This is a genomic window from Sphingobium sp. B11D3A, from assembly GCF_025961695.1.
GTDB lineage: Bacteria > Pseudomonadota > Alphaproteobacteria > Sphingomonadales > Sphingomonadaceae > Sphingobium.
Window position 1 is genome coordinate 338,937 of sequence record NZ_JAOQOE010000001.1, and the last position, 227,970, is coordinate 566,906.

At 63.9% G+C, this 227,970-nt stretch carries 209 protein-coding genes, 5 tRNA genes, 1 pseudogene, 2 riboswitches and 1 other annotated feature (1 of these 218 cut by a window edge); of the genes and pseudogenes, 121 read left to right on the plus strand and 94 right to left on the minus strand.

What is annotated here, in order from left to right:
* Window positions 1–85 precede the first annotated feature (85 nt).
* Entirely contained in the window at window positions 86–3,622 is a 3,537-nt protein-coding gene (dnaE, locus tag M2332_RS01630) for a DNA polymerase III subunit alpha (RefSeq protein ID WP_264572698.1), read from the plus strand.
* Between the two features lie 194 nt (window positions 3,623–3,816).
* Entirely contained in the window at window positions 3,817–4,419 is a 603-nt protein-coding gene (locus M2332_RS01635; RefSeq protein WP_264572699.1) for a PEPxxWA-CTERM sorting domain-containing protein, read from the plus strand.
* A 26-nt stretch (window positions 4,420–4,445) separates the two neighbouring features.
* Here the strand turns inward: M2332_RS01635 and M2332_RS01640 are convergent, their stop codons facing one another.
* Window positions 4,446–5,525, minus strand: coding sequence for a PA0069 family radical SAM protein (locus M2332_RS01640; RefSeq protein WP_264572700.1), 1,080 nt, complete (start codon window positions 5,523–5,525; stop codon window positions 4,446–4,448).
* Between the two features lie 107 nt (window positions 5,526–5,632).
* Between M2332_RS01640 and M2332_RS01645 the strand changes: the two genes are divergently transcribed.
* From M2332_RS01645 to rmuC, 3 genes are all read left to right on the plus strand, one after another.
* A complete protein-coding gene (locus M2332_RS01645; RefSeq protein ID WP_264572701.1) occupies window positions 5,633–6,145 on the plus strand; it encodes a YbjN domain-containing protein in 513 nt (170 codons plus the stop codon).
* Window positions 6,146–6,571: 426 nt separating this feature from the next.
* Window positions 6,572–7,444 carry a beta-1,6-N-acetylglucosaminyltransferase gene (locus M2332_RS01650; RefSeq protein WP_264572702.1) on the plus strand — a complete coding sequence of 291 codons (873 nt, stop codon included), beginning with the start codon at window positions 6,572–6,574 and terminating at the stop codon, window positions 7,442–7,444.
* 99 nt (window positions 7,445–7,543) lie between these two features.
* On the plus strand, window positions 7,544–8,968 hold the full coding sequence (gene rmuC / locus M2332_RS01655) for a DNA recombination protein RmuC (RefSeq protein WP_264572703.1): 1,425 nt from the start codon (window positions 7,544–7,546) through the stop codon (window positions 8,966–8,968).
* Here rmuC and M2332_RS01660 read toward each other — a convergent pair.
* Window positions 8,965–9,657, minus strand: a complete 693-nt coding sequence (locus M2332_RS01660; protein WP_264572704.1) for an HAD family hydrolase — start codon at window positions 9,655–9,657, stop codon at window positions 8,965–8,967. The genes rmuC and M2332_RS01660 overlap by 4 nt on opposite strands.
* A 112-nt stretch (window positions 9,658–9,769) precedes the next feature.
* Here M2332_RS01660 and M2332_RS01665 point away from each other — a divergent pair, with 112 nt between their 5' ends.
* The gene (locus tag M2332_RS01665; RefSeq protein ID WP_264572705.1) at window positions 9,770–11,062 is read left to right on the plus strand and encodes an amidohydrolase; all 1,293 of its coding nucleotides are present in this window, start codon (window positions 9,770–9,772) and stop codon (window positions 11,060–11,062) included.
* A gap of 92 nt (window positions 11,063–11,154) precedes the next feature.
* Window positions 11,155–11,688, plus strand: coding sequence for a TPM domain-containing protein (locus M2332_RS01670; RefSeq protein WP_264572706.1), 534 nt, complete (start codon window positions 11,155–11,157; stop codon window positions 11,686–11,688).
* Window positions 11,689–11,729: 41 nt separating this feature from the next.
* Here the strand turns inward: M2332_RS01670 and M2332_RS01675 are convergent, their stop codons facing one another.
* On the minus strand, window positions 11,730–12,110 hold the full coding sequence (locus M2332_RS01675; RefSeq protein ID WP_264572707.1) for a hypothetical protein: 381 nt from the start codon (window positions 12,108–12,110) through the stop codon (window positions 11,730–11,732).
* 243 nt (window positions 12,111–12,353) lie between these two features.
* Between M2332_RS01675 and prsK the strand changes: the two genes are divergently transcribed.
* Together prsK and prsR are read left to right on the plus strand one after the other, a co-directional pair.
* On the plus strand, window positions 12,354–14,441 hold the full coding sequence (prsK, locus tag M2332_RS01680) for an XrtA/PEP-CTERM system histidine kinase PrsK (RefSeq protein ID WP_264572708.1): 2,088 nt from the start codon (window positions 12,354–12,356) through the stop codon (window positions 14,439–14,441).
* On the plus strand, window positions 14,441–15,805 hold the full coding sequence (gene prsR / locus M2332_RS01685; RefSeq protein WP_264572709.1) for a PEP-CTERM-box response regulator transcription factor: 1,365 nt from the start codon (window positions 14,441–14,443) through the stop codon (window positions 15,803–15,805). Before prsK ends, prsR begins: the two co-directional genes overlap by 1 nt.
* A gap of 58 nt (window positions 15,806–15,863) precedes the next feature.
* On the opposite strand, the gene M2332_RS01690 is transcribed toward prsR, so the two are convergent.
* The 3 genes from M2332_RS01690 to M2332_RS01700 form a co-directional block, all read right to left on the minus strand.
* Window positions 15,864–16,229 (minus strand): glycine zipper 2TM domain-containing protein, encoded by a 366-nt coding sequence (locus tag M2332_RS01690; RefSeq protein WP_181559532.1) that lies wholly within the window; start codon window positions 16,227–16,229, stop codon window positions 15,864–15,866.
* Window positions 16,230–16,339: 110 nt separating this feature from the next.
* The gene (locus tag M2332_RS01695) at window positions 16,340–16,696 is read right to left on the minus strand and encodes a GntR family transcriptional regulator (RefSeq protein ID WP_264572710.1); all 357 of its coding nucleotides are present in this window, start codon (window positions 16,694–16,696) and stop codon (window positions 16,340–16,342) included.
* 58 nt (window positions 16,697–16,754) lie between these two features.
* Window positions 16,755–17,333, minus strand: a complete 579-nt coding sequence (locus M2332_RS01700; protein ID WP_264572711.1) for a nitroreductase — start codon at window positions 17,331–17,333, stop codon at window positions 16,755–16,757.
* Between the two features lie 242 nt (window positions 17,334–17,575).
* Between M2332_RS01700 and M2332_RS01705 the strand changes: the two genes are divergently transcribed.
* From M2332_RS01705 to M2332_RS01750, 10 genes are all read left to right on the plus strand, one after another.
* On the plus strand, window positions 17,576–19,159 hold the full coding sequence (locus M2332_RS01705; protein WP_264572712.1) for a peptide MFS transporter: 1,584 nt from the start codon (window positions 17,576–17,578) through the stop codon (window positions 19,157–19,159).
* Between the two features lie 50 nt (window positions 19,160–19,209).
* Window positions 19,210–20,562, plus strand: coding sequence for a phosphoglucosamine mutase (glmM, locus tag M2332_RS01710; RefSeq protein ID WP_181559536.1), 1,353 nt, complete (start codon window positions 19,210–19,212; stop codon window positions 20,560–20,562).
* Window positions 20,555–20,779 carry a DUF1272 domain-containing protein gene (locus M2332_RS01715; protein WP_181559537.1) on the plus strand — a complete coding sequence of 75 codons (225 nt, stop codon included), beginning with the start codon at window positions 20,555–20,557 and terminating at the stop codon, window positions 20,777–20,779. Before glmM ends, M2332_RS01715 begins: the two co-directional genes overlap by 8 nt.
* 91 nt (window positions 20,780–20,870) lie before the next feature.
* Window positions 20,871–21,194, plus strand: a complete 324-nt coding sequence (locus M2332_RS01720) for a TraR/DksA family transcriptional regulator (RefSeq protein ID WP_264572713.1) — start codon at window positions 20,871–20,873, stop codon at window positions 21,192–21,194.
* A gap of 52 nt (window positions 21,195–21,246) precedes the next feature.
* The gene (gene thiD / locus M2332_RS01725) at window positions 21,247–22,368 is read left to right on the plus strand and encodes a bifunctional hydroxymethylpyrimidine kinase/phosphomethylpyrimidine kinase (RefSeq protein ID WP_264572714.1); all 1,122 of its coding nucleotides are present in this window, start codon (window positions 21,247–21,249) and stop codon (window positions 22,366–22,368) included.
* The gene (locus M2332_RS01730) at window positions 22,365–22,946 is read left to right on the plus strand and encodes a ribonuclease HII (RefSeq protein ID WP_264570188.1); all 582 of its coding nucleotides are present in this window, start codon (window positions 22,365–22,367) and stop codon (window positions 22,944–22,946) included. Before thiD ends, M2332_RS01730 begins: the two co-directional genes overlap by 4 nt.
* A gap of 37 nt (window positions 22,947–22,983) precedes the next feature.
* A riboswitch (yybP-ykoY riboswitch) is annotated at window positions 22,984–23,169 on the plus strand.
* 3 nt (window positions 23,170–23,172) lie between these two features.
* Window positions 23,173–23,742 carry a TMEM165/GDT1 family protein gene (locus M2332_RS01735; RefSeq protein WP_181559541.1) on the plus strand — a complete coding sequence of 190 codons (570 nt, stop codon included), beginning with the start codon at window positions 23,173–23,175 and terminating at the stop codon, window positions 23,740–23,742.
* 238 nt (window positions 23,743–23,980) lie between these two features.
* A complete protein-coding gene (locus tag M2332_RS01740; RefSeq protein ID WP_181559542.1) occupies window positions 23,981–25,120 on the plus strand; it encodes a site-specific DNA-methyltransferase in 1,140 nt (379 codons plus the stop codon).
* A 111-nt stretch (window positions 25,121–25,231) separates the two neighbouring features.
* Complete coding sequence (gene folP / locus M2332_RS01745; protein WP_413715931.1) at window positions 25,232–26,377, plus strand: dihydropteroate synthase; 1,146 nt, start codon at window positions 25,232–25,234, stop codon at window positions 26,375–26,377.
* Window positions 26,378–26,423: 46 nt separating this feature from the next.
* On the plus strand, window positions 26,424–27,512 hold the full coding sequence (locus M2332_RS01750) for a Gfo/Idh/MocA family protein (protein ID WP_264572715.1): 1,089 nt from the start codon (window positions 26,424–26,426) through the stop codon (window positions 27,510–27,512).
* Between the two features lie 15 nt (window positions 27,513–27,527).
* Here the strand turns inward: M2332_RS01750 and M2332_RS01755 are convergent, their stop codons facing one another.
* Genes M2332_RS01755 through M2332_RS01765 form a run of 3 tightly spaced genes read right to left on the minus strand, consistent with a single transcriptional unit; the run spans window position 27,528 to window position 31,088 of the window.
* Entirely contained in the window at window positions 27,528–28,232 is a 705-nt protein-coding gene (locus M2332_RS01755; protein ID WP_264572716.1) for a TadE/TadG family type IV pilus assembly protein, read from the minus strand.
* A complete protein-coding gene (locus M2332_RS01760; RefSeq protein ID WP_264572717.1) occupies window positions 28,229–28,891 on the minus strand; it encodes a TadE/TadG family type IV pilus assembly protein in 663 nt (220 codons plus the stop codon). Before M2332_RS01760 ends, M2332_RS01755 begins: the two co-directional genes overlap by 4 nt.
* A gap of 1 nt (window position 28,892) precedes the next feature.
* Window positions 28,893–31,088, minus strand: a complete 2,196-nt coding sequence (locus tag M2332_RS01765) for a TadE/TadG family type IV pilus assembly protein (RefSeq protein ID WP_264572718.1) — start codon at window positions 31,086–31,088, stop codon at window positions 28,893–28,895.
* 145 nt (window positions 31,089–31,233) lie between these two features.
* Here M2332_RS01765 and M2332_RS01770 point away from each other — a divergent pair, with 145 nt between their 5' ends.
* Both M2332_RS01770 and M2332_RS01775 read left to right on the plus strand, forming a co-directional pair.
* A complete protein-coding gene (locus tag M2332_RS01770) occupies window positions 31,234–31,905 on the plus strand; it encodes a hypothetical protein (RefSeq protein WP_264572719.1) in 672 nt (223 codons plus the stop codon).
* A 21-nt stretch (window positions 31,906–31,926) separates the two neighbouring features.
* Window positions 31,927–32,409, plus strand: a complete 483-nt coding sequence (locus M2332_RS01775) for an EF-hand domain-containing protein (RefSeq protein ID WP_264570194.1) — start codon at window positions 31,927–31,929, stop codon at window positions 32,407–32,409.
* A gap of 51 nt (window positions 32,410–32,460) precedes the next feature.
* Here M2332_RS01775 and M2332_RS01780 read toward each other — a convergent pair whose 3' ends face one another.
* Complete coding sequence (locus M2332_RS01780) at window positions 32,461–33,810, minus strand: neutral/alkaline non-lysosomal ceramidase N-terminal domain-containing protein (protein WP_264572720.1); 1,350 nt, start codon at window positions 33,808–33,810, stop codon at window positions 32,461–32,463.
* A 131-nt stretch (window positions 33,811–33,941) separates the two neighbouring features.
* Window positions 33,942–35,570, minus strand: coding sequence for a GMC family oxidoreductase (locus M2332_RS01785; protein WP_264572721.1), 1,629 nt, complete (start codon window positions 35,568–35,570; stop codon window positions 33,942–33,944).
* Window positions 35,571–35,633: 63 nt separating this feature from the next.
* Here M2332_RS01785 and M2332_RS01790 point away from each other — a divergent pair, with 63 nt between their 5' ends.
* The 8 genes from M2332_RS01790 (at window position 35,634) to M2332_RS01825 (ending at window position 45,961) form a co-directional block, all read left to right on the plus strand.
* Window positions 35,634–37,064 carry an aldehyde dehydrogenase family protein gene (locus M2332_RS01790; RefSeq protein ID WP_264572722.1) on the plus strand — a complete coding sequence of 477 codons (1,431 nt, stop codon included), beginning with the start codon at window positions 35,634–35,636 and terminating at the stop codon, window positions 37,062–37,064.
* 13 nt (window positions 37,065–37,077) lie between these two features.
* Window positions 37,078–37,752, plus strand: a complete 675-nt coding sequence (gene ligK / locus M2332_RS01795; RefSeq protein WP_319801493.1) for a 4-carboxy-4-hydroxy-2-oxoadipate aldolase/oxaloacetate decarboxylase — start codon at window positions 37,078–37,080, stop codon at window positions 37,750–37,752.
* Between the two features lie 86 nt (window positions 37,753–37,838).
* The gene (locus M2332_RS01800) at window positions 37,839–38,105 is read left to right on the plus strand and encodes a DUF2171 domain-containing protein (protein ID WP_264572724.1); all 267 of its coding nucleotides are present in this window, start codon (window positions 37,839–37,841) and stop codon (window positions 38,103–38,105) included.
* Between the two features lies 1 nt (window position 38,106).
* Window positions 38,107–39,381, plus strand: coding sequence for an ergothioneine biosynthesis protein EgtB (egtB, locus tag M2332_RS01805; RefSeq protein WP_264572725.1), 1,275 nt, complete (start codon window positions 38,107–38,109; stop codon window positions 39,379–39,381).
* A gap of 2 nt (window positions 39,382–39,383) precedes the next feature.
* The gene (egtD, locus tag M2332_RS01810) at window positions 39,384–40,373 is read left to right on the plus strand and encodes an L-histidine N(alpha)-methyltransferase (RefSeq protein ID WP_264572726.1); all 990 of its coding nucleotides are present in this window, start codon (window positions 39,384–39,386) and stop codon (window positions 40,371–40,373) included.
* Between the two features lie 259 nt (window positions 40,374–40,632).
* Window positions 40,633–43,572 carry a TonB-dependent receptor plug domain-containing protein gene (locus tag M2332_RS01815; protein ID WP_264572727.1) on the plus strand — a complete coding sequence of 980 codons (2,940 nt, stop codon included), beginning with the start codon at window positions 40,633–40,635 and terminating at the stop codon, window positions 43,570–43,572.
* A 71-nt stretch (window positions 43,573–43,643) separates the two neighbouring features.
* Window positions 43,644–45,320 carry a CocE/NonD family hydrolase gene (locus M2332_RS01820; protein WP_264572728.1) on the plus strand — a complete coding sequence of 559 codons (1,677 nt, stop codon included), beginning with the start codon at window positions 43,644–43,646 and terminating at the stop codon, window positions 45,318–45,320.
* A 221-nt stretch (window positions 45,321–45,541) separates the two neighbouring features.
* Window positions 45,542–45,961 (plus strand): MerC domain-containing protein, encoded by a 420-nt coding sequence (locus M2332_RS01825; protein WP_264572729.1) that lies wholly within the window; start codon window positions 45,542–45,544, stop codon window positions 45,959–45,961.
* Window positions 45,962–45,967: 6 nt separating this feature from the next.
* Here the strand turns inward: M2332_RS01825 and M2332_RS01830 are convergent, their stop codons facing one another.
* The 3 genes from M2332_RS01830 to M2332_RS01840 all read right to left on the minus strand — a co-directional run bounded on the left by M2332_RS01830 (window position 45,968) and on the right by M2332_RS01840 (window position 48,056).
* Entirely contained in the window at window positions 45,968–46,891 is a 924-nt protein-coding gene (locus M2332_RS01830; RefSeq protein ID WP_264574870.1) for a homoserine O-succinyltransferase, read from the minus strand.
* A 36-nt stretch (window positions 46,892–46,927) separates the two neighbouring features.
* A riboswitch (SAM-I-IV-variant riboswitch) is annotated at window positions 46,928–47,032 on the minus strand.
* A gap of 43 nt (window positions 47,033–47,075) precedes the next feature.
* Entirely contained in the window at window positions 47,076–47,450 is a 375-nt protein-coding gene (locus M2332_RS01835; RefSeq protein ID WP_264572730.1) for a nuclear transport factor 2 family protein, read from the minus strand.
* Between the two features lie 12 nt (window positions 47,451–47,462).
* Complete coding sequence (locus tag M2332_RS01840; protein ID WP_264572731.1) at window positions 47,463–48,056, minus strand: LysE family translocator; 594 nt, start codon at window positions 48,054–48,056, stop codon at window positions 47,463–47,465.
* An 86-nt stretch (window positions 48,057–48,142) separates the two neighbouring features.
* Here M2332_RS01840 and M2332_RS01845 point away from each other — a divergent pair, with 86 nt between their 5' ends.
* Window positions 48,143–49,531: a PLP-dependent aminotransferase family protein gene (locus M2332_RS01845; protein WP_264572732.1), complete on the plus strand. Its 1,389-nt coding sequence runs from the start codon at window positions 48,143–48,145 to the stop codon at window positions 49,529–49,531.
* Window positions 49,532–49,544: 13 nt separating this feature from the next.
* Here M2332_RS01845 and M2332_RS01850 read toward each other — a convergent pair whose 3' ends face one another.
* The 7 genes from M2332_RS01850 to M2332_RS01880 all read right to left on the minus strand — a co-directional run bounded on the left by M2332_RS01850 (window position 49,545) and on the right by M2332_RS01880 (window position 53,604).
* The gene (locus tag M2332_RS01850; protein WP_264572733.1) at window positions 49,545–50,093 is read right to left on the minus strand and encodes an AAA family ATPase; all 549 of its coding nucleotides are present in this window, start codon (window positions 50,091–50,093) and stop codon (window positions 49,545–49,547) included.
* 9 nt (window positions 50,094–50,102) lie between these two features.
* On the minus strand, window positions 50,103–50,804 hold the full coding sequence (locus tag M2332_RS01855) for a 2OG-Fe dioxygenase family protein (protein ID WP_264572734.1): 702 nt from the start codon (window positions 50,802–50,804) through the stop codon (window positions 50,103–50,105).
* 154 nt (window positions 50,805–50,958) lie between these two features.
* A complete protein-coding gene (locus M2332_RS01860; RefSeq protein WP_264572735.1) occupies window positions 50,959–51,441 on the minus strand; it encodes a DUF421 domain-containing protein in 483 nt (160 codons plus the stop codon).
* Entirely contained in the window at window positions 51,441–51,953 is a 513-nt protein-coding gene (locus M2332_RS01865) for a hypothetical protein (RefSeq protein ID WP_264572736.1), read from the minus strand. The genes M2332_RS01860 and M2332_RS01865 overlap by 1 nt, the downstream gene beginning before the upstream one ends.
* Before the next feature lie 8 nt (window positions 51,954–51,961).
* Entirely contained in the window at window positions 51,962–52,531 is a 570-nt protein-coding gene (locus tag M2332_RS01870) for a CinA family protein (RefSeq protein WP_264572737.1), read from the minus strand.
* A gap of 150 nt (window positions 52,532–52,681) precedes the next feature.
* Entirely contained in the window at window positions 52,682–52,867 is a 186-nt protein-coding gene (locus tag M2332_RS01875; protein WP_181559564.1) for a hypothetical protein, read from the minus strand.
* Window positions 52,864–53,604, minus strand: a complete 741-nt coding sequence (locus M2332_RS01880; protein WP_264572738.1) for a Crp/Fnr family transcriptional regulator — start codon at window positions 53,602–53,604, stop codon at window positions 52,864–52,866. The genes M2332_RS01875 and M2332_RS01880 overlap by 4 nt, the downstream gene beginning before the upstream one ends.
* A gap of 266 nt (window positions 53,605–53,870) precedes the next feature.
* Between M2332_RS01880 and M2332_RS01885 the strand changes: the two genes are divergently transcribed.
* From M2332_RS01885 to M2332_RS01930, 10 genes are all read left to right on the plus strand, one after another.
* On the plus strand, window positions 53,871–55,958 hold the full coding sequence (locus M2332_RS01885) for a catalase (RefSeq protein ID WP_413715932.1): 2,088 nt from the start codon (window positions 53,871–53,873) through the stop codon (window positions 55,956–55,958).
* A 24-nt stretch (window positions 55,959–55,982) separates the two neighbouring features.
* Window positions 55,983–56,525, plus strand: a complete 543-nt coding sequence (locus M2332_RS01890) for a hemerythrin domain-containing protein (RefSeq protein WP_264572739.1) — start codon at window positions 55,983–55,985, stop codon at window positions 56,523–56,525.
* A gap of 54 nt (window positions 56,526–56,579) precedes the next feature.
* Window positions 56,580–57,155, plus strand: a complete 576-nt coding sequence (locus tag M2332_RS01895; protein ID WP_264572740.1) for an SRPBCC family protein — start codon at window positions 56,580–56,582, stop codon at window positions 57,153–57,155.
* Window positions 57,155–58,345 (plus strand): zinc-dependent alcohol dehydrogenase, encoded by a 1,191-nt coding sequence (locus M2332_RS01900; RefSeq protein ID WP_264572741.1) that lies wholly within the window; start codon window positions 57,155–57,157, stop codon window positions 58,343–58,345. The genes M2332_RS01895 and M2332_RS01900 overlap by 1 nt, the downstream gene beginning before the upstream one ends.
* Before the next feature lie 104 nt (window positions 58,346–58,449).
* Entirely contained in the window at window positions 58,450–58,962 is a 513-nt protein-coding gene (locus M2332_RS01905; RefSeq protein ID WP_264572742.1) for a DUF4142 domain-containing protein, read from the plus strand.
* 11 nt (window positions 58,963–58,973) lie between these two features.
* A complete protein-coding gene (locus tag M2332_RS01910; protein ID WP_264572743.1) occupies window positions 58,974–59,756 on the plus strand; it encodes an SDR family NAD(P)-dependent oxidoreductase in 783 nt (260 codons plus the stop codon).
* Window positions 59,757–59,759: 3 nt separating this feature from the next.
* Window positions 59,760–60,068: a DUF3175 domain-containing protein gene (locus M2332_RS01915; RefSeq protein ID WP_264572744.1), complete on the plus strand. Its 309-nt coding sequence runs from the start codon at window positions 59,760–59,762 to the stop codon at window positions 60,066–60,068.
* Window positions 60,061–60,273, plus strand: coding sequence for a hypothetical protein (locus tag M2332_RS01920; RefSeq protein WP_264572745.1), 213 nt, complete (start codon window positions 60,061–60,063; stop codon window positions 60,271–60,273). Before M2332_RS01915 ends, M2332_RS01920 begins: the two co-directional genes overlap by 8 nt.
* Window positions 60,274–60,497: 224 nt before the next feature.
* The gene (gene catB, locus M2332_RS01925) at window positions 60,498–61,136 is read left to right on the plus strand and encodes a type B chloramphenicol O-acetyltransferase (RefSeq protein WP_264572746.1); all 639 of its coding nucleotides are present in this window, start codon (window positions 60,498–60,500) and stop codon (window positions 61,134–61,136) included.
* Window positions 61,137–61,242: 106 nt separating this feature from the next.
* Window positions 61,243–61,845: a DNA-3-methyladenine glycosylase I gene (locus tag M2332_RS01930; protein ID WP_319801474.1), complete on the plus strand. Its 603-nt coding sequence runs from the start codon at window positions 61,243–61,245 to the stop codon at window positions 61,843–61,845.
* A gap of 23 nt (window positions 61,846–61,868) precedes the next feature.
* On the opposite strand, the gene M2332_RS01935 is transcribed toward M2332_RS01930, so the two are convergent.
* On the minus strand, window positions 61,869–62,744 hold the full coding sequence (locus M2332_RS01935) for a TauD/TfdA dioxygenase family protein (RefSeq protein ID WP_264572747.1): 876 nt from the start codon (window positions 62,742–62,744) through the stop codon (window positions 61,869–61,871).
* Between the two features lie 335 nt (window positions 62,745–63,079).
* Between M2332_RS01935 and M2332_RS01940 the strand changes: the two genes are divergently transcribed.
* The 5 genes from M2332_RS01940 to M2332_RS01960 all read left to right on the plus strand — a co-directional run bounded on the left by M2332_RS01940 (window position 63,080) and on the right by M2332_RS01960 (window position 70,356).
* On the plus strand, window positions 63,080–66,079 hold the full coding sequence (locus M2332_RS01940) for a TonB-dependent receptor plug domain-containing protein (protein ID WP_264572748.1): 3,000 nt from the start codon (window positions 63,080–63,082) through the stop codon (window positions 66,077–66,079).
* Window positions 66,080–66,111: 32 nt separating this feature from the next.
* Complete coding sequence (locus M2332_RS01945; RefSeq protein ID WP_264572749.1) at window positions 66,112–67,098, plus strand: nuclear transport factor 2 family protein; 987 nt, start codon at window positions 66,112–66,114, stop codon at window positions 67,096–67,098.
* 24 nt (window positions 67,099–67,122) lie between these two features.
* Complete coding sequence (locus M2332_RS01950; protein WP_264572750.1) at window positions 67,123–68,532, plus strand: MFS transporter; 1,410 nt, start codon at window positions 67,123–67,125, stop codon at window positions 68,530–68,532.
* Window positions 68,533–68,664: 132 nt separating this feature from the next.
* Window positions 68,665–69,384 (plus strand): alpha/beta hydrolase, encoded by a 720-nt coding sequence (locus tag M2332_RS01955; RefSeq protein WP_264572751.1) that lies wholly within the window; start codon window positions 68,665–68,667, stop codon window positions 69,382–69,384.
* A gap of 162 nt (window positions 69,385–69,546) precedes the next feature.
* Window positions 69,547–70,356, plus strand: a complete 810-nt coding sequence (locus tag M2332_RS01960; protein WP_264572752.1) for a CmcJ/NvfI family oxidoreductase — start codon at window positions 69,547–69,549, stop codon at window positions 70,354–70,356.
* 44 nt (window positions 70,357–70,400) lie between these two features.
* On the opposite strand, the gene M2332_RS01965 is transcribed toward M2332_RS01960, so the two are convergent.
* On the minus strand, window positions 70,401–70,712 hold the full coding sequence (locus tag M2332_RS01965) for a hypothetical protein (protein WP_181559580.1): 312 nt from the start codon (window positions 70,710–70,712) through the stop codon (window positions 70,401–70,403).
* 84 nt (window positions 70,713–70,796) lie between these two features.
* Here M2332_RS01965 and M2332_RS01970 point away from each other — a divergent pair, with 84 nt between their 5' ends.
* Both M2332_RS01970 and M2332_RS01975 read left to right on the plus strand, forming a co-directional pair.
* On the plus strand, window positions 70,797–71,996 hold the full coding sequence (locus M2332_RS01970) for an LLM class flavin-dependent oxidoreductase (protein ID WP_264572753.1): 1,200 nt from the start codon (window positions 70,797–70,799) through the stop codon (window positions 71,994–71,996).
* Between the two features lie 49 nt (window positions 71,997–72,045).
* A complete protein-coding gene (locus M2332_RS01975; protein ID WP_264572754.1) occupies window positions 72,046–73,467 on the plus strand; it encodes a spinster family MFS transporter in 1,422 nt (473 codons plus the stop codon).
* Window positions 73,468–73,487: 20 nt separating this feature from the next.
* Here the strand turns inward: M2332_RS01975 and M2332_RS01980 are convergent, their stop codons facing one another.
* Complete coding sequence (locus M2332_RS01980) at window positions 73,488–74,909, minus strand: FadR/GntR family transcriptional regulator (protein WP_264572755.1); 1,422 nt, start codon at window positions 74,907–74,909, stop codon at window positions 73,488–73,490.
* Between the two features lie 278 nt (window positions 74,910–75,187).
* Here M2332_RS01980 and M2332_RS01985 point away from each other — a divergent pair, with 278 nt between their 5' ends.
* Genes M2332_RS01985 through glcF form a run of 3 tightly spaced genes read left to right on the plus strand, consistent with a single transcriptional unit; the run spans window position 75,188 to window position 79,114 of the window.
* Complete coding sequence (locus M2332_RS01985) at window positions 75,188–76,681, plus strand: FAD-linked oxidase C-terminal domain-containing protein (RefSeq protein ID WP_264572756.1); 1,494 nt, start codon at window positions 75,188–75,190, stop codon at window positions 76,679–76,681.
* On the plus strand, window positions 76,681–77,844 hold the full coding sequence (locus M2332_RS01990) for an FAD-binding protein (protein ID WP_264572757.1): 1,164 nt from the start codon (window positions 76,681–76,683) through the stop codon (window positions 77,842–77,844). Before M2332_RS01985 ends, M2332_RS01990 begins: the two co-directional genes overlap by 1 nt.
* Window positions 77,834–79,114: a glycolate oxidase subunit GlcF gene (gene glcF, locus M2332_RS01995; RefSeq protein ID WP_264572758.1), complete on the plus strand. Its 1,281-nt coding sequence runs from the start codon at window positions 77,834–77,836 to the stop codon at window positions 79,112–79,114. The genes M2332_RS01990 and glcF overlap by 11 nt, the downstream gene beginning before the upstream one ends.
* Window positions 79,115–79,145: 31 nt before the next feature.
* Here glcF and M2332_RS02000 read toward each other — a convergent pair whose 3' ends face one another.
* The 10 genes from M2332_RS02000 to M2332_RS02045 form a co-directional block, all read right to left on the minus strand.
* Window positions 79,146–80,642: a SulP family inorganic anion transporter gene (locus M2332_RS02000; RefSeq protein WP_264572759.1), complete on the minus strand. Its 1,497-nt coding sequence runs from the start codon at window positions 80,640–80,642 to the stop codon at window positions 79,146–79,148.
* 59 nt (window positions 80,643–80,701) lie between these two features.
* Window positions 80,702–80,757, minus strand: a sequence feature (sul1 is cis-regulatory element that is thought to sense ions involved in sulfur or methionine metabolism; They are found in Alphaproteobacteria).
* Between the two features lie 106 nt (window positions 80,758–80,863).
* Complete coding sequence (arsH, locus tag M2332_RS02005; protein WP_319801475.1) at window positions 80,864–81,613, minus strand: arsenical resistance protein ArsH; 750 nt, start codon at window positions 81,611–81,613, stop codon at window positions 80,864–80,866.
* Complete coding sequence (locus tag M2332_RS02010) at window positions 81,610–81,846, minus strand: hypothetical protein (protein WP_264572760.1); 237 nt, start codon at window positions 81,844–81,846, stop codon at window positions 81,610–81,612. Before M2332_RS02010 ends, arsH begins: the two co-directional genes overlap by 4 nt.
* Complete coding sequence (arsC, locus tag M2332_RS02015; RefSeq protein WP_264572761.1) at window positions 81,846–82,271, minus strand: arsenate reductase (glutaredoxin); 426 nt, start codon at window positions 82,269–82,271, stop codon at window positions 81,846–81,848. Before arsC ends, M2332_RS02010 begins: the two co-directional genes overlap by 1 nt.
* An 11-nt stretch (window positions 82,272–82,282) precedes the next feature.
* Window positions 82,283–82,612, minus strand: a complete 330-nt coding sequence (locus M2332_RS02020) for an ArsR/SmtB family transcription factor (protein WP_264572762.1) — start codon at window positions 82,610–82,612, stop codon at window positions 82,283–82,285.
* Window positions 82,613–82,769: 157 nt separating this feature from the next.
* A tRNA-Lys gene (locus M2332_RS02025) sits at window positions 82,770–82,845 on the minus strand.
* A gap of 136 nt (window positions 82,846–82,981) precedes the next feature.
* A complete protein-coding gene (gene mrdA / locus M2332_RS02030) occupies window positions 82,982–85,072 on the minus strand; it encodes a penicillin-binding protein 2 (protein WP_264572763.1) in 2,091 nt (696 codons plus the stop codon).
* The gene (locus M2332_RS02035; protein WP_264572764.1) at window positions 85,057–85,572 is read right to left on the minus strand and encodes a rod shape-determining protein MreD; all 516 of its coding nucleotides are present in this window, start codon (window positions 85,570–85,572) and stop codon (window positions 85,057–85,059) included. Before M2332_RS02035 ends, mrdA begins: the two co-directional genes overlap by 16 nt.
* Window positions 85,569–86,459, minus strand: coding sequence for a rod shape-determining protein MreC (gene mreC, locus M2332_RS02040; RefSeq protein ID WP_264572765.1), 891 nt, complete (start codon window positions 86,457–86,459; stop codon window positions 85,569–85,571). Before mreC ends, M2332_RS02035 begins: the two co-directional genes overlap by 4 nt.
* A gap of 16 nt (window positions 86,460–86,475) precedes the next feature.
* Window positions 86,476–87,519 carry a rod shape-determining protein gene (locus M2332_RS02045; protein WP_181559593.1) on the minus strand — a complete coding sequence of 348 codons (1,044 nt, stop codon included), beginning with the start codon at window positions 87,517–87,519 and terminating at the stop codon, window positions 86,476–86,478.
* A gap of 144 nt (window positions 87,520–87,663) precedes the next feature.
* On the opposite strand from M2332_RS02045, the gene mutL reads away from it, so the two are divergent.
* The gene (gene mutL / locus M2332_RS02050) at window positions 87,664–89,448 is read left to right on the plus strand and encodes a DNA mismatch repair endonuclease MutL (RefSeq protein WP_264572766.1); all 1,785 of its coding nucleotides are present in this window, start codon (window positions 87,664–87,666) and stop codon (window positions 89,446–89,448) included.
* 24 nt (window positions 89,449–89,472) lie between these two features.
* On the opposite strand, the gene M2332_RS02055 is transcribed toward mutL, so the two are convergent.
* From M2332_RS02055 to M2332_RS02065, 3 genes are all read right to left on the minus strand, one after another.
* Complete coding sequence (locus tag M2332_RS02055; RefSeq protein ID WP_264570236.1) at window positions 89,473–89,880, minus strand: nuclear transport factor 2 family protein; 408 nt, start codon at window positions 89,878–89,880, stop codon at window positions 89,473–89,475.
* On the minus strand, window positions 89,877–90,404 hold the full coding sequence (locus tag M2332_RS02060; RefSeq protein WP_264572767.1) for a nuclear transport factor 2 family protein: 528 nt from the start codon (window positions 90,402–90,404) through the stop codon (window positions 89,877–89,879). Before M2332_RS02060 ends, M2332_RS02055 begins: the two co-directional genes overlap by 4 nt.
* 90 nt (window positions 90,405–90,494) lie before the next feature.
* Window positions 90,495–90,956 (minus strand): MaoC family dehydratase, encoded by a 462-nt coding sequence (locus M2332_RS02065; RefSeq protein WP_264572768.1) that lies wholly within the window; start codon window positions 90,954–90,956, stop codon window positions 90,495–90,497.
* Between the two features lie 116 nt (window positions 90,957–91,072).
* Here M2332_RS02065 and M2332_RS02070 point away from each other — a divergent pair, with 116 nt between their 5' ends.
* A complete protein-coding gene (locus M2332_RS02070) occupies window positions 91,073–91,534 on the plus strand; it encodes an Rrf2 family transcriptional regulator (RefSeq protein ID WP_264572769.1) in 462 nt (153 codons plus the stop codon).
* Entirely contained in the window at window positions 91,531–92,253 is a 723-nt protein-coding gene (locus M2332_RS02075; protein WP_264572770.1) for a class I SAM-dependent methyltransferase, read from the plus strand. Before M2332_RS02070 ends, M2332_RS02075 begins: the two co-directional genes overlap by 4 nt.
* Before the next feature lie 161 nt (window positions 92,254–92,414).
* Here M2332_RS02075 and M2332_RS02080 read toward each other — a convergent pair whose 3' ends face one another.
* The 5 genes from M2332_RS02080 to M2332_RS02100 form a co-directional block, all read right to left on the minus strand.
* The gene (locus tag M2332_RS02080; RefSeq protein ID WP_264572771.1) at window positions 92,415–93,827 is read right to left on the minus strand and encodes a hypothetical protein; all 1,413 of its coding nucleotides are present in this window, start codon (window positions 93,825–93,827) and stop codon (window positions 92,415–92,417) included.
* A gap of 39 nt (window positions 93,828–93,866) precedes the next feature.
* Window positions 93,867–94,238: a hypothetical protein gene (locus M2332_RS02085; RefSeq protein ID WP_264572772.1), complete on the minus strand. Its 372-nt coding sequence runs from the start codon at window positions 94,236–94,238 to the stop codon at window positions 93,867–93,869.
* A gap of 23 nt (window positions 94,239–94,261) precedes the next feature.
* Entirely contained in the window at window positions 94,262–95,359 is a 1,098-nt protein-coding gene (ychF, locus tag M2332_RS02090; protein WP_264572773.1) for a redox-regulated ATPase YchF, read from the minus strand.
* 151 nt (window positions 95,360–95,510) lie between these two features.
* Window positions 95,511–97,397 carry a PhoX family protein gene (locus M2332_RS02095; protein WP_264572774.1) on the minus strand — a complete coding sequence of 629 codons (1,887 nt, stop codon included), beginning with the start codon at window positions 97,395–97,397 and terminating at the stop codon, window positions 95,511–95,513.
* A 491-nt stretch (window positions 97,398–97,888) separates the two neighbouring features.
* Window positions 97,889–98,746: a transferrin-binding protein-like solute binding protein gene (locus tag M2332_RS02100; protein ID WP_264572775.1), complete on the minus strand. Its 858-nt coding sequence runs from the start codon at window positions 98,744–98,746 to the stop codon at window positions 97,889–97,891.
* Between the two features lie 972 nt (window positions 98,747–99,718).
* Between M2332_RS02100 and M2332_RS02105 the strand changes: the two genes are divergently transcribed.
* The gene (locus M2332_RS02105) at window positions 99,719–100,339 is read left to right on the plus strand and encodes a septal ring lytic transglycosylase RlpA family protein (protein ID WP_264572776.1); all 621 of its coding nucleotides are present in this window, start codon (window positions 99,719–99,721) and stop codon (window positions 100,337–100,339) included.
* Between the two features lie 18 nt (window positions 100,340–100,357).
* On the opposite strand, the gene pth is transcribed toward M2332_RS02105, so the two are convergent.
* The 4 genes from pth to M2332_RS02125 all read right to left on the minus strand — a co-directional run bounded on the left by pth (window position 100,358) and on the right by M2332_RS02125 (window position 103,608).
* Complete coding sequence (pth, locus tag M2332_RS02110; RefSeq protein WP_264572777.1) at window positions 100,358–100,927, minus strand: aminoacyl-tRNA hydrolase; 570 nt, start codon at window positions 100,925–100,927, stop codon at window positions 100,358–100,360.
* A gap of 27 nt (window positions 100,928–100,954) precedes the next feature.
* Window positions 100,955–101,578, minus strand: a complete 624-nt coding sequence (locus M2332_RS02115; protein ID WP_181559604.1) for a 50S ribosomal protein L25/general stress protein Ctc — start codon at window positions 101,576–101,578, stop codon at window positions 100,955–100,957.
* 122 nt (window positions 101,579–101,700) lie between these two features.
* Window positions 101,701–102,645, minus strand: a complete 945-nt coding sequence (locus tag M2332_RS02120; RefSeq protein ID WP_264572778.1) for a TraB/GumN family protein — start codon at window positions 102,643–102,645, stop codon at window positions 101,701–101,703.
* A gap of 27 nt (window positions 102,646–102,672) precedes the next feature.
* A complete protein-coding gene (locus tag M2332_RS02125; RefSeq protein WP_264572779.1) occupies window positions 102,673–103,608 on the minus strand; it encodes a TraB/GumN family protein in 936 nt (311 codons plus the stop codon).
* Window positions 103,609–103,779: 171 nt separating this feature from the next.
* Here M2332_RS02125 and M2332_RS02130 point away from each other — a divergent pair, with 171 nt between their 5' ends.
* The 4 genes from M2332_RS02130 (at window position 103,780) to M2332_RS02145 (ending at window position 110,098) form a co-directional block, all read left to right on the plus strand.
* Window positions 103,780–104,673, plus strand: a complete 894-nt coding sequence (locus tag M2332_RS02130; RefSeq protein WP_264572780.1) for a glycine--tRNA ligase subunit alpha — start codon at window positions 103,780–103,782, stop codon at window positions 104,671–104,673.
* Between the two features lie 100 nt (window positions 104,674–104,773).
* Window positions 104,774–107,173, plus strand: a complete 2,400-nt coding sequence (glyS, locus tag M2332_RS02135; protein WP_264572781.1) for a glycine--tRNA ligase subunit beta — start codon at window positions 104,774–104,776, stop codon at window positions 107,171–107,173.
* Between the two features lie 82 nt (window positions 107,174–107,255).
* A complete protein-coding gene (gene ppdK, locus M2332_RS02140) occupies window positions 107,256–109,922 on the plus strand; it encodes a pyruvate, phosphate dikinase (RefSeq protein WP_264572782.1) in 2,667 nt (888 codons plus the stop codon).
* A 99-nt stretch (window positions 109,923–110,021) separates the two neighbouring features.
* A tRNA-Arg gene (locus M2332_RS02145) sits at window positions 110,022–110,098 on the plus strand.
* 54 nt (window positions 110,099–110,152) lie between these two features.
* On the opposite strand, the gene M2332_RS02150 is transcribed toward M2332_RS02145, so the two are convergent.
* Genes M2332_RS02150 through M2332_RS02160 form a run of 3 tightly spaced genes read right to left on the minus strand, consistent with a single transcriptional unit; the run spans window position 110,153 to window position 111,759 of the window.
* Window positions 110,153–110,932 (minus strand): sulfite exporter TauE/SafE family protein, encoded by a 780-nt coding sequence (locus tag M2332_RS02150; protein ID WP_264572783.1) that lies wholly within the window; start codon window positions 110,930–110,932, stop codon window positions 110,153–110,155.
* A gap of 4 nt (window positions 110,933–110,936) precedes the next feature.
* Window positions 110,937–111,452, minus strand: a complete 516-nt coding sequence (locus tag M2332_RS02155; protein ID WP_181559611.1) for a rhodanese family protein — start codon at window positions 111,450–111,452, stop codon at window positions 110,937–110,939.
* 4 nt (window positions 111,453–111,456) lie between these two features.
* Window positions 111,457–111,759, minus strand: coding sequence for an ArsR/SmtB family transcription factor (locus M2332_RS02160; RefSeq protein ID WP_264572784.1), 303 nt, complete (start codon window positions 111,757–111,759; stop codon window positions 111,457–111,459).
* A gap of 88 nt (window positions 111,760–111,847) precedes the next feature.
* Here M2332_RS02160 and M2332_RS02165 point away from each other — a divergent pair, with 88 nt between their 5' ends.
* Window positions 111,848–112,729: an MBL fold metallo-hydrolase gene (locus M2332_RS02165; RefSeq protein WP_264572785.1), complete on the plus strand. Its 882-nt coding sequence runs from the start codon at window positions 111,848–111,850 to the stop codon at window positions 112,727–112,729.
* A 30-nt stretch (window positions 112,730–112,759) separates the two neighbouring features.
* Here M2332_RS02165 and M2332_RS02170 read toward each other — a convergent pair whose 3' ends face one another.
* On the minus strand, window positions 112,760–113,302 hold the full coding sequence (locus tag M2332_RS02170; RefSeq protein WP_264572786.1) for a MarR family winged helix-turn-helix transcriptional regulator: 543 nt from the start codon (window positions 113,300–113,302) through the stop codon (window positions 112,760–112,762).
* Window positions 113,303–113,330: 28 nt separating this feature from the next.
* Here M2332_RS02170 and M2332_RS02175 point away from each other — a divergent pair, with 28 nt between their 5' ends.
* From M2332_RS02175 to M2332_RS02205, 7 genes are all read left to right on the plus strand, one after another.
* A complete protein-coding gene (locus M2332_RS02175) occupies window positions 113,331–114,185 on the plus strand; it encodes a p-hydroxycinnamoyl CoA hydratase/lyase (RefSeq protein ID WP_264572787.1) in 855 nt (284 codons plus the stop codon).
* 126 nt (window positions 114,186–114,311) lie between these two features.
* Window positions 114,312–116,441, plus strand: a complete 2,130-nt coding sequence (locus M2332_RS02180) for an acetate--CoA ligase family protein (RefSeq protein WP_264572788.1) — start codon at window positions 114,312–114,314, stop codon at window positions 116,439–116,441.
* 194 nt (window positions 116,442–116,635) lie between these two features.
* Window positions 116,636–117,388, plus strand: a complete 753-nt coding sequence (locus tag M2332_RS02185; protein ID WP_264572789.1) for an alpha/beta fold hydrolase — start codon at window positions 116,636–116,638, stop codon at window positions 117,386–117,388.
* 44 nt (window positions 117,389–117,432) lie between these two features.
* Window positions 117,433–118,821: a syringate O-demethylase gene (gene desA / locus M2332_RS02190; protein WP_264570260.1), complete on the plus strand. Its 1,389-nt coding sequence runs from the start codon at window positions 117,433–117,435 to the stop codon at window positions 118,819–118,821.
* 153 nt (window positions 118,822–118,974) lie between these two features.
* Entirely contained in the window at window positions 118,975–119,421 is a 447-nt protein-coding gene (locus tag M2332_RS02195; RefSeq protein WP_264572790.1) for a MarR family winged helix-turn-helix transcriptional regulator, read from the plus strand.
* A 129-nt stretch (window positions 119,422–119,550) separates the two neighbouring features.
* Window positions 119,551–120,894, plus strand: coding sequence for an aromatic ring-hydroxylating oxygenase subunit alpha (locus M2332_RS02200; protein WP_264572791.1), 1,344 nt, complete (start codon window positions 119,551–119,553; stop codon window positions 120,892–120,894).
* Window positions 120,891–121,388, plus strand: a complete 498-nt coding sequence (locus tag M2332_RS02205) for an aromatic-ring-hydroxylating dioxygenase subunit beta (RefSeq protein WP_264572792.1) — start codon at window positions 120,891–120,893, stop codon at window positions 121,386–121,388. Before M2332_RS02200 ends, M2332_RS02205 begins: the two co-directional genes overlap by 4 nt.
* A 19-nt stretch (window positions 121,389–121,407) precedes the next feature.
* Here M2332_RS02205 and M2332_RS02210 read toward each other — a convergent pair whose 3' ends face one another.
* The 4 genes and pseudogenes from M2332_RS02210 to M2332_RS02220 form a co-directional block, all read right to left on the minus strand.
* Window positions 121,408–121,920, minus strand: coding sequence for a DUF3237 domain-containing protein (locus M2332_RS02210; protein ID WP_264572793.1), 513 nt, complete (start codon window positions 121,918–121,920; stop codon window positions 121,408–121,410).
* Window positions 121,917–122,447: a tannase/feruloyl esterase family alpha/beta hydrolase gene (locus tag M2332_RS16635; RefSeq protein ID WP_413715974.1), complete on the minus strand. Its 531-nt coding sequence runs from the start codon at window positions 122,445–122,447 to the stop codon at window positions 121,917–121,919. Before M2332_RS16635 ends, M2332_RS02210 begins: the two co-directional genes overlap by 4 nt.
* A 3-nt stretch (window positions 122,448–122,450) precedes the next feature.
* Window positions 122,451–123,503: pseudogene (locus M2332_RS02215) on the minus strand (tannase/feruloyl esterase family alpha/beta hydrolase); the annotation flags it as partial.
* A gap of 71 nt (window positions 123,504–123,574) precedes the next feature.
* On the minus strand, window positions 123,575–124,498 hold the full coding sequence (locus M2332_RS02220; RefSeq protein WP_264572795.1) for an SDR family oxidoreductase: 924 nt from the start codon (window positions 124,496–124,498) through the stop codon (window positions 123,575–123,577).
* Between the two features lie 73 nt (window positions 124,499–124,571).
* Here M2332_RS02220 and M2332_RS02225 point away from each other — a divergent pair, with 73 nt between their 5' ends.
* The gene (locus M2332_RS02225; protein ID WP_264572796.1) at window positions 124,572–125,300 is read left to right on the plus strand and encodes a nuclear transport factor 2 family protein; all 729 of its coding nucleotides are present in this window, start codon (window positions 124,572–124,574) and stop codon (window positions 125,298–125,300) included.
* A gap of 24 nt (window positions 125,301–125,324) precedes the next feature.
* Here M2332_RS02225 and M2332_RS02230 read toward each other — a convergent pair whose 3' ends face one another.
* The 8 genes from M2332_RS02230 to M2332_RS02265 form a co-directional block, all read right to left on the minus strand.
* Complete coding sequence (locus tag M2332_RS02230) at window positions 125,325–125,687, minus strand: cupin domain-containing protein (protein WP_264572797.1); 363 nt, start codon at window positions 125,685–125,687, stop codon at window positions 125,325–125,327.
* A complete protein-coding gene (locus M2332_RS02235; protein ID WP_264572798.1) occupies window positions 125,674–126,423 on the minus strand; it encodes an IclR family transcriptional regulator in 750 nt (249 codons plus the stop codon). The genes M2332_RS02230 and M2332_RS02235 overlap by 14 nt, the downstream gene beginning before the upstream one ends.
* 49 nt (window positions 126,424–126,472) lie before the next feature.
* Entirely contained in the window at window positions 126,473–127,351 is an 879-nt protein-coding gene (locus M2332_RS02240) for a 3-keto-5-aminohexanoate cleavage protein (protein ID WP_264572799.1), read from the minus strand.
* 56 nt (window positions 127,352–127,407) lie between these two features.
* Window positions 127,408–129,021: a benzoylformate decarboxylase gene (gene mdlC / locus M2332_RS02245; protein ID WP_264570269.1), complete on the minus strand. Its 1,614-nt coding sequence runs from the start codon at window positions 129,019–129,021 to the stop codon at window positions 127,408–127,410.
* Between the two features lie 233 nt (window positions 129,022–129,254).
* Window positions 129,255–130,373 (minus strand): NAD(P)-dependent alcohol dehydrogenase, encoded by a 1,119-nt coding sequence (locus M2332_RS02250; RefSeq protein ID WP_264572800.1) that lies wholly within the window; start codon window positions 130,371–130,373, stop codon window positions 129,255–129,257.
* A 47-nt stretch (window positions 130,374–130,420) separates the two neighbouring features.
* Window positions 130,421–131,269 carry an SDR family NAD(P)-dependent oxidoreductase gene (locus M2332_RS02255; protein ID WP_264572801.1) on the minus strand — a complete coding sequence of 283 codons (849 nt, stop codon included), beginning with the start codon at window positions 131,267–131,269 and terminating at the stop codon, window positions 130,421–130,423.
* Between the two features lie 29 nt (window positions 131,270–131,298).
* Window positions 131,299–131,709 carry a VOC family protein gene (locus tag M2332_RS02260; protein WP_264572802.1) on the minus strand — a complete coding sequence of 137 codons (411 nt, stop codon included), beginning with the start codon at window positions 131,707–131,709 and terminating at the stop codon, window positions 131,299–131,301.
* Window positions 131,710–131,872: 163 nt separating this feature from the next.
* Window positions 131,873–134,449, minus strand: a complete 2,577-nt coding sequence (locus M2332_RS02265) for a TonB-dependent receptor (RefSeq protein WP_264572803.1) — start codon at window positions 134,447–134,449, stop codon at window positions 131,873–131,875.
* A 303-nt stretch (window positions 134,450–134,752) separates the two neighbouring features.
* Between M2332_RS02265 and M2332_RS02270 the strand changes: the two genes are divergently transcribed.
* Window positions 134,753–135,892: a cobalamin-independent methionine synthase II family protein gene (locus M2332_RS02270; protein WP_264572804.1), complete on the plus strand. Its 1,140-nt coding sequence runs from the start codon at window positions 134,753–134,755 to the stop codon at window positions 135,890–135,892.
* Window positions 135,893–135,950: 58 nt separating this feature from the next.
* On the opposite strand, the gene M2332_RS02275 is transcribed toward M2332_RS02270, so the two are convergent.
* The 11 genes from M2332_RS02275 to M2332_RS02325 form a co-directional block, all read right to left on the minus strand.
* Window positions 135,951–137,198, minus strand: a complete 1,248-nt coding sequence (locus tag M2332_RS02275; RefSeq protein ID WP_264572805.1) for an MFS transporter — start codon at window positions 137,196–137,198, stop codon at window positions 135,951–135,953.
* A 105-nt stretch (window positions 137,199–137,303) separates the two neighbouring features.
* A complete protein-coding gene (locus M2332_RS02280; RefSeq protein WP_264572806.1) occupies window positions 137,304–137,768 on the minus strand; it encodes an acyl-CoA thioesterase in 465 nt (154 codons plus the stop codon).
* Complete coding sequence (locus M2332_RS02285; RefSeq protein WP_264572807.1) at window positions 137,765–138,208, minus strand: nuclear transport factor 2 family protein; 444 nt, start codon at window positions 138,206–138,208, stop codon at window positions 137,765–137,767. The genes M2332_RS02280 and M2332_RS02285 overlap by 4 nt, the downstream gene beginning before the upstream one ends.
* Window positions 138,205–139,230 carry an aldo/keto reductase gene (locus tag M2332_RS02290; protein WP_264572808.1) on the minus strand — a complete coding sequence of 342 codons (1,026 nt, stop codon included), beginning with the start codon at window positions 139,228–139,230 and terminating at the stop codon, window positions 138,205–138,207. Before M2332_RS02290 ends, M2332_RS02285 begins: the two co-directional genes overlap by 4 nt.
* 68 nt (window positions 139,231–139,298) lie before the next feature.
* Window positions 139,299–139,691 carry a hypothetical protein gene (locus M2332_RS02295; protein ID WP_264572809.1) on the minus strand — a complete coding sequence of 131 codons (393 nt, stop codon included), beginning with the start codon at window positions 139,689–139,691 and terminating at the stop codon, window positions 139,299–139,301.
* Between the two features lie 151 nt (window positions 139,692–139,842).
* Window positions 139,843–140,790, minus strand: coding sequence for a Gfo/Idh/MocA family oxidoreductase (locus tag M2332_RS02300; protein WP_264572810.1), 948 nt, complete (start codon window positions 140,788–140,790; stop codon window positions 139,843–139,845).
* A gap of 159 nt (window positions 140,791–140,949) precedes the next feature.
* Window positions 140,950–141,858, minus strand: coding sequence for a class III extradiol dioxygenase subunit beta (locus M2332_RS02305; RefSeq protein ID WP_264572811.1), 909 nt, complete (start codon window positions 141,856–141,858; stop codon window positions 140,950–140,952).
* Between the two features lie 2 nt (window positions 141,859–141,860).
* Complete coding sequence (gene ligA, locus M2332_RS02310; protein ID WP_181559640.1) at window positions 141,861–142,280, minus strand: protocatechuate 4,5-dioxygenase subunit alpha; 420 nt, start codon at window positions 142,278–142,280, stop codon at window positions 141,861–141,863.
* Window positions 142,281–142,291: 11 nt separating this feature from the next.
* The gene (locus M2332_RS02315) at window positions 142,292–143,317 is read right to left on the minus strand and encodes an amidohydrolase family protein (protein ID WP_181559641.1); all 1,026 of its coding nucleotides are present in this window, start codon (window positions 143,315–143,317) and stop codon (window positions 142,292–142,294) included.
* 4 nt (window positions 143,318–143,321) lie between these two features.
* Window positions 143,322–144,245, minus strand: coding sequence for an NAD(P)-dependent oxidoreductase (locus tag M2332_RS02320; protein ID WP_264572812.1), 924 nt, complete (start codon window positions 144,243–144,245; stop codon window positions 143,322–143,324).
* A 17-nt stretch (window positions 144,246–144,262) separates the two neighbouring features.
* On the minus strand, window positions 144,263–145,480 hold the full coding sequence (locus M2332_RS02325) for a LysR family transcriptional regulator (RefSeq protein WP_264572813.1): 1,218 nt from the start codon (window positions 145,478–145,480) through the stop codon (window positions 144,263–144,265).
* 122 nt (window positions 145,481–145,602) lie between these two features.
* Between M2332_RS02325 and ligK (M2332_RS02330) the strand changes: the two genes are divergently transcribed.
* The 4 genes from ligK (M2332_RS02330) to M2332_RS02345 all read left to right on the plus strand — a co-directional run bounded on the left by ligK (M2332_RS02330) (window position 145,603) and on the right by M2332_RS02345 (window position 149,949).
* The gene (gene ligK / locus M2332_RS02330) at window positions 145,603–146,277 is read left to right on the plus strand and encodes a 4-carboxy-4-hydroxy-2-oxoadipate aldolase/oxaloacetate decarboxylase (protein ID WP_319801494.1); all 675 of its coding nucleotides are present in this window, start codon (window positions 145,603–145,605) and stop codon (window positions 146,275–146,277) included.
* A gap of 51 nt (window positions 146,278–146,328) precedes the next feature.
* On the plus strand, window positions 146,329–147,381 hold the full coding sequence (locus M2332_RS02335; RefSeq protein ID WP_264572815.1) for a 4-oxalomesaconate tautomerase: 1,053 nt from the start codon (window positions 146,329–146,331) through the stop codon (window positions 147,379–147,381).
* Between the two features lie 146 nt (window positions 147,382–147,527).
* Window positions 147,528–148,415 (plus strand): amidohydrolase family protein, encoded by an 888-nt coding sequence (locus M2332_RS02340; RefSeq protein WP_264572816.1) that lies wholly within the window; start codon window positions 147,528–147,530, stop codon window positions 148,413–148,415.
* A 58-nt stretch (window positions 148,416–148,473) separates the two neighbouring features.
* Complete coding sequence (locus M2332_RS02345) at window positions 148,474–149,949, plus strand: carotenoid oxygenase family protein (RefSeq protein ID WP_264572817.1); 1,476 nt, start codon at window positions 148,474–148,476, stop codon at window positions 149,947–149,949.
* 81 nt (window positions 149,950–150,030) lie between these two features.
* Here the strand turns inward: M2332_RS02345 and M2332_RS02350 are convergent, their stop codons facing one another.
* A complete protein-coding gene (locus M2332_RS02350; protein ID WP_264572818.1) occupies window positions 150,031–150,774 on the minus strand; it encodes an SDR family oxidoreductase in 744 nt (247 codons plus the stop codon).
* Window positions 150,775–150,880: 106 nt separating this feature from the next.
* Here M2332_RS02350 and M2332_RS02355 point away from each other — a divergent pair, with 106 nt between their 5' ends.
* The 8 genes from M2332_RS02355 to M2332_RS02390 all read left to right on the plus strand — a co-directional run bounded on the left by M2332_RS02355 (window position 150,881) and on the right by M2332_RS02390 (window position 158,680).
* Entirely contained in the window at window positions 150,881–151,294 is a 414-nt protein-coding gene (locus M2332_RS02355) for a winged helix-turn-helix transcriptional regulator (protein WP_264593045.1), read from the plus strand.
* Window positions 151,295–151,669: 375 nt separating this feature from the next.
* Window positions 151,670–153,994 (plus strand): TonB-dependent receptor, encoded by a 2,325-nt coding sequence (locus M2332_RS02360; RefSeq protein WP_264572820.1) that lies wholly within the window; start codon window positions 151,670–151,672, stop codon window positions 153,992–153,994.
* Window positions 153,995–154,128: 134 nt separating this feature from the next.
* Window positions 154,129–155,706 carry an FAD-binding oxidoreductase gene (locus M2332_RS02365; protein ID WP_264572821.1) on the plus strand — a complete coding sequence of 526 codons (1,578 nt, stop codon included), beginning with the start codon at window positions 154,129–154,131 and terminating at the stop codon, window positions 155,704–155,706.
* Window positions 155,703–156,155, plus strand: a complete 453-nt coding sequence (locus M2332_RS02370) for a c-type cytochrome (RefSeq protein ID WP_264570291.1) — start codon at window positions 155,703–155,705, stop codon at window positions 156,153–156,155. The genes M2332_RS02365 and M2332_RS02370 overlap by 4 nt, the downstream gene beginning before the upstream one ends.
* Window positions 156,152–156,529, plus strand: coding sequence for a twin-arginine translocation signal domain-containing protein (locus tag M2332_RS02375; RefSeq protein WP_264572822.1), 378 nt, complete (start codon window positions 156,152–156,154; stop codon window positions 156,527–156,529). Before M2332_RS02370 ends, M2332_RS02375 begins: the two co-directional genes overlap by 4 nt.
* A gap of 37 nt (window positions 156,530–156,566) precedes the next feature.
* A complete protein-coding gene (locus M2332_RS02380) occupies window positions 156,567–157,346 on the plus strand; it encodes a glutathione S-transferase family protein (protein ID WP_264572823.1) in 780 nt (259 codons plus the stop codon).
* A complete protein-coding gene (locus tag M2332_RS02385; RefSeq protein WP_264572824.1) occupies window positions 157,346–158,125 on the plus strand; it encodes a glutathione S-transferase family protein in 780 nt (259 codons plus the stop codon). The genes M2332_RS02380 and M2332_RS02385 overlap by 1 nt, the downstream gene beginning before the upstream one ends.
* A gap of 78 nt (window positions 158,126–158,203) precedes the next feature.
* Window positions 158,204–158,680, plus strand: a complete 477-nt coding sequence (locus M2332_RS02390) for a DUF892 family protein (RefSeq protein ID WP_264572825.1) — start codon at window positions 158,204–158,206, stop codon at window positions 158,678–158,680.
* A 54-nt stretch (window positions 158,681–158,734) separates the two neighbouring features.
* On the opposite strand, the gene M2332_RS02395 is transcribed toward M2332_RS02390, so the two are convergent.
* On the minus strand, window positions 158,735–159,076 hold the full coding sequence (locus M2332_RS02395; protein WP_264572826.1) for a YdeI/OmpD-associated family protein: 342 nt from the start codon (window positions 159,074–159,076) through the stop codon (window positions 158,735–158,737).
* 183 nt (window positions 159,077–159,259) lie between these two features.
* Here M2332_RS02395 and M2332_RS02400 point away from each other — a divergent pair, with 183 nt between their 5' ends.
* The 15 genes from M2332_RS02400 (at window position 159,260) to alr (ending at window position 177,780) form a co-directional block, all read left to right on the plus strand.
* Window positions 159,260–159,889 carry a gluconate 2-dehydrogenase subunit 3 family protein gene (locus M2332_RS02400; RefSeq protein WP_264572827.1) on the plus strand — a complete coding sequence of 210 codons (630 nt, stop codon included), beginning with the start codon at window positions 159,260–159,262 and terminating at the stop codon, window positions 159,887–159,889.
* A 12-nt stretch (window positions 159,890–159,901) separates the two neighbouring features.
* A complete protein-coding gene (locus tag M2332_RS02405) occupies window positions 159,902–161,548 on the plus strand; it encodes a GMC family oxidoreductase (protein ID WP_264572828.1) in 1,647 nt (548 codons plus the stop codon).
* 268 nt (window positions 161,549–161,816) lie between these two features.
* Window positions 161,817–163,331 carry an aldehyde dehydrogenase family protein gene (locus tag M2332_RS02410; protein WP_264572829.1) on the plus strand — a complete coding sequence of 505 codons (1,515 nt, stop codon included), beginning with the start codon at window positions 161,817–161,819 and terminating at the stop codon, window positions 163,329–163,331.
* A 56-nt stretch (window positions 163,332–163,387) separates the two neighbouring features.
* Window positions 163,388–163,855, plus strand: coding sequence for a protein tyrosine phosphatase family protein (locus tag M2332_RS02415; RefSeq protein ID WP_264572830.1), 468 nt, complete (start codon window positions 163,388–163,390; stop codon window positions 163,853–163,855).
* 27 nt (window positions 163,856–163,882) lie between these two features.
* Complete coding sequence (locus M2332_RS02420) at window positions 163,883–164,632, plus strand: SDR family NAD(P)-dependent oxidoreductase (protein WP_264572831.1); 750 nt, start codon at window positions 163,883–163,885, stop codon at window positions 164,630–164,632.
* Between the two features lie 12 nt (window positions 164,633–164,644).
* A complete protein-coding gene (locus M2332_RS02425; protein ID WP_264572832.1) occupies window positions 164,645–165,403 on the plus strand; it encodes a glutathione S-transferase family protein in 759 nt (252 codons plus the stop codon).
* 50 nt (window positions 165,404–165,453) lie between these two features.
* Window positions 165,454–166,467, plus strand: a complete 1,014-nt coding sequence (locus tag M2332_RS02430) for a zinc-dependent alcohol dehydrogenase family protein (protein WP_264572833.1) — start codon at window positions 165,454–165,456, stop codon at window positions 166,465–166,467.
* An 18-nt stretch (window positions 166,468–166,485) separates the two neighbouring features.
* On the plus strand, window positions 166,486–167,202 hold the full coding sequence (locus M2332_RS02435; RefSeq protein WP_264572834.1) for an alpha/beta fold hydrolase: 717 nt from the start codon (window positions 166,486–166,488) through the stop codon (window positions 167,200–167,202).
* A 13-nt stretch (window positions 167,203–167,215) separates the two neighbouring features.
* Window positions 167,216–167,758 carry a VOC family protein gene (locus M2332_RS02440; RefSeq protein WP_264572835.1) on the plus strand — a complete coding sequence of 181 codons (543 nt, stop codon included), beginning with the start codon at window positions 167,216–167,218 and terminating at the stop codon, window positions 167,756–167,758.
* Window positions 167,759–168,103: 345 nt separating this feature from the next.
* Complete coding sequence (ligM, locus tag M2332_RS02445; protein WP_181559665.1) at window positions 168,104–169,519, plus strand: vanillate/3-O-methylgallate O-demethylase; 1,416 nt, start codon at window positions 168,104–168,106, stop codon at window positions 169,517–169,519.
* Between the two features lie 92 nt (window positions 169,520–169,611).
* A complete protein-coding gene (locus M2332_RS02450) occupies window positions 169,612–170,478 on the plus strand; it encodes a methylenetetrahydrofolate reductase (RefSeq protein WP_264572836.1) in 867 nt (288 codons plus the stop codon).
* 87 nt (window positions 170,479–170,565) lie between these two features.
* On the plus strand, window positions 170,566–172,242 hold the full coding sequence (locus M2332_RS02455) for a formate--tetrahydrofolate ligase (protein WP_181559667.1): 1,677 nt from the start codon (window positions 170,566–170,568) through the stop codon (window positions 172,240–172,242).
* Window positions 172,243–172,395: 153 nt separating this feature from the next.
* Window positions 172,396–173,586, plus strand: a complete 1,191-nt coding sequence (gene wecB / locus M2332_RS02460) for a non-hydrolyzing UDP-N-acetylglucosamine 2-epimerase (protein ID WP_264572837.1) — start codon at window positions 172,396–172,398, stop codon at window positions 173,584–173,586.
* A gap of 375 nt (window positions 173,587–173,961) precedes the next feature.
* Window positions 173,962–176,649 (plus strand): TonB-dependent receptor plug domain-containing protein, encoded by a 2,688-nt coding sequence (locus tag M2332_RS02465; protein ID WP_264572838.1) that lies wholly within the window; start codon window positions 173,962–173,964, stop codon window positions 176,647–176,649.
* 84 nt (window positions 176,650–176,733) lie between these two features.
* Window positions 176,734–177,780, plus strand: a complete 1,047-nt coding sequence (gene alr, locus M2332_RS02470) for an alanine racemase (RefSeq protein WP_264572839.1) — start codon at window positions 176,734–176,736, stop codon at window positions 177,778–177,780.
* Between the two features lie 50 nt (window positions 177,781–177,830).
* Here the strand turns inward: alr and gyrA are convergent, their stop codons facing one another.
* Window positions 177,831–180,542 (minus strand): DNA gyrase subunit A, encoded by a 2,712-nt coding sequence (gene gyrA / locus M2332_RS02475; protein WP_264572840.1) that lies wholly within the window; start codon window positions 180,540–180,542, stop codon window positions 177,831–177,833.
* A gap of 306 nt (window positions 180,543–180,848) precedes the next feature.
* Here gyrA and M2332_RS02480 point away from each other — a divergent pair, with 306 nt between their 5' ends.
* A complete protein-coding gene (locus M2332_RS02480; RefSeq protein WP_181559672.1) occupies window positions 180,849–182,153 on the plus strand; it encodes a hypothetical protein in 1,305 nt (434 codons plus the stop codon).
* Between the two features lie 103 nt (window positions 182,154–182,256).
* Here M2332_RS02480 and M2332_RS02485 read toward each other — a convergent pair whose 3' ends face one another.
* Window positions 182,257–182,730 carry an Lrp/AsnC family transcriptional regulator gene (locus M2332_RS02485; RefSeq protein ID WP_181559673.1) on the minus strand — a complete coding sequence of 158 codons (474 nt, stop codon included), beginning with the start codon at window positions 182,728–182,730 and terminating at the stop codon, window positions 182,257–182,259.
* A 148-nt stretch (window positions 182,731–182,878) separates the two neighbouring features.
* On the opposite strand from M2332_RS02485, the gene M2332_RS02490 reads away from it, so the two are divergent.
* Both M2332_RS02490 and M2332_RS02495 read left to right on the plus strand, forming a co-directional pair.
* On the plus strand, window positions 182,879–184,612 hold the full coding sequence (locus tag M2332_RS02490) for a histidine kinase dimerization/phospho-acceptor domain-containing protein (RefSeq protein ID WP_264572841.1): 1,734 nt from the start codon (window positions 182,879–182,881) through the stop codon (window positions 184,610–184,612).
* 107 nt (window positions 184,613–184,719) lie between these two features.
* Window positions 184,720–184,795, plus strand: a tRNA-Ile gene (locus M2332_RS02495).
* 111 nt (window positions 184,796–184,906) lie between these two features.
* On the opposite strand, the gene M2332_RS02500 is transcribed toward M2332_RS02495, so the two are convergent.
* Window positions 184,907–184,983: transfer RNA gene (locus M2332_RS02500), tRNA-Pro, on the minus strand.
* Window positions 184,984–185,211: 228 nt separating this feature from the next.
* Window positions 185,212–185,418: a hypothetical protein gene (locus M2332_RS02505; protein ID WP_181559675.1), complete on the minus strand. Its 207-nt coding sequence runs from the start codon at window positions 185,416–185,418 to the stop codon at window positions 185,212–185,214.
* A gap of 262 nt (window positions 185,419–185,680) precedes the next feature.
* Between M2332_RS02505 and ettA the strand changes: the two genes are divergently transcribed.
* Window positions 185,681–187,360, plus strand: coding sequence for an energy-dependent translational throttle protein EttA (gene ettA / locus M2332_RS02510; RefSeq protein ID WP_264572842.1), 1,680 nt, complete (start codon window positions 185,681–185,683; stop codon window positions 187,358–187,360).
* A gap of 244 nt (window positions 187,361–187,604) precedes the next feature.
* Here the strand turns inward: ettA and M2332_RS02515 are convergent, their stop codons facing one another.
* Window positions 187,605–187,988, minus strand: coding sequence for a gamma-glutamylcyclotransferase (locus M2332_RS02515; protein WP_264572843.1), 384 nt, complete (start codon window positions 187,986–187,988; stop codon window positions 187,605–187,607).
* A 3-nt stretch (window positions 187,989–187,991) separates the two neighbouring features.
* Window positions 187,992–188,633: a carbonic anhydrase gene (locus M2332_RS02520; protein ID WP_181559678.1), complete on the minus strand. Its 642-nt coding sequence runs from the start codon at window positions 188,631–188,633 to the stop codon at window positions 187,992–187,994.
* A 65-nt stretch (window positions 188,634–188,698) separates the two neighbouring features.
* On the opposite strand from M2332_RS02520, the gene lipA reads away from it, so the two are divergent.
* Both lipA and M2332_RS02530 read left to right on the plus strand, forming a co-directional pair.
* A complete protein-coding gene (lipA, locus tag M2332_RS02525) occupies window positions 188,699–189,637 on the plus strand; it encodes a lipoyl synthase (RefSeq protein ID WP_264572844.1) in 939 nt (312 codons plus the stop codon).
* Window positions 189,638–189,643: 6 nt separating this feature from the next.
* The gene (locus M2332_RS02530; RefSeq protein WP_181559680.1) at window positions 189,644–190,120 is read left to right on the plus strand and encodes a type II toxin-antitoxin system RatA family toxin; all 477 of its coding nucleotides are present in this window, start codon (window positions 189,644–189,646) and stop codon (window positions 190,118–190,120) included.
* Here M2332_RS02530 and M2332_RS02535 read toward each other — a convergent pair.
* Complete coding sequence (locus tag M2332_RS02535) at window positions 190,066–190,605, minus strand: CinA family protein (RefSeq protein ID WP_264572845.1); 540 nt, start codon at window positions 190,603–190,605, stop codon at window positions 190,066–190,068. The genes M2332_RS02530 and M2332_RS02535 overlap by 55 nt on opposite strands.
* Before the next feature lie 105 nt (window positions 190,606–190,710).
* Window positions 190,711–191,919 (minus strand): bifunctional 2-C-methyl-D-erythritol 4-phosphate cytidylyltransferase/2-C-methyl-D-erythritol 2,4-cyclodiphosphate synthase, encoded by a 1,209-nt coding sequence (locus M2332_RS02540; protein WP_264572846.1) that lies wholly within the window; start codon window positions 191,917–191,919, stop codon window positions 190,711–190,713.
* 83 nt (window positions 191,920–192,002) lie between these two features.
* On the opposite strand from M2332_RS02540, the gene dusB reads away from it, so the two are divergent.
* From dusB to hflX, 7 genes are all read left to right on the plus strand, one after another.
* Window positions 192,003–193,037, plus strand: a complete 1,035-nt coding sequence (dusB, locus tag M2332_RS02545) for a tRNA dihydrouridine synthase DusB (RefSeq protein WP_264572847.1) — start codon at window positions 192,003–192,005, stop codon at window positions 193,035–193,037.
* Window positions 193,027–194,148 carry a two-component system sensor histidine kinase NtrB gene (locus M2332_RS02550; protein WP_264572848.1) on the plus strand — a complete coding sequence of 374 codons (1,122 nt, stop codon included), beginning with the start codon at window positions 193,027–193,029 and terminating at the stop codon, window positions 194,146–194,148. Before dusB ends, M2332_RS02550 begins: the two co-directional genes overlap by 11 nt.
* Window positions 194,145–195,599 (plus strand): nitrogen regulation protein NR(I), encoded by a 1,455-nt coding sequence (gene ntrC, locus M2332_RS02555; RefSeq protein ID WP_264572849.1) that lies wholly within the window; start codon window positions 194,145–194,147, stop codon window positions 195,597–195,599. Before M2332_RS02550 ends, ntrC begins: the two co-directional genes overlap by 4 nt.
* Before the next feature lie 98 nt (window positions 195,600–195,697).
* Window positions 195,698–197,950, plus strand: a complete 2,253-nt coding sequence (locus M2332_RS02560; protein WP_264572850.1) for an ATP-binding protein — start codon at window positions 195,698–195,700, stop codon at window positions 197,948–197,950.
* A gap of 12 nt (window positions 197,951–197,962) precedes the next feature.
* Window positions 197,963–199,333 carry a sigma-54-dependent transcriptional regulator gene (locus M2332_RS02565; RefSeq protein ID WP_264572851.1) on the plus strand — a complete coding sequence of 457 codons (1,371 nt, stop codon included), beginning with the start codon at window positions 197,963–197,965 and terminating at the stop codon, window positions 199,331–199,333.
* A 150-nt stretch (window positions 199,334–199,483) separates the two neighbouring features.
* Window positions 199,484–199,972: an RNA chaperone Hfq gene (gene hfq / locus M2332_RS02570; protein WP_264570320.1), complete on the plus strand. Its 489-nt coding sequence runs from the start codon at window positions 199,484–199,486 to the stop codon at window positions 199,970–199,972.
* Between the two features lie 44 nt (window positions 199,973–200,016).
* Window positions 200,017–201,345, plus strand: a complete 1,329-nt coding sequence (gene hflX, locus M2332_RS02575; RefSeq protein ID WP_264572852.1) for a GTPase HflX — start codon at window positions 200,017–200,019, stop codon at window positions 201,343–201,345.
* A 9-nt stretch (window positions 201,346–201,354) separates the two neighbouring features.
* On the opposite strand, the gene mazG is transcribed toward hflX, so the two are convergent.
* Complete coding sequence (gene mazG, locus M2332_RS02580) at window positions 201,355–202,119, minus strand: nucleoside triphosphate pyrophosphohydrolase (RefSeq protein WP_264572853.1); 765 nt, start codon at window positions 202,117–202,119, stop codon at window positions 201,355–201,357.
* Between the two features lie 224 nt (window positions 202,120–202,343).
* Between mazG and M2332_RS02585 the strand changes: the two genes are divergently transcribed.
* From M2332_RS02585 to M2332_RS02605, 5 genes are all read left to right on the plus strand, one after another.
* Window positions 202,344–202,829, plus strand: coding sequence for an RNA polymerase sigma factor (locus M2332_RS02585; RefSeq protein ID WP_264572854.1), 486 nt, complete (start codon window positions 202,344–202,346; stop codon window positions 202,827–202,829).
* A complete protein-coding gene (locus M2332_RS02590) occupies window positions 202,826–203,869 on the plus strand; it encodes a FecR family protein (RefSeq protein ID WP_264572855.1) in 1,044 nt (347 codons plus the stop codon). Before M2332_RS02585 ends, M2332_RS02590 begins: the two co-directional genes overlap by 4 nt.
* 56 nt (window positions 203,870–203,925) lie before the next feature.
* Window positions 203,926–207,051 (plus strand): TonB-dependent receptor domain-containing protein, encoded by a 3,126-nt coding sequence (locus M2332_RS02595; RefSeq protein WP_264572856.1) that lies wholly within the window; start codon window positions 203,926–203,928, stop codon window positions 207,049–207,051.
* A 14-nt stretch (window positions 207,052–207,065) separates the two neighbouring features.
* Window positions 207,066–208,145 (plus strand): amidohydrolase family protein, encoded by a 1,080-nt coding sequence (locus M2332_RS02600; protein WP_264572857.1) that lies wholly within the window; start codon window positions 207,066–207,068, stop codon window positions 208,143–208,145.
* A 205-nt stretch (window positions 208,146–208,350) separates the two neighbouring features.
* Window positions 208,351–209,265 carry a cation diffusion facilitator family transporter gene (locus tag M2332_RS02605; protein WP_264572858.1) on the plus strand — a complete coding sequence of 305 codons (915 nt, stop codon included), beginning with the start codon at window positions 208,351–208,353 and terminating at the stop codon, window positions 209,263–209,265.
* Between the two features lie 22 nt (window positions 209,266–209,287).
* Here M2332_RS02605 and M2332_RS02610 read toward each other — a convergent pair whose 3' ends face one another.
* A complete protein-coding gene (locus M2332_RS02610) occupies window positions 209,288–210,175 on the minus strand; it encodes a LysR family transcriptional regulator (protein WP_264574874.1) in 888 nt (295 codons plus the stop codon).
* A gap of 138 nt (window positions 210,176–210,313) precedes the next feature.
* On the opposite strand from M2332_RS02610, the gene M2332_RS02615 reads away from it, so the two are divergent.
* The 4 genes from M2332_RS02615 to M2332_RS02630 all read left to right on the plus strand — a co-directional run bounded on the left by M2332_RS02615 (window position 210,314) and on the right by M2332_RS02630 (window position 219,111).
* Window positions 210,314–212,674: a TonB-dependent receptor gene (locus M2332_RS02615; protein WP_264572859.1), complete on the plus strand. Its 2,361-nt coding sequence runs from the start codon at window positions 210,314–210,316 to the stop codon at window positions 212,672–212,674.
* 184 nt (window positions 212,675–212,858) lie between these two features.
* Window positions 212,859–215,144: an arylsulfatase gene (locus M2332_RS02620; protein ID WP_264572860.1), complete on the plus strand. Its 2,286-nt coding sequence runs from the start codon at window positions 212,859–212,861 to the stop codon at window positions 215,142–215,144.
* Window positions 215,145–215,160: 16 nt separating this feature from the next.
* Entirely contained in the window at window positions 215,161–217,461 is a 2,301-nt protein-coding gene (locus tag M2332_RS02625; RefSeq protein WP_264572861.1) for an arylsulfatase, read from the plus strand.
* A 69-nt stretch (window positions 217,462–217,530) separates the two neighbouring features.
* Window positions 217,531–219,111 carry a sulfatase gene (locus tag M2332_RS02630; RefSeq protein ID WP_264572862.1) on the plus strand — a complete coding sequence of 527 codons (1,581 nt, stop codon included), beginning with the start codon at window positions 217,531–217,533 and terminating at the stop codon, window positions 219,109–219,111.
* Window positions 219,112–219,336: 225 nt separating this feature from the next.
* On the opposite strand, the gene M2332_RS02635 is transcribed toward M2332_RS02630, so the two are convergent.
* Window positions 219,337–220,155 (minus strand): WecB/TagA/CpsF family glycosyltransferase, encoded by an 819-nt coding sequence (locus M2332_RS02635; protein ID WP_264572863.1) that lies wholly within the window; start codon window positions 220,153–220,155, stop codon window positions 219,337–219,339.
* Between the two features lie 177 nt (window positions 220,156–220,332).
* On the opposite strand from M2332_RS02635, the gene M2332_RS02640 reads away from it, so the two are divergent.
* Window positions 220,333–220,409 (plus strand) — tRNA-Arg (locus M2332_RS02640).
* 14 nt (window positions 220,410–220,423) lie between these two features.
* Here M2332_RS02640 and M2332_RS02645 read toward each other — a convergent pair.
* The 4 genes from M2332_RS02645 to M2332_RS02660 all read right to left on the minus strand — a co-directional run bounded on the left by M2332_RS02645 (window position 220,424) and on the right by M2332_RS02660 (window position 222,822).
* Window positions 220,424–220,909, minus strand: coding sequence for a DUF1178 family protein (locus tag M2332_RS02645; RefSeq protein WP_264572864.1), 486 nt, complete (start codon window positions 220,907–220,909; stop codon window positions 220,424–220,426).
* Entirely contained in the window at window positions 220,906–221,730 is an 825-nt protein-coding gene (locus M2332_RS02650) for a carbon-nitrogen hydrolase family protein (RefSeq protein ID WP_264572865.1), read from the minus strand. The genes M2332_RS02645 and M2332_RS02650 overlap by 4 nt, the downstream gene beginning before the upstream one ends.
* A gap of 14 nt (window positions 221,731–221,744) precedes the next feature.
* Entirely contained in the window at window positions 221,745–222,002 is a 258-nt protein-coding gene (gene grxC, locus M2332_RS02655; RefSeq protein WP_181559704.1) for a glutaredoxin 3, read from the minus strand.
* Between the two features lie 61 nt (window positions 222,003–222,063).
* Window positions 222,064–222,822, minus strand: coding sequence for a ComF family protein (locus M2332_RS02660; protein WP_264572866.1), 759 nt, complete (start codon window positions 222,820–222,822; stop codon window positions 222,064–222,066).
* A gap of 42 nt (window positions 222,823–222,864) precedes the next feature.
* On the opposite strand from M2332_RS02660, the gene M2332_RS02665 reads away from it, so the two are divergent.
* Window positions 222,865–223,725: a class I SAM-dependent methyltransferase gene (locus M2332_RS02665; RefSeq protein ID WP_264572867.1), complete on the plus strand. Its 861-nt coding sequence runs from the start codon at window positions 222,865–222,867 to the stop codon at window positions 223,723–223,725.
* Between the two features lie 3 nt (window positions 223,726–223,728).
* Here M2332_RS02665 and M2332_RS02670 read toward each other — a convergent pair whose 3' ends face one another.
* Window positions 223,729–224,139, minus strand: a complete 411-nt coding sequence (locus M2332_RS02670) for a (deoxy)nucleoside triphosphate pyrophosphohydrolase (protein ID WP_264572868.1) — start codon at window positions 224,137–224,139, stop codon at window positions 223,729–223,731.
* Window positions 224,140–224,230: 91 nt separating this feature from the next.
* Between M2332_RS02670 and M2332_RS02675 the strand changes: the two genes are divergently transcribed.
* Both M2332_RS02675 and M2332_RS02680 read left to right on the plus strand, forming a co-directional pair.
* Window positions 224,231–224,401, plus strand: a complete 171-nt coding sequence (locus M2332_RS02675) for a Flp family type IVb pilin (RefSeq protein ID WP_264572869.1) — start codon at window positions 224,231–224,233, stop codon at window positions 224,399–224,401.
* A gap of 128 nt (window positions 224,402–224,529) precedes the next feature.
* Window positions 224,530–224,706, plus strand: a complete 177-nt coding sequence (locus M2332_RS02680) for a Flp family type IVb pilin (RefSeq protein ID WP_181559709.1) — start codon at window positions 224,530–224,532, stop codon at window positions 224,704–224,706.
* A gap of 98 nt (window positions 224,707–224,804) precedes the next feature.
* Here the strand turns inward: M2332_RS02680 and M2332_RS02685 are convergent, their stop codons facing one another.
* The 3 genes from M2332_RS02685 to M2332_RS02695 form a co-directional block, all read right to left on the minus strand.
* Window positions 224,805–226,286, minus strand: a complete 1,482-nt coding sequence (locus M2332_RS02685; protein ID WP_264572870.1) for a M48 family metalloprotease — start codon at window positions 226,284–226,286, stop codon at window positions 224,805–224,807.
* Window positions 226,287–226,377: 91 nt separating this feature from the next.
* Window positions 226,378–227,322 carry an acetyl-CoA carboxylase carboxyltransferase subunit alpha gene (locus tag M2332_RS02690; protein WP_264572871.1) on the minus strand — a complete coding sequence of 315 codons (945 nt, stop codon included), beginning with the start codon at window positions 227,320–227,322 and terminating at the stop codon, window positions 226,378–226,380.
* A 9-nt stretch (window positions 227,323–227,331) separates the two neighbouring features.
* Window positions 227,332–227,970, minus strand: partial view of a tyrosine recombinase gene (locus M2332_RS02695; protein WP_264570345.1) — the 3' portion only. Its footprint extends 291 nt past the window's final position; only the last 639 of its 930 coding nucleotides appear in the window; the start codon falls outside the window, past its right edge; it ends in the stop codon at window positions 227,332–227,334.

A 227,970-nucleotide genomic window follows, 5' to 3' on the forward strand; every position in this document is an offset into this window, starting at 1 on the left:
GATGGCGGCGCCAGTGGTGCAAAGCCTGTGGGTAACTTGCGCGCGGCCCTTTCCAGATGGACGCCAAAGCCCCATAACAGCGGTCATGCCGCACCAGCCCTATGTTCCGCTCCGTAACCTGTCGGCCTACACCCTGCTGGAAGGCGCGATTGCGCCCAAGCAGCTTGCCGCGCGGGCCAAGGAGATGGGCTTTCCTGCCGCGGCGCTGACCGATCGGAACGGCCTCTATGCGGCCATGGCCTTCTCGGATGCGGCGGCGAAGGCCGGCGTGCAGCCGATCATCGGCACCACGCTCGCGGTGGCGCGCCCGGGCCGGCCGGACAATGCGCCGGTGCAGATCGACTGGCTGGTCCTGCTGGCGCAGGATGACGTGGGCTATGGTAATCTCTGTGCGCTGGCGAGCCGCGCCCATGTCGAGCGGCCGGAAATGGAAGAGGCGCATGTCTCCTTCGAGGCGCTGGAGCGCCATGCCGATGGGCTCATCTGCCTGACGGCCAGCGGCGAAGGCGCACTCGCCCGGTTGCTGGCGGAAGGCCTGCCGGAGGAAGCCGGTCGCTATTTGGGCCGGCTTTCCGCCCTCTTCGGTGATCGCCTCTATATCGAGCTGTCCCGCACCGACGATGCGATCATGGCGGCGGCGGAAGACGCGCTGATCGACCTCGCATACGCGCGCAATCTGCCGCTCGTGGCCACCAATCCCGCCTGTTATGGCGATGCCGGCTTCCATCCGGCCCATGACGTGCTGCTCTGCATTGCCAACAGCAGCTATGTGGAGAGCGACGACCGCCCGAAAAGCTCGCCGCAAAGCTGGATGAAGCCTGCCGATGCGATGCAGCAATTGTTCGCTGATCTGCCGGAGGCCATCGCCAACACCCTCGTCGTGGCGCAGCGCTGTGCGGTGATGGCGCCCAAGCGCAAGCCAATCCTGCCCAGCCTTGCCGGCGACCGCGACGGTGAGGAGGCGCAGTTGCGCGTCGATGCGACGGCGGGTCTCGTCGGGCGCCTGCGCAAGATCCACCAGCACACGCATGGCGAAGCCGCGGCCGAGCTTGATGAAGCCGCGCTGCGGGAGAGCTATCCGGATTATTTCACCCGGCTCGATTTCGAGCTGGATATCATCATCCAGATGGGCTTTCCCGGCTACTTCCTGATCGTGGCCGACTTCATCAAATGGGCCAAGGCGCAGGATATTCCGGTGGGGCCGGGGCGTGGTTCGGGCGCTGGCTCGGTCGTCGCCTGGGCGCTGACGATCACCGATCTCGATCCGCTGGCCCTGGGCTTGCTGTTCGAGCGCTTCCTCAATCCCGAGCGCGTCTCGATGCCGGACTTCGACATCGACTTCTGCGAAACCCGGCGTGGTGAAGTCATTCGCTATGTGCAGGGCAAATATGGCCATGATCAGGTCGCGCAGATCATCACCTTCGGTACATTGAAGGCGCGCGCAGCGCTCAAGGATACCGGCCGCGTGCTGCAGATGGGCTATAATCAGGTCGATCGGCTGGCCAAGCTGGTTCCCAATCACCCCACCGACCCATGGACGCTAGAGCGAACGATGAACGGCTCCGCCGAGTTCGTCGCCGAATATAAGGCGGACGGGCAGATCAAGCGGCTGGTCGATCAGGCGATGATGCTGGAAGGCCTGCCGCGCAACAGCTCCACCCACGCCGCCGGCGTGGTGATCGGCGACCGTCCGTTGTCGGAGCTGATCCCGCTCTACCGTGATCCCAAGTCCGACATGCCGGTGACCCAATTCGACATGAAATATGTCGAGAGCGCCGGGCTGGTGAAGTTCGACTTTCTGGGCCTCAAGACCCTCTCGGTGCTGCAACGCGCGGTCAAGCTGCTCGCCAAGCGCGGTGTTAGCGTCGATCTGGAAGGGCTGAGCTGGGACGACGCGAAGGTCTACGATCTGCTCAAGCGGGGCGACACGGTCGGCGTGTTCCAGCTGGAATCCGAGGGCATGCGCAAGACGCTCGCCGCCGTGAAGCCGACCAATTTCGGCGACATCATCGCGCTCGTCTCGCTCTACCGGCCCGGCCCGATGGACAATATCCCGCTCTTCGGCCGCCGCAAGAATGGCGAGGAGGCGATTGAATATCCGCACGATTTGCTCGAGCCGATTCTGAACGAGACCTACGGCATTTTCGTCTATCAGGAGCAGGTGATGCAGGCCGCGCAGATCCTTGCCGGTTACTCGCTCGGCGGCGCCGACCTGCTGCGCCGCGCCATGGGCAAGAAGGTGAAGGCGGAGATGGACGCGCAACGCGCGACGTTCGTCGAAGGCTGCAAGGCGCACAACCAGATCGACAAGAAGAAGGCCAACGAGCTGTTCGACTTGATCGACAAGTTCGCCGGCTATGGCTTCAACAAGAGCCACGCGGCCGCCTACGCGTTGCTCGCCTATCAGACCGCGTGGCTCAAGGCGCATTATCCGGCCGAATTCTACGCCGCCTCCATGGCCTTCGATATCCACCAGACGGACAAGCTGACCGTGTTCGTGGATGATATGCGCCGCATGGGGCTGACTTGCCTGCCGCCGGACATCAACGTCAGCGAGGCCGATTTCTCGGTGGAACCGGACCCGGAGGACGCCAGCCGCCATGCGGTGCGCTATGCGCTGGGCGGCCTCAAGGGCGTGGGCGAGAAGGCGATGGAAACGCTGGTCGAGGAGCGGGTCCGAGGCGGCGCGTTTCGCGATCTCGATGATCTGGCCGGGCGGATCGAGCCGCGCCTGCTCAATCGCCGGCAGCTTGAGAGTCTCGCAGCGGCCGGCGCCTTCGACAGCCTGGGGCTGGACCGGGCAGTGGTCCATGCCGCGGCCGAGGCGCTGCTCGCAGTTGCCGCCAAAGCCGCCGAGCAGCGCGAGAGCGGGCAGGGCGGCTTGTTCGGTGGGGAGGATGTTTCCCATGCGGATGTGCCGCTGCCGGATGTGAAATGGGCCGCCGTCGAGCGCATGGCGCAGGAGAAGGAGGCTTTCGGCTTCTATTTCTCGGCGCACCCCGTGGACCGCTATCGCATCCTCGCGCGCGGCAAGGGCGTGCGCAGCTATGCGGAGCTGTGCGGCCAGTCGGATGGCATTGGCGGCGGCGACCGAACCGGCGCGATGATGGCGGGGCTGATCGAGGATATACGCTGGCGCGAGACCAAGCGCGGCGCCCGCTATGCTTCGGCGACCTTCTCGGATTCGAGCGGGCAGTTCCAGGCCAGTTGCTTCGATGAGGAAAGCTGCAAGCTGCTCGCAACCCTGCACGAGAGCAACGAGTGCGCCCTGCTGACCGTGGAGCTGGATCGCCAGCCCGGTGAGGAGACCCCGCGCGTCACCGTGCGCAACGTTCAGTCTTTCGCGCGCCTCGCGGGCACGGCGCGAATGCGGATGGTCATTTCCGTCGAGGAGCCCGGCGCTATTCCTTCGCTCCGGCAGATGCTTGGCGAACGGCGCGGGGCACGATCGACGGTGGAGCTGGACGCGGCGCTGCCCGATGGCGGGCGGGCGCGGGTCATCCTCGGCGAGGATTTCCAGCTCGATGCAGAGCTTGGCGAGCGGGTCGAAACGGTGCGCGGTGTGACCAAGGTGGTGCTCGCTCAGCACGGGCCACAGCTGGCGCTGGTCGCCTCCCGCTAAACCGTGCCTGACGCGCGATGTGTTGCACTGCACCGCGCCGGAGCGCGAGCCGAGGCGGCTTTCCTCGCCTCGTGAGCACAATTGAACGCAGCGCTATTGTGCGTTTGCGAAATGTTAACCATCGCAGCGGCGGGGGTGCCATCCCGTTCCATCGGGTGGCGCCGGGGGTGACTCTTAGGACTTGGGAGTTACCGATGAAAACTATGTACAAACTGCCGCTTGTCACAGCGGCGCTGATGGCCGGAGCCGCCTTGGCGGCACCATCACAGGCCGCAATCATCAGCTTCGATGGTCTCTCCGGATCGGGTGATCCATTCACCAGCTATACGCAGGACGGGTTTACCTTCGCCAATGTGCTGGGGTCTTCCGTGGTCGATACCGGCTCGGGCAATAGCGCGCCCAGCGTCGGCTTTGGCGGCGGGACGGCGCTCAGCCTGTTCGATCTGACGGCGGGCGGCGCGAGCTTCACGCTGGACAGCTTCGATCTGGCGACCGTGGACAGCAACCTGCTCTACAGCGTGACCGGCTTTTCGGGTCAGATGCCGGTATTCAGCCTGCTCTCGACCTTCTCCGGGGATTTCTCCACGATCGCCGGCGCCAGCAATCTGGTTGACCGGGTCGTCTTCGGCTTCGTTGTCGGTGGCGCTTCGGCGAACATCGACAATATTGCCGTAAACGGAACCAACGCTCCGCCGGTGCCCGAGCCTGCTGTCTGGGCCATGCTGGTCATCGGCTTCGGCGCGGTTGGCTACACGTTGCGGGGTCGCAAGGCGACGATGCGCGTGTCCTTCAACTGATCTGACATAGCCGAAGGGCGGTCTGTTCATCGCAGCATGCTGAACAGATCGCCCTGATCGGACGGCGGCACGAACAGATCGTGCCGCAGCGCAAGGCGGCCCTTGCCAAGGCCATGGCGTGCCTGAGCGACGCGGAAGCGCGTGCCGATCAACTCCGCATAAGCCCCGGACCCACGCATGCGCGTGCCGAAATTGGGATCATTGTCGCGCCCGCCCCGCATCGACTGAATGAGGCTCATCACCTTGGCGGCCCGGTCCGGATAATGTGCCTCGAGCCAGTCCCGGAATAACGGCGCGACCTCGGAGGGCAGTCGCACCGGAATGAACGAGACCGATTGCGCGCCCGCCTCTGCGGCCGCCGCGACAAGCGCCTCGATCTCATGATCGTTGATGGCCGGGATCATCGGTGACAGGCTGGCATGGGTCGGCACTCCCGCCTGGGAGAGCCCGCGGATCGCCGCGAGCCGACTGGCCGGCGAGGGCGCGCGCGGCTCCAGCTTGCGGTGCAGCCCGGCATCCAGCGTGGTGAGCGAAATCGCCACCGCGACCAGCCCCTGCGCTGCCATCGGCCCCAGCAGATCGAGATCCCGCAGCACCCGGTTGGATTTGGTAGTGATCATCAGCGGATGGCGGCAGTCCGCCAGCACCTCGATGCAGGCCCGCGTGATGCGATACCGCCCCTCGATGGGCTGATAGGGGTCGGTGTTCGTCCCCATCGCAATGGTCTTCACCACATATGCGCGCCTGGCGAGTTCCTGCCGCAGCAGCCTGGCCGCGTCCGGCTTGGCGAACAACCGGCTCTCGAAGTCCAGCCCCGGCGAGAGATCGAACCGGGCATGGCTCGGCCGCGCAAAGCAATAAATGCACCCATGCTCGCAGCCCCGATAGGCATTCACCGATTGCTCAAAGCCAATGTCAGGGGAATTGTTGCGGGTGATGATCGTGCGCGCCTGCTCCAGCGTCACGGTGGTGCGCAGGGGGGGCGGCTGATCCTCCTCGTCCGCCAGTCGCGCATCCAGCCAGTCGCCATCCACCTCGCGCGCGGGCAAATGAAAACGGCTCGATACCTCGTTGGCCGAGGCGCCGCGGCCCTTGATCGCAGTCATGCGTCAATAGAACATATAGAGAACGCAACCGCAATAGGCTTTGCGGTGTGGCGATGTCGGCTTCATCGCGATAAGGCCGTGGCAGTAACGGGAAAATGGGGACGACGATGAAGACGACCGCTTGGATTTCGGCTGCAGCATGTGCGCTTGTGATGATGGCGGCGACCGCTCATGCGGCCGATGAGGAACCGTGCGGCAAGGGGCTCGTCTGCGCGAATGCGCCCGAGACGGTGGTGAAGGCGATCCAGGACGCGGGTTACAAGGCCAGCCTGAGCAAGAGTGAGTCCACCGGCAACCCGATGATCACCAGCGCGGCAAGCGGCTACAACTTCAACATCTATTTCTACGAATGCGAGGATGGCAAGGACTGCGCCTCACTCCACTTCTCCACCAGCTTCGTGGACGACGGCAAGAACACGCCAGAGCTCGCCAATTTGTGGAACCGCAAGAACCGGTTCAGCCAGATGGCGGTGGACGAGGATGGCTCGCTTGACCTGACCTATGACGTGACGACCTATGGCGGCCTGACCCAGCGCAATTTCGCCGATGTCGTCGACTGGTGGCAGACGATGCTCGGCGCCCTCAACAGCTTCTTCCGCGAGCAGGGCCATATCGAGTGACGGGCTTGCGCTTGTGGGGCAGGGGCAACAGGTTCTCATTTCGTTCCACTGTTCCTGTGAACTTTTCTACGTGTGTCAAAAGGTCCGAGGTCCCCATTTAGGGTGGTCGAAAGCTTGAGATCGGGCTGCCCTCAATATCCGATTCGCAGTTGCAGATTGTCGCTCCAGATCCTCTTCAGTTGGCGAGGTTGCTGGTCTTGGGCCTCGATTTTGCATTTCTTTAGGCTCGACACCAATCGAATTTAGAAAAAATAGCGTCATCCGCCGACGAGTGTGGATTGATAGAACGCAAATGTAATACTTCTGCAATATCTGAAAACTTAGCTCGTCGGCGCAACAATTTCTTTAAGAGGATTCTTCGCCCAGTGGTTGCCGCCAGATCGCGCTATGTTGATAGCATATTAATCAGCTGAAGGATCAGTAAGAATGCATGCCGTCGTCATTACCGCCTATAAGGACTTTCCCACACTAGAGCGGATGGTGCGACGCCTTGATCGCGCATTTTTCCGGGTGATCATTCACGTCGACAAGAGAAGTCGGATCAGTAATGATCAATTGGAGAGGTTGACTGCGCTTGGATGTCATTGTCAGCGTACCTATCGGGTCCGCTGGGGATCAGTTACGCATCTCTATGCTATTTTGGATCTTCTTAAGATTGCGGTGAAGTATGACGATTGTGACTATGTCCACCTTGTAAGCGGGCAAGACTATCCGATTGCGACAGTTGAGGATTTTCAGACTAAATGTGACGGGCGCATTTTTATGAAATATGAGCCGCTGGAGATCTCACCTGATCATGTCGCAGAGAGATATCGGCACTACAATATTTTCTATTTTCTGCAGGGCGGCCCACCATTTTCAGGATCACTACATAAATATCTGGATCGCCTGTTCGCATGGGGTCAAAAAAGGCTTAAAATAAGCCGCAATAAAATTATGCCTTTTGAGAAGATATTCGTTGGGACGGTCTGGATGTCCTTACCGCATTCGGCAGCACGCAAAATTGTAGAAGATAGAAAGGCTCAGGTTTTTTTGAACGGGGCGAAGAGAACCTATTTGGCTGAGGAAATATATTTTCAAACTTACTTTCTAAACAGCAGTTTTAGAACGTCGACAGTGAATAATGATCTACGCTTTACAGATTGGTCATTTCGCAACGGCAGCGTGCCCGCCTATCTGGACGAAAACGACGTGCAGGCGGCGATCGCTTCCGGCGCATTGTTCGCGCGCAAAGTCAGTTCAGACACGTCCCTAAAGTTCATGCAGCGAATAGACGAAGTGGTTTTTGGCAAGCATTGACACCCGAACCCTTTCAGCTTGCCTTAGTGCTTGCAGACAGCTATGTTCTCATTTCGTTCTTGTTTGAGGGTGGGTGTGACGGAAACGTTTCTTTTGATCATGCTTCTGGCTGCGGGGGTAGGCCTGGCTATCGGCTGGCTGATGCGCGCCCGCATGGCTGCACCGGTCGAGGCGGAGCGCAAGGCCCTTGCCGACCGACTCGCCACCCTTGAGGACATGCGCAACGCCGCGCTGCGCGACCTCGCGGTGGCGGCGAGCCGGGCGGAAGAAACGGACCTCTTGCGCGCGAAACTGGACGAGACCGATCGCGCGCGGGACGAGGCCGAACGGATGCTCGCGGCTGTGCAGGCCGATCAGAAGGCGCGGATGGAGGGCTTCGAGGCCCAAATTCGCGCGCTGAGTGAGGCGCGCGAGCAATTGTCTGCTCAGTTCAGTGAAACCGCCGGCAAGTTGCTGAACGAGGCGCAGCGCATGCTCATCGAGCGCGCCGACCAGCGATTCCATCAGGCTCATGAGAAGAGCGAGGCGAGCCTCAAGGCGCTGCTGCAGCCGGTCGAGACGACGCTGAAGCGCTATGAGGAAGGCCTAGGCAAGGTCGAAAAGGAGCGGGTGGATAGCTACGCCGCGCTGCGCGAGGCCGTCGAGCAGGTGCGGTTGGGCAGTGCAGAGGCGCGGGTGGAGACGGCCCGGCTGGTGAACGCGCTGCGTTCTAGCCCCAAGGCGCGCGGGCGCTGGGGCGAGCAGCAATTGCGCAACGTGCTGGAAATGGCGGGGCTCAGCCAGTTCGCCGATTTCCGCTCGGAAGTTTCCGTGGATACTGCCGATGGCCGGCTGCGCCCGGACGTGATCGTGCGTCTGCCCGGGGGGCGGCAACTCATCATCGACGCCAAATGCTCGCTCAACGCCTATCTGGAAGCGGTCGACGCTGTGGACGAGGTGGTGCGGGCCGGGCATCTCAAGGCCCATGCCGGCGCGATCCGCAACCACGCGCAGCAGCTTGGCGCGAAGGATTACTGGACGCGCTTCGGTGATGCGGCGGACTATGTCGTCATGTTCATCCCCGGCGAGCACTTCCTCGCGGCCGCGCTGGAGCAGGATGACGGCCTGTGGGAATGGGCCTTCGAGAAGCGTGTGCTGCTCGCCACGCCGACCAATCTGGTCGCCATCGCGCGGACCGTCGCGAGCGTCTGGCGGCAGGAGAAAATGGCCGAACAGACCCAGCAGATCGCGGCGCTCGGCAAGGAGATGTATGAGCGGCTGGCGGTTGCCGCCGGGCATCTTTCTTCGCTCGGCCGCAGCCTCAATGGCTCGGTCTCCAGCTACAATAAGTTCGTCTCCAGCTTCGAGAACCGCGTGCTGGTGACCGGCCGTCGCTTCAAGGATCTGAGCGTCGAAACCGGATCGCGGGAGATCGACGCGATCGAACCGGTCGAGGCGCTTGGGCGGTTACCGGCACCGGGCGAGAGCGCCGCTCAAGAGGCCGATGCCATGGCCGACGAGCGAGTCACAGGGCGCGCGGACTAGCGTTGTTCGACCAGGTGGCCCTCCGAAAGCGACGCCAGCACGATGTCGCGCACGGCATGCAGATCCTCGACGATGTGAGCGCATAGGCCCTGCATTTCTGATGTGGGCGCCATCAGATCCGGCACCATCACCGTCATCATGCCTGCCGCGGCTGCCGAGCGCACGCCATTGAGCGAATCCTCAAGGGCAAGGCAATCCGCCGGCGAGACGCGCAGCCGCTCTGCGGCGAGGAGATAGGGATCGGGCGCCGGTTTTCCCGCCTGATAATCGCCAAACGCCACGACATGCATGAACCGACCCGCCAATCCATGATGTGCCAGATGATGCCGGACCTGCTCATGGCCGGAGGATGTCGCGATTGCGCGGGGTAATCCCGCCGCATCGAGCACATCGAGCAACGCTTCCACGCCGGGCTTGAGCGGCAAGTCCTGCGCGACGAAAAGATCGAAATGCGCCCGCACGCGATGCCGAAAATCATCGGCCGGAAAATCGCCGCCGAAATGGTCGAGCAATTGCTGGCGCGCCGTCGGCCATGGGCATCCCAATGTGGCATTGAACAGCGCTTCGGTGATCGCATGGCCGCCCTCATCGCCGGCGGCAAACATCGCCGCGCGATAGAGCGTCTCGGTGTCGAACAGCACGCCGTCCATATCGAACACCACGGCTTTTGGGGGGCGGTCCAGCTTCATGCCTGCCTCATAGGCAGAGAGCAGGCGGGTTGGAAGCGCTGCGGTCTCACCGCCCTTCCAAGGCGCGCAAAAGCGCCTATGATCGTGACCATCAAGGGCAAAAGGAACGTCCATGTCTTTCAACGAAGCGTCGAACGAAGCCATTGCGGCCTCCCATATAGACGCGACCATCGATGCGGCGCTGCCCGAACTGCTGGAGATCTACCGCGACCTGCACGCCAACCCGGAACTGAGCTTTCAGGAAGTACGCACCGCGGCGACGCTGGCGGCGCGGATGCGGGCGCTTGGCTTTGCCGTTACCGAGCAGGTCGGGCAGACGGGCGTCGTGGCTGTGCTGGAGAACGGCCCCGGCCCGGTGGTGATGATCCGCGCCGACATGGATGCGCTTCCGCTCGAGGAAAAGACCGGTCTGCCCTACGCCTCAAGGGTCCGGGCGACGACGCGCGACGGCATCGAGAGCCCGGTGATGCACGCCTGCGGCCACGATACGCACATGACGGCCTGGACCGGCGCGGCGCAGGCGCTGATTGGGCTGCGGGCGCGATGGTCGGGGACGCTGGTGATGATCCTGCAGCCGGCCGAGGAGATCGGTCTGGGCGCCAAGGCCATGCTGGACGATGGGCTGTTCACGCGCTTCCCTAAGCCAAGCCATGTCCTTGCCTTCCATGACAGCGCGGAGCTTGCGGCCGGCACCATCGGCTACACGCCGGGCTGGATACTGGCGAATGTGGACAGTGTGGACCTCACAGTGCGCGGTCAGGGCGGTCACGGTGCCTATCCGCACAAGACCATCGACCCGATCGTGATCGCCGCGCGCATCGTCACCAGCCTGCAGACGCTGGTCAGCCGCGAGTGCGATCCGCAGGAGGCGGCCGTGGTCACGGTCGGCAGCTTCGTCGCCGGCGCCAAGCACAATGTCATACCGGATGAGGCAAAGCTGCTGATCACCGTGCGCAGCTATTCCGATGAGACGCGCGGGCGCCTGCTGGGCGGCATCGAGCGGATCGCGCGGGGCGAGGCGATGGCGGCCGGTGTGCCGGAGGACCGGATGCCGATCATGGCGGTGGAGCAGGATTACACGCCCGCCACCTACAACACGCCGCAGTTCAGCGATCATGTCGCGGGCGTGCTGCGCGCCCATTTCGGCGCCGATCGGGTCCGACAGGTGCCCTCGGTGATGGGCGGCGAAGATTTCGGCCAATATCACCGCGCCGATAACAGCATCGAGAGCATGATCTTCTGGGTCGGCGGGGTGGACCCTGACAAGGTGGCCGCTGCGCAGCGCAGCGAGATCAGCCTGCCGTCGCTCCACAGCCCGCTCTGGGCACCCGATCCCCATGCGGTGATCGGCACGGCCGCAAAGGCGCTGACGGTGGCGGCGCTGGATATTTTTGGGAAATCGTAGGCTGACTTTGCTGGGGGCGGGACGTATGTTTTTCGGTTCGATATATGTTGGTCCGAAACAGCAAAATGCGGACCTTTAGGTCAGACATCGAAATGCTGGCCAGGAAGCTCCTCCTCCCCCTGCTGATCATGTTCACTGCGGCTTGCTCTAACGCGCCGCCAGATGACCAGTCCACGACCGATGCGCCGTGTCACGCCGCTCAAACGCAGGCGGAAGTCGCACCTATCGGCCGCGTCAATGACTTCGCCAACATCATTCCAGACAAGCAAGAAGCGGCACTTTCCAAGCGTCTGGCGCGGTTTGAGGAGACCACCCGTCATCAGATGGTTGTGGTGACCGTCAAATCTCTGGGCGGGCGGGATGTTTCAGATTTCACCCGTGACCTTGCCAACGCCTGGGGGATCGGCCGCAAGGATTATAATGACGGCGTGGTTCTTCTTGTCGCGCCTCACGAGCGGCAGGTGCGGATCGCGGTTGGCTATGGGTTGGAACAAGCGTTGCCCAACTCACTTTGCAAAAAGATCATCGCCGAACGGATATTGCCGCGCTTCCGAGCGGGGCAGATGAGCATCGGGATTGACGCCGGTGTGAGCGCCCTGATTGACATTTTGACAACGCCGCGCTGAGCGGCCGGCCTCCCGCCTCGTCCGTCAAGATCACGCGCGCCTCAATAATGCGGTTTGCCATCGTCGCCGCCAAAACCGGACTGCGGCGAGAAGTTTTCCGCGTGGGCCGGGGGCGCCGGTGCGGGGGCATCCTCGGCGACCGGCTCGGGAAGCGAGACGCGAGAGGACTCCGCGTCCAGCGTCGGATTGGCATCGAAGAGGGGATCGGTCGATCCGGGCGCCTGTTCTACCACCGGCGGGGGCGGTGCCTCCGCGACCGGTTCGAACTGCGCCTGCTCCACAGACGGTTCCGGGGCCTGCCCGCCGTTCGCCGCCATCTCTGCCGCCGGGTCCGAGGGCAGGACATTGCTGATGCCCATGACAAGCACAGGGCCACCGATGATGAAGGCGAGGGCGATCAGCAGATAGATGCGGTTGGGCATGAACGGCTCCGGCTCGTCCGGTCTTCGCGGACGCGGGCATGATAAGCAGACAGCCTTAGCATCCGGTAAAAAAAGGCATCGCGCACCGGCAGTCTGCGGCGTTCAGCATATTTTTGCTATTTGACCATAAGCCGGACGGGTGTCGGATCATCTTACAATGACCTGTAAAGCGGGATGGCGGCGCTGCGGCGTGGGCGGTGTGATCTTCACGGCCGCGCGGTCGCTTAGCCGGGGGAGATGCGCATGGCTGTCTGGCTGATTGCCGGCCATCTGGGTCACGCGCTCGCGGCGATCCTGTTCGCCACGCTCGCAATCCTGATTTCGCGACAGCCCCACCGCATCGCCGCGCCGCAGTTCGTCATCGTGGCGCTGGCGCTGACGGCGCTGTGGTCGCTGCGGCACGCCTTTGTCGGCTTCAGCCCGCTCGGCCAATTGAGCGATGGCGTCACCGAGACCATGCGCAATGCGGCCTGGCTGGCAGCACTGGCCAGCCTTTCGCGGGTCTGGCGACCGGGCGGGCGGGCCGGCCCCAAGGTCGTGGTGCTGGCTCTGGCGCTTGTGCTCGCGGTTCAGCTGATTTTCGATCTGCAGATGGGCGAGGGCATTCGGGTCGATCGCCGCATCCTCGTCTATTTCGAGATGACCTGGATGTTGCGCGCTGCCTTCGCTCTGGGCGCGCTGCTGCTGCTCTTCCGCTGGAACACGGGGCGCGGTGACCCGGAATCGGCCCGTCGTGAGGGCTGGCTGGCCGCCGCGCTGGCCTGCATGTGGGCCTATGATTTCAATCATTATCTGCTGGTCTGGTTCGCGGAAGGGAGCATGACCCCGCTTGCGCCGATGCGCGGGTTCGTGATGGCGGTACTGGCGATCATGCTCGCATTGGGCCTGCGCAGCGACGGCACGCGCGCCTTCGCGCTCTCGCGCACACTGAAGACCCGGCTCGTCTCTGCAGGCCTCGCGCTGTTCTATATCTGCGTCATCCTGCTGCTGGTCGGCTTGCTGAGCGGCATGAGCGCTCCCATGGCGCGCATCGTCCAGTTCGCGCTCCTGTTCACCCTTGCCGTCGCGGTCCTGGCCTTTCTGCCGTCTGCATCCATGCGCTCCTGGCTGCGGGGCGAAATCTCCAAGCATGTGTTCGCGCATCGATATGACTATCGTAGCCTCTGGCTCCGCTTCTCCGCCACGATGGATGGCGGAGACACGGATGGCACCAGCCTCGATTGCCGGATCGCGCGGGCGATTACCCAGGCGGTCGATGCGCCGGCCGGTGCGCTGTATCTGAGGCAGGATGAGCGTCTGGTCCGCGTCTGCGCCTATGCGTGGTCAGAGGCTAGCGCCCCGCCGCTGGCCCTGCCACTCGCCGTCACCGACCGGATGGTTCCGGCCGGAAAGATCCTCGACCTCGCACGCGAGGGACATGATCTGGGCGACCTCCTCCCGGCCTCGATGCTGGAGAGCCGTGTCGCTTGGGCACTTGCGCCGCTCATCTGCCGCGATGAGATCATCGGCGTGATGCTGCTCGCGGCACCGCCACGCTCTCGCGCGCTCGACTGGGAGGATTTTGACGTTCTGCGCGTCGTTTGCGGCGAAGCTGCCGCTCGCGTCGCGGAGGAGCGCCATCGCGAGGCTTTGGCTGAAGCGCAGCGGTTCGAAGAGTTCAACCGCCGCTTCGCCTTCATCCTGCACGATCTCAAGAATCTGGTCAGCCAGATGACGCTACTGGCCGGCAACGCCCGCCGCCACGCAGACAATCCGGCGTTCCGGGAGGATATGATCCTGACGCTGGAAGAAACTTCATCGCGGATGAACGACCTCATCCAGCGCCTTGGGCGTGGCGGGCAGGCACGCCCCTCCGAGCGCGAGGAACTGCTGCTGGGGCCATGGCTCGGCGATCTCGCCCGCGCCTGGGCCGGCGGCACGCGCAATGTCGTCGTGGAGGGCGCGCTCGAACAGCAGGTGATCGTCGACGCCGATAATCTGCAGCGCGCGCTCACCCATCTGGTGCGCAATGCCATCGAAGCCAGCCCGGATGGCGCCTTGGTGCGGATCGTCGTGGAACAGGGCGATGCCTGGCTCGATCTTCACGTTATCGATCGGGGCAAGGGGATGAGCGCCGCCTTCATGCGCGACCGTCTGTTCCGCCCCTTCAGCTCCACCAAAGCCAATGGATTTGGCCTTGGCGCGCATGAGACGCGCGCGCTGGTCGAGGCGATGGGCGGCCGCCTGCTCGTCCAGAGTGTCCAGGGAGAAGGCAGCCAGTTCACGATCCGGCTGCCAGTTACCAGCCCAAGTGAGAACGCAACAGACATGCCGATGCGGAGTGCGATGTGATGGGGGATAGTCGCCCGAAATTGCTGATCGTCGAAGATGATCCAGGTCTGCAGCGCCAGTTGCGCTGGTCCTATGACGGTTATCACATTCTGATCGCGGGGGACCGGGAGGAGGCGATGGACATCCTGCGCGCAGAAGCGCCGGCGGTGGTCACGCTCGATCTTGGGCTACCGCCCGACCCGGATGGAATCACCGAAGGCATGGCCGCGCTGGCGCAGATCCTCGCCGAAGCCCCGGCGACAAAGGTGATCGTAGCGTCCGGTCAGGGCGACCGCGCCAGTGCCCGGCGTGCGATCGGGCAGGGGGCGTGGGATTTCTACCAGAAGCCGCTCGACATCGATTCCCTGGGCCACATCGTCGCCCGCGCCTTCCACGTCCACACGCTTGAGCAGGAGAACCGGCGCCTTGCCGAGGCAGTGCCCGCCGATGCGCGGGTGCTCGGGCATATGATCACGGCATCGCCGGAAATGCTCAAGGTCGCGCGCATGATTGAGCGCGTGGCGAGCGCCAGCGTGTCCGTGATGCTGCTTGGCGCCAGCGGCACTGGCAAGGAGCTGCTCGCCCGCGGCCTGCACGAAAAGAGCGACCGCGCAGCCGGACCGTTCGTGGCGATCAACTGCGCGGCGATCCCCGAGACGCTGCTGGAGAGCGAGCTGTTCGGGCACGAGAAGGGCGCCTTTACAGGTGCGGTGAAGACGACGCCCGGCAAGATCGAGCAGGCGCAGGGCGGCACGCTGTTCCTCGATGAGGTCGGGGATATTCCGCTCGCCCTGCAGGTGAAGCTGCTGCGCTTCTTGCAGGAGCGGACCATCGAGCGGATCGGCGGGCGCCAGCAGATCGCCGTGGATTGCCGGATCGTCTGCGCGACCCACCAGAATCTGGAGGAGATGATCGCCCAAAGCCGCTTCCGCGAGGATCTCTATTACCGCCTGGCAGAGATCATCGTGCGCATCCCAGCTCTGGCGGAGCGAACCGGCGATGCCGTGCTGCTTGCGCGCCACTTCGTCGGCCGCTTCGCGCCGGAACTGAATGCGCAGGTGCGCGGCCTGTCCAGCGATGCCATTGCTGCCATCGATGCCTGGCATTGGCCGGGCAATGTGCGGGAGCTGGAAAACCGCGTCAAACGCGCGGTCATCCTGGCCGAGGGCAAGATGGTCACCGCAGGCGATCTTGATCTGGATGGAACAGCCGGCGAGGACGGCCCGGTGGTCAATTTGCGCGCGGTCCGGGAGGCGGCCGATCAGGCGGCGATCCGGCGGGCCATCGCCCGGTCCGAGGGCAATATCTCAGGCGCGGCACGGATGCTGGGGGTGAGCCGGCCGACGCTCTACGATCTCATGAAAAGCTATAATCTTCAGGGTTGAGCGGTCCGTGCCGGAGCGACCTCATGGCCACTCCGGCACGTCCAAACTCAAGCGGCGATCAGCGGCAGCGCGCGCCGCTGCGCTCGATTTCCCGACCGAGCAAGGCGCCACCAGCGGCACCGAGGACGGTGCCGAGCGTGCGGTCGCCCCGCGTATCGATGGTCCGGCCGAGCAATGCGCCACCGGCCGCGCCGATGATCAGGCCCGTCGTGCCGTTCGCGCGCTTGCAATAATAGCGGCCATCGTCGCCGCGCCATGTGCGCGTGTCGCGGGTGATCGGGCGGGGCTCGCGATAATAGCCGCGGTCGTCATACATGCGGCTGGCGCCGTGCCCGTGCCGATGCTTGCTCTTGTGGGCTTCCGCAGGGGCTGCGCTCATCATCACGCCGACGGCGGCGAGGGTAGCAAGGGCGGTCTTGATCATGTTTTGTCTCCGTTCAACCTGATGCGACAAGTCTGGCGAGGCCAACCGCAACGGCAGATGAACGAGAGATCAGACGCGATAGATCGATGGGCTGGAGCGATGGGCCGTGATCAGTCGGTGGTCATGCGATCTCGCTCGACAAGCTCTTCCAGCGTGATTCCAATGCGATGCATCTGCTCGGAGACGCCCGGCCAGACCGCACTGAAGAAGCGTTCGCGCTCCATCGCCCGCAGGCGACGCGATGCGCCCGGCGCGACAAACATGCCAACGCCACGGCGGACCTGCACCAGCCCTTCATCCTGAAAGCTCTGATAGGCTTTGGCGACGGTCAGGGGATTCGCGCCTTGCTGGGCCGCAAAGGCCCGCACCGATGGCAAGACATCGCCATCGGCAAAGCGTCCATCCAGAATGGCAGCGGCGATTTCGTCGCGCAGGCGCAGATAGACAGGCCGGCTCTCATCGATCATGCTGCATCAGTGACATAATACAGTGGATCGGTCAAGGCGCCGGCCAGGAAGCGTGCGGTCAGCCGCCCGACCAGATCGACAACACGTCGTCCAGCTCCGGCCGGGGGCGCTCGTCCAGATCCCGCGAGGGCGTGCCGATGAACACGAAGCCGGCGATCCGCTCCTGGCTGGTGCCGAACGCATCGCGCACGGCCTCGTTGTAGGACGGCCAGCCGGTCAGCCAACCTCCCGCAAAACCCATGGCATGGGCGGCATGCAGCAGGTTCATGGTTGCCGCACCGACTGAGAGCTCCTGTTCCCACACGGGAATCTTGGAAGGCTTGGGCGAGGACAGGACAACGATCAGCGCCGGCGCCTGATGCGCGAACTGATGCATTGCCTCGATTTCCAGCCGGCCAGCCTCGGGCTTCTCGGCGAGATAGGCACGCTCGAGCAGCGCGGCCAGCGCCGCGCGCTTGTCGTCGGGCACGATCAGGAACCGCCAGGGAGCGAGCTTGCCATGATCGGGGGTCCGCGTCGCGATCCGCACCATCTCGCGTTGCTCATCGAGCGAGGGGCCGGGCGCCGCGAGATCGCGCGCTTTGCCGGATCGGCGGGATGCGAGATAGGCGGGGAGGGAAGAGCGGTCGTTGAACATGCCGCATCGCTAGACAAATCCGGTCGATCCGCCAAGCGCGTTTGCCAATTGATCACAATGTTGCATCTACTGTGCCCGGTTTCGCTACGGCAACGGCGCTCGGGCAGCCCTTATCACGGATCGGCGGGCTGGTTGGTCGAGGCCGGCGGAAAAAAGCGCTTTTCTCAAATGTCAGACTCTCTAAGTCTCGTGGGCATATTGTCGCGGCCGGCGTCTCGCCGTTGCCCGGACCAGGAGACTTTATGGCGACCATTCCAGCCATCGCCCTCATCGCGCTCGTCGTGCTTCTTGCCGGCGGCGCGGTTGGGCTTGTGAGCAAGAAGCAGGAGTTTATCGGCCATCCCAAGGGCCTCTACATCCTGTTCTTTGCCGAGATGTGGGAGCGCTTTTCCTATTATGGCATGCGCGCCCTGCTGATTTTCTACCTCACCAAGCACTGGCTGTTCAGCGATGGACAGGCGAACCTCGTCTACGGGGCCTATACCAGCCTCGTCTACGTCACACCGGTGCTGGGCGGCTATCTCGCCGACCGCTATCTCGGCCAGCGCAAGGCCGTGCTGTTCGGCGCGCTGATCCTCACCGCTGGCCACTGCCTGATGGCATTTGAAGGCTCGGGCGGACAGGATGATCCCACGATCAACATCTTCTGGCTGGCGCTAAGCTGCATCGTTGTCGGCTCGGGCTTCCTCAAGGCCAATATCTCGGTGATCGTCGGCCAGCTTTACGGGCTTACCGATCCCCGCCGCGACGGCGCCTACACGATCTTCTATGTGGGCGTGAATGTGGGCGCGGCCATCGGTACCATCATGGCCGGCTGGCTCGGCGAGACCTACGGCTGGAAATACGGCTTCGGCGCGGCGGGCGTTGGCATGTTGCTGGGCGCGGCGGTGTTCGTCATCGGCAAGCCGTTCCTCATGGGCAAGGGGGAGCCGCCCAAGCCGCTCACCCTGCGCACCGAATGGCTGCTCTACGCGATCGGCGTCGCTTCCATCGGCGTGATCTGGTTCCTCGTCCAGTATCAGGATATCATCGAGACGCTGCTCATCGTCGCCGGCGTCGCCCTGCTCGGCTATGTGCTCTACGCCGCGATGAAGCTGCAACCGGATGCGCGCGACCGCATCTTTGCGATCGTTTTCCTCGTCGCGCTCAACCCGGTGTTCTGGGGCCTGTTCGAGCAGGCGGGCGGCAGCCTCAATCTGTATACGGACCGCTATGTCGACCGTGGCGGTTTCCAGACCACCTTCTTCCAGTCGCTCAACCCCATCTACATCGTGCTGCTCGGGCCGGTCTTCGCCTGGCTTTGGCTGTGGCTGGGCAAGCGGGGCTGGGAACCGTCCGCACCGGCCAAATTCGGTCTGGCGCTGGCGCAGGTCGGCTTTTCCTTCCTCATCTTCGTATGGGGCGCCCAGTCGGCCGGCATGGCGGCGCTGACGCCGGTGCTGTTCGTGTTCCTGGTGTATCTGTTCCAGACCACTGGTGAGCTGTGCCTCTCACCTGTCGGGCTTTCCGCGATGAACCGGCTGGCACCGAAGCATCTCGCCAGCCTCATCATGGGCGCCTGGTTCTACATGTCGGCGGTCGGCAATTTTGTTGCAGGCAAGATCGGCGAGGCGACCGGCGGTCATGATGGCGAGATGACCAAGGAAGCAACGCTCTCTGTTTACAACACCATTGGCTGGTGGACGATCGGCATCGCCGTCGCGGTGCTGGCGGTCTCCCCGCTGGTCAAGCGTCTGATGCATCTCGATACGCTGAAGGAAGAGGATGCCCCGGTCGATGATCGCCCGGAGGAAGGCCTGCGGGACCAGACGGCGCCTGTGCGGTGAGCCTTCAAGGGGGCTGGCGCTGCCGGCCCCCGATCCGCTAAGCACCGGCGATGACCAGACGCTTCTTCGGCACGGATGGCATCCGGGGCCGCACCAACCAGTCCACGATGACGGCCGAAATGGCCATGCGAGTGGGCATGGCCGCCGGCCGCCACTTCATGCGCGGCAGCCATCGCCACCGCGTGGTGATCGGCAAAGATACGCGCCTTTCCGGCTATATGATCGAGAATGCGCTGGTCGCGGGCTTTACCAGTGTCGGCATGGACGTGGTGCAATTCGGCCCGATCCCCACCCCCGCCGTGGCGATGCTGGCCGCATCGATGCGCGCCGATCTCGGCGTGATGATCTCCGCCAGCCACAATCCTTATTATGACAATGGCATCAAGCTGTTCGGGCCGGATGGCTACAAGCTCTCCGACGCCGACGAGCTGAAGATCGAGGCGCTGATCGAGGGCGGCGAGATACCGCTGGCCCCGTCCGAAGGGATCGGGCGCGCGCGGCGGGTCGAGGATGGGCGCGGGCGCTACATTCACTTCGTCAAATCGACCTTCCCGCAGCATCTGCGGCTCGATGGGCTCAAGGTGGCGCTCGATTGTGCCAATGGCGCCGCGTACAACACCGCCCCCTATACCTTCTGGGAGCTGGGCGCCGAGCTGGTCCAGATCGGTGTGACTCCCAACGGCACCAACATCAACGATGGCTGCGGCTCGACCGCGCCGCTGCTGCTGCAGGAGACGGTCGTGGCATCCGGCGCCGACATCGGCATTGCGCTCGATGGCGATGCTGACCGCCTGATCGTGGTGGATGAGACCGGCACCATCGTGGATGGCGACCAGATCATGGCGCTGATCGGCACGAGCTGGGCGCGGCAGGGCATGCTCAAGGGCGAGGGGGTCGTCGCCACAGTCATGTCCAACCTGGGGCTGGAGCGAAAGCTTGCCAGCGAGGGCATTCCCCTCATCCGCACCAAGGTTGGCGACCGTTATGTGCTGGAAGAAATGAAGGCGCGCGGCTGCAACGTCGGAGGCGAGCAGTCCGGCCACATGATCCTCTCCGATTATGCGACGACGGGCGACGGCACCATTGCCGCGCTCCAGGTGCTCGCCGCGCTGGTGCAGAGCGGCAAGCCGGCCAGCGCCCTGCTGCGCCAGTTCGAGCCGGTCCCGCAATTGCTCAAGAATGTCCGTTTCGCCGGCGGTAAGCCGCTTGAGGCGCAGAGCGTCCAGGCCGTGATCGCCCAGGCGGAAGCGGAGCTTGAAGGGGTGGGGCGCCTCGTCATTCGGCCGTCCGGCACCGAGCCGGTGATCCGCGTGATGGCCGAAGGGGACGATGGCGATCAGGTCGTCCGCGTGGTGGACCGCATCTGCGATGCCGTGGCAAGCGCGGCGGCCGCCCATGCTTGAGATGCGCCCGGATTGCGAGCGCTGCGGCGCCGATCTCCCCGCCGATGCGGGTGGTGCCTTCATCTGCTCGTTCGAATGCACCTTTTGCGCCGAATGCGCCGAGGATCTGGACGATCGCTGCCCCAATTGCGGGGGCGAGCTGCTGGACCGGCCGAGCCGGACTGGCGACGCGCTCAAGCGAAACCCTGCTTCGACGGAGCGCCGCTTCAAGGGCTGAGCGCCCGCGCGACCGGTTTGATCTGGCGCATGGATTGGCGCGCATCACCGCCTAGACTGGCATCAAGCAGTCGGACGGAGAGGGGGTGGCCATGGACATGATGGACGCAAAAGCACGGCTTCTGGCCATGCGCGATGATCTGAAAGCCCGGCAGAAGCGGCTTGCGGTCGATCTGGACGAACCGCTGAATGCCGATTCAGCTGAACAGGCAAGCGAAGTGCAGGATGATCGCGCACTGGAGCAGCAGTCCGCGCTGGTGGCGCGGGAGATCGGCTCGGTCAATCGTGCGCTCGCGCGGATCGAGGCGGGCGTTTACGGTGCCTGCGTGCTGTGCGGCGAGCCCATCGCGCCGGCGCGTCTGGCGGCCCGGCCCGAGGCATCGCTGTGCATCGCCTGCGCCCGCAAGGAACAGTGAGGCGCAGCGCCAGCGGCTCGACTTCCGCGCCGGCAGGGGGCAAAAGCGCCCCATGAGCTATCCTCGAATCCTGATCATCGCCGGCTCGGACTCCGGCGGCGGCGCCGGCATCCAGGCGGACGTCAAGACCGTCACCATGCTGGGTGGCCACGCCATGACCGCGATCACCGCGATCACCGCGCAAAATACGCTGGGCGTGCAGGCCGTGCATCCCGTGCCGACGGAGATGGTGCTGGCGCAGATCGACAGCGTGGTCAGCGACATCGGCGTGGACGCCGTGAAGATCGGCATGATCGGCTCCGCGGAGACGGCGCTGGCGGTCGCCGACCGGCTTGAGAGCATCGGCGCGCCGGTGGTGCTCGATCCGGTGATGGTCGCGACGAGCGGCGGCGTGCTGGCGGACGCCGCCACCATCGAGAGCTTGCACGAGCTGATGGGCTGGGCGTTCGTCACGACGCCGAATCTCCCCGAACTGGAGGCGCTTGGCGGCGAGGCGGACCTGACTGCGCGGGGCGAAATGCTGCTCATCAAGGGCGGCCACGCCCCCGGCGAGATCATCACCGACCGGCTTGTCGGTTCGGAGGGGGAAATTGCCCGGTGGGAAGGGGCACGCATCCATACCGAGGATACCCATGGCACCGGCTGCACCCTGGCCAGCGCCATCGCGGCCGGGCTGGGGCAGGGGCTCGATCTGCCGGAAGCCATTGCGCGCGCACGCCTGTTCGTGCGGCTGGCTCTGCGCACTGCGCCCGGCCTCGGCCGCGGGCATGGCCCGATGGCGCATGGCGCGGTGCGGCTCGACATGGGGCCGAGCGGCCGCCTCAACCAGATTTCCGTGCCGGTCAGTGATTATGCCGCCTCCCGCGATTTCTACGAGGATCTGGGCCTGACCCTGATCGTGGACAGCCCGGACCAGCCCTATGCCCGCTTCGAGGCGCCCGGCGGCGCGACGCTGTCTCTCCATGGCCAGCAGCATGGCGTCTATCTGGAATGCGATGATCTCGATGCCCGGGTGACCGCGTTGATCTCGGCCGGCCTCGTCTTCGATAATGAGCCGGTGGATCAGGCATGGGGCTGGCGCGAGGCCTGGCTGGTCGATCCGGCCGGCAACCGCGTCTGTCTCTATTCGGCGGGCGAAAACCGGCGCTATCCGCCCTGGCGGGTCGAGGGATGATCGCGGGGGTCGACGAGGCCGGGCGCGGGCCACTGGCCGGGCCGGTGGTCGCGGCGGCGGTGGTTCTCTGCAAGCCGCGCCCGTCCGGCTTGGATGACAGCAAGAAGCTGAGCGCCGCCAAGCGCGCGGGTCTGGAAGCGACGATCAAGCGCCGCTGCCACTGGGCGGTCGGCGTGGTCGATGTCGCGGAGATCGACCGGCTCAACATCTTCGGCGCGACGATGCTGGCGATGACGCTGGCGGTCGAGGGGCTGTGCGCCCGCTTGGGGTGCGATCCGCGCGAGGTGCTGGTCGACGGCAATCTCACACCTCACGGCCGGCGCCCTGAGTGGCGCTGGTCGGCGCGCGCAATCGTCGGAGGGGATGCATTGGAGCCCTGCATTTCCGCCGCGTCGATCATCGCCAAGGAACATCGCGACGCGCTGATGCGGGAAGCCGCGCGCGATCATCCGCATTATGGCTGGGAGCGGAACAAGGGGTACGGCACCGCCGATCATCTCGCCGCGCTGCGCCAGCATGGCCCAAGCCCGCTTCACCGCCGCAGCTTCGCGCCAGTCGCGCAGCTGGCCTTTCTGTAGGGCGCCCGTTGACGGGAGACGGCCGAAGGCCTAAGGCGCTGGGGTCATCTGGGGAGTAGCCAGCTGCCGGTTTCCGGCAGGCCTGCCCGTCAACATACTCGGTCGAGAGGCCGTGGCGGCAGGGAATCCAAGCATTCCGGCGAGACCAATGACATCGAGCTTCCGTCCAGGCCGGGCGGGAGGCGCGGTGTCATTGTTTGTCTTGTTGCCCGGCTGAGGATTTTTCATGGAAGCCCTGTTCACCTCCACCGCCGTCGTCGCGCTCGCCGAAATCGGCGACAAGACGCAGTTGCTGGCCATCCTGCTCGCCACCCGGTTCAAGAAGCCGGTGCCGATCATCCTCGGCATTCTCGCGGCGACGCTGGCCAACCACTTTCTGGCAGCCCTGCTCGGCGCAAGCGTGGCGTCCATCTTTCAGCAAAACTGGTTCCACTATCTGGTCGCGGCCGGCTTCCTCGCCATGGCGATCTGGACGCTGATCCCCGACAAGATCGATGATCTGGAGGACAAGCCGGCCCGCTTCGGCGCGTTCGTCACCACCACGATCGCCTTCTTCTTGGTGGAGATGGGCGACAAGACGCAGATCGCGACCGTCGCGCTTGGCGCCCAGTTCCATCAGGTCGGTCTGGTGACGATGGGCACAACCCTGGGCATGCTGATCGCCAATGTCCCGGCAGTGTTCCTCGGGCACGAACTGCTCCGCCGCGTGCCGCTCAAGGTGGTGCGCATCGTGGCGGCCAGCCTGTTCGCGGTCATCGGCCTGTGGTTGCTGATCCAGGGGCCGGGTAGCCTCTGAAAATCGATAGCGCCGGAGGCTCGGTTAAAATATTTTTCGGCCCATCGCGCCCCTGAGTCTTCGGCGCAACACCACAACATGTTGAGTCCTGCCTGAATCGCAGGACTCCATCCCTCGTGTGGGACTCGTTTCGTTCTCATTTCCGGCGCGGATTCTTCGCGTGACTCCAGTCCGTTACCGCTCTTGACGGTGGACTCGTCGTGACTCACACCGGGCGCACAAACGGGGGTGAGACGACATGAGCGTGATGGAAAAACTGACGAAGCGACCGGTGCGCGCAAAGGTCCTGCCGGCCAACACGCCGCCGATCCTGCCACTCGACACGCTGCTGCAGGGCGACTGCATCGCCATCATGCGCACGCTGCCGACGGCAAGCGTAGACATGATCTTCGCCGATCCGCCGTACAATCTCCAGCTCGGCGGCGATCTGTTCCGCCCCGAGGGCGGGCGCGTCGATGCGGTCGACGACGCCTGGGACCAGTTCGACAGCTACGCTGCCTATGACGCCTTTTGCCGCGAGTGGCTGGCCGAGGCGCGCCGCATCCTCAAGCCGGATGGCACGATCTGGGTGATCGGCAGCTATCACAATATCTTCCGCGTGGGCGCGCTGATGCAGGATCACGGCTTCTGGATCCTCAACGATATCGTCTGGCGCAAGGCCAACCCCATGCCCAACTTCAAGGGCACGCGTTTTACCAATGCGCATGAGACGATGATCTGGGCCAGCCAGGGAGAGAAGGCGAAATATACCTTCAATTATCGTGCGATGAAGACGCTGAACGACGAGTTGCAGATGCGCTCGGACTGGGTGCTGCCGATCTGCGCCGGGCAGGAGCGCCTCAAGCGCGGTGGCACCAAGGCCCATCCCACTCAGAAGCCGGAGGCGCTGCTGTACCGCGTGCTGCTCTCCTGCACCAACAAGGGCGATGTGGTGCTCGATCCCTTCTTCGGCACCGGCACAACCGGCGCCGTGGCCCGCCGCCTGGGGCGCCGCTGGATCGGCATCGAGCGGGAAGACAGTTATTGCGAGGTCGCGCGGGAGCGTATTGCTGCAGCGCTCCCGCTCGATGAGAGCGCGCTGACCATCATGCAATCCCCCAAGAGCCAGCCGCGCGTGGCGTTCGGCACGCTGGTCGAGACCGGCATGATCGCACCCGGCACTGTGCTCACCGCCAGCAAGGGGCGCTTCAAGGCGCATGTCCGCGCCGATGGCTCGCTGGAGTGCAAGGGCCAGACCGGCTCGATCCACAAGATGGGCGCCACGCTGCAGGGCGCGCCCAGCTGCAATGGCTGGACCTTCTGGCAAATCGAGCACGAAGGCGCCGTGAAGCCGCTCGATGCCATGCGCCAGCTTTACCTGCTCGCGACGGAGCCATAAGGCACCGTCGTTGGGGCCCGGACGGCGCGCTCCCACCGCGGGTCCGGGCTCCTGCTTCCGCTTTTCTGTCGGGCAAGCTAAGGCGCGCGGGATGCACAAGGATATCGCCCGATGATGATGGAAATCCCGCCGCCGGACGCCCGCCTCTATCTGCGCCCGATCTGGTTCATCGACACGCCTGTCGGGCTGGAGACGCATGAATTCCGCAGGCTTGCCGGGGGACTGATCTGGTTTCAGGGCCTCGAGGTCCGTTGGGCGGGCGCGGAAGGCACCGCCGGTAAGGCCATCGTCCCCGTTGCCATGTTTGATGACTGGCAAAGCCGCCTGAGCGACGCGCAGGCTGAGCGGATCGCAGCGCAAATGCAGGGGCTGACGGCGCCTCGCGCACCGTTGACGCTGGGCGAGCGCGTCATTCGCTTCGATACGCCGCAGGTCATGGGCATCCTCAACATGACGCCGGACAGTTTCTCGGATGGCGGCAAGCTCATCGGCGATGCCGAGCGCGCCGCCGATGCCGGCTTTGAGATGCAGCTGGCCGGCGCCTCGATCATCGATGTCGGCGGCGAGTCCACCCGGCCCGGCGCCGCCACCGTGTGGGAGGGCGACGAGATCGCCCGGACCGTGCCGGTGATCGAGCGACTGGCCGGGAACGGCATCGTGGTCTCCATCGATACGCGCAAGGCGGCGGTGATGGAGGCCGCGCTCGCGGCCGGCGCGGGCATCATCAATGATGTGACTGGCCTCACCCACGATCCGCGCGGGCTTGAGGTGGTGGCGAAAGCGGGGTGCCCCGTCATCCTGATGCACAGCCCGTCCGCCGGCGACGATCCGCACGGCGGCGCGGTCAAGTACAAGGCCGGCGCCGTTGCCGGCCCGACGGTAGCCATGGCCGTGTTTGACTGGCTGGAGGCGCGGGTCGCTGCCTGCCTCGATGCCGGCATTGCGCGGAGCAAGATCATCCTCGATCCCGGTGTCGGCTTCGGCAAGGCGTTGCAGGACGACACGCGCGTCATCAACAATCTGGCCATGTATCAGGCGCTGGGTGTGCCGCTGCTGTTCGGGGCCAGCCGCAAGCGCATTGTCGGCGCGCTGACCGATGGTGCGCCGGTCGAGGAGCGGCTCGGCGGCTCGGTCGCCTTGGCGCAGGTCGCGATCGGGCAGGGCGCGCAGATCGTGCGGGTGCATGATGTGCAGGAGAGCGTGCAGGCCGCCCGCGTGTGGCGCGGCTTGCGCGACGCCGCCTTGGTCGCTGCCTGATCGCTGGGGAAAGCGTTCCGATGCAGAAACGCCTGTCATGTTGAACATGGCCATGATTGGCGGAGGCGGGCTTCTGTCCATCGGCCAGACCCACCGCATCGCGGCGGAGGCGACCGGACAGATCAGGCTGGTTGCCGGCGTGTTTTCCTCCGACCCGGCGCGATCCCGGCAGGCGGGCCTTGCTTATGGCATCGATCCCGCCCGCGTCTATGCCGATGTCCCCGCCTTGCTGGCGGGCGAGCGGGACCGGGCGGATGGGGCCGATTTCGCGAGCATCGTCACGCCCAATCATCTCCATTATCCGGCGGCCGTGGCCGCCCTTGAGGCTGGCCTTGCCGTGATGAGCGACAAGCCCATGACCGCGTGGCTCGATGAAGCCCGCAGGCTCGCCGCGCTTGTGAACGAGACGGGCCGCCCCTTTGCGGTCAGCTATCCGTATGGTGGCTTTGCCGCTGTGCGCGCCGCCCGCGCGATGATCGCCGCAGGCGAGCTGGGCGCGGTCCGCAAGGTCAGCGCAACCTATGCGCAGGGCTGGCTGGCGAGCGCAGCCGGCCATGCGCAGGCCGCCTGGCGGGTAGACCCCGCGCGCTCCGGAGTAGGCGGCTGCATCGCGGACATCGGCGTCCACGCCTTCCATCTCGCCGAGTTCGTCTCCGGCCTGCACGTAAGCCGGATCATGGCCGACCTTGGCAGCGTCGTCCCGGGGCGCACGCTGGACGATGACTGCGCCGTGCTCCTGCGGTTCGACAATGGCGCGCGCGGGACCATAATGGCCTCGCAGATCGAGGCGGGGGAGGGCAACCGGCTGCGCCTGCGCTGTGACGGGGACGCTGCCAGTCTGGTCTGGACGCTCGATGATCCGCATGCCCTCGCGCTGCATCCGATCGACGGTGCCAGCCTTCGGCTCGCTTTCGGCGAGGACGAGCCTGCGATCGCCTGCCCGCCCGGCGTCCACCACGCTGACGGCTATATGGCGGCCTTTGCCACCCTCTATCGCGATTTCGCGGCGGTTCTTCAGGGCAATGCGGCGCCTTCGCTGCCCGGCGTGCAGGAGGGGTTGCGCGGCATGGCGTTTATCGAGACAGCCGTTGCCGCCTCTCGGGCCCAAGACGGCTGGGTCGATCTGGCGCTCTAGGCCCGCGCTATCGCCTCAGCTGCTGCAGGTCGAAGCGGTGACGCCTTCATTATTGTAGACGCCCGTCCCGCCATTGCCATTATAGTCGCGGTCGTCGCGCACGGTCATGGCGGCAGTATCGACGATGACGGTCGTCGGCACGATGCTCGCCGAAATGAGCGGCGTATAATCATAGGCCACTTCAACGAAAATGACCGCGCCGCCATCGGGCGCCGTCACCTGCTTGCCGGTTTCGCCCATCGCCGGCAGATCGGTGTCGCCCTGCACGCCATGGGTGGAGGCCCAGCTTTTGGCGCCGAAGCAACGCTGCCAGTGAATGTGGAATTTTTTGGGTTCGGGATTGGGATTGGCGACCGGCTCAAGGCTCGAAATGATGATCCGCCCATTCGTCGCGAGATCGAGCGCGCCGGACTGCATGTTGGCGCCGATCAGCAGATCGTTGATCTGCGCTTCGCTGATCTGCGGCGCGGTGAGCAGGCTGTTGGTGCCGATGCGGGAAGCGTTATCGGCAACGTGGAGGGCGATCTGGCTCACCTGCATCCGCGTGATCGCGAAATTGGTGAGTTCCGCGCCCGCGAGGAACATCCCAAGGATCAGCGGAGCCGTGAGTGCGAATTCCACGGCGGCCACACCACTCTGGGCGCGCGCGAGACGCGAGACGTTTCCAAGCCGCATACGGCAGAGTGCGCCTTTGCGCTTGAGGAGTCTCACCGCACTCATGAGCAATACCGCACGGTGGGCGTGCCATCGGTGCCCTGGTCGCCATAGGGCTGGTTGGAGAGGACCGTTCTGGCTACGACATGCGTGATACCATGCCCGCCGATCAGTCTGTCGATCGGAAACAGGCGCGGATAGGACACCGTCACGGTGAACACGACATTGTCGCGCGCGCCCGCGGCGTTGATGGCATTGCCACCGTCGGCATCCCAAACGCCGTTGTTATTGTTGTCTACAAACGGCTCGCCACCGTCACAAACGCCATTCTTGTTGGGTCCGCTCGCACTGTCCGTAAAGGGCTCGGCCTGAGCAGCAGCGGCTTGCGAGAAGCTGCGATAAAAGCGCCGCTGGACCGAAACCTCCGCGTCATTGTGCAATTGCTTGATCTGGCTTTCCACGACGGCGTCGATCGCATCGCGCGAGGTCGCGTTGGTGCCCGCGGATGTCTCCAGCGTGCCGTCCCGCGCGGCCTTCTGCACGGCGCCCTGCACCACGCTCTGCATGTAGAGCGTGTGCCCAACATCCAGCGCGCCCAGCAGCATGATGAGGAAGCCCGGCAGAATGAGCGCGAACTCGATGATCGTCACGCCGTCCTGCGCCCGCGCGAAACGGCGCAGGACAGGCAGGGCGCGTGCGCCGAACAGATGAGGCGCGCGCCTCATCTCAGTTGGTCAGCCTCAGATCGGCGATTTCAGATGCGATCTGCTTGAAATTGCTGATCAGCGTTGGCGTATCGTCCGCCTTGAAATATTTGCCGGGCGTCGCGCAATTCTCCAGGCGCGCTTCAGTCTCGGCGTCGACACCGCCGCCATAGGAGACCACCCACAATGTGATGTTGCGGTTGCGGATCGCGGTGCACAGTGCGACGAGCCTGCTGTTGAGGATGTTGGTGAGCTGCGTGTCGTTGGGCGCATAGGTGGTCTGGCGCCGGTCCCACCAGGGAATGCCATAGGCCGTATAATTTGTGTTGTCTGTCATCGTGGCGCCGTCGGTCATGAAGATAATGTGCCGCTGGATGGCGCCGCCAGTGGGGGTCTCCCTGTTTTCGTCAGCAAAGATACCGGTCGGCGAAATGAACCGGGCGCCCCAGATCATCCCTATGTCGTGGTACGTGTTGCCGATGGCGCGCAAGGAGTTGACATAGGTTTCAAATCCCCCTGGTGTGTACCAGGTCTGGAGCTTCTTCGCTTCGGTCGAGCAATAATAACTGAATCGGTCCTTGCGGGGATGATAAGGATTCGGATCCGAAGTCACTACAGGAGGATCTACGGTCCAATTGTAGTTGTAATTGGTACCCGTGTAGCGCGCCCAGACTACACCAGGCAGCATAGGTTTCCACTGCGTGTCCGGGTTGGAGGGATCGGGCACCGCATCGATGTTCATATCGCGCGCGCCAGTCGGAATGGAATTCCATTCATCGCTCGCATCGCCGTCGCTGTTTAGAACGGTCTTGCGCTCCTCAATACACCCATCCCAAGTGACCTCGGCATTCGCGGCAATATAGAGCGTCGTGTCCGCGTTGGAGCCGGATAGTTTGACCGCTGGAACGGTCGATGTCGCTACCGGCAGTGCGACGCTATTATTCCAGTTTGTACCACCAGCTTTCAAAGCGGAAACGTCGAACGACATTTGTTTATATGTCCAGCCGGTTACGCGTTGCCGGTGTGTAGTCCAAGTGATGGAGCGTGTGCCAGTCGCCGTCTTTGAGCGCGTGTATGTGCGCGCGTTGCTGCTCTGAAGACGGCAACTGCTGTTTGACCATGAGTATTTGTATGCGACGACGACATGGTTGTCGTCCTGCCGATGGGTCCGAACTTGTGGATCTTCCGGATACACCGGAGCTACGTCGGTGGGGTCCTGTAGGCTGCCAGTATCCGTGTAAGTAAGTACCGTCCCGTTCGAGTTGAGGTTGGAGCAGTTTGAAGAGTTCCTGTCGGTGCGCCGATTGCTGTATGATGTGCCGTTAATAGTAGTTGAACTGTTGTTGTTGCTGTTCGTAATATTAGACCAGCCGGAATAGGTGCTGGCATTATTTAGATTCGTCGGAGAACCTGACCAGTTTGTCCACGGGGTTATTGTTTCGGTGCCCGCTTGCCATGAGTAAACTGTTTCAGTTTTTGGCTCGCGCGACTGGTAGATCGCTGTGCTAGCCATCCAGTCATTGTTCAGAAGCTTGCCGACGTTCACGTTTACCGAATAGGGCATGAACCCCAAGCGGATTTGCGCCGTGCCGGCATAAGTGGTGGCTGCAGGGTCGTTGCCGCAGGTCTCCGTGGTGTTAACCCGCAGCAGAGCTTCATAAAAGCATTTGACGGCGCTCTTCAACCCAACAAGGCGGGCATTGCTTGCCGGGCTATTGTTATTGTTGCCGCCCGGGCACCAGCTTCCATCTGCTGGGCAATTCATCGATCCCGTCACGTCTAACACGAACATCACGTCGGTATTCGGAATTTCCATCTTGGCGGTGCAGGTTACGTGCATGGTCCGCTCGGTGATGCCGAAGATGCGCATGATGGTCATGGGCACGGAGACGTCCGCGAAGCCGGTGACCTCGCCGTCATCCTCCGAGAAATCGTGGTCGAGCAAGGTCGTGCCGTAGGCGCCGTCCGTGAAATTTGCGTTGAACAGCTCGAGCGCGCGGCTGCGGGTGCTGGTGCTGCCTTCTTCGGTCCAACTGCCCGATCCCATTGCGCGGCGGCCGGCCAGCACGCCGGCGTCACAAGCCTGTTGCAGTCGCGTCTTTGTGAGGTAGAGACGGCTCATGTCCACGCCGCCGCCAATCAGCCCCGCCAGCGGAATGAGCGCCGCTGCCGAAATGGCGATGACGTTGCCGCGCACGTCGCGGCCAAGCCTGGTCATGAAGCTTGCGCCTGCCCGGTTGCGCATTCCTGTCCTCACTGCCCTTAAAGCCACCCACCCGGCGAACGATTGCACCGCCACCGGCCCGATCCTCGCCTTATTCAGAAGTGGTGGACAAATGCCTAATTCGGTTGGTTGATCGTTGGTGAATGCGCCGCCTACCGCGCTCGGTGCCGATCACGAGCCCGCCCCGTTGCAGCGCCTGTTGCTCGCACACACGCCTGCGGCGGAACGCTCATGGCATGCGCTGTGCTGGCAATTGGACGCCCGGTTGGCCGAGCTGATCCGTCGGCGGGCCGATCCGACGATCGCCGCCATTCGCCTTGCCTGGTGGGATGCCGTGCTGGTGGAACGGGATGATGCCAAGGGGCGCGGCGAGCCTCTGGTCGAAGCCTGGCGCCAGCAAGCGGACGCCGGCGCCAGCGCGGCGGCAGAACGGCTGATCGACGGATGGCGCGTGCTTGCCTCGCCCGATCCGCTGAGCGACGAGGATTTGCGGGACTATGCGCTTGCTCGGGGTGGCGGGCTGTTTGCCCTGCTGGCTGGAGGAGAGAGCGAGGCGTCCGATCGGCTCGGCGCGCTCTGGGCCTTGTGGGATCTGGCCGGTCACGCCAGCGAGGAGGCTCTTGCGCTGCGGAGCATCGCGATCGCCTCGGATTTTCTGCCTCGGGATGCGCGATCGCCTCGTAGCCTGCCGCGCCCCCTGCGTCTGCTCGCCGCTGTTGCCATGCCGGACGTCCGCGCCGCCCGGCTGCCATCGCGCGGCTTCACGCCCCGCCAGTACAGCCGCTTGCTGATCGCCGCCCTGCGCGGTTAATCTCCCTTCGGGGGGCCTGCGATGGGGCGATTCTTTGCCGGTGTACTTTCCGCGCTGCTGTTCGTCGCGGCGGGGCTGTTCTGGTGGCAGTCCGCCGTGGATGCGGACATGCAGCCGCGCGTCGCCAATGGTGGCCTGCGCGCAGAAGCGCCGCCCTTGCCCGGGCCGGGCGATCCCAATGCACGCGGGGCGCCGCCGCCCGACGTCCCGGAAGCCACAGAGCGCACCCGCGAGCAGAAGCGCTTCGACCGCTATGATCGCAATCGCGATGGCGTGGTGACGCGACTGGAAATGATGGCAAGCCGAACGAGCGCGTTCCGAAAGCTGGATAAGGACGGCAACAACCTCCTCTCGTTCGAGGAGTGGGCCGTGGCGACATCGACCCGGTTTGCCGGAGCGGATGCAAACCGCGATGGCCGGCTGGTCCCAGTCGAGTTCGCGACGACCGCACCCCGGCCCAGCGCGACGCGCGCGGGGCCGGTCTGCAAGTGCGAAGAGGACTGAGCCTAGGCGGATTGGGCCGGAGGCGGGAAGGGGGCCGTAGCCCCCTTGGCCTTACTTGGCGGCGTCAGTCTGCTCGACCAGATCGAGCAGGCCGTTGACGATGCCACTTTCCGCGCAGCCGGGCTTCAGGCGCGAGGACACCACCTCGAAGGTATATTGGCCAAAAGCCGCATCGTTCGGGATGTAGCCCGATGGGCCAAAGCCGTTGGTCAGCGTCGCCATCATGGTGCGGCGCGAGGGCGCCTGTGCCTTGAAGCTGGTCGCGATGGGATTGAACACCTCGCCATTCACGCCGCCGATGAAAACATCGCCGATCTTCAGCATGCTGAGGTGAATGGGGATGTCTGCCGCGTCGACATAGGTGCCGGCATAGCCTGCGCGGCCCTTGTCGGTGCGCTCGCGACCGGGGCACACCAAGGTCTTGCTGGCGCCGGCGATGCCGTTCACCTTCTCGGGCCGTTCGAGGCGCAGGCGCATGGTCTGCAGCACTGCCTCACCGAGCATCTGGCCCATGGACTGGGCCATCTGCTTTTGCTGCTCCATGAGCTTGGCGACCTGGGGGTTCTTGCGATCCATGCCGACGCCGCCGGGCGGCATGGCATTGCTGATGTCCTCACCGCGCTTGGCATAATCGGCGATGCGGATGGCGCGCAGATCGTAGGTCTGCTGGAAGAAGATGGGGTTCTGGTCACCCGCGGCACCCTCGGACCACACCGCCACCACATCATCGCCCATCGCATTTTCGATATAGCGGGAGGCGGCGCCGGGCAGATCGCCGCTCACCAGATCGAGATTGCCGGTCAGCACGGCATGGACGGCGTAGTTATAATAAACGGCGATCGGCTTCCCGGCCGCATTCTCGAAGCGCAGCACGGCCACCGTCTTGTCGGACGGGCCATCGACATTGGGGCCTTCCCACCAACGGCGGTTGTCCGGGTCGATGATGTTGCGGTTCACGTTGATGTAGGACTTGCCTTCGCCGAAGGCGACCTTGCCCGGCTGCATCTTGCCGACCGCTTCGCGCACGGCCTGGACGATCTGGTCCTCCAGCTTGGGGTGCGGACCCCAGGGCACGCTGTGGGTGTGGGTCGCGGTGAGCATGACGCGCTCCGGCGCAATGCCGAGGTCGCTGCTCAGTCGAGCGGTGACGCCGCTCCACAGGTCCGTCGGGATCGCGCCCACATCCACCGTCACGAGCGCGGCGCGCTCGCCATTGCTCTCCAGCGCGATCGCGCGCACGTAAATGGGGTCGAGAACGCCGGTATAGGGTTCTTTCAGACTCTTGGCGGCCGGGGTCCAGTCGACCTTGGCGGCGCCGACTTTCAGTTCTGCCTGAGCGGGCGCAGCGAGCGCCGTGCCCATGGCCAGCATGGCGGCGCCGGCGATCAAAAATCTCTTCATTTCAAAGCCTCCTCATCCTCGTGCGGCTGCGGCGAGTCTCGCATCCAGCGGGTCGATGGGTGGGAGGGGTAGCGAAGCGAGGCTCGCAGGGCCAGTAAAAATGCAATCGATTGCCGTGGGAACGTCCTCCCTCAGCAGGACTGCGGCGGCGCGATGCCAAGGATCAGGTCAGCGGCCTTTTCCGCGATCATGATCACCGGCGCATTGGTATTGCCGCCCACAATGCGCGGCATGACAGAGGCGTCGGCCACGCGCAGACCCTCAATGCCACGGACCCGCAAGGCCGGGTCGACCACAGCCTGCTCATCGGCGCCCATGGCGCAAGTCGAGGAGGCATGATGGGCGAGCACGCTGCTGCGGCGATTATAGGCGTCGATCTCCGTATCGCTCTGCACGCCACTGCCCGGCATGATCTCGCCTGCGGCAAGGTCTCGCAGCGGCGCGGTGGCGAAGAACTCCCGCAACATGCGCACCGCCCGGCGCATCGTCAGCAGATCGCGTTCGTCCTCATACATGTTGATCCGGATCTCGGGCGCGTCCGCCGGGTTGCGCGAGCGCAGGCGCACGCTGCCTCGGCTTTCAGGCCTCAGCAGCACGGCGAATGCGCTCATGGCATGACCGGCGCCCTTGCGAATGCCGGGAAACCAGACGCGGGCATCGAGCCGGGTGGGGTATATATTGGCCTTGATATCCGGCCGCGCCAGCCCGGGCGTGGTCGGCATGAAGCCAAAGGCGGTGACCGGCAATTGCGTCGCCCGGTTCCCCAGGCCGAGGAAAAAGCGTCCCACGTTCAACAGCAGCCGGTCGAAGCGCAAATTGCTCTCGAAGCCGATGGGCTCGGTCAGCGTGTAGCCAATGCCGGTGAGGGGATGCTCCTGAAGATTGCGGCCAACCCCGGGCAAGTCGGCCACGACATCGATACCGAGCGCGCGCAAGTCGTCTGCCGGGCCGATCCCCGAGAGCATCAGCAATTGCGGCGAGTTGTAGGTGCCCGCGCACAATATGACCTCGCGGCGCGCGCTCAGCAAAGTCGGCCGGCCTTTGTCGATGATCTCGACGCCCACCGCGCGCCCGGCCTCGATGGCGATCCGGGTGACCGTGCAGCCGGTCCGAATGGCCAGATTGGGTCGATGCGCGACGGGATGCAGGAACTGCCGCGCACTGCTGGCGCGGCGGCCTTTGTCCACCGTCACTTCGGGCGGTGCAAAGCCGTGCCCGCTATTTGGCCCATGCTGATCGTCGAGAATTGGATGGCCAAGGGCGCGCGCGGTCTGCATCACCGCATCATGCAAAGGCCCAGTCGTCTCGACCGGGCTGACCGTCAGCGGCCCGTCGACGCCATGATCTGCGCTGTCGCCGCGCCAGCTCCGTTCGGAGCGGCGGAAATAGGGGAGCACCTCGTCCCAACTCCAGCCGGTGGCGCCGAGTGCCGACCATTCATCATAGTCTGCTGGATGGCCGCGCGCGTAGACCATGCCGTTGATCGAGGAGGTGCCGCCCAAAACCTTGCCCCGTGGCAGCCACAGGCGCCGGCCATCCAGCCCCGGCTCGGGCTCGCTCCAATAGGGCCAGGTCAGGAACGGCATGGTTTGCAGCTTCATGAAGGCAAAGGGCATGCGGATCAGCGGGTGGCGATCGTGCCCGCCTGCCTCCAGCAACAAGACCCGGTTTTCCGGCGCGGCCGACAGGCGGCTGGCGAGGACGCATCCCGCCGACCCCGCGCCGATGATGATATAATCTGCGCTTTCCGATTGCGGCACCGGCGCCTCTCTGAAATAGTATATTCTCGTGCTATACAATCCTCACGCCAAGGTGTCACGACTTTGAATGCTCCGCTGTATCAGGATCGTCTCTTCATCGGCGGCGCTTGGGTCAACCCGCACGGCCGGGACATCGTCGAGGTTCGGTCTCCGGCGGATGGAACGTTGCTCGGGCGCGCGGTCCTCGGCGATGCGATCGACGCAGATCGCGCCGTCGCTGCTGCCCGGCAGGCGTTCACCTCATGGTCGCAGAGCAGCATCGCGGAAAGGCTGGACGTGCTCGCCCGGATGCGCGCCGCCTTCGAGACGCTGGCACCCGCGCTGGAGGATCATCTCATGCGGGAGATCGGCCTGACGCGCATGGTCGCGCAGGGACAGAGCATGATGTGCCGAGCGCATTTCGACAGCATGGCCGAGATCCTCGCGCGCTATCCGTTCGCCCAGAAGATGCCCGGCGGGTTCGAGATCGTGCGGGAGCCGATTGGCGTGGTGGTGGCGATCACCAGCTGGAATGCCCCGGTCAATCAGATGCTGTGCAAGGCCGTGCCGGCGATCGCTGCGGGATGCACGGTGATTGTCAAGCCGAGCGAACATGCGCCATTGTGCGGCGGCCTGCTCGCGGAGGCGATGGCACAGGCGGACCTGCCGCCCGGCCTGTTCAATCTCGTCAATGGTCGCGGCGCGGATTGCGGGCAGCGCCTCGCCGCACACCCGGATGTAGACATGATCTCGATCACCGGATCGGTGGCGGGCGGCGCGGCGGTCGCGGCAGCGGCGGCACCGACCATCAAGCGCGTGCATCAGGAACTGGGCGGGAAGGGCGCCAATATCCTGCTGCCGGAAGCTGATTTTGCGGCGGTCGTCCCGCGCAGCGTGGTGGCATGCATGATGGTGGCAGGGCAAGTCTGCGCCGCGCCGACCCGGCTGATCGTCCCGGCCGACCGCTTCGAGGATGTTGCCGCGCTTGCCGTGGCCGCAGCGCAGGGCCTTGTGGTGGGGCCGCCTGATGATCCCGCGACGAGCTTCGGCCCACTGATGAACGCGGCGCAGTTCGATCGGGTGCAGGGCCTGATCCGGCAGGCGATCGATGGCGGGCAGCCGCTATTGACCGGCGGTCTCGGACGACCCGACAATCTGCCGACCGGCTATTATGCGAGGCCGACGATCTTCGGTCCGGTCGCGCCGGATGCCGCCATCGCCACGCAGGAGGTCTTCGGCCCGGTCCTGTGCATCCTCACCTATCGGAATGTTGACGAGGCGGTGGAAATCGCCAATGCCACCGACTTCGGCCTCGCCGCCTATGTGCAGTCGGCCGATCCCGCATCGGCGCGGGCCGTCGCTGCCCGCGTGCGGGCAGGCTATGTGTCAATCAACTTTCCGCAATGGACGGCGGCGGCGCCGTTCGGGGGATACAGAAGGTCCGGCAATGGCCGGCAATATGGTGTCTGGGGACTGGAAGAGTTTCTGGAGACCAAGACAATCATCGCAAGCTGAGAGGGCAAGAGCAATCATGGGTGTGGTCGTACAGAATATCGAGCGTGCTGATCCTGAGGTGATTGACGGTTTGGCGGCGTGCGGTGTTGCGACGGTTCATGAGGCGCAGGGGCGCACGGGTTTGCTGGCGAGCTACATGCGGCCGATTTATGCCGGCGCGCGGATTGCCGGCAGTGCAGTGACGATCAGCGCGCCTCCGGGCGACAATTGGATGGTGCATGTCGCCATTGAGCAGTTGAAAGCGGGCGACATCCTGCTGCTGGCGCCGACCAGCCCGTGCGAAGACGGCTATTTCGGCGATCTGCTGGCCACCTCGGCGCAGGCGCGCGGCTGTCGCGGCCTGATCATCGATGCCGGCGTGCGCGATGTGCGCGACCTCACCGAGATGAACTTCCCGGTCTGGTCCAAGGCCATTTATGCGCAGGGCACGGTCAAGAACACGCTGGGCAGCGTGAACATCCCGGTGGTCTGCGCCAACGCGCTGGTCAATCCCGGGGATGTGATTGTCGCTGATGATGACGGCGTGTGCGTCGTCCCCCGCGCCAACGCCGCCAAGGTGCTGGAAGCATCGCGGGCCCGTGAGGCGAACGAGGCTGGGAAGCGCACGCGCCTTGCAGCCGGAGAGTTCAGTCTCGACGTGTTCGATCTGCGCCAGCGGATCATGGACGCCGGGTTGCGCTACGTCTGAGCCGAAGATTCGCTCGGATCGGGCTGCATCCAATATCGGCCTTGCGCGTTAGGCTATCGGGTTCCCGATCAAGCGTGGAGGCAATTGTGGCCGATCTCAGCAACGTCAAAGAGCATATGTCCATCATCGGCGCGGATGGCGCTCATATCGGGACAGTCGACCATGTCGAGGGCGACCGCATCAAGATGACGCGCGCGGACAGCGGTTCGCATGGCAAGCATCACCATTATCTGTCCGGCGGCCTCGTCGCAGAGGTGGAAGGGGACAAGGTGCGCTTGTCCGCAACTGGAGCAGCGGCCCTGCTGTTCGAAGAGGAGCAGGACGGGAAGCCGATCGCGGACATGAATCCCTGAGATGGCGAGCCGCGCGCAGGTCGCCGAGGCATGTTCTGCAGACCTGGCTGACCGCTTCCAATCCGTCCGCTCGCTTTCTGTCGATCTGGCGGCGCCGCTGAGCGACGCCGACGCGACGGTGCAGTCGATGCCCGATGCGTCGCCCGCCAAGTGGCACCTCGCTCATACGACCTGGTTTTTCGAAACCTTCCTGCTGCGCGACCATGTGCCGGGCTATGTCGCGCATGACGAGCGCTGGGCCTATCTCTTCAACAGCTATTACGAAGCGGAGGGGCCGCGACACCCGCGCCCGCATCGAGGCCTGCTCACGCGCCCCACGCTCGCGGAGGTCGGCGATTATCGTGCGCGGGTCGATGAGGCGGTCCTGAACGCGATGCCTCGGCTCGCGGAGGCGTGCCCGGACTTGCTCACCCTCGGCCTCCATCATGAGCAGCAGCATCAGGAACTGATGCTGACCGATCTCAAGCATCTGTTTTCGTGCAACCCGCTCGATGTCGCCCTGTGGCCTGCACAACCGCGAGGACATAGCGAGACCCCGGCCGTGCGCTGGATCGAGCGGCCCAACGGCCTTGCCGACATTGGCCACGCAGATGGCGATGTAGCCTTCGCCTTCGATAATGAGCAGCCGCGTCATCCCCATTATCTCGCGCCCCACGCGCTCGCCAATCGACCGATCAGCAATGGTGAGTGGCGCGCGTTCATCGAGGATGGCGGCTATCGCACGGCATCCCTGTGGCTGTCAGACGGATGGGATTGGTGCAATCGGGAAGGGATCGGCCACCCGCTTTACTGGCAGGAGTCGGATGGCGCCTGGGAGCAGTTCAGTCTTTCGGGCTGGCAGGCCGTGGATGATGCCGATCCTGTCACGCATATCAGCTTCTACGAGGCCGATGCCTTTGCGAGCTGGTCGGGCGCGCGCCTGCCCACCGAGCAGGAACTGGAAGCGGCGGCACAGGGTGCCGATCCTCACGGCGGCATCCAGCTTGACGGGCCGGGACCGGTCGCGCCGCTATGCCCGGAAGACGGGCCAGGCCTTCTCTCGCTGTTCGGCAATGTCTGGGAATGGACCGGTTCGGCCTATCGACCTTTTCCCGGCTTTCGTACCGCCGAGGGCGCGGTCGGCGAATATAATGGCAAGTTCATGAGCAGCCAGTTCGTGCTGAAGGGCGGGAGTTGCGCTACGCCGCGCGGCCATATGCGCGCCTCGTACCGGAATTTCTTTCACCCTCATCAGCGCTGGCAGTTCACCGGACTGCGGCTCGCAAAGGACTGCTAACCATGGCGACGATGCCCAAACTCGATCTGCTGGACCGCTCCGCACCGGATGAAGGCACCAGTGCATTTTGCGAGGACGTCCTGTCGGGCCTGTCGCAGCGGCAAAAGGCCATCCCGGCGCGCTGGTTTTACGATCTTGTCGGCTCGGAACTGTTCGAGGATATCACGCGGCTGCCCGAATATTACCCGACCCGCACGGAAGTCGGCTTGCTCAAGGCCCATTGCGGTGATGTCGCAGGCCTGATCGGGGAGGGGCGGGTCGTTGTGGAGTTCGGCTCCGGCAGTTCGCTCAAGACCCCCCATCTGCTGCGGCAGGTCAATCCTTCGGCTTATGTGCCGATCGATATTTCCGGGGAATTTCTTCTCCAGTCCAACGCCGATCTCGCGCAATTGCTGCCGGACCTGCCGATCTATCCGGTCGAAGCCGACTTCACCAAAACGGTCGCGCTGCCTTCGGCGCTGCGGGGCAGAGCGATGCTCGGCTTCTTTCCGGGCTCCACCATCGGCAATCTCGCGCCGTTCGCCGCGACGGACCTTCTGCGCTCGATGCGCGACACGCTCGGCCATGGCTCATGGCTGCTCATCGGCATCGACCAGGTGAAGCCAATCGATCGCCTGATCGCGGCTTATGACGACGTGCAAGGCGTGACTGCGCAATTCAACCTCAATCTCCTGCACCGGATCAATCGGGAGCTGGGCGCGGACATTCCCGCAGACGATTTCCGCCATGTCGCCCGATGGAATCCTGCGGCGAGCAGGATCGAAATGCATCTTGAGGCGCAGCGGGACGTCGCGTTTCAGGTCGAGGACCGCTTGTTCTTCATGCGCGATGGGGAAACCATCCATACAGAGAACAGCCACAAATATACCGAACAATCTGCCTGCGCCCTGCTTTCAGCCGGTGGCTGGACCCCCCAACAGGTTTGGACCGACGTCCGGGAGGACTTTCTCCTGATCCTCGCCGAGGCGGAGACGATTCCCCTCGCTCCCTGATCTCGCTGGGGGTTCTGGTGTTCAAAAACCCCTATTCGAGTGGACTTTTTCAACGCAAAGCCCCGGTTTTGTGACGGATATGTCACACCTCGCCAATGAGGCAGTTAACTCGCGCTAAAGGTGTTGAGGGATCAATTCTCCCTTGATAGTCCGTCATCGTTGTTTTTCCAGCATGTCGAACGGGGGCGGGCATTGTCTTTGCGCGCGCGTCGTTCGGCAAAGCTTGTGCCTAGTGCCTGATCAGGAGAGGAGATTGTCCATGTCCCCATTCATTACCCGTTCGCGCGTTTTGAGGGCCGGTGCCGGTGCCAGCCTGAGCGCTCTCGCGCTCGGCATGGCTTTTGTCGCCACGCCCGCTTTCGCCCAGGACGCCGCGCAGCCGCAGGATGATGAGGCTGGCGAGGCGATCATCGTCACCGGCTCGCGCATCGCCCGCACCGGCTTCGATCAGCCCACGCCCGTCTCCGTGGTTGGCGGTGAGCAGATCGCGCGCCAGGCTGCCGTCAACGTCGCGCAGGTGCTGAACGAGCTGCCGTCCTTCCGTCCGCAGGCGACGCCGAGCACCAACGCGATCTTCGCCAACAACATCGGCGCCTCCACCGCCGACTTGCGCGGCCTCGGCGCCAACCGCACGCTCGTGCTCATCAATGGCCGCCGCGTGGTGGCTTCGACCGTGCAGGGCAGCTCCTTCGCCAATGCCGGCGCGGTTGACCTTAACATCATCCCGACCTCGCTGGTCGAGCGCGTCGATGTGGTGACCGGCGGTGCCTCGGCCGCTTACGGCTCGGATGCCGTCGCCGGCGTCGTCAACGTCATTCTCGACACCAACCTGACCGGCCTCAAGGGCTCGGCGCAGTACGGCATCAACGATGCAGGCGATGGCAAGGAATATCAGTTCGCGCTCGCCGGCGGCATGAGCTTCGCCGGTGGTCGCGGCCACATCATCGCGGGCGTCGAGTATTCCGATAATAAGGGCACCGATGGCTGCTATTCGCGCGACTGGTGCTCGCTGGCTTACAACACAGTCGCCAATCCGCTCGTTAACCCCGCCAATCGGAGCCTCGGCCGCGTCGGCGCGGGGCTGCCCGCCACGCTGATCCTGCCGAACACGCGCACGGCGACGGCGTCCTATAATGGTCTCATCGTCTCCGGGCCGGCTGCGAACGCGGCAGCCTTCAATGCGTCGGGTCTGCGCGGCATGGAATTCCGCCCGGACGGAACGCTCGTGCCGCATGATTATGGCACCTATTACGGCGTGCCAATCTTCCAGAGCGGTGGTGGCGATGCGCGTCAGGCTTTCTACGAAAACTTCCCGATCGCCGCGCCCGTCGAGCGCCTCAATGGCTTCACCCATCTGAAGTTCGAAGTGGCTGACGGCGTCGAGTTGTTCGCCGAGGGCTCCTACAGCCGCGTCAATGGCTCCACCATCGGGGCGCAGCGTCGCGACCTGGGTTCGCTGGTGATCCGCGCCGACAACGCCTTCCTGCCGGATTCGGTCGCAGCCACCATGGCGAGCGTCGGCCTGCCGTCCTTCAACATGGGTCGCGTGTGGAACGACCTCGGGCCGCAGCGTTCGACCGTGAAGCGCGACACCTACCGCGCGGTCGTGGGTATCAATGCTGAAATGTGGGGCGACTGGAAATTCGATGCTTATTACCAGTTCGGCCGCACCGACTACTGGCAGCGCGGCTACAACACCTCGATCACGCCGCGCCTGCAGTTTGCCATCGACGCCGTCGATCAGGGCGAATTCAACGGCGGTCCTGCCAACGGCAACATCGTGTGCCGCGCAACCCTGCAGGGCAACCCGGCGGCTGCTGGCTGCGTTCCGCTGAACCCGTTCGGTGAGAACAACTTCTCGGCCGCCGCCAAGGCGTGGACGCATGGCACGGTGGAGCAGGACACGCGGATCACCCAGAACGTCGTTGCCGCATCGATGAACGGCACGCTGTTCCAGGGCTGGGCCGGTCCGATCAAGGCCGCAACGGGTGTCGAGCTGCGCCAGGATATCGCGCGGGGTAATGCCGATGCGATCTCGCGGGCGCTGCAGTTCTACACGGGCCCGGGCGCGCCGATCGACGGCAAGGTCGATGTCTTCGAGGCCTTCGGCGAACTCGACGTTCCCGTCGCGCCGGGCGTCTATCTGAACGGCGCTCTGCGTTACACGGACTACTCGACTAGCGGCGACGTCATGACCTGGAAGGTCGGTGTCGAGGCTTCGCCGCTGGACTGGCTGCGTGTGCGCGCGACGCGCTCGCGTGACATTCGTGCGCCCAACCTCTTCGAGCTTTTCGGGCCGCTGCAGACCAGCTTCCAGAACGTTCGCCCGAGTGAAGGCGGTCAGGTGCTCACCTCCGTGCTGCTCGGCGGCGATTCCACGCTGGTGCCGGAAGAAGCCGATACCTTCACGGTCGGCGTCGTCCTGCAGCCCGATCTGGGCAGTGCCGGTCGCCTGCGCTTCTCGGTCGATTACTTCGACATCAAGCTTGATAAGGCTGTGTCGCAGCTAGGTGCGCAGGTCATCGTCGATGGTTGCGAGCGCGATGGCATCCAGGAATATTGCAGCCTCATCACCCGCGGTCCGGTCGCTCCGGGGCGCCGTTTCGGTGATATCCAGTCGATCGTGAACACGAACGTGAACCTGGGTAGCTTGATCACGCGCGGTTGGGACATCGAGGCCGCTTACACGCTGCCGGTCAACCTGTTCGGGGGCAGCATCTCGCTGCGCGGCATGGCGACGATCATCGACGACCTGATCACCAACTCCGCCAGCGGTACGGTCGATCGTGCCGGCATGAACGGCTCGCCGGTTTCGCAGCCCTCGGGCATGCCGCGCTACATCATCAACGGCTATGTGACGTTCAATGCGGAGCCTGCCACGCTGCAGGTGCAGGTCCGTCACATCTCCAGCGGCACCTACAACAACTCGCTGATCGGGCCCGGCCAATATGGCTATGACCCGAACCTCGATAACAGCGTCAACGACAACTACATCGCGCCGTGGACCTATGTGAACCTGAACGGCAGCGTCGCGGTCTGGAACCGTGGCGACCAAAAGATGGAGATATTCGGCGCGATCAACAATCTGTTCGACAAGGATCCGCCGGTGGACGCACCGTCCAGCTTCGGTCCGACCAACAACGTGCTGTATGACGTGGTTGGCCGTTCCTACCGCATCGGTGCCCGGTTCAAGTTCTGATCCGTTAATGATGTGCCCGGCGGTCGAACTGACCGCCGGGCATTTTTAATTTCCAGACGAGAGGATTGTCGATGAGCGATACGGCCGGCTTCACGCTGATCATGCAGGACAGCATTGATCCCACGACAGCACCGGGCAAGCCGCCGCTGCCGCCGATTGCCCATGAGCAATGGGAAGAGGACGGCCTCCTCATCGACCGCAATATCCAGGTGACGCTGCGCGACGGCGTTCACATCTATGTCGATCTTTATCGTCCCGCCGATGCCGCCGCTGGCCCGCTGCCCGTGCTTCTGGGGTGGAGCCCTTATGGCAAGCATGGCCTGTCCGATAAGCTCTTCCCGCCCCATTCGGGCGTGGAGGCTGGTTGGATGTCCCGCTTCACCGCCTTCGAGGCGCCCGATCCGGCCTTTTGGTGTGCGCATGGCTATGCCGTGTGCAATGCGGACTCGCGCGGCATGTGGCAGTCCGAGGGCGAGGTGCGCCACAACGGCCTCGGCGAGGGCGAGGATTGCTATGACCTTATCGAATGGCTCGGCGTGCAGGATTGGAGCAATGGCAAGGTCGGCATGACCGGCGTCTCCTATCTCGCGGCGATCCAGTATCTCGTCGGTCAGCTCAAGCCGCCGCATTTGGCCGCCATCAATCCGTGGGAAGGCTTCTCGGACTGGTATCGCGAATTCGCCTATCATGGCGGCATTCGCGAGACGGGCTTCCTGCCGCGCGGCAGCAGCAATCTGCGCTTTGGCCATCAGCGCTACGAGGATACCAACGCCAATGTGCAGGCGCATCCGTTGTACGATGCCTATTGGGCGAGCAAGGAAGTCGACCTGTCGGCCATCGACATTCCGGCGCTGGTCGTGGGCAGTTGGGCGGATCAGGCACTGCATACCCGTGGCACCTTCGAGGCCTTCCGCCAGTTCTCCTCGCCGGACAAATGGCTGATTGGCCATGGCCGCAAGAAATGGGCACATTATTATATGCCCGAGAGCAAGGAGCTGGCCCGCGTCTTCTTCGATCGCTATCTCAAGGGCGTCGAGAGCGGCCTTGCCGACTGGCCCAAGGTGCTGCTCGAAGTCCGCGAAAGCGCGCAGACATGGACCATGCGCGGCGAGCAGGAATGGCCGCTGGCACGCACGGTCTACACGCCGCTCTATCTCGATGCCGCGACCGGCACGATGCAGGGCGAGCCCGTGGGCAATGCAGCCAGCGCCTCCTATGATCCGCTCGACGAAGCCGGCGAGGCCCGCTTCGATATCCGCTTCGACACGGATACCGAGCTGACCGGCTATATGAAGTTGCGCCTGTGGGTGGAAGCGCAGGGCGCGGACGACATGGATCTGTTCGTCGCGCTGCAGAAGCTCGATGCCGATGGCAATGCGGTGGGCATGACCTTCTACGCCTTTTTCGAAAATGGTCCGGTAGCATTGGGTTGGCTGCGCGCCAGCCATCGCGCGCTGGATGAAGCACGCTCGACGCCGTTCCAACCGGTCCACAGCCATCTCGTTGAGGAGCCGCTGGAGCCGGGCGTTCCGGTGCCGGTCGATATCGAGATCTGGCCGTCCTCCACGCTGTTCCGGGCGGGCGAGCAATTGCGCGTCGTCGTGAAGGGCATGGATATCTATCGCGAGGGCCTGCCGATGCTGCCCTTCGCGCGCCACGAAGAACTGCGCAACGCCGGCACGCATATCATCCACACCGGTGGTCAGTATGACAGCCACCTGCTGGTGCCGGTCATCCCCAAGGCGTGAATGCGAACGCCCGCGACGTGGAGTTTTCCATGTTGCGGGCGCGCTCGCGCACCTAAATGCTAGCGGAACTGAGAGGGTAGGCGGCTGCGCGTTGTTCAGGCTGCCGCGCCCTGATTGGCGGCGCGTAGCGTTTGAATAGCGGGCTGCTTCAGAGGTAGCGTTCCGACCAATTAAATGCTCCATGCCTTGAAAGACATGATATACCATATCATAATGGTGGCATGAAATTGAATCATGTAGCCGCCGCATCTCCCCTCACGCAAACCCGGAGCAGAAACGACTGGCTGGACGGCTTTGCCGTCTGCGCCTCCGTCGCCTGCATGATCCACTGTCTGGGACTGCCGCTGCTGCTGGCAGCCCTCCCGGCCTTCGCCGATCAGATCGATCCGGGCGAGAGCTTCCACGCGATCGTCCTCGCGCTCGCGGTGCCGACCAGCGCCTTCGCGCTGGTGAGCGGTTGGCGCAGGCACCGGGCGCCCGTGCCCTTGGCGATCGGCGCGGTCGGCCTGGCGCTGATGGCGGTCGGCATCCTGTTCGCCAGCCGGGAGATTCTGGAAACGGCGATCACGGTCTCGGGCAGCCTGCTGCTCGCGGGGGCGCACATCGCCAACTGGAGGCTACGGCGTGCGCGGAACCGGTGATGTCCTTCACGACACCGGCAGTGGCTCCCGCCCGACATGCGCAAGGTCGAACGCGGTGGTTTGATAGGCCTCGTTGATCCAGTTGGCGAACAGCAGATGGGCGTGGCTCCGCCAGCTGTTCAGCGGCGGACGCGCTGGGTCATTCTGCGGGAAATAGTCGACAGGCAAACAGGCCCCGCCATCGCGGGCATATTCCCGCGCGAGCGTCTCCGTATCATATTCCAGATGGTTGAACATGTGCAGCATGTGTCGGGGCTCGTCATAAACCAGACCCGCGCCTGTTCCGGGCGCATCGGCCAGGACCTGCAGATGCGGCGCCGTCTCCAGCTCCATCCGCGGCACCTCGGTCCAGCGCGACACCGGCACGTCGAACACGTCGGACATGCCCCGCAGATATGGCGAGGTCGGCAGGCGATTGCGATGCGGGAAGATCCCGAACGCCTTCTGCTCCAAGGTGCGCTTGCGTAGGCGATGGAAGTGATAAAGCGCCGCCTGCGCCGCCCAGCAGATTGTCAAGCTGCGGTGGACATGCGTCTGCGTCCAGTCGAAGATGTGGGTCAGCTCCGGCCAGTAGCGCACATCCTCATAATCGAGCCGCTCCACCGGCGCTCCGGTGATGATGAAGCCATCGAACCGCTCATGGCGTACCGCGCTCCAAGGCCGATAGAAGGCGGCCATATGATCGGCGGAGGTGTTGCGGGTGGCGTGATCCGTAATCCGCACCAGCGTCAGCTCGATCTGGAGCGGCGTGGCGCCGAGCAGCCGGGCGATCTGCGTCTCGGTGCTGATCTTGTCCGGCATCAGGTTCAGCAGGCCGATCCGCAATGGCCGGATGTCCTGCCGCGTTGCGGTGCCTTCGTCCATGACGAGGACGCCTTCCGCTTCCAGGGTACGGCGGGCGGGAAGGTGGTCTGGTATCTTGATCGGCACGGTGCGTCGGTCCTTGTCCGGGTCGACGCTGAGTGGCTTGATCCGCATAATTGCCGTTCGGCCACATCCTCCTTGCGGAGTGCCACCTTGCCCGGATTGGCAGGTTGGCGTTGGGCGTCGCCCCAACTCTTGATGTACGGAGCCTGCTAGACGCTCGCGCGGGCTTTGGCAACCGCGCCTGCTATCAGGCTGTGAGATCGATGCCGAAAAAGGCCTCGCCTTCCACCTGCTTGCCATCCACGAACCGCATCGTCTCCAGCGCGCGCCGGGATCGGCCATTGCGTTGCGCGAGATAATGGACGTCCAGCACCTGTGCCTCGATGTCGCACACCGCCGCGAGGAGGGTGAAGTGCATGTCCGTGGTGACCGCAAGCGCATCGGACCAATAAGCGCGCAACGCGGCCTTGCCCTCGATAATGGGCGAGCCGGCAATCTCCTTGGCCAAGGGACTGATGAAGCGCGCGTCCTCGGCGAAGTGCGCCAGCACGGCCTCCAGATCGCGCGCGTTCCAGTTGGCGATCCACTGGGTCGCAAAGCGCATCATTTCGTCGCGTGTCATGCGCCTATCTCCCTAGATCAGAAACAGCAGAGCGGTGAGCGCCGTCATGATGGCCATGGTCCGCACGAACATGGTCATGGCCTTGCGACTTTCGAGCAATTCGCGCGCGCCGGCGCCCATGGCCGCCCAGCCCGCGATGGAGGGCAGGCCGATCAGCGAGAAAGCCGCGACGATCACCGCAAGCTGCAGACCCAGCGGACGGTCCGGCACGGTAAAGGTGGCAATGGCCGGCACGGTGATGGCCCATGCCTTGGGATTGATGAACTGGAAGGCCGCCGCCTGCCAGAAGGTCATCGGATGCGCGCCTTCACGCCGGGCCATGCCTTCGGACTGCCAGAGTTTCACCGCAAGCCAGGCCAGATAGGCTGCGCCCCCGATGCGCAGCACCCAGCGCAGGATCGGCCAGGCTTCGAAGATCGCGCCAAGGCCCAGCCCGCTCAAGGCCAGCATCGCCGCACAACCGAAATTGATGCCGAAGATATGGGGCAGTGTCCGCTGGAATCCGAACACCAGCCCGGATGAGGCGAGCATGATGTTATTGGGGCCAGGCGTGGCCGTGCAGACGAAACTATAAAGCGCCAAAGGCGCGAGCAGGCTGGTATCCATGATGATCTCCCGCTTCCGGAAATGATCGCGATTGATCCATGTGTCAAATGTGATATTGCACCGGTTCAATCGAGCGAGGATGATGGATGAAGGACTGGCGGCCGGAGGTGTCGGGCGACGACGCGCCGATGTATGAGCGTCTGGTGGCAGCGCTGGAGCGCGATGTGCGCGAGGGGCGGCTCGTCCCGGGGGATCGCCTTCCGCCGCAGCGCGACCTTGCCCATCGCCTGGCGCTGAGTGTCGGGACGGTCAGCCGCGCTTATGTCGAGGCGGAACGGCGGGGCTTTATCTCCAGCCATGTCGGGCGCGGTTCCTTCGTCGCGGACCGAGCGCGGCCGCAATCGCCGGCCGAGGCGGGCGGGCCATTGGACATGGCGCGCAACATTCCGCCGCTCGCGCCTGCCGAGCGCTGGATCGGTGAAGGGTTGAGCCGTGTGCGACAGCGCGCGGATCTGGCGACAGCCGTCAATTATGCCCCGCCCGAGGGGCTAGAATCCATCCGGGAGGCCGGAGCCTCCTGGCTCCGCCGTCGCCATGGCGTTCAGCTCGCCACGCGGGATCGCGTGATCCAGTGCAATGGCGGCCAACACGGCCTTGCGCTGGCCTTCGCAGCGCTGGCGCGGCCCGGCGATACGATCTTGTGCGAGGCGGCTACCTATCCCGGCATCCGGACGCTGGCCGATCACGCTGGTTATCGCCTGCGCGGTGTCGCCATGGATCAACGCGGACTCGAACCTGAGGCACTGGCCCGCGCCGCCCGCGAGACCGGTGCGCGGGTGGTGGTGTTGATCCCGACCCTGCAGAACCCTACCACCATCACGCTCGATGCCGCGCGACGCGCAGAGATCATCGAGGTGGCGCGCGCGCGGGATCTGATGATCGTCGAGGACGATGCCTATCGTGTCTTCGCGGATCGGGACGCCCCGGAGAGTTTCGCCGATCTGGCGCCCGAGCGCACGCTGATGGTGGCCGCCGTGTCCAAGGCCGTCGCGCCCGGCCTTCGCCTCGGCTTTCTGCTGCCGCCGGCGGATGCCGGGGTTCGCGACCGATTGCTGCTCGGTGTCCGCGCCTTTGGTTATACGCCGCCGTCCTTGGGCGGTCTGGTGTTCAGCCAGTGGGAGCAGGATGGCACGGCCGATCGCATCGCCGACGAGCTGGTCGCAGAGACGGAGATGCGGACACAGCTTGCCCGCGACATTCTGGGCAAGGCCATGGCCGTGCCGGGCGCGGCGCGCAGCCTGCATGTGTGGATGCCGATGCCGATGCTCGATGCCGAGCGCCTGAGCGCCCGCGCCCTGCGTGCCGGCATTGCGCTCACCCCGCCCGATGCGCCGGCCGTCGATCCCTGTGCGCCCTCGGGCGTGCGGCTGTGCCTCGGCGCGATCCCGTCACGGGATCGTCTCGAGCAGGCGCTTCATGAGGTGGTGGAAATGCTGACGCCGGCCGGCGACAGCGCCGCGCGGGGGCTGGTGTAATGGGCGATCGTCGTCAGGCTGACGCGTTGGCGCTGATCCTGCGCAGCACGAAATCCCCGCGCTCGTCCGGAGTCGTAAGCGGTAGCGGCACGAGATTATATCCAAGGTCGGAATAAACCCGGGCCATGACCTCATGGGTCGCCACGGCTTCTGACCAGTCCTGTTTGCGCTCGGCATCCTGCGCATAAATCTCCGCCCAGGGCGGGGCGATGAAGACGTCGTTATTGTAGCGGTGCGCGCTGGCGGTTCGGTGCAAATTGTCGGGAATGGGAAGGCCGCACAGGGCGCGATAGCCGATCACGTCCGGGATGCCCCGGTCGAAGAGAATCGGGCCGGATTGTCCCTTTGCGGTCTCATAGGACGTCACGTCGAAGGCCAGCATCTTCTCCGCAAACGCCTCCCGGTCGGCCCAGGGCAGGGCGCTGCCGCCTGCGGCCATCTGTTGCTGGATGATCGCGCGCCCGGCCTCGGCCATGGTCGCGATACCGTGCCGGGCCAGCGCATCGAGCAGTGTGGTCTTGCCCGATCCGGGGCCGCCGGTGACGATGAAGAAGCGATCCACGCCGGCCGCTCAGCGCCGCGCGGCGTTCGCAAAGGTCAGGACCAGCGTATCCCGCCAGGCCGGCAGATCCCCGGCTTCCGACTGGATCGGCGTGGTTCCGTGGCGCACCTCTCCATCATCGAGGAGCAGCGCCTCGCCGGCGTGCGCGAGCCGGTGTTCGAGCAGGCACGCGCCCGAAACAGTTTCGACGCGGGTCTCGCCGCCGGAATAATTGCTGCCGCCGACCAGCAGGATTAACACCCAGTCGCGTCCATCCTGATGCATCCCCTCAGGGGTCGGTAGGCCGGGGAGGTCGGGCAGGGCCTCAATGCGAAACTGATGGGCCTCGACCATCCATGGGTGCTCTTCGCAACCGCTGGCCTGCGAAATGCGCGCCGCAGTATCCCGCATCAGATCTTGCAACAACGCGCTCTCGGCCTGTTCGTCCGCCATGGGGGCAAACCAGCGTTCGACGCCGCCATTCAAGCGATTGTGATCGCGATCCTGATAATGGGCGCGATGCGGCAGGCGCGCGCAGGCGTCGCCATCGATCTCAAAGGCAGCGTAGCGGCGGCGGCGGTAGGTTCCGCCATCGGCCATCCACATGTCGCGGGGCAGGTCATGCCAACTCTGCGCGAACGAGCGCCATTCGGGCCGGGCAGGGAGCGCCAAGTCGCCGGGCTGCAGCAGCAGGGCTGTGGGACGAGTTAGGGTCTCGTTGTGTGGCCTCATAGGGTGAGACCGGCGTGGTCGCGAATGCGCATGATTGAACCAATACATTAGTTCGTCTGATCAGCAGGCCTGCTGATACAATGACACCGGCCCGTGGGCAACCCTGCCGCGTTCGCTCAGCCGGAAAGATCGGCCGCGCGGTCAGCGGAGCCGGTCAAACGGCCTTGTCATCATCTTCCTGCTTGGCCGGCCCGTCCTCCTTCTTCGCGATGAAGCTCATTTTGCCATTGGGTTCGAGAATGGCCCAAGCGACCTCGGATATGTTGGCGATACCAGCCAGCCGCATCTCGATTTCAACCTCGGCCCGGGTTACGCGATCACGGCGCATGTTGGGGGTAATCAGTTCCCCATCCTTGATCAGCACGCGCGGTACGCCTTCCAGCAGCCGTTCGGCGCGTGGGGAAAGATAGGTGATCCAGCTCAGCGCCAGCGCCCAGAAGGCAATGGTGCCAATGGCGAGCGCGGCGCCGGTCATGCTGAGATCGTTGTGGGTGATGCCCTGCTGGACGAGATCGCCCATCACCACTAGCAGCACCAGTTCGAACGGCGTGACCTGACTGAGTTCGCGTTTGCCCAGCAGCCGGAGCAGCATGTACATGATGAAGAACATCACGCTGGCGCGCAGGATGATATCCATCAGGGCAAGACCTTGATGTGGACGGGCAGGGCAGCGAGTTCGCGGTCCCCGTCGAGGGCGGCGATCTTGCCGCGCGTGCCGGCGAACAGCGGCGGGTTGATCTGCCCGTCGATCTTGAAGCGGAAGGTCTCGCCGGGCTTTGCCTCGCCGAAGGAGAACTGACGAGAGCCGTCTTTGTAACGTTCTTCGCTTGCGGCCGGGATCATCGTGTTGATCGTCATCTCCCGCCAGAGGTCATCCGACACGGCAATCACCAGATCGCCGATCGGTTTGCGCGGCGTCACCTCGACGATGGTCTCGAAAACCATGCCGTTGCGCAGCGTTTCCGGCGTTTGCACGAGGAGGGTGATGCGGTCGTTCGAGCTTTTGCGCACGACAGGGGCCTGCCCCGCAAACAGGCCGGTCAGACCGGCGCCCAAGATCACTGTGAGCAGGACCAGCGGCCAGGGATTGGCCCGCCGGCTGTTGCTCTCATGCTCCTGCGTGATGCCATCGGGTGCCGGTGTCGCCATGGGTGGCCTCACGCGACCTGCTGAGGATCGGCGACCACCTCGGCGAACATCTCGCTCAACATGGCAAGCGCAACGCGCAGGCATTCGATCCTGGTCGCGCCGCGCCCGATGTCGCCGAAGTGATGGACGCTGTGGCGCGTATCCGCCCCATGCGCGGCGCAGGCGAAATGGACCAGCCCCGGCTCATCGTCGGAGGCACCGGGGCCGGCAAAGCCGGTGATCGCAATCGCCAGTCGCGCTTTGGATCGGCGCAAGGCCCCTTCAGCCATCGCGCGCGCGACGGGTTCGCTCACCGCGCTGTAATCCTCGACAAACTTATGGCTGAGCCCGAGCAGATCGCATTTGGCATCCTTGCTGTAGACGACGAAGCCCCGGTCAAAGGCATTACTGGTCCCCTCGATATCGGTCAGCAGCGATGCGAGCAGCCCCCCGGTGCAACTTTCTGCAGTGGCGATCCCAATCTCCGCCTGACTGGCGGTTTCGAGCACGGCCATGGCTGCCGCAATGATGTCATCGGGTAGTGCCGGGGATAGGGTCTCGGCATAAGCTTCTGAGGGTTTCTCCTGCGGAAACATCATCTCTCGACCTGTTGTCCTTATCGCTGGAGAGAAACTTCCATCCGGTCGACATCGTTCCCGGCGCCGGGGTCTCCGCGAGGAGTCGACCGGCGCTCGGCGCGGCCGGTGGCCGTCCCAGTCCAAGCTTGCGTGGCATCTGAGATCGCGCAGTTATTTGGTCTTCTGGTGCCTTTGCGCTTCCTCGCCGGCTTCGATCAGACTTTCGCCCGTGGCAACGGCTGCGTCCGCCGTCATGGTTACAGCGATCCCGCCCGGACCCTCGAGGATGACATGATCCTCCTCGGCCGTGGCGACGCCGGGTTCGGCATAGGGCTCGATTGGGGAGTGGACAGTCATGCTGGTCCTCCTTGCTGGATATCTGCGCAGGGGGCGAGATACAGATAATCTGATGAAAAATTGCCCCGGCGGGCCAGACCGGCATAATCGTTGATCTGGACCAGTGAGGCGTGCCTCTCGCACAGTCCGGCTTCTCTTAATTGGCGGAGCACCCGATTGGTGTGAACGGTGGTCAGGCCGCAAATCTCGGCAATGTCGCCCTGCGTCAGGGTCAGCACGAAGCGATGGCCGTCCGATAATCCCACCGCATACAGGCGGGCATTCATCTCGCACAGGAAATGGGCGACACGCCCCACCGCGTCGAGCCGGCCGACGCGGAACAACCAGGCGCGATGCAGCGCGGCATCGATGAGCGTCGAGAACCACAGCTTGCGCGCCAGATCGGGCCGGGGATCGAGAATTTCCTTCAGCGCCTTGTGCGGGACAATAGCGATGCTCGCGGTCGTGAGCGTGCCGATGGCATGGTCCAGCTCACGCATGGGGTAGGCATGGAGATCGACGAATTCGCCCGGCACATGGATGGCGACGAGTTGCCGCAAGCCTTTGCGATCATCGATATAGCGCGACATGATCCCTTCGACCAGGAAGCTGCTGACATCCACAATCTGACCCGCTTCGATAATCGTCGTGCGGGGCTCGAAGGTGCGAACCTCGAGAATCGTGTCTTCGAGCGCGGCTCGTTCTTCCGGCGTCAGGGCAACGCCGCGGCGGTTTGCAAGGAGGCGATCCATCAACATCGAGTGGCTAACGGATAAGCCGCGCTGGCGATCCAGCCCCGATCGGCTTTCACTATGATCAATGTTAATTCCTAGCCTTAACAGGCAACTGTCATCCGGACGGCGTGTTGGTGAAGCACGAGACGAACTCGTTCACATCCCAGCAATGACAAGGAACCGCGATGGCGAAACAGGCAACGCGTGCGGCGAAAGGCCGTGCGCCGATGAAATCCGATCAGCAGCGGTCATCGGCAAACAGCCCTTCTGCAGATGCCGCCTTTGAGGACATGCCTGTTTTTGAAGGACCGATGGGCGAGGGTGGCGAGACGCGGCAGACCGCTGGCGGTGATGTCGCGACGCTGACGACCGCGCAGGGCGTTCCCGTTTCCGATGACCAGAACAGCCTCAAGCAGGGCGCGCGCGGCCCCGCGCTGCTGGAAGACTTCCATTTTCGCGAGAAAATGTTCCACTTCGATCATGAGCGTATCCCGGAGCGCGTGGTTCATGCGCGCGGTTATGGCGCCCATGGCTTTTTCGAGCTGACAGACAGCCTGTCCGACATCACCCGTGCCGATCTCTTCCAGCGGGTAGGCGAGCGGACCGAGGCCTTCGTTCGCTTCTCGACCGTGGCCGGGTCCAAGGGCTCGTTCGATCTCGCGCGCGATGTGCGCGGCTTTGCGGTGAAGCTCTACACCAAGGAGGGCAATTGGGACCTCGTTGGCAACAATATCCCGGTCTTCTTCATCCAGGACGCGATGAAGTTTCCCGACCTGATCCATGCCGCCAAGCCCGAGCCGGATCGCGCCTTTCCGCAGGCCCAGACGGCGCATGACAACTTCTGGGACTTCATCAGCCTGACGCCGGAATCGATGCACATGGTCATGTGGATCATGTCCGACCGGACGATCCCGCGCTCCTTCCGCTTCATGGAAGGGTTTGGCGTCCATACCTTCCGGCTGGTCGATGCAGAAGGAAAGTCGACGTTCGTCAAGTTCCACTGGAAGCCCAAGCTGGGCCTTCAGTCGGTGGCCTGGAACGAAGCGGTCAAGATCAACGGCGCCGACCCCGACTTCCACCGGCGGGACCTCTGGGCCGCCATTGAAGCCGGCGATTTTCCCGAATGGGAACTGGGTCTCCAGCTCTTCGATCAGGAATTCGCCGACAGCTTCGATTTTGATGTGCTCGATGCCACCAAGATCATTCCCGAGGAACTGGTGCCGATCCGTGTCGTGGGTCGTCTGGTGCTCGATCGCCTGGTCGATAATTTCTTCGCCGAGACCGAGCAGGTCGCCTTCTGCACCCAGAATGTCGTGCCGGGCATCGACTTCAGCAACGATCCGCTGCTGCAGGGGCGCAATTTCTCCTATCTGGATACGCAGCTCAAGCGCCTCGGCTCGCCCAATTTCACGCATCTGCCGATCAACGCCCCGCGCTGCCCGTTCGCGCATTTCCAGCAGGATGGGCATATGGCGATGCGCAATCCCGTTGGTCGCGCCAATTACGAGCCCAATAGCTGGGGCGCGGAAATCGGCGGTCCGCGCGAGGATCCGCAGCGCGGCTTCAAGAGCTATGCGGAGCCGGCCGATGGCGACAAGCTGCGCATTCGCCCGGAAAGCTTTGCCGATCATTATAGCCAGGCCACGCAGTTCTATGCGAGCCAGACGTTGATCGAGCAAAAGCATATCGGCGATGCGCTGGTGTTCGAGCTCTCCCGCGTTGAGCGGCCGGACATCCGCTCCCGCATGGTTTCGCATCTGCTGAACATCGATGCGGACCTCGCGGCAACCGTCGCAGACGGGCTGGGGCTTCCCATGCCGCAGGCGGCGACCGCAGCGGTGCAGCCGCGGACGGATCTGGCGCCGTCCGATGCGCTGAGCATCATCAAGCGTGGGCCGCAGAGCTTTGCCGGCCGAAAGCTCGGCCTGCTGGTGACCGATGGCGCCGATGCGACGCTCGTCCAGGCGATCATCAATGCGGTCGATGAAGCCGGTGCGATGATCGAGTTCATTGCCCCCAAGATCGGCGGGGTCACCTTGTCGGACGGTAAGATCCTTGGCGCCCACTACAAGGTGGATGGCGGGCCTTCGGTCCTGTTCGATGCCGTCGCGGTCGTCGCCTCGGCCGAGGGCGGGCAGTTGCTCGCGCTCGATGCCACGGCGAAGGACTTCGTGACGGACGCTTTTGCCCACTGCAAGTTCATGGGCCTGAGCAAGGAAGCAGAGCCGCTGCTGACCAAGGCCGGTCTGATGCCCGACCTCGATGAAGGCTGCTTCGCCCTCAAGAGCAAATCCGATGCGACGGCATTCGTCGCGGCGCTGGCGCCGCTGCGGTTCTGGGCACGCGAGCCGCTCGTCGATCTCGATGCCGTTGCCTGAGTTCCTTCGAAAAGGAGATTAATCATGTCCATCATCGATAAGGTCATCGCCGCTGTCACCCCGCCCGAAAGCGAGGAGGCGCGGGCCGAGGCCCGGGCCAAGGCCGAGGAGCTTGCGACGCGCGGCAGCTGGCTTGCGCATATTCTCGATCATCATCGGCAGATCGAGGCTCTGTTCGCTGCGGTGAAGGCCGCAGCCACGGCCGAGACGCGTCGCGATGCGCAGGAGCGGCTGGCGCTGCTCCTCACGGGCCATTCCATCGCGGAGGAAGCGGCGATCTATCCCGCGCTGGCCGCGGACAAGCAGGTCGGCCATGCCGAGCTTGCCTATCAGGAACAATCCGCCGCCAAGATGGAGATGGGTCTGCTGGAACGGCTGGACCCGATGAGCCAGGATTATCTCGACAAGCTCGAGCATATCCGCGGCGCGGTCGCCCATCACATCTATTCCGAGGAGGGAACCTGGTTCCCCAAGCTGATGGAGGACGTCTCGTCCAGCGAGCAGGCGATGATCACCCGCCGCTATTCTGAGGAGTTCGTCCGATATGTGGGCAACGGTCCCAGCTGAGACGCGTTGACTAATCATACGCTCACTGAGCCAACCCGCGACAGGAGAAGTAGAATGCCCGATGCGCGCGACGACGCACCGCTGACGACCTCCAAAGATCGCCACGCGGTCGATGAGGCTGCGGCGACCCTGGTCGAACCCAAAGGCGACAGTCTGGTCGGCCGCTCCGTGACGATCAATCGCCCCCGTGCGGAGCTGTACGCTTACTGGCGTGACTTCACCCGGCTGCCGACCTTCATGGACAATGTCGTGCGGGTCGACATGATCGATGATGTTACCAGCCATTGGGTGGTGAAGGCGCCAGGCGGCCGGACCGTCGAGTGGGATGCCGTCATCACCGAAGAACAACCGGACGCGTTCATCGCATGGGCCTCGACCGAGGGCGCCGACGTGCCGAACAGCGGCCGCATCGATTTCCGCGATGCAGGCGCGCGCGGCACCGTGGTTACGGCGACGATCCTCTACGATCCCCCCGCAGGGTTCATCGGCAAGGTCATCGCCAAGATGTTCCAGCGCGAGCCGGCCATTCAGGCCCGGCGCGACCTGCGGCGCTTCAAACAACTCATGGAAACCGGCGAGATCGCCACGTCGGCGTGGACGCACAAGCAACTGGAAGAGGAGACGGCCTGATGCGCGCGCTCACCTGGCACGGCAAGCATGATGTCCGCGTGGACACCGTGGACGATCCTGAAATCATCAATCCGCGCGATGCGATCATCAAGGTCACATCCACCGCAATCTGCGGCTCGGACCTGCACCTCTACGATGGCTACATTCCCACGATGAAGTCCGGCGACATTCTCGGCCATGAGTTCATGGGCGAGGTGGTCGAGACCGGACCCGGCTCGACGCTCCAAAAAGGGCAGCGGGTGGTCGTGCCGTTCACCATCGCCTGCGGGAGCTGCTACCATTGCGGCAAGCACCAATATTCGGCCTGCGACAATTCCAACCCGGCCGATAATCAGGATATCGCCCAGACGCTCTACGGCCAGCCGATGAGCGCGCTGTTCGGCTATAGCCACATGACAGGCGGCTATGCCGGCGGGCAGGCGGAATATGTTCGCGTGCCGTTCAGCGACGTTGGCCCGATCGTCATTCCCGACGGGATCGACGACGACAAGGTGCTGTTCCTGTCCGACATTCTGCCGACAGGCTGGCAGGCCGCCGAGTTCGCGCAGATCGAGCCCGGCGATACGGTCGCTGTCTGGGGATGCGGGCCGGTCGGCCTGTTCTGCGTGCAGGCGGCCTTCCTGATGGGCGCCGAGCGGGTGATCGCAATCGATCATTTCCCCCGCCGCCTTGAGCTGGCGGCAAAGTTCGGCGCGGAAACCATCAACTTCGAGGAGAGCAAGACCTACGAGGCGCTGATGGAGATGACCGGCGGCATTGGCCCCGACGCCTGTATCGACGCGGTTGGGCTGGAGGCGCACGGCCTTTTCGCTGACAATGTCTGGGACCAGATCAAGGTCTCCACCTTTACAGGCACCGACCGCACCCATTCGATCCGCCAGGCGATCATTGCCTGCCGCAAGGGTGGCCGCGTGTCCATGCCGGCGGTCTATGGCGGCTTCGTCGACAAGTTTCCGCTCGGCGCCTTCATGGAGAAGGGTCTGACGCTCAAGACCGGCCAGACCCATGTGCAGCATTATCTGCCGGGCCTGTTGAATGCGATCATGGAGGGGAAGATCGATACCACCTTCCTCATCAGTCACCGCATGCCGCTGAGCGAAGCCGCGCAGGGCTACAAGATGTTCCATGATCACCAGAACGAAGTGACCAAGGTGGTGCTGAAACCGGGGCTCGACCGGGTCGCCGCATGACTCATGCAAGGAGACGGATGATGAAACTCTATTTTACGATACCGTTGGCGGCCTGTGTATTGGCTGGGTGCAGCCAGGGCAGCACACCGGCAAATGATACAGCCATGACCAACAACGACATGGCCATGACGGGCAATGCCACGAACATGTCCGTGGGCGCGCCGCCGCCGGGCGAGATGTCCGCCGCGCCAACCGACGCGACGGGCTATCTGGCCAAGGCAGGCGCGGGCGACCTGTTCGAAATCGAATCGTCCCGCGCCATCCTCGCGAAAAATCCGGACAAACCGGTTGCCGATTTCGCAAACATGATGGTCGATGCGCATGGGCAATCCACCGCCAAGCTCAAGGCAGCGGCTGAAAAGGCGGGCCTGACCGTCACGCCGCCGGCGCTCGACGCCAACCAGAAAGCCAAGCTGGACGCCATCAAGGCTGCAGAAGGCACTGCCGCCACCACGGCTTACCTGACGGCCCAACGCGAAGCCCATGCAGCGGCGCTTGCGCTCCATCAGGGTTACGCCGCCAACGGCGACACGCCGGCGCTCAAGGCTGCTGCGGGCGAGATCGCTCCGGTCGTCCAGAAGCATATCGACATGCTGGCAAAGATGCCGGGCGCATAAGGAGGCATGGGATGGGCGAGAAATTCGCAATCGTCACGGGCGCGTCTACCGGCATCGGTTTCGAACTCGCCCATCTCATCGGGCAGGATGGCTATGACCTGCTGGTCGTTGCTGACGAGCCGCTGATCGACGCGGCCGCGCAGGACTTCAGGCGCCATGGCGGCGACGTGCGGTCGCTGGAGGCCGATCTCTCCACGCTCGACGGCGTGGATCGGCTTCTGGCCGCAGCGGAAGGCCGGAGGATCGACGTGCTTTGCGCCAATGCCGGGGTCGGCACGGGCGGACCCTTTCTGGAGCATGATGTCGCCATGTGGCGACGGTCTGTCGACACCAATGTCACCGGCACCGTCTATCTTCTGCAGAAGGTGCTGGCCGACATGGTCGCGCGCAATGACGGCAAGATTCTCGTCACCGGCTCCATCGCGGGCTACATCCCGGGCACCTTCAATGCCGTGTACAACGCGACCAAGGCGTTCATCGACAATTTCACCGAAGCGCTGCGCAACGAGATCAAGGAGGCCGAGGGCGTTACCCTCACCACATTGATGCCCGGCCCCACGGACACCGAGTTCTTCGAGCGCGCCGGTCTGCTGGATACGCAGGTCGGCCAGCAGGACAAGGCCGATCCCGCCAAAGTCGCGCGCGATGGCTGGAAGGCGCTGCTGGATGGCAAGGGGCATATCGTCTCGGGCCTCTCCAACAAGCTGCAGGTCGCCGCCGCCGGCGTCGTGCCACAGGCGATGCTCGCCGAGCAGCACCGCAAGCTGGCCGAGCCCGGCAGCGGGAAGGACTGAGCCATGGCGGACAAGAAATGGTCTCAGGATGTGACCGAACATTCGGATGCGCTCGATCTGGACGACGGTGTCTTCAAGCATCACGACCCTGCAAAGATCGCAGCCTCGCTCAAGCGCTCGGCGGAGCATAGCAAGCGACGCAAGGGCACCCCGCTTCAGTCCGCGATGAGCATGCTCACCTTTTACATCAACCGCGCCGGCGACAATCTCGGCAAGGAGCAACGCCAAATCCTCGAGAAAGCCAAGGATGAGTTGCGCGAGGCTTTTGGCAAGGAGCCAAAGACCGCTGGAAAGGAGAAGGCCCATGGATAAGGATCGCGAAGCGGAGGCCGATCCTCCCAAGGACAAGGGCGAGAAGGGCAATCCAACCGAGATGCCGCGCGGGCCGATGGGCGATACGCGCCCGGACGCTGCCGAGAATGACAATCGCACCGGCGGTGGTCAGTCTCAGGAGAAGGTGGAAGACCGCCCGATGGTCGGCTCGGTCAAGCCAGAGGATTATCCCGAGCAGCAATAGCCTGTTGCGGGAGGGCGAGTACATCGCCTGACTTGGCATTCTGAAGCATTTGCGCCATCATCGCGGGATGAAGATAGCACCGTGTACCATCTGCATCGTGCTTCCGCGTCATTGACCTGAGAAGCTGAAGGCGGGCGATCCAGCGATCGCCCGCACGTTGTCTTGCGCCAGCGGCCGTCTCAGGCCCTCGAAGCTGGCGATCAAATCTTCAGGCCAGACCAACCATGCAAAATATATTTGAAAGCCTCTTCAAGGGCATCACGCTCGATCGTCTTGTTGCGCACCCGAACATCCGCGTGGGACGCTACAGCTATTATTCCGGCTATTATCATGGCCATGGTTTCGACGATTGCGCCCGCTACCTGTTGCCCGATGACGGCGCGGACAAGCTCATCATCGGCTCGTTCTGCTCCATCGGATCAGGCGCGTCCTTCATCATGGCGGGCAATCAGGGGCATCGCAGCGACTGGATCAGCACCTTCCCCTTCTTCTGGATGCCGGACGTGCCGGCATTTGCCGGTGCGGACAGTGGCTATCGGCCGGCAGGCGATACGGTCATCGGTCATGACGTGTGGATCGGGTCGGAAGCGGTGATCCTGCCCGGCATCACCATCGGGCATGGCGCGATCATCGGCACGCGCAGCGTCGTGACGAAGGACGTCGCCCCCTATGCGATCGTCGGCGGCAACCCCGCCAAGCTGATCCGGCAGCGCTTCGCAGAGGCGGACGTTGCCCGCCTGCTTGAGCTGTGCTGGTGGGACTGGAGCGATGACGACTTGCAACGCGCCATGCCCATCCTGACCAGCGGCGATATCCCGGCTCTCTACGAACATTGGCGCACGAACATCGCTGCCGACAGATAAGGGAGAAGCCTCGAGCCGGCGCTGGCGTCAGGGACGGCGGCAGGCTAGATCACAGCTTGCCGGTGCCTTGGCGCCGCGCTGTCCGCTCGGATGATGGGGAAGGAACATGGCGGGGCTTTTTGCGGCATCCGATGGCGTGGCCCGTTGCGGCTGGTGCGCCGCGTCGGAGGATTACATCGCCTATCATGACGATGAATGGGGCTATCCCGTGTCCGACGATCGGCGGCTGTTCGAGAAGCTGAGCCTCGAAGGCTTCCAGTCGGGCCTGAGCTGGCGCACGATCCTGACCAAGCGCGAGAATTTCCGGACCGCCTTTCACGGCTTCGATTTCCATCGCGTTGCAGCGTTCGATGAGAGGGATGTCGAGCGCCTGCTGCAGGATGCCGGCATCGTCCGCCACCGCGGCAAGATCGAGGCGGTCATCAACAACGCGCAGCGCGTGCAGGATCTCGTGCGCGAAAGCGGCTCCTTCGCAGCCTATGTCTGGAGCTTCGAACCCCGAGACGAGGTTCCGCATCTCGCCTCAACGTCCCCCGCATCCATCGCCATGTCCAAGGACCTCAAGAAGCGCGGCTGGAAGTTCGTTGGCCCGACCACGGTCCATGCCTTCATGCAGGCCATGGGGCTGCTCAACGACCATGCCGAAGGCTGCGCGATCCGGGCACGGGTTGCCAAAGCTCGTGCCGGGTTCCAACCCCCGCAGGGCTGAGCGGCCGTGCGGGGCCGGGGCGATCAATCCGGCGCGCGCCTGTTGGCCTCGATCGCCGAGACCTCCGGGCCATATTCGTTGATCGTTGCGCGGCGCATGTCGCGCTTGTAGCGATAGCGCTCGAAAGACGTCGCGCTGTGCATTGTGCAGCGATTGTCCCACACGACCATGTCGCCCGGCCGCCATTTATGCGCGTAGACATAGCGCTCCTGCGTGGCGAAGCGGTAGAGCTCGTCCAGGAAGGTGCGGGCCTCGTCTTCCGGCCACCCTTCGATGCCCACGCCGTGCCAGCCCATGTACAACGCCTCGCGCCCGCTGGCCGAGGTACAGACCAGCGGATGAGTCATGCGCGGATAATTTTTCCGCATCTCTTCGTCCTCGAACTTGACGCCGTTCAGCTGCAGCGCGCGGAAAAGGTCGTGGTCCACCTTGAGGTCGGCGACCTTTGCCTTCATGTCCGCCGGCAGATCGTCATAAACGGCGCGGGTATCGATGAACTCCGTATCGGCACCCTCCGGCGGCGTGACATAGGCCAGCAACATCGACCATTTCGTGGGCCAGGAATTGAACGGGCTGTCGGTATGGAATAGCTCGAAATCGGCCGGCTGCGCGCCATCCGGCTTGGGCTGGATGATCTCGCCCTCGGCGGTAAGATTGCTGATGTCGTAAAGCTCCGACGCAATCCGCTTGCGCCCGGGCGGTGCCAGTTCCAACGGGCCGAAGGCCCGGGCGAAGGCGATATGATCCTCGTCCGACAGGCTGGCGTTGCGGATCACGCAGACAGCATATTGCGCCATCGCCGCCTCGAAGAATTCGACGGTCTCGGGCGAGAGGGGGCGGGAGGTATCCAGATCGGTGATCTCGCCCACGAACCGGGGGTGCAGTTGGTTGATCTTCATCGCTCCGCTCATTCCTCATCCCACTCTTTTCTCAGCCCGGCGCGTGCAGGTGCTGCCTGCGCGCCATGCCATTCTCCCTCAGTCTGGCATGAGCGCCTGGCCTCAAAATAGTGTGTTCTTTTGCGGGTGCGGGTTCATGCCTTTCAGGAGGTTGCTTTCATGATGCTTTGGGACCGCAACCAATTCACAGCACTATTTTCGTCCCGCGTGCTTAGCCCAAAGGCAAGTGGACAAGAGAGGATGTCATCGACCGGACCTCGTCTGCGACACGCGAGCAATGCGGCGCAGTACCGGATCGTGCATCCCGAAACAGCCGCAAGGCCGGGAGGGTGAACATGACTGCAGGCTGCCATCGTCTTTCATTCAAGTCGCGCGCGCAATTCGCGCTTGTGCTGCTCGGCAGCGCCTCGATGCTGGTGCTGACCCAGCCGGCGCGCGCGCAAGCCGGTTCGGCGAGCGCGGATGTCGCGGCGCAGGATGAGAATGCGGATAATGAGCGCGCGATCATCATCACCGGCACCCGCATCGGCGGCGAGGCACCGGTGGGCACGGCCCTTGTGCAACTGGGCAAGGAGGAGATCAGGGCGACGGGTCTCTCCAGCACCGCCGACATTCTCGGCACGGTGCCCTCCATCCTGCGTCTTGGCGGTGGCGACAATTATGCGGGCGGGCAGGCGCAGCAGGCCAACACGATCAACTCCTTCAACTTCAACAAATCGCCCAACGTGCGCGGTCTGGGCGTGGGCGCGACGCTCAGCCTCGTGAATGGCCACCGTGTGCCGTATGAAGGCGGCAACATGAACTCGTTCGACGGGGATAATTACCCCGCGCAGATGATCCAGCGGATCGACGTGGTGCAGGACGGCGGCTCGGCCCTCTACGGCGCGGACGCGATCGCGGGGACGGTCAACTATATCCTGCGACGGCCGGAGGACACGCTTGAAGTCCACGGCGGCTATCGCAAGAATGACGGTCAGGATGGCTGGTATGTGACCGGCATCGGCGGGGTGCGCTGGGGCGAGGGCAGCGTGGGTGAGGGCGGCATCATCCTCTCCTACCAGCACTCCTATCAGACCGCCTTCGCGGCCTCGGCACGCCCGGATCTCTATAATGACGATCTCTCGCCTTATGGCGGGGCGCCCTCATCGCTTTACTCGGCGCCGGGCAATGTCGTCATCAACGGCATCTATTACGGCATCCCGGCTGGTCAGGACGGGTCGAAGCTGACTCTCGCAGATCTCAAATCCACGCCCAACTATTTCAATACCTGGAGTGGCATCGAGGTTATTCCGCAGGTTGAGGCCGATCGCTTTGCGATGAACTTCGAGCAGAATGTTACCGACTGGCTGCGTGTTTTCGCGGACGCGCTCTACGTGCGGCGCGACTTCACCATCAACGGGCCCAACTCATCGACCAGCAACCGCGTCACCAATCTCGGCCAGTTGCCGCGCATTCCCAACACGAACCCGTTCAGCCCCTGCAATCCCAGCCATTATGCAGGCGGCGTGGTCACCGGCCCGGCCAATCTTCTCGCCGCCTGCGGGACGGGCGCGCTCTCCGTGGCCTACAGCACCGTCTACGATATCGGGTCGCCGCGCCGCTTCGGCAAAACGGAAACCTGGACCTATGGCGGCGGTGTCGACGTCAAGCTGCCCTATGACTGGTCGGTCACCCTGTCTGCCTTCGCAGGCACGCATGATGCGCCCTCGACCACGACGCAGACCGGCGGCGCACCGGCACCGGTCTTCGCGACGTTCAACTTCTTCTGCGATCCCACCGCCTTCCAGTGCACCGATCAGGCGACGGCAGATTCCATCAATGCGCGCGGCACTTCGCTCATCAACCGCACCAAATATGACATGCAGGTCTATTCGGCGACCGCCGACGGGCCGCTCTTCTCCCTCCCGGCCGGGCAGGTGAAGCTGGCCGTGGGCGTGGAGCGCTATGAAGGCTCGCTGCTCAACGAGAATAATTTCGGCGGCAACAACTTCAATCCGCGCAGCGTATCTTCGGTGTTCGGCGAATTGTTCGTGCCGGTCGTCAGCCCGGATGCGGAAAGCGGCCTCATCTACAAGCTCGAGTTGAACGGCTCGGTCCGCTATGATGATTATAGCGACGCCGGCACCACGACCAACCCGCGCCTTGGCTTCAATTTCTGGCCGACGCGCGGCCTCAAGATTTTCGGCAGTTGGGGCACGTCGTTCCGCGCGCCGGGTCTTGCCGATAACGATCCCTTCTCGCAGACCGGCGTGATTCCCTTGGTGACGGCGGGCAATCAGCTTTCGCCGGCGATCTGCGCGGCGTGCCAGGGCGTCCCGATGGGCGCGATCTATCAGTCGATCGGCGGCGCCAATCGCGATCTCGCGCCTGAGACCTCCGAGACCTATGCCATCGGCGTGGACTGGACACCGCCGTCCCTTCCGGGCCTCACCATGTCCGCCAAATATTGGTGGCTGAGCTATGAAGGCCAGATCACGACGCCGGCCTTCAACGTGGGCAGTGTGCCGGCGATCAACCAGCAGATCTATAACTCGCAGATCATCTACAACCCGGCCTATTTCCCGACACTGGCCGCGAACAACCCAACTGCCTTCTTTGGCGATTTCCCGACGATCAATCAGGCAAATCCGTCCTGCGCCGCAGCCTTCGGGAAGAATGTGACCACGCAGGCGCTCTACGATGCGATGATCAGCTGCTACAACACCGGCGGGGAGCGGGGCGGTCTGTTCGGTCCGCCGACGGCGCCGGGCAATGTGTTCGCGCTGGTGAGCGGTCGCCGGATCAACGCGGGCAAGACGGTCGGCCGGGGCATCGATTTCAACATCGATTACGCCTTCGATAGCAGCATGGGCCGGTTCAACCTCGGTGCGGTGGCCTCCTACACGATGAGCTGGAAGGTCTCCCCGCTGCCCGGCGCGGACCTTGTGCAGGAAGTGAACCAGCTCGGCTTCCCTCTCACCTTCCAGGCGCGCGGCCAGCTGGGATGGCGGCGCGATATCGGCATGGGCGATCTGTTCGCCAGCACCTTCATCAACTTCCGCAATTCCTATGAGATCGATCAGGCACAACTACCGGTCGGCGTCGACCCGTCCTATGCCAAGATCGGCTCCTACACGACGTTCGACCTGACCATCGGCTTCGACACCGGGGACCGGGGCGGCTCATGGCTGACGGACAATTTCAGCATCGTCCTCAGCATGCAGAACGTCCTCGATAAGGACCCGCCACTGGTCGTCAATCAGGCGGGCCTCGCCGGCAGCGCGATCCGCTTCGACCCGACTTATGGCAGCGCGCTGGGCCGTGTGATGCAGATCCAGGTCGGCAAGCGCTTTTGACGCGGGGTTCGCTGGGCGGGGTGGCGGCCTGCATGCTGCTCGCGGCATGCACGGCCTCCTCGGGCGACGGATCGCCGTCGCTCGCACCGCCCGTGGCTGCCGCGAGGGAGGGAAGCGTCGTGGCGGTCATCGGTCACCCTGCGCCACTGTCTCTGCTGGAAGACAAGGACCCGCGTCTGGCCCGGAACAAGCGCCTGGCGTTCGACATGTGGCGCAGCATCGTCAATGCCGGCCATGTCGAGCGGGCTGACGATCTGCTGACGGAAGGCTATATCCAGCACAGCCCGGTGCTGCCGAGCGGGCGCGCGGCCTTCAAGCAGATCTTCTCGGCCGTGCCCCGCCGCGACATCCCGGCACTGGTTTCGCCGCCGCTCGTCACGATGGTTGCAGAAGGCGATCTGGTGGTGATGGCGTTGCGGGAGGAGCTGCGCGAACTGGTCGGGTCCGGGCGCTATACCAGCACGCACTTCAATCTGTTCCGGGTGGAAGGGGACCGTCTGGCCGAGCATTGGCACTCGGTCGAGGCTCCGCCCGGCCCAGATCTACCGTCTCCAGACAAGGGCGGGCCGCAACCGGTGACGGGGGCGACCGGGCCGGCCCAGCAAGCGCTGCTCCAATCGGACGATCCGGCGCTGGCAGCCAACAAGCGGCTCGTGTTCGACGCCTGGCGCCATCTGGTCGATGCGGGCGACGTGGCGACCGCCGCGCGCTATCTGGCCAAAGACTTCATCGAGCATGATCCACGCGCGACGGACGGCACACCGGCGATCCTCGCTGCAGCCAAGGGTCGCACTGCGGTACCGCTTGCTCAGGCTATGCAGGCTACACTCGTCGCCATGGTCGCGAAGGGCGATCTCGTGGTCGTGGTGTCCGGCCATGAGCATCCGCACCCAAGCCGGGCAGGGGCCAGTTACACGACAACCCGGTTCAACATGTTCCGGATCGAGATGGGGCGCCTCGCGGAGCATTGGACCGGCGCGATGAAGCCGGGGACCGTGCCCGGTCCCTATACCGATTGATGACACGCTGCGTGGAGAGACGATTTGACTGACACCACCGCCGCGCAGCCCGATCCGGATCGCGCCGCCAGTCCCGCTTATCGCCCCCATTATTCGGATGAAGCCTGGCCGGCCGCGCGCCAGGCCTATCATGTCGCCTGGGTGCTGGCCGCCGTGCAGATGTGCGCCCAGCTCAATAACGGCGTCATGACGCTGCTGGTGGAGCCCATCAAGCGCGACCTGCAATTGACCGATATGGAGATGAGCTATCTGCTCGGCTTCTCGGTCAGTCTCTTCTACGTGCTGATCGGCATTCCCGCCGCTCGACTGGTGGACCGGCATAATCGCAAACATCTGCTCGCCGCATCGGTCTTCCTGTGGAGCCTTGCCAGCGCGGCATGCGGCCTAGCCCAGAATTTCTGGCAGTTCTTCGCGGCACGCTTTGGCATCGGCGCTGGGGAATCGATCAGCGGGCCGCTCTCCTATTCACTGATGGCCGACTATTTTCCGCCGGAAAAGCTGCCCCGCGCCATCGCGATCTACAATGTCGGCTTTCAAGGCGGCACGGCGCTCTCGCTGCTGCTGGGCGCGGTGATGATCCACCTGCTCTCCGGGATGCCCGCCATTCACCTGCCCCTGCTCGGCGCCGTGCGCGAGTGGCAGGTCGTGTGGGTGGTGACCGGCCTGATGGGCATCCCGATCCTGCTGCTGGTCGCCACGATCGTGGAGCCCAAGCGCCGCGGGTTCAGCGCGGCCGCGGTCGTGGGGATGCAACCGCGCAAGGTCGGCCTGCGCGAGACCTTGCGCTATCTGCTCGCCCATTGGCGGCTTTACGGCCCGATGTTCCTCGGCCTGTGCTTCACCGCCATGCACATGTTCGGCACGGCGGCATGGAGCGCGGCCTTTTACGCGCGGACCTATGGATGGGCACCGGCGAGCACGGGCCTCTACACCGGGCTTCTCAGCCTCATCCTGGCGGTTCCGGCCCTGTTCGGTGCGGTCTGGCTCAACGATCATTTCCGCAACCGCGGCCATGCCGATGCGAACATGCGGGTGCTGGCCATCGGCTTTACTGCATCGGCGCCCTTCATGATCGCGGCGCCACTCATGCCCAGCCCGTGGCTGGCGCTCGGCATGGGCGGCATCGGCACGGCCTTGATGCTGATGGCGGCGCCATCGCTCAACTCGGCCTTGCAGGTGGTGACGCCCAACGAGATTCGGGGGCAGATCACCGCGCTCTATCTGTTCACCATGACGGCAGTGGGCGGCGGGCTCGGACCGACCTACTTCGCCTTCCTCACCCAATATGTGTGGGGGGACGAGGCGCTGTTGCGATATGCCATCGCCACCTCTGCGGCGATTTCCTTCCCGCTGGCGGCGATCACCTATTGGGCGGGGGTGAAGCCCTATCGGCGGCGCATCCTGGAGATGCGGGCCGATGGCGCGCCGCTCTGAACCGCCCACCGCATCTGCCTATTGTCGCCACTATTTTCGCGCCCGGCGCAGCGGCACTCGCTGGGGAAATCAACGGCATGCCTCTTGCGTGAGGCGACGCCGGCAAGCTGACACATATCGAGGGAGAGAATGATGGCGAACAAGCGTGGAACGATCGTGATCGTGCATGGCGCGTGGGTTGGCGGGTGGCGCTGGCGCAAGGTAGCCGATCTGCTGCGCGATCGCGGCCATTATGTGTTCACGCCCACGCTGACCGGGCTGGGCGAGCGCGCCCACCTCACCAGTCGCGACGTCAACCTGGCGATGCATGCGCAGGATATCGCCAACGTCATCCGCTATGAGGAACTGGAGAATGTGCTGCTGGTCGGCCACTCCTATGGCGGCATGCCGATCTCGCAGGCGACCGAACTGATCCCCGAGGGGGTGATCCAGTCGATCCTCTATATGGATGCTTTCATGCCCGAGAACGGCCAGTCGCTGAACGATCTGGTGCCCGGCGAACCGCACCTCCCGCCCGAGGAAGGGGATTATCTCGTGCCGCCGCCCCGGCTGCTGCTGCAGGGCTTCAATGCGCATATGGACCCCGCCTCGCGTGCGTCTTACGAGGATCGGCGCACAGCGCAGTCCGTCTACTGCTTCTCGCAGAAGGCCGAACTGACCGGTGCCCGCGACCGCATCCCGCAAAAGACCTATGTGATCGCTACCGGCTACAAGAACGATACGTTCGCCCCCGTGGCCGAACGGTTGCGCACCCAGCCGGACTGGCGCGTGGAAGAAATGCCCTTCACGCATGATCTCCAGCATGTCGCCGTGACCGAATCTGCCGACATGATCGAATCCGCGCTGCCCTGAGGCCACTCGGCTCGGCTCAGCCTTGCAATGTAGGCACTATTTTCAAGCCGCCCCGTCCGCACACTGGGCCGAATTGAACGAAAGGCGGCCGCAGCGGCATTGCCAGACCGGACGGATAGTCCGCCGACTGCGATGCCCTGGCCGCCATGAGGAGAGAGAATCGTGAACAATCAGGCTGCCGCCGTCGCCTCGCGCCCGACCTCGGTCGAGAGCTTCATTCGCTATTCGGAGCGCGCGGCCGATGGAGGCTGGATCGAGAAGAACGGCTCCTATTCCTTCTCGATGGAAGACCATGACGTGACCGTGCACAACGCCCGGCTCGCGGACATTTCATTCGATGCGCAGGGCTTCACCCTGGTGAAGCACGCCACAGATGTCGATTTCACCGACAAGGATGATTTCGAGCGCCGCTATTATCCCGAGGTGGCGCGTCTGGTGAAGGATCTGACCGGCGCCAGCGAAGTCTTCGCCTTCATGGGCATTTTGCGCGGTGGCGAGGATGCCAAGGGCGGCGGCCCGGCGCTGAGCGCCCATGTGGATTTCAACGGGCCCGCGCTGCAGCAGTGGATCGCGCGGCTCGTGCCCGATCGGGCCGAGGAGCTGGCGGCCAAGCGCCTCGTCAACATCAATGTCTGGCGCGGCACCAAGCCGGTCGAGAATTATCCGCTGGCGGTCTGCGACAGCCGCAGTGTCGAGAAGCGCGATTTCTTGAGCGTATCGCTGGGCAAGCCAGAAGGCGGCTTCCGCCAGGGCATGCCAGCCGGCCTCAACATGGCCTACAATCCCCGGCATCAATGGTATTATTATCCGGATATGCAGCCCGATGAGGCGCTGATCTTCCGCCTGTACGATACCGGCAATCCCGATTGGCAGATGACCGGCCATACCGCGTTCGAGGATCCGACCAGCGAACCGGATTCCCCGCGCCGGGAGAGCTTCGAGGTCAGGACCATCGCGGTGTTCGACGCATGATGGCGCAGCGCTCTCCTGTCCGCTCCGCCATCCTGCGCGCCGGATCAGCCCGAGGCTGCGCCGGCCGGCGCGCCGATGCGGAAATGGCCTTCCTCCAGCCGGGTCAGCTTCGCCTGTCCGCTCTGCTGCCAGGGGTCCTTCGCCAGTCGATCGAGCACTTCTTCGCGGCTGTCGGCCAGAAACACGAACAGCACATCCTCGGACTCGGCCAGCAGGCCCGCCATGGCGATGAAGCCCTCCTTTTCGAGCGCGCCCATATAGCCGGCGTGGTCCGCAAAGCCGGGCTGCTCATGCGCTTCCTTGCTGGGGTCCCAAAGGTCTGTTCGCTCGACCAGAGCAACGAAGGTCTTTTTCATAAGAACGCCTTTCAAGTTTTTCAGACTGCATCAGTATAAGTTCAGTCTAACAATATATTCAAGCGTTACGTTGGAGAATAAATCATGAAGGTCTTCGTATTCGACTGGACCGCTTATCAAGAGAATGTTGATAAGTATCGCGAGGATGGTGTTCTTCCGCGCTTGGGTGCAAGTCATTTTGATCCGCAGGCCGCTGCAAAGACTTACGAGAACCATCTTGAAGCATGGGCAGAGATGGACAAGCAGGGTTTTGATGGCATTGCGATCAATGAACATCATGGCACGCCCTTCGGTCTGGGCAATTCGCCCAATCTGATGGCGGCAGCGCTGTCGCAGGTGACCCAGCGCCTGAAGATCCTGGTCTACGCCAATCTGCTGCCCATCCACGAGCCGCTGCGTCTGGCTGAAGAGATTGCCATGCTCGATTGCATGAGCAACGGACGGCTTATCTGTGGCGTGGGTCGCGGCGCGCCCCGCGAATACAAGATCTTTAACGTGCCCATGGGTGAATCGCGCGGTCGCTTCAATGAGGGCTTCGAGGTGATGCGGCGCGCCTGGACGCAGGACAGCTTCTCCTTTGACGGGGAGTTCTACAAGTTCGAGGACGTCTCCCTGTGGCCGCGTACCTTCCAGCAACCCCACCCGCCGATCTGGGTGCCACTCACCGGGTCGAAGGAGTCCATCGAATGGGCGGCCGAGCATGATGCGACCATCACGCCGGGTATCTTCCGTGGGTCCATGCGCGAGGATACCATCCGCTATTTCGCCGAATGCCAGGCCCGCCATGGACGCGAGGTCCAGTCGGACAAGATCAGCATCATGGTCGACTGCTATGTGGCTGATTCCAAGGAGCAGGCCATCGAGGAATATGGCAGCCACCTGATGTATCTGTTCAACACGCTGCTGCGCTACGATCAGGTCTGGCAGTCGGATGTGCGCAAGACGAAATATTATAGCTCCACGGCGTTCGAACATCTGCGCGAAGGCGCGAAAGGCACGCTGGCCGAGGATGACACGGTGTTCAACGAGTGGACGATGGACACGGTCCGGGGCGCAGCCCAGCACATGCCGATCGGCACCGCCGACGAGATCGTCGCGCGCATCATCGATGAGTGCAACGATGCCGGCGCCAACAATGTGCTGCTGGTATGCAACCGCGGCGACATGCCCCACGACATGTACATGAATCAGGTCCGCCGTATCGGCAAGGAGGTCCTGCCCCGCCTGCAGGCGCACAATGTCACCTTCGTTCCCCATGCCGAGCGGCAGCAGGCAGCGGAATAGCAGTCGGTCAAAAATACAGTAGAACCGACCGACGAAATGGGGGGTGACGATGGCGACGACGACACAGCATAATCCGGCAGAGCCGCTCGCAGACGAAACGCATCCGCTGCTGCGGCCCGGCTACAAGAAATGGGCCGTGTTCGTGCTGCTGCTCGTCAGCATTTTCAACTTCGCCGATCGCGCGATCCTCGCGGTGCTCGCCCAGCCGATCAAGGAAGACCTCGGGCTTACCGACACCGATCTCGGCATTTTGCAGGGGCTGGGCTTTGCGATCATGTATTCCGTGCTGGGCGTGCCGCTCGGCATGTTGGCCGAGCGCGTCAACCGGACGCGGCTGATCGCCATCTGCGTCGCCGCCTGGTCTGCGATGACCGCGGTCTGCGGCCTGGCAACGGGCTTTACGACCTTGCTGTTGGGGCGGATCGGCGTGGGTATCGGCGAGGCGGGGGTGCAACCGCCGACATCATCGCTCCTGTCCGATCATTACCGGGCCAATCGTCGCGCCTCGGTGCTGGCCGTCATCTCGCTCGGCTCACCGTTCGGCTTTCTGCTCGGCCAGTCGCTGGGCGGTTGGGTGGCGACGCAATGGGACTGGCGCACGGCCTTTTTCGTCATGGCCGCACCGGGCATCATGGTCTCCCTGCTGGTCTGGTTCACCCTGCGAGAGCCACCGCGCGGATTGGCGGATGGCCGCATCACACGCGCACCCGTGCCCTCGCTGGGGACGGTGCTGCGCTTCCTTTTGGCCAAGAAGACCTACATCCACTTGCTGGCGGGGGTGACCATTGCCGGTTTCACCCTCAACGCCATCGCCAACTTCGTGCTGCCCTTCTATCTGCGCAGCTTCGAGATCAACCTGGCGACGCTCGGGGTGATCTTCGGCATTGTCACCTTCACCTCCAACGGCATTGGCATGCTGCTGGGCGGGTTCGGCTTCGACTGGCTGTCGCGTCGAGACATGCGCTGGGTGCTCTGGGGGCCGGCGCTGTGTATGGCGCTGTGCGTGCCCATCTATTTCGGCGCCTTCATGAGCCGCGAACTGTACGTCTCGCTCGCCTGCATCTTCTTCGGCAATATGGCCCTCATCACCTTCATGGCCCCCACGATGGGCACGATGCAGAACCTTGCCGGGCCGCAGATGCGCGCCATGACCGCCGCGATCACCGCGCTGGTCGGCGGTCTGCTGGGTGCCGGCCTCGGACCGACTGTCACCGGGGTGCTCAGTGACTTCTACGCTAGGCGCGCTTATGGCGCGGCTGATTTCGCCACATCTTGTCCGGGGGGCAGGGGGCCAGATGGCATAGGCACGGCTCTCGATGCCGCCTGCCTCACGGCGTCATCGACCGGTTTGCGGTACGCACTGGTCACGGTGCTGGTGCTGTTTTTCTGGGCCGCCCTGCACTATGTTCTCGCCGCGCGCGATCTGCGCAAGGATGTCTACAGGCCCGAGGATGAGGCGGGGGCGGTGTAAGATCGCCGCCTCGCGCGCGATCAGATCGGGCGCGTCGAGCTCATGGAAAGCATGACCCGGGAGGCCTCTGCCTTGGCCCAGCCCAATTGCGCATCGCTCCCCATCGGCAACCGGTCGAGGAGCATGCGCAGCAGCGCGAAATATTCGGCCTGCTTGTGCGCCGGCAGGCGCTCCAGCAGGAAGGGATGGAACCGCGCCTCATAAGCCGCGAGGCAGCGCGAGAAGAGATCGATGATCGGGCTTCTGGCCAGCTTGGAGACATATTGGACCAGCGCCAGCAGATCATAGCGATCGATGGGGTCGCTGCTCTGTGCGCGGTCGAGAAGTTCCTGCAGCCGCGCTCGCTCCGCCGCACTGGCGCGGCTCACGGCCAGCGCCGGTACGAAGCGATTCAATTGGAACAGCGTTGTGCCAGCGGTCTGGGGATCGACCTGCCGGCTGATCAGGAAGGCAAGGACAAGCCGGATGCTGCCGGTGCCGCGCAGATCCCGCACGATCAGGCCATTGCCCCGACCCCGGCGGCACTCGACGAGCCCGCTATCCTGCAACTGCCGGATCGCCTGACGCAGCGTGACGCGGCTGACGCTGAAGCGCTCGCACAAGTCCCATTCGGAGCCCAGCCGCTGGCCGGCATTGCCGCTCGGCAGGATTTCGGCCGCCAGCCTGCGGGCGACGAGGAGGGCGAGCGTCCGGTCGGCATCCTGACGGGACGCCTCGATGGTCGGCGGCGAAAGCGGCGCATCGCGCGCGGCCAGCCAGTCGCCAAGGCGCCGGTGAAGCCTGTCGGCCTCTTGCTGTGCGGCCGTCACGTCGCGGTTGGCGACGGCCTGGTTGATCGCTTCGGCTTGCTGCTTGGCCTGCCCAAGCCAATCGCCGTCATGCGATTCAACCCCGGTAAACAGCATCGTCAGTTCGTTCAGGCACTGCACGAACAGCGGCAGGACAGGGTCTCCACTCATCGCCGCCAGATCGGACCGCACCCGCAAATGCCAGGCAAGGCCGCCCTCGCGTTCATTCGGCGCGTCCAGGCGCATCCCATGGTCTGACCGATCGGCTGTGGCCGCAAGCGTTGCGAGCAGCGGGTCGACAGCTTCGCGCGCATCCAGCACCTGCTCGCACGTAACGCCAGCCAGCTGGAAGTAATTAGCGAGCTCAAGCCCGATCCGGCCCACGTCGGGCTGCGCCACCATGAAGCCACCGCTCGGTCCGGGACGTAGCCGGCCCAATCCGCGGCGCTCGAGCAGGGCGACCGCTTCGCGCATAGCTGCGCGCCCCACGGCATAATGCTCGCACAGACCCCGCAGTGACCCCATCACGCCACCGACGGGCAAGGGGCTGGAGGCGATATCGTCCTCGATCCTGCGGGCCAGCCGCTCGGCCAGGCGGGCGGTGGCGGCATCCTCGCTGGTGGATGCGCTATATATCTTTTCCGCTGTGTTCATGCGATCCTCTACGGACCGATTGAAACTGTCTGATCCTTGTTATGCAAGCGAAATTCAGCCAGCGGCAACTATATTTTCGCTCGGAATTGTTGCCACTATTTTAGTCTGCCCAAGTCCGCCAAGCTCTGGCACACTCGTATCTGTCATACGCATGATGGAACTCAGGAAGATATCTTGAAAAGGCAGCTGCTCGGCGACCTAAGCGCCCAGGTCGTGATCTCTTCGTTACGTCGCAAGCTGCCCCCGCTGCCGGTGATGACGGTTCAAGGTCGCCTCGCGTGACCATTTCCATGCCGGCCCCGGACCCGGACATTCTGGGTCGTCGCGCGGAGATCGTGCGGGCGATGCAGGCCATCGTGCCGGGGGAGGGGGTCGTCTCCCATCCCGATGGCCTGCGCCCGTTCGAGACCGATGCGCTCACCGCCTACCGGCAGATGCCGCTGGCCGCGGTGCTGCCTGAGACGGTCGGGCAAGTCTCGCAGGTGCTGGCCTGGTGCCACGCCCATGACGTGAAGGTCGTGCCGCGCGGGGCAGGAACGTCGCTTTCGGGCGGCGCGCTGCCGCTGGCCGATGGCATCCTGCTCGGCCTCTCCCGCATGAACCGCATCATCGAGATTGATTATGCCAACCGGGTCGCCGTCGTGCAGCCTGGCGTCACCAACCTTGCGATCACCAAGGCGGTAGAAGCGCAGGGCTTCTATTATGCGCCGGACCCCTCCAGCCAGATCGCCTGCTCCATCGGCGGGAATGTCGCCGAGAATAGCGGCGGCGTGCATTGCCTCAAATATGGGCTGACGACCAACAACGTGCTCGGCGTGGAGATGGTGCTGATGACCGGCGAGATCATCCGCTTGGGCGGCCGCCATCTCGATGCGGCCGATCTCGATCTGCTGGGCGTCATGACCGGATCGGAAGGGCTGCTGGGTGTCGTGACGGAAGTCACCGTGCGCATTCTCCCCAAGCCGCTGCAGGCACGAGCAATGCTGATCGGCTTCCCGAGCATCGAGACGGCGGGGCGCTGCGTGGCGGATGTGATCGGCGCCGGCATTATTCCGGCAGGCATGGAGATGATGGACCGCGCCGCCGTCGGCGCTGCCGAAGCCTTCGTGAAGGTCGGCTATCCGCTCGACGTGGAGGCCTTGCTGATCGTCGAGATCGACGGTGTCGATGCCGAATGCGATCATCTCGCTGCAGAGATCAGCGCCATCGCGACGGCCAATGGCGCCGTCAGCCTGCAGGTCTCACAGGACGAAACGCAACGTCTTGCCTTCTGGGCTGGTCGCAAGGCCGCCTTTCCCGCCGTCGGTCGCCTTGCGCCGGACTATTATTGCATGGATGGCACCATTCCCCGCCGCCACCTGCCGCATGTGCTGCGGCGGATATCCGAGCTGGCCGCAGCACATGGCCTCGCCGTCGCCAATGTCTTCCATGCCGGCGATGGCAATCTCCATCCGTTGATCCTCTACGATGCCAACCAGCCCGGCGAGCTCGATCGCGCGGAAGACCTCGGCAATGCGATCCTTCGCCTGTGCGTCGAGGTGGGCGGCGTGCTCACCGGCGAACATGGCGTCGGAATCGAGAAACGCGATCTGATGCCGGAGATGTTCAGCGAGACCGATCTCGCGCATCAGCAGCGGGTGAAATGCGCGTTCGATCCGGCCTTGCGCCTCAACCCCGGAAAGGTCTTCCCCACCTTGCATCGCTGCGCCGAGCTCGGCCGCATGCATGTGCACAAGGGGCAGGTGCCTTTCCCCGACCTTCCGAGATTTTGATGACCACCAATATGGTCACGCCGACTGGCATCGCTGAGCTCTGCGCGGTCATCCGCGATGCGGGTCGCGAAGGCATGCCGGTGGAACTGCGCGGCGGCGGGACAAAGGCGGATATCGGCCAGCCGGACCGGCAGGGGCTGATGGTGAATATGTCGGCTTTTGCTGGGATCATCGATTATGATCCCGCCGAACTTGTGCTCACGGTGGGGGCGGGTACGCGCCTGTCCGAAATCGATCACATTCTGGCAGAGCAGGGCCAGATGCTGGCGTTTGACCCGTTCGATTATGGTCCTGTCTTTGCGCGCCCATCCGGCGCCTCGACCATCGGGGGTATCGTCGCAGCCGGCGTCTCCGGCTCGCGCCGCCTCTCGGCCGGGGCCGCGCGCGATCATATGCTGGGCTTCGAGGCCGTCTCGGGCCGTGGCGAGGCCTTTATCGGTGGCGGCAAGGTGATGAAGAATGTCACTGGCTACGACCTGCCCAAGCTGATGACAGGAAGCTGGGGCAGGCTGGCTGCGCTCACCAGCCTCACCCTAAAGGTCATGCCCCGCCCGCAGACACGCGCGACGCTGCTGTTGCGTGGACTGGACGACGAGGCGGCCGTCGCAGCAATGGCCCGCGCCATGGGTTCGCCAGCCGATGTCGCCTGCGCCGCCCATCTGCCCGAGGCGGGTCTCACGCTGCTGCGTATCGAAGGCTTCGCGCCATCGGTGACTGCGCGCGGCGACGTGCTGCGGGCGCTGCTGGGGCAGGCGGATTTGCTTGCAGACGGCGCCGACGAGCCTTTGTGGGCGGCGGTGAGGGGCGGCGGCACCCTGCAGGACGAGGCCATATTGTGGCGGATCAGCACTGCGCCGTCCCGTGGGCCTGAGGTCTTCCGGGCACTCCAGTATCTGGGCGCGCGACGCTGCTATGATTGGGCCGGCGGTCTCATCTGGCTGAGCTTGCCGGAAGATGCCGATCAGCATTGCGTGCGCCAGGTCGTCACACAGACGGGCGGGCACGCGACGCTGATCCGCGCGCCAGCCGCGGTGCGCACCAGCATGTCGGCCCTCCATGTCGAAGAGCCCGGCGTCGCCGCACTTTCCGCACGGGTGCGGGCGGCGTTTGATCCGCTGGGCATCCTGTCACCCGATCGCTTTGGAGCCGCCGATGCGCACTGATTTCACGGCCGAGCAGCTGGCCGATCCTGCGATGGCGAGCAGTGAGCGCGCGATCCGCAAATGCGTCCATTGCGGCTTCTGCACCGCGACATGCCCGACCTACGTGCTGCTCGGCGATGAGCGGGATTCGCCGCGCGGGCGCATCTACATGATGCAGGATATGCTCCAGAATGAGCGCATGCCCTCCAGCGAGACCGTGCGCCATATCGATCGCTGCCTGTCTTGCCTGTCCTGTATGACGACCTGCCCGTCGGGGGTGAACTACATGCACCTCGTCGACCATGCGCGCAGCTGGATCGCGACGCATTACAGGCGCCCCTGGCACGAGCGGCTGATGCGGCGGCTGCTGGGCGCGGTCTTGCCGCACCCGCGCCGCCTTGCCCTGGCCCTGCGCCTCGCACCGCTCGGTCGCCCCTTCGCACCGCTGCTGGCGCGATGGCCGGCCACGCGCCCTCTGGCAGCGATGCTGCGACTGGCGCCGTCCGAACGCCCAACGGCTGCTGGGGTGCCGCCAACCGCGACCGGCAATCTGGGCCGGGTCATTCTCCTGCATGGCTGTGCAGAGCCGGTCCTGAAGCCCAACATCCGCGCTGCCACGCACCGACTGCTTTCGCGCGCCGGCTATGAGGTCTTGTTCGCCAAAGGCGAGGTTTGCTGCGGCGCGCTGGTCCGGCACATGGGGCAGGACGCCGAGAGCCTGAACGCCGCGCGTCGGAATGTCGATGCCTGGACGCCTCATATAGACGCCGGCCTGAAAGCCATCATCATCACCGCCTCGGGCTGCGGCACGACGATCAAGGATTATGGTTCCATGCTGCGCGACGATCCGCTTTATGCGAAGAGGGCTGCCCGCCTATCGGCGCTGGCCTGCGATATCAGCGAGTTTCTCGCGAAAATCACGCTTCCGCGGGGACGTCCGCAGGGCATCCGCGTCGCCTATCAATCGGCCTGTTCGCTCCTGCACGGGCAATCGGTCGACCACGAACCGCGCGCGCTTCTGGAGCGTGCTGGTTATGAGGTCGCGACCCCCGCCGAGCCCCATTTGTGCTGCGGCTCGGCCGGCACCTACAATATCCTTCAGCCGGAAATCTCTGCACAGCTGCGCGATCGCAAGGTCGCCAATCTGCTAGCCTTGCAGCCCGATGTCATCGCCACGGGCAATATCGGCTGCGCGATGCAGATCGCCAGCGCCACGGACATTCCCGTACTGCACATCGTTGAACTGCTGGATCGGGCGTTGGGCGGGGCGGACGCCAGGTCTATCACCTGACGCCCAAGCCCTTCATTCGCCGCAACTTCGATCAGTGCGGCGCGAGCCCCATTTCTACGCCGGTTTTGTCGTGCAACGCGAAGCGGTCGACAATGTCGGCGCTGGCGCGGTTGTAGCCCACGACCTCGACCTCGCGCCCGTCGCGGCGGAGGCGCGCGACGATCTTGTCGAGCGCGCCGACGGCCGAGATGTCCCAGAAATGCGCGCCGGTCACGTCGATGACGACGCGGGTCGCCGTGCCTTCCGATTGGAACGCGCGGGTGAAGCGGTCGACCGACGCGAAGAAAATCTCCCCAGTCACGCGGTAGATGGCCTGCGCGCCGTCCGCAGTTTCATCACGCTCGACGGCGAACATGCGCTGGACCTTACCGGCGAAGAAGATGCCGGAGAGCAGCACCCCGGCCAGCACGCCAAGCGAGAGATCATGCGTGGCGACAACCACGATGACCGTGGTCAGCATCACCACTGACGAGGTTGCAGGATGGCGGCGCAGGTTGGGGATGGAGTTCCAACTGAACGTGCCAATCGAGACCATGATCATCACCGCGACCAGCGCTGGCATCGGTACCCGGCCCACGAATGGCCCGAGGACGGCCAGAAGGAAGAGGAGGAAGGCGCCCGCAACGAAGGTCGAGAGGCGTCCACGGCCGCCCGACGTGACGTTGATCACCGACTGGCCGATCATCGCGCACCCGCCCATGCCGCCAAACAGGGCGGCGACGATGTTGGAGCCGCCCTGGCCGGCGCATTCGACCCGCTTGTTGCTGTCGGTGTCGGTCATGTCGTCGACGATCTGCGCGGTGAGCAGGGATTCCAGCAGGCCGACCGCGGCCATCGTCAGGGAATAGGGCAGGATGATCCGCAGGGTATCGAGGGTCAAGGGCACGTTGGGCAGCGCCAGGCTCGGCAGTCCCTCGGGCAGCTTGCCCATGTCGCCAACTGTGTTGACGGGCAGGCCCATGCCGATGCTGATCGCGCTGAGCACGAGGATGGCGACGAGCGGCGAGGGGATGGCCCTCGTGATGCGCGGAAAGCCATAGATGATGACCAGGCCGCCCACGGCCATGGCATATGTCTGCCACCCGACATTGGTCAGCTGGGGCAACTGAGCCAGGAAGATGAGGATCGCCAGCGCGTTGACGAAGCCCGTGATGACCGAGCGGGACACGAACTGCATCACCAGATCGAGGCGCAGCAGACCCGCGATCATCTGGATAAGACCCATCAGGATGGTGGCCGCAAAGAGATAGTCGACCCCATGCTCGCGGACGAGCGGCACGACGAGGACGGCGACAGCCGCCGTGGCCGCAGAGATCATGCCCGGGCGGCCGCCGATCAGCGCGATGGTCATGGCGATGGCGACAGAGGCATAAAGGCCAACGCGCGGATCGACGCCGGCGATGATCGAAAAGCCGATCGCCTCCGGAATGAGCGCGAGCGCGACGACGATACCCGCCAGGATGTCGCGACGAGCGGTCGGTCCGTCAGTAAACCACTGGCGGCGGTACGATGTCAGATGAGAGGTCATGCGGATTCCACAACAAGGCACATGGCGCACATTGGGCGCGGGGGAGGTTGCATGTGTGATGTTGTCCGGCGGATCGGCGGCCGGAATAGCCACCCGGGGTTTCACCGGGTCCTTGCGATTGCCCGCCTGTTACATGGCACAACGCGGTCGGGCAAGGGACAGAACCACCGCTCGGCATCGCCTTGAGATCGACCGAATAGTCCTGACCACCCTATGGGCGCTCATCGCCCATCGGTCAGCGTAGCCGCGGCGCGGTTAGCGGAAGGATCTACGCTGATTCCCCGCGCTCTCCGTTCGGAATAGCGATCGACCAGTTGCGCCGCATGCGGTCGCATGAGCACGGTGATCCGCACCAGTTCCTCCATCACATCGACGATCCGGTCATAATAGCTGGAGGGCTTCATACGGCCGGCCTCATCGAACTCCTTATAGGCCATGGCCACCGACGACTGGTTGGGGATGGTGAACATCCGCATCCAGCGGCCCAGCAGGCGGAGCGTGTTGACCGCGTTGAAGGACTGCGATCCGCCCGACACCTGCATGACCGCGAGCGTCCGGCCCTGTGTGGGGCGCAAGCCTTTCATCTCCAGCGGCAGATGATCGATCTGCGCTTTCATGATGCCGGTGATCTGCCCATGCCGCTCCGGGCTGCACCAGACCTGTCCCTCCGACCACAGCGACAGCGCGCGCAACTCGTGCACGGCCGGGTGATCGTCGCCGGGCACCTTATCGGGCAGCGGCAGGTCCGAGGGATCGAAGATGCGGGTTTCCGCGCCGAAGAACCGCAGCAGGCGCGCGGCTTCTTCGACCGCTAGGCGCGAAAAGGACCGCTCCCGGAGCGACCCATAAAGCAGCAGGATGCGCGGCGGCGGCTGATCCTCGCCAATCCCGAGGGCGGGCCTGGGTATCGCATAGGAACGGTCGAGCGCGGGAAGAAGATCAGGATCGGGCAGGATGCGCACACGGCTCACGAAACGAGGTTCCTTTCATACCAGGGCCGGCTGCGCTTCACGATGGCGACAGCGGAGAGCATCACCCGCACTTGGACCAGCACGATCATCAGCCAGATCAGCGCGGCGACGATGAGGTTTACTTGTGCCACTTCGGCCGCGGCGAAGACACCGGGCACGGCCTTGCCAAGCAGAATCCCGCTAACGATGCACAGGGCCACCCAGAGCGAGAGATAGCGCTCGAACGTGCCCATCAGCTCACCCGCTGCCCGGCGGCATCGACGACCGGCTCGCCATCCTCCTTGGTGAAGGCGCCGCGCTGCGCATCGGGCAGGATATCGAGAACAAGCTCGGACGGGCGACAAAGCCGCACGCCCAGCGGCGTCACCACGAGCGGGCGATTGATGAGGATCGGACGCGCCATCATGGCATCGAGCAGCGCGTCATCGCTCAGGCTCTCATCGCCCAGCCCGAGTTCGGCAAACGGCGTGCCCTTTTCCCGCAGCAGTGCGCGCGGCGTCAGCCCGGCCCGCGCGATCATCTGGGCGAGCAGCGCTCGCGTCGGCGGGCATTTCAGATATTCGATGACATGCGGCTCGACCCCGGAATTGCGGATGAGCGCCAGCGTGTTGCGCGAGGTTCCGCAATCGGGGTTATGATAGATGACGATGGTGGTCATGATCCCGTCCTTCAGCAGCAGGAGAGTTCGGCAAGCAGCGGTTCGCACAGATCTGCGCGGCCCTGGCAGCAATCCTTGGCAAGAAAGAGCATCAGATCGCGCAAAGCCGCGATATTGGCGCGCTGGATCTGCTGGCGTCCCCGCTTTTCCGAGATCACCAGTCCTGCCTTCGCCATGACGGCCAGATGGGTCGAGAAGGTGCTCTGCGTCAGCCCGCTCGCCTCGACAAGTTGCCCCGTCGAAAGGCCCTCCGGTTCGTGTCGCACGAGGAGATGGAAGGTCGACAGGCGGGTCGGGTGCGACAGGGCCGAGAGGATGGCGAGGGCGTTATCGGCGTCCATTCATCGGGAATAGCCGATAGGATTGGCTCGCGCAATATCGAACGGGAAAACCCGATGCTATTTTCGGACAACGAACGGCGGCTGCCGCTGGACGCCTGGAATCTAATGTGGAAGCAATGCCTCGCTTCGCTCTAGAGATTGAAATTTAGGAGAAAAGTGGTGGACGCACTTGGGCTCGAACCAAGGACCCGCTGATTAAGAGTCAGCTGCTCTACCAACTGAGCTATGCGTCCACTTCGGCGGCTCGTTGATCGTTTGATCAACATCCCGTCGGGAGGTGGGCCGTTAACATGGTGTTTTGAGGATGCCAACAAAAAATCCGAGGCGTGGCGAAAAAAGATGCTGCTTTGCGAGAAAACCGCGTGCGGCTCAGTCGGTCTCGCGGGTGCCGGGGCCGACGGGGGCATCGATGTCGCCATCCTCGCTCGCATTGGCGCCGTCTTCGCTCCCGGTCTGCGCCGGGGTGGCGGGAGTCGGGGCGGCCGGGGAGGCCGCATTGCCGGGCTCGGGCATGAGGGGCGCAGACTCAAGGCCGCGCGCAATGCGGAAGGCGTTGAGCTGGCGCTCCATGCGCATCTGCGGCGTGCCGCCCCAGGTCGCTTCGAAGCGCTGCAGCTTCTCCATCGCCTTGGCGGGATCGTAGAGATAGGTGATGCAATCGCCCGAGATCATCGGCGCGTCCTGCACCCGGTCCATGTGGCCGCCATGTTCGATGATCGTGGCGATGGCGTAGCGCGGATTGTCATGCGGCGCGAAGCCCTGGAACAGGGCGTGATCGCGCAGGCGGAAGGGCTGGCTTGCCGCGCGCTGGCCGCGGGTGCTGATCGCCCCGACCTGCGCCGTGCCGGTCTTGGCGGCGAGCATCACGCCGGGAACATCCAGCCGCGCTGCACGGCCGGTGCCGCCGCCGTTGACCACATCCTTCATGGCATTGCGGATGACCGTAAGATGCTCGAGCGACACGCCCAGCGGCTCGCCCTGATGGCGCTTGCCGTCGACGATGAAGTGCGGATCGAGATCGAGCCCGGTGGCGAGGCGCGCGGCCATCACGCACATCTGCGTCGGGTTCACCAGCATATAGCCCTGGCCGATGGTCGCGTTTACCGTGTCATAGGTCTGCCAGGGCTGGTTGTATTTCTTCATCTTCCAGGCTGGGTCCGGCACGGTGCCATAGCTCTGGTTGGGGAAGGGCAGGTCGAAGCGCTGGCCGAGGCCCAGCCGCCGCGCCATCATGGCGATGGCGTCCATCCCGATCTTCTGGGCGAAGTAATAGAAATAGATGTTGCAGCTCTGCTCGATGGCGCGGTGCATGTTCGTCGTGCCGTGGCCCCGGCGCGCATGGCAGTGGAACAGGCGATTGCCCACCCGCAGCGCCCCGGTGCAGTTCACCGTCGCCTCGGCCGGCAGCCCGGCTTCGAGGAAGGAGAGGGCGATCATCGGCTTGACGGTCGATCCGGGCGGATACAGCCCGCCCAGCGTTTTGTTGCGCAGCGGCACATGGTCGTCTTGCGAGAGCATCTGCCATTCGTGATGCGAAATGCCCTCGGAGAAGCTGTTGGGGTCGAAGCTCGGCATTGAGGTCGAGCAGAGAATGTCCCCGGTGTGGCAATCCATGATCACCACGGCGCCGCTCTGCGTACCCAGCCGGCGGCCGGCGAACTCCTGCAGGCCGGCATCGATGGTCAGCTTGATGGAGCGGCCCGGCGTATCGGGCCGGGTTTCGAGGTCGCGCACCATCGCCCCGCGCGCCGTCACTTCCACGCGGCGAGCACCGGGCTTGCCGGTGAGAACCGAATTGAGCGACTTCTCCAGACCCTGCTTGCCGAGCTTGAAGCCCGGCGTGATCAGCAAGGGGTCGCGCGATGCATTATATTCCTCGGCTGACGGCGTGCCGACATAACCGAGTAGATGGCCGACTGGCGGCCCAGCAGGATAATAACGCGAAAAGCCTTGCGAGGGCACGACGCCGGGAAAATCGGGCAGCCGCACGGAGAGCGCCGCATATTGCTCGTAGCTCAAGTCATCGGCCACCTGCACGGGCTGATAGCCCGCCGCGCGGTCGAGATGCTCGTTGATGCGGTCCACATCATTGGGCGTCAGGGCCAGCAGCGTGGCCAGCTCGCGCACCACCCGCTCCCGGTCGCGCAGGCGATCCGGAATGATGTCGACACGGAAATTGGTGCGGTTCGAGGCCAGCGCCTGCCCGCGCCGATCCAGAATCCAGCCCCGCCGGGGCGGGGTGATGGTTAGGTTGATGCGGTTGCTGTCGGAGAGGAGCTGGTACTTCTCATTCTCCGCAATGGCGATCCACCCCATGCGTCCCACCAGCAGGCCGCCCACTGCCAACTGCGCCCCACCGAGCACGAAGGTGCGGCGGTTGAAGCTGTAGGCCTGGCTGGCGGGGGTGACGACTTTGTTGGGGAACAGGATCTTGCGGAAGGAAATCACGGAAGCCGCCATTTGTCCAGCGCGGCACAGATGCGCACGATGAAGGGGAACAAGGCGACACTATAGAGGAACTGCGGGAGGATTTGAATGATTTCCCCGCCATGGCCGGAGAGATGCACGGCAAGCCAGCCGCCGGCCAGCGCAAAGCCGATAGCGAGGGAGCCGAGCAGCCAGCCATGCCAGTAATCGCGCCACAGGTTCCGCTGCCCCTCAAAGTCGAAAGCGAGCAGCAGGATCGTCCACAGAAACACGGCGCTGCCGACCGGCTGCCCGTTCATAAGATCATCGGCCAGCCCCAGCGGCACGCCGATCCACAGCGGCCAGATGTCCGGACGCAGCACCCGCCAGGCGATCAGCATCATCAGGCCGAACGGCGGGAGCAGGGGGGTCTGCGCGATGACCGGCATGAGCGGCGCCAGCATCGAGCCGAGAATGACGGACGCGACCGGCACGCCGCGCAGGTGCAGCCAGGTCCGCTTGCGGCCGATCCGGTTGCTGTAGCGGCTGTTCATGGCGCGGCGGGCGGCTGCGCGGCATTGCCGGCACGCTCGGCTTCTTCCGGGCGGAAGGGGGCCTGCACGACGACCAACTCCACGCGCGAGGGGTTGGCGAGTGGAATGGCGATGGCCTTCTCGCCTTCGCGCCGCGCGACGATCGCTACAGGGATGTTGGAGCGATACAGACCGCCAATGCCGGACGTAACGAGCACGTCGCCGGGCTTGAAGGGATTGCGCTCGGCATTGAGGGCGCGGATCTCGACCGTGCCGTCGCCCCGGCCGGAGCTAATGCCCGGAATATTGTCGCTCGTGCGTCGTACCGGCACGATATTGCCTTCATCGATGAGCAGTAGGACGTCGGCGGTGTTCGGCCCGGCACGCAGCACGCGGCCAACCAGGCCCTCCGGCGCGCGCACCGGCATGCCCGCGCTCACGCCCTCGCTGCGGCCCATGTCGAGGCGCGCCAGGCGGGCGGCGCTGGCCGGTGTAGAGGAAATCAGATGGCCGGCAGCAACGACGCCCTGATCGGTTTCGGTCAGCTTGAGCAGGTCGCGCAGGCGGATATTCTCCTGGCGGATCGCTTCGGCCTCGATGAGGCGCGTGCGGTTCGCTTCCACCTGCCGGCGCAGGGCGGCGTTCTGCGAGCCTGCGTTGATATAGGCGGCAAACTCTTCCTCGATATTGCCGACGCCGACGACGACTGAGCGCAAGTTGCTGGAGATCGGGCGCGTGACTTCCGCCGCCGCCGAGCGCAGGCCAGCAAAGCCGGCGGGATCGGCAATGGAGACGATAAGCATCAGCAGGCCAGCGACCGCGCCGAGCAGCGCGATCACATAGCTGGCGAACAGTCCATATTGCGCTTTCCGGTTGAAGCCGGGGCGCCTGTTGCCGGGTGGCGCCATGCGAACAACCTCGGGCTCAGGCGGTCTGGAGCACGCCGCGGAAGACCGGGTCCTCCATCGCGCGCCCCGTGCCAATGGCGACGCAGGTCAGCGGGTCTTCCGCCACGGTCACGGGAAGCCCCGTCTCGTCGCGCAGTTCCTCGTCCAGCCCCTTGAGCAAGGCGCCGCCGCCGGTGAGGACGATGCCCTGATCGACGATGTCGGCGGCCAGCTCCGGCGCGGTGTTCTCGAGCGCGATGCGCACGCCTTCCACGATGGTGCCAATGGGCTCGGCCAGCGCATCGGCGATCTGGCCCTGATTGATCGCGATTTCCTTCGGCACGCCGTTCACGAGGTCGCGGCCCTTGATGTGGATCGTCGCGCCCACGCCGTCGGCCGGCTTCTGGGCGATGCCATATTCCTTCTTGATCCGCTCGGCCGTTGCCTCGCCGATCAGCAGATTGTGGTGGCGACGGACATAGGAGACGATGGCTTCGTCCATCTTGTCGCCGCCCACGCGCACGCTGGTGGTATAGGCAAGGCCGCGCAGCGAGAGCACGGCGACCTCGGTCGTGCCGCCGCCAATGTCAACGACCATTGAGCCGATGGGCTCGGTGACCGGCATGTCGGCACCGATCGCAGCGGCCATTGGCTCCTCGATCAGGAAGACCTGGCTCGCGCCGGCATTGCTGGCGGCATCACGGATCGCGCGGCGCTCGACGCTGGTCGAGCCGGACGGCACGCAGATCACGATCTCGGGAAAACGGGGGAAGCGGCGATGGCCATGGACCTTGCTGATGAACCATTTGATCATCTGCTCGGCAATGTCGATGTCGGCGATCACGCCGTCGCGCAGCGGGCGGATGGCCTCGATGGATTCCGGCGTCTTGCCCATCATCAGCTTGGCGTCTTCGCCGACGGCCTTGACGCGCTTCACGCCGTTGATCGTCTCCACCGCAACCACGGATGGTTCATTGAGGACAATGCCGTGACCGCGCACATAGACCACTGTGTTGGCCGTGCCGAGGTCGATCGCCATGTCCCTGGAAGTGAACTTGAACCAATTGGAGAAGAACGCCATTGACTGTCCTGTTCATGCCGGTCGCGCCGGTGAGGACGCGGCTTTCAGATGCTCCGGGGAATGCCCGCCCTGCCGACTCCAGCCACCGGAAAAACGGGTGGCTTTCGCTCGCGTAGGAGGCTCGCTTGGTCTAGTCGCAATCCAATGTCAATACGCCGCCTCCCCGAGTCCCTCGTTAATCGAATTGCCGCCGGAGAGGTGGTCGAGCGCCCTGCGAGCGCGCTCAAGGAGTTGCTGGAAAACGCGCTGGATGCGCAGGCCCGCTCCGTTGCGATCTCGCTGCAGCAGGGCGGCCTCGGTGGCCTGAGCGTCACCGATGATGGCCATGGCATGAGCCGCGACGATCTGCCGCTCGCGCTGGAGCGCCACGCCACATCCAAGCTGCCGGATGAGGCCATCGAGGCGGTCAGGACGCTCGGTTTTCGGGGTGAGGCGCTGCCCTCGATCGGCAGCGTCTCGCGCCTCAGCATCGCCAGCCGCCAGCGCGATGCGGATGGCTGGCGCCTGGTGTGCGACAATGGCGTGCTGGCCACCGCCGCCCCCTGCGCGATGGCGCCCGGCACGCGTGTGGAGATGGATGGGCTGTTCGAGCGCGTTCCGGCGCGCCGCAAGTTCCTGCGCTCGGCCCGGTCGGAATATGCCGCCTGCCTCGACATCGTCCGCCGCCTCGCCATGGCGCGCAACGATGTCGCCTTCGTGCTGGAGCATGACGGGCGCCGGGTGTTCTCGCTGCCCGGCGGTCAGACCCGGGAGGATCGCGTGGCCCAACTCATCGATCGCGAGTTGGCCGACAATCACGTCATCGTCTCGCTGGAGCGGGAGGCGGTGACGATCAGCGGCGTCGCCTCGCTGCCCACCTATCATCGTGGCTCGGCTGATCATCAATATCTCTTCGTCAACGGCCGCCCGGTGCGCGACCGCCTGCTGGTGGGCGCTGTGCGCGGCGCCTATGCCGATTTCATCGCGCGGGACCGGCATCCGGTGCTGGCCTTGTTCCTGAATGTGCCGATGCCGGACGTGGACGTGAACGTGCACCCCGCCAAGACAGAAGTACGCTTCCGCGATCCCGCCTTCATGCGCGGGATGATCGTCAGTGGCCTCCGCCGGGCGCTCGATGATGCCGGAATGCGGGTCGCCAATCGGCCCGAGGCAAGCGCCGCCGATCTGTGGCAGCGCGAAGAGGCGCCCGCACAATCGCCCGCGGCCGCGACACCTTGGCCAGCGACGCCATCCGGCGGCGCCTATGGCGGCGCGCCCCTGTTTGGAGACCGGCAGGCCCGTTTCACCGGTTTCGCACCGTCTGGCCGGGCGGAAGCGCCGGTCGCGCAGCCGCAGGCCGAGCATCGCGAGTTTCCGTTGGGTGTGGCGCGCGGGCAGGTGGCGCGGACTTACATCGTCGCCGAAGCCGAGGATGGGCTGGTGCTGGTCGATCAGCATGCCGCGCACGAACGCCTCGTGTTGGAGCGGATGCGGCGGGCTCTCGTAGACGGCGCGGTCGCGCGGCAGGCGCTGCTGTTGCCGGAAGTGGTCGAGCTGGATGAGCCGGCCTGCGACCGGATCGAGGCGCGCGCCGCCGAGTTGGCTGAACTCGGGCTGGAGGTCGAGCGCTTCGGCCCGGCGGCGATCCTCGTCCGCGCCGCACCGGCCCTGCTGGGCACCAGCGACGTGCCCGGCCTCGTTCGCGATCTCGCCGACGATCTGGCCGCGCTGGGCGATGCCGCCTCGCTCAAGGCCCGGCTCGATCTTGTTGCGGCGACCATGGCCTGCCACGGCTCGGTGCGGGCAGGGCGGGTGCTCTCCGTGGCGGAAATGAACGCGCTGCTTCGCGAGATGGAGGTCACGCCGCATAGCGGGCAATGCAACCATGGCCGGCCGACATGGATCAAGCTGGCGCATGGCGACATCGAGAAGCTGTTCGGCCGGCATTGAGCCGGCGCGGCTTGTTCGCTCTGCTTATTCGCTCTTGCCGGCCGGGATGAACTCCCGCCGGAACACCGCCGAGCGGATGTTGGTGAAGACGTCGCCCACATATTCATACAGCGCGAAGCTGTTGATGTGGATGCGGTCGCCTTTCTTGAGCGGGCCGGAGGTGAAATCGGGCGCATCGACCGTGGCCAGAAACTCCGATTCCAGCTCGGCGACCAGCCGCTTGCCATCGGTGAAGACATTGCGAACCTGAATGATGCGCCGCGTCTGCTGGTTCACCTTCTTGTAGAAGGCGACGATGGCATCGTGCCCGATCAGCTCGGTGCCATTGCCGATGACGAGATGCACATCAGGCGCGTAATTCTTCACCAGCGCAGGCCAATCCTGCGCGTTGAACGAGGCGATATAGGCCCGGAAGCGATCTTCCTGTGTCATGCGCTGCGCCCCTTCTGCGGACTGAACCGGGCCGAGCGGACCCGCGTGAACCGGCCATCCTTGATGTCGTACATGACGAAGTTGACGCTCGAGCGCGTGTCGCCCGCCTTGAGCGCGCCAGTCGGCATGTCCGGCCAGTCGGTGTGCGCGACCAGCGTCGTGCGGAGCACCGCGAGGATATGCGCGCCGGACGGATCGCCCACATAGGTCAGCAGATCGACCTTCTCATGCAGATGCTTGCGCACGCCGCGATAGAAATCGATCACCGCCTGTCGGCCGGTTACCTGCGCGGCCTGGCCGAAGAACTGCACGTCATCGGCATAATAAGCGCTGAATACCGCTTCGTCGGCGCGATTGAACGCGGCCAGATACGCCTCGAACCAGGCCTGCGACGGCACGGTGCCCTCCTGCGTTGCGGCCCTTGCAAGCGCGCTGGTGCTGCCAATGCCGAGCGCAGCCGCCCCGGCGATGAACGTGCGCCGCGATGGTGCGAGCGCTACCGGCACAGCCTTGTCATCCTTCATGATCCTCTCCTTGCCGCCCCCATGGCCGACGCGCACAGGGTGCAGCAAGGATGTTGAGAGATCAATACATCTTGTGCTTCATTTGTCGCATCAGGCCTTCGGGCGGCGACGATGGAGCACGACGGAGACGAGGCTGAGCACTTCCTGATCGTCCTGATTGAGCAGGCGGGTGCGCCATTTGAGGATGCCCGTCTCCGGCCGGCTGCGCGATTCCAGCTTCTCGACCAGTTCGCTCGATCCGCGCAGCACGTCGCCGGGGAAGACCGGCCGGCGCCAGCGCAGTTCGTCCAGACCCATCGCGCCCAGGGCATTGGCCTGCCAACCGCCGCTATTCTGACGCGCCCGCACCATCGCGCCCATCATCATTGCGCAGGTCTGCCAGCCGCTCGCCGCGAGCCGGCCGAAATGGGTCTTTGCGGCGGCTTCTTCATCGAGGTGGAAGGGCTGCGGATCATAGCGCTCGGCAAAGGCGATCACTTCATCGCGATCCACTTCGAACGGGCCGAAATGCTCGGTGAGGCCAAGCTCCAGGTCTTCCCAATAATAGTCCATGTCTGTGCCTTCGGTTCAGGGATCGGATGGCCGTTTGCCTAAGCGGCGAGGGCAAGAAGGGCAAGCGGCGCTCATCCGGCTTGAACAGGGTGCGAATATGTAACATGATATGTTGCATGAGTCGCAACAGCAGCAAATTGTCCGGCGTCCTCCACGTCCTCCTCCACATGGCCGAGCAGCAGCGCCCGATCACGTCCGAGATGCTGGCCAGGATCATGCAGACCAATCCGGTAGTGATCCGCCGGGTCATGGCTGGCTTGCGGGACGCCGGTTATGTCCGCTCGGAAAAGGGCCATGGCGGGGGCTGGTCCATCGCCTGCGATCCGGCGGTGGTCACGCTGCTCGATATTTATCGGGCCATCGGGGCGCCGCCGCTCTTCGCCATCGGCAATCGCAGCGACAATCCAGGCTGCGCGGTCGAGCGGGCGGTCAACGCTGCGCTTGATGCACCGCTGCGGCAGGCCGAGACGCTGCTGCTCGACTCCTACGCCACCGTCACGCTCGCCAGCCTCAGCGCCGGCTTCCACCGTCTCTTGCCGCCCGATTATCCGGGCCAACATAGGATCGAACATCCATGACCACGCACGACACAGCACCGGACAAGACGGTGGACCCGGACATGTTCATCAAGGCGTTCGACGATCCGGCAGCGACGGCGCGCTATTGGGACGGCCCGCGCCGCTTCGTGCCGGGGCTGGATGCGCTGCACCGGATGACCGGACTGCTGCTCGCCGAGCGCGCCCCATCGGAGGCTAGAGTGCTCGTGCTCGGCGCGGGCGGCGGCATGGAATTGAAAGCGCTCGCGGAGGCACAACCAAACTGGCGCTTCGTGGGCGTGGACCCGGCCGGCGAAATGCTGAAACTGGCTGAACGGCAGCTCGGTCCGCTGATGGAGCGCGTCGAGCTGGTGCAGGGGCTGATCGATGACGCACCGGACGGGCCATTTGACGCGGCGGTCTGCCTCCTGACCCTGCACTTCCTCGACCCGAAAGAGCGGACGCGCACCGTGCAGCAAATCCACCGCCGCCTGCGCGCAGGCGCGCCCTTCGTCGCTGCCCATAGCAGCTTCCCGCAGGATGCCGAGACCCGCAATGTCTGGCTGGACCGCTATGCCGCTTACCCCAAGGCGATGGGCGCGGACCCGGCGGACACCGCCAAGGCCCGCGCCGCCGTCGCCGCCAGCCTCCACTGCCTCTCGCCTGAAGGAGACGAAGCAATCTTGAGAGCCGGCGGCTTTGCGGACGTGGCGCTGTTCTACGCCGCCTTCACATGGCGGGGCTGGATCGGCCACGCGTGAAGGGCTACTTTTAGCCCCTCCTGTTGAGCTTCGCTCGCCTGCGGCTCAGAGAAGGGGTTGGGGTGGCGCAGCAACCTCGCGGCTCATCACTGACTGTGCGATGCTCGGGCATCGCGACCACCCCCGCCTCCTCCTAGCAGGAGGAGGAGGGGAGGCTGATGTCAGCGCCCCAAGGAAAGCCGCGCGAACAGCGTGTAGCCCCAGGGATTATCCCCATAGACCGCATCCAGCGCCGCCGGCTTGGCGTAGAGATTGACGCTACCGCCAAGCGCAAGGTGGACCGGGCCGTCACCGATCGGGGTGTTCCACGCATAGCCGGCCTGCATCTTGGTGATGCGGAACGGCACGTCGTGGAGCGGATCGTCATGATCGGGGATCAGCTCATCATTGGCGACATTTTCCACCCGGCCGAACAGGCTATGGCGCGGCGTCAGGTCGTAAGTGATCTCGCCGAGCCAGGCGGTCAGCGTATCGCCGGGGTCGCGGTTCTTGGCGGAGAAGGCCGCGGTCGCCGAGAGGGCGCCGTCCGCATAATGGACGCTTGCCGTGGTACGATGCTCGTTCTGGTCGCCATGAAGCGTCTCGGGGTTTTTGAGGAAGCCATGGCTGACCTGCGCCGCCCAGTTGGGCGTCGGCGTCCAGCTCAGCCGCACCGACCAGCTATCGAGCTTGGGCGTCTCGATCCCCCAGCGCTCCTCATCCGGCTCACGCCCCCGAAAGGCCGAGCCCTCGAGCTGCCATTGTGGCAAGGCGACGCCCGCAGTCACCACGCCATAAGTGATATGGGTGGAATCGAACCAGTGGTGGGTGATCGGCGGCTCGGGATTATAGTGCGCGCTTGCCCGATGCATGAAGGCCGATGGCCCGAGCGCCGGCTCGCCGACCGGTCCGCCGTAGAGGAAGACGCTGGCGCCGGGCGCGATGTCCACGTCCAGACGCGCGGCCAGCTCCATGAAGAGATCGTGCGGATGCTGGCGGTCGACCAGCGCCGCGCCGCCCGCCGTCTCGCCCGTGGCAAAGAGATTGGGGTAGCCGCGCGCCGACATGGTGGGCTCAAGGCTGAGCATCGAGCGGAGCGCGAACCGCGCGCCGCCCAGATCCCGCTCCGCCGCCAGCATCAGCATGGAGGTGGCGTAGACCAGATCGTCGCCGCGCGGCCTCTTGTGGTCGGTGTAATTGAGCTGGACATTGCCGTGCGCCATCAACATCCAGTCGCCGCTCATCGCATGAAGGCCGCTCATCGGGCCTTGTGCTGCCGGGAGCCGCGCCGTGCCGGAGCCATCGACATAAGGGAGGGCGGTGTCGGTGGGGTGGACGTGGTTCGGCGCCAAGGCGGGTGTTTCGCCATTGTGCTGGGCGTGATCCATGCCAGAATCCATGCTGGCATGATCCATCGCGCCATGATCCATGGTCGAATGGTCCATCGTCTCGCCGGCATTTTCGGCAGGCGGTGTCTCCGGGCTGGCGCTCTGGTGTCCTGCATGGTCATGGCCGGCCATCGGCGCCTGCGCGAAGAGGGCAACGGGCGAGGCTGCCGCGAGCAGGCTCGCAGCCACATTCAATCGAAAACTCATGATAAAAAAGTCCTGTCTGAAGCTGTTTGGGAAAAGCGTTCAGAGGACCTGTCGGGGAGGGGGCGTATCGGGCGAGCCCAGCCAGTCGGTCAGGCGGGCAGGGTTGGGGGACCAGTTCGCCTTGCCCGGCAGCAAGGACAGTCGATCGACCGGCCGATAGGTCCGGCTGTCGATCGGCGCGACGCAGCCGATGCAATCATGATGCGCCACCACCGGCTTGGAGCCATCCGGGGCGGACGGCGCATGGCCGCTATGGGCAGCGTGGTCGCCATGCGGCGCGGCAGCCTCGGCGCTCGCATGGTGCGCTACCCCCGTCCCCTCGCTCCCCGGCGCGCATGCGCTGGCCTGCATGGCCGGCAGAGCCAGCAGCAGCGTCAGCAGCGCGCAGAGTAGTCGGCGGGGCAACGGCATGATGGCGAGGTTATCGCACCGATCTAGCTGTGAAGGAAGTGCATCACGTCGCCGTCCTGCACCACATAGGCTTTGCCTTCGGCGCGCAGCTTGCCGGCCTCGCGCGCCTTCGCCTCGCCGCCAAGCGAGATGAAATCGTCGAAGGCGACGGTTTCGGCGCGGATGAAGCCCTTCTGGAAATCGCTGTGGATTTCGCCCGCTGCTTCCGGCGCGCTGGCGCCGCGATGGACCGTCCAGGCACGCGCTTCCTTGGGGCCGACGGTGAAGAAGGTGATGAGGTGCAGCAGATCGTAGCCGGCGCGGATCACGCGGGCCAGCCCGGCTTCCTCCAGGCCCATGGCCTCCAGAAACTCGGCGCGATCCTCGATCGGCATCGTGACGAGATCGGCTTCGATCGCGGCGGAGACCACCACGGCCTGCGCGCCCTCGGCCTTGGCTTTCTCGAACACGCGGGCGCTGAAGGCATTGCCCTCGGCCGCGCTCTCTTCCTCGACATTGCACACATAGAGCACGGGCTTGGAGGTCAGCAGCTGCGCCTGCTGGAAGATGCGCGCTTCCTCCTCGTCATTGATATCGACGAGTCGCGCGGGCTTGCCCTCGCGCAGCAGATCGAGCGCGCGCCCGAGCACGGCGGCGGCAATCTTGGCTTCCTTGTCGCCGCCGGTCGCCTTCTTGGCAAAGGCGGGCACGCGCTTTTCCAAGCTTTCAAGGTCGGAGAGCATCAGCTCGGTCTCGACTGTCTCGGCATCGGCAATGGGATCGACGCGATTGTCGACATGCTGAATGTCGTCATTCTCGAAGCAGCGCAGCACATGCACGATGGCGTCCACTTCGCGGATGTTGCCGAGGAACTGGTTGCCCAAGCCCTCGCCCTTGGAGGCGCCGCGCACCAAGCCCGCGATATCCACAAAGGCCAGCTGGGTCGGGATGATCTTCTGGCTGCCGGCAATCGCCGCGAGCTTGTCGAGCCGCGCGTCCGGCACCGAGACCTGGCCGACATTCGGCTCGATGGTGCAGAAGGGATAATTGGCAGCCTGCGCGGCCTGCGTCTCGGTCAGCGCATTGAAGAGAGTCGACTTGCCGACATTGGGCAGGCCGACGATCCCGCATTTGAAACCCATGGAAATCTGTCCGTTCGATCTGGAAGCACGTGATCTGGCCCCTTAGCGCCCTGTCGCTGCCATGGCCAGCCGTCTCGACCGTAGCGCCCAACAAGAAAACCGCCGCGCCGGGGTGGGCGCGGCGGCGATGCATGGTCGGATCGTGAACCGGTCAGGCGCCGACGGGCTTGCCGTCCGTCCGGGTGATGACGACGGTCGAGGAGCGCGGCTGCTCGCCGGCGATCGGCCAGTTGCCGGTCGGGTGCTGGATGTTCACGAAGAAGGTCTTGAGATCCGGCGTATAGGCCAGGCCGGTAATCTCGCAGCCCGTCGGGCCGACGAGGAAGCGTTTGCTCTTCTTGCTGGTCTGGTCGATGTAGAACATCGCATTGTGGCCCACGACCTGCTCGATGGTGACGCCGCTCGCGCCCGATGTGCCCGGCACGCTATGGTCTGTCTGCACCCACAGGCGCCCCTGCGGATCGATGCGGATGCCATCGGGGCTGGAGAAGGTGTCGCCATTGATATTGCCGACCAGATTGGTTCCGCCGGCTGCATAACCGGGGTCGCCGGCCAGCAGGAAAAGCTCCCAGGTGAAGCCGGTCGCCAGCGGAGAATCGCCACTCTCGCGGAACTTGAGGATATGGCCGTGGCGGTTGGTGACGCGCGGGTTCGCCGCATCCGTCACCTTGCGGCCGCTGTTGTTGGTCAGCGTCACGAAGATCGCCTTGCCGTCCGGCGAAACCGTGATCCACTCCGGCCGATCCATCACGGTACCACCGGCAACCCGCGCGGCCGAGGCGCAATTGATCAGCACGTCGGCCTGGCTGTTGAAGCTCACCGGCGTCGGCGCAGGGGCCGTCGTGAACTGGCTGACATCGCCGGGATCGGACGCATTGGCGACAAGGCCGTTCTGGCCCTGCACCAGCGCTTTCCACTCGCCCGAGCCGTCCGCATTGAACTTGGCTACATAGAGTGTGCCATAGTCGAGCAGGTTGCTGTTCGCCGCCCGGTTGGTGGTGCTGTAGGCCTGATCCGGCACAAACTTGTAGATGCAGCCCGGCGTCGAATCATCGCCCATGTAGAAGGCGACGCGGCGATCGCTGTTGGTGAGGTGAGCGACATTCTCATGGCTGAACCGGCCCATGGCGGTCCGCTTGGTCGCCGGAGCCAGCTCCTGCAGCGGGTCGATCTCGACCACCCAGCCATAATCCCGCTCGGGGCGTATGGGATCGAGATAATTGTCCGTCGTTTCCTCGCAGGTGAGGTAGGTGCCCCAAGGCGTGCGGCCGCTCGAACAATTGTTGAGCATGCCCTTGATCGTGCCGGAGAGCAGCCCGGCGGCGGGGCCACCCGCGCGATAATTGGAGTTGCCGGTATAGCGCTTGTTATATTGCGAGCCGGCCTTCACCGCCCAGTTGCCATCGCTGCCTTTGGCGACTTCCACCACCCCGATGCCCACAGCCGAGAGGGCGAGCGCCTTCTGGTCGGCGGTGGCGGTGGCGGCATCGTAATTGCCGTTCATCAGAATGTTGAAATCGGGATATTCAAAGTTGATCGCCAGCAGGCCGCCCTTGTTGGGGTCGACGCCCGACAGCTCGAAATATTCCATGCCGTCATGATTGCCGCCGGCCCATTTCTCCGCCGTCGCAGGCGTCGGGAAGCTGCCGGCATAGCCGGTGACGCCGGTCTCGATGGCATCGCCCGCCTTCAGCAGGACCTTCACGTCATAGCCGGCCGGCACGGTGACCTTGTCATCCTGATTGGCGGCCACCGACGTGAACTCGATGGCGTAGCTGACCGCCGGCGTGGGCGTGGGAGTCGGCGTCGGACTGGGTGTCGGCGTGGGATTGGGAATGGTCACCATCCCGTCCTTGTCCTCCCCGCAGGCCGAGAGCATCGCCGCGACCGGGAAGATCGACAGGCCGAACAGCCCGTTCTTGATGATCGTGCGGCGCGAGGGATTGGCCTCGACAATGGCTTCCAGACTGTTGGGATTGGCCTCGTTAGACATCGCGGTCCGGTAGGGCGCGCGGGCTTCGTCGGTAAGATGTGACATGATTTCCCCTGATTTGGTTCCGCCACGGCTCGCGGAAGGTGCATTCGCCGCTCAGGCGGGGCCTGATCGCAGAGGTGCATGACATGATGATTGCGAGGCGATGGCACGGGGATGAAGATTGCAAGTCAGTTCTGTGACTTAAAGGATGTGAGGGGGGCGGGCTAAATGGGAAGTAGAAAGCTCAGAGCCCAAACTCCGTCGTTCGCGCGCACGCGGGTGACGAAGGGCTAAGCGGCGTGGGCAAATTCAGTGGGCAGGTGACGTCCGGTTTCGGAAAGAGTCCAGGGAGGTCTGTACATCTGATTTGGCGTGGTGAGCGGACGCAGCCCAACGCGCTTCGCTCCGTCCCCTTCGCGCCATTTTCAGACACGGCGACCAGAAATCCGTGAACCCGATACCAGACGCTTTCGTCCGATGGCAGAGATGATCCGCATAAGCTGATTTTGACAGCGTCGGCTGCTCGGCGAGCGTCGATAGTTTCTGCGATCCGGTCAGCGCTGGAGGCCCGCGACTCCGCCCACCACTCCGCCTAGGTCTGATTGGATCGCATAGAGAAATCCTATCTCAATTCCCCTAGGGCCGAAAAGCGATCCTTTGAGCGTGCCGCGAAAGCTGCTGTCACTGCTCGTTATGTTGCCCGTTATCTCATTGTTAGCTGGATCGAAGGTTCCGATGAAATTGAGGGTGGCAATGACGTTCGACACGCCATTTTCGTCATTGGGATAGTGGGCAACGAGCGAGCCGCGCAGCTGGTTCGTGTCGAAATTTAGCGTGACGCTGCTATCACCCCAGAAACCCTCTACTGTATTATAGGTGGGGGTTGAGCCAGTTATCTGCACTTTGTAGGTGAGGGTGCCTGACTTCGGGAGATCGTCGATCACCGTATGACTTCCGAACAGGAAATATTTCTGTGTCTGAGTGAAGGGCGTCCGGGTGGAGGAATTCGCGCCATTCGTCAGAAGCAAATGGGAAAAGCCAACATAGGATGTCTGGTTTATCGTGCTGTCAAACGCATTGAAGAGCGCAAAAAAGGCGCCAACGGAGGAGGGGCCTGAATTGTCGATATTCGAAACTGTCAGCTGGCTGTTCCGAAAGACGTTTATATTTTCAGAGAAGACGCGGTGATCGCTGCCGGAGATCAAATTGATTAGCAAGGGTGATGCCTGAAGATTTATCTGTGCCGCGCTTCTGGTCGGCCAAATCGATGCCGTGGCCGGAGTGGCAGTGTCGTAGATGAGCTTCAGACTGCTGTCGAAAGCCTTGCGATACGAACTTTCTGCCATGATCGAATTGATGATGAACCCGTTCGCAAAGTTGTACACTTTTGCATAGGTTGGGGACGGCGTCATGGTGGGCGGAGTGATTGTTGTAGGGGGCGTCCCAATCGTCGTTGGGGATGTTCCCGTACTTCCTGTGTCACTACCGCCGCAGGCCGACACCAACGACAATAACGGCAGTATCCAAGATTTCTTCACCAAATTTCCCCCGTCTGGCCTCAGGCCCCTAAATACCTAGGATAGGGGAATCAAGTGATCGCAAGTGCTGATGCTCCATTGTGGACCATGTGAATCAGATTGAAAGGATGCCGGTCACTCTGCGACGCGATCACTTGGAGCATCATGCTTTTGGGGAAGAAATATTGGGGATGAGGCACACTAAGATAGGGTTTCAGCTAGCGACCACTCGCGGTCAGCTATCATGATCGACTGCAGGTAGCTATCTCAGGTTACTCGCTGGTGAAGCGACATTCCGCTACCGGCCAAATTCTGCCGCCCGGTCGTACGCTATGGAACGTCCGCAATCTCATCGTGTACGGAAAGTCAGCTTTTATGGCAGAGGGGCGGACAACTGCCGTGAGGGCTATAGAGCGCCGAACGAGGATCGGCGAACCGCAAACTTGGCGTGGAAAGTAGCCTGGCAGCTTTCAAGTCGAGCGCGACTCATAGTCGCTCCGTCCAGACCGCCTGCGTTAGCTTTGCCGCAAAGTAGAGTGCGCCCCAGCCACCTACGAAGATCAACGACCAAGTCGCCTTTCCTAAGATCAGATAATTCGCCGTCAATATCATGCACCAGAGCAATTGTCTTCGCACCTAGTCGCTTAAAAGAGGTGTTTCCGGTCCCAAGCAACAGCCGTCCTTTCCGCCTCTGGCTTATTCTTCCACACCGTGAGAGTTTCCGCAATGTCGTCGTGTCCGGAATAGCTGCTTCGCGACGACCATGCCGGATGGCCGACATTGCGCGAAAGCAGCGAATTGGCTCACGCACCCTAGCAGGCGACTCATCTCTTCACCGTGGCGGCGCAGTGGGTTAGGAGGGAGGCGATGCTTGCGATCCGCCCTTCCATGCCGCGTGCCTTGCCGGGGCGCTCTGTCTGGCTCGCTCTCCTCGCGGTGCCGGCCCTCGCCGGATGCGCCAGCAGCACCAAATTCCGTCCGGTCAGTGATACGCCGGTGCGCATTGGCCCGCCTTATGTGGTGCGCGGCGTCACCTACACGCCGACCGATGATCGCACGCTGGACATGCTGGGTGATGCGAGCTGGTACGGCGGCGAGTCCGGCAACCAGACCGCCAATGGCGAGCGCTTTGTGAAGCACGGCATTTCCGCTGCGCACACCACCTTGCCGCTGCCTAGCTATGTCGAGGTAACGGCGCTGGACACGGGCCGGACGATCCTCGTGCGCGTCAACGATCGCGGGCCCTTTGCCAGGAACCGGATCATCGACCTGTCGCAAGGGGCAGCGGAATTGCTTGGGATCAGGCAGCAGGGCACGGTGCAGGTGCGGGTGCGCCGGGTCGATCCGCCCGAGGCCGATCGGGCGCGGTTGCGGGCGGGAAAACCGGCCATGGCCCGGCCGGACGTGCCGCAACAGACGCTGGCGCCTTGGCGTGCCCGCCTTGCGGCCTATCGCGCCGCGCAGGCGCAGGATGGCGGCAGCCGTTAACGGCGCTCGTGCCTGCTGTCACTCCTGCAGGCGGCGCGCAACCTCGTTCATGAAGCGCACATCGTCGCCCGCAGCCAGCCATTCCGCCTCGCGGGACATGGCGCCGAGCAGGTCGGCCAGCGGATCGATCTCGATCTTGGCATAATTGCCAAGCACATAGCCGGTCACGCGGTTCTTGTCGCCGGGATGGCCGATGCCGATGCGCACGCGGCGAAACTCCTTGCCCAGATGCGCGTCAGTGGAGCGCAGGCCGTTATGGCCGGCAGTGCCGCCGCCGCGCTTCACCTTCATCTTCATCGGCGCAAGATCGAGCTCGTCGTGGAAGACGGTCACGTCCTCGACACCGAGCTTATAGAAATCACAGGCGGCACGGATAGACTGGCCGCTTTTATTCATGAATGTCTGGGGCTTGAGCAGCAGCACCTTGTCCGGGCCGATGCGGCCTTCGGAAACGAGGCCCTGAAACTGCTTCTTCCACGGCGAAAAGCCGTAGTCTGCGGCGATGACGTCCAGCGCCATGAAGCCGACATTGTGGCGGTGGAGCGCATATTGCGATCCGGGATTGCCGAGGCCAACCCAGAGTTGCACAGATGCGCTCCCCCCGCGCGGAGAGGCTTACGCCTCGCCGGCCTCTTCGCCGTCCTTCGTCGTGTCGCCTTCGCTCGACTTGAGCGCGGACGGAGCAACGATGGTGGCAATGGTGAAATCGCGATCGGTGATCGCCGGCTCGGCGCCCTTGGGCAGCTTCACCGCGCTGATGTGGATCGAATCGCCCACATCGAAGCCAGTGAGGTCAACCGTGATGCTGTCCGGAATCTCGGCGGCATCCACGATCATTTCCAGCTCGTGACGGACGACGTTGAGCACGCCACCGCGCTTGAGACCGGGAGCGGCCTCTTCGTTCTCGAACACCACGGGCACATTCACATGCACCTGGGCGTGTTCGGAAACACGCAGGAAGTCGGCATGGAGCGGACGATCCGTCACCGGATGGAACGCCACGTCCTTGGGGAGCGTGCGGACCTTCTTGCCGCCCACTTCGACCATGACGACCGAATTGAAGAAATGGCCCGTGCCGAGCAGCTTGTTGAGGATCTTTTCCTCAACGTGAATCGACTGCGGCTCTTCATTATTGCCATAAATGACGGCGGGAACGCGGCCCTCACGGCGGAGAGCGCGGGAGGCTCCCTTGCCTGCCCGATCGCGTGCCTCGGCCGACAGCGTAAGCGTATCGCTCATGTGCGTGTCTCCAGAAGCTTAGTGCTAGAATCTCCGTCACGCCTCCAGGGATGACCATGACGGAAGCCGGGGCGCTTAGCGGCAAATTGCGGGGAAAGCAAGCGAAGCGACCGAACGCGCGTTCATTGCACGCGGCCGATCCGCCATCCGCGCGCGGCAAGGCGGGCCTGCAGGCTGGCATCGCCGACCAGATGCCCGGCGCCGACCGCGACGAAAGCGGTGCCGGGTTGGGCCGTCATGGCCGCATCGAGATGCCGCGCCCAGCGCTCATTGCGCCCGTCGATCAGCCTTGCGCGCAGAGCCGGCGCGCGCGCGAACGGGGCGATGAACTCGCGCTCCAGCCGGGCCACGTCGCCGCTCGCCCAGGCGGTGAACAGGCTGCGGTAGAGGGCAGGGGCCTGCGCCGCATCCGTGAGGGACTGGCTGAGCAGTAGCCGTTGCTCGCTCTCCGGCATCCTGTCGAACAGGCCCAACTGCTGGTCGATGGTCTCCAGCCCGAGAACCGGCCGCGAGGCCTTGTTGAAGCGTTGCTCCAGCACCGCTTCGCCCGCCTCTGCGGCGGTGAGCGAGAGTCCGGAGGCAGCCGCAGCGTTGAGGAGCAGGGCGGCGGCCCAGCTCTCATAGCCGTCCAGCTGATCGAGCGCGGCGCCATGGTTCGCCTGCAGCGCCCGATAGCGCTCGGCATCCTCCGGAGAGAGGCGCGCGGCGATAGGCGGCAGGCCAGAGCGCCGCCCCAGCCGCTCGAACACCGCCCGGCTTTTGCGCTCGCCTTCAAGCCCGGTGACCTCAAGATACAAGCGGTCGCTTTCGTCCGCCGCCTTGGCGATGGCCGGCGAGAGCCAGGCCTCGCCGCGCGGCACGGCGTGGATAGTCCCGAACAGCCAGAGCCGCGCCTCGCCTTTGCTGGCCTGCCACAGCGCCGGGCGGGCCGTGACCGTCGCAGGATCGGGCTGCGTCGGCGCGCCGATCCGCCAGCCCAGCCAAAGGAGGGCCGCCAGAGAGGCCAGCGCGAGCAGCAGCAGCGGCGCAAGGCGGCGCTTGTCTAAGGCTGGGTGCGGCCCACTCATCGATCAGCCTTTATGCTACCCCGTCCATCACCGCGGCCATTTCACTCGCTTGGCGGACAGACCGTGCTTTCCCAGCATCGCCTGCACGCTCTGGTCTCCCGACAGATGACCCGCGCCCACCGCCATGAAGACCGTGCCGGGCTGCTTCATCCGCGCGGCGATCCACTCGGCCCAGCGGGCATTGCGGTCGGTGAGCAGGATGCGCTCGATTTCTTCGCTGCTCTCAGTCGTCTCGTTCATCAGCGCCGCGAGCCGCTCTTCGTCGCCAGCGCTCCACGCGGCGACCATGCCGTCGATGGTTTCGGCCAGCGTCGGCAGCTCCGCCAGCGTCTCCTTGAGCAGCGTCAGTTGCACGCCCTCGGGCATCTGGTCGAAAAAGCCGATCTGCTCGCTGGAGGTCTCCAGCCCGACCAGGGACTTGCCCGCGTTGACCGCCGCAGCCTTCACCGCCTTGTCGACGCCGCTTTCGGGCGAATAGCCGAGGGCATCCAGCGGCAGCACGGTCAGGGTCGTGGCCGCGAACCAGGGCTTCACATGGTCGAACAGCAGGGTCGAGACGCCATATTTCTCCAGCGCGGCGAAATAAGCGGTGCGGGTCGCCTCATCGAGCTTGTTGGAGAGCGGCAGGCCCGGCGCCACCGCGCGCTGCATGATTGCCTCCCGCGTGGCGCCCTGATCCTGATCGATGACCTCGAGCACGACGGTATCCGCCTTGTCGAACGCCTTGCGCACCGGTCCCTCGAACCAGCTGATGCCCGGCTTGAGCAGATGAATGGTGCCGAACAGATAGATCGTCGTGTCCCTGTCCCGCACCACCCACAGGGCGGGGCGCGCGTGAACGGTGGACGCCTCCGCAGCGGGTGCCGGTGTGGCCGGCGCCTTGGGTTGCTGGGCGAGCGCGGGCCCGGTGAGGGCCGGGGGCAGCAGCAGCGCCCAACCGAGGATCAATGTTTTCCAGTTCATGCACGCGCTCCTCAAATCACCGCCTGCATTGGGCAAGTTGGCGCGCGGACGCAACCCCGCCCGGCCCGGCGCCACCGCGCGGCTTGACCGCGTTAGCCCCATGGGCCAAAGCGCGCCCGTTCCGACAGGCGGTGCACAGCCGCTCAAGCTTAGACGTGAAACGGTTGAACCATGCAGGATAAGGCCTCCAAACCGCTGAGCTTTCAGCAACTCATCCTGACGCTGCATGACTATTGGGCAGCGCAGGGGTGCGTGATCCTCCAGCCCTTCGACATGCGCGTCGGGGCGGGCACCTTCCACCCCGCGACCACGCTGCGCAGCCTGGGGCCGAACCCGTGGAACTGCGCCTATGTGCAGCCCTCGCGCCGGCCGACGGACGGGCGCTATGGCGAGAACCCCAACCGGCTGCAGCATTATTACCAATATCAGGTGATCATGAAGCCGAGCCCGACGGATCTGCAGGATCTGTATCTCGGCTCGCTCAAGGCGATCGGTATCGATCCGCTGCTGCACGACATCCGCTTCGTCGAGGATGATTGGGAAAGCCCGACGCTCGGCGCTTGGGGTCTGGGCTGGGAAGTGTGGTGCGATGGCATGGAGGTGACGCAGTTCACTTATTTCCAGCAGATGGGCGGCTTCGACTGCAAGCCGGTGGCGGGCGAGCTGACCTACGGGCTGGAGCGCCTCGCGATGTATATCCAGGGCGTCGACAGCGTGTACGACCTTGTGTTCAACGAGGCAGTGGGGGATCGGCCCGCCGTCACTTATGGCGACGTGTTCCTCGAAAATGAGCGCCAGCTCTCCAAGTGGAACTTCGAGGTGGCGGATACGGACAAGCTGTTCCGCTGGTTCAAGGATTGTGAGGAAGAGTGCAAGGCGAGCATCGCGGCCGGCGTGCCGCTCGCAGCCTATGAGCAGGCCATCGAGGCGAGCCATGTCTTCAACCTGCTGCAGGCGCGCGGCGTCATCAGCGTGCAGGAGCGCGCCAGCTACATGGGCCGCGTGCGCGATCTCGCCAAGGGAAGCTGCGAGGCCTGGATGACGCATAACGGATGGGCGGAATGATGAAGCAATCCACAACTCCGTTCGGTTCGAGCGAAGTCGAGAACCGTTTAGGGCTGCGCGAGCGTGTCTCGACTTCGCCCGTCACGAACGGAGAGCATCAATGAGCGCTGACTTCCTTCTCGAGCTGCGCTGCGAGGAAATCCCGGCGCGCATGCAGGCCAAGGCCAGCGAGGATTTCGCCCGGCTGTTCAGCGACGCGATGGCGCAGGCCGGCCTCAAGCCCGAGGGCCTGACCGTCCATGTGACCCCGCGCCGTCTCGCCCTGATCGCGCGCGCTCTGCCGCTCTCCACACAGGCCGTCAGCGAGGAATTCAAAGGCCCGCGCACCTCGGCCCCGCCGCAGGCGCTGGAGGGCTTCCTGCGCAAGACCGGCCTCACGCAGGAGCAGCTTGAGGATCGCGACGGTGTGTGGTTCGCCACGGTCGAGAAGCCTGGCCGCGCCACGGCCGATGTGCTGGCCGAGGCGATCCCGCAGGTGGTGCGCGCCTTCCCCTGGCCCAAGTCGATGCGCTGGGGCGATGCCAGCCTCTCCACTGAGAGCCTGCGCTGGGTGCGTCCGCTGCAGGGCATCATCGCGCTGCTCGGCAATGATGTGGTGCCCTTCGCCATCGAGGGGATTGAGACCGGGCGGACGACGCGCGGCCACCGCTTCCATTCCAGCGGCGCGATCACCATCGAGAGCGCCGCGACCTATGCCGAGCAATTGCGTGCGGCCTACGTCATCGTCGATCAGGATGAGCGCAAGGCGATCATCGACCGGCGCGCCAACGAGCTGGCGACGCAAGCCGGTCTGGAGCTGATCCCCGATGCCGGCCTCGTCGCCGAGAATGCCGGGCTGACCGAATGGCCGGTGCCGCTGCTCGGCCGCTTCGATGCCGCGTTTCTGGAGGTGCCGCCCGAGGTCATCCAGCTCACGCTGCGCATCAACCAGAAATATTTCGTGCTGCGGGACAGTGCTGGCAAGCTCGCCAACGCCTTCATCTGCACGGCGAACATCGAGGCCAGCGATGGTGGCAACGCGATTGTCGAGGGCAATGGCAAGGTGCTCGCCGCACGTCTCTCCGATGCCCGCTTCTTCTGGGAACAGGACAAGAAGACGAAGCTGGAAGACCATGCGCGCAAGCTCTCGCGCATCACCTTCCACGAGAAGCTGGGCACCGTCGCGGACAAGGTGGACCGCGTGGCGAAGCTCGCCCGCTGGCTGGTAGAAGAAGGCATTGTCGGCGCCGATAGCCAACCCGGTGTTCCTGCGCAGGCAGGAATCCAGGGCGATGTCACCCAGGCTGGCCCTGGGCTCCTGCCTTCGCAGGAGCACAGCAAAGCGCAACTGGCCGATCTCGCTGAACAGGCCGCCCGCCTGTGCAAGGCCGACCTCGTCACCGAAATGGTCGGCGAATTCCCCGAACTGCAGGGCCCGATGGGCGGCTATTACGCCCGCACCGAAGGTCTGCCGGATGCGGTGGCAGATGCCATCCGCGATCATTACAAGCCGGTCGGGCAGGGGGATGAGGTTCCGACTGCGCCGGTGACGGTGGCGGTGTCGCTCGCGGATAAGCTGGATACGATTGCAGGTTTCTTCTATGAAGAGATGCCTCCGACTGGCTCGCGCGATCCATTTGCGCTGAGACGCGCTGCTCTGTCAGTTATGGCAATTGTCCAGGCTTCTGACCTGAAATTGCCTCTTCGGAGAGCTACAACTTTGGCCATTGCATATCTTGGTCGGTTGCAAGGCGCACAAGCGGCAGCAGCAGTTAACCAGCTGATGCTTGCTCGTGGAGCGGCCGGGTTGTCAGCGAACGAAAATGATTGGTCGGACACCGCAAGCGCGGTGTTAAATACAGTTTTGTCCGACGAAGCGAAGGATCGCCTCGTTATTCAACGTGTTCGCCCTACGGTGAACGGAGTTCTCGACTTCTTCGCCGACCGCCTCAAGGTCCAGCAGCGGGAGGCCGGCGTCCGCCACGACCTCATCGACGCTGTGTTCGCGCTCGGCGGCGAGGACGATCTCGTTCGCCTGCTCGCCCGCGTCCATGCGCTGCAATCCTTCGTCAGCACCGAGGACGGCAAGAATCTCCTCGCCGGCTACAAGCGTGCGGCCAATATCCTCAAGAAGGAGCAGCCCGAGGGTGGCAAGCCACAGAGCCAGCTTGGCGAGGAAGACCCCGGCGAAGCGCTGACCGATCCGGAAATGGCCGACGCCATGCGCGCGCATGAGGCACAGTTCGCGGCTGAGCCCGGTTACGCGCTGGAGCCCGCCGAGGCGGCACTGGTGAGCGCGCTCGACGAGGCCGAGCCGCGCGCGCAGGCCGCGATCGAGGCGGAGGATTTCGAGAGCGCCATGGCCGCGCTGGCTACGCTTCGCGCGCCCATCGATGCGTTTTTCGAGACGGTGACGGTGAACGATGCCGATCCGGTCAAGCGCCAATCACGGTTAAGTCTGTTGACCCGTATTCGCGCTGCGGTGCACAAAGTCGCCGACTTCTCGAAAATCGAAGGTTAGGTTCGCGAGCAATAATCGCGCGTCGGCGGCGAGACCATAACGGCTGCTTGCGCGCGCATTCCAATGCAGGTGGAGTGTCTGAATGACGAAATATGTGTACCGTTTCGGTGGTGGCGTCGATGATGGCGGCAAGGGCGACAAGAACCTGCTTGGCGGCAAGGGCGCCAATCTGGATGGCATGGCCGCAATCGGCCTGCCGGTGCCGCCGGGCTTCACCATCACCACCGAGATGTGCACGCGCTATTATGAGGATGGCGAGACCTATCCCGAGAGCCTGAATGCGGAAGTCGCTGGAGGCATCGCGCATATCGAGGGCGTGACCGGCAAGCGCTTCGGCGACAAGGCCGATCCGCTGCTGGTCTCCGTCCGCTCCGGGGCCCGCGTCTCCATGCCGGGCATGATGGACACGGTGCTCAACCTCGGCCTCAACGATGAAACCGTGGAAGGCCTCGCCACCGTCTCCGGCGACGCGCGCTTCGCGTGGGACAGCTATCGCCGCTTCATCCAGATGTATTCGGACGTGGTGCTCGGCCTCGATCACGGCAAGTTCGAGGAAGCGCTGGAGATCGCCAAGGAAGACAAGGGCGCCTTCCTCGATACCGAGCTGAGCGCGGAGGACTGGCAGGCGCTGGTCGCCGAATATAAGGCGCTGGTGCAGCAACTCTGGGGCAAGCCGTTCCCGCAGGATGTGCATGAACAGCTCTGGGGTGCCGTGGGCGCCGTGTTCGGCAGTTGGCAGGCGGACCGCGCCAAGGTCTATCGTCGCCTCAACAATATTCCGGGCGACTGGGGCACGGCGGTCAACGTGCAGGCCATGGTGTTCGGCAATATGGGCGAAACGTCCGCCACCGGCGTCGCCTTCACGCGGGATCCCGCGACCGGCGAGAACGCTTATTATGGCGAATACCTCATCAATGCGCAGGGCGAGGATGTCGTCGCCGGCATCCGCACGCCGCAATATCTGACCAAGGCCGCGCGGGAGCGGGCCGGGGCCAAGCCGCTCAGCATGGAGGAATCCATGCCGGAGACCTATGCCGAGCTGGCCAAGGTCTTCCAAATCCTCGAGACGCATTATCGCGACATGCAGGATATCGAGTTCACCGTGCAGCAGGGCAAGCTGTGGATGCTGCAGACCCGATCGGGCAAGCGCACCGCCAAGGCCGCGCTCAAGATCGCGGTGGACATGGCCACGGAAGGGCTGATTACCAATGAGGAAGCCGTGGCGCGCGTCGATGCCGCCGCGCTCGACCAGCTGCTGCACCCGACGCTCGATCCGCAGGCGCCGCGCGATGTGTTGACCAAGGGCCTGCCGGCCTCGCCCGGGGCGGCCTCCGGTCAGGTGGTGTTCGATGCCGAGACCGCCGAGCGGCTGAATGAGCTGGGCGAGGCGGTCATCCTCGTGCGCATCGAGACCAGCCCGGAGGATATTCACGGGATGCACGCGGCCAAGGGCATTCTCACCGCGCGCGGTGGCATGACCAGCCACGCCGCCGTGGTGGCGCGTGGCATGGGCCGCCCCTGCGTGTCTGGCGCAGGCAGCATTTCCATCGATACCGCCGGCAAGCTGATGCGGATCGGCGACCGCCTGCTCAAGGAGCGGGAGATCATCACTATCGACGGCGCGACCGGCGAAGTGATGGCCGGTGAAGTGCCGACCGTGCAGCCCGAGCTGGCCGGCGATTTCGGCACGCTGATGGAGTGGGCCGATCAGGTGCGCCGCCTCAAGGTGCGCGCCAATGCCGAGACGCCGCAAGATTGCCGCACCGCCCGCGAGTTCGGCGCGGAAGGCGTGGGCCTGTGCCGCACCGAGCATATGTTCTTCGATGCCGCGCGGATTACCGCCGTGCGCCAGATGATCCTGGCCGAGACAGAGGCAGGCCGACGCGAGGCGCTGGCCAAGCTGCTCCCCGAGCAGCGCGCCGACTTCACCGAGATTTTCACCGAGATGGCCGGTCTGCCGGTCACGATTCGCCTGCTCGATCCGCCGCTGCACGAGTTCCTGCCGCATGAGGATGTCGATTTTGCCGACGTGGCCGAGGCTGCCGGGGTGAGTGTCGATCTGCTCAAGCGTCGCGCGGCCGAACTGCACGAGTTCAACCCGATGCTCGGCCATCGCGGCTGTCGTCTGGGCGTCACCTATCCCGAGATCTACGAGATGCAGGCCCGCGCCATCTTCGAGGCAGCGCTGGATGTCGCCAAGGCCAGCGGTGACGCGCCGATCCCCGAGGTCATGATTCCCCTCGTCGCCACCAAGCGCGAGCTGGAGCTGATGAAGGACATCGTCGACAAGACCGCCAAGGCCGTGTTCGCAGAGCGCGGCGCCTCGGTCGAGTATCTCGTCGGCACCATGATCGAACTGCCGCGCGCCGCGCTCAAGGCCGGCGAGATTGCCGAGGCCGGCGAGTTCTTCTCCTTCGGCACCAACGATCTGACGCAGACGACCATCGGCATCAGCCGGGACGACGCCGGGCGGTTCCTTACCCAATATGTCGACAAGGGCATCTTCGCGCGCGACCCGTTCGTGAGCCTCGATGTCGAAGGCGTGGGTGAGCTGATCGAGATCGCCGTGGAGCGGGGCAGGGCGACGCGCCCGGCCATCAAGCTTGGCATTTGCGGCGAGCACGGCGGCGATCCGGCCTCCATCGCCTTCTGCGAAAAGGCGGGCCTCGATTATGTCAGCGCCTCGCCCTACCGCGTGCCGATCGCCCGTCTGGCGGCCGCACAGGCGGCACTCGCCGCGCGCGGTTGAAAGGACAAAAAGAATGCAAAAAAGGGGGTTGCCACGGACGGCGCCCCCGACTATCTGCGCCTCTCCCACGGCGGCCAACCGGCACCGTGAGATTGGCAAGCGCCCGTAGCTCAGCTGGATAGAGCATCAGACTACGAATCTGAGGGTCGGACGTTCGAATCGTTCCGGGCGCGCCATTTCTCCCCATCGCAAGCATGATGACCCGCACGGCCTAGCGCCGGCGGATGGGGCTAGAGGGCGGTCCAGACCACATAGCCGCCGACGCCGATCACCAGCATCGCAAAGCCCTGCTCGAGCAGCTTTTTGTGCGCAGCAAGCGCCGACCCCGCGCGCATCCCCAGCACCGAGCCCGCAGCACCGCCGGCGATCAGCAGCGCCGTCAGCGGCCAGTCGACATAGCCGGACAGCGCATAGGATGTCGCAGTGGTTAGTCCCAATGCCGTCACCACCACCAGCGAGGTACCGACGGCCGTGGCGAAGGGCATGGCCGTCGCCGCGATGAGCGCCGGGACGATCAGAAACCCGCCACCAATCCCGAAGAACCCCGCCGCCAGACCCACGCCGGCGCCCATGGGGATCAGCCGCGGCAGCAGCCGCCCGGCGGACTGGCGGGTGAGGCGCACGTCGGGATCGTCAACGCCCTTGCGCCTGCGCAGCATCGCGATACCGACGCCGATCATCAGCAGGCCGAACAGCGCGAGCAGCCGCCGGCCGTCCACCGCCTTCCCGATCTCCGCCCCCAGCGCTGCCGCCACGACGCCCGACGCCGCGAACACCAGCGCGCAGGGCCATTTGACCCGCCCGGCCCGCGCATGGCCCGCAAGCCCCGTTGCCGCATTGGCCGCGACCGCTACGGCTGCCGTTGCAATCGCGCCATGGGTCGATCCAATCCCGACGACATAGACGAGCAGCGGCACGGCAAGGATCGATCCGCCGCCGCCCACCATTCCGAGTACGATGCCGATAATGCCGCCCGAGAGGAGCGCGAGGAGGATCTGCGCGGTCGTCATGGCCTCAGGCCGCCTTGCGACGGTTCCAGGGCATGCGCTGGAGCAGCGTCGCCATGCCGCACCAACCGGTCGCCCCCGCGAACATCAAGCCCGCGCCGACAAAGGCGGAAAGGCCGAAGAACCCCGGCGCGACGAGGAAGCCGAGCAGCACACCGATGAGCACCAGCCCGCCGGCAGTCAGTTGCACCTGCCGCATGATCTCGAGCGGCTGCCCGCTGTCGATGTGCACATCCAGCCCGGCCTTGCGCCAGGCGTCGATGCCGCCTTCCAGAATGAAGCAGGGGGCATCACTGGCTGCGGCCAGCCGGTCGGCATTGGCCTGTGTCCGCATGCCGGAGCGGCAGTGAAACACGATGGCATTGTTGCCGGCGTCGACCGTGTCGATGCGCTCCAGCGGCACGTTGACGGCGCCCGGAATGCGCTCGCGGGCATGTTCGTCCGCCGCGCGGATATCGATGAGCTTGGCGCCACCCTCAATGAGGCGCTTGGCGTCGGCGGGGGAGAGTGTCTGGATCGTCATGGGGTCAGTCCCCTGTGCAATAGAGTTGATAGAGCGTGGCAAGCAGGGTCTCGATCCGGGGATCGGCGATCCTGTACCAGATGGTCTGGCTCTCGCGGCGGGAGGTCACGAGGCCTTCCTCGCGGAGCCGGGCGAGATGCTGCGACAGGGCCGATTGAGAGAGGCCGACATCGTCCGCCAGATCGCCCACCATGCGCTCGCCATGTTCGACGAGCTTGCACAGCAGCATCAGGCGACGCCCGTTGCTCAACTCCTTCAGCACCTGCGCAACCTCTCCGGCGCGCGCCTCGAGCATGTCAAGATCCATGGCAGCTTTTAACATCAGTATCCTCTAAATTAGATATTGCTAATGTAGAAGGCGCTTCTATATTGTCAAGCATCGAACGGAGGCCCTTATGACCCAACCCATCATTGAGGCATTTTTTGACGAGCCCACCAACACGGTGAGCTATCTGGTGGTCGATCCTCAGACGCACATCGCGGCGGTGGTCGATCCGGTGCTGGATTTCGATCCAGCCAGCGGCGAGGTCGACACAGGCTCAGCCGAGCGCATTCTTGCCCGCGCCAAGGCTCAGAACTGGTCGATTGCCATGGTGCTGGAAACCCATGCCCATGCCGATCACCTATCCGCCGCGCCCTTCTTCAAGGCGAAGACGGGCGCGAAGATCGGCATTGGCGAGCACATCCGGGACGTTCAAAAGATCTTCCGCCCGGTCTTCGCGCTGGACGATTTGCAGACCGACGGCTCGGATTTCGATTGCCTGTTCGCCAATGGCGAGCGGTTCTCGATCGGATCGCTGGAGGTCGAGGTGCTGCATCTTCCGGGTCACACCCCGGCGGACATCGCCTACCGGATCGGCGATGCGGTTTTCGTGGGTGATACGCTGTTCATGCCGGATTATGGGACCGCGCGGGCCGACTTCCCCGGCGGCGATGCCCGCACCCTCTACCGCTCGATCCGCCGCCTGCTGAGCCTGCCGGACGAGACCCGCCTGTTCATGTGCCATGATTATAAGGCGCCGGGGCGGGATGATTATCGCTGGGAGAGCACCGTCGGCCAGCAGCGGAAAAACAGCGTGCATGTGCGCGATGATGTCAGCGAGGAGGACTTTGTGGCGATGCGCACCAAGCGGGACGCCGGATTGTCCGCGCCGCGCCTGTTGCTGCCCTCGATCCAGGTCAACATCCGCGCTGGGCGCTTCCCGAAGGCGGAGGCCAATGGCGTGCGCTATCTGCGCATTCCGGTGACGGTGAAGGGCGAAGCCGCGATAGGTTGATGCCCGGGAGGGGAGGGGCCGTAGCCCCGCTCAGCCCAACGCTTCCAGCGCGGCGAGCAGCGCCTTTTCCTCGATGGTCAGGCGTTTTTGGAACTTGCGATTGCTCGCCTTCACCCGCTTCATCGCTTCGCGCTGCAGGGCTTCCCCCTGCGGCGTGAGCGTCAGGCTCAGGGATCGCCCGTCAATGGGCGCATCGCTGATGAGATCGCGAGCTTTGAGCCGGCCGATGAGTGGCGTCAGGTTGGCGCGCTTGATCGCCAGCGCCCGCCCGACATCGCTCTGCCGGCAACCCGGATTATGGCCGACGAGAATCAGCAAGGAGGCCTCGCCGACGCTTAGGTCAATGGCGCGCAGTGCGGCGATGACATCGCCCATCATCGCCATGGAAGCGCGGCGCAGCCGATAGCCGAGCGTCCCGTCGAGCGGGCTCGCGAGCATGGTCGCGACCGGGGGTTCAGCCGGTGAATCCAGCGCCTTGTCGCGTCCCTGCCTCTGGTCCCTTGCCATCATGCCCCCGGATGAAAACCAGTCGCCAGCCCCTTGTGAGCCATGGTCGATAATGCTATGGCGCATAGCATAAATTGCCTTGAAGGGAAATCAAATGGCTGAGGAAAATACGTCCGTCGAGCGGGAAGAGGATACCGTTCGGGTCGAGATCGAGAATAATATCGCATGGGTCTATTATAACCGTCCTGCCAAGCGGAACGCGCAGAGCCCCAAGTTGAACCGCCAGATGCTCAAGGTTCTGACGGATCTCGAATTCCGGGACGATGTCGGCGTTGTGGTTCTGGGTGGCGAAGGCCCCGCCTGGTGCGCCGGCATGGACCTCAAGGAATATTTCCGCGAGACCGAGGCGCAGGGCCTGGCCGGCACGCGCAAGGCACAGCGTGAAGCCTATACCTGGTGGGAGCGTCTGCGCTGGTTCCAGAAGCCGACCATCGCCATGGTGCATGGCTGGTGCTTCGGCGGCGCTTATGGCCCGCTGTTCGCCTGCGATCTCGCCTTTGCGGCTGACGAAGCGCAGTTCGGCCTGTCGGAAGTCAACTGGGGCATCCTCCCCGGCGGTGGCGCCACCAAGGTGGCCGTGGACCTGATGCCGATGCGCGTCGCCATGTATCACGCCATGATGGGGGAGAACCTCTCCGGTCAGGAAGCAGCCCTCTACAATCTCGTCAACGAGTCGATGCCGGTCGACCAACTCAAGGCCCGCGTGAAGCAGGTAGCCGAGACGCTGATCGCCAAGAACTGGGCGACGGTGAAGTACACCAAGGACGCCGTCCGCCGGGTCAAGGAAATGACCTACGACAATGCAGAGGATTATCTGATCCGCCTGCAGGAAGGTCTCAACTGGTTCGACAAGTCGGATGGCCGCCATGTCGCGATGAAGCAGTTCCTCGACGACAAGACCTTCAAGCCGGGCCTGGGTCACTACGACAAGACCAAGACCGACGTCTGAGTTGCCGGAAGGGTGGCCCAAGCAGGGCCGCCCTTTCCTGTGTGTTATCCTTCGCCCCGGCTGCATCCGCCTCCGGGGCGAAAGGTCTGATTGCCACGAGCTGGTTTCGCGAAGGAGAGTTGAGTTATGACGGTTGAGGCCGGAGAGCGCCCGCAGGCGGGAACGCGTGACATCAATCGGTTGCTGCGTCCGCGGTCCATTGCGATCGTCGGGGCATCCGAGACGCCGGGTTCGCTCGGTGCCAGCGTTCTGGCCAATCTCGTTCGGAACGACTTTTCCGGTGACATCCATCTCGTCAATCCCAAGCGTGAAACGATCAGCGGTCGCCCTGCGGTGCCCAGCGTCGAGGCGCTGCCCGAGGGCGTGGATTGCGCGATCCTCGCCATTCCCCGCGTCGCCGTGCTCGATACGATGCGCCAGCTTGCCGCGCGCAAGGCCGGCGCCGCCATCATCTTTGCGGCAGGCTTCGCCGAGGGCGGCGAGCAGGGCATGGCCGACCAGCAGGAAATCGGGCGCATTGCGCGCGAGGCCGGCCTCGTGGTCGAGGGGCCGAATTGCCTGGGTTCGGTGAACTATCTGGACCGCATTCCGCTCACCTTCATCGATACCGACATCAAGGCGCCCAGCCCGGGTGGCGTCGGAATCGTCTCGCAGAGCGGCGCCATGGCGGCCGTGCTCGCGGTGATGCTGGAGAGCCGCACGCTCGACCTCACTTACTCGGTCTCCACCGGCAATGAGGCCGGCAGCGGCGTCGAGGATTATGTCGAGTTCATGATCGCCGACGAGAAGACGCGCATCATCGCGATGATCGTCGAGCAGTTCCGCGATCCCGCCCGCTTCCTGGCACTGATGGACAAGGCCCGTGCCGCCGGCAAGCTCGTTGCCTTGCTGCACCCGGGCAAGAGCAGCGCGGCGCGCGAGTCCGCTGCCACGCACACCGGCGCGATGGCTGGCGACTACAAGCTCATGCGCGCCAAGGTGGAGCGGGCAGGGGTCGTCGTCGCCGAGACGCTGGAAGAGCTGGGCGACATCACCGAGATCGCGGCGCGTTGCCCGGCGCTGCCGAGTGGCGGTACCGCCGTGCTTGGCGAATCCGGTGCGCTCAAGGCGCTGACGCTGGACCTCGCCGAAGAGCTGGAGCTGGCGCTGCCGACCCTCGATGACAACAATGCGCCTGCTTTGCGCGCGGCGCTGCCCGAGTTCGTCCCGGTTAGCAATCCGCTCGATCTGACCGCACAGGGGCTTGTCGATCCCGACATGTATTACCGCACCCTCGCGGCGCTGTTCGAGGATGATCGCGTCGGCACCATCTTCGCCGGGATCATCCAGACCAATCCGGCGACGATCGGCATCAAGCTGCCGCCGTTCCTCAAGGCCGTCCGTGAGCTCAAGGCGACCAAGCCGGTGATCTTCGGCGGCGTGGATGAGGGCGCGCATGTGCCGGCCGACTGGATCGAGCAGCTTCGCGTCGAGGGCATCCCCTATTTCCCGACCACCGAGCGGGCATTGCGCGCCATCAAGCGGCTCTCGGCCGCTGGTCAGCGCGATGCGACCAAGACGGACGCAGCGCCGGCAAGCGTGCCTGCGCTGGCCAGCGAGAAGGGCGTCGTGCCGGAATATAAGGCCAAGGCTCTGCTTGCGCCGCTCGGCATTCCCTTCCCCAAGGGTCAGTTTGCCGCGACCGTAGACGAAGCGATTGCTGCGGCCGACGCCATTGGCGGGCCAGTGGTCATGAAGGCGCAGGCTGCCGCGCTCAGCCACAAGAGCGATGCCGGCGGCGTGGCGCTCAATCTGGTCGGCGCCGATGCGATCCGCGCGGCGTGGGACAAGATGTTCGCGGACGTGAAGCGCTATGACGCATCCATCATTCTCGATGGCGTGCTGATCGAGGCAATGGGCGCGCGCGGTATGGAACTGATCGTCGGCGCCAAGAATGATCCGCAATGGGGTCCGGTGATCCTCGCCGGTTTCGGCGGCGTGACGGCGGAAATCCTGCAGGATGTACGCCTGCTCTCGCCGGACATGACCAAGGCGGCCATCGTGGCGGAGCTGGGCAAGCTCAAGCAGGCTGCGTTGCTCAATGGCTATCGCGGTGCGCCCGCACTGGACGTTGACGCGGTGGCCGATCTGATCGGCGGTATTGGTCGCCTGCTGCGCGGCGAGCCGCGCATTCAGGAGCTCGATCTCAATCCGGTGGTCGTCTATCCCAAGGGTCAGGGCGTGGTCGCTCTCGACGCGCTGATGCTGGTTGACTGACACCAGCAGGTCCATTCGTCCCGCAAGGACACCATAGTAGACCCTCCCGCGCCCGGCGTGGGAGGGTTGCTCGCATTGGGTGCCTGTGCATTCCTGACGTGCAGCAAAATTGCAGTCTCAACTCCGAATTGGTCTGGCCTTGCGCCACGTTTTCGGGTAGATGAAGTTTTCGTATATACGAACGATTGGAAGCGATGAACGACTCGCCCTCTCTGGCAGTGCCGGTCTTATTGTTGCCGGGCCTCATTTGCGATGCGCGCATCTGGGCGCCGCAGGTCGCCGCCTTGGGGCAGATCATGCCGATCACAGCCGTGGATGGATATGGCGAGGCGGACAGCCTCACCGCCATGGCCGATCAGGTGATCAAGTCAGCCCCCTCGCGCTTTGCTGTTGTCGGCCATTCAATGGGCGGCCGGGTCGCGCTCGAAATCTTCCGCAAGGTGCCCGAGCGGCTTGCCGGCATCGGCCTCATCAGTACCGGCGTTCATTTGCCCAAGCCTAACGAGGCGGACGGTCGCTTCGCGCTGCTTAACCGCGGCGTGGAAGAGGGCATGGACGCCCTGATCGATTCTTGGCTCCCGCCGATGGTGTGGGAGCGCAACCGGCTCAAGCCGCAGTTGATGGACATGCTCTGGCAGATGTGCAGCGATGCCGGCATCGACATGTTCGAGCGGCAGATTCGCGCCCTGCTGGCACGCCCGGAAGTCGAGAGCCTGTTGCCGCAAATTCATTGCCCTGCCTTGGTCGCAACCGGCGCGCACGACGCCTGGGCGCCGCCGGTGCAGCATGAGCGAATTGCTGCAGCAATTGCGGGCGCGACTTATGCTGTGATCCCGGATTCAGGGCATATGCTCCCGGTCGAACAGCCCGATGCGATGTCCGCCCTGTTGCGCACCTGGCTCGACCGGGTCGCGCAGCAAGAGGCTGCGGCAACCGCGAACCCCTGACCAATTATAACTGCGTTTCCAACTTCAGTCCGAAGGAGAGTATCATGGCGAAGAATCTTCAAGACGTGCTGGATGGCGCCGGCAATGCCGTCGACTTCCTGCGCAACCAGCAGACCGGTCCCAACGTCTATCCGGGCGTGCCGGCGGAATATTCGAACTGGCGCAACGAGCAGCGCGCATGGGCCAAGACGGCCGTGCTGTTCAACCAGAGCTACCACATGGTCGAGCTGATGGTCGAAGGCCCCGACGCTTTCGAGTTCCTCAACTATCTCGGCATCAACAGCTTCAAGAACTTCAAGCCCGGCAAGGCCAAGCAGTGGGTCCCGGTGACGCCTGAGGGTTATGTCATTGGCGACGTGATCCTGTTCTACCTCGCCGAGAACCAGTTCAATCTCGTCGGCCGCGCGCCGGCCATCGAGTGGGCCGAGTTCCACGCCTCCACCGGCAAGTGGAACGTCACGCTGACCCGCGACGAGCGCACCGCGCTGCGCACGGACGGCAAGCGTCGCCACTATCGCTTCCAGCTGCAGGGCCCCAACGCCATGGCGATCCTGACGGACGCGATGGGCCAGGCTGCGCCGGACCTCAAGTTCTTCAACATGGCGGACGTCCAGATCGCCGGCAAGACTGTTGGCGCCCTGCGTCACGGCATGGCCGGTCAGCCGGGCTATGAGCTTTATGGTCCCTGGGCCGATTACGAAGCGGTGCACAGCGCGCTCGTCGCCGCCGGCAAGAAGCACGACCTCGCCCTTGTCGGCGGTCGCGCTTACTCGTCGAACACGCTGGAGTCGGGCTGGATCCCATCCCCGTTCCCGGGCTATCTGTTCGGCGAAGGCTCTGCGGACTTCCGCAAGTGGGCCGGCGAGAACAGCTATGGCGCCAAGTGCTCCGCGGGCGGTTCGTTCGTGCCCGAGACGCTTGAGGGCTACGGCCTGACGCCGTGGGATGTCGGCTATGGCATCATCGTCAAGTTCGACCATGACTTCATCGGCAAGGAAGCCCTTGAGAAGATGGCGAACGAGCCGCATCTGGAAAAGGTGACGCTGGCGCTCGACGACGAGGACATGCTGCGCGTGATGAGCAGCTACTTCGCCGAGTCCGGCCGCGCGAAGTATTTCGAGTTCCCGAGCGCAGTCTACTCGATGCACCCCTATGACTCGGTGATGGTCGACGGCAAGCACATCGGCGTCTCCACCTGGGTGGGTTACTCGTCGAACGAGGGCAAGATGCTCACGCTCGCCATGATCGACCCGAAGTACGCCAAGCCTGGCACGGAAGTCTCCCTGCTGTGGGGCGAGCCCAATGGCGGCACCTCCAAGCCGACCGTCGAGCCGCACGAGCAGACCGAGATCAAGGCGATCGTTGCGCCGGTGCCTTACTCGGCCGTCGCCCGCACCGGCTATGCTGACAGCTGGCGCACCAAGAAGGCCTGATCGGTCTCAAGAGCTTAAGGGCGGGGCTGCCGAAAGGCGGCCCCGTTTTTTATGGGCTGGACGACGGCTCAGTGAATAGCGATGAGTTTTGCGCGAGCGCCGGCCGTGGAATGACGCGGCGGGCAGGGCAGGCAGTGCGCGAAAGGGGCAAAGATGGTCGAAGACGAGAAACTCCCGCCATTCGAGCAATCGCTGGCTGCGATCCTGTTGAGCGCCAAGGAAGCGGTGATCGCCCCGATGCGCACCAAGTTGCGCGACTTCGACATCACCGAGCCGCAGTGGCGCGTGCTGCGGGTGATCAACGACCGGGGCACCACCGATGCAACCGACCTAGCCGAAGTCGCGCTGCTCCACGCGCCGAGCGTCACGCGCATCTTGCGCGAACTGGAAGCGCGTGCGCTGATCGTGCGCACAGCCGATCTCGATGATCGCAGGCGCTCCACCATCGCGCTCTCGCCGGCCGGCGCGCAGATCGTGACAGCGGTTTCCGCCCATGTCGCGGCGATGATGCGGGTCTATTCCACCCGGTTCGGCGCGACCCGCCTTGATGACCTCGCCGCTGAGTTGCGCGCATTGTGCGCAGCAATCGATGAGGAGTGAGCCCACACATCCCTCTTGCGGCAGTTGCGACGATATGCTTATCATGTTAAGTGATTTCGCATGATGCGCGCGATGGTGTTCCAGGATCTTGTCGCGCGACCAGCATGATCCTTGGGAGATGAGTGAACGATGACCGGCTTTGCGCTTCGCGACCTGATCGACGACCGCCCGGAAGACGGCGTGTTCCGCGTCAACCGCGCCCTGTTCCGCGACCCCGATCTGTTCGATCTGGAGATGAAGCACATCTTCGAAGGCGGGTGGGTGTTCATCGGGCTCGCCACGCAAGCCGAGAATCCCCATGATTATTTCACCGGCTTCATCGGACGAGTACCTATCATTGTCAGTCGTGATGGCGAAGGGGTGCTGCACTGTTTCGTCAATGCGTGTCCGCACAAGGGCGTGCGCCTCATCCAGAAGCTGTGTGGCAATGCGCGCCGGCACGTTTGCCCCTATCACAGCTGGACGTTCGACAGCGCCGGCGCGAACAAGAACATCAAGTGGCAGAAGAGCGGCTGCTATGGCGCCGGGTTCGACGATGAGAACCACGATCTGGCACCCGTTGCAAAGTTCGGCGAGTATCGCGGCTTCCTGTTCGCCAGCCTGAATGCCGAAGTGCCCAGCCTAGACGAGCATCTTGGCGAGGCCCGCAAGTTGCTGGATCTGGTGGTCGACAAGAGCCCGGAAGGCGTGGAGCTGGTCCCCGGCCGCGTCACCTTCACTTATGCTGCGAACTGGAAGATGCAGCTCGAAAACTGCTCGGACCAGTATCACTTCACCTCCACCCACCCGAGCTACATCCGCATTCTCGATCAGCGCGCCAAGGAGCAGGCCGAAGATGTCGTGCAGTCCTCGCTGGGGGCCTCCGATTTCTGGCAGGAGGAAGCCAGCGGCACCAGCGGCGGCACGATGAGCTTCGATCATGGCCATGTGCTCAACTGGGGCATCATGCCCGTCTCCTCGGCCATTCCAGAGTTTGAGCGAGCCGAACAGCTCGCCCGCGATCACGGCGAGGCCAAGCGCAACTGGATGTTCAACATGCGCAACCTGACCATTTTCCCCAACCTGCAGATCGCCGAAAATGCGTCGAGCCAGATGCGCGTCATCCGCCCATTGGCTGCCGGCCTCACCGAGATGCAGACCTGGTGCATCGCGCCGCGCGGGGAGAGTGCGCAGGCGCGGACATTCCGCATCCGGCAATATGAGGATTTCTTCAATCCGACCGGCATGGCAACACCGGACGACACCGTCTGCTATGAGGAGGCCCAGCTGGGCATGGCTGAGCAGGACCGTCCCTGGCTGCAAGGCCACGCGCGCGGTCTGACCGCCTCGAAAGAGGGCGGGAACATGTATGCCGACATGATCGACCTCAAGCCCGCGCGCAACGTCGTCGCGGATGCGCAGCTGTGCGACGAAAGCCTGTTCGCGAGCTACTATCGCGCCTGGGCGCAGCGCATGGCGGAGGTGATCGCATGAGCCAGCTGAGCCACGCCGACGCCGCGCAACTGCTTTATCGCGAGGCGCTGCTGCTCGACCGTCTCGATCTCGAGGCCTGGCTTGAGCTGTTCACCAAGGATTGCGTGTTCTGGATGCCCGCCTGGCGCGACGACGGCACGCAGACCGAAGACCCTGAGGCTGAACTCTCGCTGATCTACTATCGCGGTCGCCGCAACCTGGCGGACCGGATCCAGCGCATCCGCTCGGGCTTTTCGGTGGCGTCTGCTGTCATGCCGCGTGTGTCCCACATGATTGGCAATGTCATCGCCGAGCCGGCGGGCGAGGGGCTGGCGCGCGTCAATTCGACCTTCATCGTGAATGTGCACGACGTGCGCAGCAATCGCTCGCACGCCTATTTCGGCCGATACGAGCATGAGCTGCGACACGAGGACGGCGCGTGGAAAATCTCCCGCAAGGTCATCCGCCTGCTGAACGACCGGGTGCCGACCATGCTGGACATCTACGGCATCTGACCGCCCGGAAGGCGCCCGCTTACATCGCCCGGTAGAAGCGGATGCGGACGGCGCTCACCTTGCCGTCCGCCATCACCGGCTCCAGTGTGCCAAGAAACGCGCTCTGCCCCAGCCACTCATATTTGCCGAGCGGTGCCTCGAACACCGGGTGGGTGCGCCCCGGCCGAGGCCTGCCGTCCTTGTCCGGCCCGCACAGCGTGCCCTTGTTGACGACGTTGATGATCACGCCATCATCGGTGCGGATCATGTAATCGGCCTTGATGTCCGTGCAGCCATCGCTGCGCCGCAACTGCCAGTCCCATCCGCCAGGGATGATCGTACCCTTGATGCCCGGCCCCTCAAACGTCCCGCCGGTGATCGGAATGATCAGGCGCTCGCCATAGGGCGTCTTCCCGGCCGGCATGGCCGGCGAGAGCGTGACCACCTCTTCAAAGGCGAACTCCAGGCTGGGCTTGCTGGGGTCAGCGTCGGCGGCATGAGCCGGGAGCGCCAACGCGGATATCAGCGCGACTGCACCGAGGCCGCGGCTCATGGCTTTTCCTCCACGTCAGGTTGGGTGCAGGTGAAGCTGCTGGCCTTCGTGGCATCGCCGCCGGTATAGCGCGCATATCCCGGGAACGGGCAGAGCGGACGACTGGCCGATCCATCGCGCCGGCTCGCAGTCACGCCTTCTGGCGCCTTGCCTTGCTCGACCCAGTCCACCACGGCGCCGAGCAGATCGAACTGGTCGAAGGCATTGCCGCCGCCGCAATGGGCCATGCCCGGCACCATGTAGAAGCGGCTCGCCTTGTCCCAGGCTTCGTCATTCGTTTCGGACGCGCGCAGCCAGTAATCCCACGTATCCCAGGCCGAGAACCAGGGATCGCTCACGCCGTGGAAGAAGAGGATCTTGCTGCCCTTGTCGAGGAAGGTGTTGAGGTTGGTCCAATAGGATGTGTCGGTGAGCCGCTGCTGGGCGTTGTTGCGCACCTCGTTGATGCGGGCATCGAGATCGATCGTGAGGTCGCGCAGCGGCGGGCCGAACACGCCCGGCGCGCCGGTGGTGATGTAGCCGGACACCGGGCCGGACGTGTCGACGATGCCGGTATCAAAGGGCACCGGCGCATAAAGCGGGTAACCGGATTTGTCGCGCGGCCCGGCAAAGGCGCGCTCAAGGGCCTCGACCTGCGCCTTGCTCAGGCACGAATCCGCCTTCGCGCCGGTGCATTGCAGCCGGGCAGGCTGGAAGCGGCATTGGCCGACATTCTCGATCATCCCGTCCTTCAGGCCATCGAGACCGTCGCACTGGTTGAGCAGCCCCTTGAGGATGAGTTGGCGATCCGTCGGCGAGAAGGTCCGGTCGATCAGGGGCGTGCCCTTGTCATCCTTGGGCGCGGCCTGGTTGAACATCACCTGCGCATAGCTCATGCCGAGATTTGAGTTGCCGGTCCGCATGGCCGGCGCGCCGACCACAATTCCATCGAACAACTCGGGATAACGCTGTGCGGCGAGCATGCCCTCCCGACCGCCGGTCGAGCATCCGGTCATGTAGCTGCGCGTGGCCGATTTGCCGTAGAAGCCCTGTGCGATCGCCTTGCCGGCGAGCGTGACGGTGCGCACCGAACTCTCCGCAAAGTCGAGCGTGGCGCGCTGATCGATCATGAAAGCGTTGTCGAACACCGCGCCCTTGTGGCCGCTGTCATGGCTGAGCACCGCAAAGCCGCGGGAGAGGGCAGGGCGGTTGCCGGCCGCGACCGGACCGATCGGCTCGCGAATGCTGCCATTCAGTCCGCCGCCGCCCATCAGGAGGAAGCGACCGCTCCAATCCTTCGGCAGCGCAAGGGCGAAGCCGATGCCATAGGTCTTGCCACCGGCGCCCGTGCGCTGGTTGATGACGCCATCCACGCGGCAATGTTCAGGAAGCACTAGCGTCGCGGGCGGCTCGCCCGGGGGCGGCGGGGCCTTGGAGGGACCGGCCGGTACCAGCATGGCGCTGGTGATCTTCACCTCGGCCCCGAAATTCTGACTGGTGAGGGCCGCACAGCGCTGGGCCGCGTCCTGTGCGGCTGCAGGCGTCGGCGCAAGGGCGGCGCCGGCCAGCAAGGCGGCCAGAGAGGCGATGGATTTGCCGTTCATATATTCTCCCCTGTCTTTGCGTCTTATTGGATCGTCGCCGTCGCGTACGCAAGGCGCTCGGCAGGTTCCGGTCAGGTCAGGTCGCTCAAGCCGATCTTTGCGCCTTCCAGCGCGGCCTTGTTAGCGGCCCGGCGCATCCGCTCGACCTCAAGGCGCTCCGGCGGCGCGACTTCATCCGGCAGGGCGGCGAGGCTGGTTTCGTAGATGTCCTTGAAGTCTTCCGCAAATTCGGGGTGGGTGAAGATCAGGCCCCGGTTCTCGACCATGCCGGCAAAAATCTTCTCACCGGCCTCCAGCGGGTCCATGCCATTCTCGAAAGCGGTCGCGAACTGGCGGATTTCCGCCTCGTCCACCGGTGCGAAACCGCTGCCCCAAAATTCGGCCGGGCGCTTGAGCGCGGAGAGCGCCGCATCCGTCGCGACCAGCGCCGGGCAGACCAGCGAGACGCCAATGCCATAGGGCACCAGATTATAGCGCAGGCACTCCGTCAGGCCGCGCACGGCAAATTTGCTGGCGGTATAGATCCCGGCTTGCGGCCCGGAGAGATAGGCCGCCATGCTCGCGACGTTGACCACATGGCCGCCTTCGCCGCTCGCCTTGATCTTGGGCAGGAAGGACACGATGCCGTTCACCACTCCGCCAAAGTTGACGCCCATGATCCAGTCATAGTCGGCAAAGCTGGCTTCATCGGTGGGGCCGAAGACGGAGACGCCGGCATTGTTCACCAGCACATGGCAGGCGCCGAAATGCTCGACCACTTGGTCCGCAGCCTGTTGGAACGCTGCCCGGTCGGTCACGTCCAGCTTGATCCAGAGCGGCGCCTCCCGCCCGCGCTCCTCGAACCATTGGGTGCAGCGCGCCCGCTGCTCTTCATTGCGGTAGGAGAGGGCGAGGCGCATGCCGGCATTGCTGAAAGCCCGCGCAATCCCGAAGCCGATTCCGGTGCCCGCGCCCGTGATGAACGCGACTTTTCCGGACCAATCCGTGCTGCTCATGATGACTCTTTCCTCTCGCCGGCTATTTGTGCTTTGTTAGCAAAACATACAGTCAAAGTGAGAGGAGTCGATAATGTCTGAGGTGGAATCGCGCCTGGCCAAGCTGGAAAAGAAGGTTCAGGAACTCGAGGATATCAACGCGATCCGTCGGCTCCAATGGGCCTATGGCTATTATATTGACTATAACCGCCCCGAGGAGGTTGCGGGTCTCTTTGCCAAGGAGGGCGTGGTTGTCTTCCTCTCCGGCGAATATGTCGGATATGAGGGCGTGATGCGCCTTTATGGAACATGGTTCCAGAACCTCTTCACCGGCGGGCGGCGCGGCCCGGTCCATGGCCTGCTGCTCGACCATTTCCAGTTGCAGGATGTCATCACCATTGCCGAGGATGGCCAGACTGCCAAGGGGCGCTTCCGCGGCATTCTCGCGGGTGGCTGGCATGATGACGCGCTGCACGAAAAGCCTGAAGGGGTGCCGCAGCAATTCTGGGAGTCCGGCATCTACGAGAATGACTATGTCAAGGAAGACGGCGTCTGGAAGATCAAGCGCCTCGACTATATGATGCAGTGGCAGGGCGACTATGAGAAGGGCTGGGCGCACACCACCGCGCACCTGCAGCCGGCGCAAAAGCCTTATCCGGAAGATCTCAACGGCCCCGACCGCATCCTGCCCGAGAAGGAAGTGCGGCAGACCTGGCCGCACCGCTACGAAGTGCCGATGAGTTTTGCGCATCCGGTGCTCGGCCGCGCCTTCATCATCGAGAATTTCACGCCGATGATGACCAAGCAGCCGCGGGGTAACTGATCCCGCCCCGCTTCGCCCGGCGGTTCACTCTGCCGGGCGATCCTGCGCGAAATGCACCGCCAGCCAGACGGTCGGCGGTGCTGCCTGCGTCCAGACGACGCGATGACGGACGTGAGCAGGGATAAGCATCGCGTCGCCGGGCGAGAGCGCGCACTCGCCCCGATCCTCCAGCCAGAGCCGGGCGCCGCCGGCCAGCAGCAGCACCCACTCGTCATGCGGCTGATCGTATGGCGCGACCTTGGGTGTCACTTGCCCCTGCGACACGATCCGCTCGATCCGGGCGCCTGCCTTTTCGAGGATCAGGTCGAAGATTTCCTCGACGCTGGCATCGGGAAGTGGCGCGAGGAGGTTGATAACCCCCTGCGCTTTGCCTTCAGTCTCCGCCAAGCGCCTGGGCCGCCTGGGTGAGCAGGACGGCCGCGCGCTGCTCAAGCTCCGGCGTAGCCCGCGCGACCGGGATGGCGGCGCTGATCGCACCGACCAGGCTCCCGCCCACATGCACGGCATGGCCGATACCGATGATGCCGGGGGTAAACTCTTCGGCAGTGCGCGCAATACCGGTTTGCGCGATCTGTGCCAGTTCGCGGCGCAGCTCTGCCTCGGCAGTGCGTGTCTGCGGGGTGAACGCCGCGCGACTCGCCGCCGCGAAATAGGCGTCCAACTCCTGCGGATCGAGCGCGGCCAGAATGGCTTTGCCGGCGGCAAAGGCATGGAGCGGGACGAGGCGGCCAACCTCAATGGTATAGCGCAGCGCTTGCGGCGCCACTTCTCCTGCAATCGCCTCCATATTCTCGCCATGGCGGACGAAGAAGGAGACGGTCTCGTTGAGTTGCCGCGAGACCGATCGCAGCACCGGGTAGACCCGGTCCTTGAGCGGGATGGCTTCCGGTGCCGGGTTGAGACGGGCGAGCGCCGGCCCGGGCGAATGGAGCCGGCCGCTGCGCAGCAGATAGCCCCGTTCGACCAGCGTCCCGAGCAGATAGGAGAGGCTGCTGACGGGAATCGCCAAGGAGAGCGCAATCTCGGCAGCACTGACCGGCCGGCCACTGCTGACGACATATTCCAGAATGTCGAGCGTCCGCGTGGCCGATTTGACCGACGAGGACTCCGCCTTCGCTTCCATGCCGCGATCCCCCAATAGCCGTCGGCGGGCCTGCCCTATTGTGCCCGCCTCACTGCTTAAGCCCGAGCATCTGCCGGGTCTCACCCGGCGTGGCAAGCTCACCGCCGATCTTCTCGAGAATCTCGACGCCCTGCCGCACCAGATCGGCATTGCTCTGCGCCAGCACGCCCTTGCGCAGGTAGATCGTATCCTCGAAGCCAACGCGCATGTGCCCGCCGAGCAGCACAGACTGCGCCGCCATGGGGAAGCTGTGGCGGGAAATGCCAAAGCCGGTGAAGGGCGCGCCGCGCGGGATCTGGTTCTTGGAATACATCATCGCCTCCGGCGTCGCGGGCAGACCATATTTGGTGCCGAGTACGAAGGTGAAGGGTGCATTTTTGGGAATTAGGCCCTTGGCCATCAGATCGTCCGCGAAGACGAAATCGCCGGCCTCGAAGCATTCGATCTCGGTCAGCACGCCGGCATCCTGCAACATGGTACCCATCTTGCCGACGATCATCTCCAGATTCATGGCAATGCCGCCCCACAGGTTCATGGTGCAGATATCGAGCGTGCACATGTCGGGCTTGAGGTCGAGGATGTGCTCGATGCGCCGCTCCGCGGTGAACATCAGGGTCTTTTCGAGGTCCGGCATCGCCGGCTCGTCGGCGCTCTTGGGGAACCACATGCAGCCCGGGCCGGTCGTGACGTTGAGGATCACGTCCGTGTTCTTTTCCCGGATGAGGCTCACCACCTTGCGATAATCGTCCATCTCCTGGCTCGGCGTGCCATCCTCGCCATTGCGGACGTGAACATGGATGATCGACGCGCCGGCCTCTGCCGCGTCCAGCGCTTCCTGCGCCACATGCTCGGGACGGAAGGGAAAGTTGGGATGTTTGGGCATCGGCGATGCGCCGGTGATCGCGCAGGTAATGAATGTCTTGCTCATCTTTTTCTCCTATCGGACACCGGCGCTCGCTGCTCATGCTGCGCGCAGCATAAGCCTCAGCGCGCCCGTTCCACCATGACTTCCAGCAAGCGGGGGCCGCTGCCGGCAAACAGATCCCGGATCGCATCGTCCAGCGCTGCAGGGTCGGAAACGCGCGCGCCGGGCACGCCCATGCTCTCACCGAGCTTCACGAAATCGATGCCCGGAAGCTTGCTGCCCACCACCTCGATGTCGAACAGCGCACCGAACTGATCGAGCGCGGCATAACCGCCATTGTTGACGATGAGGAAGCGCACGTCGAGCTTGAGGTCGCCCGCCGTCCAGAGACCCTGGATCGAATACATGGACGACCCGTCGCCCAGCAGGCACAGCACCGTGCGGTTCGGCTGCGCAAGGGCCGCGCCGACTGCCGCAGGTAGCGCAAAGCCCAGCCCGCCGCTGGCGGTGGCCATGAACTCATCCTCGAGCCGGATCGGGAAATGATCGTGCAGCGGTCCGCGCGTGCTCGGCGCTTCCTCGCTGATAATGATGCCCTTGGGACGCAGGGCATCAAGGCGCTGCATCAGATAGGGCTCGAAAATGGCGGCGCCATCGGGGCTTTCGGCGGCATGGCTCGCGGGAGGTGCGGGCGCCTTCCGGGGTGCAGCATTGGATGCAGCATACAGGCGCGCAATCGCATCCGCGACATTGCCGACGATAGCGGTGCCGACCGGCGTGCGGGCTGCCGTGGCTGGATCATCGACAATCTGTATGATCTGCGCGCCCTTGGGCACATAGGGGCCGAAGCCCTCGACATGATAAGTAAAGACCGGCGCCCCCAGCACCAACACGAGATCATGGCCATCCAGTGCGTCCACAATGGCTTCACGCGAAGCTGGGAGGAAGCCTGCGAACAGGACATCGTCTTCCGGGAACACGGCGCGGGCAGCCATTGGCGCGACCCACACCGGCGCCTGATGCGCTGTCGCCAGGGCATGGAGCGCGGCGCGCGCATTCTCGCGGCCGACGCCAGCGCCGGCGACTATCACCGGCGATTTCGCGGCGTTCAGTGCGTCCGCGGCGGCACCGATGAGGGCAGGGGACGCCATCGATTCCTGAGAGACAGTCGAGGTGCTGATCGGCTGGCAGGCGCGATCCCAATCGTCGATGGGCACCGAGACGAACACCGGACCGCGCGGCGCCTGCATCGCCATATGATAAGCGCGCAGGATGGCCAACGGCACATCCTCGGCGCGCGCCGGCTCGCAGGTCCATTTGACGAAGGGTTGCGGAAACTCCGTGGCGCGCTCGGCATAGAGGAACGGGTCGTAGGGGAAGATGCTGCGGGCCTGCTGCCCGGCGGTGATGACCAGCGGCGTCTGGTTGCGGAACGCCGTGAAGATGTTGCCAAGCGCATGGCCCGTGCCGGCAGAGGAGTGCAGGTTCACGAAGGCAGCATTGCCGCTCATCTGCGCGAAACCGTCCGCCATGCCGACGACGACGCTCTCCTGCAGGCCCAGAACATATTGGAAGTCCTGCGGCATGTCGCGGAACAGCGGCAGTTCTGTGGAGCCGGGATTGCCGAACAATGTCGTCATGCCCAGATCGCGCAGCAGGCTCATCACGGCATCACGCACCGTTGGTCCTTCGACCGCCTTGGGCTTCTCGACCGCCAGACCCCGCGCCGTCATGCCGTTGCTCCCATCATGTTTGTTGCTGCCGTCATTGTCATTCTCTCTATATATGAAATTATCACATACGCGAACGCATAATCGCGCCTGCGGCCGGGCCGTCAGCCCACGCAAAGTAATTAACATGTTCAGCAAAAGATGGAAGCGGCAAGGCTAGCTCGTCGCCGCGCAGGGCCGATCCAAGCCGCACCCGAAGGAGAACGGGCGCGGCTTGTCGAGGATCAGGCTACCGGTCAGGCGTCCATCACAAGGACGGGCTTCACCACCGCGCCGCTCTCGCCGGCATGGAAGGCTTCATCGATCTGCGCGAAGGGGAACGTCTTGATCAGCCGATCGTGCGGGAAACGACCCGCAAGATGATGGTCGATCAATTCGGGCAGAAAGCCGAACAGATCGGAATCGCCACCCAGGATGCCCATCAGCCGCTTGCCGCCACCCATGAAGGCTGACTCGTTGAGTGTCAGATTGGCGGCGGGGTCGGATGCACCGACGATGCCGACGATGCCAAGCGGCGCAATCAGTCCGGCGGCGCTCTCGATGATCGCCTTCAGACCCGTCGTATCGAACGCATAGCCCAGACCCTGCGGGCAGAGTTTGCGGATTTCCTCCTCCGCATTGCTGGTTTTGCCGTTGATCGTGTGCGTCGCGCCCAGTTCGCGGGCCAGTGCCAGGCGGTTGTCGTGGATGTCGACGGCAATAATCGGGTTCGCGCCCGCGATCTTGGCGGCCATGATCGCGCCGAGGCCGACAGCGCCCGTGCCGAAGACGGCGATGGGCATGCCGGCGCGCACCTTCATGCTGCGCAGCACGGCACCGGCGCCGGTCATGAAACCGCAGCCGAGCGGCGCGAGGGTCGAGAGCGGTACATGCGCGGCGCTTTCGGGCACCTTCACGACGTTGCGAGCATGGCCGATGGCGTGGGTGGCGAAAGATGATTGGCCGAAGAAATTCGCATTCACGCCCTCGCCATCGCGATGCAGCGTGTGGCTGCCGTCCGGCCTGGTGCCGATCCAGTTCTCGGGCACGAAATTGTAGCAATAAGTGGGCTTGTCGACTTCACAGCTCGGGCAGGTGCCGCAGCTGTTGAAGCTCATCAGCACCCGGTCGCCCGGCTTTACATGCGTCACCTCGGACCCGACCTTCTCGACCACGCCGGCCCCTTCATGGCCCAGCACCATGGGGAGCGGGGTCGGGAGCTGCCCATCGCGTGCGGCCATATCGGTGTGGCAGATGCCGCAGGCGTGGATGCGCACCAACACCTCGTCAGCGCGGGGCTCGTCCAGCGTCACGGCTTCGATAGCGAACGGCGCTTCGCCGCCCTTGCAGATGGCGGCCTGTGCGGATGTGGTCATGCGTGTCACTCCTGTTCTGGTCTTGGCTTGAGGCAGCGCGATATTGCTCAGCCGAGCCGGCCGAGCGACATGCCGCCATCGATCATCATCTGCGCTCCGGTTACATAGCTCGATGCGTCGGAGGCAAGGAACAATGCCAGCGGCTTGATCTGATAGGTCTCGGCGATCCGCCCCATCAAGGTCGCGTCGTCCCACGCCTTGCGGACCACGGGATCCTTGAGCGATCCATCCGCGATGTTGGTGACGAAAGGTCCGGGCAAGATGGCGTTGACGCGGATCTGATAGGCCCCCAGCTCCAGCGCGAGGTGGCGGACCAAGTGGCTGACCCCGGCCTTGGACGGCATATAGGGCATCGGCACAATCGGCTCGCAGATCACGGCCGCATTGGACGAGGTGGCGATGATCGAGCCGCCATTGCCGCTCTTCTTCATCAGCCGCGCCGCATCGCGCATCGTGTTGTAGGCGCCGGTCAGGTTGATCGCGATGATCCGGTCCCAGATGGCCGGATCGTAGGTGTCGATCTGGCCCTGCGGGTCGCGGCCGCCTTCTGGCTTCCAGAAGCCGGGGCCGATCCCAAGCCCGGCATTGGCAAAGGCGATGTCCAGTCCGCCATAAGCAGCCTCATGTGCATCGAAGACCTGCGTGGTGCGGGCGCGGTCGGAGACATCGAGCTCGTCGGCGCGCACCTCATAGCCTTGCGCCCGCAGGCGGGCTGCTTCCCGCTCGGCGGACGCGCCATCGACATCCGTCAGCGTGACCCGTGCGCCGGCTTCCGCCATCGCCTCGGCATAAGCGAGGCCGATGCCGGAGGCAGCGCCTGTCACGAGCGCGCTGCGCCCCGCGATGTCGAACTGCTCAAGTGCCTTGGGCGGCTGTCCCGTGCCAGCGTCGGTCATTCTGTGCGGTCCTCTCTGGTCAGGCGCGTTCAGGCCGGGTCTTCGTCGAACACGTTCAGTTCGATCTGCACGCCCGTGGGATCGTGCAGGAAGACCTGTGTCATCTTGATCACCTCGACCCGATTCTCCCGCCAGGGCACGCCGTGGACCTCAAGCCGCTCGACCAGCGGGCCAAGGCCGACGCACTGGAACGCGACATGATCGAGGCCGCCCGTCGTCCCGGTGATATTGTCGTAAACCCCATGCTCCGACAGCGCGCCGGGCGTGCTGATATGAACGATCGGATCGTCCTTGTGATCGTACATCCATCGCACCATCGTCCGGTCCAGATTGGACGGTGGATCGCGCTCCTCAAGCAGCAGAATGTCGCGGTAGAACGCCACCACCGGCGGCAGGTCACGGGTGCGGATATTGACGTGGTCGAGCCGTTTGATGAGCATGTACGAGTCCTGTTCGTGGGAAGGCAGGCGGTCGGCTTATTGATAGTGTCCAAATCATCTGCGGCGCAACCGCTTCTGGCCTTTTTGTGCGGCGATTGTGCGCACAATAGGATTGGGAGAGACGACGGTGCGCCCCTCCCGATCCGCTGGCTTGACGAGGCGGTCAGAAACTGCGGCGCACGGAGACCGCCCAGGTCCGTAATGGCGCAGGCACGCCCGTTACGACGCCAAGCGACGCGCTGACATCGCTCTTGGTCAGGAAGTAATATTTGTTGAACATGTTCTGCACTTCCAGCGAGACGCGCCAGTCCTTGTCCGTCGTGGTGAAGGACAGGCGGCCATTGGCGAGGAAGTTGCCCTCGACCCGGCTCCACTCAGAGTTGGATGTCTCGGTGAAGACATCGGACTGATAGGAGCCATCGAACCGCACGCTCACCGTGCCGGGCGTGATCTCATGATCATATTGCAGGCCGAAGCTGTAGGTCCATTCCGGCGTGTAAGGCGTCACCGCATCGAGCGAGATGCCGGACGTGCCGACTTCCTTATACTGGAAGTTGATGTAGCTGAGGCTCCCATCGACGGTGAAGCCCGCGAACGGATGAATGGTCGTTTCCAGCTCGAAGCCCTTGACGTCCGCCTTGCCGACATTGGTCGGCTTGAGGCACGGCACGGATGGGCAGGCCGAGAGCGTGAGGATCATGTCATTATATTTGTTCAGGAACACCGCGCCGTTCAGCCGCACGCGCCGGTCGAACAGGTCGGACTTGAACCCCAGTTCATAGGTGGTGAGCGTTTCCGGGTTGAAGCTGCCGAGCTGATTGCACGCCGCTGGAGCGACATAGCCCGGCGCGGTGCAGGAGCCGGCCGAGGGGCCGAAGAACGGCCGTGGGTTGACGCCGCCCCCCTTGAAGCCGGTGGCGACAGAGCCATAGACCAGCAATTCCGGCGAGAAGCGGTAGTCCGTGGAAATGCGCCAGTCCCACCGATCGCCCTTGAAGCTGTCGCTGACATTGTAGAGGCCAGAGAGCAAGCAGTTCGGCGTGTTGCCGATGCCGGTTGGCCCAGCGGTCGGCGCGCCCTGGAAGAACTCGCAGATGGGCAGGGACGGCAATTGCGCGGGCGTCCAGTTGCCGAAGGGCACCGTGCCGTCCGGATTGCGCCGGAAGTACGTGTAGGTCTTTTCATCCCGCGTGTAGCGCAGGCCGCCGGAAATGCTCCAGCCTTCAAGCGGACGGATCACGCCATTGGCGAACAGGGCCTTGGAGGTGGATGGCGTCGTGTCCGGGCCATGCAGGAAGTCGATGCCGGCATAGTTCAGGTCTACGCGAGCGGAGTAGGTGCCCTTCTGGTCGAAGTAGAAGCCGCCGAGCGTGAAATCGGCGAACGTGCCGATCTTGCCGTTCAGGCGCAGCTCCTGGCTCCAGGCATGATGGTTGAGCTGGTTATCCAGTTGCGCGACGGGAACCGGTGTGGCGTCCTGATCCTGCCCGAAGTTCGACTGATATTCACGATAGGAGGAAATCCACACGACATTGAGGCTGTCGCTCAACGTCCATGTCACATTGCCGTGAATGCCCCAGCCCTTGAAATCCTGGTTCTGCAAGGCCGTGTAGGGCTTGTAGGGCGACTGCGACGTCGCCAGCATTCCATCCATGAAATTGGCATAGCTGATGAAGCGCCGGTCGCCGCCATAAGCCGAACTGGCCAGTGAATCGCAGCCATAGGCTCCATAAGGCACGAAAGCGCAGTCCACAGGAACGGGGCTGCCATTCTTGCCGGGCAGCCACGCGCCGCCATCGGCATTGGTGCCCGGATTGGGAATGGCCGGGTTGAACGCATTGGGGTTGGTCGTGGTCGGACCCGGCAGGCCCGCCGCGATCAGCACGGTCGGCGCCGGCTCGGATTTATCCGAGGTGTAATCGCCCGAAACATTCACTTCGAGCCTGTCGGACGGCACCCAGCGCAGGGCGAGGCGCCCGGCGACATAGGATTGTCCACCCTGCGTCCCGACGACGGGATCGGCGCCCCGGTTGTTGCTGGCCGGCACATTCGAGCTGGGGTGGGTGGCGCCGTAATCCAGGAGCTTGACGTATCCATCACGGCTCTTCGCCGCACCGGACACGCGGACGAACAGATTGTCGGTCACCGCAAAGTCGGCCATGCCGCGCAGGTCAAGACGGTTGTAGGAGCCATAGGTGGCCTCCAGCGTGCCGCCCCCAGACCCATCGGGTTTGGCGCTGAACAGTTTGATGGCGCCGCCGATCGAGTTCTTGCCGGCCAGCGTGCCTTGCGGGCCGCGAAGGATTTCGACCCGATCCAGATCCATGAGGTCCAGCAGCGAGCTGGAGAGGGTCGGAATGTAGACATCATCAATATAAACGCCCACACCAGGGTCGAGCGCATAGTTGAAGTCCGTCTGTCCGACACCCCGGATGAAAGCGATGAGGCCGGCGCCACCATTTTGCGGCTGTGGCCGCAAGGTCACGTTGGGCGACTGGTTTGCAATCTCCGCAATGCTGGTCTGGCCGCGCTGTTCCAGCAGGGCGGCGTTGACCGCGGTGATGGCGATCGGCGTATCCTGAAGCCGTGTCTCACGGAACTGGGCAGTGACGATGATATCGCCGGTAACGTCCGTATTCTGGGCACTTTTGGGCTGTTCGCCGCTCTGGGCATAAACCGGGGCGGCTAGCGCACAGGCCAGGGCATAGGACGCAACGGATCGCGCGCAAAATCTGCGCATGGGCAATCTCCTCTCCATGTTGCCGTTGCTGATTTTCATGTCTCGTAGCGGACATGCAACGGCGTGGCGGCGGCATAACATGAGGGTTTGGGAGCAGCAATATGTGCAATAGTGTGAACGGCGGCGGGCCGGGCGGTTGCCCGGGTGATGCTGAGACATCATTGGATATTGTCAACAATGGCCGTCTCCGCAAATGGCGGTAAGCCTTGCGTTTTTGGCCCGACCTCTCTCGGGCTTGCCTGATTGCATCGGTCGTGCGAGGGGCGGCGGCATAGCGTTGAATTGAAGAAAGGGTTGAGTACTGTGATCGCAACGACACATGTCGGAAGTCTGCCGCGCGGGCCGGAGCTTGTTCCCTTGCTGCTCGCGAAGGATCATGGCGAGCCTTATGACGCCGCGCAGTTCGAGACGGTTGTGCAGCAGGCCATCGACGATGCCGTTGCCAAGCAGGTCGAGGCCGGAGTCAGCATCGTGTCCGATGGCGAACTCGGAAAGGTCGGTTACTCAACCTATATCATCGAGCGTCTGGAGGGCTTTGGCGGCCACACCGATCGCAAGCCGGCGCTCGACCTCGCGCCCTTGCCGGAGCTGCGCAAGAAGCTCGCCGCGATCATGGGCGATCAGGAATTCACCCGCGCCTCGTGCATCGCACCGGTGAAGCTCAAGAACCTGCAGCCCTGCCATGACGACATTCGTCGGTTCGATCAGGCGCTCAAGGCGCAGGGCAAGGGCGCACGCGGCTTCATGAATGCCGCGTCCCCCGGCCTGATCACGGCCTTCCAGCCCAATGCCTATTATCCCAGCCACGAGGCCTATCTCGCGGATCTGGTGACGGCCATGCGCCCTGAATATCAGGCGATCATCGATGCGGGCTTCGACCTGCAGCTCGATTGCCCCGACCTCGCCATGTCCCGCCACACCGGCTATCAGGACGTGAGCGACGCAGAGTTCGTGAAGATTGCCGAGGCCAATGTCGAGGCGCTGAATGCCGCCACCGAAGGACTCCCCCGCGACCGGCTGCGGATGCACATCTGCTGGGGCAATTATGAAGGCCCACATGATTGCGACATCGATCTCGCCAAGGTGCTGCCGACGATCCTGCGGGCCCGCCCCGGCGTCGTGCTGTTTGAATCGGCCAATCCGCGCCACGAGCATGAGTGGACCGTGTGGCGGGATGCGAAGCTGCCCGACGATCTCGTGCTGGCCCCGGGCCTGATCGATAGCTGCTCGAACTATGTCGAGCATCCGGAACTGGTCGCCCAGCGGATCGAGCGCTTTGCGGGCATTGTCGGCGCTGAGCGCGTGATCGGCAGCACGGATTGCGGCTTCGGCACCTTTGCCGGCTACGGCAAGATCGATCCCGCCGTCACGTGGAAGAAGCTGCAGGCCCTGCGGGAAGGCGCCGATATTGCAGCCAGGCGCCTCGCGAGCGTGCCGGCCTGATTTAAAAGCTCCATGCCGGACCGCGCTTTCCAGATGCGTGGCCCGGCATCGGATCCTGTCAGGACGCGGCCGCCATCCTGGCGCGTTGCGAGGGGGCGGTTTCGGTGAGGAAAATCGCCACGATCCCGCCGAGGATCGCCAGCACTACCATGATCCACAAGGGCGCGGCCAAGCTGGTCGCGTCCGCCGCTACACCGGTCAGCGAAGGCGCGAAGACCCCGCCGAGGATTTCCGCCGATCCCATGGTGAGACCCAGCGCCGTCGCGGCTTGGCGCGGATCGACGCTTTCCGACGGCACGGTGGCCATGAACAATGGGAAGATCCCGTTCAGGCCCCAGCCAAAGAAGAAGATCGGGACCAGCCCCCAGATCGACCCGCTCCAGTAGAGAGCGCCCAGCGGCAGGATGATGCCGAGCAGAGGCATGGCGATCATGACGGGCCGCCGCCCGATCCAGTCCGACAGGCCCGAGATCGCGAAGCTGCCGATAGTCGCGGAAATGCCCAGGGTTGCGATCAGCCAGCTCATTTCCGTCGGGGTGTAGCTTCTGACGCTGGTGAGGTAGATCGGCAGGAAGGTCAGGCAGATGACGAAATAGCTGACCATCAGCACGCCCAGCAGCACGCAGACCAGCACATTGCGGGTGCGCAACACACTGAGGACACCTTGGGCTTGGCCATCCTGTACCTGTGGCCGTGCCGGCGCTGCGGGCTCCTCCAGCGTGAACCAGATCAGCAGGGCACAGATGATGCCGGGAATGGACGCGAGGAAAAAGGCGTTGCGCCATCCGAATTCCAGGCCGAACCACACGAGCAAGACCGGCGCAAGAAACGATCCCAGCAGATTGGACCCGAAATTCTGGGCAATCCCCTGCGCAAGGCCGCGACGGCGCGGATCGACTTCGCTGGCGACCATGGCATGGCTGATCGGCATCACGCCGCCCTCCGCCGCGCCCATCAGCATCCGTGCGCACAGCATGAAGAGGAAGCTTGTCGCCATGCCGCTGAGAAAGCAGCAGAGCGAGAAGCCGAGCGTCGCGCCGACGAGCAGCAGCTTGCGATTGCCGATCGTGTCCGACAGGCGGCCGATGGCGAAGGCGGCAATGGCCCAAGTGAAGGAGAGGCCGCCCGCGAGCAGGCCGATCTGAGCGTTGGACAAGCCGAGCTCGGGCTGGACGAACGGCATCAGCACGTTGAGCGCCTGCCGATCGAAAAAGACGATGCCGAAATTCAGGCTGAGCAGTCCGACCAGCCATGCCTGATAGCCGCCGCTGCGCAGACGCGGCGTGCCCGCATCCCCCATCACCATAAGCCCCTCCATGAGTCCTCTTGTTATGAGGGTATCATGGCGCAGGCTTTGGCAAATGAATAGCCCTCTATCGAATGGCGGTGCGCCCTCGATAGTTGGGCAGCCTTACGCTCCGGGCAGAGCGAACCGGGCCCGAATGTCATCGGGCACGCGCTCCGCGCGCATCCCGCCCGGGCGCTCGCTGTCCCGCACGGTCCACACCCTCTTTTCCGTACCGCTCACGCAGACATGCCCGTCCTTGAGCAGGCGATGCCGAATGGTGAAGCTGGAATTGCCGAAATCGGGCGCTTCCACCTCCAGCACCACTTCATCGCCATAGGCGGCGGGGCGCTGGAACTTGGCCGACACATCGACCATCGGAAAGCCGACTACGCCCTGGGTTTTCAGCATGTCCCGCTTGCGCACGCCAAGCGCCTTCTCGAACAGCATGATCGTGCTCTCGCCGAACATCTCGAGGAAGCGCGGCGCATAGACGATGCCCGCCGGGTCGCAATGGCCCCATTCGATGCGATAGGGTCGGGAGAGGAACGCCTGGAAGTCATCCGGCTGGGATGCAGGGACGCCGGTCATGCCGCGAAATCCAGACCGCCGCGCCGTTCTGCAAAGCGCCATCCCTCCGGTGTCTTGCGCAGGCGGTCCGCATAGGTACCGATCAGCGGCCCCTTGGGATCGCGCACGGGCAGCCCGCCGGTTTCGCTCGCGACGCCCTGATACAGCACGATGACCGACAGCGCCGTCGCTTCGGTCTCGCTTACGACGTCCACGACCACGTTGGAAACCACATGGCGCGCCGCACGGACCGGCCGGCTCTTGAAGGTCGCGAGAATAGCCTCACGTCCCTTTATCGGCTGATCCGGTGCGCTTGGCCGGGCCATCTGGCCATCCTCGGTGTAGAGGGCCGCGACGGCGTCCCAGTCAGCCGCATCGTTGAGCAGCGTGTAGCGATTGATGAGCGTGGTGCAGTCCCACTCGATCGCCCGCCGCATCGCGTCGTCCAGTGTCACGCTCATGCCGCGTCCGCCTCTTCGGGCAGCAATTCGGTATCGATCTGCTTCTGCACCGGTGCGGGATAACGCGCGCCGGCAACGGCGCCAGGCGCGAAGATCGCGTCCACGGCCGCGATGGATTCCGGTGCGAGGTTGATGGAGGCCGCTTTCACATTCTCCTCAAGATGCGCGATGGAGCGCGTGCCGGGGATCGCGATGATCTGCGGCGCCCGCGCCAGCACCCAGGCTAGGCTGAGCTGGGCAGGCGTGATGCCGAGATCGGCCGCAACCGCATTGAAGCGCTCGGCAAGCTTGAGATTGTGGCCGAAATTGGGTTCCTGAAAGCGCGGCATCGGGATGCGGATGTCGCCGGCCTTGAAATCGATGCTGCTGATGGCGCCGGCGAGCATGCCGCGCGCGACCGGCGAGAAGGCGACGAAGGCGATGCCGAGTTCCCGGCAGGCGTCCAGCACAGCGACTTCCGGATTGCGCACCCAGGGCGAATATTCGGACTGAATGGCAGCGACGGGATGCACGGCATGGGCGCGGCGGATGCTCGCTGCGGACATTTCGGACAGGCCAATGGCGCCGATCTTCCCGGCTTCCTTCGCCCGCACCAAAGCGCCCATCGAGTCTTCGATCGGAACGTTCCGGTCGAGCCGGTGCATGTAATAGAGATCGATAAAATCGGTATTGAGCCGCTGGAGCGAGCGTTCCAGCGATCCGGTGATCGTCTCCGGTCGCCCGTCGAGCACACGCTCGCCGTCGATCAGATCGAGCACGCACTTGCTCGACAGCACATAATCCTTGCGGCGATGGCCGACAGCGCGGGCGATCAGGCCCTCATTCTTGCCACCGCCATACAGCGCTGCGCTGTCGAGATGCGTCACGCCGATGTCGAGCGCATGATTGAGCAGGCGCGCGCCTTCCTCCTCGCTCGGCGGGGCGTCATAAGCGTGAGAGAGGTTCATGCAGCCCAGACTGATGGCGGAGACGGCCATGTCCGCGATGCGGCGGGTGGGGAGGGGTGTCGATGGCGAAGTCATGGCCCGGCTTGTGTCGCCCCGGGCATTAAAAATCAATCCTCGCGGCGCTTTTGGCGAGGATTGCGTGCCTATCGCCGAAAGTCGAGGGCGGTTTCGATCCAGTCCCAGAAGTCCCGGGACGCATCCTTCACATGCTGGGACGCATCGCGATAGGCGATGGGATCGTCCCGGACACGGATGACCGGCCAGTCCGCCTGATTGATGGCATTGCGTGAGCGGAAAGCCGCCAGCAGGCGCATGGCTTGCGTCATTAGAGCTGGCGAGGCGAGCAGGATGGGTTCGCTCTGGAGTGCGGCATTCATCAATCCGAATTGCTCGACGAACTTCCGGCGAAGCTGGAGTAGTTCATGCATCCGCGCTGCTTGCGCGATCGTGCCCAACTGCACGATTTCAGTCTCGGTGGCAGAAAACGCGCGCAGCATGTCCGCGAGATCTGAACTTAACCCGGTCGCCACTGACATGCACCTCTCCCGCCGCCTATGGTCTGACGGTAGAGCGGCGCCTTAAATGGCAAAGCTTGAGAAATGCCTACGGGCATGACGCCGATGATTGAGCGTCGCCGGAAATGAGGCGGTGTGCAGCCGCGAACAGGCTACACACCGCCAGTCTTTATCAGCCGGCCTTGTTGAGCTGGACTTCCAGCTCGCCGAGCACGCGATAGCAATCGAGCACCTGTGCGACCGAGCTGTTCGGCTCGCGGCCATCGCGGATCGCGGCGATGAACTCGCGGTCCTGCAGCTCGATGCCGTTGCTGGAGACGGCAACGCCGCTCAGGTCCACCGGCTCTTCCTTGCCGGTCACCAGATCGTCATAGCGCGCGATCCAGGTGCCATTGTCGCAGATGTAGCGGAAGAAGGTGCCGAGCGGCCCATCATTGTTGAACGAGAGGGAGAGGGTGCAGATCGCGCCGCTCTCGCTCTTGAGCTGGATGGACATGTCCATCGCGATGCCCAGCTCCGGGTGCATCGGGCCTTGCACGGCATTGGCCTGCACGATCTTGCCGGCCTGATAGGCGAACAGGTCGACCGTGTGCGCGGCGTGGTGCCACAGCAGATGGTCCGTCCAGGAGCGAGCCTCGCCCTTGGCATTCATGTTCTTGCGGCGGAAGAAATAGGTCTGCACGTCCATCTGCTGGATCGCGAGTTCGCCCGCCGTAATCTTGTTATGGATATACTGGTGGCTCGGGTTGAAGCGGCGGGTGTGGCCGACCATGCAGACGAGTCCGGTTTCCTTCTGCGTGTCGATGACCGCCTGGGCGTCGGCCCAGCTGTCCGACAGGGGGATTTCCACCTGCACATGCTTGCCGGCCTTCATGCAGGCAATGGCCTGCTGGGCGTGCATCTGCGTGGGCGTGCAGAGGATCACCGCGTCGACGTCATCGCGCGCGAGCGCCTCGTCCAGTTCCGTGCCGCTGTGCTTCGCGCCATATTTGGCGGCGACTTCGGCGGCCTGATCGGCACGACGGCTGATGATCGAGACGATCTCCACACCATCGATGTTCTTGAGGCCGTCGAGATGCTTTTCGCCGAATGCGCCGGCGCCTGCGAGTGCGATTCTCATGAGGGGGAGTCCTTTCTCCAGCTAACCCCTCCCTTTCAAGGGAGGGGCAAGGGGTGGGTGAGAGGCGAGGGGGCTCAATGCCCCCCAAGTCACTTCAAATGGGGTGATGGCCAGCACCACCCCAACCCCTCCTCTGAAGAGGAGGGGCCTTTGCGCGTGTTAGGCCTTCGCCATGCTGTGACCGCTCATCACCTTGCGCGGTTCCAGCGGCGCTCCGGCCGTTTCTTCCGGTTGCAGGATCATCGCGCCGAGCGCAGTGTTGGAGGCCGGGATGTGGTAGAAGGTGTAGAGGTCACGCACCTTCTCCGGCAGCGCGCCGCGCATGATGAGCCACATGACCAGCTCGATGCCTTCCGACCCGCTTTCGCGCAGATATTGGATGTGCGGCATCTTGCTGAGCTCTGCGGGATCGCTGATCAGCTTGTCGATGAAGTTCAGGTCGAACTCCTTGTTGATCAGGCCAGCGCGCGGCCCCTGAAGCTGGTGGCTCATGCCGCCGGTGCCCCAGACGTGGACGTTGAGGTCTTCCGGGAAGCTCTCGACCGCGGCGCGGATGCTATCGCCCAGGCTGAAGCAGCGCTTGCCCGACGGCGGCGGATAGGTGACCACGTTGACCGGGAAGGGAATGACCTTGCACGGCCACTCGTCCGGCTCGCCGAAGATCATCGAGAGCGGCACGGTGCAGCCATGGTCGACGTCCATCTGGTTCATGATGGTCATGTCGAACTCGTCCAGGATCAGGCTCTGGGCGATGTGCCAGGCGAGATCGGGATGGCCCTTCACGTCGGGCACGGGGCGCGGGCCCCAGCCTTCATCAGCCGGCTTGAAGCTTTCGGCGCATCCGATCGCAAAGGTCGGGATGATGTTCATGTCGAACGCCGAGGCGTGGTCGTTATAGACCAGGATCACAACGTCGGGGGTGTTGCCCGGCTGCTTGATCCACTCCCGGATCGGCTCATAGCCCTTGAAGACCGGACCCCAATAATCGTTGTCGCTGGTCTTGGTCTGCATCGCCGCGCCGAGCGCGGGAATGTGGCTGGACGTAATGCCTGTGGTAACGCGTGCCATGATCAAAATCCTCCCTTGATCGAGCGCACGCCCTCAGGCGAACGACCACCGTCGATCATCATCTGTGCATATTCTTCCTGCGTCATGCCGGTCATCGATCCGGCAGCGAATTGGAAGCTCTTGCCATCGGTCGAGAAGAGCTTGGAGAGGAAGTAAACATTCCCGCCCTCGTCGATCATGGCATTGTAGTCGCGGGCCAGCACGGCCGCCTTGGCGGCGGGTGTCAGGTTCCACTCGTCGAGATAGGCGCTCTCGTCCGCCTTGAACCGCTCGCGATTCTCGGCCTTCATCAGGCTCATCGCGAACTGATTGAGATTGTAGCCCCGGCGCGCGCGCTGGGCCGTGAACACGCGGGTGCCGGGAATGTCGTCAAACTCGGCAAGATAAGCGTGAACGTCGATTCTTTCTTTCTTCTCGGTCATGATATCCTCTCTTAGAGCCCGCGGGCGTTCAGCTTGGCGTCGAGACGCGGGAAGACGCGGCGGGTATTGCCCTCAAAAATCGCGTGACGCTCCTCGTCAGAAATGTCGAGCGCATCGATATAGCGCTTCGTATCGTCGAAATAATGACCTGTGGTCGGGTCGATCCCACGCACGGCACCGACCATCTCGCTGCCGAACAGGATGTTCTTGTTGTCGATCACGTCGGCCAGCAGGTTGATGCCGGGCTGGTGATACACGCAGGTGTCGAAGAACACGTTGTTCATGAGCAGCGTATCAAGGCTGGGTTGCTTGAGCATGTCCGCAAGTCCGCGGAACCGGCCCCAGTGATAAGGCACTGCGCCGCCGCCATGCGGGATGATGAAGCGCAGCGTCGGGAAGTCGGCGAACAGATTGCCCTGCAGAAGCTGCATGAAGGCGATCGTATCGGCCGCCAGATAATAGGCGCCCGTCGCGTGCATCGCGGGATTGCAGCTGCCCGAGACGTGGATCATCGCCGGGACGTCCAGTTCGACCATCTTCTCGTAGAAGGGATACCAGAATTTGTCAGTCAGCGGCGGCTGCTTGAAGTGGCCGCCGCTCGCATCCGGGTTCAGGTTGCAGCCGATGAAGCCCAGCTCATTGACGCAGCGGTCCAGCTCGGCGATCGAACTGGTCATGTCCGCCTCTGGCGACTGCGGCAACATGCACACGCCAGCGAATGTCTCGGGGTAGAGATCGACGACGCGCGCAATGAGGTTGTTGCATGCCTGCGCCCAAGGCACTGCCACCGACTGATCGCCGACATGCGGCGCCATGGCCGAGGCGCGCGGCGAGAAGATCGTCATGTCCGCGCCGCGCTCCTTGATGAGGCGCAACTGGTTCTGCTCGATGGTCTCGCGAATGTCGTCGTCAGAAATCTCGGGATAGGGCGGGCAGGGCGTGCCATTTTTGAAGGCCGCCTTCTGCTGCTCGCGCCACTCGTCATGCGCCTTGGGCAGCACGGTATAGTGGCCATGGCAGTCGATGATCATCGTCATTCCGTCACCTTCCAGACTTTTCTGTTTCTGTCATTTTGGGCTGCCCAGCGGACACGGGCTTCGCGATCATTTCGGGATGCATGGCATCCAGAAAGGCCAGCTTTGCCTCAAGCCCCTGCGGCATCTCGACCGAACCGAGCAAGGCGCCCATCGCCCGCTGGCGTGTCACTGTCCCGCGTGTCATGGCCGGTTCGATGCCCAGCTCGGTAAGCGTCACGACCACCTCGTCCATCTCGGCGGCGCGCCGTGTGCCGTGCGCCAGCATCCGGTCGAGATTATAATCGATCTTTTCGGGCCAGTCTCCGCCGAGTGAGGCCAGCACATTCTCGGTCACGCCCGCACGACGGGCCGCGAGGATCATCTCCGCCGTCAGCGCCTCGATGCCCTTGATCATGACAGAACGAACCATCTTCGTCGCGCTGGCGGCGCCGACCTGATCGCCCGCAATCGCAACCTTGCTGAAGCCGATCGCGCGCAGCGCCGCTTCGCCCTGCGCAGCGTGCGGGCCGCTGATCAGCAGCGGCACAGTCATCGCGGCGGGCTGCACGGGCGACATGACCGCTACATCAACATAATGGCCGCCAGCCTGCTCGATCGCCGCAGCATTGCGCTGCTTGGCGCCCGGCGACACGGAATTCATGTCGAAGAACAACGTGCCGGGGGACAGGTGCCGCGCGGCTGCGGACGCTGCCGCCTCGGTCTGATCGGCGGTGACGAGACTCAGGATCATTTCCGCGCCGGCTAGCGCGTCCGACAGGGACTCGCAGCCCGTGACGCCCGTTTCGGTGTAAGCGGCGCGGATCGGGCCGGCCGTCTGCGGTTCGATTGCCTTGAGGTCGAATGCGCGCGCGTCGCTGCGCCATCCGGCGGCACCGGCGAAGGTCCGGCCCGCTTCCCCAAAGCCGATAAGGGCAATTCTCCCGCTCATGATCGACGCTGTGCCGCCTATCGAGCGGAATCGCAAATTTGTTCCCGCTCCGTGCCATAAGCAGAAGCGAATGGTTCCGTCGCGGCCCGGTCCAGCTCGGCAATGAAGGCAGCTTGTGCCGGGGCCGGTCGCCACTGCGCCCGGGTGGTGAGCGCGACCGCGCGAGAGAAGCCCCCGGGCGGGGCGCCAAGCGAGACGAGCCAGCCCGCCTCCTGCTCGACCGAGACCTGATCGGGCGAGAGCAGGGTCAGAAAGTCGGTTTGCATCAGGATTTCGCGGATCATCATCACCGACCCGCATTCGATCGGAACGGGCGGTGGGGCAAGTCCGGCCGTGCGGAACATCTCGTCGAAGCGCGCCCGCAGGGGCGCGCCGGGCGACGGCAAGATCCAGGCATAGCGCGCGAGATCGCTCAACGGGCGATCCCGTGCCGAACCGGCCTCGGGATGACCGGCCCGCGCGATGATAATCACCTCATCCTCGAACAGGGGGCGCTGCGTGAGGTCCGGGCCGGGCGGCGGATCGCGCATGGCGCCGACCATCATGTCTATGCTGCCGTCGCGCAGGGATTCCGCCAGTTCGCCATGCGATCCTTCGACGATCACGATCTCTATGGCCGGAAATGCGGTGTTGAACCTTGCCAGCGCGCGCGGTAGCACCCGAGCGCGGGAGAGCGGCATCGCCCCGATGGTGATCCGCGCGGGCACGCCGCCGGATTGGCCCAAGGCTTCGTCGAGGCCTGCTTCCAGCTCTGTCCGGGCGAGGCGGAAATTGCGGGCGGTGCGCCGGCCCGCGTCGGTCAGCGCGATCCCCCGTCCGCGCCGCTCGACGAGCGACCGCCGGAGGATCAGCGACAGATCGCCAATGGCGCGATGCAGGGTCGGCTGCGAGAGGCCGCTCTGCGCCGCTGCAGCCGCATAGCTTCCGCTATCCGCGACGGCGAGGAAAGCCCGCAATTGCGCCATGGTCACCCGCCGCGAGCCGATCATTTCGGCCGCTTGCTCAACGCGCTCAGCCAGCGCCATCGCAGGAGGGAGGGGCGTCATGCCGTCCGTGCGCCGCTCGAATAGCTGCACGTCCATGATGCTTTCCACGCGAGCAATGGCTTGGGTCACAGCAGGCTGGGTCAGATGGAGCGTGCTCGCGGCGGCGGACACGCTTCCCTTGTGCGTTACTGCCGCAACGGCGGCGAGGTGGCGCAGATTGAACGAAAAGGGTGAGAGGCCCGATGCCATGAGGGCCAGACTTAGCAGATGCTTATGATCTGCGCAAAGTTCGGGGTGGATTGACCGGACGCCGTTCCCCTATTCTATACGGGAGCAAGGCTGTTGCCAGTTAATGTTGATCGAGAGGAGCAATCATGGGTGTGGTCGTACAGAATATCGAGCGTGCTGATCCTGAGGTGATTGACGGTCTGGCGGCGTGCGGTGTTGCGACGGTTCATGAGGCGCAGGGACGCACGGGTTTGCTGGCGAGCTACATGCGGCCGATTTACGCCGGTGCGCGGATCGCGGGCAGTGCAGTGACGATCAGCGCGCCTCCGGGCGACAACTGGATGGTGCATGTCGCCATCGAGCAGTTGAAGGCCGGCGACGTGCTGCTGCTGGCGCCGACCAGCCCCTGCGAGGATGGCTATTTCGGCGATCTGTTGGCGACCTCGGCGCAGGCGCGCGGCTGTCGCGGCCTGATCATCGATGCCGGCGTTCGCGATGTGCGCGATCTTACCGAGATGAACTTCCCGGTCTGGTCCAAGGCGGTCTACGCGCAGGGCACGGTCAAGAACACGCTGGGCAGCGTCAACATCCCAGTCGTCTGCGCCAATGCGCTGGTCAATCCCGGCGATGTGATTGTCGCTGATGATGACGGCGTGTGCGTCGTCCCCCGCGCCAACGCCGCCAAGGTGCTGGAAGCGGCCCGCGCGCGGGAAGCCAATGAAGGCGAGAAGCGCGAGAAGCTGGCCTCCGGCGTGCTGGGCCTCGACATGTACAAGATGCGTGAGCGTCTGGAGAAGGAAGGCCTGAAATATGTGTGAGGCACGTCCGCCTCGGAACGCATCTCCGTTCGCTTCGAGCAGGAGGCTGTGATGGACGGCATTACCTGCATGTGGATGCGTGGCGGCACCTCTAAGGGCGGCTATTTCCTGGCGGACGATCTGCCCACGGATACCGCCGCCCGCGATGCCTTCCTGCTGCGCGTCATGGGCTCGCCAGACCCGCGCCAGATCGACGGCATGGGTGGCGCCGATCCGCTGACCAGCAAGGTTGGCGTTGTCAGGAAATCGAGCCGCGAAGGCGTCGATGTCGATTATCTCTTCCTGCAGGTGTTCGTCGATCAGGCGATTGTCACCGACGCGCAGAATTGCGGCAATATCCTCGCGGGCATCGGTCCGTTCGCCATTGAGCGCGGTCTCGTGCAGCCAACCGGCGATGAAACCCGCGTCGCCATCTTCATGGAGAATACCGGCCAGGTCGCCGTCGCCACGGTGCAGACGCCCGGCGGCCAGGTTCGCTATGATGGTAACGCCTCGATCAGTGGCGTGCCGGGTACATCGGCGCCCATTCCGCTGTTGTTCCGCGATACCGCTGGCTCATCCTGCGGCGCCCTGCTGCCGACGGGCAATGGCGTCGACGAGATCAATGGCATCAAGGTGACGATGATCGACAATGGGATGCCCTGCGTCGTCATGCTTGCCAGCGACGTCGGCGTGACCGGCTATGAGGATCGCGACACGCTTGACGCCAATGCGGAAATGAAGGCGAAGGTCGAGGCTATCCGCCTCAAGGTCGGTGAGATGATGAACCTCGGCGACGTAACCGAAAAGTCCGTCCCCAAGATGATGCTGGTGGCGCCGCCGCGCGAGGGTGGGGCCGTTACCGTGCGTTCGCTCATCCCGCATCGTGTCCATGCCTCCATCGGCGTGCTGGGCGCGGTGAGCGTGGCGACGGCATGCCTTATCGAAGGCTCTCCCGCCGCCTCCGTCGCCAAGGTGCCCGAGGGCGCGACAAAGACGCTAGGGGTCGAGCATCCGACCGGCGTCACCGAATGCGTCGTGACCGTGGACGCTGACGGACAGCCGGTGGAAGCCGGCATGTTGCGCACCGCCCGCAAGCTGATGGACGGGGTGGTGTTCGGCTGAACATCCCCTGCGTCCATGGCAGGCTCCCTGCACCTCAGAACAAGTCCGTTCGCCCTGAACTTGTCAAAGGGCTGTTTCATCTGGAACAATCGAACGGAAAGTGAGAACCGGGCTTCGACAGGCCCAGCCCGAACGGAACCAACGAGATGACCGACCGCATCCTTTCCTGGCATAGCAACCCGAGCAAGCCCGCCTACACGCCGCCGCTGGGCGCCGTGGATGCGCATTGCCATGTGTTCGGGCCGATGGCGCAGTTCCCGTTCAGCGCGAAGGCTAAATATCTGCCGCAGGATGCAGGCCCGGACATGCTCTTTGCCCTGCGCGATCATCTGGGCTTTTCCCGCAACGTCATCGTCCAGGCGAGCTGCCACGGCACCGACAATGCTGCGACCTTGAACGGCATTGCCGTTTCTGACGGGAAGGCGCGCGGTGTCGCCGTGGTCGATCCCGCGATCAGCGAGGCCGAGCTTGAGGCGCTGCACGCCGGCGGCATGCGCGGCATCCGCTTCAACTTCCTCAAGCGCCTCGTGGACGATGCCCCCAAGGACAAGTTTCTCGAGGTCGCGAGCCGACTGCCGGAGGGCTGGCATGTGGTCATCTATTTCGAGGCGGACATTCTCGAAGAACTGCGCCCGTTCATGGATGCGATCCCGGTGCCGCTGGTCATCGACCATATGGGCCGGCCCGATGTGCGCCAGGGACCGGACGGTGCTGACATGAAGGCCTTCCGCAACCTGCTCGATAGTCGCGATGACATCTGGTTCAAGGCGACCTGCCCGGACCGGCTCGATCCCGCCGGTGCGCCTTGGGATGACTTTGCCAATGCCGTCGCGCCGCTGGTCGCCGATTATCAGGATCGGGTCATATGGGGCACCGATTGGCCGCACCCCAACATGCAGGATGCCATCCCTGACGACGGCCTGCTTGTGGACATGATTCCGCGCATCGCGCCAACGGAAGCGTTGCAGCGCAAGATGCTGGTGACCAACCCGATGCGTCTATACTGGCCTGAAGAACTTCGCGCTGGGTCATAGCCAGTTCGACAACGAGAGACCAAACAGGCCCGAAACCGCAAGCTGACTGGAGAGAAGAATGCCGTTTCCCGCAACGCCGGACTATATGGGCCTCAACACGCCAGTCCGTCAGGAAGTTTCGCTCAAGGGCCTCACGGCATCAGAGGGCATCATTCCGGCGGATGTGCGCGGCGCTTTCTTCCGGGCGGTGCCCGATCCGCAGTTCGAGCCTTTCTTCCAGCCCGATACGGCGCTCTCGGATGATGGCATGATCAGCCGCATCCTCTTCAATGAGGACGGGACGGTCGATTATGACATCAAATATGTCCAGACCCCGCGCTGGAAGGCCGAGAACGCGGCCGGCAAGCGTCTGTTCGGCCGCTATCGCAATCCCTTCACCAATGACGCGTCGGCTGAGGGCGTGGAGGGGACTGTCTCCAACACCACGCCGGTCTGGCATGCGGGCAAGCTCATCATGACCAAGGAGGATGGGCCGGGTCATCAAGTCGATCCGCACACGCTGGAGACCATCGGCGCCTATGATTTCGGGGGCGCGCTCAAGTCGCAGACGATGACGGCCCATGTCCGCATCGATCCCGAGACCAAGGAGATGTTCGTCTACGGCTATGAGGCGGATGGCCTCTGCTCAAAGACCATCGCTTATTGGTGGACCGACAAGGACGGCAAGCTCATCAGGGAACAGTCGTTCGAGGCGCCGTTCTGCAGCCTTGTCCATGACTTCGTGATCACCGAGAACTACGCCATCTTCCCGCTGCAGCCCACCACCGCCGACCTGGAGCGCGTGAAAGCCAAGGGTGCGCACTGGGTTCACCAGCAAGATCTGGAATATCACATCGGGGTGATGCCGCGTTATGGCGATGTGTCCGAGATCCGCTGGTTCAAGGGACCGAAGGGCGCCTCCAGCTTCCACATGATGAACGCCTTTGAGACGCCGGACGGCAAGGTCCATATCGATCACCACATCACCGATACGATCGCCTTCCCGCATATCCGCGCGGACAGCGGTATCGATGTACAGCCTTGGGAGCTGGGCGGCGGCTTTCAGCGCTGGACGGTCGATATGAAAGGCGACGGCGATGGCGTGGAGGTCACGCCGCTCGGGCCTCCGGGAGACATGCCGCGCATTGCCGATGCCGATCAGGGGCGCCCGTACAAGCGGGGCTGGTATTGCAGCATGAACCCGCAGCCCATGGGGCCGCCGCTGATGGGCGGCGTCGTCGGCGCCATGTTCACCGCGCTCCTCCGGAAGGATTTCGAAACCGGCGCAATCGTCGGCTATAATCTGCCGCCGGCGCATGGAATGAGCGAGACCGTGCATGTGCCATCGAGCGAGCCCGGTCATGAAGGCTGGCTGGTCGGCGTCGTCGATCATGAGACCGCGCCGGACCAGTTCGAGCACGCGGTGTGGATCTGGAACGCGGGGGATCTTCCGGCCGGGCCAGTCGCCAAGGTGCCCGTGCCCACCCGGATGCGGCCGCAGGTCCATGGCTGGTGGGTGCCGATGGCGGCCTATCAGGCGGCGAAAGCGGCCTGATCCTTTCGCACGCCCAAGGGCGCAGGTGTTAGAGCCTGCCCCCTTGGACGGCGGTGATGTTTCGTCATACCACCTTGGCGATCAAAGCGTGCTGATCATCCGCACAGTCTCGGCAAACCGTCCCTCGCGCTCCGCCGAGCGAAGGAAGCGGACATTCTCGACGAGAATTTCCTCGGGCGTGGGCACTTGCTGAAAGAGCGCCATCACTTCCGCAGCATAATCATTGAGCGGCATATAGTTTTCCCGCGTGGATTGTCCCGGGGTTAGCTCGGTGCGCACGGCTGGTGGGGCCAGCTCGATCACCTCGACCTTGCCGCGCAGCTGTTCCCGCAGGGAGACCGTCCAGCTGTGCAAGGCCGCCTTGCTCGCGCTGTAGCTCGGCGTGCCGATCAGCGGCACGAAGGCGAGGCCGGAGGTCGTGTTGATGATCGCGGCGTCTTCCTGCGCCATCAGATGCTCAATCAAGGCATTGGTCAGGCGGATCGGCCCCAGCACATTGGTGATGAAGGTCTGCTCCGCCACAGTCGTGTCGCCGCGGCGCGCGAGATCCTCGCGCTGCATAATGCCGGCATTGTTGAACAGGATGTTGATCGCCGGAAAGCGGGCGATCGCTTCGGCCGCGAATGCTTCGATGCTTGCCGGATCGCTCGCATCAACTGTGAGCATGTGCATGCCCGCGCGACCCTCGATGGTTTCAGCTAATGTCGCTGCTGTCCGCCCCGCGACGATCACCGTGTTGCCGAGCTCGTGGAAATGGCGCGCCAACGCGCGGCCAATACCGGAGCCGCCGCCGGTGATGAGAATGGTGTTGCCCGTGGTCTTCATGCCGTTTGCTCCAATTCTGCTGGTGGACGGCTGCTCATTTAAGTCCTAGCTTTCAGAACGAAAGAAGGCACCGGAAAGATTGATACTCACCGGAAAGAGAGTGTGAATGACAACTCAAGCAAAGCGCCCAAGTGTGCCAGCTAGCCCGGATCGCTACGACCAGATCGATCCCCGCGTGGAAGCGCTGGTCAATGACCTTATCGGCCAGGTCGCGGACAAATGGACCATGCTGCTGATTGAAGTGCTGCACGATCATGGCGAACAGCGCTTCACACGGATCTTCGAAAAAATGCCCGGCATCAGCCAGAAGATGCTTACGCAGACCCTGCGGCAGATGGAGCGCAACGGTCTGGTCCACCGCACGGTGCATCCGGTCGTGCCGCCCCATGTGGATTACCGGCTGTCGGAGCTGGGGGCCAGTCTGGGCGAAGCATTTTGTGGCGTGTGGACCTGGGCGGAAGATCATCTGCAGGCCATCGACGCCGCTCGCCTGAGATTTGATGAGGCACGCACTCGTTAAGTGAGCCGGGCAGGGCGACCGCTAACTCGCCGCATTCTGTTTTCACGAACGAAGCGGCAACGAATCACGCATTCAAGTTGGGGTCTTAGCCGGCCTCCGCCTCCATCGCGGCGTGAGATCGCCTTCTCCGTGCTTCAAAGATGCACAACCAGACATGTTCCTGCGCTCTTGAACAAGCGCGCTGATGCATAAGTCCCACGCCGGGACCAAAAGTTCGGCCGTCGCGCCGCCGCCGTCTCCTTTAAGTTGATCCTGTCCGGAATTCCTGCCTATATCAACGAGCCTAAAAAACGGCTCCTGTATGCTCTGCGAGAGGTCGCAAAGACCCGCGCAATGTGAGGCTGCATCGAGCCGCACAGGTGAGGAGAAGATGTGATGAACAGGAAGTCCAGAATCCGCCCATTGCTGTGCGCCGGTTCGGTTATGGTGATGGCCATCGCGGCGACGACGCCCGCTATCGCGCAGCAAGATGCCGCCCCGCAGGCCGACAGCACCCCCGATATCATTGTTACTGCACAATTTCGGTCTCAGCGCCTGCAGGATACGCCACTGGCGATCACAGCGGTGGATGCGGCGCTACTTGAAGCGCGCAATCAGGATGACATCGCCGCGGTCGCCCGGCAGGCGCCTAGCGTGACCCTCACCCCCATGGGTGGCGCGTTTGGCGATTCCATGGGCGCCTCCATCCGCGGCATCGGGCAGTTCGATTTCAACCCGGCCTATGAGCCGGGCGTGGGGCTTTATGTTGATGATGTCTATTATCCCACCCTTACCGGTGCCAATTTCGACCTGCTCGATCTGGAGCGCGTGGAAGTGCTGCGCGGGCCGCAGGGAACGCTCACGGGTCGCAATTCGATTGGCGGCGCGATCAAACTGTTCTCGAAGAAACCGGAAGCCGATCCGAGCGGTTTTGCCGAAGTGAGCTACGGCTCGCGCAACCGCGTGGAAGTACGGGCCGGGGCGAATTTCCCGATTACGGATATGCTCTTCGCCCGCGTTTCCGGCGTCCATAAGAGCCAGCGCGGTTATGTCCAGCAGATCGATTATGGCTGCGCCAATCCCGGCAATCCCGAGGGCATCCTGCCGGCCGTGCCGACCAACACCGACTGCGTGGTCGAGGATCTGGGCGGCATTAACTATTCCGGCGTGCGCGGCGCGTTGCGTTATGCAGGCGAGAAGCTCGATATCCAGATTATCGGCGACTATCAGTATTCCGATCGCCCCAGCGCTGCCGAAGTGCCGATCGTGGCGCAGGGCGACGCCTCGAACTTCCTGTGCGGGCCCTGGTGCACCTATGCAAGCTGGGGGCTGCCGGCGGGCGGTCAAGCCGGCAACTGGAATACGGGCAATCGGAACAAGTTCCGTGGCTGGGGCGTGTCCGGCCATATCGATTGGGATGTGACCGACAATCTTCAGGTCCAGTCGATCACGGCCTATCGCTCCTACAATAACCGCTGGGGCACGGACGATGATTTCACGCCGACGCTGACGCGGGCCGCTGGCGGCTTCAACGATCTCGATTTCTGGTTCGTGAGCCAGGAGCTGCGCGTCAACGCCAAGCTTGGCGACATGGCCGATCTGACCGTTGGCGGCTATTACTCCGACCAGCGCAGCACCTACTTCACCATTCAGGATATCCGCTACATCATCCCCGGCGTGCCGCTCCAGTTCCTCGGCAACGATCCGATCAATGCGGACAGCAAGGCCGTGTTCGGCACCGCGATCGTTCGCCCGGTTGATGGCATGACGATCACGGGCGGTATCCGCTACACTGAGGAGCACAAGGACTATACGTTCATCCGGCGGAACCTTGACAATACCGCGCCGCTCTTCCCCGATCCGTTCGGTCTCTCGGCTCTCAATAACCTGAAGGCCGTGTATGACGGGAGCCGCGTCGACTGGCGCCTGTCCGTGGATTACCGCTTCTCGCCGGAAGTGTTGCTCTATGGAACCGTGGGCACGGGCTTCAAGGGTGGCGGCGTCACCGCGCGCCCGTTCCTGCCGACGCACGCGACCCAAGGCACGTTCGGGCCGGAGACCGTCACAGCCTACGAAATCGGCCTGAAGACGGACTTACTCGACCGTCGTCTGCGCGTAAACCTCGCGGGCTTCTACAACGACTATAAGGCGATCCAGCTGCCGCTTTCCGACTGTTCGGCTTATGGCGGCGGGCCCTGCGCAGTCATCGCCAATGCCGGCGACGGCAAGATGTGGGGCTTTGAAGCCGAGGTTTCGGCAACCCCGGTCGACAATCTGATGATCGACGCGTCGCTGAGCCTCATCGGCTCGGAGTACAAGTCGATCTCGCCCGCCGTCGGCAGCACGATCACCGCCGGCAGCCCCATCGTTTCGCCCGAAACACAGTGGAGCGCAGGCATTCAGTATGAGATCGACATGGGCGGGGCAGGCTCGATTACGCCGCGGCTGGACGTTGCCTATCGCGGCCGGCAGTTGGCCAGCAGAACGCTGAATGCGGTCAATCCGGACTTCGAATATTTTCCCTCCTACGTCCTTGGCAGCACCCGGCTGACCTGGCGTAATCGGGATCGCGACCTCGCCGTGTCGTTCGAAGTCACCAATCTCTTCGACGAATATTACTACACGTCGCGGTTTGACGCGGTCTACGGCTTCGCGGGCACGGCCTATGCCAATGTCGGCGCGCCGCGCGAATGGCGCGTGTCGATCAAGAAGGATTTCTGAGGCCCTAGGGCGAGATAAACTTGAGGAGGGCGGCCGCGTGGTCGCCCTCATTTCCTTTGACCGCCCCATGATCCCACAATAGCAATAGTCGAAAGAGCGAGAGGCCGCACAGGCCCGCAAGGAGAGGTGAGCGCATGAAGCTAGTTTTGCCGCCCGGAATGTCACCGCAACGCTTCGATGCCGCCGTCAAGGCGTTGCAGGCTGCGGTCGGTGCGGGCTGGGTGATGACCAGCGATGAAGATCGCGACGCCTATGCGGATATTTACGCGCCGGGGCCCGAGACGCTCTGGACCGCATCGGGCGCGGTAGCCCCGAGCACGGTCGAGGAAGTGCAGGCGGTCGTGCGCATCGCCAATGAGCACAAGCTCCCCCTGTGGACTGTCGCGCGCGGCAAGAACCTTGGTTATGGCACGGCAGCGCCGCGGATGCCGGGCTGTATGGTGCTGGATCTCGGGCGAATGAACCGCATTCTCGAGGTCGATCCGGAGCTGGGCTATTGCGTCATCGAGCCGGGCGTCGGCTTCATCGATCTCTATGAGCATATCCAGCGCGAGAAGCTGCCGCTGATGATGTCCGTTCCCGGCAATGGCTGGGGCTCGGTGCTTGGCAACGCGCTTGATCATGGCATCGGCTACACGCCTTATGGCGTCCACGCGAGCAACCTGTGCGGTATGGAAGTCGTGCTCGCCAGTGGCGATGTGGTGCGCACGGGCCTTGGCGCGATGGAGAACAACAAGGCCGCGCATCTTTTCCCGTTTAGCTACGGCCCGAGCTGGGACCAGATGTTCACCCAGTCCAATCTGGGGGTCGTGACCAAGGCCGGCATGTGGCTGATGCCCGAGCCGGAAACCTCCGTAGAGCTGAACCTTGAAATCCCGCAGGCGGAAGACATCGGCTGGGTGATCGATACGCTCACGCCCCTGCGGCTGAACCGGATCATCGATCAGTCGATCTTCATTCCGAGTTGGCTCGGCAAGATGACGATCCTGGGGCAACGCAAGGACTTCTGGGACAAGCCCGGCGCCATTCCTGACTGGCGCGTGCAGGAGCTGCTCAAGGAGCACAAGCTGAGCTACTGGAACATGCAGTTGCGCCTCTATGGCGAGGAATCGGTGACGAAGGCCAAGGCGGCTGTCGTGAAGGCGGCTTTCGCGCCGCACCTAAAGACGCCGATCGGCGAGCGCTGGTGGCGCAAGGGCGATCCGACCAATGTGATGGACCTGACGCTCGGCGTACCTTCGGCCGTTCCGCTGCAGATGGGCGATTGGGTCGGCGGGCGCAGTGCCCATATGGGCTTCTCGCCGGTTGTCCCGGCCACCGGCAAGCATGTGCTCGACCAGATGCGCCGCAGCCGCAAGATCATCAACGATCATGATGTGGATTTCTACGCCAGCTTCACCATTGGCGGGCGGTTCTGCAACAATGTGAACATGCTCATGTACGACCGCGACAACGACAAGCAGGTCGAGACGATCAAGACGCTGTTCAACGCCCTGATCGCCGACGCTGCCGCCCATGGCTATGCCGAATATCGCACCCATCTCGGCTGGATGGACGCGATCTCCGATACCTTCGGGTTCAACAACCACGCCATGCGGCGGATGACCGAGCAGGTGAAAAACACGCTCGACCCGAACGGCATTCTCTCCCCCGGCAAGAACGGCATCTGGCCCAGCGCCTATGCCGACCAGCGTGGAAAGGCACTGGCATGAGGATAGGGCAGGTAACGAGCCTCATGACGCTGATGGCGGTCGGCGTGCTGATGACGACCTATGATCTGGGGACAAGGGATGCGCGGGCTGCCCAGCCCGGCGGTGCTCCGGCAGGCGGCCCGCCGCCACCCTCCGCTTACGGCATGCGGGCGCAGATGGCGCCAGGGGACCGGCAGCATAATGCCAATAGCGGTGAAGCCCTGTTCTCCAATCGGTGCGGCGCCTGCCATTTCGATTGGGGGATGGGCACAAATCTGATCACCAAGCAGCAGGTGATGATGGGCAACCCGCCCGCCATGGGCCTGATCGCCAACCGGGACGATCTGACCGCCGATTATGTGAAGGCGGTTGTGCGCATGGGCAAGGGCGCGATGCCCCGCCAGACGCGCGTGGACATCACCGATTCCGAGCTGGAAGCCGTGGCGGCCTATCTGGGGAAGGGCAAATGAGCGGCGTCTCGCGGCGGCAATTGCTGGGCGGCGCGGCGGTGGCAGGGGCTGTCGGCTTATTCGGCGCCCGGGCCGTCGCTGGCCCGGAGAAGGCAGCCCGCATTGTCGTCTATGACAGCCGCAGAGCCGCAAGTCGGTCTTTCGCCGGGCAGTTCTTCGGCGTGCAGCAGATCGATCTTGCCGGAGAGCATAGCCGTAACTGGGCCGGCGTCCGCGCGATCCGTCGCAGCGGTGCGATGTCTGGTCCGGTAGCGGGTCTGACCGGCTGGAATGACTATGTCGCCGCCCGGACCTGGCTTGAGGATCGCGGGCTGCGTCTGCGCTCTGAACGGCGCGACGCGACCCATGAACTCATCGCCTGGACGATGGCCTGAAATTGATCGAGAGGAGAGGGCAGCGGCCCGCGTTACGATGAGCAGCAGCAACGACGTCACTTTGTACCATTGGGAGCCCAACGCCAATTCGGGCAAACCCATGCTCACCCTCATCGAGAAAGGTGTGGCGTTCAATAGCCATTATCTCGACCTGCTCTCGTTCGATCAGCACAAGCCGGACTATCTGGCGATCAACCCGATGGGGACGATCCCGGCGATGACCCATGGCGGCCGGCTGCTCAATGAATCGACAGCCATGATGGAATATGTGGAGGAGGCCTTTCCCGGCCCCTCGATGATGCCTGAAGACCCGGTCGATCGCTGGCGTGTGCGCTGGTGGATGAAATATCTCGACCAGTGGCTTTGCCCGTCGTTCAGCATGATCGGCTGGAGCATCTTCATCGGCCCGCAAGTCCGGGCGCGCGACCCGGAAGAACTCAAGGCAGCGATCGACCGCATTCCCTTGCCGGAGCGCCGCACTGCCTGGCGCAAGGCGATCTACGGCTTGTTCAGCGAGGCGGAACTGGCAGAGTCGACGCGGCGGGTGAAGCTGGGCATCACCAAGCTGGAGGAGGCGCTGGGGCAGCGCGAGCATCTCGGCTCGGATCAATACTCGCTGGCGGATATCAATTGCTTCAATTCGGCTTACGGGCTCCCCTCCATGCAGCCCGATGACGTGAACGACGCAAAAACCCCCAACATCATGCGCTGGCTGCGCGCCATTGCGCGGCGCCCTGCGGTGCGGGAGACCTGGGCCTATAGCCGCGTGCCCCGTTTTGCCGAGCGCATCATTCCCTTGATCGAGGAGGCAGCGTGATGGCGATGACCCTGTATCATGGCGAGCCGACCGGCCCCTCGCTCACGGTGCTCGCCGCGCTGTTCGAGAGCGGTCTGAACGCGGAGCTTCGCCCTATCGACCTCGGCATGGCCGAGCGCCATGGCGGGACTGTGCCGCGCGCTTTCGAGGTGGATTACAGCGTCGAAGGGGAAGGTCCCGTGCTCGTCGTCGACGGGCACGCGCTGTGCGATAGCGTGTTCATCGCCTGCTATCTGGATGACGCCGCGCCCGGTTGTGGCCTGCGCCCCACTGATCCCTATGCCCGGTGGGAAATGATGGCCTGGTGTCGCTGGATGATCGAGCGCGTCGCGCCCGGCGCGGCGGCCCTGGCCAACTTGGCGTGGACGACACCGCGCTTGGCTGCGCTCGATGACGCGCGCTTCGATGCGCTGATCGCCCCCATTGCCTCGCAGGATCTGGCCGAGCGTTGGCGCGAGACGCGCAGCGGCCAGCTCTCGGCCGAGCATCGTGCTGCCAGCGAGGCGCGGGTCCGGGAGGCCACGCAGAAGATCGAGGGTCGCCTTGAGGCGCGCGACTGGCTCATGGGCAGCTTCTCCATCGCCGATCTGGAAAGCTACGCCTGGGTGGCGCCGATGCGTGATCTGCTTTCCGATGCCTTCACCGACAAGCCGCGCCTTGCGGCGTGGCTTGCGCGCGTAGAGGCGCGGCCCAGCGTGCAGCGGGCGCTCGCGCAGGCACGCAGCCCGCAGCCGGCTCACGCCTTTGCGCCCGGCCCGGAAATCAATCGCTGGGGCTAGGGCGGAACGTCCACCGCGCTCTCTCGTTGGATGATCGGCGGCGCCTGTCGCGCCGCTGTATCATCGGAGAGGAGCAGCATGAGCACCCAAGCTCGCGACCTGACCAGCTTGCTGACCGTCTGTCTGGAAGACCTGTATGCGGGACGGGTTCTCGCCGCCGAGGCTTTGCCCTCAATCGCTGCTGCCGTCGGCCTGCCGGTTTCCCAGCTTGTCGATGCCTTGGCGCGCAGCTGGGGGGATCAGGCGCGTGCGATCAACGCGCTCGAGCCGATCGACGATCCCGCTGAGAACCTCTGGATGGGCGGCATCGTCAAGGATGCCCACCGCGATACCGAGACGATCCCGCAGGGGGCGTTACGCGACATCGCCATTATTGGCGCCGTGCGAAAAGCCGTGGCGGCCGATGCCGTCTCCCTGGAGACCGCCATCGCCGTTGCGAACAGGCTATCCCATGATCGTGCGCAGGAGGCTCTGACCGCGATGCGCACGCATGCCCACGCTAGCGATGAGCAATTCCGCACGCTGCTGCTCGATGTGACGCGAGCCGCCGGCTGACCGTTCCTTTCATCTGACCAGCTAGCAGAGGCTAAAGACGCCGATGGCGCGGGCCTAGGCGGGAGGCGATTTGCCGGTCTTGCCATCGATGAGCACCGCCTGCTGCCATCGCCCGGGGGCCTTGTCCGTCCGGTGAATGCACCCGGCCCAACAGCAGGGCCGCTTCTTGCCCTCGCGCAGTTCCTCGCAGGTTCGCTGGATCCGTCTTTCGCGGGTCTTCGCCTGTTTAGCGTCCTCCACCCAGCAGATGAATTCGTTCCGGCCGAGCGGAGTCAGCTTCTCCCAGAGAGCGAGCAGGTCGGCATCTGCGGTCAGCGCGTGCCGAAGATCGTCTGCGGCCCGATGGACGGTGCCATGCGGAAATGCGTCTGCCGTCTTGCCTACCAAATTACCCATGGACGCATGGTGCCCGCGATGACCGGACAATTCAATGGGAAGGACGGGAAGCGCTGGCTGCGTGGGGCGGACGCGCATTTGCGCTAGCCCGGCGCGACCTCGCAATGCGTAGTTTGACGTATTCCCTCCGAGCCCCTCGCAGCGCTCAATCATGGCACTTTCCGGCCGGTTTCGGAGTGCCTTATGACCCAGACTTCCCCCTCACGCCGCCAGTTTCTCGCTGCCGTCGGCAATCTGGCCAGCGCGGCCTGGGTGACCTTGAACTGGCCACAGATCGCATCCGCCGCAGAGCATGTCGGGCATGGTCATGGCAGCGCAGGAGCGGGCGAGGGGCATACGAGCTTTACGACGCTGAGCCCTGCGGAAGCGGCCAATGTTGATGCGATCGCCAACCAGATCGTGCCGGGCGGCGCCATGCCGGGCGCGCGCGATGCGCATATCGTCTACTTCATCGACAATGCGATGGGCAGTTTCTTTGCTGAGCAATGGCCGTCCTTCAAGGCCGGTCTGACCGAGTTCAACGCTGGCTATGCCGCGAAATATGGAACGCAGGCGCCGTTCTCTGCCGCGCCGGACGCCCAGCAGATCGCCTGGCTCAAAGAGGTTGATAAGACGCCCTTCTTCCTGGCGGTGCGGCGGCTCACGGTCCTGGGCCTCATCGCCATGCCCAAATATGGCGGCAATTTCGAGGGGGTTGGTACCAAGCTGATCGGCGTGATCGACAGCCATTATTGGGAGCCGCCCTTCGGCTATTACGACAAGGATTATCCGGGGTTCGAGCCTTATCCCGGCACCAAGCCCTACATGGCCTGACGGAGGCGCCCCATGGATCGCAAGACATACAAGACCAGCGAAACAGTCGATTTCATCGTTGTCGGCTCGGGCGCTTCGGGCGGCATCATGGCGCGGGAACTGGCGCGCGCCGGCAACAGCGTCGTGGTGATGGAGCAGGGGCCGCGCCTGGAAGCCTATGAGTTCGAGCATGACGAGCTGAAATATCGGCACATGTCCGGCATCACCAACAGCCCGACAGCCAATCCGCAAACCTTCCGCAGCGACCCGAGCAAGCCGGCGCAGCGCATGGATCGTAATGCGCTGACCTATGCGCGCGTGGTCGGCGGCAGCAGCGCGCATTTCAACGCCAATTTCTGGCGACTGCACGAGATCGATTTTATCGAAGGCAGCCGGTGGGGCTCCATTCCCGGCGCCGATCTGGTCGACTGGCCGATCACCTATGCCGAACTCGAACCTTATTATACGATGGTGGAATGGGAGGTCGGCGTGTCCGGCCTCGCGGGAGCTAGCCCGTTCGATCCACCGCGCAGCAAGCCTTATCCCATGCCGCCGCTGCCGGTGAAATCCTCCGGCGTGCTGTTCGAGCGCGGGGCGCGCAAGCTCGGCCTGCATCCGTTCCCGGCGCCGCTGGCGATCAATTCCGTGATCTACAAGGATCGGCCGCCTTGCGCGCAATGCGGTCTGTGCGGCGGCTTTGGCTGCGAGGTGATGGCCAAGTCCTCGTCGGTCTGGACGGTGATCCCCGAGGCCGAGGCGACAGGCAATTGCGAGATCCGCTCGGAGAGCTACGTGTTCCGCATCGGCATGAACGATGCCGGGCGCGCCACCGGCGTCCATTATTTCGACAAGGATCGCAAGGAGCAGTTCCAGAATGCCCGCGCCGTGGTCGTGTGCGCCAATGGTGCGGAGACGCCGCGGCTGCTGCTCAACTCCGCGACCAATGCCTTCCCGGATGGGCTGGCCAATTCCAGCGGCAAGGTCGGTCGCTATCTGATGTGCAACAAGGGCGGCGGGGCGATGGCCCGGTTCGAGCAGCCGCTCAACGAATATAAGGGTGCGAACGTCACCCGCATCTTGCACGATTTCTATGACGCCGACGAGAAGCGCGGTTTCTACGGTGGCGGCGGGTTCGACGCGCGCTCGGGCGGCCCTCTCACCTGGGGGCAGAGCGTCCCCAAGGGCACGCCGACATGGGGGCCGGGATTCAAGGAATATCTCGAATCCTACACCTATTGGATGAATTGCTCGGGCCACGGCACGTCGCTGGCGCAGGAGACCAACCGCGTCGACATCGATCCCGAACTCAAGGACGAGTGGGGCATTCCGGCGATCCGGGTGACGTACAAGGATCACCCTGACGACACCAAGCATGCGAACTGGCAGGCCGATCGGGCGGTGGAGATCATGGATGCCGCCGGCGCGACGCAGGTCGTCCGCAGTGAAGTGGGCGAAGGGCGCGGCGGCGTCCACCTGCTCGGCACCTGCCGCATGGGGAACAACCCGGAGACGTCGGTCATCGACAAATATCACCGGACCCATGACGTGCGGAACCTGTTCCTGTGCGATGGGTCGAGCATGGTGACGTCCGGGCGCGGTCAGCCCACGCAGACGATCGAGGCCCTGGCCTTCCGCGCGGCTGAACATATCGCCCGGTTCGCGCGGACCAATCAGATCTGATCGCAGCCACAGGGGCCGTCTGACACCAATCAGACGGCCCTGAGTTGACCTATTAGATGCGTTCGCCCGGCATGAATGGCGGCGATTACGGTTATCGCCAGCCTCCCGCAATCACCCCATCGACTCTCATCATGACTTTGTCCTAAACCTGTCGTCGAGATCGATGATTTGGGTCATGCGCGTTCCTTCGCCGCCAAGAAGCGTCGGAGCGCTCTGGGCAGATGATATGCCCGGCACGCTGAGCCGGGTTCACAGAGGAGCTGGATGAATGAACCAGATGAGCAACGTGAAGCTCGAGCAATTCCCCTATTCGGAAGCGGCCAAGAAGGCGCTCGCCCGCAAGCCGCAGCTGTTCATTGACGGGCAGTGGGTGGATTCCACCGGCGGTGAGACGCTGGGCGTGATCGATCCCAGCTCCGGCAAGGAAATCAGCCGCTTTGTCGATGCGAGCGATGCCGACGTCGATCGGGCCGTGGCAGCCGCCCGCCGCGCGTTCGACGATGGCCGCTGGTCCGACCTGCCGCCCATCGTCCGCGAGACGATGATGCGCAAGCTCGCCGATATTCTCGGCGCCCATGCGGATGAACTGGCCGAGCTGGAAGCCATCGACAATGGCAAGCCCAAGGGCATGGCCGGTGCCATCGACGTGCCCGGTGCCATCGGCATGATGCATTATATGGCGGGCTGGGCAACCAAGCTGGGTGGCGAGATGATCGAGCCCATGTCCGCGCCGCGCGGTGCCTTCCACAGCTATGTCCGCCGTGAGCCGATCGGCGTCGCTGCGCAGATCGTGCCGTGGAACTTCCCGCTGCTGATGGCGGTGCTGAAGATCAGCCCGGCCCTGGCCGCCGGTTGCACGGTGGTGCTCAAGCCGGCCGAGCAGACCTCGCTTACCGCGCTGCGCCTTGCGGACTTCATCGCCGAGGCCGGCATCCCGGCCGGCGTGGTGAACATCATCACCGGTAATGGCCACACCGCCGGCGACCGCCTCGTGCGGCACCCCGATGTCGACAAGGTCGCGTTCACCGGGTCGACGGAAGTCGGCAAGATCATCAACCGCACCGCGACCGACAGCCTCAAGCGCGTGACGCTGGAACTGGGCGGCAAGTCCCCGGTCATCGTGCTGCCCGATGTCGACCCCAAGGTGGTCGGCCCCGGCACGGCGCAGGCGATCTTCTTCAATTCCGGCCAGGTCTGCGTCGCCGGCTCGCGGCTGTACGCGCACAAGAGCGTGTTCGACAGCGTGCTGGAGAGTTTCGTCGAAGCCTCCGCATTCTGGCAGCCGCGCGCCAGCCTCGACCCCGATGCGCATATGGGGCCGCTGGTCAGCGACGAGCAGATGCAGCGGGTGATGGGCTATATCGAGGACGGCAAGAAGGCGGGCGCGTCGGTGGCCGTCGGTGGTGACACGCCGGCCAGCGAGGGCGGCTATTACGTCAATCCGACCGTGCTCGTGGATGTAAAGCCCGACATGCGGGTGGTGCGCGAGGAGATCTTCGGCCCGGTCGTGGTGGCCCAACGCTTCGACGATCTGGACGAAGTCGCGCGGCAGGCCAACGATACGAGCTTTGGCCTTGCGGCGGGCATCTGGACCAAGGATCTCTCGGCCATGCACAAGCTGGCCGCGAAGCTGAAGGCCGGTACGATCTGGGGCAATTGCCACTCGATGATCGATCCCGCGCTGCCGTTCGGCGGCTTCAAGGAGAGCGGCCTTGGTCGCGAGCAGGGTCGGCAGGGCGTCGAGGCCTATACCGAGCTGAAATCGGTGATCATCGCCCTTTGATCCACAAATGAGCGCCCCCTCCTCAGCCGGGGAGGGGGCGAGATCGGTCGAGGGATATGGCGGACCCGGACGATATCCGGAACTTTCTGCGCGTGGATACGCGGATCACCACATCCGGCCGCCTTCAACCGGGCGATCCGGCGCGCCTCGCCACGATCGGCGTGGGCCATGTCATCAATCTGGCGCTGGGCAGTCACCCGGATGCGTTGCCGAATGCGGCTGCAGAGATTGCCGAGGCAGGGCTGCGTTACACGCATATCCCCATCCCGTTCGAGGCGCCGACCGAGGCGCATTATCGGGCCTTCGTCGCAGCGCTGGAAGCCGATGACGCGCCGGTGCACATCCACTGCATCATGAACTGGCGGGTCTCGGCGTTCGTGTATCGCTACCGCCGGGATGCGCTCGGCATCGCCGAGGAACAAGCGCGGGCACTGATGACGCAGATATGGGATCCTGCCGACATGGCGACGTCCGGGAGCAGCCCGGACCTTGGGCCGTGGATCGAGATCATCGCGCCGCGCTAGACGGTGCGCAGGGAGAGGAGAGAGGCCATGACAGACTTTGCGGGGCGGCATGTGATCGTCACGGGCGCATCCAGCGGTATAGGACTGGCGACGGCGCGGATGCTCGCCGCCCGTGGCGCGAGGGTCTCCATGCTCGCGCGGCGCAAGGACGCGCTCGCCGATCAGGCACGGGCCATTGGCGATCATGCCGCTGCCTTTGCCGCCGATGTTGGTGACAAAGCCGCGCTCGAAGGCGCGCTGGCGGACGCCGTGGCGCATTTCGGGCCGGCTTATGGGTTGTTCGCCAATGCCGGGCTCGCGGGCAACTTCGCGCCGGCGCTGGCCTATTCGCCCGAGCTGTTCGACGAGGTGATCCGTGTCAACCTCACCAGCGTCTTCTGGGCGATCCAGGCGCTCGCGCCGGGAATGGTGGAAGCGGGCGAGGGCAGCATCCTCGTCACCGGATCGATGGCCAGCAAGCGCGGCATGGCGATGAACCCGGCCTATGTCGCATCCAAACATGGCGTGCTTGGGCTCTCGCGCGCCATCGCCGTCGAACTGGCGCCGCGGGGTGTGCGGTGCAACTGCATCGTCCCCGGCTTCATCGAAACGCCGGCCTTTGACCTGATCCCGCCCGAGCAAGCCGCGCGCATCAATCAGCGCGTGCCCCAGCGCCGGATGGGCAGCGCCGATGAACTGGCGGAGGTCGCCTGCTTCCTCCTTTCACCGGCTGCCAGTCATGTGACGGCGCAGAACTGGGCAGTCGATGGCGGCGTGCTCGATACGCTCGAAGTTTAAGGAACCCTCAGGATGACGCTCAAATATTACCACGCCGAGCCACTGGCCAATTCCCTCAAGTCGATGATCCCCTTGAAGGAGAAGGGGCTGGCTTATGAGTCGATCTACGTCGATCTCCACAAGTTCGAGCAGCATTCGGACTGGTTCAAGGCGATCAACCCGGAAGGGCAGGTGCCGGTGCTGGTCCATAATGGCGCCGTGATCACCCACACGACCGTCATCAACGAGTATCTGGAAGACGTCTTTCCCGAAGTCCCGCTGATGCCCTACGATCCGCTCGGCAAGACCAAGGTGCGCTACTGGAACAAGTTTGTGGACGAGCATGTCATGAACTATGTCTCCATGCATGGCTGGCACCGGCTCGTCGGCGTGATCGCGCGCAACATCGAGAATGGCGAGTTCGAGAAGCTGCTCGAGCATATTCCGCTCCCCGATCAGCGCAAGAAATGGGCGACCGCGCGCTCTGGCTTTTCCGAGACGGACCTCGCCAACGCGAGCGATAAGATCATCTATGCACTGCGCAAGATCGAGGCCCAGCTTGGTAAGACGCCCTGGCTGGCCGGCGAGATGTACACGACGGCGGACATCAATTTCTTCAGCCATTGCGGCGCGATGGTAGAGCGGATGTTCCCGGAGCTGGATGTTACGACCAACTATCCGCGGATCGTCGATTGGCGCGAGCGGGTGAAGGCGCGCCCGGCCGTCGCCGAGGCGCTGGCCAGCGAAGACCGCACCGCGCCGGGCCTGCGGACATGGTCTGGCGACCGCTAGGCGCTGTAGCCGGCGACACAGTGAATTGAGATGAGTGAAGGAGTTTGACTATGCGTGCATGGCAACTGGCGGCGGGGGCCACCTCGATCGACGATCTTCATCTGGTCGAGCGCGATCAGCCCGCGCCCGGCCCCGGCCAGGTGGCGATCCGGGTTCATGCCTGTTCGCTCAACTATCGCGATCAGGCGGTGGTGCTCGGGCGCTATCTCGGCGGTCCGGTGCCCAACCCCACCATTCCCTTGTCTGATGGGGCGGGCGAAGTCATTGCCGTGGGTGCGGGCGTGACGCAGTTCAAGCCTGGCGACCGGGTAGCCGGCACCTTCTTCCAGAGCTGGGACGATGGCCCGCCCAATCCGGCGGCTGGCCTCGCGCTCGGCGCGGCCGGCGCTGACGGGATGCTCGCCGAAGTGGTCGTTCTGCCGGAGCAGGGCGTGGTTCCCGTTGCCAAGTCGCTCAGCTACGCCGAGGCTGCCTGCCTGCCCTGCGCCGGTGTGACGGCCTGGAACGCCCTGTTTGAAGGTCCACGGCCGGTCAAACCCGGCGAGCGTGTGTTGCTGCTGGGCACCGGCGGGGTTTCGATCCTCGCCTTGCAACTCGCCAAGGCAGCGGGCTGCGAGGTCATCATTACCTCCTCCAGCGACGCCAAGCTGCAGCGCGCTAAGGCGCTGGGTGCCGATCATCTCATCAACTATAGCGAGATCGAGGACTGGGGTCAGCATGTCTCCACCACGATGGGCGGCGTCGACAAGGTGGTGGAGGTGGGCGGTGCTGGCACGGTGCAGCAAAGCATGGCCGCACTGCGCCACAATGGTGAGGTTGCGCTCATCGGCGTGCTCAATCCCATTGGCGGGCCTAACCCGTCGGGCCTGATGTTCGTCGGCGGCACGCTGCGGGGCATTTTCGTCGGCTCGCGCGGCATGGCACGGCGACTGGCTGCGGCAATTGACGTCAACGGGATTAAGCCGGTCATCGGCGCCCGTTATGCGTTCGAGGATGCCAAGGCGGCCTTTGCGCATGGCAGCGGTTCGGAACATTTCAGCAAGGTGGTGATCGACGTTCGTTGAGATCGCGTGGCGCGCTTCATGTTCATACCCGGGGCCTGGCATAGCGGGTCGTGCTTCGAGCGTCTGCGCGCGCCGCTGGAGCGGGCCGGACACAGCATGCTTGCGCCCGACTTGCCGGGTGCCGGTGGCGATGCGCGCGCCATGGCGCAGGTCTCGTTGGAGGGCTGGGCGCAGTTTATCATCGGGGAGGCCCGCCGCCAGGCTGAGCCGGTGATCCTGTGCGCCCATAGCCGCGGCGGCGTCATCGCCAGCCAGGCCGCCGAGCTGGCGCCGGAGGCGTTCGCGGCGCTGGTCTATATCAGCGGCGCGCTCATCCCCGATGGGCAAAGCCTGTATGACGTGATCGGGCGCTCGATGGAGACGGGCCGTTTCGGCGCCGCGCTCAGCCCCGTCCATGCAGGCCTTGGCTTGCGGTTCGATCCATCGGCAGCGGCGGAATTCTTCTACCAGCTGTGCAGTCCTGAGGACCAGCGGCAGTCGGTCGTGCAGCTCATTGACGAACCGGTGAGGCCATTCGGGACCGCGCTGCGCCTCACTGCGGCTCGCTTTGGCCGCGTACCGCGCCATTACATCGAATGCGCTCAGGACCGAACCTTTTCATTGGACGTGCAACGCGCGATGCAGGCGGTGCTGCCTTCCCGCAGCGTGACCACGCTCCAGAGCGACCACAGCCCGTTCATTTCCATGCCGGAAACCCTCGCGGGTGCTTTGGCGACCATCGCAGAACAAGAATGAAGAGGAGAGACGGATGACCAAGAAATTTGGCTTCGGCGGCGACATCGGCACCATCTGCCAGATGGCCTATGTGGTCCGCGACATCCATCAGGCGATCGACTGGTGGATCGAGCGCACGGGCGTCGGGCCCTGGTTCGTCCTGCCGAGCTTCGGGGGGCCGGATCATGTCTATCGCGGCGAGACCTGCAAGAGCAGCAGCGCCATTGCGATGAGCTTTGCCGGCTCGACCAATATCGAGCTGATCCAGCCTTTGGACGACCATCCATCGGTCTACAAGGAGACCATCGATCGCGTGGGCTATGGCTTCCATCACTTTGGCGTCGCGCGCGAGGACATCGAGGACGAGGTGGCGCGCCGGGTTGCCCGTGGGGAAACATTGGTCCAGCGGGCGCCCGTTCCGACCGGTGGCTCTGTCGCGTTCTTCGAGGGCGGGCCGGGCGCGCCGGGCTTTGTCGAGCTGATTCCTGCGACGGCTGGCATGGATGCAGGCTTCACCGCCTTCTGGGAGCAGACGCAGGATTGGGACGGCCGCGACCCCATCCGGCCCTTCCTGTGAGCCGGTTTAGGCCCCGTGCGGCCTCAATCATATTGCGCAGCAACATCGCTGCGCCTGATACCGCCCGCCGTGGAAACGGCATGAACCCGCGATCTGCTGGAACGGCCTCAGACGGGGCCCGAAACTGGTTCGCTGGTGCAGCATGAACGTGCAATTTTTTGACGCCGTTGCGAGGTGATAAATCCCTATCAATTCGCTAATTTCTGCGCCCGAGGGTCTGGGCGGCCTTCCAATTTTTCGTTTGTGTAACATACAAAATTTCGTATGTTCCGCCCGTCCATCGATTCGACTTTCTCGTCGAACGCAGACCCTTGTTTCTCGCGATCCAAATGGAGAGGCTCTCTGATGTCCAACCCTACCAATCTTGAGCAAGTGCTCAACGCCGCCGGCAATCCGGTGGAAATGCTGCGCAATAGCCAGATCGGCGCCTATGTGTATCCGGTCGTTGCTCCGGAATTCTCCAACTGGCGCTCCGAGCAGTGGGCTTGGCGCAACGCTGCCGTGCTGTTCGATCAGTCGCACCACATGGTCAACCTGTTCATCAAGGGCAAGGACGCGCTCAAACTCCTGACCGACACGATGATCAACTCGCCCAAGGGCTGGGAAGTCAACAAGGCCAAGCAGTATGTGCCCGTGACGCCTTATGGCCACGTCATCGGCGACGGCATCATCTTCTGGGAAGAGCCCGAAGTGTTCTGCTATGTCGGCCGTGCGCCGGCTGCCAACTGGCTGCAGTACCACGCCGAGACCGGCGGCTACGACGTCGAGATCGTCTATGACGACCGCTCGCCTTCGCGTCCGATGGGCAAGCCCGTCAACCGCAGCTACTGGCGCTTCCAGATCCAGGGGCCGAACGCCTGGGACGTGATCGAGAAGCTGCATGGCGGCAAGCTCGAGCAGCTCCGCTTCTTCAACATGTCCACCATGAACATCGCTGGCCGCTCGGTGCGCACGCTCCGTCACGGCATGGCCGGCGCGCCGGGTCTCGAAATCTGGGGTCCGTACGAAGAGATGGAAGACATCCGCGGCGCCATCGTCGAGGCTGGCAAGGATCTTGGCCTGGTGCAGGTCGGTTCGCGCGCTTATCCCTCGAACACGCTGGAATCCGGCTGGATCCCGAGCCCGCTGCCGGCCATCTACACCGGCGAGAAGCTGAAGGCCTATCGTGAGTGGCTGCCGGCCAAGAGCTACGAAGCCACCGGCGCGATCGGCGGTTCGTTCGTCTCGAACAACATCGAGGATTACTACACCAATCCTTATGAGATCGGTTACGGTCCGTTCGTGAAGTTCGACCACGACTTCATCGGCCGCGAAGCGCTCGAAGCCCTCGACGCTTCGACGCAGCGCAAGAAGGTCACGCTGGCCTGGAACGGCGACGACATGGCGAAGATCTATGGTTCGCTGTTCGATGCCGACGCCGACTCGCACTACAAGTTCTTCGACCTGCCGCTGGCCAACTATGCCAACACCAATGCCGACGCCGTCCTCGACGCCGCTGGCAACACGGTCGGCATCTCGATGTTCACCGGCTACTCGTACAACGAGAAGCGCGCGCTTTCGCTCGCGACGATCGACCACGAGATCCCCGTCGGCACCGAGCTGACGGTCCTGTGGGGCGAGGAAAATGGCGGCACGCGCAAGTCCACCGTCGAGCCGCACAAGCAGATCGCTGTTCGTGCCGTCGTGAGCCCGGTTCCCTATTCGGTGACCGCGCGCGAGACGTACGAAGGCGGCTGGCGCAGCGCTCGCGTCGACGCCTGATCCTGACCCGTTGCGGGCGGCCATCCTCGGGGGTGGCCGCCCCGACGACCTTCCGAAGACACTATAAGCCCCAATCGAGGCGAGGACTTTTCATGGCTACGGCAACCCTGGACAAGACCGCACTGGCGCGGCTGTTTGAAGACTACTCGCTCGAAATCACGCCCAAGGACGTGGAAGCGCTGCAGAATGCCGCGCACATGATCCCGCAGGGTACGCTCATTTCCTGCACCTTTTTGCCGGGTGCCGAGTTCGAGGATCGCGTCCGCGCGGCTCGGGCCATTCAGGACCTCGGTTTCAAGCCGGTTCCGCACATTTCCGCACGGCGCCTGCTGGTGAAGGAAGACCTCAACCGCTTCCTCGACATGCTCGCCGCACAGATCGACCTCAAGCATGTGTTCGTGATCGCCGGCGATCCTTCCGAACCGCTCGGCCCCTATGACGACGCGCTGGCCGTGATCTCCTCGGGCACGCTCAAGGAATATGGCATCCAGCATGTCGGCATTTCCGGCTATCCCGAAGGTCACCCGGACATCACCAACGAAAAGCTCGTCAAGGCGATGCATGACAAGGTCGCCTCGCTCAAGGAGCAGGGGATCGACTATTCGATCATGACCCAGTTCGGTTTCGATGCCGATCCGGTGCTCGATTGGCTCAAGCAGATCCGCGCCGAGGGCATTGACGGCCCCGTGCGCATCGGCCTTGCCGGCCCGGCCTCGATCAAGACGCTGCTCCGCTTCGCCGCGCGCTGCGGCGTCGGCACCTCCGCCAAGGTCGTCAAGAAGTACGGCCTCTCGATAACCAGCCTGATCGGCAGCGCCGGTCCCGATCCGGTGATCGCCGATCTCGTCCCCGCGCTGGGCGAGGAACATGGCAAGTTCCACCTCCATTTCTATCCGTTCGGCGGTCTGGTGAAGACCAACGAGTGGATCGTGAACTTCAAGGGCAAGCAGGGTATCTGACGCGCTCGCGTCCGTTGCCGCTCAATTAATTCCGGACAAAGACGGTCGGCCCGTTCCGGGCCGTATCATGGAAAGGCTAGGAGAATCATGGCTCAAGGCTCCGACATCGAAATCGCACGCGAAGCGAAGATGCAGAACATCGCCGAGGTCGGCGCAAAGGTCGGCATCCCGCAGGACGCGCTGCTGAACTACGGCCCGTATAAGGCGAAGCTGTCCTGGGACTTCATCAACAGCGTGCAGGGCAATCAGGATGGCAAGCTCATCCTCGTCACCGCGATCAACCCGACGCCGGCCGGCGAGGGCAAGACCACGACGACGGTCGGCCTTGCTGACGGCCTGAACGCCATCGGCAAGAAGACGGTCGCGGCGCTGCGTGAGCCGTCGCTCGGCCCGTGCTTCGGCGTCAAGGGCGGTGCTGCCGGCGGTGGTTATGCGCAGGTCGTGCCGATGGAGGACATCAACCTCCACTTCACCGGCGACTTCCATGCCATCACCTCTGCGAACAACCTGCTCGCAGCGCTGATCGACAACCACATCTACTGGGGCAACAAGCTCGGCCTCGACCCCCGTCGTATCGCGTGGCGTCGCGTGCTCGACATGAACGACCGCGCTCTGCGTTCGATCGTGAACTCGCTCGGTGGCGTGTCCAACGGCTACCCCCGCGAGGATGGCTTCGACATCACCGTGGCGTCAGAAGTCATGGCGATCCTCTGCCTCGCTTCGGACCTCAAGGATCTGGAGCGTCGCCTCGGCAACATCCACGCCGGCTACACGCGCGACCGCAAGGCCGTGCTGGCCCGCGAGCTGAACGCCTCGGGCGCGATGACCGTCCTGCTCAAGGACGCGCTGCAGCCCAACATCGTGCAGACGCTCGAGAACAACCCCGTGCTGATCCACGGCGGTCCGTTCGCGAACATCGCGCATGGCTGCAACTCGGTGCTCGCCACCAAGACGGCGCTCAAGATCGCCGACTATGTGGTGACCGAAGCCGGCTTTGGTGCTGACCTTGGCGCCGAGAAATTCTTCGACATCAAGTGCCGCAAGGCCGGCCTGAAGCCCTCCGCGGCCGTCATCGTGGCCACTATCCGCGCGCTCAAGATGCACGGCGGCGTCGACAAGGCCGATCTTGGCACGGCGAACCCGGACGCGGTGCGCAAGGGCGGCGTCAATCTTGCCCGTCACATCGAGAACGTCCGTCAGTTCGGCGTGCCCGTGGTCGTGGCGATCAACCAGTTCGTCACCGACACGGCCGAGGAAATGGCTGTCGTTCAGGAGATCGCGGAAGCCGCTGGCGCCGAGGCGGTGGAGTGCAGCCACTGGGCCAATGGCTCCAAGGGCACCGAAGAGTTGGCCCGCAAGGTTGTCGCCCTGGCCGAGGGCGGTTCGTCCAACTTCGCACCGATCTACGAGGACGGCCTCTCGCTGTTCGACAAGATCGACACGATCGCTAAGCGCATCTACCGCGCCAGCGAAGTGACGGCCGACAGCAGCGTGCGCAACAAGCTCAAGGGCTGGGAAGCCGATGGCTATGGCCATCTGCCGGTCTGCATGGCCAAGACGCAGTACAGCTTCTCGACCGACCCGAGCCTGCGTGGTGCGCCGACCAACCATGTCGTGCCGGTGCGCGACGTGATCCTGTCGGCAGGCGCCGAGTTCATCGTCGCGGTGTGCGGCGACATCATGCGCATGCCCGGCCTGCCCAAGACACCGTCGGCGGACTTCATCCGTCTGGACGACAAGGGTCAGATCGAAGGTCTGTTCTGATCAATTAAGACAGAGGGGAGGCGCACGGCCTCCTATTTTGAGAGATTGGCCCGTCGGCGTTGCTGGCGGGCCATTTTCTTTTCCGGTTAACAAATGTTTGCCACGCATTAACCATCGGTTAAATGAGACTTGTCTGTGGGGGGCAAGCGAACGATGGTGCGCTATAAAGTGATGCTGGTTTTCGGCACGAGGCCCGAAGCCATCAAGATGTTTCCTGTCTATGATGCGCTGAAATCTCTACCGCAGATCGAGACGAAGGTCTGCGTTTCCGCACAGCATCGGGCCTTGCTCGACCAGGTTCTCGACCTCGCCGGGATTGTGCCGGACTTCGATCTCGACATCATGGCGCCGGATCAGACGCTCGATACGTTGACGGCGCGGCTCATCCTCGCCTTGGGCGCCGTGTTCGACGCCGAACGGCCCGACAGGGTGCTGGTCCACGGCGATACCAAGACCGCAATGATGGCCGCCCTCGCGGCTTATTACCGCCGCATTCCGGTCGGGCATGTCGAGGCGGGCTTGCGCAGTGGCGATATCTATAACCCATGGCCCGAAGAGGTGAATCGCCGCATCATCGCCTGCGCGGCCAATCTGCATTTCGCCCCGACGCCGGGGGCAGCGGCAGCGCTGGAAGCCGAGCATACGCAAGGGCGGATTATCGTTACGGGCAACACGGTGGTGGATGCCTTGCTCGCGACTCAGGGCAGGCTGCGGGAGCAGCCTTTTTTGGCGGGCTCGATCGCCCCCGTGCTGCGGCACTTTTCAGGGCGCCGGATCGTTATCGTCACCAGCCACAGGCGGGAGAATCTGGGGCAGGGGCTCTCGAACATTGCCGCCGCCATCCGCACCCTCGCCCAGCGCGACGATGTGGCCATCATCTGGCCGGTCCACCCCAATCCACAGGTCCGCGCAACGCTGGAGCCCGCGCTTTCCGGCCTGGAGAATGTCGCGCTGATTGAGCCGCTGGATTATCCAGGATTTGTAGGCCTGTTGGATGCAGCCTCCCTGGTGTTGACGGATAGTGGCGGCATCCAGGAAGAAGCGCCCAGCTTCGGCAAACCGGTGCTGGTCATGCGCGAGACGACCGAACGGCCAGAGGGCATCGAGGCAGGCACCGCCCGTCTCATCGGCACCGTCCCTGATCGCATAGTCGCTGAAGTCGCGCGGTTGCTGGACGACCCGCAGGCCTATGCCGCCATGGCCCATGCCCATAGTCCTTTCGGGGATGGCCAAGCCGCCGCACGCATCGCGGCAGTGCTGGCAGAGGAAGCCGCAACGCGATGGATGGTGGCGCCCAGTCTCGCAAACTTGCAATCGGTTTCCCACGTGCCCAGCGCGCCATAGAGCGCGGCTTGGCATCATGATCTTGCCTGCGATCGGGCGGATAACCTGGCGGGGTCGATGGCATGGGAGTGATCGTGGAAGTCGGGCGAATGCTGAATCTCGCTTATCTGCGATTTCTACGGGCTCGCCAATGCTGGGTCAATGAGGATCACCGGCATCTCCCTTCGACGCAACGCGATTCGCTCACCTTAGCTCAGCCAGCGGGAAGAAGCGGGTCACCCAACGACCGACCAGCAGAATCCCACACAATCTAAAGCAGTTGTATTTGTCGGAGCAATCGATTGCAAAAATGTTTAGACAAAGTGTATTCATTTTCGTAAGTCGATATCGACGATCGACAGTAGGGCCGATCGCGCTGTCATATTGGGGAGGATCATGGCCAAAAATGGCTTCCGGCGCGCATCTGCGCTTGGCTTCGTGTCGTTCGCTGCACTTGTTGCGTCGCAGAGTGTCAGCGCTCAGACGGGCACCACGCAGACCAGTCAGTCCGACGATGATGCCGCGAACACCGCCGACATCGTGGTGACCGGCACCCAGCTGCGCGGCGTTGCGCCGGTAGGTTCATCGGTGATTGCAGTCGGTCAGCAGGAAATCCGCGACACGGGGCTGGCCACTACATCGGATATCCTCAAGACCATTCCGCAGGTGTCCGCCTTGGGGCCGGGCGAAGCCACGCTGGGCACCAACGTCAACAGCGCGACGCTCAACAGCACCCGCGCCAATGGCGTCAACCTGCGCGGCCTCGGCACGCAGGCGACGCTGACCCTGCTCGATGGACGCCGCGCGCCTCCGGGTGGCGTCGCCGGTCAGCTCTTCGATGCCTCGGTGATCCCGGCCATTGCGCTCGAACGGATCGACATCGTGGCGGATGGCGCTTCGGCCACTTACGGCTCGGATGCTGTCGCGGGCGTCGCTAACCTGATCCTGCGCCGCAACTTCGACGGACTGGAGGCCAGCGCGCGTTATGGCTTCGCTGATGGTTACGACGAGTGGCAGGGCAATGCCATCCTCGGCAAGAAGTGGAACACCGGCTCGGTGATGATTGCCGGCGACTATTATTACCACAGCCGCCTGCGCCAGGAAGATCGCGCCGATCTGTTCCAGTGCGATCAGCGTGCCTTTGGCGGATTGAACAACTGCGCCTTCACCAGCTCGCCGGGCAATGTGATCGATCCGGCGACCTTTACCCGTTATGGTCTCCCGGGCAGCAGCGGTGAAAATCTGACGCCCGCCGACCTCTCGACCACGCCCAACTTCCAGCAAAGCTATGTGAACAATGATCTTCTGCCGCAGCTCAAACGCTGGAGCGTCATTGGCCGTCTCGATCAGGAACTGACGCCTGCGCTCAAAATGTGGGCCAGCGGATTCTATTCCAAACGGACCCTGAACCAGCGCGCGGGGTCTCTGACGCTGGGCGCCGCGACGCCTGTTCCGAGCAGCAATCCCTATTTCATCGAGTTCGCGCCCGGGCAGACCTCGCAGATCGTCGAATATGCCTTTAACGAATATGGGCCGATCCAGGGCAACATCTACGAAAGCTCCTACCAGCTGGCGACCGGGTTCGACTATTCGCTGGATGGCAATTGGCAGCTTTCCATCTACGGCTCCCATGGCGCCACGGAAGGCGGCGCCAAGACGGACGGTTTCCTGAACACCGCTTTGCTCTCCGCCGCGCTGGCTGATTCCAACCCCGCGACGGCCCTGAACGTCTACGGGACCGGGCAGAACAGCCGCGACCAGATCGAGAAGCTCGTCGCCTTCTTCGATGTGACCGGCCTCTACACGGTCGATCTCGTCAACGTGAAGACGGACGGTGCGCTGTTCAACATCGGCGGCGGCGCGGTGCGCATGGCGGTGGGCGGCGAGTTCCACCATGATTATTACCGCAACACCGCTGCCGAGAATATCAACGGGCCATCGCTCTCGCAGATCAACCTCTTTGGCGATACGGCCAGCTCTCGCGACGTCTGGTCGGCCTTTGCGGAGGTGAACGTGCCGCTGGTCGGTGCGGCCAATGCCATGCCGGGCATTGATCGGCTCGAACTCAACATTGCCGGCCGCTATGATCACTATAGCGACGTCGGCGGCACGACCAATCCGAAGTTCGGCATCCGCTACGATCCGGTGCCGGGCGTCTCGGCTCATGCCAGCTACGGCACCTCGTTCCGGGCGCCCACCCTGTCCGATACTAATCCCGCCAGCACGGCGACGGTGTTTTCGATCCCCAATTTCGGCCCGTTCGGCAATGTGATCGAATATGTCGGCGGCAATGCCGATCTCAAGCCGGAGAAGGCCACGACCTGGTCGGTTGGCGTGAAGTTCACCCCGCCGAACAGCGGCTTCACCGCGTCACTGGACTACTTCAACATCGATTATAAGGACGTCATCGAGACCGCGCCGGTCTTCAGCGTGCAGGTCTTCACCGACCCGGCCTACGCGCCGTTCGTGACCTTCAACCCGACCGTCGCGCAGGTGAACGCGATCTACAATCTGCCCTGGGCGCCGCCGGCGATCATTGCAGCCTCGGATGTCGATGCCATTGTCGATGCCCGCCGCAACAATGTTGGCCGCATCAAGATGGACGGGCTGGATTTCATGGCCAACTATGCATTCGATCTGGGCGGCGGATCGGCCAATATCGGCGTCTCCGGCACTTATCTGCTCGGCTATGGACGGGCGACCGGCCCGACCTCACCGACAGTGGACCGGCTGAACCTCGCCAACTTCCCGCTGCGGTTCCGGGGCCGCGCCAATCTCGGGTGGCGGGGCGACAATTTCGGCGCCACGATGTTCGTGAACTATACCAATGCCTACACCAACACGGTGGGCACCATCGCGCCATCGCAGTCCGTCGACTCCTACACGACGGTCGATCTGACGCTGACCTACGACGTGCCCAAGGCGGATGGCGTGCTGAGCGGCCTGTCCTTCTCGCTGAGTGCGCTCAATCTGTTCGACGCCGCGCCACCCTTCGCGGCGATCGCCAACAATCAGGTCTATGACTCGACTGTGGCGAACCCACTCGGCCGGTTTGTCTCGCTGACGGTCCGCAAGGCATTCTGACCCGATGTCACCCGCGCCCTCCAGTAGGGCGCGGGTGGCCGGATTGCTCTCGACGGGCAGGGGCGAGCGCGCTACCCCGCCGACATGATCGACTGTCCCTCATCGCCGCTGGCCCTGCATCTGGATCGTGACGCGCTGATCGCCAATTGGCGCTGGCTGGCAGGGCAGAGTGGGGCGGCAGCCTGCGGGGCAGCCCTTAAGGCCAATGGCTACGGCCTGGGCGCGACCGAGGTTCTTCAGCATCTGCTGGCCGCCGGGTGCCGGGATTTTTTCGTCGCGACATGGCAGGAAGCTGCGGCTGTGCTACCATTGCTGGAAGGCGCATCGCTCAGTGTGTTGCACGGGGTGCGCGCGGAAGATTTGGCTTTTGCGCTGACAGCACCGGCAAGACCGGTGCTAAACAGCGCCGCGCAAGTCGCCCGATGGAAAGCTGCAGGCGGCGGCCCGTGCGATGTCATGATCGATACCGGCATGAACAGGCTGGGCCTACGCCCCGATGAACTTGGCGCTGGCGTGCTGGACGGGCTGGAGATCGAGACACTCTGCAGCCACCTTGCCTGCGCCGATGAAATGTCCGATCTGAACGCGGTGCAGCGCGCGCGCTTCGAGGCCGTGCGGCAGCAGGTGCCGGCGCGGCGCTACAGCCTGGCCAACAGCGCAGGCATTTTGCTTGGGAGCGATTACGCTTTCGATCTGACCAGGCCCGGGCTCGCGCTCTATGGCGGCCTGCCGACGCCAACTGCGGCCGGCCATATCCGCCCGGTCGTGCGTCCTCATGCGCAGATCCTCCAGCGGCGCCGGGTCGAAGCTGGCGAAACAGTGGGCTATGGCGCGACCTTCACCGCGAAGGCGCCCGTCGAGACGGCGATCGTCAATCTTGGCTACGCAGACGGCTATCTGCGCGCTTTTGCCGGGGGAGGGGCGATGCTCCATGGCGGAGAGCGGCTGCCGCTGCTGGGGCGCGTCTCCATGGATCTGATCGCCGTCGATGTCAGCGCGGCACCGGATCTGGAGGAAGGGGCCTGGCTGGAGGTGGACTATGATCTGCCCACCGCCTCAGCGCACACCGGTCTGTCTCAATATGAGTTGTTGACCGGACTGGGCCAGCGGTTCGAGCGGCGCTGGGTCTGATCATGAACCGCCCGCCAGCGCGCTCAAGGCAACGCTGACGGGCCTGTTCTTCACTCTGCGGTGTCGGATGCCTCGCCCTCGGTCGCCGGCATGTCCGCCTCGACCTCGTCCGTGCTTTCCTCAATCCGCGCGGCACTCACGACATGCTCGTTCTGCGCCACGTCGAACAGGCGCACGCCCGCAGAACCACGGCCGATCACGCGCAGGCTGCTGAGCCCCATGCGAATGAGCTTGGCCTGATCGGTCACCAGCATGAGCTGATGCTCGCGGGTCGCCGGGAAGCTCGCCACAACCGGACCGTTGCGCTCGATATTGTCGATGTTGGTGATGCCCTGGCCACCACGTCCGGTGCGGCGATACTCGAAGGCCGAGGAGAGCTTGCCATAGCCATTGGCGCAGACGGTTAGGATGAACTGCTCGCGGGCGCGCAGGGCCTCGAAACGGTCGGCGGCCATCTTCGGCTCGCCCTCCTTCTCGCCCTTCCATGGAGCGAAGCGCAGATATTCCTCGCGCTCTTCCATGTCCTGGATGCCGGCGCGCTGGAGCACGGAGAGCGAGATGACCTCGTCGCCTTCCTTCAGCGTCATGCCGCGCACACCGGTGGAGTTGCGGCTCTGGAACTCGCGCACATCATCGCCGCGGAAGCGGATCGCCTTCCCCTGGCGGGAGGCCAGCAGCACGTCATCCTCCTCGGTGAGCAGCGCGACGCCGATCAGGCGGTCGTCGGCGTCCTCACCCTCGAACTTCATGGCGATCTTGCCGTTCGAGGGGATGTTGGTGAAGGCATCCATGCCGTTGCGGCGTACGCTGCCCTTGGCGGTGGCGAACATGACATGGAGCTGCGCCCATTCATTCTCGTCTTCCGGCAGCGGCAGCACCGTCTGGATGGTCTCGCCCTCCGCCAGAGGCAGCAGGTTGACCATCGGACGTCCGCGTGTGGCCGGCCCGCCTTCCGGCAAGCGCCAGACCTTGAGGCGGTAGACCTTGCCCAGCGTCGAGAAGAACAGCACCGGCGTGTGCGTGGAGGTCACGAACAGCTCGGTGACGACATCCTCTTCCTTCGTCGCCATGCCGGCGCGGCCCTTGCCGCCGCGGTTCTGGGCGCGGAAGGTATCGAGCGGCGTGCGCTTGATGTAACCGGACATGGTCACGGTCACGACCATGTCTTCGCGCTCGATCAAATCCTCATCCTCGATGCCGTCGGCAGCGGGGGCGAGGGTGGAGCGGCGCGGCGTGGCGAATTCAGCTTCGATCGCGTCGAACTCTGCGCGCATCACCTCGAACAGGCGAACGCGGCTGGCGAGGATCTCGAGATAGCCAGCAATCGCATCGGCCAGCCCCTTGAGCTCATTGCCGATCTCGTCGCGGCCAAGCGCCGTCAGCCGGTGCAGGCGCAGATCGAGAATAGCGCGAACCTGCGCGTCCGACAGATGATAGACGCTGCCCGAGGGCTCATCATCCGCGGCCTCGACCAGCTTGAGATAGGGCGCGATGTCCCCGATCGGCCAAGCGCGCGCCAGCAGCGCCTCGCGGGCCGCCGCCGGGCTGCTGGCCCCGCGGATCATGCGCACGACTTCATCGAGATTGCTGACCGCGATGACGAGGCCGAGCAAGATGTGGGCGCGATCCCGCGCCTTGGCCAGCTCGAACTTGGTCCGGCGGGTGATCACTTCCTCACGGAAGCGCACGAACGCCTCGATGATGTCGCGTAGCGTCAGCAGTTCGGGCCGCCCACCACGGATGGCGAGCATATTGGCCGGGAAGCTCGACTGGGCGGGCGTGTGCCGCCACAGCTGATTGAGCACCACATCCGCCGTGGCATCGCGCTTCAGCTCGATGACGACGCGAACGCCCTCGCGATTGGATTCATCGCGAATGTCCGAGATGCCCTCGATCCGCTTGTCCTTGGCGGCCTCGGCGATCTTTTCGACGAGGCCGGCCTTGCCGACCTGGAACGGAATTTCGGTGAGGACGATCTGCTGACGATCCCCGCGCAGGGTCTCGATCACATGGCGCGAGCGCATGATGATCGATCCGCGCCCGGTCGTGTAGGCCGAGCGGGCACCGGACTGGCCGAGGATGAGCGCGCCGGTCGGGAAGTCCGGCCCCGGCACGATTTCCATCAGCTCCTCGGCGGAGATCGCGCCGTTATCCATGTACGCCTTGCAGGCGCGCAGGACTTCGCCGAGATTGTGCGGCGGAATATTGGTGGCCATGCCGACCGCGATGCCGCCGGCGCCGTTGACCAGCAGGTTCGGGAAGCGGGCAGGAAGCACCTGCGGCTCGCTCTCGCTGCCATCATAGTTCGGCAGGAAGTCGACAGTGTTCTTGTCGAGATCGTCCAGCAGCGCGTTGGCGACTTTGGCAAGGCGCGCCTCGGTGTAGCGCATGGCCGCCGGCGAATCCGGGTCCATCGAGCCGAAGTTGCCCTGACCGTCGATGAGCGGCACGCGCATCGACCAGTCCTGCGTCATGCGCGCCAATGCGTCGTAGATCGAGCTGTCACCGTGCGGGTGATATTTACCCATCACGTCGCCGACGATACGGGCCGATTTGCGGTAGGGCTTGTTATAAGTGAAGCCCATTTCGTGGGCGCCGAACAGGATGCGGCGATGCACGGGCTTCAGCCCGTCGCGCACATCCGGCAGCGCGCGGGACACGATCACCGACATGGCGTAGTCGAGATAGCTCGACTTCATCTCATCGACGATGTTGATCGGGCTGATATCCGAGGGTTCGGCGAGGATTGTCTCGTCGCTCAAGCGTTTTCTCTTATGATTACGTGGTGGGAACTCGAAGCGGTGTGACTAGCCCGCGACTGCAGAAAAGGCCAGAGAAAAGGGCAAAATTGCACGCTGTCTCGAACCGGTCGAAGCCGAATGGGGGCGGGAGCGCGACGGCTTGCGGATTTCCCGTGCCAACCGGCGTCGCGCCCTCATGACAAGCTCCGGAACCGCGGTTATAGCGACATTCAATTCCCGTTCACGCGTGATCCTGCAGTGCAGGGCCATGAAGTCAGCGGGATCCGCGACTTGGGGGCCGAGATCTTAGTTCTGGAGGAATATTTGATGCGTCTGTTCAATACCACTGCTCTTACGATCACCCTGGCCGCGTTTGCGGCGGGCGCCTTCGCAACGGCTCCCGCATCGGCGCAGAGCCGGGATGGCAAGCAGGCCGAACAGAGTTCGGCACCCAAGATTTCGCTGAGCCGCGGCTTCCAGAAGGGAGCGGTCGAAGCCCAGGAGCTGGTGAAGAAGCAGGATTTTGCGGGCGCCAAGGCGAAACTGGACGAGATCCAGTCCACGGCGACGAAGCCCGACGATCGCTACTTCTTCGGCAGCCTGCTGCTGCAGGTCGGCATCAACCAGAAGGATGAGGCCATCCAGCGCCAGGCTCTGGAAGCGATGATCGACTCCGGCATGACGCCGGCGACCGAAGTGGCGAAGTTCCACTATTTCGTCGGCCAGTTCGCCTTCAACGCCAAGCAATATGATCAGGCCCGCACCCACTTCCAGTCGGCCATCGACGGCGGTTACGGCGGCCCCACGCCCGACGTGCTGATCGCCAACACCTATTTCAACGAGGCGCAGGACCAGATCGTCAACAACCAGTTCACCGATGCCGGCAAGGCGAAGGTGGAGCAGGGCCTGCCGCACCTCAAGCGCGCGATCGAACTGCAGAAGGCATCGGGCCAGCCTGTCGATGCGAGCTGGTACAACAAGGGCCTGAGCATGGCGGTGTTCGCCAAGTCGCCCACGCTCTCCGACTGGACCAAGCTGGCACTGCCGGTCAGCGGCACGCCGGACAACTGGGCGCTGGTTCTGCGGATGTTGCAGGACGAATATCCCAATGCCACCCGCGACGAGAGCATCGACATCATGCGTCTGATGGCCGCCACCAAGTCGCTCAAGAGCGCCTATAACTACAATGAATATGCAGAGGCGGCCAATCGCCTCGGCCTGCCCGGCGAGGTCAAGGCGGTGATCGATCAGGGTCGCTCCAGCGGTGTTCTGAGCGGTACCACCCTGTCCGACCTCTATCAGGTCGCGACCAGCGGGATCACGCAGGATCGCGCATCGCTTGCAACCTCGGAGAAGAGCGCCGCGTCTGCCGCCACCGGCAAGCCCGCCGCCAATACCGCCAGCGCCTTCATGAGCTATGGCGACAATGCCAAGGCCGTCACCCTGTATCGCCTCGCGCTGCAGAAGGGCGGCGTGGATGCGGACGAGGTGAACACGCGCCTCGGCATCGCGCTCGCACGCTCGGGCGATAAGGCCGGCGCTCTGGAGGCATTCGGCAAGGTCAGCGGCACCGGCGTGCGCAAGCGGACGGCCGACCTCTGGACGGTGTGGCTGAACAGCCCCAACGCCTGAACCTCTGCGGGTGGATCGAAAAAGTTAAAATGCCGGCGGCTCTGTCGCCGGCATTTTTGCTGGGCGTTGGACGGACTGCCTCAGCCCTCAGCCACGCCCGGGCTCAGCGGCCGACCGGAACGCCTGGCAGGTTCTTGGACGTGCGGATCGTCAGCGACGTCTTCACGCTGGCGACATTGGGCGCTTGGGTGAGCTGCGAGGTGAGGAACTGTTGGAAGCTGCGCAGATCCTGCGCCACCACCTTGAGGATGAAATCGATCTCGCCGTTCAGCATGTGGCATTCGCGGACTTCCGGCAGCGCCGCGACATGGGCCTCGAACGCCTGCAAATCCTCTTCCGCCTGACTTTTCAAGCTGACCATGGCGAACACCGTCGTCGTGTAGCCCAAGGCGACCGGATCGAGATGGGCGTGATAGGAGGCGATGAAGCCGCGATCCTCCAGGCTTTTCACCCGGCGCAGGCAGGGCGGGGCGGTCAGGCCGACGCGCCGTGCCAGCTCGACATTGGTCAGGCGGCCATCCTCCTGAAGCAGGTCGAGCAATTTGACGTCGGTCTCATCCAGCGAACTACCGGGCATAGGGGACATTTCCTTTCACGGTAGATGTTCTTGCAGACATATAATGTCGCTGCAACGTAATTGTCCCACAATGCAACGTCCCATTTTTTAACGCTAGGCGGGTCGGTTTACCATCAGTACACGCGGTTCCGTTACAGGGGCCAACTGAATGCGTTTCAACGATCTTCTGCGGACGGTGCTGGCCAATGGCGGCGAGGGCACAGGTGCCGCCGTGACGCGCTGGCGCCAGTGCATGGATCTGCTTGCCCAATATGATGTCTCCGGCGCGAAAACCCAGAAGCTTTCGCCGGACGAGGCCCACACCATCCTGACCATCCTGACCATCCTGCAGGAAGCCCGGCCGAAGGTGAGCTTGGAAGGCCGCATCGCATCCGTCGTGGAACTTGGGTCCAGACTCCGCTCCCCCACGCTGGTGCAGTGGCTGGCGGGCGATCATCCTTCGGTTGTCGTGGCGATGATGAAATCTGTCCGCCTGACCGGCGAAGACTGGGCCGCGATGATACCCCATCTGGGCCCGCTGGCCCGCAGTGTTCTGCGTCGCCGTCCGGATCTGCCGGAAGCCGCAATGGCTGCGTTGCGGCGCTTCGGCGAAGTCGATCTGTCGCTGCCGGCCGCCGAGATTCGGGAGGCGGAAGCAGAGACGTTGAGTGCGGACCGGGTCGCTGGGACCGACGAGCTTGATCGATCGGGCAGCACAGACGAGGCAAGCCAGATCGGCCGTCTCGTTGCGCAGATCGAGCGGTTCAAGAAGGCGAACCCGTTCAAGGCGGCCGGCGCCGCTGACCCTCTGCCGGATGCAGTCCAGCCAGAGTCTCGGGTCCAGGACACGCCGGAGCCCGATGTGGACAGCTTTCAGTTCGAGACCGATGCCTCGGGCCTCGTCCGCCTGACCGACGGCGCATTTCCCGAGGCGATCATTGGCCTCAGCATTGCGACGCCGGGCGTGGATGTCAGCCATGGGGTGGATGGCGCCACGCTTGGGGCATTTCGGCACCGCGCCGCGTTCGAGAATAGCCGCCTGACCTTGCAGGACGGTGCGCTGGCGGGCGAATGGCGCATCTCCGGCGAACCGCATTTTGACCGGCAGAGCGGTCGCTTCCGGGGCTATACCGGCATTGCCAGGCGCGAGCGGCGGTTCGAGGCGCCGGTTCGCCCCATTGAAATGCAGGCGAGCGACGAGGGCGCCACGCTCTCTGCCACCAGCACGCGGCAACTGATCCATGAGCTGCGCACGCCGTTGAACGCCGTTCAGGGCTATGGCGAAATGATAGAAGCGCAGATCCTGGGCCCGGTCCCTGAGGTCTATCGCGACATCGCCCGGGCCATCCTGGCGGATGCACGGGCATTGCTGACGACCTTCGACGATCTCGACGCGGCAAGCCGACTGGAGCGGGGAGACCTCTCGGCCCAGCAGGATGATGTCGATCTGACCGCTGCCCTGCATAGGGTGGTGGACGCCGCCGGCTTTGGCCAGGCCGTCAATCTCTCGGTCGAGAGCGGCTCCAGCCTTGTGCATGGCGATCGCAACCAGATCGAACGCATGTTGAATCACCTGATCCGCATCGGCCATGCCGGCTTGGCGGCGGGGGAACAGCTTGTCCTGTGCGTCTGTCCGGCGCCGGAGCGCGCCTCCGTGAGCTTGACGATGAGTCGCCCGACGGCCTTGCGCGGCATCGAGGCGCGCGCCTTTCTCGAACAGGGTTATGTGGTCGAGCAGCGCCTCTATGGCGACACGCCGCCGCTCGGCCTTGCGTTCACCCTCAAACTGGTGCGCGGAATCGTCCGCCATCTCGGTGGGGAGTTCGCTATCACGGCACAGGCCTTCGGCATCGTGCTGCCGACCGCGCCCGAGGCCTATCGCGAGCAGGGCCATAACGGCTGATCCGACGCCTGTTCGCTCCGCTCGCCACCATGCATCAAGACTTGCCAAGCAGGATCGCCGCAAGCTAACGCGCCCAGAGCCGGCGCCATGCGCTGCGGTGGAGAATGGGGCCTGTAGCTCAATGGTTAGAGCTGGCCGCTCATAACGGCTAGGTTGCGGGTTCGAGTCCTGCCGGGCCCACCATCCATCGAAGAGCCGACGTTGCTGCGCCTTGCGCTCCTCGCCAGAGACGGAGCGACCGCCCGGCCCAATCATGGCCGCGCGGGTTATGACATTCGGAAAATAAGGAAAAAATGGTCGGGGAGACAGGATTCGAACCTGCGACCCTCTGCTCCCAAAGCAGATGCGCTACCAGGCTGCGCTACTCCCCGATCCAGGGCGGGCCTTAGCTTTCGCTTTGCCCTTGATGCAAGCACAAAGGCCGCGCCGATCCCGGATGTGTCCGGTGGCGAGGCGGCGATGATCGCAAAAGGATCACCGGTGCCTGTAACTGGCGGGCACGATCCAAACGGCATTGCCGGTGACCGTACCACCAAATGTAAAGGCGGCGCCGATGATCGACGCCGCCCTTGAACAATGCGCAGAAGCGCAGTCGCAGATTACTCTGCTGCGTTCGCCGCGTTGTTCGAGACGTTGGCGAGGTTGTCCATCGCGTTCGCAGCATTGTCAGCAGCGTTGGCAGCGGCGTCCAGCTCGTTCACAACCAGCTCGTTGGAGACGTTGTTGGTCTCAGCAGCCGGCTTCTCGCCGCACGCTGCAAGGCTCATGAGCGCGATCGCGGCGCCGGCCACAGCAAACTTCTTCATATTATTAGGCTCCCATAGCAAAGGTCGTGCACAGCAAAGGGCACGAGCGGCCCAATTAACGCATGCCGCAGGGAAATCAATAGCCTTATCAACCAAAGTGCTTGGCAATAAGGAACGGTTTTTCGCGTGGGACAGCACTTTTACAGCGGGGAGGCGGAGAGTGCGGGAGCGGCACAAGCCGGGATTTGCCAATGGACCCGCCGTAAGCTAACCGGGCGCCAATTCAAAGACACTCCATTCCGCTCAAGAGGACCGTTTCCCAATGGCCGTCCAGTACAGCTTTGTCATGAAGGGTCTCACCAAGACCTTCCCCGGCGCAAACAAGCCGCTTTTCAATAACATCCACCTTCAGTTCCTGCCGGGAACGAAGATCGCGATCATCGGCGTAAACGGCGCCGGTAAATCGACGCTGATGAAGGTGATGGCCGGCATCGACAATGATTATACCGGCGAGGCTTGGGCCGCCGAGGGGATTCGCGTCGGCTATCTGCCGCAGGAGCCGCAGCTCGATCCCGACAAGACGGTGATCGAAAATGTGAAGGACGGCGTGCGGCCTGTCGCCGATCTGGTCGACCGGTTCAACGAGATCAGCGCGATCATGGGCGATCCGCCGGAAGATTGCGATTTCGATGCGCTGATGACGGAGATGGGCGAGCTTCAGGAGAAGATCGACGCGGTCGACGGCTGGACGCTCGACAACCAGCTTGAGATCGCCATGGAGGCGCTGCGCTGCCCGCCGGGCGACTGGAGCGTCGACAATCTCTCGGGCGGTGAGAAGCGCCGTATCGCCCTGTGCCGCCTGCTTCTGGAAAAGCCGGACATCCTGCTGCTCGACGAGCCGACCAACCACCTCGATGCCGAGAGCGTCCAGTGGCTGGAGCAACACCTGATCAACTACACCGGCAACGTGATTCTCGTCACCCACGACCGCTACTTCCTGGACAATGTCGTCGGCTGGGTTCTGGAGCTGGATCGCGGCCGGGGCATCCCGTTCGAGGGCAATTATTCGAGCTGGCTGGACGCCAAGGCTAAGCGCATGGCGCAGGAAGAGCGCGAGGATGCCGGTCGGCAGAAGGCGATCAAAGAAGAGCTGGAGTGGATCCGGCAGTCGCCCAAGGCGCGCCAGACCAAGAGCAAGGCGCGTATCCGGGCGTTCGATGAGTTGGTCGAGAAGCAGGAGAATCGCGCGCCGGGCAAGGCCCAGATCGTCATCCAGACACCCGAGCGCCTTGGCGGCAAGGTGATCGAGGCCAAGAACCTCACCAAATCCTATGGCGACAAGCTGCTGTTCGATGATCTCTCCTTCACGCTGCCGCCGGGCGGCATTGTCGGCGTGATCGGCCCGAACGGCGCGGGTAAATCTACGCTGTTCCGGCTCATCACCGGGCAGGAACAGCCCGATTCGGGCAGCATCGAGGTCGGGCCGACCGTGCGCCTGGGCTATGTCGACCAGAGCCGCGATGCGCTCGATCCGAATCATAACGTCTGGGAAGAAATCTCCGGCGGCCATGATCTGATGACCATCGGCAAGCATGAGTTGCAGACGCGCGCCTATGTCGGCGCCTTCAACTTCAAGGGGCCGGACCAGCAGAAGAAAGTTGGTCAGCTCTCGGGCGGTGAGCGCAACCGCGTCCACATGGCCAAGATGCTCAAGGAGGGTGGCAACGTCCTCCTGCTCGACGAACCGACCAACGATCTCGACGTCGAGACGCTGCGCGCGCTGGAAGACGCGCTCGAGAACTTCGCCGGCTGCGCTGTGGTCATCAGCCACGATCGCTTCTTCCTCGACCGCCTGGCGACTCACATCCTCGCTTTCGAGGGGAACAGCCATGTCGAATGGTTCGAAGGCAATTTCGAGGCCTATGAGGAAGACAAGCGCCGCCGCATGGGCGACGCGGCGGATCGGCCGACGCGACTCGCTTACAAGAAGCTGACCCGCTAGCGGAGGCTTGCAGGGAGGGGCAGGGAGCTCGGTGGGTCAGAGACTCATCGCCGCTCCCGTCAGGCCGCTCGGCTGCCCCTCACTGCAGAATCGGACCCGGTCTGGTGCTCCGGCGGATTGCTTTTGACGGACAAGGGGTCGCCACGGTGCTGGCGATTTGGACCGGCCGCTTCACGAGCGTTCGCCGACTGGGCGCGGATCGACCCAATTTGGCGAGAGCGCTGGATGTCGGCGTGACGCCAGACTACGCGTTGCGCCACTGGCCGGTGGCGATCACCGGCAAACCCTCGACGCTGCGATTATACTCATAGGTCCAGACCCGGCGCCCACTATCCAGCAGGTCAACCTCGATGCGGCGATACTCTGACGCGCCGGGCTTATCGGGATCGTACAACTCGTAGACATCCATCTTCTCGAGCAGCAGTGGATCGCGGATGCCGATCAGTTCGCCATGCACCACGCCGGACTCGCCCGTTACCAGGCCGGGATAATCACCCAGATGATAGAGCCGGCCGACCACCCGGTCCGGCCCGAGCCGGCGCACGCCGCCCTCCATGCCGAGCGCAGCGAAGCCCGGTCCGCCTGTCATCAATAGTCCGTAGACGAAGAAAGCGACTTCTGTGTCCATCGCCTATTCGAACGGAGCGAAGTCGCCGCTCTGCTCATCGAGCACGTGCAGGACGCCATCCGATATGGCGAAGAATGCGCCTCGGAGCGCCAGCGCGCCGCTGGCTTCCTTTTCCGCGATCCACGGGAAGGTGCGCAGATTGGCGAGGCTGACCTTGACGGCGGCCAGTTCCATCGCCCGGCCTGCCGCGCCGCCATGGTCGCTGCCATGCGTCGCGACGACCTCGGCCCGCGCGTCATCGAGCAGGGATATCCAGTTCGCGATGAACCCGCCCTCGCCGGGCGCCGCATCGTGCATGGCACGGGTGAGCGCCGCGTTGCAGCCGCCGCACATGCCATGGCCCATCACAAGAATTTCCCCCACGCCGAGGAACTGCACGGCGAACTCGACGGCAGCAGACACGCCGTGCCGCCCGGGATTGGTTTCGAACGGCGGCACCAGCGCCGCCACGTTGCGGACGACGAAGATTTCCCCGGGACTGGTGTCGAAAATCTGGGTCGGATCGACGCGGCTATCCGAACAGGCGATCACCATCACGCGCGGGCTCTGGCCCTCGCTCAGTTCCGCCCAGCGCGTGCGCTGTTCAGACCAGTCCTGACCGCGAAACCGGCGATATCCTTCGAGCATGTCTGAAAACTGTACCATGGCAATTTCTTTGCCGATGATCGTGGGGGCTGGCAAGCGGGCTTTGCGGTCGCTATCTGGGCGGCATGAACGATCTCTCGTCCGATCCCGCAGGCTTCCGCCCGCGCAAGCCCGACTGGATCCGCGTCAAGGCGCCGGTCAGCGCCGGTTACGAAGCCACACGCAAGCTGATGCGGGACAAGGGGCTGGCGACGGTCTGCGAAGAGGCGGCCTGCCCGAATATCGGCGAGTGCTGGACCAAGAAGCACGCCACGGTGATGATCCTGGGCGACACCTGCACCCGGGCGTGCGCTTTCTGCAATGTGAAGACAGGGATGCCCCGGCCCGTCGATCCGCGGGAGCCGCAGAATCTGGCCGATGCCTGCGCCGAAATGGGTCTTGAGCACATCGTCGTGACGTCGGTGGACCGCGATGATCTGGCCGATGGCGGGGCGGGCCAGTTCGTGAAGGTGATAGAGGCGTTGCGCCGCACGACGCCGGAAACGACGATCGAAATTCTGACGCCGGATTTCCGCAACAAGCATGAGGCCGCCGTGGAGGCCATCGTCGCGGCGCGGCCGGATGTCTATAATCACAATCTGGAGACCGTGCCCCGGCTGTATCCCACGATCCGCCCGGGCGCGCGCTACTATGCCTCGCTGCGGCTGCTGGAGACGGTGAAGCGGCTCGATCCCTCCATTTTCACCAAGTCCGGCATCATGCTGGGCCTCGGCGAACAGCGCCTCGAGGTCCATCAGGTGATGGACGACATGCGCTCGGCGGATATCGATTTCCTGACCATGGGCCAGTATCTGCGCCCGACGCCCAAGCACGCCGCCGTGGCGGAGTTCGTGACCCCGCAGGCGTTCAAGGCTTATGCCGCTATCGCGCGGGCTAAGGGCTTCCTGCAGGTCGCTTCCAGCCCGCTCACCCGCTCAAGCTATCATGCCGGCGATGACTTCGCCCAGATGCGGGCCGCGCGCGAAACTGCGCTCGCCAAAGCCGCGATGAAAAGCAGCCTCTGAACGCCCATGCCCAAGCATAACGAAACCCGCCATCTGCCTTACTCGCCGGAACAGATGTTCGATCTGGTGGCTGACGTCGCGTCCTATCCGGAGTTCCTGCCGTGGGTCAGCGCCATGCGGGTCCGCTCGAACAGCGACACGGAGATGCTGGCGGACATGGTGGTCGGCTTCAAGGGGCTGCGCGAGACCTTCACCTCGCGCGTCGTGAAGGAGCGGCCGCATCATGTGCATGTGGATTATGTCGACGGGCCGTTGCGCCATCTCTCCAACGACTGGCGTTTCCGGCCGGATGGGGAGGGCGGGGTGCTGATCGACTTCGAAGTCGATTTCGCGTTCAAGAGCCGCATGTTCGAGATGTTGGCCGGCCAGGTGTTCGACCGGGCGCTGCGCAAGATGATCGGCGCTTTTGAAGAGCGGGCGGCGGCCCTTTACGGCGCCGATGCCTCGGGCAGCAGCAGTTCGAGCGCACATAGCGCCGCCTGAAGCCGCACTTTCGCGCGGCCTTCATCCTCGAATTTCCGCAAGTCGGCGACGGCATCGGCATCCTGCATGCCTTTTTCCGCGCGGGCGAACACGACCGTCCCGACCGGCTTCAACTCCGTTCCCCCATCGGGACCGGCCACGCCGGTGATCGAGACGGCGACATCGGCGCCCGTCCGGTTGAGGGCGCCATGCGCCATCGCCCAGGCGGTGGCGATCGAGACCGCCCCGAAGGCATCGATCACATCTTCGCTGACGCCGAGCAATTTGACCTTCTGCGCGTTCGAATAGGTGACGAAGCCTGCCTCGAACACGGCGGACGATCCGGGAATTTCGGTCAATGCGGCAGCAACCAGCCCCCCGGTGCAGCTCTCCGCGACCGCAACGGTGCGGCCAATGGCGCGATTTTCCGCGATAACGCGACGGGCCAGCACGACAAGTTCGGCAGGCAGCACGCCATCGGCATTGTTCAGGGTCGACTCACTCATGATCGTCCACGCATGATCGCATCGGGTTGAAAAGCCAACGGCATTAACGATGACCTCGACGAACGGGAACGGCGGCGACTGGCATTTGGTTGCCTTGAGGCCGCGTCACGATGCGGGTTCAACGTCATCATCCGGCACGCGCAGAGTCACCACGGCCTGCGCCGCGATGCCCTCGCCGCGGCCGGTCAGCCCGAGCCGCTCGGTGGTGGTCGCCTTCACGCTGATCCTGCCTTCCGGCAGCGCCATGATCGCCGCGAGACGGGCGAGCATGGCTCCGCGATGCGGCCCGATCTTGGGTGCCTCGCAGATGATCGTCACGTCAACATGATCGATCCGCCCCCCGCGCGCCGACACGCGATCGCAGGCGAAGGCCAGGAACCGATCCGAAGCCGCGCCCTTCCATTGCGGGTCGCTGGGTGGGAAATGGCTCCCGATATCCCCCTCGGCCAACGCGCCGAGCATCGCATCGACCAGCGCGTGGATCGCCACGTCGGCATCGCTATGGCCGGAGAGGCCATGACTGTGGGGAATCTGCACGCCGCACAGCCAAAGATCTTCGCCTTCCACGAGGCGATGCACATCGAAACCCATACCCACGCGCGTGCTCATGCCGACCGTCAATAGTCGCTCCATCCGTTCATGATCGCCCGGTCCCGTGATCTTCTCAAGCGCGCTGTCGCCCGGCACCAATGCCACGTCGATGCCGACGCGCCGCAGCATCTGCGCGTCGTCGGTCGGTTCTTCGGGGCCCGTCCACTGCTGATGGGCGGCCATGAGCGCGGCAAAATCGAAGCCCTGCGGGGTCTGCACGCGCGCGAGGACCGACCGGTCGACCACCTGGCCGGCCTCGTCGCCACCGGAGCGCACCAGCGTGTCGACCACGGGGAGTACCGGAACCACGCATCGCGCGCCATCGGCGAGTGCGCCGAGCACTCGGTCGATGACGGCAACCGGAAGCAGCGGTCGGGCGCTGTCATGAACGAGCACATGGGCTGCACCGGGCTCGCTGCCGGCCAACGCCTCAAGACCGGCGAGAACGGAGAGGCGCCGGCTGCTGCCACCTGCAACGATCATCAGACCTTCCGCGCGGGGGCCGAGCAGGCTGCGCATCGCATCCTCGCTGCCTGGCGGCACGACGAGCGCCACAGGGCCAACGCCGGGATGGGCGCGCAACGCATCCAGCGCATGGGCCACAACCGGCTTGCCGGCGAGCGTTCGCAACTGTTTGGGTGTCTCGTGACCGGTGCGCAAGCCGGCACCGGCAGCGAGCAAAATCGCGGCTGACAGGCCTGCGCGAGGGGCTTGATCGGGCATGGGGCGCGCTTAGCGCACGGCTTGCTTGCCCGCCAGCGTCATTCGCGGTAAGGGCTGCCTGTTTTTTAGGCAACATTCCGGTCATGACGCTGCTCAAACCCATCCAGATCGGTCCCGTGCGGATCGAGACACCGGTCGTTCTTGCGCCCATGACGGGCGTGACTGACATGCCGTTCCGCACGCTCGTGCGGCGCTATGGATCGGGCCTCAACGTCACAGAAATGATCGCCTCACCGGCGATGATCCGCGAGACGCGGCAATCGCTGCAGAAGGCCGCCTGGCACCCGGTCGAGGAACCGGTGTCGCTTCAGCTCGCCGGCTGCCAGCCCGCTGAAATGGCTGAGGCAGCCAAGCTCAATGCCGATCGAGGCGCGGCCATCATCGACATCAACATGGGTTGCCCGGTCAAGAAGGTGGTGAATGGCGATGCCGGCTCGGCGCTGATGCGCGACCTGCCGCTCGCTGCCCGACTGATCGAGGCGACCGTGAAGGCGGTCGATGTGCCTGTGACCGTGAAGATGCGAATGGGCTGGTGCCATGACAGCCTGAACGCACCCGAGCTGGCACGCATCGCCGAGGATTTGGGCGCCAAGCTGATTACGGTTCACGGGCGGACCCGCAACCAGATGTACAAGGGCAGCGCGGACTGGGCGTTCGTGCGCCGCGTCAAGGATGCGGTGAGGTTACCCGTGATCGTGAATGGCGACATCTGCTCGCTCGACGACGCGCGCACAGCGCTGGCGCAAAGCGGCGCCGATGGCGTGATGATCGGGCGCGGCGCCTATGGCAGGCCGTGGCTTCTCGGGCAGGTCATGCAGGGTCTGGTGAGCGGCCGGACCGTTGAGAACCCTGACATTGCCGAGCAATATGCCGTGATCGTCGAGCATTATCACGCGATGCTGGATCACTATGGTGAGACGACCGGCGTCAATATGGCCCGCAAGCATCTCGGCTGGTACACCAAGGGCCTGCCCGGCTCGGCCGAGTTCCGCAACATGGTCAATCAGGTGCCGGATGCGGCGACCGTGCTCGATATGCTGGAGCGCTTCTACACGCCGTTCGTGACGCACCCTGAACGGCTCGATCAGGAACCGGAACAGGCCAGGAATGCAGCCTGAGGCCGATTTCAGGGCTGGGGCGGATGCGAATGCACCGACCCGATCCCTGCCTGCCGCTGCCGAAATCGTCTCCGCGCATCCCGTCGCGACATTGATGATCGATCCGGACGGTCGGATCGTCACGGCCAATGCGCGCGCGGAAACGCTGCTCAACATGGCACGCTCGGCGCTGGTCGGCAGCGCCATCGGGCGGGTGCTGCGCATCGCCGATCCACGCGTCGATGCGGCGATCTGGATGACGGACAAGCCGCTGTCTGCCTATGATATTCAGGTCCATGCCGGGCGGAATGAAGCGCTGGAGATGGATATTCTCATTCATCCGCTACTGGAGGACGATCGCTGGCGGATCGTCGCCCTGCATGTCCATGGCCAGTCGCAGGCACTCGGCACGCGGCGCACATCCATGGGCGTGCGCTCGGCGACCGGCGCGGCAGCGATGCTCGCCCATGAGATCAAGAACCCGCTTTCGGGCATTCGCGGCGCGGCGCAATTGCTGGAGGGCGATGCCGGGGAGGCAACCCGGCCGCTCACCAAGCTGATCTGCGACGAGGTGGACAGGATCGCCGCCCTGATCGACCGGATGCAGCATTTCACCAGCAATCAGCCGCTCGAATGCCGACCGGAGAATATCTATCCGCTGCTTGACCGGGCGGTGGAGTTGGCGTGCGCCGGGTTCGCCCGCAATTGCACGATCACCCGCACCTATGACCCGTCCCTCCCGTTCGCACAGGTGAATGGCGACGCGCTGGTCCAGATCATGCTCAACCTGGTCAAGAATGCGGTAGAGGCCGTGGACGGCATGGCGGATGGCGCGGTTCAGGTTGCGACGGCCTATCGCCATGGCCTGTCGGTGATGGGCGCGCGCGGTAAGGGCGCCGCACCGCTGCAGATCGAGATTCAGGTGATCGACAATGGCCCCGGCGTGCCGGACAATATCCGTGACGTACTGTTCAACCCCTTCATTTCCAACAAGCGAAGCGGGCAAGGCCTCGGTCTCGCGCTGGTCGACAAGCTGGTGCGCGATATGAACGGCCTTGTGCAATATGAGCGCGACAAGGTTGCCGGGCGGTCGATCTTCCGAGTTCTGCTGCCGATGGGAGGGAGCCTATGACGCGCCTGACTGGCAAGGTTCTGGTGGTCGATGACGATCCGGCGATCTGCATGGTCGTCAGCGAGGCGCTCAAGCGGCAAGGCCACATCATCCGCACCGCTGGCTCGATAGCCGACCGCCATGAGGCGCTGGCGAGCTTCACGCCCGATGTGCTGATTACCGACGTGATCCTGCCGGACGGCGATGGTCTCGATGATGTCGGCAATATTCTGGCTTCCGAGCCTGACCTCAAGGTCATCATTCTCTCGGCGCAGAACACGCTCAACACGGCCGTACGCGCCACAGGGCAGGGTGCATTTGAATATCTGCCAAAGCCGTTCGATCTGAATGAGCTTAGCCGCGCGGTGGCGGAAGCACTCAGCGTTCGGGCCAAGGGCAAGCTGGCGGAACCGTCGGCTGGTGAGGGCACGGACGACGGCCTGCCCCTTATCGGGCGCTCGCCGCAGATGCAGGAGGTCTATCGCACGATCGCGCGGGTGGTGGGCAATGATCTCAACATTCTGGTTCTGGGCGAATCCGGGACCGGCAAGGAACTGGTGGCCGAGGCGATCCACAGCCTGGGGCCGCGCCGCAATGAACCGTTCGTGGCGATCAACATGGCCGCTATTCCCCGCGAGCTGATCGAGGCCGAGCTGTTCGGATACGAAAAGGGCGCGTTTACGGGCGCCTTCGCGCGAACGGCGGGCCGGTTCGAGCAGGCCGAGCGCGGCACGCTGTTTCTGGACGAAATCGGCGACATGCCGATGGACGCGCAGACGCGGCTGCTGCGGGTGCTCCAGTCCGGCGAAATCACGACGGTGGGCGGGACAAGGCCGGTGCGGGTCAACGTGCGCATCATCGCCGCGACCAATCAGGATCTGCCAACCCTGATTAGCGAAGGCCGGTTTCGCGAAGACCTGTTCTATCGCCTCAACGTCGTGCCGATTCGCCTGCCGGCGCTGCGTGAGCGGACAGGTGATGTCGCGATCCTCGCGCGGCATTTTCTTGATCAAGCTGTCTTCGAGGGGTTGCCGAGCAAGCTGCTCTCCGAGCAGGCCGCCGCGCTGCTCGAGCGCTATGACTGGCCTGGCAATGTGCGCGAACTCCAGAACCTGATGAAGCGCCTGACCGTGCTCACGCGCGATCAGGAAATTCAGGTCCAGCATGTCCGGCAGGTGCTGCGCGTGCAGGACAGCGTGGGCGACCCGGCCGACAGCAGCGCCGCCGATCTGGCGGAAGCGGCGCGGCGCTGGGCGCGGGATCACCTCGCGGTCGGCGGCAATGCCAGCCCCTGCGAGCTTTACGACCGGCTGCTCGACGTCATCGAACCTGTGCTCTTGAGCGAAGTGCTTGCCGCAATGGATGGCAATCAAATCCGGGCAGCGGCCACACTGGGGCTCAATCGCAACACCTTGCGAAAGAAGCTCAATCACTATGATATCGACCCCACCATGCCGCTGCGCCATCGCTGATTGCGGTGCGATAGACCGGGGCCGGCCAGCGCCGTAACTTCCACCGTCGCGTGTTAAGCGTGTTTGCTCCGCCACGCCGATGTTGTATCGGTGCCACGATGGATCAAAGATCGACCGTGCTGGACAATGTGAGCGATCCGTCGCGGCCGTTGCGCATCTGGCAGCGGCTCAGTCGTCTGGCTGTTCCGCTCACAGCGGGGGTCTTTGTCGCCACGGCGGGGTTCACCTGGTGGTTGCTCACGCGTCCCCAGGATGATGACACATTGCTCAGCGCCGCCGTGGTGGCGCTGCTGCTGGTCCTCAATCTTCTGCCGGCCATTCTGCTGCTCGTTCTGCTCGGCCAGAGGATCGCCCGGCGGCGCGCCAATCGCAGCCTCGTGGGCGGCAATGGGCGTCTGCACGTCCGCCTCGTCGCCCTGTTCTCGGTGATCGCGAGTCTGCCGCTGCTGCTGGTGGTGATCTTTGCCTCGCTGCTCTTCCAATATGGCGTGCAGTTCTGGTTCTCAGCTGATGCGCGCGGCATGCTCCAGAACGCCTCCGATCTTGCTCGCGGCTATTATCAGTCCAACCTCAAGGAGTTGAGCGACGAGACCGTGACAATGGCGGGAGACCTGCGCAATTATCTCTCCCAATCAAGCATTTCCAGCCCGTCCTTCGCGGAGGGTTATATCTATCAGGTGGTCACGCGGAAACTGAACCGCTCGGCGATCATCGAGATCGGCAAGGACGGCGTCGCGCGGACGGCAGCCACGGTCGATCCGGAACGGCAGACGGCCACGGATATGCTGACGCCGGAGATCATCCGCGATTTGCGCAATGGCCAGCCCGTCGTGGTGCAGGCCAAGCCCAACCAGATCGAAGCCTTTGTGCTGCTCTATCCCGAGTCCAACACATTCCTCTACGCCACCCGCGATTCGGCCGTCTCCGCTTTCAGCGAGATGGAGCGCGCCCAGGCCGTGCTCGCCGATTATGACGAGTTTGCCGCGCGCTCGCGGCAGCTACAGCTGCGCTTCAACATCGCTTTGTTCATCGGCACATTGATGCTGGTCGGCACGGCAGTGTGGATCGCGCTGGCCGTAGCGGATCGACTCGTCCGACCGGTGGGAGAGTTGGTGGATGCCGCGCGGCGTGTGACGGCAGGCGATCTGTCGGCGCGGGTCACTGACTCTCATTCTCGCGACGAACTGGGCACACTGGCAAGCGCGTTCAACCGAATGACCCAGCGGTTGGAGGCGCAGACCGGCGCGCTCGTCTCGGCCAATAATCAGCTAGCAGATCGGCGGGCGCTCATCGAGGCCGTGCTGTCGGGTGTCAGCGCGGGCGTGGTCTCCGTCGACCGCGATGGCACCATCCAGATCCTGAACAGCTCGGCAGCGGGTCTGCTCGTGCGCCCTGGCGAACAGGCGGTCGGCCAACGGCTTGCCGATGTGTCCGAGGAGCTGGCAGCGCTGATGGAGGCCGGCACCGGCGCCGACATCATCCAGATCCGTGCGCGGGGCGAGGTGCGCACGCTCGCGGTTCGGGTGGTCGTCGAGGACGGCAATCAGGTGCTGACCTTCGATGATATAACCGAGCAACTGCTCGACCAGCGCCGCGCCGCCTGGTCGGATGTCGCCCGCCGGATCGCCCATGAAATCAAGAATCCGCTGACCCCGATCCAGCTCGCCGCAGAGCGGCTGCAGCGTCGCTACGGCAAGGAGATCGAGTCCGATCCCAGCACCTTCCGCCGCCTGACCGAAACGATCGTGCGGCAGGTCGGCGATCTGCGCCGTATCGTCGATGAGTTCACCTCCTTCGCGCGCATGCCCAAGCCCGTCTTCCGGGAGGAAGCGGTGATCGACATCGCCCGCCATGCGATGTTCCTGCATGAGGTCGCGCACCCCGAGATTACTTTCACCTTCGATAGCGAGGAAGCCGATCCGGCCTTGGTCTGCGACCGCCGGCAGATCGGCCAGGCGCTGACCAATATCGTCAAGAACGCGGTCGAGGCCATCGAGCAGCGGCATCTTGCCGACACGCCGAAGGGGGAAGGCGATCAACCGCCCGCCAATGCCCCGCATGGCCATGTGACGATGCTCGTGCTGCGTGAGGAAGGGCAGCTCGCCATCTCCGTGACCGACGACGGCATCGGCCTGCCCGAGCAGCGCGAGCGGATCATCGAACCCTATATGACGACGCGCGCCAAGGGCACCGGCCTCGGGCTCGCGATCGTGAAGAAGATCGTCGAGGAACATTTCGGCTCCATCACCTTCGGCGATGCCGAAAGCGGAGGCACAGTCGTGACTCTCCGCTTCGACGTGGAACGGCTGTCGCGCCTCGCCGAGGGCGACGAGAGGGCCGAGACAATATGAAAGAGACGTTGAATGGCGCTTGATGTTCTGATCGTCGATGACGAAGCCGATATCCGGGAACTGGTCGCGGGTGTCCTCGAGGATGAGGGGTTCGAGACGCGCCTGGCGGCCAATAGTGACGAGACGTTGGAAGCGCTTGCCGCGCGGCGCCCATCGCTGGTGTTGCTGGACGTGTGGCTGCAGGGGTCAAAACTGGATGGCCTCGAACTGCTCGACATCATCAAGGAGCGAGACCCCAGCATTCCGGTGCTGATGATCTCGGGCCATGGCAATATCGATACGGCCGTCGCGGCGATCCGGCGCGGGGCGGTCGATTTCATCGAGAAGCCGTTTGAATCCGACCAGCTTCTTCACATCGTCAACCGGGCGACGGAAACCGAGCGCCTGCGCCGGGAAAATCAGGTGCTGCGCGCGCGCTTCGGACAGGAAGAGGAACTGACCGGCACCAGCAATGCCATCAACACGGTGCGTGCGACGATCAAGAAGGTCGCCGGCACCGGCAGCCGGGTGCTGATTACCGGACCGGCCGGCGTCGGCAAGGAAGTGGCGGCGCGGATGCTCCACAACTGGTCGACGCGGGCGAGCGGTCCGTTCGTGATCGTCACGGCGGCGCGGATCGAGCCGGAGCGCGCCGAAGAAGCGCTGTTCGGCGTGGAGGGTTCAGACGGGGTGATCCGGCCCGGCCTGCTGGAGCAGGCCCATGGCGGCACATTGTTCCTCGACGAAATCGCGGACATGCCCCTCACCACGCAGGGCAAGATCCTGCGGGTGCTGACCGACCAAAGCTTTACGCGCATCGGCGGCCAGCGGCAGGTGAAAGTCGACATCCGGGTCATCTCGTCCACGGCGCGCGACCTCAAGGAAGAGATTGCCGCGCGGCGGTTCCGTGAAGATCTCTATTACCGGCTCAATGTCGTGCCGCTTACCCTGCCACCTCTGGCAGAACGGCGGGACGACATTCCCGGGCTGGTCGAGCATTATCTAGCACGCTTTGCCGCTGAGCGCGGCATGGCCTCTCCCAACATGGCGCCCAATGCGATGGCCGCCCTGCAATCGGCTGATTGGCCGGGCAATGTCCGCCAGCTCCGCAATGTCGTGGAGCGCACCGTCATTCTGGCGCCGATGAATTCGGGCGGCGTCATCGAGCTGGAGATGCTGCCGGCGGAGGCCACTGGCGGCGGCGACGACAGCGCCATGTCCACCGCGATCATGGGGGCGCCGCTGCGGGAAGCGCGCGAGAATTTCGAGCGGGAGTATCTGCGCATCCAGATCAAGCGCTTCTCCGGCAACATTTCGCGGACCGCTGCGTTTATTGGCATGGAGCGCTCGGCCCTGCACCGCAAGCTGAAGTCGCTTGGCTTGGGAGATGAACGCGATAGTTGAGCACTAAGAACCTTTGTGCAGCGCAACAAGCCGGGGCTGGATTTCTCCCTGGGAATCACATAGCTTGCACCAGTCACCCCACTCATGGGGCATATCGACGCTTTGACAGAGCGCGACGCGGACAGCGAGCCGCCAATAATGGAGTAGAAAATGGCCGAAAAACTCAATAACTTACAGGACATATTTCTCAACAGTCTTCGCAAGAGCAAGACCCCGGTGACCATGTTTCTGGTCAAGGGCGTCAAGCTTCAGGGCATCGTCACCTGGTTTGATAATTTCTCGGTCCTGCTTCGGCGCGACGGTCAAACCCAACTGGTCTACAAGCACGCCATTTCCACGGTCATGCCTGCGCATCCGATGGATCTCGCCAAGATTGAATCCGCCTTCTCATCAAATGAGCGCAAGCCGAAGCTTTTGCAGGAAATTTTCCTGTCGGCGGTCCATAAGTCCGGTGACCCGGTAACCATGTTTCTGGTCAACGGCGTGATGCTTCAGGGCGAGATCGCGGCTTACGACCTGTTCTGCATGTTGCTCCAGCGCGATGGTCTCGTGCAGCTCGTCTACAAGCATGCCATCTCGACCGTTCAGCCCACCCATCCGCTCGATCTCTCGGGCGAAAATGATGAAGATGAGGACTGAACAGATGGGGATGACCCATTAGTTTTCATCTCGATCAGGAAGAAGTGACGCGTGGGACGCGGGCCATCGTGGTCCACGCCGATCTCGGGCGACGCCAGCGGCGGGACGTCTCGGCCCGGCTGGAGGAAGCCAAAGGACTCGCGCTCGCCATCGGACTGGACGTGTGCGGGACCGCGGCGTTCCGCGTGCGGCAGTCCCGCCCGGCCACGCTGTTCGGCTCCGGGCAGGTGGAAGAGATCGCCGCGCTGGCCGCGCGTGAGCAGGCCGAGCTCATCGTCGTCGATAATAATCTGACACCCGTGCAGCAGAGCAATCTTGAGAAGAATTGCGCCGCCAAGGTCATCGACCGCACCGGCCTTATCTTGGAGATTTTCGGCGAGCGCGCCGCCACGGCCGAGGGGCGCCTGCAGGTCGAGCTGGCCCATCTCGATTATCAGGCCGGCCGGCTTGTGCGCAGCTGGACCCACCTGGAGCGGCAGCGCGGCGGCTTTGGCTTTCTTGGCGGCCCCGGCGAAACGCAGATCGAAGCCGACAGGCGGATGATCCGCGATCGCATGGCCCGCATCCGGCGCGAGCTTGAGCAGGTTACGCGGACCCGCGGGCTTCATCGCGCCCGGCGCCAGCGCGCGCCCTGGCCGGTGATCGCGCTCGCCGGCTATACCAATGCTGGCAAATCGACCCTGTTCAATCGCCTGACCGGATCGGCTGTGGTCGCGCAGGACATGCTGTTCGCCACGCTCGATCCCACGATGCGGCAAATCAGCCTCCCGGGCATCGACAAGGCCATTCTCTCGGATACGGTGGGCTTCGTGTCGGACCTGCCGCACCAACTGGTCGCGGCCTTTCGCGCAACGCTCGAAGAGGTACTATCCGCCGATCTCATCCTCCATGTGCGTGATATCGCGCATCCCGACAGCGACGCGCAGAAAGCCGATGTGCTGGACGTGCTGGCCGATCTGGGGGCCGTCGCCGGGGAGGATGACGAGGCGCCTGCGGACAGCGCCGTGCCGGTGCTGGAAGTCTGGAACAAGGTCGATCTTATCGACGATCCCGACCATCAGGCCGCGATCCGCAACCGGGCCGAGCATGAGCCCGATGTCGCCCTTGTTTCCGCGCTGACGGGCGAGGGGATCGAGGCGCTACGTCGGCGCCTTTCCGATATCCTCGGCAAGAGCCACCGGCGCTACGAGTTCGATCTGAGCGGACGTGAAGGCGCGGCGCTTGCCTGGCTTCATGCCCATGGCGAAGTGCTGTCCGAAACGGCAGAGGCCGATGGGGGCGAAGTCACCATCCACGTCTCTGTGCGGATGGAGCCGGCCGATTATGATCGCTTCGTGCGCCTGCACGGCGACCAGGCCGGACTGATCGCCTGAGGCTCGCCCTCAACGCTCGGCGCGCTTGACCTTCTGCCAGAGCGCTTCCTTCTCATCCAGAGACAAACCGGGAAATGCCTCGCCCGCATCGGCTTCCATGGCGCGGAACCGCCGCTCGAACTTCCCGCTCGCCCGGCGGAGCGCCGTCTCGGGATCGACATGATGATGCCGCGCGAGATTGACAACCGCAAACAACAGGTCGCCGATCTCGTCCTCTAACTCTGCCTGATCGGTAGCCTGTTCGACCTCCTCCAGCTCTTCCCGCACCTTGGCGCGCACATCTGCGATGTCATCCCAATCAAACCCGACGCGCGCGGCACGGTTCTGAATTTTCTCCGCCCGCGAGAGCGCGGGCAGGGAGAGGGCAACCCCTGACAAGGCCGAGCGATCATCCGAGGGCTTGCCGGCGCGCTCTGCGGCCTTGATCTCGTCCCAACCGGGCGAGACCGACCCGGGCGCTGCAAAAACATGCGGATGGCGCCGCAACATCTTCTCGCAAATCGCGGAGATCACATCGGAAAGATCGAAGGCCTGTTGCTCCGAAGCCATCTGGCTGTGAAACACGACTTGGAACAGCAGATCGCCCAGCTCATCCTTGAGCGCCGCCATATCGCCGGACTCGATGGCGTCGGCGACCTCATAGGCCTCCTCGATCGTGTAAGGCGCGATGGTGGCGAAGGTCTGGGCGACATCCCACGGGCAGCCATCATCCGGATTGCGAAGCCGCGCCATGATGTCCTGAAGCGGTGCGATGTCTGCGGGTGTGTTGCTCAATGAAGGTTCCGTCACGATAGGAAAGCTCGCAAGACGGTAGACAGGTCGATGTCCAAACTCCAGCACCGACCGGACTAAGCTCCCCATCGGGCTCGGAGTCACCCAAAAAGAGAAACTGAATTTTCTTTTTTTATGAATGCGCTGAGGAATTCCGGGTAACGACGCTCATAGAAAACAGAACAAACGGACCTCTCACGGAGATGGCATAGGTGCAGGATAAATCCGTGCCTGTTTTGGATGACGAACGCGTGTCGCTGCACCGGCGCGCTTTGCATCGCTATTTCAGCAAACGGGTGCCCATCGGCGAGGTCGAGGATCTCGTGCAGGAAGTCCTGGCCAATCTGCACAGCCGCCAGAAAAGCGCGGAAATCGAGAATGTGCAGGGCTATCTCTTCACCATCGCCTCCCATGTGCTGGCGCGGCGGCACCACAAAAATGCCCAGTTGCGCTATGCTGACGAAGAGGTGCCGGATCAGATCGATCCCTTCTCGCCAGAACGCATCCTGATCGGGCAGCAAAGCCTCACCGCTGCTCTGGAGGTGATCCGCACGCTGCCTCCGCGCACTCAGCAGGTGTTCGTTCTTCATCGCTTCGAGGAGATGACCTACGCCCGGATCGCGGCGCATCTGGGCATCTCGGCAAGCGCCGTCGAAAAGCACATCATGCAGGCTTTGAAAGCATTGCACGACAATGCCAGGGGGACGGAATGAAGTTTCTGCCTCGCCTCGTGCGACCCGCCGACCGGCCGACGCCCGTGGATGCCCCCGGATGGGTCGCCCGTGTGCGCTCAGGCACATTGCCTCCGCAAGAGGTTCGCCAGTTCGAGCGCTGGCTTGCCGAACGTGACGAGAACCGGCGCGACTATGACGCGTTGGTTGCCCAGTTTCTCGAACTAGACCGCCTCCGCTCCCATCCCGAAATCATGGCTTTGCGCGAGGAGGCGCGCCAGGCGCCGCGGGGCAAACGCCGGCTCGCCATCGCGGCGGCTCTCGGCCTGCTGCTCACTGGTGCCGTGACGGCCGTCGTTGCGCTCGATCTGCTGCCCACCAGCAGCGAGCAGCGAGCGTCCGTCGTCACAGCCTATTACGAAACGCCGGAGGGCAAGACGTCGGCGATCGTCCTGCCCGATGGCAGCAAGGTCTTCCTCGATGCGAGCAGCGCGCTCAAGGCGAGCATGGGCGAGACGACCCGGCGCATCGAGTTGCTGAGCGGCCGCGCCAACTTTGCGGTGGCGAAAGATCGCGAGCGGCCCTTCGTCGTGATGGCCGGTGGTCAGCGGATCAAGGCGCTCGGCACCCAGTTCGACGTCAATCTCGTCGAGCGGACCGTCGAGCTGACGCTCATGGAGGGCCATGTCGTCGTGCAGGGCCTCAAGACAAAGTCGGACACGGCGTCGACCGTCTTCATGCGCCCCGGCTACCGCCTCGTCGCAGGGGACGGCAATTGGACACTCGCCCCGGTCGATCTGCGCAATGTTTCGCGCTGGCGGGAGGGTGTCCTGATTTTCGACGAAGCCCGGCTCGGCGACATCGTGGCCGAGATGAATCGCTATCTCCCGGCCAAAATCCTCATCGGCACGCCCGCCATTGCCGAGCGGCGGATGAGCGCCGTGCTCCGCGCCGGAGACGTATCGACATTTCTTTCTGCCATCGATGCCATGGGCGTGGCCCGATGGACGCGGGTTTCCGACGGGGAATATCGGTTGCTGGACATCGCCCGTGAAAGAAATCTGAACGCACGACTGAGGTAAATCGCGCGAACCGCCTCATCAGGTAGAGAAGTCTAAAAACAGGTGAGGGGATTTTCATGTTCATGTCTGGTTTCAACACGCGCGGCGCCCTGATGCTCGGCGCGGCGGCGACCGCGCTGGTCGCTTCGGCGGCGCAGGCCAAGCCGGTCGATTTCGATATTCCATCGCAGCCTCTGCCATCAGCCCTGCGGACGTTCGGGCTGCAAAGCGGCACGTCGATCGTCTTCTCGGCCTCGTCCACAGGCTATGGCCCGTCGGTCCCCATCAAGGGGCAGTATGAACCCAAGGAAGCGCTCGCCCGGCTGTTGGGAAGCGCACCGCTGCAGCCGCTGGAGCGCGGCAGCGGCTTCACCGTCGTGCGCATGGAGCCGCGACCTGCCGCCGCTATGGCCGCACCAGCGCCCGCCGCGCCTGCGCCGCAAGCCATGGCTCAGGCTGAGCCGGCGCCGGAGGCCGAAGAGGGCGATGCGATTGTGGTCACCGGCTCACGGATCGCCCGATCCGGCTTCACCGCGCCGACGCCTGTCACGCAGCTCGGTAGCGAGCGTCTGGCGAATACCTCGGCGGCCAGCGTTGGCGAGGCGCTTGCCCAGCTTCCCGCCTTTCGCGCCACCACTTCGCCAACCACGTCCGGCGTGACCATTGGCGCCGGTGGCGCCCGCACAGTCGATCTTCGCGGCTTGGGCGCGCAGCGCTCGCTGGTTCTGGTCGACGGGCGCCGGTTCGTGCCCAGCACGATTGCCGGCGCTGTCGACACCAATCTAATTCCCGGCATCCTCATCAATCGCGTCGAGCTGGTGACGGGCGGCGCCTCGGCGGCCTATGGCTCGGATGCCGTCGCCGGCGTCGTGAACTTCATTCTCGACAAGAAGATGCAGGGCTTCCGGGTCAATGTGCAGGCTGGCATCTCCGAGCGAGGCGAGGATAGCGATCAGCTGATCGCCGCCGCAGCAGGCACCAGCTTTGCCGGTGGACGCGGCCACGTCATCATCGGCGGCGAGTACAACAATAATCGCGGCATGGGCGGCTGCTACAGCTACGATCTGTGTGCGCAGGAATGGCAGGTTCTGACCAACACCGCCTACCGGACCAACGGTCAAGCAGCGCGGATCATCAGCCCGAACGTCCATACGGCGACGCAGACCTATGCGGGCAAGATCAACGCCCCGACCGCGCTCGCGACGATCCAGTTCGACGATGCAGGCAACCCCGTTCCATTCGTGCGCGGCCAGTATGCGACGCTGTTCATGCAGGGCGGGAGCGGGGAAGGGCAGAACGCCTTCCGGTCCGCTGGCGTTCTGAAAGTGCCTGTGGAGCGCTATGCCCTCTACGGACGCACCGAATATGAGCTGGGCGCGGTGACGCCGTTCATCGATGTGTCCTATGGCCGGGTGCGCGTCATCACGCCGGGCGCGCAGACCCGCGACACCAATCTGACCATCAATCGCGACAACCCCTATCTGCCGCGCTCGATCGTCAACCAGATGACCACGCTTGGCGCGCAGACGCTCACCTTCGGGCGCGTCGGGCAGGATCTTGGCGTGGCCGTTGGCGACAATGTCACCAAGACCTTTCGCATCGTCGGCGGTTTCGATGCCGATCTTGGCAATGGGTGGAAGGCGGACGCCTATTATCAATTCGGCCAGACTGACGCGAGCCAGATCGTCGAGAACAACCGCATCACCGCCAACTTCACGCGGGCGCTGGATGCCGTGGACGAAGGCCGGTTCCGCACCGGGGTGGACAATGGCAATATCGTATGCCGTGCGACCCTCAGCCCCAATGCTGCGGTCCGCGCCGCCGCGACGGGCTGTCAGCCGCTCAATCTGTTCGGGCAGTATCGCTTCTCGGAGGCGGCGCGCGCCTACAGCTTCGGCACCTCCGAGCAGCGCACGCGCTTTCAGCAACATGTGGTCGCCGCCAACCTGCGGGGCGATCTGTTCGACTTCGGCTCCGGCCCCGTCTCCATCGCGGTGGGCGGCGAGTATCGCAGCGAGCGTGTGAGCGGCACGGCAGACCCGATCTCGCTGACTAACGGCTTTTACATCGCAAACGCCTCGTCCTTCGGGCCGGAAACGATCAACATCGTGGAAGGCTATGCGGAAACCGTCGTTCCGCTGCTCCGCGACATGCCCGGCATAGAACTGCTCGAGTTCAACGGGGCGATCCGCCGCACGAATTACAGCACCAGCGGCTCTGTGACGACGTGGAAGCTCGGTGGCATATATGAGCCGGTCGAGGGCGTGCGCTTCCGTGGCACACGGTCGCGCGACATCCGCGCGCCCAATGCCGCCGAACTCTATACGCCGCTGGTGGCCTCGCAGGGCTCCATCTTCGACATCTCGAACAGCAGTCAGGTGCTTGCACGCGTGTTCCGCGGCGGCAACCAGTCGCTGCGGCCGGAAATTGCGGATACCACCACCGCCGGCGTCGTGCTTCAGCCGCGGATGATCCCGGGGCTGCGCTTCTCCGCGGATTATTACGATATCAAGATCCGCGACGCGATCGACCTCGTCGGCGCGCAGGTGATCACGGATCGCTGTAACGCGGGCGGGGCCAGCTACTGCGCGCTGATCACGCGCGACACCGGCCCCAGCGGCCTGATCACGGACGTGGTGGACCAGTATCTCAACGTCAACCAGATCAAGACGCGCGGCATCGACTTCGAGCTGGATTTCTCGAAGCGCTTCGGGGCCGATAACCGCATCGCCATCAACCTGCTGGCGACCCGCGTGTTCGATCTGATCCAGGTGGATGCGACGGGCTCTCTGGACCGCGCCGGGCAGACCGGGCGTCAGGTCGGCGGCCCGATCGGCGTGCCTAAATATACGCTGGATGGGACCTTCACCTTCGAGAAGGGACCGTTCGGTGCCACGGTGCAGGGGCACTACATTCCCAAGGGCAGCTATGATGCCAGCCTGATCGGGCCGGATGATCCCAATTACAGCAACACCTTGGCCAACAGCATCGACAATAATGTCGTGGACGACATGCTGACCTTCAATCTCTCGCTGCGCTACACCATCGGTGGGGCAGGGGATTCCACGATGCAGATCTATGCCGCGATCAATAATCTGTTTGATACGGACCCGCCCATCGCGCCGGGCAACTCGGTGACCAACCCTGTTTTCTTTGACCAGACCGGCCGCAGCTACCGCGCCGGCGTGCGTCTGAAATTTTAAGAGGAGAGAAAGAGATGACCCTGGAACGCAGAGATATTCTGACCGGCGCGGCGGGCCTCGGCCTTGCTGCTATGGCCAGCAGCGCCGGCGCACAGCGACGCGGCGGCGCGAAAGTGCCTGTCATCGACGTTCACACCCACAATTTCACCCCGCGCTGGGTGGAAATGCTGCGCAAGCACCCGGATGAAGACACTCGTCTCCTCGCCACGACGCCGGACGAAACAATCTCCTATCGTGGCGCGCCGATCGTGCGGCTGGCGCCGGATATGACCGACCTCGACATGCGCATCGCCGCCATGGACAAGGCCGGGGTCGATATCGCGATCATCAGCCTTACGGCGCCGAATGTGTTCTGGAGCACGCGCGAGGTTGCGATCCAGACCGCGCGCGAGGTGAATGACGACTTCGCGGCGGCGGAGAAGAAATATCCCGGCCGCATCAAATGGATGGCCTCGCTACCCTGGCAATATCCCGATGCCGCCATCGAGGAACTCGCGCGCGTGCGCGGCATGGGAGCCGCTGGCCTCTGCCTGATCACCAACATGGTCGGCATGCTGCCGGACAATGAGCATTTCCATCCGGTCTGGAAGGCGGTGGAGGAATCCGGCCTGCCGGCGTTCATTCACCCGACGGTGCCGATGGTCGACATCAAGAAGTGGGGCGTGGAATCTTTCGGCCTCGCCAACACCATCGGCTTCACCAGCGACACTGCGCTGGTGTATGCGCGCTTCATCCTCACAGGCTTCATGGACAAGTTCGAAGGGTTGAAGCTGATCGCCTGCCACGGCGGCGGCACGCTGCCCTACCTCATCGCACGGATGGACAAGATGTGGGAGAACACCACCAGCCGCCGGCTCGTCAACAAGCCGCCGAGCGCCTACTTCCGCAAATTCTGGTATGACGCGATCGTCTACGACCAGCCCACGCTCGAATTTCTTGTGAAGCAAGTCGGCGAGGACCGGGTGCTCTACGGCTCGGACTATCCCTTCTCCATCCAGGACATGGTCGGCGTGAAGGCAAGGGTCAGCGCGCTGCCGCCCGTGCAGCGGGACAAGATCCTGGGCACCAACGCGCAGCAGCTTTTCAAGATCTGAGCCACCGCGGCGAAAGCAAAACAGCGCAGGCCGCACCATTGGGTTGGTGCGGCCTGTTTCTTTTGGGTTGAGGCGGGCCGGCCTGGCGGCGCCATATCGGCAACCTTGCTGAGCTTGTTCGTTCTGTCGACATTATACGCGCGCTACGGCGCACGGATGGCGTAGGCAGAGAATGCCTACAAGCTGGCGATGGAAGGAGTCCCACATGGCGCATGATCATCACGGTGGTGGGCACGCCCATGATCATACCGCCGGGGCCAGCGCCCGGATGCTGGTCCTGGCTCTCATCCTCACCTCGATCTATCTCGTCGCGGAGGTGGTGGGCGCGTTTGTCTTCAACAGCCTCGCCCTGCTGTCCGACGCAGCGCACATGTTGACGGACGTGGCAGCGCTGGCGATCGCGCTGCTAGCCATCCGCATCGGTCGCAGGCCCGCCGATGACAAGCGGACGTTCGGCTATCGAAGGTTCGAGATTCTGGCGGCCGCGTTCAACGCGGTTCTGCTCTTCATGATCGCGATCTACGTCTTCACCGAAGCGATCTCGCGCTTCAACGCGCCGCAGGAGACGCAGTCCCTGGGCATGATGATCGTGGCGGCGATCGGGCTGGTCGTGAACCTTGTCTCGATGCGACTCCTCTCGGCCGGCAAGGACAAGAGCCTCAACGTGAAAGGGGCTTATCTGGAGGTATGGGCCGACATGATCGGCTCAATCGGGGTGATCGCGGGTGCCATTGCCATTCGCCTCACCGGGGCGACATGGATTGACCCGGCCGTGGCGATCGCGATCGGCCTGTGGGTCCTGCCGCGGACCTGGGTCCTCCTGCGCGATACCACCAACATCCTACTGGAAGGCACGCCCCAGGGGCTCGATCTGGGCGAGGTCCGCCGCGTTATCGCTGCCGTGCCGGGTGTCGCCGATGTCCACGATCTCCATGTCTGGTCGATGTCGAACGACGATATCAGCTGTACCTGTCATGTCACCCTGAGCGGGGAGGGGCGCGCGGATGCCATCCGCATGGCCGTGACCAAGGCCATCGCATCGCGCTTCGCCATTCACCATGTGACGGTGCAGACCGAAGCGCCCGATCTCGCCTGCGCGGAAGAGCATCGGCACGGATGAGAACGCGAGGCCCCCGACCGACTTAGAACATCTCCTGATCAAAGACTTTCCTGATCGAGCTCAAAACTCTCTTTTGAATATCATCTGAGCTTTTCTTGCTGCAGACGAACGTAATCCAGAACGTCGTTTGGTCACGAGATAATTTCACGATGTCACCACTCTCAACGGCAGAGCGGGCGTGATGATCGAGCAGGAACGTCTTGGCGCCCCTCTCAATGGCTTCCGCAATAATCTGGTCTGAAAAAACCTGAGACTGGATTATGTTGTGATTAAATTCGCGGGATTGAATTTCCTTGATGCAAATCTCGTTAACTCCGTGATTGGAGCTCGGAGTGACATAAGGCAAATCTTCGATGTTTATTTTTCCATCCACGCACATTTTATAAATGTTCGTAGGAACATAGACCGAGGCTAGAGATTTTTTGAGATAATGAAAATTCACCTGATCATTCTGCTGCACATATAATCTCGCGATGCAGAATGCACTGTGATTGGTGGAGATACGATTAACGATCTCCGTTGTCGATTCCAGAATCGTCAACCGCAATTTGCTCGGATAAACGGCTTCATTGATAATTTTTATTTTAGGCTTCACGAATGTTTCGAAGAAATAAGGCCTCGTTATAAATTCCAGATCCTCTTCGATACCTGCGTTCAATTTCGGCGACTGGATTTGCTTTTTAAGCTGAAGGGTTTCGTTCGCGAGTTTCAGCGTGCGCTGACCGCCGCTGGTTAGCTCCGGCGATTTTCCAGCCGCGCGGTCGAAGAGGGCCGCCCCGCACGCGCGTTCCAGAGCTTTTATCTGCTTGCTGACGGAGGCTTCGCTGATGTCGAGCTTATCCGCAGCCCGGCGGAATCCGCCGGCCTCCACCACCGCCAGAAAAATCTCGAGCTGTCTCGTCGTCGCCATACCCACACCACACCGATAACCAATTGGTTATCACGGTGATAGCCCGCCGGTACATTGCTTCTCAAGCGCTTTCCTCCGAACTGACGATCAACCGGCCCGCGAGAGGGGACGGATCAATGTTTATAAGGGGGAGGAATCGTGTCCAAGATTCGCACTTTACTCGTACGGGCCAGCGTCGTGGCCGTCGCATTATCTGCCGTCACGCCTGTTATGGCACAGGGACAAGCCACAATCGACAATAGCGCGCAGGAGGCCGATGGGGGCGTCGGCGATATTGTGGTGACCGCCCAGTTCCGCTCGCAGCGTCTTCAGGACACGCCGATCGCCATTACCGCGATGGATAGCGCGATGATGGAGTCGCGCAGCTATAACACCGTCACTGATCTTACGAACAGCGCGCCCAACGTCGTCTTGAAGCCGACGACCTCGGCCTTCGGCCCTGGCGCGGCGATCTATGTGCGCGGTGTCGGACAGGCGGATACCAACTTCGCTTATGAGCCGGGCGTGGGCCTGTATGTCGACGATGTCTATCATGGCACGGTCTTCGGTTCTCAACTGGACCTGCTCGATCTCGAGCGGGTGGAGATCCTGCGCGGGCCACAGGGAACGCTGGCGGGCAAGAACTCCATCGGCGGGGCAGTCAAGCTCTTCACCAAGAAACCCTCGGGCGAAGGCGGCTTCATCGAGGCCACGACGGGGAGCTTCGACCGCCTCGACTTGCGCGGTGCAGGCGATTTCGCGCTCGTGCCGGATCGGCTCTTCGTGCGTGTATCGGGCGCCACGCGCAGCAAGAAGGGGTATCTCGACCGGCTGGATTTCGGATGCGTCTACCCGAATAACGGGGTATTCACGGCCTCTGCCGCGGTGGGCAAAGATTGCGTGATCGGACAGGAAGGCGGCACGAAGTACACCGCCGGGCGTGTTGCTTTGCGCTGGGTCGCCAGTGACGACATCGAGGTCAATGTGGCGGCCAGCCGTTTGGTGGACGACTCAGAACCGAGCGCAACCAAGCTGCTCGCGATTACGGTTGCGCCGACGCTGACGCCCGGCATCACCAACCGCAACGTCTTCATCACCGGACCGGAATCGTACACAAACTACGCGAATTACACGACGCCCGCATTCACCGATGCCGGCGGCAGCCACAATACGGTCGTGTGGCAGCCTAATACGCGTCTTCGCACTTGGGAAGTCTCTGGCTCGATCGACTGGAAGCTCGGCCCTGATCTGGCTCTGAAGTCGATCACCTCGTATCAAAGCATATCCGGCCGTTATGGCACGGATTTTGACACGACGCCCTATGGCATCAACACCAACAACATCACCAATACCCATCACCAGTTCACCCAGGAACTGCGCCTCAATGGCACGAGCATTTCGGGGCTGCTGGATTGGACGCTGGGCGGCTATTATTATAAGGCCACCAGCTATATTGAGGGCGGCAGCATCATTGCGCCCGGGGCGGCAACCTCTTCCGTTTTCTATTCGGATGACACCATTCCGGCACGCAGCGTTTCCGGCTTTGCCCATGTCACGGCGCATCTCACGGATCGCCTCAACCTGACCGGCGGTATTCGCTACACCGACGACAAGAAGGACTATAACTTCCGTCGCTTCAACCCGTTCAACACGAGCCAGGTGAGCTATACCGCACAGCGCCTGATCGACGGTGCGGTGGGCAGTTACAGCGGCAAACGCTGGGATTATCGCGCCAATATCGATTATCGCCTGACCGACGATCTGATGGTGTTCGCGCAATATTCCACGGGCTTCCGCGGTGGTGGCGTCAATCCGCGGCCGTTCGTCATCCAGCAGGTGGTGCCGTTCAATCCTGAATCGCTGGAAGCCTATGAAATCGGCTTCAAGAGCGATATGCTGAATCGCGCTGTCCGGTTGAATGCGTCTGCCTTCATCAACAATTACAAGGACATCATCTTCTCGAACACGGCGCCAACCGTTGTGAACGGGGTTGTCCTGACACCGCAAAACGCGACCCCCACCAATGCCGGCGACGCCCGGTTCAAGGGGTTCGAGGCGGAACTGACCGTCAATCCGCTCCGTGGCCTGTCGTTCGACGGCAGTGTCAGCTACCTCGATTTCCAGCTCACGAAGCTGGGCGCGGCGGGCGCCACGATTGCCGGAATCACGCTCAATTCGATCGCGCCTTTCGTGACCGAGTGGAAGGTCAGCGCTGGTGCGCAATATGAGATCCTCGTCGGGAACGCGGGCACGCTGACCCCGCGCCTCGATCTCGCCTATCAGTCGTCCTTCTACACCAATTCGGACAATAACCCGGCCTCCCTGGTGCCGGCCTATACGATGCTGAATGGTCGACTGACCTGGCAGTCCGCCGATGAGGATTGGAAGGTCTCGCTCGCCGTGACCAACCTCACCGACAAGTTCTACTACCAGAACAAGACACGCCTGCCGATCGGCCTCGTCATCGGGACGCCCGGCGCGCCGCGTGAATGGTCGCTCACCGTCAGGCGGGCGTTCTGATCCGTTCCTGCCGCCCGGACACGCGCCGGGCGGCAGGGAATATGAGGGTTTTCCTGATGCAACTGATCGGCGGAACAACATTCACGATGGGGTCTGACGATCACGATCCGGAAGAAGCGCCGGCCCGGAAAGTGAGCGTTCGCTGCGCGCGGAATGCGTGAGCCAGAATAAGAGGACTACCCCAATGTCGCCCCGCTCTGCCAAGCTCCGCCTCTCTCTCCTTGTCGCCTCATTGCCGGTCCTGACCATGCAACCGGTGCCGGCCGTCGCGGCCGATGAGCCGGCGCAAACATGGCAGGCCTATCCCAAGGAGCCGGTCGCTCCCAAGGACGCACCCAATGTGCTGCTAATCATGACCGACGATGTCGGCTTCGGCGCAGCCTCGACCTTTGGCGGACCTGTCCCCACGCCGGCCTTCGATGCCCTGGCGCAGAGCGGACTGCGCTACAATGCCTTCCACACGACGGCGATGTGTTCCCCGACCCGCGCCGCACTGCTGACCGGGCGCAATCATCATGCGGTGGGGAGCGGATCGATTGCCGATGTGTCGCTCGATGCGCCCGGTTATACGTCCGTCATTCCGAAGAGCGCGGCGACCATCGCCCAGGTGCTCAAGATGAACGGGTATGACACCAGCTTCGTGGGCAAAAATCACAATACTCCCGTGTGGGAGAACACCCCGGTCGGGCCGTTCGACAATTGGCCCAACGGCATGGGCTTCGATTATTTCTACGGGTTCAACGCGCCCTATGCCGATCAATTCAATCCCGCCTTGATCGAGAACCGCAACACGGTGCGGGCGCCAGAGGACCCCGATTACATTCTGGATCGGGATCTTGCCGACAAGCTGATCCACTGGATTGACGTGCAGCATAACCTGCGGCCGGAGCATCCCTTCTTCGCCTATTTCGCCTCTGGCTCGACGCATGCGCCGCATCAGGCACCGCCCGAGTGGATCGCGCGCTTCAGAGGCCAGTTCGATCAGGGATGGGACGTGCTGCGCCAGCAGACCTTCGAGCGGCAGAAACGGCAGGGCATCATTCCGGCCAACGCTCAGCTCTCTCCGCGCCCGGAGCAGATTCCGGCGTGGGATCAGGTCAGCCCCGAAGTTCAGCGCGCTTACGCGAAGCAGATGGAAGTGGCCGCAGCGCAGCTCGCTTTCTTCGATTTCCAGATCGGGCGCGTGCTCGATACGCTGCGGCAGAACGGCCAGCTCGACAATACCATGGTCGTCTACATCCAGGGCGACAATGGCGCGAGCGAGGAAGACCTGCGCGGCAGTGCGGACCTGCTCCGGGTCATTGCGGGAAATCCGACGACCGACCAAGACCTGATTGCCGCGATGGGCGACTATGGTGGCCCCAAATCCTTCGGCACTTATCCGGCCGGCTGGGCCTGGGCGACCAACGCGCCGTTCCAGTGGGGCAAGCGCGTCGCGTCGCATCTGGGCGGCCTGCGCGATGGGATGGTGGTGAGCTGGCCGGCGGGGATCAAGAAGGGCGGGGCGATCCGCCAGCAATTCACCCACGTCATCGACGTCGCGCCGACCATTTTCGAGGCCGCAGGCGTTTCCGCGCCCGACGTCGTGAACGGCGTCCAGCAGCAGCCGATCGATGGGACGAGCTTTCTCTACACGTTCAAGGATGCGGCGGCGCCAGAGCGGCATCGCGAACAATATTTCGAGATGCTGGGCAACCGGGCCTATTACAAGGATGGCTGGATGGCATCGACCCTGCCGGGACGGGCCCCCTGGGATGGGGCAGCCAAGACGCAGCCGGCCGATTTCAAATGGGCGCTCTACAACCTTCGGAGCGACTGGTCTCAGACGGAGGATGTCTCCTCCCAACATCCCGCGAAACTGGAAGAGCTCAAAGCGGATTTCGACGCCGCCGCGCGTCGATACGCCGTCTACCCCCTGAATGCCGACCTTCATACGCGGATGGCGCCGCAGTTCCGGCCGTCTTTGCTCGGGCAGAGGACCAGCTTCACTTACTACCCCGGCGATACGCGGTATACGAACTACGCTTTCCCAATGGTCGCCGCCGGCTGGACCGTGACCGCCGACGTATCGACTGCGGGCCCAAGCTCCAGTGGGCCGATCTACGTGCAGGGGGACCATTTTGGCGGCATGGCGCTGGTGCTGAACGCAGGACGCCCCACCTTCATCGTGAATCCCGGGAGTGCCGGGACGCCGGTGGAGATTTCTCTCCAAGATGCGCTGCCAGCGGGGCGTTACAAGATTGCGGTAGATTTCGAACCCGTCCCTGCAGGCGGTACTACCGTACGCCTCAGGGTCGACGGCGCCGAGGTCGCGTCCACGGCGGTAAGCCAGGCTCTCCGCGGCCGTGGCGATGCCTATATCGGGCGCGCCGGGACGGCGCCGCTCTCCTACACCCCGTCCGTGGCGCCAGTCGCAAGCCGCTGCACCTGCGACATCGCATCCGTCACGATCAGCAAGAACGCCCGGTAACCAGGAAAGACCGATCATGCCCATGAAATCCCGTATCGCCCGCATCGCAGGATCGACGGCGCTCTCGCTCCTGGTCCTGGCCCACGCCGGCACAGCGATGGCGAAAGAGCCCGCAGATCGCACGCAAGCGCCGGAATGGCGCTATTATCCCAAGGCACCGAGCGCCCCCAAGGGCGCGCCGAATGTGCTGCTGATCATGACCGACGATGTAGGCTTCGGGTCGGCAAGCACCTTCGGCGGCCTGATCCCGACGCCGACCTTCGACGCCCTTGCCAAGCGGGGCCTGCGGTACAATGAGTTCCATACGACCGCGATGTGCTCGCCCACCCGCGCGGCTCTCCTCACCGGCCGGAATGCCCATGCCGTCGCGTCGGGCTCGATCACCAATGTCGCCATCGATGAGCCGGGCTATACCTCTGTCATGCCCAAAAGCGCGGCGACCATCGCGCGCGTGCTGCGCGACAATGGCTATGACACGGCGTTCTTCGGCAAGAACCACAACACGCCGGTCTGGGAAACCGGGCCGATGGGCCCCTTCGATCGCTGGCCCAGCGGGATGGGCTTCGACTATTTCTACGGCTTCAACGCTGCCGCCAGCGACCAGTTTCGCCCCGAGCTGATCGAGAACCGCAACGCCATCGAGCCTCCCAAGGATGGCGATTACATTTTCGACAAGGACATGACCAACCATCTGGTGGACTGGTTGCGGGTGAAGTGGAGCCAGAAGCCCGACAATCCCTTCTTTGTCTATCTCTCCCCCGGCACCATGCACTCGCCGCATCAGGCGCCGGCAGAATGGATCGCGCGTTTCAAGGGGCGTTTCGACATGGGCTGGGATGTCATGCGCCAGCAGATCTTCGACCGGCAGAAGCAGTCAGGCACGATCCCGGCCAATGCGGTTCTGACGCCCCGGCCCGATGCGGTGCCGGCCTGGGACAGCCTCAGTCCGGAGGCCAAGCGGACCTATGCCCATCAGATGGAGGTGGCGGCCGCGCAGCTTGCCTATTTCGATGACCAGCTGGGCCGGGTGATCCGCGAGATCGAGGCCAATGGCCAGCTCGACAACACCATGATCATTTATCTGCAGGGCGACAATGGCGCCAGCATGGATAGCCGGCGCGGCGCGGTGCAGGAGTTGCAGAGCCTGATCGGGATTGAGCCCACCGAAGCGGAACTGATCGAAACATCGGACCAGAACGGAACCCCGCATAGCTACTCGAACTACAATGCCGGCTGGGCATGGGCGCAGAACGCACCCTTTCCCTGGGGCAAGCAGATCGCCTCGCATCTCGGCGGGCTACGCGATGGGCTGGTCATCAGCTGGCCTCAGCGCATCAAGGCGACCGGGCAGGTCCGTAGCCAGTTCCACCATGTGATCGATATCGCGCCGACGATCTATGAGGCAGCCGGCGTCGTGCCGCCGACGAAGGTCGATGGCGTCGCGCAGCAGCCGATCGACGGCGTCAGCATGGTCTATAGCTTTGGCAATGCGGCCGCGCCCTCCACACGCCGCGCGCAATATTTCGAGATGCTGGGCAACCGCTCCTATTACAAGGATGGCTGGCTGGCCTCGACTACGCCGCCCCGCGCGCCCTTCGACCGCTCGACCACCCCGCTGGACCCGTCGACGTTCAAGTGGGAGCTCTACAACCTCACGCAGGACTATTCGCAGTCGCGCGATCTGGCCGCTCAGCATCCCCAGAAACTGGCCGAATTGCAGAAGGATTTTGAGGAGGCAGCACGGCGCTATCAGGTCAATCCGATCCAGGCTGACCTGATCGGGCGTGTGGGGGCGGGGAAGCGGCCCTCGCTCGTCGATGGTCGCAACCAGTTCACTTATTATCCGGGGCCAACCCGTTATCCGCAGGGGACGTTCCCGGCCCTCGGCATGGACTGGACCATGCGCGCCGCGATCACCACCGCGAGCCGGAACGCGAAAGGGCCGATCGTGATCATCGGCGATGAGGCCGGGGGCGGGGGCCTGATCATGCAGGATGGTCGCCCCACCTATCTCTACAACCCGAGCGGGCGGGAAGCCGAACGCGTGCGGCTGGAAGGCGAGCCAGTCTCCGTCGGGCGGCATGATGTCAGCATCTCGGTCACGGCGGCACCCAAGGTCGGCCCGCGCGCCGCGACGATCGCCATGATCGTGGATGGCAAGGTGGTGCAGTCGCAGGCCGTCGCAGTCTATTACCCGCTGCGGGGCAGCGGTGTGATCGGCCGGTACAATGTCCGCACCCTGCTGGAGAACATGGCCGAGCCGGCCATGTCCGAACTCGCGATCGACCGCGTCACCTTCGAGAAATCAGCCAAGTGAACTGAGAGGGAGGAGACGGCAGCCAGCTGCGGCCTCCCTTGTCCTGGCAGAAGTTAGGGTAACAAGTGCGTGAAAAAATTCATCAAAGCTTCCGCCGCCGCCTTCAAGGCCACCACAAGCGTGCTGGGCCTCTCGCTGATGCTGTGGGCACAACCGGGCGTCGCGCGAACCTATGATGCACCCAAGGCTCCGCCGAACATCGTCCTCGTCATACTGGACGATGTGGGCGTTGACGCAGTGTCCGACATGTATCCTGGCATGATCGATCGTCTCGTGGAGCAGTACGGACCCTCGGGGCTCAATCATCCGAATTACCGCGCGATCAAGGGGCGTCCGGCCTCCACCCCCGTGCTGGATCGTCTGGCGGGGGAGGGGCGCACTTTCACCAACGCCTGGGCGCAGCCTTTCTGCTCACCGACCCGCGCATCCATGCTCACGGGCCTCTATGCCCACAATACGGGACTGCGCGATTATGAGGATTGGCTGTCGCAAACGCAGCATTCCTTCGTGGAGGATCTGCAGGCCGCCGGCTACACATCCGCGGTGTTCGGCAAATGGCACATGGCTGGCCTTAACCAATATCCCGGCATGAAGCCCAAGGAAGCCGGTTTCGCGCTGTTCGAAGGGAATCTGAACGGAGCGATCACCGATTACTGGCATCATGATTATCAAGTGCAGGATTCTACCAGCCCTGACTCGGAATGGCGAACCGAGCCGGCGCCGGTCCGCTCGCTGCCGGGCATCGCTCCGACCAGTTTCGAGCCGGTCGTGCGGGCCGCCGATACGCTTAACTGGATCAGGCGCAACCAGGCTGAAACGCCGGACAAGCCGTGGTTCGCCTGGCTCGCGTTCAACATGGTCCATATCACGGCAGGGCCGCAGCCGTCGTTCGTACCGAATGCGGATACGCTCGATGCCAAGTCCCGCGCCGAGATCGAGGCTTGTGGCGGAAAGTTCGGCACCACGGAGCTCGGCAACTGCTCCCCGCCGGCCCTGAACCGGTCCTGGGTCAATTCGACCGATACGGTCCTCGGGATATTCCTCAAAGAGCTCAAGAAGCTCAGCCCGGACACCTATGTGATCATTCTGGGCGATAATGGCACGCCTATGTATGGCCGCCCGGCGGTCGATTTCATCGACAATATGTACCTGACGGCGAAGGGCAGGGCCAAGGGCACCGGTTATGAAAGTGGCATGCGGGTGCCACTGGTGATGCTGGGGCCGGACATCAAGCCGGGCTACAGCGATGCGCTGTCACACGTCGTCGATATCTACTCGACCGTCCTCGATCTGGCGCATGTGGCCCAGCCGGAGCAGGTTCCCAATCGCGCCGGGGACATGATTCCGCTGGACTCGGTGTCTCTCGCGCCTGTCCTCTTCGACGGAAAGGACAGCGTCCGTGACGAGGAGAAAGACTTCATCATATCCGAAACCGCAATCCCTTTGAAAGACAGGGAGCGGCAGGTCGCCATCCGCAACAAGCGCTATAAGCTGCTGTATATCAAGTCAGAAACGGGCAATCCCTCCTGCGCTTATTACGACCTCGCGAACGACCCGCTGGAAGAGTTTCCGATATCCAAAGCCGAGGTCGGCAGCCTGTTCGACGGGAGCATGAAGGGACTGAACATATCCTGTCAGGGCGGATCCTGATAATTTTGGCAGGCGTGCAGGATGACAGAATTTCGTCCTGCACGTTACCGCACTTGTCCGAAACCGCTTGGAGCGAGCGGACGCCCGACACGCGGGCATGACGGAATGGAACGGATCGGTTCAGATCGTCCCGGCGCGCGTGGGGGCAGAGCGTACCGACTCGTGAAGCGAACCCCACTGCCTTGGCACAAGTTCGATAATAGTAATTATGTTAAATCCATGCCGTCAGCCAGCAGTGGGTTGATCATTACGACCACCGATACCCGCCCCGTTATATCGCCCTAACCTGTCCTTCGTGATCAGCCAGAAAAATTCCAGATTGCGGGCGTAGCGCATGGCGTAGCGTCGTGGGTCGGATACGACGCGGTGAAACCATTCGAGACCGAGCTTGCGCATCCATACCGGCGCGCGCTTCACGACTTGCGCTTCGTAGTCAATTGTGGCGCCTACGCCCATGAAAAGCTTGACACCTGGCATGCGGTGCTTGTGGCGACTGATCCAGATTTCCTGCTTCGGGGCCCCCAAGCCCACCACCAGGCATGTCGCGCCTGAGCGGTTGATCATGTCGATCGCTGCGTCGCACTCGGCTGGGTCGTCGACGAAATTCATGGACGGACCATGCGCGCCCACGACGATTTGGCGCCCGGCCAAGCGATTGATCCGCTCCTGGGCCGCCTGAGCGACGCCCGGCTTCGCGCCGAGCAGGAACATCGTGACCTCGGGATTGTCGGCATGGTGGCGCCAGTATGCCGGCACGATGTCCGAGCCGCATGCTTTCTTCATCGGGCCTCGACCAGTGAAGACCACGCCAGCCTTCACATATTTGCTGTCGCAAGAGATGACGGTCGCGGCCGAATAGGCTTCGCGGAAGGCGGCATTGCGCTGGAGCTGATACAGGTGATCGACATTGGCGGTGAAGAGAACATCGTCATCCAGATTGGCGACAATTTCTTCGACTGACAGGTCATCGAGCCAGATGTTCAGCAGCCTGACTTTGCGCCACGTTTGGCCATTGGAGCGCTGGATTGTCCGGATATCCGTCATTCTGTTCCGCATTCGGGGATCTGAGGGAGTTTCCTCTTATAGATGGATATTGGGTTTGAAATGGTTAATCGCAGAGCATAACGGTTTTGCGAGGGCCGCCTTCGTTGGGCGCTCATGCGCGGTCCTGACAGCTTCCCGCATTGACGGGCGCGCTTCACGGTCATACTCGGGCAGTGGGCGCCCGTAGCTCAGCAGGATAGAGCATCAGATTCCTAATCTGGGGGCCACAGGTTCGAATCCTGTCGGGCGCACCACCCTCCAGCGCCGATCAGTTGACCTGATCGGGCGGGGCGATGGGGATCAGCAAGGGGGCGACGGGCAGCCCCTCTTCCAGCATCTCGCGGGTTTCCCTGGCGTTGGCCGTCCCATGGATCAACCGGCTCTCCGTTTCGCCATAATGCATCGCGCGGGCCTTGTCCGCAAAACGTTCGCCAACCCATTCAGATTGCCCGATCATTTCTGATTGAGCTTGGGCCAGCGCTGTCATCAACGCACCGATCCGCTCGGCATCCGCCTCGGACATGACTGGAATGGCACCCGCGCCCTCCGGCATGGCGAGATCGGTGCCAGGCGATGCTTTCTGGTTGCCCTTGGCCGCCACGGCGGGGGCCATCACCGCTTTCTCGATCCTGTCATCCCCGCAGGTGGGGCACTGCAACAGCCCCCCTCCCCGCTGGGTTTCATAGTCTGCGGATGACCGGAACCACACTTCGAAGACATGATCGTGGCCGCATTTAAGATCGAAGGAAATCACGAGAAAACAACGTCCTGAATAGACTTTCTATGAGCCAGTACCGGGATTTTCGAGCGGACCTCGGTAATGCGATCAAGGTCAAGATCCGCGAAATACAGTCCCGGCGCCTCCCCCGCATCGAGCAGTACTGTGCCCCAAGGGTCGATGATCAGACTGTGCCCGTAGGTCCGCCGACCATCCTCATGCAGCCCGCATTGGGCGCTCGCAATGACGAAGGCGGCGGATTCTATGGCGCGGGCACGCAGCAGCACATGCCAGTGCGCCTCGCCCGTCGGCACGGTGAAGGCGGCGGGCACCGAGATGATGTCCGCCCCGGCATTGCTCAGCGCACGGAAAAGGTCAGGAAAGCGCAGGTCGTAACAGATCGTGAGGCCGATCCCGCCCCACGGCGTTTGCACCAGAACCGCCTCGTGGCCGCTCTGGTACACGCTGGACTCGCGCCAGCGCTCGCCGCTCGGCAGATCAACGTCGAACAGGTGGATCTTGTCATAGCGCGCGCGGATCTCGCCGGCGGCGTCGATGACAAAGCCGCGGTTGAAACGTTTGCCGGTTTCCGGATCGCGCAGAGCCAGCGATCCGAGATGCACCCACAAGCCCGAAGCCTGCGCGGCCTCACGGACGGCGCGGAGCGTCTCATCCTCATCCTCGGTCGCAAGCGCGGCTTCTGATCGGGTGCGATCCTGATCGAGCAGGCCGCTCATTTCCGGCGTGAACAGCATGGCTGCGCCGCCGGCCGCTGCATCGTGCACCGCCGTGACCAGTGTCTCGCGATTGCGGGCCGGATCGATGCCGGCATTCATCTGCAAAATGGCGACGCGCACGGCGTTGGCCCCGGTCAGGCGTTCAGCAACGGGTCGAGCTTGCCGCTCCGTTCGAGCGCCATAAGATCGTCGCTGCCGCCAATATGCTGGCCATCAATGAAGATTTGCGGGAACGTGGCGCGGCCATTGGCGCGCTCGATCATCTCGGCGCGCTTCTCGCCGCCCATGGTCAGATCATATTCCTCAAAGTCGACGCCCTTCTCTCGCAGCAGCGCCGTTGCCCGCGCGCAATATCCGCAAAAGGCTCGCGTGTAGATTTCGACATGCGCCATGCGTGGGTGTTTCCCTTGTGATAAGTCTCAAGACCGGATGTCGTGCGCATGGAAACGAATGTCAATGTTCGCCCATGCCCACCCGCGTCCAGCACAGCACCTCAATCCGCCGCGCGCCCGCAGCCCGCAGCACGCGCGCGCAGGCGCTCGCGGTGGCGCCGGTCGTCCAGATATCGTCGATCAGGATCACATGGCGGTGTGCCAGACGCGCGGCTGCTCCGGGGGCAAGCGCGAAGGCGCCCTTCACGATCTTCCGCCGCTCCCGCCGGCTCAGCATATGCAGCGGCGGCGTCGCCTTCACGCGACGCAGAAGCTCCGGCTCCAGCACGCCGCCGGTCCGGCGGGCGATATGGCGGCCAATCAGCGCGGACTGATTGAACCCCCGAGACCAGAGTCGCCAGCGATGCAGCGGGACTGGCAGGAAGAGGGGTGGATCGGCTGATCCTGCGGCTTGGTCCAGCGCAACCAGTCGCGTCATATGCTCGGCCATGACCCGCGCGAGGCTGAGCCGCCGCCCGTATTTCAGGCGATGGGCCACGGTCCGTGCGATCTCGCCATAGGTCATGACGGCGCGCGCGCGATCATAGGGCGGTGGCTCGGAGAGGCAGGCCCCGCACGTCATGTCCCCGCCGAGCGGACCCGGCAGGTCGACCCCGCATGTCGCGCAGATCGGCTCGCCGATAAAATCGATGGACAGCCAACAGTCCGCGCAGAACGTCCCCACCGCGCCGACCACGACACCGCAGCCGGGGCATCGCGGCGGCAGCGCATAATCGAGCAGGGGCGCGAGTGCGGCCTGCAAAATCGTCCGAACGGCCATAAGCAGCTTGTTCCATGCATCGGGAGTCGGCACAAGCCCGGCATGACTGTCCCGGTGATCTTCAACGAGGCTTTGCGGGCCCAGCGCCGCGACCGCGCCGCTGGCAATTTCGCAGCGCATGACTTTTTGTACGCCGCGATGGCCGACGCCATGCTGGAACGACTGGATGACGTGACGCGTGCCTTCGAGTACGCACTCGTCATCGGCTGCCCGGACCGCCGCCTGATCGATGCCCTCGCCGCCCGGGGTTGCTCGGTAACGGCGGCCGATCCGGGCGCGCGGTTCGCGCAGGCCTGCGGCGGCGACATTATTCGAGAGGATGCCCTCCCCTACCCGTCGGAACGCTTCGACCTCATCCTGTGCTGCGGCACGCTCGATACGATCAACGACCTGCCGGGCGCCCTGATTGCCCTGCGCCGCGCGTTGCGGCCCGACGGTTTGCTCCTCCTGACGATGATCGGCGCGGGGTCGCTGGCGCGGCTCAAGGCGTCCCTGCTGGCGGCCGACGGGGAGCGGCCCGCCCAGCGCATTCATCCGCAGATCGACGTCCGCGCGCTCGGCGATCTGCTCGCCCGTGCCGGCTTCACCATGCCGGTGGCAGATAGCGACAGTCTGGACGTGCGCTATGGCTCGATCTTCAGCCTGATGGCAGATCTCCGCGGCATGGGCGCGGCGCAGTGCCTCGCCTCGCCGCCGCCGCCGCTGACGCGCGCAGGGCTGTTGCAAGCGGCTGCGCACTTCGCGCAGGCCGCTGACCCGGATGGGCGGACGCGGGAACGCTTCGTGGTCCTGCATGGCAGCGGTTGGGCGCCCGATCCGGATCAGCCCCCCCCTGCAAGGCGCGGCAGCGCGACGGTGTCGCTGGCGGAGGCTCTGCGCCCCTCCCGCGCCACCGAGACCTAGTCGCTAGAGCAGCGCGTCCAGCATTGCCGCGAGCGGTGCGTCGGCGGGGGGCATGTCGAGCGCGAACAGCTGGTGGGTGTGTAGCCAGCGGCTGTCCGGCGCTTCTGTCGGCTGAACGATGCCCTGCCATTTGCGGCAGACGTACAGCAAGAGGAGTAGTGGTCGCTCGCCGATCATGCCGGTCGCAAAGCTCGCTGGCGCGAGGCAGGCGGTTTCGGTCTCGATCGTGAGTTCTTCGCGCAGCTCGCGGATCAGCGCTGCTTCGGGGGTTTCATCGGGCTCGACCTTGCCGCCGGGAAACTCCCACAAGCCGCCCATCGCCTTTTCATGCGGGCGCTGCTGCACGAACACCCGGCCTTGCGCATCCACCAGCGCCGCGGCGACGACGACCAGTGGCGGTTTGCTTTGGTTCATTCCGGTCATGCTCGGGCGATCATCCTACAAATTGTTAACGGCTTGCGCTTTACACCGCGTTGGACCGACATCTGCTTTCAGGAAAACCCTCGTGCGGGCCTTCATCCACAGCCTTCTCGTATCCCAAAAAGGCGCCACCGCCGTCGAATATGGGTTGATCCTCTCGCTGATCGTGCTGGCGCTCGTCACAGGCGCATCGCACCTGGGTTCATCGACGACCCGTACCTGGAATGAAGTATCGAACGAAGTGACCAGCCATTAACCACCATTTTTTTACAACTGGGCCCTAGGTTAGGAATTTGGAAATCAATCGGCCGTATCGATAGCCTGCTTGCTGACCCCATTCAGTAGCCGGGTGTGATTGATACCAAGGATTTGAGGAGACCTCCTATGAAGACCCTTCGCAAGTTGTTCAAGAACGACAAGGGCGCGACCGCCATCGAATATGGCCTGATCGCAGCCCTGATCGCCGTCGCCGCCATCGCCGGCATGAGCGCCATTGGCGGAAGCCTCGGCAACACGTTCAACAACGTGTCGGACGAGCTTGAGACGCCAGCCGCATCCTGACGAGTTATCAGTTTACTGAGGCTGTTTCGACGACTCCCTCATAAGAACGGGTGGCGACCTCGCGGTTGCCACCCGTTTTTGTTTATTCAAACGAGCGCTCAGTAGGTCACGATCTTGACCCGACTGCCTGCGGCCAAAGCGGTGTTGGACGACAATCCGTTCAGCACCAGGAACCGCTCGACCCTGTAATCGTCGAACTCCATGCGGCTGGAGAGTGCCTGGACGGTATCGCCCTGACGCACCGTCACCAGTTGCAAGCGACGCGGTTTGATCGCCGCCGCCTCCTTGTCCGTCATGCGCGTCACGGAGTTGATCAGCGTGGAGAGCGATCCAAGGCCGCGGCCGGCCGGCGTGACCGTGATGAAATGATAGGCCGTGGACGGGCCGAACTGATAGGCAACCACCGTCACGTCGAGCCGTGTCCCCTGGCTGTTGGCCATGCTGGCCGAGCCCGACGCGACCGGCAGGCCGTTGATGGTGGTGCGCTGGACGCGAATGTCCGGCGCCTGCCCTTGCCCAGCCAGCTGATTGAAGACTGACTGAACGTAGCCGTCGAGATTGCCATTGAACTGCGCCATCGAGAATTGCGCCTGGCCGGATTGGCCGACCACGGCCACGGCGCTGGCGCCGTTCTGGATCGAGAAGCCCTGGGGTGCCGTGAACTTGAGCTTCATCACCGGATGCAGGAACTGGTTGCCCTGCACGATCCCGTCCTTGGGATCGTCGCCGTAGATCATGCCGCCCAGCTGATTGAGGAACACGTCGCGGTTGCGCAGCGTGTTCGTCGAGCGTGTCGCCTGCGCATTGGTGAGCGCGCGGCGGACGCGGGAGGCGGGATCGGGGTGTGTGCTGGCCCATTCGGGCACCGCCGTACCCTGACCGCGCACCTGCCCGTCCAGCGTGTTCTGTGCCGCCAGCGAGGCGAGCATGGATGACAGCGCCCTGGGATCGTAGCCCGCGCTCGCGAGATAGCGGATGCCAAGATCGTCCGCCTCATATTCCTGCGACCGGGAGAATTTGAGGGTCAGCAATTGCGTGCCCGTGCCGATGCCGCGTTGCAGGAGCTGGCCCAGCCCTGAATCGCCCGCGACAGCGCCAACCAGCACCTGCCCCAGCACGCCGAGGATCGAGTTGCGCGTGGCTGCGCTCTGGCGGCGCTGGCCGTGCTGGGCTGCCACGTGGCCGACTTCATGGCCAAGGACGCCCGCCAGCTCGGCTTCGTCATTCATGAGTGCCAGCAACTGGCGAGTCACATAGACATAGCCGCCGGGGATCGCGAACGCGTTGTTCACCGATGAATTGAGCAGGCTGATCGTGAAATCATTCTGCTGGTTCGACAGGCTCGATTGGACGGCGATGCGCTTGCCGACGCTGGTCACATAGGTGGCCTGCGGACCGTTATAAATGCCGCCGAATTCCGCCAGAAGCTCCGGATGTGCCTTGGCGCCTTGCTGGCGCTCGGACTGGCTCATCGAGGTCGCCGTGCGGATACCGCCCTGCTGTGCCTCACTCGATTGCGTGGTTGCGCAGCCTGCCACGAGGGCGCCGCTCAACCACAGCATCAGATATTTGCGGCCCATGGCCTCCCCTTCTCATTCAGGTCTATTTTGCGACGAACCGAAAATAGACAGACGTTGAGGGAATGCAAATCGCCTTGGGCTGTTCCCGTTGTCAGGCGCCCATGGCCAGAAACTTCTGCGCTCGCTGCGTGCGCAGCGCATTCGAATCTTCGCTGGCGAGGGCACCAAGCTCTTCCAGAATTGCGCCCTTGAGGCTTCCGATGGCCGAGTCGGGTGCGCGATGAGCACCGCCCATCGGCTCCGGAACGATCCGGTCGATCACCCCCAGGCTGGCGAGCTGCTGCGCGGTGACCTGCATCGCCTGCGCCGCGTCCGCCGCCTTGTCGGCAGTCCGCCAGAGGATGGAGGCACAACCCTCAGGCGAGATCACAGAATAGATCGCATGTTCGAACATCAGCACGCGATTGGCAGACGCCAGCGCCACGGCGCCGCCCGATCCGCCCTCGCCCACCACGGCCGCGACCAGCGGCACGCCGAGGGTGAGGCAAGCCTCGGTCGCACGCGCGATCGCCTCCGCCTGGCCCCGCTCTTCGGCCTGCACGCCGGGGAAGGCGCCTGAGGTGTCGACCAGCGTTACCACGGGCAGGCCAAAACGATCGGCCAGCTGCATCAGCCGGATCGCCTTGCGATAACCATCCGGCATGCCCATGCCGAAATTATGCTTCACCCGGCTGGCGGTATCATTGCCCTTCTCATGGCCGATCAGCATCACCTTGCGGCCCTCGATGGTCGCAAAGCCGCCCTGGATCGCCTGATCGTCAGCAAAGGCGCGGTCGCCGGCGAGCGGCATAAAGTCGCTGCACATGCCCTCGACGAAATCGCGGAAGTGCGGCCGCTGCGCATGGCGCGCGACCTGCGTCTTCTGCCAGGGCGTCAACCGCGCGTAGAGATCCCCGAGCATCGCCGTCGAGCGCTGCTGCAGCTTTTCGACCTCCGCATCGATATCGATGGAATCATTGTCCGCCGTCTCGCGCAATTCGTCGATCCGGGCCTGGAGTGCCGCTACCGGCTTCTCAAAGTCGAGATAACTGATCATGCTCGCGCGCTATACGCCGCGTCGCTTGAGGTCAACGAGCGGATGGCGTGCATTAACGAGCGCAACCAGTCGCGCGGCGTCGACATGGGTATAAATCTGGGTGGTCGCGATGTCGGCATGGCCCAGCATCGCCTGCAGTGCGCGCAGGTCTGCGCCCCCTTCCAACAGATGGGTCGCGAAGGCGTGACGCAGGACATGCGGGCTGACCCGCGCCGGATCGATCCCGGCCTCGGCGGCCAAAGCGCGCACCAGCTGGAAGAGGCGCACGCGGCTCAAATAGGATTTGCCTGACGGGAAGAGCCAGGCACTGTCCTCCGGCACATGCGCTCGCCACGCGGCCACGGCCGCGCGCGCACGGTCGGAGATCGGCACAAGCCGCTCGCGCCCGCCCTTACCCCGCAGGATGAGAAAGGGGCGATCGGTCGCCATGGCCTTGGCGGGCAACGAGACCAGTTCGGTCGCGCGCAGTCCCGATCCGTAGAGCAACTCGATCAGCGCCGCGAGCCGCAGGTCGAGCGGATTGACCGGCACGCGCGCCACCCGTTCGGCGATCACCGCAAAAATCGCATCGACATCCTGATGAGACAGTATTTTGGGGAGCGGACGCTGCAGGCTCGGCCTTGCCAGAGTCGCGGTGGGATTGTCAGC

Excerpts from the sequence above, each read along its gene's own strand:
- dnaE (WP_264572698.1), top strand. The coding sequence starts at position 86 with ATGCCGCACCAGCCCTATGTTCCGCTCCGTAACCTGTCGGCCTACACC.
- M2332_RS01635 (WP_264572699.1), top strand. The coding sequence starts at position 3,817 with ATGAAAACTATGTACAAACTGCCGCTTGTCACAGCGGCGCTGATGGCC.
- M2332_RS01640 (WP_264572700.1), bottom strand. The coding sequence starts at position 5,525 with ATGACTGCGATCAAGGGCCGCGGCGCCTCGGCCAACGAGGTATCGAGC.
- M2332_RS01645 (WP_264572701.1), top strand. The coding sequence starts at position 5,633 with ATGAAGACGACCGCTTGGATTTCGGCTGCAGCATGTGCGCTTGTGATG.
- M2332_RS01650 (WP_264572702.1), top strand. The coding sequence starts at position 6,572 with ATGCATGCCGTCGTCATTACCGCCTATAAGGACTTTCCCACACTAGAG.
- rmuC (WP_264572703.1), top strand. The coding sequence starts at position 7,544 with ATGCTTCTGGCTGCGGGGGTAGGCCTGGCTATCGGCTGGCTGATGCGC.
- M2332_RS01660 (WP_264572704.1), bottom strand. The coding sequence starts at position 9,657 with ATGAAGCTGGACCGCCCCCCAAAAGCCGTGGTGTTCGATATGGACGGC.
- M2332_RS01665 (WP_264572705.1), top strand. The coding sequence starts at position 9,770 with ATGTCTTTCAACGAAGCGTCGAACGAAGCCATTGCGGCCTCCCATATA.
- M2332_RS01670 (WP_264572706.1), top strand. The coding sequence starts at position 11,155 with ATGCTGGCCAGGAAGCTCCTCCTCCCCCTGCTGATCATGTTCACTGCG.
- M2332_RS01675 (WP_264572707.1), bottom strand. The coding sequence starts at position 12,110 with ATGCCCAACCGCATCTATCTGCTGATCGCCCTCGCCTTCATCATCGGT.
- prsK (WP_264572708.1), top strand. The coding sequence starts at position 12,354 with ATGGCTGTCTGGCTGATTGCCGGCCATCTGGGTCACGCGCTCGCGGCG.
- prsR (WP_264572709.1), top strand. The coding sequence starts at position 14,441 with ATGGGGGATAGTCGCCCGAAATTGCTGATCGTCGAAGATGATCCAGGT.
- M2332_RS01690 (WP_181559532.1), bottom strand. The coding sequence starts at position 16,229 with ATGATCAAGACCGCCCTTGCTACCCTCGCCGCCGTCGGCGTGATGATG.
- M2332_RS01695 (WP_264572710.1), bottom strand. The coding sequence starts at position 16,696 with ATGATCGATGAGAGCCGGCCTGTCTATCTGCGCCTGCGCGACGAAATC.
- M2332_RS01700 (WP_264572711.1), bottom strand. The coding sequence starts at position 17,333 with ATGTTCAACGACCGCTCTTCCCTCCCCGCCTATCTCGCATCCCGCCGA.
- M2332_RS01705 (WP_264572712.1), top strand. The coding sequence starts at position 17,576 with ATGGCGACCATTCCAGCCATCGCCCTCATCGCGCTCGTCGTGCTTCTT.
- glmM (WP_181559536.1), top strand. The coding sequence starts at position 19,210 with ATGACCAGACGCTTCTTCGGCACGGATGGCATCCGGGGCCGCACCAAC.
- M2332_RS01715 (WP_181559537.1), top strand. The coding sequence starts at position 20,555 with ATGCTTGAGATGCGCCCGGATTGCGAGCGCTGCGGCGCCGATCTCCCC.
- M2332_RS01720 (WP_264572713.1), top strand. The coding sequence starts at position 20,871 with ATGGACATGATGGACGCAAAAGCACGGCTTCTGGCCATGCGCGATGAT.
- thiD (WP_264572714.1), top strand. The coding sequence starts at position 21,247 with ATGAGCTATCCTCGAATCCTGATCATCGCCGGCTCGGACTCCGGCGGC.
- M2332_RS01730 (WP_264570188.1), top strand. The coding sequence starts at position 22,365 with ATGATCGCGGGGGTCGACGAGGCCGGGCGCGGGCCACTGGCCGGGCCG.
- M2332_RS01735 (WP_181559541.1), top strand. The coding sequence starts at position 23,173 with ATGGAAGCCCTGTTCACCTCCACCGCCGTCGTCGCGCTCGCCGAAATC.
- M2332_RS01740 (WP_181559542.1), top strand. The coding sequence starts at position 23,981 with ATGAGCGTGATGGAAAAACTGACGAAGCGACCGGTGCGCGCAAAGGTC.
- folP (WP_413715931.1), top strand. The coding sequence starts at position 25,232 with ATGATGATGGAAATCCCGCCGCCGGACGCCCGCCTCTATCTGCGCCCG.
- M2332_RS01750 (WP_264572715.1), top strand. The coding sequence starts at position 26,424 with ATGGCCATGATTGGCGGAGGCGGGCTTCTGTCCATCGGCCAGACCCAC.
- M2332_RS01755 (WP_264572716.1), bottom strand. The coding sequence starts at position 28,232 with ATGAGTGCGGTGAGACTCCTCAAGCGCAAAGGCGCACTCTGCCGTATG.
- M2332_RS01760 (WP_264572717.1), bottom strand. The coding sequence starts at position 28,891 with ATGAGGCGCGCGCCTCATCTGTTCGGCGCACGCGCCCTGCCTGTCCTG.
- M2332_RS01765 (WP_264572718.1), bottom strand. The coding sequence starts at position 31,088 with ATGACCAGGCTTGGCCGCGACGTGCGCGGCAACGTCATCGCCATTTCG.
- M2332_RS01775 (WP_264570194.1), top strand. The coding sequence starts at position 31,927 with ATGGGGCGATTCTTTGCCGGTGTACTTTCCGCGCTGCTGTTCGTCGCG.
- M2332_RS01780 (WP_264572720.1), bottom strand. The coding sequence starts at position 33,810 with ATGAAGAGATTTTTGATCGCCGGCGCCGCCATGCTGGCCATGGGCACG.
- egtB (WP_264572725.1), top strand. The coding sequence starts at position 38,107 with ATGGCGAGCCGCGCGCAGGTCGCCGAGGCATGTTCTGCAGACCTGGCT.
- egtD (WP_264572726.1), top strand. The coding sequence starts at position 39,384 with ATGGCGACGATGCCCAAACTCGATCTGCTGGACCGCTCCGCACCGGAT.
- M2332_RS01815 (WP_264572727.1), top strand. The coding sequence starts at position 40,633 with ATGTCCCCATTCATTACCCGTTCGCGCGTTTTGAGGGCCGGTGCCGGT.
- M2332_RS01820 (WP_264572728.1), top strand. The coding sequence starts at position 43,644 with ATGAGCGATACGGCCGGCTTCACGCTGATCATGCAGGACAGCATTGAT.
- M2332_RS01825 (WP_264572729.1), top strand. The coding sequence starts at position 45,542 with ATGAAATTGAATCATGTAGCCGCCGCATCTCCCCTCACGCAAACCCGG.
- M2332_RS01835 (WP_264572730.1), bottom strand. The coding sequence starts at position 47,450 with ATGACACGCGACGAAATGATGCGCTTTGCGACCCAGTGGATCGCCAAC.
- M2332_RS01840 (WP_264572731.1), bottom strand. The coding sequence starts at position 48,056 with ATGGATACCAGCCTGCTCGCGCCTTTGGCGCTTTATAGTTTCGTCTGC.
- M2332_RS01845 (WP_264572732.1), top strand. The coding sequence starts at position 48,143 with ATGAAGGACTGGCGGCCGGAGGTGTCGGGCGACGACGCGCCGATGTAT.
- M2332_RS01855 (WP_264572734.1), bottom strand. The coding sequence starts at position 50,804 with ATGAGGCCACACAACGAGACCCTAACTCGTCCCACAGCCCTGCTGCTG.
- M2332_RS01860 (WP_264572735.1), bottom strand. The coding sequence starts at position 51,441 with ATGGATATCATCCTGCGCGCCAGCGTGATGTTCTTCATCATGTACATG.
- M2332_RS01865 (WP_264572736.1), bottom strand. The coding sequence starts at position 51,953 with ATGGCGACACCGGCACCCGATGGCATCACGCAGGAGCATGAGAGCAAC.
- M2332_RS01870 (WP_264572737.1), bottom strand. The coding sequence starts at position 52,531 with ATGATGTTTCCGCAGGAGAAACCCTCAGAAGCTTATGCCGAGACCCTA.
- M2332_RS01875 (WP_181559564.1), bottom strand. The coding sequence starts at position 52,867 with ATGACTGTCCACTCCCCAATCGAGCCCTATGCCGAACCCGGCGTCGCC.
- M2332_RS01880 (WP_264572738.1), bottom strand. The coding sequence starts at position 53,604 with ATGTTGATGGATCGCCTCCTTGCAAACCGCCGCGGCGTTGCCCTGACG.
- M2332_RS01885 (WP_413715932.1), top strand. The coding sequence starts at position 53,871 with ATGCCTGTTTTTGAAGGACCGATGGGCGAGGGTGGCGAGACGCGGCAG.
- M2332_RS01890 (WP_264572739.1), top strand. The coding sequence starts at position 55,983 with ATGTCCATCATCGATAAGGTCATCGCCGCTGTCACCCCGCCCGAAAGC.
- M2332_RS01895 (WP_264572740.1), top strand. The coding sequence starts at position 56,580 with ATGCCCGATGCGCGCGACGACGCACCGCTGACGACCTCCAAAGATCGC.
- M2332_RS01900 (WP_264572741.1), top strand. The coding sequence starts at position 57,155 with ATGCGCGCGCTCACCTGGCACGGCAAGCATGATGTCCGCGTGGACACC.
- M2332_RS01905 (WP_264572742.1), top strand. The coding sequence starts at position 58,450 with ATGACCAACAACGACATGGCCATGACGGGCAATGCCACGAACATGTCC.
- M2332_RS01910 (WP_264572743.1), top strand. The coding sequence starts at position 58,974 with ATGGGCGAGAAATTCGCAATCGTCACGGGCGCGTCTACCGGCATCGGT.
- M2332_RS01915 (WP_264572744.1), top strand. The coding sequence starts at position 59,760 with ATGGCGGACAAGAAATGGTCTCAGGATGTGACCGAACATTCGGATGCG.
- M2332_RS01920 (WP_264572745.1), top strand. The coding sequence starts at position 60,061 with ATGGATAAGGATCGCGAAGCGGAGGCCGATCCTCCCAAGGACAAGGGC.
- catB (WP_264572746.1), top strand. The coding sequence starts at position 60,498 with ATGCAAAATATATTTGAAAGCCTCTTCAAGGGCATCACGCTCGATCGT.
- M2332_RS01930 (WP_319801474.1), top strand. The coding sequence starts at position 61,243 with ATGGCGGGGCTTTTTGCGGCATCCGATGGCGTGGCCCGTTGCGGCTGG.
- M2332_RS01935 (WP_264572747.1), bottom strand. The coding sequence starts at position 62,744 with ATGAAGATCAACCAACTGCACCCCCGGTTCGTGGGCGAGATCACCGAT.
- M2332_RS01940 (WP_264572748.1), top strand. The coding sequence starts at position 63,080 with ATGACTGCAGGCTGCCATCGTCTTTCATTCAAGTCGCGCGCGCAATTC.
- M2332_RS01945 (WP_264572749.1), top strand. The coding sequence starts at position 66,112 with ATGCTGCTCGCGGCATGCACGGCCTCCTCGGGCGACGGATCGCCGTCG.
- M2332_RS01955 (WP_264572751.1), top strand. The coding sequence starts at position 68,665 with ATGGCGAACAAGCGTGGAACGATCGTGATCGTGCATGGCGCGTGGGTT.
- M2332_RS01965 (WP_181559580.1), bottom strand. The coding sequence starts at position 70,712 with ATGAAAAAGACCTTCGTTGCTCTGGTCGAGCGAACAGACCTTTGGGAC.
- M2332_RS01970 (WP_264572753.1), top strand. The coding sequence starts at position 70,797 with ATGAAGGTCTTCGTATTCGACTGGACCGCTTATCAAGAGAATGTTGAT.
- M2332_RS01975 (WP_264572754.1), top strand. The coding sequence starts at position 72,046 with ATGGCGACGACGACACAGCATAATCCGGCAGAGCCGCTCGCAGACGAA.
- M2332_RS01980 (WP_264572755.1), bottom strand. The coding sequence starts at position 74,909 with ATGAACACAGCGGAAAAGATATATAGCGCATCCACCAGCGAGGATGCC.
- M2332_RS01990 (WP_264572757.1), top strand. The coding sequence starts at position 76,681 with ATGACCACCAATATGGTCACGCCGACTGGCATCGCTGAGCTCTGCGCG.
- glcF (WP_264572758.1), top strand. The coding sequence starts at position 77,834 with ATGCGCACTGATTTCACGGCCGAGCAGCTGGCCGATCCTGCGATGGCG.
- M2332_RS02000 (WP_264572759.1), bottom strand. The coding sequence starts at position 80,642 with ATGACCTCTCATCTGACATCGTACCGCCGCCAGTGGTTTACTGACGGA.
- M2332_RS02010 (WP_264572760.1), bottom strand. The coding sequence starts at position 81,846 with ATGGGCACGTTCGAGCGCTATCTCTCGCTCTGGGTGGCCCTGTGCATC.
- arsC (WP_264572761.1), bottom strand. The coding sequence starts at position 82,271 with ATGACCACCATCGTCATCTATCATAACCCCGATTGCGGAACCTCGCGC.
- M2332_RS02020 (WP_264572762.1), bottom strand. The coding sequence starts at position 82,612 with ATGGACGCCGATAACGCCCTCGCCATCCTCTCGGCCCTGTCGCACCCG.
- mrdA (WP_264572763.1), bottom strand. The coding sequence starts at position 85,072 with ATGGCGGCTTCCGTGATTTCCTTCCGCAAGATCCTGTTCCCCAACAAA.
- M2332_RS02035 (WP_264572764.1), bottom strand. The coding sequence starts at position 85,572 with ATGAACAGCCGCTACAGCAACCGGATCGGCCGCAAGCGGACCTGGCTG.
- mreC (WP_264572765.1), bottom strand. The coding sequence starts at position 86,459 with ATGGCGCCACCCGGCAACAGGCGCCCCGGCTTCAACCGGAAAGCGCAA.
- M2332_RS02045 (WP_181559593.1), bottom strand. The coding sequence starts at position 87,519 with ATGGCGTTCTTCTCCAATTGGTTCAAGTTCACTTCCAGGGACATGGCG.
- mutL (WP_264572766.1), top strand. The coding sequence starts at position 87,664 with ATGTCAATACGCCGCCTCCCCGAGTCCCTCGTTAATCGAATTGCCGCC.
- M2332_RS02055 (WP_264570236.1), bottom strand. The coding sequence starts at position 89,880 with ATGACACAGGAAGATCGCTTCCGGGCCTATATCGCCTCGTTCAACGCG.
- M2332_RS02060 (WP_264572767.1), bottom strand. The coding sequence starts at position 90,404 with ATGAAGGATGACAAGGCTGTGCCGGTAGCGCTCGCACCATCGCGGCGC.
- M2332_RS02065 (WP_264572768.1), bottom strand. The coding sequence starts at position 90,956 with ATGGACTATTATTGGGAAGACCTGGAGCTTGGCCTCACCGAGCATTTC.
- M2332_RS02070 (WP_264572769.1), top strand. The coding sequence starts at position 91,073 with ATGAGTCGCAACAGCAGCAAATTGTCCGGCGTCCTCCACGTCCTCCTC.
- M2332_RS02075 (WP_264572770.1), top strand. The coding sequence starts at position 91,531 with ATGACCACGCACGACACAGCACCGGACAAGACGGTGGACCCGGACATG.
- M2332_RS02080 (WP_264572771.1), bottom strand. The coding sequence starts at position 93,827 with ATGAGTTTTCGATTGAATGTGGCTGCGAGCCTGCTCGCGGCAGCCTCG.
- M2332_RS02085 (WP_264572772.1), bottom strand. The coding sequence starts at position 94,238 with ATGCCGTTGCCCCGCCGACTACTCTGCGCGCTGCTGACGCTGCTGCTG.
- ychF (WP_264572773.1), bottom strand. The coding sequence starts at position 95,359 with ATGGGTTTCAAATGCGGGATCGTCGGCCTGCCCAATGTCGGCAAGTCG.
- M2332_RS02095 (WP_264572774.1), bottom strand. The coding sequence starts at position 97,397 with ATGTCACATCTTACCGACGAAGCCCGCGCGCCCTACCGGACCGCGATG.
- M2332_RS02100 (WP_264572775.1), bottom strand. The coding sequence starts at position 98,746 with ATGACGCCGTCCCCAACCTATGCAAAAGTGTACAACTTTGCGAACGGG.
- M2332_RS02105 (WP_264572776.1), top strand. The coding sequence starts at position 99,719 with ATGCTTGCGATCCGCCCTTCCATGCCGCGTGCCTTGCCGGGGCGCTCT.
- M2332_RS02115 (WP_181559604.1), bottom strand. The coding sequence starts at position 101,578 with ATGAGCGATACGCTTACGCTGTCGGCCGAGGCACGCGATCGGGCAGGC.
- M2332_RS02120 (WP_264572778.1), bottom strand. The coding sequence starts at position 102,645 with ATGAGTGGGCCGCACCCAGCCTTAGACAAGCGCCGCCTTGCGCCGCTG.
- M2332_RS02125 (WP_264572779.1), bottom strand. The coding sequence starts at position 103,608 with ATGAACTGGAAAACATTGATCCTCGGTTGGGCGCTGCTGCTGCCCCCG.
- M2332_RS02130 (WP_264572780.1), top strand. The coding sequence starts at position 103,780 with ATGCAGGATAAGGCCTCCAAACCGCTGAGCTTTCAGCAACTCATCCTG.
- glyS (WP_264572781.1), top strand. The coding sequence starts at position 104,774 with ATGAGCGCTGACTTCCTTCTCGAGCTGCGCTGCGAGGAAATCCCGGCG.
- ppdK (WP_264572782.1), top strand. The coding sequence starts at position 107,256 with ATGACGAAATATGTGTACCGTTTCGGTGGTGGCGTCGATGATGGCGGC.
- M2332_RS02150 (WP_264572783.1), bottom strand. The coding sequence starts at position 110,932 with ATGACGACCGCGCAGATCCTCCTCGCGCTCCTCTCGGGCGGCATTATC.
- M2332_RS02155 (WP_181559611.1), bottom strand. The coding sequence starts at position 111,452 with ATGACGATCCAGACACTCTCCCCCGCCGACGCCAAGCGCCTCATTGAG.
- M2332_RS02160 (WP_264572784.1), bottom strand. The coding sequence starts at position 111,759 with ATGGATCTTGACATGCTCGAGGCGCGCGCCGGAGAGGTTGCGCAGGTG.
- M2332_RS02165 (WP_264572785.1), top strand. The coding sequence starts at position 111,848 with ATGACCCAACCCATCATTGAGGCATTTTTTGACGAGCCCACCAACACG.
- M2332_RS02170 (WP_264572786.1), bottom strand. The coding sequence starts at position 113,302 with ATGCGCCATAGCATTATCGACCATGGCTCACAAGGGGCTGGCGACTGG.
- M2332_RS02175 (WP_264572787.1), top strand. The coding sequence starts at position 113,331 with ATGGCTGAGGAAAATACGTCCGTCGAGCGGGAAGAGGATACCGTTCGG.
- M2332_RS02180 (WP_264572788.1), top strand. The coding sequence starts at position 114,312 with ATGACGGTTGAGGCCGGAGAGCGCCCGCAGGCGGGAACGCGTGACATC.
- M2332_RS02185 (WP_264572789.1), top strand. The coding sequence starts at position 116,636 with ATGAACGACTCGCCCTCTCTGGCAGTGCCGGTCTTATTGTTGCCGGGC.
- desA (WP_264570260.1), top strand. The coding sequence starts at position 117,433 with ATGGCGAAGAATCTTCAAGACGTGCTGGATGGCGCCGGCAATGCCGTC.
- M2332_RS02195 (WP_264572790.1), top strand. The coding sequence starts at position 118,975 with ATGGTCGAAGACGAGAAACTCCCGCCATTCGAGCAATCGCTGGCTGCG.
- M2332_RS02200 (WP_264572791.1), top strand. The coding sequence starts at position 119,551 with ATGACCGGCTTTGCGCTTCGCGACCTGATCGACGACCGCCCGGAAGAC.
- M2332_RS02205 (WP_264572792.1), top strand. The coding sequence starts at position 120,891 with ATGAGCCAGCTGAGCCACGCCGACGCCGCGCAACTGCTTTATCGCGAG.
- M2332_RS02210 (WP_264572793.1), bottom strand. The coding sequence starts at position 121,920 with ATGAGCCGCGGCCTCGGTGCAGTCGCGCTGATATCCGCGTTGGCGCTC.
- M2332_RS02220 (WP_264572795.1), bottom strand. The coding sequence starts at position 124,498 with ATGAGCAGCACGGATTGGTCCGGAAAAGTCGCGTTCATCACGGGCGCG.
- M2332_RS02225 (WP_264572796.1), top strand. The coding sequence starts at position 124,572 with ATGTCTGAGGTGGAATCGCGCCTGGCCAAGCTGGAAAAGAAGGTTCAG.
- M2332_RS02235 (WP_264572798.1), bottom strand. The coding sequence starts at position 126,423 with ATGGAAGCGAAGGCGGAGTCCTCGTCGGTCAAATCGGCCACGCGGACG.
- M2332_RS02240 (WP_264572799.1), bottom strand. The coding sequence starts at position 127,351 with ATGAGCAAGACATTCATTACCTGCGCGATCACCGGCGCATCGCCGATG.
- mdlC (WP_264570269.1), bottom strand. The coding sequence starts at position 129,021 with ATGACGGCGCGGGGTCTGGCGGTCGAGAAGCCCAAGGCGGTCGAAGGA.
- M2332_RS02250 (WP_264572800.1), bottom strand. The coding sequence starts at position 130,373 with ATGACCACATCCGCACAGGCCGCCATCTGCAAGGGCGGCGAAGCGCCG.
- M2332_RS02255 (WP_264572801.1), bottom strand. The coding sequence starts at position 131,269 with ATGACCGACGCTGGCACGGGACAGCCGCCCAAGGCACTTGAGCAGTTC.
- M2332_RS02260 (WP_264572802.1), bottom strand. The coding sequence starts at position 131,709 with ATGCTCATCAAACGGCTCGACCACGTCAATATCCGCACCCGTGACCTG.
- M2332_RS02265 (WP_264572803.1), bottom strand. The coding sequence starts at position 134,449 with ATGCGCAGATTTTGCGCGCGATCCGTTGCGTCCTATGCCCTGGCCTGT.
- M2332_RS02275 (WP_264572805.1), bottom strand. The coding sequence starts at position 137,198 with ATGGTGATGGGGGATGCGGGCACGCCGCGTCTGCGCAGCGGCGGCTAT.
- M2332_RS02280 (WP_264572806.1), bottom strand. The coding sequence starts at position 137,768 with ATGACCGGCGTCCCTGCATCCCAGCCGGATGACTTCCAGGCGTTCCTC.
- M2332_RS02285 (WP_264572807.1), bottom strand. The coding sequence starts at position 138,208 with ATGAGCGTGACACTGGACGACGCGATGCGGCGGGCGATCGAGTGGGAC.
- M2332_RS02290 (WP_264572808.1), bottom strand. The coding sequence starts at position 139,230 with ATGACTTCGCCATCGACACCCCTCCCCACCCGCCGCATCGCGGACATG.
- M2332_RS02295 (WP_264572809.1), bottom strand. The coding sequence starts at position 139,691 with ATGTCAGTGGCGACCGGGTTAAGTTCAGATCTCGCGGACATGCTGCGC.
- M2332_RS02300 (WP_264572810.1), bottom strand. The coding sequence starts at position 140,790 with ATGAGAATCGCACTCGCAGGCGCCGGCGCATTCGGCGAAAAGCATCTC.
- M2332_RS02305 (WP_264572811.1), bottom strand. The coding sequence starts at position 141,858 with ATGGCACGCGTTACCACAGGCATTACGTCCAGCCACATTCCCGCGCTC.
- ligA (WP_181559640.1), bottom strand. The coding sequence starts at position 142,280 with ATGACCGAGAAGAAAGAAAGAATCGACGTTCACGCTTATCTTGCCGAG.
- M2332_RS02315 (WP_181559641.1), bottom strand. The coding sequence starts at position 143,317 with ATGACGATGATCATCGACTGCCATGGCCACTATACCGTGCTGCCCAAG.
- M2332_RS02320 (WP_264572812.1), bottom strand. The coding sequence starts at position 144,245 with ATGAGCGGGAGAATTGCCCTTATCGGCTTTGGGGAAGCGGGCCGGACC.
- M2332_RS02325 (WP_264572813.1), bottom strand. The coding sequence starts at position 145,480 with ATGGCATCGGGCCTCTCACCCTTTTCGTTCAATCTGCGCCACCTCGCC.
- M2332_RS02335 (WP_264572815.1), top strand. The coding sequence starts at position 146,329 with ATGGACGGCATTACCTGCATGTGGATGCGTGGCGGCACCTCTAAGGGC.
- M2332_RS02340 (WP_264572816.1), top strand. The coding sequence starts at position 147,528 with ATGACCGACCGCATCCTTTCCTGGCATAGCAACCCGAGCAAGCCCGCC.
- M2332_RS02345 (WP_264572817.1), top strand. The coding sequence starts at position 148,474 with ATGCCGTTTCCCGCAACGCCGGACTATATGGGCCTCAACACGCCAGTC.
- M2332_RS02350 (WP_264572818.1), bottom strand. The coding sequence starts at position 150,774 with ATGAAGACCACGGGCAACACCATTCTCATCACCGGCGGCGGCTCCGGT.
- M2332_RS02355 (WP_264593045.1), top strand. The coding sequence starts at position 150,881 with ATGACAACTCAAGCAAAGCGCCCAAGTGTGCCAGCTAGCCCGGATCGC.
- M2332_RS02360 (WP_264572820.1), top strand. The coding sequence starts at position 151,670 with ATGAACAGGAAGTCCAGAATCCGCCCATTGCTGTGCGCCGGTTCGGTT.
- M2332_RS02365 (WP_264572821.1), top strand. The coding sequence starts at position 154,129 with ATGAAGCTAGTTTTGCCGCCCGGAATGTCACCGCAACGCTTCGATGCC.
- M2332_RS02370 (WP_264570291.1), top strand. The coding sequence starts at position 155,703 with ATGAGGATAGGGCAGGTAACGAGCCTCATGACGCTGATGGCGGTCGGC.
- M2332_RS02375 (WP_264572822.1), top strand. The coding sequence starts at position 156,152 with ATGAGCGGCGTCTCGCGGCGGCAATTGCTGGGCGGCGCGGCGGTGGCA.
- M2332_RS02380 (WP_264572823.1), top strand. The coding sequence starts at position 156,567 with ATGAGCAGCAGCAACGACGTCACTTTGTACCATTGGGAGCCCAACGCC.
- M2332_RS02385 (WP_264572824.1), top strand. The coding sequence starts at position 157,346 with ATGGCGATGACCCTGTATCATGGCGAGCCGACCGGCCCCTCGCTCACG.
- M2332_RS02390 (WP_264572825.1), top strand. The coding sequence starts at position 158,204 with ATGAGCACCCAAGCTCGCGACCTGACCAGCTTGCTGACCGTCTGTCTG.
- M2332_RS02395 (WP_264572826.1), bottom strand. The coding sequence starts at position 159,076 with ATGGGTAATTTGGTAGGCAAGACGGCAGACGCATTTCCGCATGGCACC.
- M2332_RS02400 (WP_264572827.1), top strand. The coding sequence starts at position 159,260 with ATGACCCAGACTTCCCCCTCACGCCGCCAGTTTCTCGCTGCCGTCGGC.
- M2332_RS02405 (WP_264572828.1), top strand. The coding sequence starts at position 159,902 with ATGGATCGCAAGACATACAAGACCAGCGAAACAGTCGATTTCATCGTT.
- M2332_RS02410 (WP_264572829.1), top strand. The coding sequence starts at position 161,817 with ATGAACCAGATGAGCAACGTGAAGCTCGAGCAATTCCCCTATTCGGAA.
- M2332_RS02415 (WP_264572830.1), top strand. The coding sequence starts at position 163,388 with ATGGCGGACCCGGACGATATCCGGAACTTTCTGCGCGTGGATACGCGG.
- M2332_RS02420 (WP_264572831.1), top strand. The coding sequence starts at position 163,883 with ATGACAGACTTTGCGGGGCGGCATGTGATCGTCACGGGCGCATCCAGC.
- M2332_RS02425 (WP_264572832.1), top strand. The coding sequence starts at position 164,645 with ATGACGCTCAAATATTACCACGCCGAGCCACTGGCCAATTCCCTCAAG.
- M2332_RS02430 (WP_264572833.1), top strand. The coding sequence starts at position 165,454 with ATGCGTGCATGGCAACTGGCGGCGGGGGCCACCTCGATCGACGATCTT.
- M2332_RS02435 (WP_264572834.1), top strand. The coding sequence starts at position 166,486 with ATGTTCATACCCGGGGCCTGGCATAGCGGGTCGTGCTTCGAGCGTCTG.
- M2332_RS02440 (WP_264572835.1), top strand. The coding sequence starts at position 167,216 with ATGACCAAGAAATTTGGCTTCGGCGGCGACATCGGCACCATCTGCCAG.
- ligM (WP_181559665.1), top strand. The coding sequence starts at position 168,104 with ATGTCCAACCCTACCAATCTTGAGCAAGTGCTCAACGCCGCCGGCAAT.
- M2332_RS02450 (WP_264572836.1), top strand. The coding sequence starts at position 169,612 with ATGGCTACGGCAACCCTGGACAAGACCGCACTGGCGCGGCTGTTTGAA.
- M2332_RS02455 (WP_181559667.1), top strand. The coding sequence starts at position 170,566 with ATGGCTCAAGGCTCCGACATCGAAATCGCACGCGAAGCGAAGATGCAG.
- wecB (WP_264572837.1), top strand. The coding sequence starts at position 172,396 with ATGGTGCGCTATAAAGTGATGCTGGTTTTCGGCACGAGGCCCGAAGCC.
- M2332_RS02465 (WP_264572838.1), top strand. The coding sequence starts at position 173,962 with ATGGCCAAAAATGGCTTCCGGCGCGCATCTGCGCTTGGCTTCGTGTCG.
- alr (WP_264572839.1), top strand. The coding sequence starts at position 176,734 with ATGATCGACTGTCCCTCATCGCCGCTGGCCCTGCATCTGGATCGTGAC.
- M2332_RS02480 (WP_181559672.1), top strand. The coding sequence starts at position 180,849 with ATGCGTCTGTTCAATACCACTGCTCTTACGATCACCCTGGCCGCGTTT.
- M2332_RS02485 (WP_181559673.1), bottom strand. The coding sequence starts at position 182,730 with ATGCCCGGTAGTTCGCTGGATGAGACCGACGTCAAATTGCTCGACCTG.
- M2332_RS02490 (WP_264572841.1), top strand. The coding sequence starts at position 182,879 with ATGCGTTTCAACGATCTTCTGCGGACGGTGCTGGCCAATGGCGGCGAG.
- M2332_RS02505 (WP_181559675.1), bottom strand. The coding sequence starts at position 185,418 with ATGAAGAAGTTTGCTGTGGCCGGCGCCGCGATCGCGCTCATGAGCCTT.
- ettA (WP_264572842.1), top strand. The coding sequence starts at position 185,681 with ATGGCCGTCCAGTACAGCTTTGTCATGAAGGGTCTCACCAAGACCTTC.
- M2332_RS02515 (WP_264572843.1), bottom strand. The coding sequence starts at position 187,988 with ATGGACACAGAAGTCGCTTTCTTCGTCTACGGACTATTGATGACAGGC.
- M2332_RS02520 (WP_181559678.1), bottom strand. The coding sequence starts at position 188,633 with ATGGTACAGTTTTCAGACATGCTCGAAGGATATCGCCGGTTTCGCGGT.
- lipA (WP_264572844.1), top strand. The coding sequence starts at position 188,699 with ATGAACGATCTCTCGTCCGATCCCGCAGGCTTCCGCCCGCGCAAGCCC.
- M2332_RS02530 (WP_181559680.1), top strand. The coding sequence starts at position 189,644 with ATGCCCAAGCATAACGAAACCCGCCATCTGCCTTACTCGCCGGAACAG.
- M2332_RS02535 (WP_264572845.1), bottom strand. The coding sequence starts at position 190,605 with ATGAGTGAGTCGACCCTGAACAATGCCGATGGCGTGCTGCCTGCCGAA.
- M2332_RS02540 (WP_264572846.1), bottom strand. The coding sequence starts at position 191,919 with ATGCCCGATCAAGCCCCTCGCGCAGGCCTGTCAGCCGCGATTTTGCTC.
- dusB (WP_264572847.1), top strand. The coding sequence starts at position 192,003 with ATGACGCTGCTCAAACCCATCCAGATCGGTCCCGTGCGGATCGAGACA.
- M2332_RS02550 (WP_264572848.1), top strand. The coding sequence starts at position 193,027 with ATGCAGCCTGAGGCCGATTTCAGGGCTGGGGCGGATGCGAATGCACCG.
- ntrC (WP_264572849.1), top strand. The coding sequence starts at position 194,145 with ATGACGCGCCTGACTGGCAAGGTTCTGGTGGTCGATGACGATCCGGCG.
- M2332_RS02560 (WP_264572850.1), top strand. The coding sequence starts at position 195,698 with ATGGATCAAAGATCGACCGTGCTGGACAATGTGAGCGATCCGTCGCGG.
- M2332_RS02565 (WP_264572851.1), top strand. The coding sequence starts at position 197,963 with ATGGCGCTTGATGTTCTGATCGTCGATGACGAAGCCGATATCCGGGAA.
- hfq (WP_264570320.1), top strand. The coding sequence starts at position 199,484 with ATGGCCGAAAAACTCAATAACTTACAGGACATATTTCTCAACAGTCTT.
- M2332_RS02590 (WP_264572855.1), top strand. The coding sequence starts at position 202,826 with ATGAAGTTTCTGCCTCGCCTCGTGCGACCCGCCGACCGGCCGACGCCC.
- M2332_RS02595 (WP_264572856.1), top strand. The coding sequence starts at position 203,926 with ATGTTCATGTCTGGTTTCAACACGCGCGGCGCCCTGATGCTCGGCGCG.
- M2332_RS02600 (WP_264572857.1), top strand. The coding sequence starts at position 207,066 with ATGACCCTGGAACGCAGAGATATTCTGACCGGCGCGGCGGGCCTCGGC.
- M2332_RS02605 (WP_264572858.1), top strand. The coding sequence starts at position 208,351 with ATGGCGCATGATCATCACGGTGGTGGGCACGCCCATGATCATACCGCC.
- M2332_RS02610 (WP_264574874.1), bottom strand. The coding sequence starts at position 210,175 with ATGGCGACGACGAGACAGCTCGAGATTTTTCTGGCGGTGGTGGAGGCC.
- M2332_RS02620 (WP_264572860.1), top strand. The coding sequence starts at position 212,859 with ATGTCGCCCCGCTCTGCCAAGCTCCGCCTCTCTCTCCTTGTCGCCTCA.
- M2332_RS02625 (WP_264572861.1), top strand. The coding sequence starts at position 215,161 with ATGCCCATGAAATCCCGTATCGCCCGCATCGCAGGATCGACGGCGCTC.
- M2332_RS02635 (WP_264572863.1), bottom strand. The coding sequence starts at position 220,155 with ATGACGGATATCCGGACAATCCAGCGCTCCAATGGCCAAACGTGGCGC.
- grxC (WP_181559704.1), bottom strand. The coding sequence starts at position 222,002 with ATGGCGCATGTCGAAATCTACACGCGAGCCTTTTGCGGATATTGCGCG.
- M2332_RS02660 (WP_264572866.1), bottom strand. The coding sequence starts at position 222,822 with ATGGCCGTTCGGACGATTTTGCAGGCCGCACTCGCGCCCCTGCTCGAT.
- M2332_RS02665 (WP_264572867.1), top strand. The coding sequence starts at position 222,865 with ATGACTGTCCCGGTGATCTTCAACGAGGCTTTGCGGGCCCAGCGCCGC.
- M2332_RS02670 (WP_264572868.1), bottom strand. The coding sequence starts at position 224,139 with ATGAACCAAAGCAAACCGCCACTGGTCGTCGTCGCCGCGGCGCTGGTG.
- M2332_RS02680 (WP_181559709.1), top strand. The coding sequence starts at position 224,530 with ATGAAGACCCTTCGCAAGTTGTTCAAGAACGACAAGGGCGCGACCGCC.
- M2332_RS02685 (WP_264572870.1), bottom strand. The coding sequence starts at position 226,286 with ATGGGCCGCAAATATCTGATGCTGTGGTTGAGCGGCGCCCTCGTGGCA.
- M2332_RS02690 (WP_264572871.1), bottom strand. The coding sequence starts at position 227,322 with ATGATCAGTTATCTCGACTTTGAGAAGCCGGTAGCGGCACTCCAGGCC.